The following is a 226,347-nucleotide window of genomic DNA, read 5'->3' as shown; positions in this document are numbered from 1 at the left end:
GGCTCTTCGCGAGACTCGCGGCAAGCCCGCGAGGCGAACTCACGGCGCGCCTTGCGGGCGGCGGCGCCTGCACCGGCGCCGAGTGTGTCGAAGAATGGCGCATCATGCGGCCCGTCCGTAAGGTGCCATGGTTTGCCTGAGTGCCGCGGCCATGATGCGTTCCTCGTCGGCCTCGGCGCGCGCAATCTCCGCGCTGATACGCCCCTCGTGCATGACGAGCACGCGGTCGGCCATGCCCAGCACTTCGGGCAATTCGCTGGAAATCATCAGCACCGCCATGCCGTCGCGCACCAGTTCGGCGAGCGCGCCATACACTTCGGCTTTTGCGCCCACGTCGATACCGCGTGTGGGTTCGTCGATAATCAGCACTTTCGGGCCGGTTGCAAGCCACTTGCCGAGCACCACCTTCTGCTGGTTGCCGCCTGACAGCGTGCCCACCGGCGCATGCGGATCACCCGCTTTCAGACGCAGCCGCGTGCCCCAGCGGTTCGCCAGTTGCGTCTCGCTGCGCGTGGTGATGAGACCGTGCCGGACGAGCCGGCCGAGTACCGTCATCGACGCATTGCGCGCGATACTCAGCTCGAGCGCGAGTCCTTGTTGCCGACGGTCCTCCGGCACGAGTGCGAGTCCCGCGCGCACAGCAGCGGCAGGACTGCCGGTGCGAAGACGCTGGCCGCCCACTAGGACTTCACCGGCATCCAGCGGATCGATGCCGAAGATGGCGCGCGCCACTTCACTGCGCCCGGCGCCGACCAGCCCGGCGAGCGCGACGATCTCTCCCGCGCGAACGTCGAACGAAATGTCCTTGAAAACACCCACGCGCGTGAGGCCGCGCACCGCGAGCCGCACTTCGCCAGGCGGGCGCTCCGCTTTCGGATAGAAGGTTTCCAGATCGCGGCCAACCATCTTTGCGACGATGGCCTCGGTGCTCAGATCGGCGGTGAGGCCGTCGAAGACCTTGGCGCCGTCGCGCATGATGGTGACGCGCTGCGTCAGCGCAAAGACTTCGTCTAGCCTGTGCGTGATGAAAAGAATCGCCACGTCGCGCTCGCGCAGCTTGCGCACGATCGCAAAGAGCCGTTCTACTTCCGGCAGCGACAATGCGGCCGTCGGTTCGTCCATGATCAGCACGTTTGCGTTCAGCGACAGCGCCTTCGCAATTTCAATTACCTGCTGGTCCGCAATCGACAAACCGCGTACCAGTTGATCCGCGCGCAGATCGACACCGAGCGAGGCGAGCAGGCCATCCACTTCGCGGCGCATCGCGTCGTATTGAATACGGCCGATGCGGTCCACCGGCTGCCTGCCCATGAAGATGTTTTCCGCAATGGAGAGGTCGAAGAACAGCGTGGGTTCCTGGTAGATCACTGCGAGCCCGGCATCGCGCGCTTCGGCAGGCGTCGCGAAGCGGCGCGCCACGCCGTCGACGAACAGCTCGCCGCTATCCGGTTGATGCACGCCCGCCAGAATCTTGACGAGCGTCGACTTGCCCGCGCCGTTCTCGCCGAGCAATGCATGCACTTCGCCGGGCCAAAGCGCGAGGTCACCGTCAGACAGTGCGCGCACGCGCCCGAACGACTTGCTCGCATGCCGCAATTCAAGCCTCGGCCGGGCATGAGCTGTTGAGGGTTGCTGCACTGCGTGTCTCCTTCGGTTGCGTGGACAGGCCCGTATGCTGTGCTGCGGGGTTGCTGCGGATTTGCTTCGCATTTCCTACGCGTTTGCTTTAGCGTTGCGGCGGTTCGCCGGATGCAGCCCTGGCTGCATCAGATGCGATAGAAGCGCTCCGCATTACCGCAAAAGAGCGCGTCTTTCTCCGCTACGCTCGCTCCTTCCACGATTGCCGCATACGCATGCCACAAGTCCGCATAAGAGCCGAACAAACGGTCGACGGGAAAGTTCGATGCAAACATCGCGCGCTCGACACCGAACGCGTCGATCGTTTCGAGCACGTAGGGCCGCAGGCTCTCCACCGTCCATTGATGATCGAACATCGCGAGTCCGCTGATTTTTACCCACACGTTCCTGCAACCGGCGAGCATGCGCATGCCGTCGCGCCATGCGCGATAACCGGCTACGCTGTTGCGGTCCACGAACATGCCCGCATGATTGACGGCGAACAGCGTGTCGGCGTGTGTGCGCGCGAGCGCCGCAGCCTCTTCCATTTGCGACGGGTAGAGTTGCAGGTCGAAAGAAAGGTCGTGTCGGCGCAGCAGCGCGAAGTTTTCACGCCACTGCGGCTCGCGCATATAGTGACGGCCCACATAATCGAAGAGCCTGTTCTCGTGCACATTGAGAATCTGGCGGATGCCGCGCGTATTCGCAAACGACGCATGCGCTTCGAGCCAGGCCGGCGCGTTCGGCGCGGCAAGGTCCACCGCGGCGACTATCGCATTGGGCATGCCGCGCGATTGCGCTTCATCTGCAATGGACTGCAGCCAGCGCGTTTCCTCCACCGGATCGGCAGGATCGTGATTCGCTTCCACGTGCACGAGTTTTTTCACTTCGATGTCGCCTGCTTCGGCGAGCAGGTCGTCGAGCAGATAGTCGTGCTTGAGGTCGCGAGCGTCGCCGACGAACGACACGCCAGGATTTTCCAGCCACGGATAACGATGCGTTTTCAGGTCCCACAAGTGGATATGCGAATCGACAACCTGCATGCGGTGCCTCCGGCAATTCAAGCGTGGACAGCGTGAAGATCAGTTGAGCGGACCCAGGCGGAACACCTGTTCCAACGGTTGCTGCAGCGGCGTACGGTCGGCGGCGGTATGCATGATGTCCGCCATGTAATCCCACCACTTGCGCATGACTTCGAGTTGCGGGAGCGCGTCCATCGTGTGCTGCGAGGTGCGCGTGAGCACGGCGAAAAGGTGGTCGGTGCCGGGATCGAAAAAAATGCGGTAGTCGCGCACGCCGGCGTTGTGCAACGCGTCAACCAGCTGCGGCCAGATCTGCGCGTGGCGGCGCTCGTATTCCTCGCGCATGCCGGGGTTGAGCACCATCCGGAAAGCGATTGTCTCCATTGCGGCTGTCTCTTCGTTATTGGCGCTTTCGCGGCGCAGCGCCTGCAAAGACTATAATTCGTGCGTCGATAGCATCTCAATCCGTTGTTCTGATTGGGCGATCCACAAACCGAATCGCACCGGACCATGAGCCAACTCTCAGCAACCGTCGCACTCGTTAATCGGCTCAAGTTCAAACACCTCGCGCTGCTCGTCGCGCTCGACGACGCGCGCAATCTCCATCAGGCCGCTGAAGCCGTCAACGTCGCGCAGCCGAGCGCAAGCCGCATGCTTGGCGACATCGAGGAAGCCTTCGGCTTTCTGCTGTTCGAGCGCAACGCGCGCGGCATGACGCCCACGCCGCTTGGCGTCGTCACGCTGGCCTACGCACGGCGGGCGCTTGCCGAACTGACGCGCTTTGCCGAAGACCTCGAAGTCAAGCGCCGCGGCGGCCACGGTCAGTTGACGGTGGGCGCGATCATGGGCGCCGCGCCCGATCTGATGGCCATGGCCGTTGCCGCGCTGAAGACCGAAAGCCCGCTGCTGAACGTGCGCATACTCGGCGAAACCAGCGACCAGGTCGTGCAGTTGCTGCATCGCCGCGAAGTGGACCTTGCGCTTGGCCGCCTGACAAGTCCCTTGCAACACAACGATTTCAGTTTCGAGCCGCTCGCGCGCGAGACCCTGCTGCTGGTGGTGCGCTCGGTGCATCCGCTGGCAAGCCGCACGCACATCACGTTGCGCGAACTGATCGACTGGCCTTGGGTCGCCCAGCCGGTGACCAGTCCGGCGCGCGTGCTGTTCGAAGAAGAGCTGGCGCGTGCCGGGCTGGCCACGCCGGTCAACCTCACTGAATGCGCGTCGATTTTCGCGACGCTGCAATTGCTCGAGAACTACGACGCGGTGGCCATGCTGCCCGAGTCCGTGGTGCGCGACCACGTGCGCGGCAAGCTGCTGGTCGCGCTGCCGCTCGAAATCGGCAAGAGTCTCGCGGGCTTCGGCATTCTGACGCGCAAGGAAGAGCCGCTCGCCGAACCGGCGCTGCGCTTCATCGAGCTGCTGCGCGGTTTTTCCCGGCGACTTGCGCGCGACGGCACCGCCGCTTCCACGCAAGCTGCGAATGCTTCGGCGCCGGTTAGTTGACAGCGGCATTTCGCGTCATTGCAGATTGACGAACAGACCGCCGTCGACAAGCAACGCCGCGCCCGTCACATAGCGCGCGCGGTCCGATGCGAGAAACACCACGCACTCGGCGACATCTTCCGGACGGCCGAGGCGTCCGAGCGGAATGCGCTTTTCGAAGTAGGCCTTCTTGGCTTCGTCCGCTAGATCTTCGGCGTTCAGGTCCGTGGCGATCGTGCCCGGCATGACCGAATTGCAGCGAATGCCGTACGGCCCCAATGCGACCGCGCACGACTGCATCAGCGAATGAACGCCGGCCTTGGTCGGCGTGTAGTGCGTCTGCATGCCGCCGCCCACCAACGCGCTGATAGAACTCGTCGCAACGATCGCGCCGCCGGTGCCTTGCGCTTTCATCTGCTGCGCAGCGGCTTGCGTGACATAGAACGCGCCGTTCAGATTCACCGCGACGGTGGACTCCAATACGTCCGCCGGCATCTCGAGAAATGCATGGAACGGACAAATACCCGCGTTGCTTGCGAGCACATCCACCTTGCCGAATGCCGCGACCGTCTCGCGCACCAGTTGCTGGCCCGTTTCGCGCGCGGCAACGTTGCCTTCGACTGCGATCACGCGCCGCCCGAGCGCCTCGATTTGCCCGACCACTTCCGCGACGGCCGAGCGGCGTCCATACGACGCGTCGTTATCGCCCCAGTAGTTGATCGCGACGTCCGCGCCTTCGGTTGCGCACGCAACGGCTATCGCGCGCCCGATGCCGCGCGAGCCGCCGGTGACGATCACCACCTTATCCTTGAGCAGCACGTGATTCCCCTCTCAGTAGATGCGGATAGAACCGGATGCGCGAGGCCCGATCAACGCGGATAAGGCCGCACCAAAGCACACTCCGGATTGAGCCGCACGCCGAAGCCCGGCGTGTCCGGCACTTTCATGCGGCCGTTGACCGGCACCGGTTCGTCGAGCAACAGCGGCGTGAACATGGGCACGACTTCGTCGGCCTTGGGCGCCATCATCAGAAACTCGGAGAACGGCGAGTTGTGACGCGTGACGACGAAATGGTAGCTATACACCGACGAGCCATGCGGCACGACCATTACGTTATGCGCGTCGGCCAGCGCCGAAATCTTGATGAGTTCCGTGATGCCGCCGCACCAGCCCACGTCCGGCTGGATCAGGTCGCAGCATTGCATCTCGAGCAGCATGCGAAAGCCCCAGCGCGTGGCTTCGTGCTCGCCCGTGGACACCATCATGCCGCGCGGCACGTTGCGGCGCAGTTCGGCGTAACCCCAGTAGTCGTCAGGCGGCAGGCACTCTTCGATCCACTTGAGCCCATACTCGTGAGCGGCTTGTGCAAGGCGCGTCGCGTACGGCACGTCCAGACTCATCCAGCAGTCGTACATCAGCCAGAAGTCGTCGCCGACGCGGCTGCGCATGTCCGCGAGTTTCTCGAGATTGAGCTTCAGTCCTGCCTCGCCTTCCGCCGGCCCGTGCTGCAACGGCAGTTTTCCGCCGATAAATCCCATCTGCTTCGCGAGGTCGGGACGCGCACCCGTCGCGTAGAACACCAGTTCGTCGCGCACCGGGCCGCCCAGCAGTTGATACACCGGCTCCTTGCGCACCTTGGCGAGCAGGTCCCACAACGCGAGATCCACACCGGAAATCGTATTGAGCACCACCCCTTTGCGCCCGTAGTAAAGCGTGGAGTAGTACATCTGATCCCACATCTTCTCGATGTCGGTGACCAGTTGACCCTCCAGAAAACGTGCGAGGTGCTTCTCGACGATGAACGCGCCAATCTCGCCGCCCGTCGTCACCGCGAAGCCAACGGTGCCGTCGCTCGCTTCTATTTCGACCACGAGCGTGCCCAGCACATTGATGCCGAATGACTGGCGGCTCTGGCGATACTCCGGATAGCGCGCCATCGGCGTGGAAATATGATCGTCGATCCAGTGTCCGCCGGGCTGGTCGTGATAGTCCGCTCCGCCGCCGCGAACGATGAAGGCACGCACGTGCCGGATAGTGGGCATGGCCATGAGAGAGAGGCTCCGTGATTGACGTCGAACGTGTCGCCTGACACGCGCCTAGCGGGCGCGATGCAGCAAGTCGTGAACTGCACCGGGCGCCTCTGCGCCGTCGCGCCGCAACAGCGTGCCGATCAGCAACGCAGCAAGCAGACTGGAGCAGCCGAGCACCACCAGTCCCGCCGATGTGGATGCAAACACGCGCTCCGCGGCGGTCCGCAAGCTGGGCGCGATAAAGCCACCCAGGCTGCCAAGCGAGTTGATGAGCGCAATGCCACCGGCGGCCGCCGCGCCGGTCAGCAAGCGCGTCGGGAAGGTCCAGAAAAGCGGTTGTGCGGCAATGAAACCGCTTGCCGTGCAACACAGCGCAACAAGACCGATGGCCGGGTTATGAGCGAGCCCCGACACGCCAATGCCAAGACCGGCCACCACGAGCAATGCGAACGCCCAGCGGCGGTGGCCACCCGTGCGATCCGCGCGGCGAGGCACGTACCAGGTTACGGCGAGCGCGCACAGCCACGGCAATGCAGCGACCAGGCCGACATGAAAGCCGACCGTCGTACCGAGCAACGCGGCGACCTGTTGCGGCAGATAGAAAATCACGCCGTACACGCTCATCTGGATCAGCAAATAGATGAGCGAGAGCAGCAACACACGCGGGTCCACCAGCGCGGCAAGAATGCGATGCGGCCCGTGCGCGGAGGCAGCGCGCGCGTCTTCATCGAGAGCCGCGCGCAAGCTCATGCGCTCTTGCGCGTCGAGCCAGCGAGCATCTTCCGGACGATTGTCGAGATACCAGAATGCCCACACGCCGACGAGCGATGCCAGGATGCCTTCGACAAGAAACAGCCACTGCCAGCCCGCGAGGCCGAGTGCGCCATGCAGTTCGAGCAGCGAGCCCGATAGCGGACTGCCGAAAATGAAAGCCAGCGGCGCACCGAAATAGAACACGCCGACTGCCCGCGCACGCGCACGTTGCGGAAACCAGTGCGTGAGGTAATAAATGACGCCGGGGAAGAATCCCGCCTCGGCGACGCCGAGCAAAAACCGCAGGCTATAGAACGCGGCAGCGGTATGCGCAAGACTCATTGCCGCCGATACCAGACCCCACGTCACCATGATGCGGCACATCCATGCTCGCGCGCCGACACGATGCAGCAGCAGATTGCTTGGCACTTCGAACAGTGCATAGCCGACGAAGAACACGCCCGCGCCGAACGCGAACGCGGCGTTCGACAGACCGGTGTCGTGCTGCAGCGCCTTCTGCGCGAAGCCGATGTTCGCACGGTCCAGAAACGCCAGCACGTACATCAATAACAGGAACGGCAACAGCCGGCGCATGACCTTGCTGTTGATTGCTTCGAGAGAAGCGCTCGCATGGGGGTCCATGTCGTCTCCTTCGCGCAGCTCGCCTGTGCGGCTGCGCTTTTTGGTTTGGTACGGCTTGCGCTTTCGGCAGCGCGGGTCGGCATGAACTGACGCGCAGGGTCGTCGGTCGGCGCGCCGCCGCGCGCGGCATGCTCAGTAAGTCGCGCGTCCGCCCGACAGGTCGAACACCGAACCAGTACTGAATGCACAGTCTTCAGAGGCGAGCCAGAGAATCAGCGACGCCGCTTCTTCCGGCAACAGGAAGCGGTTCATCGGAATCTTCGAGAGCATGTAGTCGATGTGCTGTTGCGACATCGAGTCGAAAATCTCAGTCTTTGCGGCCGCGGGCGTCACCGCGTTGACAAGGATGTTTTTCGTCGCGAGTTCCTTGCCGAGCGATTTGGTCAGGCCGATGAGCCCCGCCTTCGAAGCGCTGTAGTGCGACGCGTTCGGGTTGCCCTCCTTCCCAGCAACGGACGCGATATTGACGATGCGCCCATAGCCCTGCTTCAGCATTTGCGGCACGACCGCTCGGCAGGTGAGATACGGGCCGATCAGATTCACGTCGATCACGCGGCGCCACACGTCGGGCTCGAGTTCCCAGGTCGTGCCGTTGCCGCCGGTAATGCCCGCGCAGTTGATAAGCACGTCGATCGCGCCGTGCTCGCGGACGGTCTGCGCGACGGCTTGCTCAACCGCCGCTTCCTGCGTGAGTTCGACGGTGACCGCCGTCACCTTGCCGCGTTCGCTCAACTCGCGCTGACTGCGCGCAAGGCGCTCGGCGTCGATGTCCCAGAGCGCGACCGAGGCGCCCGAGTCCAGCGCCCGTTGCGCCACTGCATAGCCGATCCCGCGCGCGCCGCCGGTAATGGCCACCACGCGTCCTTCAAGGTCGATCCGGTTCATTTGCGTCTCCAGCGTTGGTGTTGTCGTGTCCGCGTTTCACGCAATATACGGGCGCGCCGATGCGGCAACAATCCGAGAATTGGAGAGGTTGATAACAAAAGTGAATCGGGGTCGGCAGTTCCCGATGTGGCGCGAGAATTCGCGCATCCACGAATACGTGTGCCAGGAGGGCGACGGATTCAGCAGCAAGGGGCATCGCGCGTGAGCATCCAGCGCAGCGCCTTTATGACCGTCGCAGCACAGCGACGACGTTCGAAAACGGTGACGAACACAAGATGACGGAGTTCCGTCATGACAGATGCTTCTCATCGGGCCATGATCAAGCACCGTGCTCGTGGAGAAGCCATCATGTCGCTAATTCCGTTCCGTGTGAACATTCCGGATGAAGACCTTGCGCGCATCGGCGAACGCATCAAGTCTTTCCGGTGGAATCACTTCCCTGAACCGTATGAGGCCGCCGACTGGCGGTATGGACCACCGGCTGCCTGGATGCGCACGTTGTGCAATTACTGGCTGACCGACTACCAATGGCGGGAGGCAGAGCGAAACATCAACACAGTCGAACATTGCCTGGCGAAGATCGGCGATCAGGAAATACACGTCATACATGAGCGCGGATCCGGCGCGTGCCCGCGCCCGCTCCTGCTCGTTCATGGCTGGCCCTATTCGTTCGCCAGCTACCTGCACCTGATCGAGCCGCTTGCCCACCCGGAACGCTTCGGCGGCCACCGTGACGACGCATTCAGCGTCGTCATACCCTCCCTGCCTGGATTCGGCTTCTCGCCGCCACCGGTGGCGCCCGTCGGCCCCCGGCGCATCGCGTCCATTTTCAATCAGTTGATGACGGATATGCTCGGCTACGACGAGTACCTGGTACACGGCGGAGACTGGGGTAGCGCCGTCGCGGAGATGCTTGGGTTACATCATCCCGCGAGTATCCGCGGGATCCACCTCACCATGCTCAGTGTTCGTCATCATGGCGCCGCCCCTCGCAGCGGTTCGGTGGGCGCGGCTCCCGGACCGACGGAACGCTCGTTCGCCGCACGCGAGGCCGAGCTGTGGAAGAATAAGAGTGCCTACGCGCGCATCCAGGCAACGAAGCCACTGAAGCTGGCATATTCGATGTTCGATAGCCCGGTTGGAGTCGCTGCCTGGATTGCGGAAGCATTTCACGCATGGTCAGACTTGTCGCAGCGCCCGTTCAGCGATGCAATATCAATGGACCGGCTTCTGACAGAGATCATGCTTTACCTCATCACGGACAATTTCGGCCCGTCCACCTGGATCTATGTCGCCGAGCCGCTTGAGGGCTAGCGCTTGACGCCTCTTTCGTTGAACGCGACGCTCATCCACAAAGGCGTGTCATTGTTCGGTGCCTGTTCAGCACGGCTCATGCATACGGCTCCTCAGAGATCGTCTTCCTCAACCCAGTCCGTAAAGCGCATGGCGCGCTCCACAGATCACCGCCCTGGCGGCTCCAACGCGTGGATCGGAAAGAGAAATCACAGAAAGAACGCAGATTAGCAAGAAGGCAGCGGCAAGAATCCAATCGTCAACCATCCATCCGGTACTGTCGAGTGACCATTCATGGCCGCACCCTGCCCCCGACCGTACGCGACGACCATCTCAGGCACGCTTAATACAATCGGCATGATTCGAGCCCAAACCGCCTCTCGCTGACATCCACCTTCGCGTGCCTGCTTCCTGATTGGCGTCGCTGCACGCTTGCCTGTCCAACTAAGCGCACCTTGTCACGACAGATCCTGGCCAACCATCATTCGATGCCCGTCCGGTGTCCCTACGAGAAATTCGCGCATGCCGTGTGGCCTATCGACCGGAGGCTGCAGAATGATTGCGCCGCGACTAACCAGTTCTTCGTGAAGTGCGTCGGCATTCGTTACTTTCAGGTAGCCGAAATAGCTATGGTCACCGGTCGCGGATGGTGCGATTGCGTCGGGGCAATGGCCCAGCATGATCCGCACGGCGCCCCTGGTAGCGAGTTGCCAACCCGTACCTTCCGGCCACTCAAGGCGAAAGCCGAGGGCGTCGCGAAAGTATGAGGCGCTGGATACGAGATCAGGCACCGCGAGTACGAACGAAAACGATGTGATATCGGTGAGTGGCTCAGTCATCGGATTGATCCCGTTCGGTTGAACGTCAGCTAGCGTTGGCCGACCGATTGTCGCCGATTCTGCTCCGTGCGTCGAATGACTCTTCATGGCCGGATATACCCCGGTGCGTTTCGCATCCGTTATCCCCGCGCCGTCGCGCCCCAAGCTAGCTAAACCCGGCCCGCTTCAGTCAGATGACCTTCTCAGAACCGCTCAGTCAGCCGAGTCAGCTTTTGCGGGCCGGAATGCGCCTAAGTCGCCGTCGGCGATCCCGTCATCTGCCATCGCCCTCTCCGCTGTCCGAAACTCATGAACTGACAAGCGAAACATCGGCACGTCCCTGCATGCCGCCACACAAAAAAGCTAAAGGCCCGACAGGAAGGCGGAAAACGCAGAGGAATCGGCATGCGTCCGCGACCTGAAGTTCTATTCTTCAGACGCTGCGACTAACGCGCTTCCGGTCGGCTCTGCGGGTCGCGGGCAGCCATTCCGCGCGTGCGCGGAACGGGGGATGTATGACACTTCCAGCACTCGCCCGCCCGGCGCGACGCGCACTTCACCGTCGGCACCCAAATGGGGCTCTCTGGCTCGCCATCGGCCTTTCGCTCACGGGGCTCTGCTTTACGCATGCGGCGCTCGCTGCGGGGCCCTTGCCACAAGGCGGCACTTATGTGGCAGGCACGGGCGCGATAACAAGCCGGGGCAACGCCGTCGTGATCACGCAGCCGGGCTCGACCCGCGGCGTCATCGAGTGGAACAGCTTTTCGATCGGCAGGAACAACAGCGTGACGTTCGACAACGGCGCGGGCACGACGCTGAACCGGGTGATCGGTGGTTCGCCGTCGGCGATTCTCGGCAAGCTGACTGCAACGGGCAGCCTGTATGTAATCAATCCGCAAGGCATCGTCGTGGGGCCAGCGGGCGTGATCAGTACGGGTGGCCGATTCGTCGCGTCCACGCTCGATATCTGCAACTGCGCGTTCATGCAGGGCGGTAACGCACTCACGCTATCGGGCGACTCGAATGCAAACGTGATCAACCTCGGCAGGATCAGTTCGAGCGGCGGCGACGTGTTCCTGATCGCCCGACGCGCGGTCATCAACGCGGGCGAGGTGTCAGCGCCGAACGGCACCGCCGAACTGGCCGCCGGCGAGAATATCCTGTTGCAGGACTCGAACGACAGCAGGCAGGTATTCGTGCAAACGGGCAGTCAGGGCACCGCTGTCAACAGAGGCCGGATCGAGGCCGCGCAGATCAGCCTGCAGGCCGCCGATGGCAACGTCTACGCGCTAGCCGGCGGCGGAACACGCATACGTGCGACGGGCACCGCGAATCGGGACGGTCACGTGTGGCTCGTCGCCGACGGCGGGCGGGTCGCGCAGTACGGCAGGATCGCCGCAAGCGACGGAAGCGGCAACGGCGGAGCCGTCGATACACAAGCGGCGCAACTGGGGTTCGGCAAACACGCAGCGGTTCACGCAAGGCAGTGGTACCTGTCGACCCCCACTTTCATCATCAATGACGCCGCCGCACACGCGCTGCAGCGCAGCCTGAGCGGAGGCACCTCGATCGAGGTCACGACGACCGGCGCCAATGGCGCAACAGGCGATCTGCGCGTCGCTTCGAGCCTTCGCTGGAGCGGCTCGGCCTCGCTCACGCTTGCCGCGTATCACAGCGTCTCTCTGACCACGGGCGCGACCGTCGCAAACAACGGTGCGGGCAATCTCACGTTGCGTGCCGACGCAGCAAGCATCGATAACAGCGGCAGTGTCATCAATAACGGCACCATCGACTGGTCGAAAAGCACGGGCACCGTCAGTGTGCTCTACGACATGAATGGCACTTATAGCCAGGGCATCGTCTCCACCAACAATGCATGGAGCGCCGCGCCATACAGCGGGCTACTGACACAGGTCACCGGCTACAAGCTGGTCAATACGCTGACTGATCTGCAGAACGTGTCGCTTGACGTGGCGGGAACCTACGCGCTCGGTAAGGACATAGACGCAGGCGCGACATGGCCCGGGGTGCCAACTGCTGTAGCTTTTCGACCGATCGGCGATGGAGCGACTCCGTTCGCTGGCCAGTTCGACGGCATGGGACACAAAATTACGTCACTCTGGATCCTCGATCCGTATGCAGTCGTGGTCGGGCCCGGGAACGGCGGCGCTATGGGCCCTGAGATGTCGCTAGGGCTGTTCGGGGACATCGGTACAGCCGGCGTGGTGCGCAATCTGACAGTGGACGGCGTCACCGGCCAGTATCTCGTAGGCGACGCGGGTATGCTTGCGGGTGTGAACCGCGGCAGTCTCGTCAATACCCATACGAGCGGGTCAGTCGTACTCGTGTACGGCATCGGGACAAATGTTGGCGGACTTGTTGGCTGGAACGACGGCAGCATAGCGCGCTCATCCAGCAAAGCGACAGTTTCCGGCCAGGGCTACGTTGGTGCGCTGGTCGGCGTGAATCAAACGAGCGGCAATATCAGGCAGTCGTTTGCAACCGGCGAGGCCAACTCATTCGGTCACGGCTTTGGTGGAGGCGGACTTGCCGGTAGCAACGCGGGTCTAATATCGCAGTCCTACGCAATGGGCCCGGTCAGCTACCAGCCGGACTTCTGCGATGGTCATTGCTTTTCGAATGGAGGCGGCCTCGTCTTCACCAACGCGGGCACGATTACGCAGTCATTTGCGACTGGCGCACTGACCCCGCGTGCCGGATTTTCCCCGCAGCCCGCCGGGATTGCCAATACAAACAGAGGCGTCATTGCAGGCGATGTGTTCTGGAACGCTGAGTCGACAGGAACTGACATCGGCGTCTTGTCGGGCACCCCGATTCCCGCGGCAAACGGGTTGACCACTGCCCAGATGAGCCAGCCAGCTAGTTTCGGGCCGACCTACGATTTTGGAGCCAACGGCGTATGGGTAATACCAGATGGTGCCCTGCATCCCCTGCTTCAATGGCAGACGCAGCATTGAAACGGCCGACGCAACGGGCGATCTTGCCGGCGCTTCAGTGGCGGCGTTCGTCGGAGATGTCGCCAACTCGGGATCGTGAGCGTGGCGGATGGCGATGCGGTCACATATATGTCCACATCGCAAGATCGCGTGAATGGCACTGTCTGGCTAAACATCACTTCAAGGCTATTTCTTTTCGCAACAGCACGGCAAATTGTGTCCGTCCTCAAGGGAGGAGCCTAAACATTTATTTGCTTTTCGCCACGGACTACTAAGATTAAGTGTTGGGCGGTTTGGAGGCTTTCGGGCTTGCTTTCCTCTGGTCACAACACCCTGCGTTCCGCGACAACGACTTTTACTTTGCATAGTCGTGACCATTCGGTGACCTCGACGAGGAGGATGTATGTCGCACGGAACGCAAGTCTGTCCAAGTATAGCTGTCATGTTGCGGGCCCTTTACGCGCTGCTGCTCATCGCGGCAGTGCAGCCCGCCGCAGCGCAGATCATCAGCACCTTCGCCGGCCCTGGTTCGGGCGGCGGGAACGCGCCCGCCATCCAGGCCGAAGCCATCGCGGTGGACCGATGGGGAAACATCTATACAGCGGAACCAACATATAGCGTGGTCCGGCGCATCGACCACGACAACGGGACTGTGACCATCATTGCCGGCACCGGGCAAGCAGGCTATAGCGGCGACGGCGGTCCTGCAACGCAGGCTATGCTCCACTATCCGACCGGGGTGGCGCTTGACAGGGCCGGTAACGTATTCATTGCCGAACCTTTCGCCCATGTAGTCCGCAGGGTGGATCGGCACACCGGCGTCATTACCACGGTGGCTGGCCTGGGTACTCCCGACGTGCCCAACCGCGGTGACGGCGGCCCGGCCACGCAAGCAACAATGTACGCAAACGATGTCGCAGTGAACCGGGAAGGCGATCTGTACATTGCCGATTCGGCAGCCGGCCGCATCAGGCGTGTGGACCATCAGACAGGCAATATCTCGACCGTCGTCGACCTGGGCAACACCTACATCGTGACCATGGCCTTCGACACGCACGGCGACCTGTTCGTGGTTGATCCCGCTGCGGCAGGTGTCGTGCGATTTGACGTAAGGACAGGGGTTGTCACCAAGGTAGCCGGCGCGGGGGGCACGTGCCCGGAGGTTGGCGGCTCGGCGTGCTACAACGGAGATGGCATTCTGGCGACCGACGCATTGTTGAACTTCCCCACGCATATCGCATTCGACTGCGCCGGTAACCTGGCGATCAGCGATACCTTCAATTTCCGCGTGCGCCAGGTGAATAGGCAAACCGGCATCATCACGACCATTGCCGGCAACGGGCAGGACTCCTATGGCGGCGACGGCGGCCTTGCCACTCAAGCTAGCATAGGCCGTCCGAGGGGGCTCACGTTTGGACCCAGGGGCGATCTGTTCGTTGCGAGCTCCGGGTACATTCGCAAGGTAAGCGGCCTGCCGGAAACCGGACACCGCTGCAAAGAACGTGATGAGGACCGCCACGGCGGCGATGCGGGGCGCCCTGGTGATCGCACCCATCGGAACGATGGTGGTGCGTTGATTCCATGGTGGTGGTGACACCGCTTGCGCAAGGCCAGTAGCGCGCTCGCAGCGGATCGCGCGTGCTTGCTCATGCGACGGTCGCCGGGCCCCGCTCGGCGACCCATTCGGCGCCCCATTCGGCGACCGTCAGGCGGCTGCATGGAATCGTGAAGCAGTCAACAAACCGAGGCCGCTTCATGGCGATTGCGCCTGAGCGGCATCACCTCATCGCCTAGCCGGCGAAACGCTGGGAGCGATACGGGTCCAATAGGTTCACCGTCACGCCGTCAAGCAATTCGGTGGTTATCAGCTGCGACAGTCCGGCCGCGAGACTGATGCCTGCATTCGTTGTAATGGAAAGCACGCCCGGCAGTTTCTCTGAGCGGCTCACCACAGGCAGTCCATCGGCGGGAATCACGCGACGCGTTTCTGTGACCTTCTCGACTACGGCGTCCTTCAGTCCCGGTAGCACTCGCGCGGCGACACGTACAAGCTCCTGCGGATCGGGCGTGCTTGGATCGCCAACGGGAGAACCGGAGAAGTGCTTGGCGATTACTACACGACCGTCGATGCGCTGGATCGCGTGAACGTGCGCGCCAAGAATGACCGAATCGAAGATCCGTGGCAACGGCGCAAGATGGACGACGCTTCCCGTGCTGTGGGTGAGCGGTGCCTTGAGCCCCGTGCCTTCGACGAGTTCCGGGTTCGCAATGCCGCCCGCGAAGATGAGAAGATCGGCTTCGCGCTTGCCGCTTGCGCTGTGGATCTCGTAGCTGCCCGCCGTCTTCGCGAAGCCTTGATACGCATCGTGTGGCGAGTACTGCGCCCCGCGTGCCACCGCCGCATCCAGCATCATTGACGTGAGTTGCACCGGAGACATCATCCCTTCGTCGGGCGTGTAGAAAATATCCGTCTCGGCTCCCGGTTCAAACCCCGGCTCGATTTCCCGTGCCTCGGCGGCGGTGACGCGGTACGTCGGGCTGCCCCAGCGCAGGCGCCGGTCCAGTTCCGCCGCGAGTTCGTGTGCCTCCTCGGTGCCGGGCTCGGCGCTTTGAAGGCAGCCCGACCAGCGAATCGGCAGACCGTGGATTTCGCTTTGCAGGAAACGCCAGCGCAGGTGCGACAGACGATGCAGATTGAAGTAATGCTGCGCACCAGCTTCGCCAAGCGAGTCCGCATTGCGAAACTTCGTCTGGTTCGTTATCCACGCGAATGATCCTGACGTGGCGCCTTTCGCGACTTCGTTCTTGTCGAGCACGGTGACGCGCGCGCCGCGTCTGGCGAAATCATAGGCGAGCGTGGTGCCGATAATGCCTGCGCCGATGATCACAACTTTAGGTGCCGAATTCATGGAGTGCCTCTTTGCATTGATGCAGGATGTGTTGCGAAGGTTAGATTCTTGAGTCCTGGTTGCTATAGCTGACCACTGTCGGCGACGGCTTCACTGTTCGCGCCGCTCAGCTGCGAGCCTCTCTTCGCCGCAGAGCGTGTTTGCCGGCGCCAGCTTCCATGCCCGGTGCGTTCGCCGCGCCGAGCGACACGTTACGGGTCTCTGGAGCCATGCGAGCCGATACGAGCAGGCCGATCAGACTGATCCCGCCCGCGATGAGCAGACCCGTGGCGCTTCCAGAATGGACGAGTACTGTGGGAAGGAGGAACGTTCCTGCCGCGGCTCCAATGCGGCTCGCAGACATTGCGAGTCCCATACCGGTGGCACGAAGATCAGTCGGGAAGATCTCGTTCGGGTAGATGAATTGCAGCCCGGAGCCGGCAGCCTCGGCCACCGTGAAGAGAATGAACAGACCGATCGCGACCGCGGCAATGCTCGACATAGGCGTCGCGAGAAGAAAGAGCGCGAGCGTCGCGAGAACGAACGAGGCCAGACAAAGCGTGCGCCGACCGACGCGGTTGACGACGACCATGCCGATCGCAGTTCCGACAATCGCAAACGAAATGATCAGCAGCGAACCGGCGAGTGGCTGAGTGACACCGAGCGACTTCAACAGCATCGGTTGAAACGTCTTGATTGCGAATGAAGGCGCAATCTGACACATCCAGAAGATCGAGCAGAACACCAGCATGCGTCCATAGCCTCGCGAAAGCAGCTCGCGGATTTTGGACAACCCGAGGCCACGCCCGGAAGTGCTGACGCGGGTCTCAGCAACGAGCGCATCGAAGTCGACCTGCGGCCCAAGATGCTGGGCCACGATGTCACGAGCCGCCTCTACCCGCCCTGCGGAAATCAACCAGCGGGGCGACTCCGGAATGTTAAGGCGCAACAACAGGAAAATTGCCGAAGGGATGGCAGCGCTCGCAAGAATGTAGCGCCATACACCGCTTTCGCTGCCGCTAACGATCAGGCCCGTTGCGAGGCTCAAGGTATATCCGACCCAGAGCAAAAGCACGAGGCTCGCGAGCACGGGCCCGCGAAGCTTCCGAGGCAGGAACTCAGCAGCGAGGGCAGTCGCGATGGGATAGTCCGCCCCCAACGCAACCCCCATGACGAAACGAAGGATAAAGAGCGTCGTCACGTCATGCACGAACAGGTGCGCGAGTGAACAGATAACGAATACAGCGAGATTAAGCACATACATCTTCTGGCGGCCGAAGCGGTCCGTCATCGGGCCGAAAACAAGGCCGCCGACGAACATGCCGATAAGGCTCGACGCGCCGATCAGACCGATCTGGAGCGCGCTCAGCGCGAGGTCCTTTGCAATGAACGGCAGCGCTACAACGATGATCCCCAGCAGGTAGCCGTCACAGAACGGCCCTCCTGCCGCCACGACGGCGATCTTCTTATGAAAGCGGCTTGCAGGTAGATCTTCGATGCCGACGAGTGCCTTTGCCATATGTGCCTCCAAACGTTGCCGAATCAGATGACGGGATTTGTTCTTCTATTCGGCTAGGCTAAGGTCGGGCACAATATCGGTCAATGTCGGATTTTATTCACCAAATATCGAAGGGTTCGATATGTTATTCAGCGAGGAGATCAACACGTTTCTGGCGGTAGTCCGCTCGGGCAGTTTGCTTCAGGCTGCAGAGATCGTATCGACAACGCAATCGACGGTCTCGTATCGGATCCAGTCTCTGGAGCGCCGGGTCGGACATCCGCTGTTGCGGCGCTCGAGGGGAGCGCGGGGCATATCGTTGACCTCTGAAGGTGAGCGTTTCCTCGACATTGCCGAGCGCTGGAAAATGCTCGAAATCGAGGCTGAGCAACTTCAGGCGAATCAGGTGCGGCACCTTGCTGTCGGTGCGGTGGACGCCGTTGCCATCAACGTCCTTCCCCCGTTTGTCGCCGCGCTCTGCGACGAGACACCGCCCGTCCGATTGCATATGGAAAGCTCGCGCTATTTCCAGCTCGCTAACCGCGTTGCTTCTGGTCATCTGGACGTAGCCTTTACCTTGACCCCATCGGAACACGTCGATCTTCTTTCAAAGAAGATCCGGGACTACGCGATGCTTGTGGTCTATGCTGCGTCCGGTTCGGCCCCGTTGCCCGAAGCGCTCGATATGACGGATCTCGATCCATCCAGAGAAATTCATCTGCCTTGGTCGCCTCAGTTCGATCTATGGCGCGTTCGGCGCGGGTTTTCACGGCACGTAAATTGGGTCGAGAAAGCACACATGCTGGCACCGATGCTCAGGAACGGAGCGTGGGCCATTGTTCCCAGTTTTTTGGCGACGCCGTTAGCCAGGGAAACAGGATGCACGGTCCATCGGATCGCTTTGAACCCGCCAGACCCGCTTTCTCTTTTTATGATTTTGCGCAAACAGAGTAGCGATGCCACCGAACGGCAGCAGCAACTCATCGAGATGGCTCTCGCTGCCCTCAAATGACGTGTCGATAGCGACACGCCCGAACGCATCGTCCTCGGGATTCGGTTTTTTCCGTGCACGGCGAAGCGCGCGCACTGTCTCCGTGCGAGCCGCCACCTCAACTCCGCGAGCGGCTTACCGACACTCCGATCCCCACCGGCCCGAATTGCGGTCGTTCGCTACCCCTCAGCCGGGAATCAGACGCTCTGCCTTCAGTCGCTCGAAAAGATCGAAGAACGCATCTGGCGTACTCTGATAATTGAGGAATCCTGCCTTGCGGCTTTTAGTCATATCCGTCAAGACTTCCATCGGACGGCCCAGGTCGGCGTCGGTGTGCCACCACGAAGCGAGCCGGTCGATGTCCGGCTCCGCTAGACCGCGCTTTGCCGCAATATCGCGCCATTGATGCACGGCGTCCTGCATCCGGTCTTCGAGTGGTCGCACGATGCCATCGAACGTTGCCGCTTCAATGCCGAAATAATCGGCCAGTTGCCCCCACATCGTTTTCCAGCGGAACACGTCGCCGTTCACTACATTGAAATCTTCGTTTCGCGCTGCTTCAGTCGTCGACGCCCACTCGAGATGTCGAGCAAGAAGGCGTGCATCGGTCATGTCTGTAAGACCATTCCACTGCGCAGCGGACCCGGGAAAGACGAAAGGCTGCCCGGTATGCCGGCATAGCGTCGCGTAGACGGCAAGCGTCTGCCCCATGTTCATTGCGTTGCCAGGCGCAAAGCCGATCACCGTGTGCGGGCGATGCACGCTCCACGTAAAGCCGTGGCGCGCCGCCGCGTCGAAGAGCCGGTCTTCCTGCTCGTAGTAGAAATTCTCGACCGGCTGACGCCCCTGCGATTCCCGAAACGGCGTATCTGGAACGGCGCCGGACGCGTATGCCTCGAACGGGCCGAGATAGTGCTTCAGGCCGGTCACCAGCGCCGCATGTTCGAGCTTCGCGCGCGGGCCCAGCGAATCGAGGACGTTGCGGACCATCGCGCCATTGACGCGGATGTTCTCCTTCTCGTTCGCCTGCCGCGCCCATGCGGTGAAAAACACGTGGCTGACGTCGATGTCCTTCGTCGCAGCCGCGACGGATTCAGCCGACGTGAGGTCCGCGACAATGGGCTGGCACCCCGGCACACCAGCGCTACGTCCGCGCGATAGTCCATAAACGGTCCAGCCGGTCGACAGCAGACGGTCCGCAAGGGCTCGCCCGACAATGCCGCTGGCGCCCACGACCAGTGCTCGACGATTCATTCGTAACTCCAGTTTGCGTTCGACACACAAGGATACTTCAGACCACATTTCCCGTTCGGGATAGTATTTCCGTATTCCAGCGAATCCATTTCATCAATTGGCTACCTTCCCCACCGAACGCCTGAAGGGCATCATCCCATTCGTCTGTGCTGCCGACTCAGGCGGCTTCACCGCTGCGGCCGAACGGCTGAACCTCACCAGTTCGGCGGTGAGCAAGAGTGTCGCGCGGCTCGAACGGCGGCTCGGCGTCGTACTGTTCGAACGGACGACGCGCAGTCTCTCTCTCACGGACGCCGGGCGCGCGTTCTATGAAACCTGCACGCGCATCCTGGCGGAGCTTGCAGAGGCGGAGGCCATTCTCGCCGCGCAGAAGCGCGAGCCGGTCGGCACCGTACGCGTCGCGTTGCCGGCCTCTTTCGGCCGTCTGTGCGTCGTGCCGGTGCTGGTGCGCTTTTCCGCGCAGTATCCGGACGTGCGGCCGCAGCTGTTGTTCACTGACCGCTTTGTCGATCTGGTCGAAGACGGCGTCGATCTCGCCGTGCGTATCGGAGGGCCGTCCGTTCTGCCGGCGTCGCTTGGCCAGCGCTTTTTAGGTCGCGAACGGCTGATCTTCTGCGCAGCGCCGGCCTATCTCGAGAAAAACGGCATGCCGCAAACAATCGACGACCTCGAGGAACATGCGTGTGTCGTGTACGGGCGGCCCGACGGCGAGCAGTCACCATGGTCTTATGCTGTGGCGGACGGGCAAGTCGGGCAATGCATCGTGCGTCCACGCATCGTGGCAGGCGACGCTGAAGCACAACTCGCATTCGTACGGGCGGGACTCGGCATCGCGCAACTCGCGACATGGCTGGTGCGGGATGATCTGAAGGCCGGCCGCCTCGTCACTATCCTTGACGAGGCCGCAACAGATGGCTTGCCGCTCAGCCTGCTCTGGCCGGTCGCGCGGCAGTTGACGCCGAAGGTTCACGTGCTGGTAGAGATGCTCGAAGCGCACCTGCATATTCGGTGAATAGATCGCGCGATCTGACCAGGAACTCTCGAGGCGTCGCGTCGAACCCGCGTCGAACCCGCGTCGAACCCGCGTCGAACAACCGGAACAACCGGTTTTGGCCAGTTGCCGAACCTCACCGTCCCAGCGCCGTGCATTCTCTTCAACCGCCGCGCAAAGCCTGAGCTCTTTCACCGTTGTCGCGTCAAAGTTCACTTGCCCTCGCGAGTGACTTCCACGCGCAAGCTCACGTGCGCACTACCCGCTTGCCCGTTGCCAATGCACGCGGCATGGCGATACACCCATCGTTGCGACCTTGTCACCTAGGTAACAGCCGCCGCTATTTCAGGCCCTCCAAGCTTGCGCGCACCGTCCCAAGTGAGAGCGCAATGACAACCGAGACCACCAGCGACTGTGCAGCCATCGCGCATGAACCGTGCGAGTTCGATGCGCCTGGCAACGCCAGCTTCGAAAGCGCATGGAAGAACGTGCGTCCGTTTCTCGAACGACGTGCGAGAAAGCTCGCCAGAGGCGACCTCGTCGCCGCCGACGAACTGCTTGCCAATACTGCGCTGAAGGCGCTGCTGTATATGCGCCGCATGCCGCATCGGGTTCTCAACCCGGAAGGCTTCATGTTCGCCGTGCTCAATCACGTGTTTCTCGACAGCGCGCGACATGCGAGCCGCGAGGCGCGCGTGCTGCACTTCTGCTCCGCGGACGATATGGACTACCTGAGCGCCACAGCCGTCGCGGCGGCGTCGCCTACGCATCTTTTCGAACTCGACGAAGGTCTTGCGCAGATCGCCGACGCAGTCGCAAATCTGCCGCCGGCCCAGCAGCTTCTCTTCTCCATGAGGTTCGAGCATGAGATGACGTACGCGGCCATTGCGAGCGAGTTGAAGATCAGCGAGGCGCTGGCGCGCAAGCGGATCGAACTCCTGCGCAAAAGACTGCGCGCGACGCTGCACGCCACGCGCCCGTCCGGAAAAAACGCTTCACGACAACGCGTCTGACTCGTTCATAGCTGCGTCGCTCGTCGAACTCAACCCACCCTTGAAGGAGCTGTTCATGGCGGATTCAACTGCAGTCAACGCACAGATAACCGATGCGGTCACGCAGACCAACGTCAAGGTCGTCGCCGAGGCGCCTGCCCAGGCCATCGCAGCGCTGTATCAGGTCGCGAGTCATTCGGCAGGCTTGTCGCTGCAAAACGCGGTGCATGGTCAACAGTCGCTGAACCAGATCTCGACGGCCGTGGTGTCGAAAGCCGTTGCGCTGATTATGGCCATTGGCGAGAAGAGCACCTGACCCTCGCCATGACGACCACGCATACGGAAGGAGAAGGCATTCATGGCTCTGTGGGACTTATTCAGCAAACGCGCGCGGCCCGCGTCGACGCCCGCCGGCTCGGGCCGTGACGAGGCTTCACACGCGGTACCAAACACGGCACCGGCTGCAACTCCGGACGCGGCTCGAGACACTGCGCCAGCCACGACTTCGGGCGCGACTTCGGACGCAGCTCCAGACGCAGCGAACCCGACCACCGCACCGCCCTCGCACGTGACCGACGAAACGGGAGCAACGATGCAAGCAACCAGAAGCACGCCCGCTGAGAACAAAGCGGCGACCACCGCCGGCACGCCGCCACTTGCAACCGGCGGGCAGAACTCACCGGAACAATCCGCCGCCCGCGCGACGACAGCGTCCACGCCCGGGTCCACACCTTTGTCGAAGGTGCGCGAGCGCGCGACATCGCAACAGGCGGCCAACAGCAGCCCGCCCACGAGCGCGCTCAACAGTCAGATCGTGCAGGCGGTGCAACTCACGAACGCCGAGACCGCGAGCTATGCAGCGTCGCAAGTGGCAACGCCTCCGGACATGATGATCAGCCAGGCATCCGGTCTCGTCGCGCAATCGGCAGCGAGCTATTTCGACGGCGTCAGCAAGCTCGCGCTCGCAAGTCAGGCGGTGCTGCTCAAGAAGATGACTGAGAACCTCGCCGAGCAAAAGCTGGCCGCCGCCGCGGAAGACGCGCTCGGCGCATTGGCAACCGACCTGTTGATGGGCGCAGCCGCGGCGGTGGCAGCGGCGGCTGGTGCAATCGAAGCGGAGTCCGCGAGCTTCGCCATCGACAAGATCGACCAGAGCATCGCACGCTACAGCGCGACGCTCGCCAACCGCAAAGCCGGCTAACGCGTTGGGCTGCTGCCTGGTTGGCCTGGTTCCCCAGGTGACTGACTCGTCTGCACGGGCTTAGTCGATCAGGATCCCAAAGTATCAGGAGCATACCGATGAGCAATTCCGACCCAGACGCATTGGCGTCGCTTCGCCGTCTCGCCACCACCTGGCTGCAACGCCCGCTCACCGCCGCAGAACTCGCGGAGTTGGAGCAATTCCAGCAATCCACGGCAAAGGACCAGCCGGGGCAGAGCGCGGCCTCCTCCACCGACCCGGCCGTCCACGCAAGGTTGCAAGCGGCGCAAGTGCTCAACGAAGGCAGGCAGCGTTCCGAGTCTCTGATCCGCGAGGTCTTGCAGAAGCTGAAGGCGAGCGCAGCGCAAGCGCTGCAAGCACAGGAACGCGAGGAACAGGCGATTCTGAAGATCGTGGAAACGGCGCAATCGCTCAACGATCTGCGCCCGTCCATGCTCGTTACGCCGGCGAGCGGCCTGCCGCCCGCCGCGCAACTCGCGTTGCCGCAGATTGCGGACCGCCTCGCCAATCTGGTCAAGACGGAAGTCGAGCAGTGCTTCGAGCGTTACTTCGGTCCGTTGCAGCGGCAACTGGCAAGCGCGCTCGCGCAACTCGACAACGCAGCGAGCGCGGCTCCGGCGGCCACGTCCACAGAGATCGAACCGACAGCGACACCGACACCGACTGCGACACCGACACCCGCTTCACAGAGTCCCTCAGAGGACGTTCATGCAACCAGCGCGACACCCGCCGCGCACTAAACCGAAGGAGTTCGAAATGGCATTTCCCACTTCCGTCAACGATCAGGTCACCGACGCCGTCACCCAGTCGAACGTCAAGGTGGTCGGCGAAGCGCCGGCCATGGCGATGGGCTCGATCTATCAAACCATGGCCCACTCGACCGGCATTCTGTTCGAGAACGCTGTATCGGCGCAGCAGCAACAAAACACGCTGACGCAGGCGGCCACGAACCAGGGCGTGATGCAAATCTACAGCCTCGATACGACGGCCGCCGCAGGCGCCACGGAGAAGGTCGCGCAGACCGGTGTTGCCGACAACCTGACGAGCCTGCTCACGGTGCTCAACGCCTTCCGCCGTCAATAAAGTCCGGCAGTTCCGCCACGCGCAAGCGTAGCGGCTCGATTTCCGTCTTTACCTTGAACTGAGGAGCATAGCAATGGCCTTTCCCACAGCCGTCAACAATCAGATAACCGATGCCGTCACGCAGTCGAACGTCAAGGTTGTCGCAGAAGCGCCCGCAATGGCAATGGGCTCGCTGTATCAGACGATGGCGCATTCCACGGGCATTCTCTTTCAGAACTCCGTGTCCTCGCAGCAGCAGCAGAACACGCTGTCGCAGGCAGCGGCCAACCAGGGCGTCATGCAGGTCTACACGCTCGACACCACGGCGGCGGCCGGCGCCACCGAAAAGGTCGCGCAGACCGGTGTCAGCGACAACCTGACGAGCCTTCTGACCATCCTGAATGCGCTGAATCCGCCTAGCACCAGCGCAATCTGACGCGCTGTCACGCGCCGGAGCAGCGCAACGCTCTCCGGCGCGAGTCGTTCCCTCCTGCTTCGCCGTTCCCCTTTGATCAACGCATCGTTTGCACGCATCCACGCACAGGCGCGAGCCCGCGCCGGGCACTGCGCGTGGACCCCAGCCAAGCGGATCGGCATACCGCGAACGGCACGCGCTCAGGTAATGGAGATGTACGCGACCGAGCGCAAATGATCCACGTCGGCTATCAGCAACGTGTCGTGCGTCCAGCTGATGACTCCGTCGCGCCGCCATGCTTGCAATTGCGCATTCAGCTTCGGGCGGCTCACGTTCACCATCGCTGCGAGATTGCTTTGGCTTGGCGGCAGCGGCACCACAATGCCGCCGTGTTCTGCCCGGCCACATTGGTCGATTGCCGAGATCAGATGGCGCGCGAGACGAGATTCAAGCCGGTACAGGCAAACCGATTCGATAAACGCTGCGGCCTTGCGCACCTTGTCGCACAGAAGCATCAGCAGGCGTTGAATGAACAACGGCTCTTTGGTCAATTGAGGAAAGTGGCGCCGCCATAGCAGAAGCACGCGCGTCGGTCCGCACGCGAATGCTGCCGCCTGACGGCGGCTCGCATCGACAAGAGCCGTTTCGCCGACCACCTCGCCAGGCTCGGCGCTCTCGGTAATCAGCTCCCTGCCGTCGGGGCCGTAGAGCAGCGTGTAGAGACGCCCCGAGACGACGAGCGCAACGAAGTCGTCGGGATCGTGTTTGAGAAAGAGCGCCTCGCCATCGTCCAGACGTCGCTCCACGACATGCGATGCAACGTGATGGATCAGGGACTCGGGCATGTCGCGGAAAAGCTTCGACTGCCTCAGTAGTGCTTGCCGGTTTTCGGTCCTGGAAAAGCCGGCATCTGCGGTTGCATTGCGTGCTGTTGATTCCACTTTTTGTTGCCCCCGGCGTGCTCTTCTGGCGGAACACGTTGAACGTTCGATTCGGCCTTGCGTGAATCAATCGTCATACGATTATGCGCACAGTATGCCGCACGCGGGGCGGTGGCGGCGTGACTTCACAAAGCGTCTTTCGACGCGTTCATACCGGCGTAGCACGAACACCGGCCATCCGGCCAGCCGCGCCTATGCGCATTGATTCCGGCACTCGTCAGGGAGAAAGACATGCCTAGTGAATTCGAATTTCTCGACAAGCACTTTTATGAAACCGATGTCCCCGAACTCGCCGCGCAGGCCGCGCGTGAGCGCTTCGGCGACTACCCGCCAGCACGGGCAAGCACCGTGATCTACGGCATCCGATGGGCCGAGCTAGTGGACCTGATCGAACGCGCCGTCATCAATCATTCGTACGGGCCGACGATTTTCAACACGCCTGCCTTCGCGACCATTGGCGAATATCGCGGCCAGCCTCAATGGAACATTGTGCTGACGGGTTTGCGCTACGTGAATGCATCGATGAAAGTGGACCGCATGACAACGACCTACTCCGTCGAAAAGTTCAGCAACGGCACGATCATCGTCAACGCGCACGTGATCAACGGCGTGGTGCCCATGCTCGGCGACATCGTTCATCTGGAAGCGGCAACGGGCACCCCGGAGGGCCCCGTCGAACTGAAAAACGCCAACTGACCGCATGGCCCCGTTGCGGCGAACGTTTTTCCGCAAGCGCCCGATCACTCGCACGACGCATTGAGGAGTTCAACATGGGTATCTCAGCAGACTTTCTGATCAAGCACGTCCGGCCGTATGGCCAGGAAGCATTCGACATGATGTGCCTTGCAACCGGGCCGAACTCGCTGCGCGCATGGCTGTTGCAGCAGCACGTTCCGCAGTTGGACATTAACCTGGCGTTCGCCGCCTGGATGACCACGGCGAACCTGCCGATCAGTAACGAGACCGAGCCCCGCTTCGTGGCCTCAGCCACCCTGAGTTCCAACGCCCGGTGGAGCGAGCTTTGGCCGACCGGCCTGTCGACCATCGTGTTCCTGACGGCGCCGCTGCTCAAGCAACTCTCGGCGGTGAGCGAAAATCACCCCGGCCAAAGCCTCGATTTCGACGGAGCGGAGTACATACCGATCGCCGTAACGGTCAGCAGCACGCCGGGCACACAGCCCACGGTGAACCTTAACGCCGAGGGGATGAGCATTGCCGTCGACGCTCAGGGCAACTGCGTGCATTTCGCCGGCCTGATTACCTGAGCGTTTGCTCAGGCTTGCCATGAAGTCGCGCAGTGCGCGCCGAACTGCACGCGCGCTGCGCGATACGCATCGTCTACCAGCTGTATCAGATCGCTTCCTGGCAGAGCGCCATCATTCGCTGAACCATCGTGCTGGCTTCGTTCAACTCCAATTCGCTCGTGAAGAGCGCCTGCACATTCGAGAGGCGCACGGCGACGCCCGCATTCAGCAGGTCCTCGCTCGCGATCTTCAACGCAAGTTGCCCGATGCGCAGCCGCTCGAGCCAATGCATGCGCGCGCTGTTTTTGGCCAGCCACTGGCGGCAGCACTGGACGACGTGATCCACGCGCCACTCCGCACTGAGCGCATACGACGCCGCTGCGATCGCGACGAGAAAACACAGCAGTTCGGCGCGTTTGGCTGGGGGTAGTCGGGAAGGGACGTTTTTCATCCGCCTGTCTTTACGTATTGCTGGGTTGTCGGCATTCCCGAACGTATATGCGGGCATATAGCGTACAGGCAGTCAGCAATGGAAACTGCAGGCGCTCGTGCGAATTTCAACACTCGTGCGCCCGGCTTGGCACGCCTAGTCGCTGCACGCGGTGCTGCATTCGCGGCATGCCACCGCTTTGGCTGCGGGCTTCGCCTCGCCACTTCTGCCGAAGCTGACGAGCGCGGCAAGGCCAAGCAACGCGAGGCCGCTGCCGAACAGGAAGTCGGGGGCGATTCCCACCTGATCCACCACGATACCACCCACCAGCGAGCCCACCGCGATTGCCACCTGAATAATGCTCACGAAAAGCGCGGAGCCGGCTTCGGGCGAATCGGGCGTGGCGCGCTGAATCCACATGCTGAAGCACAGCGGCAACGCGCCGAACGCCACGCCCCACGCGAGCACGAGCGCGATCACGCCGGCCGACGACTGTTGCAGCGTGGGCAGCAGGACAAGCGCGAACATCAGCAGCGAAATCATCGCGCCAAGCGAGATCTTGAGGCTGCGCGTAACCGTGGACGATACCGCGAAGTTCGAGAAGAACCCGATAATGCCAAAGCCGAGCAACAGCCACGTAATAGTCGGCATGCTCAGGTTCGCGTTGTGCAGCAGGAACGGCGTAATGTACGTGTACGACGAAAAATGCGCGCCGAATACCAGTCCGACCATTACCAGGCTGCGACGCGCATGCGGCCTGCGCAGCAGCGAAACAAGATCGTGCAGACGCAACGCGGTATTCGACGGCAACGACGGCACGAACAGGAACTGCGCGATCAGTGCGCTCGCAACCAGTCCGCCCGTTGCCATGAACGACGCGCGCCACGACGCCAGGCTCGCGATAAAGGTCCCGAGCGGCACGCCGATCACGGTTGCACAGGTCACGCCGGTGAGGATAGTCGCCATCGCACGCGCCGAATCCTTGGGCTGCACGAGCCGCCCCGAGGCTGCGGTGGCCAGCGTCCAGAAGCCGCCCAACGCAGCGCCGAGCAACGCGCGGCCCACCAGCATCAAGATGAAGTTCGGTGCAAGCGCCGAGATCAGATTGGATGCCAGCAGCAAAGCCGTGAGCAGCAGAAATACGAGCCGCCGATCCATGCGGCCGGCGACCAGCATGAGGCCAGGCGCCGAGATCGCCGCGATAATGCCGGGCACAGTGACCATCAAACCGGCGGTGCCGGAGGACACGCCCAGGTCGGCGGCAATGCGCGGTAAAAGTCCAACGGGCAGAAATTCGGTGGTGACGAACGCGAACGCGCCGATTGCAACGGCCACGACCGCGAGCCATGAACGCAAGGGCGACGCCGCCCGTTCGTCGGGCGCGACTGCGCTCGCCGGCAGTTTGTCTTCTGTCAACATAGTATTGTTTGGCGGGTTACGAACAACGAATGTGATTGGAGCGGCTGCACCCAGCTAATCACCGTGGCTTTCGCCCTCGAGCACGATGGCGCACGAGCAAAAAAAGCAGGCTGGGTGGCCTGCTTTTGCACGGTAGGAATGATGAAGCGGAGGTGCGTCCGGAACGGAATACACCTTAACATCGTATTAAATCGTTCGCTCAACACTGCGAAAAATTGCGGTTGCGGGTGGGGTTATTCCGGCACTCCAGCGTGCGGAGGCCAACGCGAAAATCGCGGGCATGCGCCTTGCTGAATGCGCGACGGCATCTAATGCATCCATCGCACAATCAAAGGACATTGAATATGGTTAGCACGCGTCCCTGCACCGCGACCTGCGTGATCGACGGCATGCCGGTCACTCTGACTTTCTATCCCGACAACGGCGTGCTGCGGATCGCCGATCCGTCAGGCAATCTGATCAAGGAAACGCGCTGGCATGCGTCGTGGCGCTCCCTGCTGAACGAGTTTCGGCGCTTCGGCGAGCGCGCGGCGGTGCAGGGGCCGGGCGTCGCGGCAGTGGTGAGCCGCATTGTCGAAAATACAGAAGACTCAGCGTCTCACACTGCGCTCGCATGAAATAGCGATCAGGCGACGCGGCTCGGGGTACTCAGCGCCCGCAGCCATGTCCGCGGTTTATTGGCCGAAGTAAATTCTGCATTGCGGCCCGGTAGAGCATGGCATATTTTGCCGGCCGCCCGCTTCCGACCGCCCTGCTGCCACGCCTCCATAAGCGACGTTCTGCGCCGACGGCGAAGCCGCTGCTGCAGGTTCGCTCAAGGGGATGTCGGTGGTGGCCTGGGCCGACTCGTTCGCATGCTGCATCAACCTATGCCCCGACGATGCGCCTGCCGTCGTGCCGACGGCGGGTTGGGGGGCGAGATCGTCCGCGCTTGCGGCGCGCGGGGCGAGAAAAAGAATGGCGCTCACCACCGCCATCAATAAACGTAGTTTCATGTCCAGACTCCTTGAATCCGGCGCAGCAGTGTCCTCCCTGTTCGAGAATCGGTCCGTGTAAAAGCCGTTGCCCTACGTGGGCGACAGTCAACACATCGAGACGCGGGCCTGCTGCATCGACTCGTCGAATGAAGCGCTCGACGAGTCGCCCGCGCCGAGCCGGGCGCCGCACACGCGTACTGGAATTGCGGCTCGGCGCCCAGGCTGGAAAACACGGATTGTCCTCTCCACTCATTCTTTTATAGTTCGGGCGGCGTGGAATTCAACTGGCGAACCGGACCGTTGAACCGACCCGGGACGTGCGACCAATCTCCGCATCACGTTCAAATCCGCCAAAATCAGTTGAAACGGTGCGTGCATTGCGCTCGCAGTGCGTTATGATGACGACATAACCACGAGAATGGCCCCGCACCAACGCCGTCGAAAGACGGAGCGTGAATGCGAGATCGGCCGCCCAAAGTCAGTGCATCGCCCCCATCGCTTTTCCAATTTCGATTAATAACCTCACCGCGGACCGGCGCCATTTAAATGGACTCCAAGCTCTCGCGGGTTTTCCTCGCAATCTGCATTTGACAGAACGCTGGACGCTTTAGAAGGACGAATATCTTATGGACGAAAGGAAGCGAGATAGCATGATTGCGTATCTCCGCCATCGCATGGAAGAGTTTGGCATCAAACCAGAAGACCTTGCCGCCGTACTGGCAGCCGAACCGGCCGCGCAAAAGAACGCTCGCTACCGTAGCGCGACGGGAGACAGCTGGGACGGCCAGGGCGAAATGCCTCAATGGCTCAAGCAGGCAATCAGTGCCGGTCAATCAATCGACCACTTCGAATTATCGGCGCCACCCGCGCCCGCTCCGCAGCCGCAAAAGCGCGTCGACTGGAAGAACGACCCGTTCGCGGGCAGCCGGCTCGCGCGTCAGAACGACCACTGAGACCACCGCCAGCACGACCCTCTGCAGCAAGCGCCGCGCTATTGCGGCACATCACAGGTTGGCAAACTGACCAGTGCACGACGGCATGCACTGCGGCGTCGCGCGCGCCGGCATCGCATCATTTTGCGGCGCCTCGATAAGAGCGCTTAACTGACGCACGATTTGCCAGAACACCTTGTCGAATAGACGAATCCGTTCCGGCTCGGAAAGAAAGTCCGCGAGCGGATTGGCGATATTCCACTCGCAAAGCGCAGGGTTGCCCGGAAAGGCAGGCGCATGGGGAGCGGCAACGCTGTCGTCCAGCGCGACCACGAGATCCATGCGCGGCGCCCATTCGCCGGTAAACTCCAGCCAGCTTTTCGGGCAAAGCATTCCAAGGTCGGAAACGCCGGGCCGCAATTGCGCGACCGTCAACGGATGAATTCGCACGGCCGGCTCCGGCCCGGCACTGAATGCTTCGAAGCGATGCCCGCCCAGCTCTCGCAGCAGGGCTTCGGCCATGATGCTGCGTGCTGAATTCTCGCGGCACAGAAACAGCACTTTATATTTCTTTGTCACGCTTACCCCGTACCGTGTTTTTGGTCTCTTGTATGTGCGATTGTGCTCGCAGAGTCTTGCGCCCCCGTGACACTACGACGTCTTTATTCCGCGCGCTAGAGGAATTTCCCCCTGGAACTGCCTGATCGGAAGAAATGCAAGGGGCGCGTTAAAGCCGCAGGCCGTTGAGGAACTGGAACCAGAGGTTGGAAAAACCGCCGGCGGCAGGGGCTTCTTTTGCGGCCTCGTCGCGTTTGGCTGGCTCAGAGCCAGAAGAATCGGCCGTGGCTTCGGCGCGGGCGTTCGTCGTTGCGGCGTCTCCCGGCGACACGGCGTCGCTCGACTGCGGCGAAGCGTCTGCAGCCTGCTGCGAAGTCCTGGAGGCCGTGGCTTCGCGCCGCGAAGTCTGCAAGGCCGCTACGCTGTCGGCGATCTGCGCTGCGCGTGCCGCTTCACACTGGCGCCCGAGCAGCACGCCAAACAACACATCGCGATTGTGGCCCTCGTCGGCAAAGCGCATCGCAAGAGAAACCATCTCGGCATAGGCGGCTTCGTCCGCCGCACGCGCTGCCGCCTCGCGCTCGGCCTGCGCCTCCTCATGGCGCATGCGCTGCGCTTCCCACTGCTGCATCTGTTCGGCGTAGACGGCGTCGTACACCTCGCGCTGCGCGGCGTCCGAGAGAATCGCGTAGGCGTCCCTGATCTCCTGGAAGGTGGCGCGCGCAACTTCTTCCGAGCCCGCATTGCGGTCCGGATGCCACTTCATCGCGGCCTTACGGTACGCGCGCTTGATTTCGTCTTCCGTGGCGTGCATCGGCACGCCAAGCGTGTCATAGAGAGTTGCCATCTGTCGGTTCGAGCTTGCCGGGATCGTGTCGCGGACCATCGTAGCACGCGACAAACAGCCGGATCGTGACGTCGTGTGTGCGTGCGCTTCGCGATCGAGGCAAGAACCGTGACGCAGCCGCGCGAAAATCGTCGCGTCATCGGCAAAAAAATGCCCCGCCAGCATGCAGGCGGGGCCGAGTCCCATGTCAAGGAGTGTCATGGAGGAGACGCTTCGATCATAGCGGCGCCCGCGCTCGCGCCAAAACAATAGATCGCCATATGCTTATCGGCGCCAACGCGCGAAGCGGGCCGGCAATCCATCTCTGACTGATCGCACCTCCCGCGCGGTTATATGGTTAGAACAAAAAGTCGCTTCGTGCTGCGTGCCGCGCTCATTAAGATGATGCTTCAAAGTCCGGTTCGCCCGGCCCGCTCACGCGCAACCCGCGCGCGGGCGCCGCGAGCCGCCACCGAAGGAGCATTTCGTTGACCAGTTTCCATCACCCTCGCCGCCCGCTCGTGGTCGGCATTGGCGGCACGACGCGCGCGGCCTCGTCGACCGAGCGCGCGCTGGGCTTCGCGTTGCGCGGCGCCGAGGCTGCGGGCGCGAGAACCCGGCTCTTCGGCGGCACTTTCCTTCATAGCCTGCCGCACTACGCGCCCGAACACAGCGAGCGCACCGACGAACAGCTCGAACTGATCGAAGCCGTTCGTCACGCCGACGCGCTGATCATCGCGACGCCCGGCTATCACGGCGGCGTCTCGGGCCTCGTGAAGAACGCGCTCGATACGCTCGAGGAATTGCGTGCCGACGAACGTCCGTATCTGGACGGCCGCGCGGTCGGCTGTATCGTCACGGCTTATGGCTGGCAGGCGGCCGGCTCGGTACTCACTTCGCTGCGCGCAATCGTCCACGCGTTGCGCGGCTGGCCCACGCCGTTCGGGGCGGGCATCAACACGCTGGAAACCCGCTTCGACAGTGTCGATACCTGTTCCGACGCAAAGGTCGTCGACCAGCTAGCCACCGTGGGCCAGCAAGCCGCGCAATTCGCGCTGGCGTTCACCGCGCAGCGCGCGCCGGCCGCGAACGCCACCAACGCCCCGAACTCCACGAACGCCGCGCACGGTGCGAACCAGCAAACGCAGCCCGCGCGTAAGTTGCACGCGGTGTAATACCTCGCCCGACGTCCTCTTTCGCGACTCCTCCAGCAGCGCCCCCTCGCCCGCAGCGCCCCCATCGCCTCGCATGCGCGAAGCGGGGCGCTCGCGCGTGAGCTACCGTGCGGCACATAACAGACCCGGCGGCCGTCACGCGCGATAGTGTCTGCGAACCCGCCAAACCAGCCCTTATCCGGTGTTCTGAAGAGCGTTCCGGTTTCCCGCTGATTTGCTTGCGAAGAATGATTGGTTCACGGGCCCTTCAGTGCGGCCTACGCTTGAGCCTGCCCGCCGACTCATCCGCCGCCTGATGCCGACGCCGACGCGAACGCCGGCTGTCATACGCAGCGGCCTTTGCAAAAACATGCGGGCCTATTCACCGCCACGATCATGAATTCAAATATTCGCTACAAGGGCTATGAAGTCGCGCCGGCCGCGCAACGTTTGCCCAACGGACTATTCGCCGCGAACCTGACCATCGAAAAAGCAAGCGCAAAGAGCGGCCAGGCCTATAGCTTCGACGCGCTCGACTATTTCTTCGACGAAGAACATGCGCTTGCCTACGCATTCCGCTGGGGACGCATGTGGGTCGACCATCACCAGTGACACCGCGGGCAGGCTAAGCGGCGCGGGCGGCCATGCACCGCCCGCGCCGCGTTTCGGGGCAATGTGACAGAATAGGCGACACATCAAATTCGCTATCTGCACGCTTGCCATGTCCGACACATTGACAGATCTAGCCGAAGACCACACTTTGCGCCATTGGACCTTTGCCGGCACCGCCCGCGTGAAGATCGGCTCCGAGGCGCATAAGCACATGTTCTGCCGCATGTTGCTCGAGACTCACGACCCGTACAAACCGGCCGTGATCGACTGGCCCGCGCTGTCGTCCGACGCGCTCGAACGGCTCTGCTCGCTGCCAATCTGGGACATCGCAGTGCAAACGGAAGGCCGCGCGTCGATCAACGTTCACACCTACGCCGCGCAATTGAGCGACCCGCTGCTGCGCGAAGCCATTACGATGGACGGCGACGAAGAGGCCCGCCACAAGCGCGTGCTCGCGCGCCTGATTGCGGCCTACGGCATTGAAATCGCACCTGAGCCGCACTATCCCGCGCCGCGCGACCCCGAATGGGCGTGGATGCGTACGGGCTACAGCGAGTGCATCGACAGCTTCTTTGCGTTCGGCCTCTTTCGCGCGGCACAGCAGTCGGGCTATTTTCCAGAAGCGCTGGTGGAGACCTTCGAACCTGTGATCCAGGAGGAAGCGCGTCACATCCTCTTTTTCGTCAACTGGGTCGCCTGGCACCGGCGTAACATGCCACTATGGCGCAGGCCGTGGCACGCGTTGCGCGTGGCCGCCATCTGGGTCGTGCTGATCTGGGAGCGAGTGGCCATCGCCAAGGGCATCGACGCAAACGGCGTTGCGCACGACTCGAACTTTCTGCCGGCGAACAGCAGCGTGATCGGCAAAGGGCTGGAAACGCCCGAGCTTGTCGAACTGTGTCTCGCGGAAAACGAGCGCCGCATGAGCGGCTACGACGCGCGGCTGCTGCGCCCGCGGCTCGTGCCCACGCTCGCCCGTTTCGCACTGCGCTTCATGCGGCGTTCGCGCGGCTCCGGCACTGAACGATAAGGAGCACGGCCATGATCTGGACCGTCGATGAACAGCTCGCGCTGAGCGCAACCGGAGCCGTCGCCGCGATCCAGTCGGGCCGGCTCCACGCAACAGATTACGTCGCCACCCTGCTCGCGCGCGCGGCCGCGCTCGAAACACTCAACGCGCTGACCGTGATCGACCTGGACGGCGCGCTCGCCGCCGCGCGGCGCATCGACGCGTTGCCCGCCGAAGCCAGGGCCCGACTGCCACTCGCCGGTTTGCCTGTCGTCGTGAAGGACAACATCAACACCGTGGGGCTGGCCACTTCCGCCGGCACGCCGGCACTGCAAGGCTTCGTGCCGGACGTCAATGCGCGCTCCGTGCAACGGCTGCTCGACGCCGGCGCGATCATTCTCGGCAAGGCCAACATGCATGAGCTCGCGTTCGGCATTACGAGTACCAATCTCGCGGCGCATGCGGGCCCCGTGCGCAATCCATACGACCCCGCGCTGATTCCGGGCGGCTCGTCCGGCGGCACGGCGGCGGCAATTGCCGCGCGCATCGCGCCCGCCGGCCTCGGCACCGACACCGGCGGCTCCACGCGCATTCCGGCCGCGTTGACGGGCACCGCGGGCTTTCGTCCGTCGGTCGGCAACGGCGGCGCCGAGCGGCGCTATCACGACCCGGACGCAGTGGTGCCGATCAGCCACACGCGCGATACCGTCGGCCCTATGGCGCGCAACGCAGCCGACATCGCGCTGCTCGACGGCGTGATCACCGGCGAGGGTCCGTTGCCCGCCGTCGCGCTGAACGGTCTGCGCATCGGCTTGCCCGCACCGTTGTGGGCGGGTCTTGCGCAAGATGTCGAAGCCGTGGCGCAAAGCGCGGTGAAGAAGCTCGAAGCGGCCGGCGTTGTTTTTGTGCCGGTGGCCATGAGCGAACTGGAAGATCTCAACGGCATGGTCGGCGGGCCAATAGCCATCCACGAAGCGCGCGTGGATCTCGAAGCGTGGCTCGCCGCCAACCATGCGCCGGTGCAGACCGTAGCCGAACTGGCAGCGCGTATAGCGAGTCCCGACGTGCGCGCGATCTACGACGTAGTGCTCGCCGGCACGCTCGACTCGCGCTATGAAGCGGCGCTCAATCACTGGCGGCCCCGGTTGCAGGCTTATATGGCCGCGACCTTTGCCGACGAGCGTCTCGATGCACTGCTCTTTCCGACCACGCGGCTCGCCGCCGTGCCAATCGACGAGATCAACGGTTCGTCCACGGTGTCGGTAGACGGCGCGCCGGCCATCGACACGATGGAAGCATTTCTGCGCAATACCGATCCGGCCAGCACCTCGGGCATTCCCGGCTTGTCGCTGCCGGCAGGAATCAGTGCGCAAGGTTTGCCGGTCGGCCTCGAACTCGACGGGCCGCTTGGCAGCGACCGCCGTCTGCTCGCAATCGGCGTGGCCGTCGAACAATTGCTCGGCGAAGTGCCGCCGCCCGTGCTCTAAACCGTATAAAAGATGCCCCTCAACCAGGCCTTTTCCCGCACGACGACAAACACCCTTGCCAGCAGGTCCACTCTTTCCAAATCCGCCGGTCCCGGCCCGCTGCGGCGCAGCGGGCATTACCTGAAGCGAGCCGCCGCGGCGTTCGGCGTAGCGCTCGCCGTGGCGGGCTGCGCACGCCTTGCGGCCGTCGATTCGAACGCGCTATGGAAGATTGTCGATATTCGCTGCGTTCCGTCGCAACAGGCGACCGGCACGCCGGGCCAGTGCACCGCCGTCGATCTCGACAAACGCTATGCAATCCTGAAGGACATTGTCGGCCGCTCGCAGTATCTGCTGATACCGACGGACCGCGTGAGCGGCATCGAAAGCCCGCTCGTGCTCGCACCGCATGCGCCCGGCTATTGGGCCGACGCATGGGCCGCACGCAGCTATGTTAACGGCGCGGTCAAACGCACCCTCGCGGACAATCAGTTGGGTCTGGAAATCAACTCCCAGTTTCGCCGCACGCAGAACCAGTTGCACATTCATATCGACTGCATGCGCGGCGACGTGAGCGACGCGCTCGCACGGCACGCGAACGACGCGCCCGACACGTGGCATTGGGACACGCTCAACGGCAGCCGCTACCGGATCATGCGCGTGAAATCGCTCAGCGGCGCGAGCGACCCGTTTCGCATCGTCTCGCGCGACAATCCGAACCCCGACGCAATGGCCATGCAAACCATTCTGGTGACGGGCGCCGGGCCGTCGGCGCAGAAAGACGGCTGGCTGGTCGTGAACAGCGGTCTAGACGCGGACAACGGCACGGGCTCGGCCGAGGGACTGCTCGATCACGCGTGCCGTATTGCCGACACCTCGTCATAGCGGCTCGCGCAAACCGGCGGCGACGGCCCCGCCCGCCGGGCGCGGGCAATCAATGGTAGATGGTTTTCGACGATTGCAGCTTCGTCAATACCCCGCGCTGGAAGCGGAACCAGCCTTGCGAGCCTTGCATCACGACCTCATCGCCTTGCCAGAACACACGCTTGACACTCATGCGGGCGCCTATGCGCTGCACAAGCGGCGGACGCCGCCGAAAGTCGTACAGCACCGGACCTGAATCGGTTTGCACGAGCACGCGCACGACAGTGCCGTTCGCGCTGTTCATGTCGTCGAAATGCGTCAGCGCGTGGGCGCTGAAGCGATCGAATACGTCGTTTGCGAGCAGCGCGCTAAAGCCCTGGCCGTCGCGGACGAATTGCACCTGGCCCGTGGGGGTATCGAGCGGACCGGCATCACTGCTTTGCGCCTGAATGGGCGCTGCGAAAAAGTTGCCCGCTACCGCCAGTGCGGCAAGATAAAGTCGTTTCATATCGGCATAAAAATGTTCGAGGGGCGCCTCGCGCGCGGTGCGCGGTGCACAACAGGCGCTGACAATCGCTGCGGGCATTGTCGCCGATTTTCGCCAGCCGTTGCCGCTTGTCGCCTCTTGCGCGTCGTAGCGCAAATACAATCCCGAACAAATTGGTTCTGAAGCCGCCCATTGGTACGTACGATCAGTCGGAACATGCATTTGACCGGCTCAACCGATGGCAATCTATCTCGACGACACGCAGCGCAACATAATCGCAAGGCTCGCGACGAGCCGCACATGGCGCACGCAATGGCCGACGTGGATGCTGGTCGTCGCGATCTACGGCGGATGGTTCGGTGTCGCCACGCATGCCCGCGAACTCGGCTTGCCGTTGACCACCGTTCTGCTCGCATTGCTCAGCGCGTGGTACATGTCGTTGCAGCACGAGCTATTGCACGGCCACCCCACCCGCTCCGCACGCCTGAACGCACTGCTAGGTTTCGCGCCTCTCGCGGTGTGGTTTCCCTATCGGGTCTATCGCGAATCGCATCTACAGCATCACGACGATGCGAACCTGACGGAGCCAGGGCGCGATCCAGAAAGCTACTTCGTCGACACTGAGACATGGGCGCGGGCAGGACGGGCGATGCGCGCGCTGCTCCATTGCCGTAACACGCTCGTCGGGCGGCTGCTACTCGGTCCGGCGTTCGCCATCGCGGCGACGGCGGTCGATGCTTTGCGCAAGATCAGCCGCCGCGACAGGCGCGATGTGCCCGCCTGGCTCGCGCATTTCGCCGCGCTCGTGCTGCTCACCTTGTGGCTGCAGCAGGTTTGCGCGATTCCGGCATGGGTGTTCGTGCTCGGCGTCGGGTATGGGTCGCTGTCGCTCGGCTCGCTTCGGTCATTCCGCGAACATCGCCCGGCACACGATAGCGCGCATCGTACGGTTATCAACGAAGCAGGTCTGTTCTGGCGCCTGCTCTATCTAAACAACAACTTTCATCTGGTTCACCACGACTTGCCGCACGTGCCATGGTTCGCGCTGCCCGCGATTTATCACGCGTCTCGCGAGCAGTATATCCAGCGCTCCGGGGGTTTTCTGGTCGAGGGTTATACAGACTGGGCGAGGCAATACGCGTTTGCCGCGGCCGAGCACCCGGTCCACCACCGGCCGCAAAGTTTCCCAGCGGCTCACCAGCACAGCCCGACGCGAGGGCAGCGCGCCGGTGCGACGCATCGACACACACAGCAGACGTAACCGTATCCATTCCCCTGCCCGGCGGGCTTTCCGGGATTCGGCCACCTATTTGCCACACGCTGCCACACGCATCCAAATGAGAATCATTTGCATTTACGGCGAAATTGTCCGATCATGGTGCATGTCACCCGCTGTCCTGTTTTCACCATGACCATCCTGTCCGACATCACCGACTTCCCGCGCGCCCATGCCGGCGCGCAGACAACGGCTCGGGGCGTCGCGCCTGACGCGCGCAGCCGGACATGGCCGTCGTGCCAACCGGAGGTTCAATGAATTTCCACAACCCGCCCGCGAGAAACCACACGCTCTACGATGAATCGTTCACGCAGCATCCCGATATGGCAGAGCAGACCGTGCTGACGGCCGTGCGCACGTGGTTGCGTCCGCAATGCGACAGCGTGCGCCGCAACAGCGACTGGAGCGGCGTCTTGCATGAAGCCGGCATGACCGCGAACGGCATCGGCTACTTCGATATCCTGATGCGCTCGCTGATGCGTGCGTCCTGCCGGCCGCTCGATACCCGTTGCCGCTGCGCGTCCGAACTCGCCAATGACGAAGCCTCGCTGCTGCAGATCATCGCGCTCCTGCAACGAACCCGCAGCGACGCCGCGACGCAGATGCTGAACAACTGGCTGCCCCAGCCGACGGTAAGCACCGTGCTGAAGATCATGCGCTGGTTCTCGATCGCTCTACTCGACGCGGGCCTCGTCCTGCAGGTACGCGCGCGCCGCGTGACCTACATGCATTGAAGGCCGTGCAACGCGCGGTTGAAAATTCGTCAGTGGTCGGGAAACCGAGCTAATATTCGGTTTTTTTCAGGCCGAATCATGAAGACGACCAGGCGTGCGTCATTAAAGCCGCGCAAGCTGCCGCAGCAAAGCCGCGCGCAGCAAACCGTCGCGACGATCCTCGAAGCCGCAGCGCTTGTTCTCGAAGCCAAAGGCGCGGACGGGCTCAATACCAATCTGGTCGCGCAGCGTGCCGGTGTCAGCGTGGGCACGCTGTATCAATACTTTCCCAACAAGGACGCGCTGATTGTCGCACTGAGCAAGCGCGAGCAGGCCGTGTTCCTGGCGGAAGCCGAAGGCGCGTTGAACGAGCGCACGGGCCAAAGCGCATTGAAGCATCTGATCACCGTCTCCGTGCGGCAGCAACTGCGCCGTCCCGCGCTCGCGCGCGTGCTCGATTTCGAGGAAAACCGTCCCGCTATCGCAAGAGAACTGGCCAGGTCCAAAGCGGCATTTCGCGGGGTCATCGAGCAGATTCTGGCGCGCGAGGATATTCCACCGCAGCCCGACGTGCAGATCGCCACCGACGACGTCATGGCAATCGTTCGCGCGATCGTCGACGGCGCCGGAGAGCGCGGCGAAACCGATCGCGCCGCCCTGGAAGGACGCGTCGGCCGCGCGTTACATGGCTATCTCGGCATTGCGGATACCACCCCCGCAAAGCCACGAACCCGTAAGTAAACAGCACACAAAATGCGAGCAATCGCTCGTATCGCCTCGGGCCATGCACGGCCCAACGCCATGCTGCATCTTGGCTTCGCTTGGGTCTTTCCGCACGGCTGAAATGCGAGTTTTAAAACTGAGTGTTTGCTCGGAAAATAGATTCCGTGGAGCGCAGCTTGCGCGGCCAGTCGCAATCGGGGCCTACGCCACGGCAGCGCCCACCATCTTTAACGTTCTCTGCGAGCTCGACAATGAATCTCTTCCAGCAAGCCAAGCTCAACCACCTGAGCTTTCCCACCACCGACGTGGCGGAAACGGCCGCATTTTTCGAAAAGTATCTCGGCTGCGAGGTTGTAGCCGCCGGCGAGCATCGTCTGCTCAAGCGCAATGGTTTCGACATTGTGCTGGAGCACACGACTGAAGAAACGCCCGTCTGGCCCAAGAACTTTCACTTCGGCCTCGAGGTTGCGAGCCTCGACCAGCTCCACACGCTTCACGACGAATTCGCGAAGGGCGGTGTGCAGATGGAAACGGGCATCTTCAATAACACGCGCGGCTCGCGATTTTTCTGCCGTGCGCCCGGCGGCTTGCTGATCGAAGTGAACACGCGCGAGGACATGCAGCAGGAACAATGGCGCAAGCTGTTCTGATGCTGTTCTGACGCTGTTCTCATCGAGGCAGCGGCCTGATGCAGCCGCGTGCGCTTCACCAAGGCACGACTCGTCCAAGGTAATCCAGGTAGTGCAAGCCGGAGCGGCCCTCGTAGGCCTGCATGGTATCGAGCAGATTGGGAATGCTCTCCTCGATGCTCAGGCGCGCTTCGGGGCCGCCCATATCCGTGCGCACCCAACCGGGCGCCATCAGCAGCAAAGTTCGCGGATCGTTCGCGTGACGGGCGGCAAAGCTACGCATGAACATATTGAGCGCGGCCTTGCTGCCGCGATAAACCTCATAGTTGCCGTTCACGTTATTGGTGACGCTGCCCTGGCCTGACGACATCACGCCGATCGTGCCTCCCGGTTTCACGAGGTCATGCAACGCCTCGACGACTCGCATGGGACTGAGCGAATTGGTCACCATGACGCGCACGAATTCTTCGGTCGAGACATCCGCTATCGTTTCGCGGTCGTCGTTTTTCACGCCTGCATTCACGAAGAGCATGTCCAGTTGCCGGCCCGCGAGGCGCGCGCGCAACTGCGCAACCTGCTCGGGGACCGTGATGTCGAGCGTCTCTACTTCGAGTGCGCCACGAAGTTCGCGCAGCCTTTGCATCGAATGGGCACGCGCGGTTGCAATCACGTGCCAGCCGCGTTGCAGATATTCCTCGGTCATCGCGAGGCCAAGACCGCGCGATGCGCCTATGAGAAGGACGGTTTTCTGAGGGTGAGTGGCTTCCATGATTCATCCTTTTGAAAGACACACGTCCACATGCATTGGATTGCCGTGCGTCGTAAGCGGCTCAACGGAAAAGGGTCGATGGAAAATATAGTCACGCCCGAGCGTTGCCGGAAGGCGCGGTCCATGCATTGATAACCTGCACGAAACGCCTCGTGCCACGCGGGTGTTACGATTGGGCATGCCCGAAACCGACCTGAATCTGCTGATTGCGCTCGCAACGCTGCTCGACGAGGAAAGCGTGGCAGGCGCCGCGCGCCGCCTGGGGCTGAGCGCTTCTGCCATGAGTCGAACGCTTGCGCGGCTTCGCGCCACCACGGGCGATCCATTGCTGGTTCGCGCGGGCCGTGACATGGTGTTGACGCCGTATGCCGAGTCGATTCGGGAGCGCACACGAGACGCGCTTCATGAAGTCCGCGCGGTGCTTCGTCCGTCGCGAAACGAGCCCGACCTTGCTGTGCTGCGGCAGACGTTCACCATCCGCGCGAACGACGGCTTTGTCGAAGCCTTCGGCTCGCCGCTCATCGCCGCCGCAACGCAAATTGCGCCCCATGTGCGCCTGCGCTTTGCAGCCAAACCCGAGAAAAGCGCGGCGCATCTGCGAGACGGTTCCGCTGATCTGGAAATCGGCGTGCTCGGCGAAATGGGTCCCGAGGTACGCTTGCAGGCGCTTTTTCAGGACCGTTTCGTGGGCGTAGTCAGAAAGGGCCATCCGCTCGAGCAGGACGGCGAGATAACGGCCGGGCGGTACATTGCTTTTGGCCATGTCGTGGCGTCGCGACGCGCGAGCGCCACGGGCCCCGTCGACGACGCGTTGGCGCGCCTCGGTCTCGCCCGCACCATTGTGGCAGTGGTGCCGGGCTTTCCCGCCGCACTCGCCGTGGCTCGCACCTCGGATCTGATAGCACTCGTGCCGGCCTCGTTCGTCGACGCTCACCGGGCGCACCTCGAGACCGGCGCAGGCGTGGACATCTACGCGTTCGAGCTTCCCGTCGTGACGCAGACGATTACCGTATCGCAGATGTGGCATCCGCGTCAGGACGTGGACCCGGTTCACCGTTGGCTCAGGCAACTCGTGCTGTCGGTATGCCGCCGACAAGCGCCGATGCGCGACGCACCATGAGACGCACTGGCGGTTGTTCAGCCGCTCATTGCTTCGTTCCTGCGTTCAACCTGGACATCATCGCGCTCGTCCGGTAGTAGTTCCGGCGAAATCGTCGAGCTAAACCGCGCCCGACACAAAGCCCGCTGCCTCACGCTCGCACCCGTGAGCGCGTGCGAGCGCGACCGGCCGCATTGCGCGACTGGGACTGCGGCTGGACCTCGGCCAGCAATTCGTCGTGCAGTCCGCGCAACACCTCGACGAACGCGGAAGCCAGCCGCTCTCGCGGCCGATGCGGCGGAAACAGCAAATAGGTCTGAAAGCGCGTGGCCGGCACGAATGGGCGAATCGCAATGTCCGGCCCCGCATAATCGCGCGCCACAATCGGATGCGCGAGCGTCACGCCCATGCCGTGCCGTACCATCTCGCAGCACATCGCCGTGTACTGCGCCTCTATCGCCAGCACGCGCTGCACGCCCGCACGCTCGAATACCTCGTCCATCAGCGCGCGGGTTCCGTCGCCGTGACACAGCGAAATGAACGACTCACCTTCCAGATCTTCGGGCCTGATGCTGCGCTTTGCCGCCAGCGGATGCGCGGCCGGCATCACGCATACAGCCGCCACGTCCGAAAGCTGCTCCACCTCGCAAGCCGATGCCTCGCTCACATAGACGGCCACGCCAAGGTCGCAGAACTGCGAGGCGGTCCAATGATTGACCGTGGCCGACGTGTTCACATGAAGCGACACGGTCACGTCCGGAAAGAGTTCGACGAACCGTTTGATCGCATGCGGCACCAGCGTCATGCCCGCTGACGGCATGGCCGCGATGCGCAGGCGCCCGCTGCCCAGGTTGCGAATCTGCGCAGCCGCATTGGCGAGGCCCTGCAAACCGACGAAAGCACGTTCGACCTCGCGAAAAAACGCCTGCCCCTCGCTGGTGGGAATCAGCCGCACGCCGCTGCGCTGAAAGAGCTGCAGCCCCGTGTCGCGCTCCAGTTGCGCAATCAGGCGGCTCACGTTGGGCTGCGAAGTGAACAGCGCTTTTGCCGCGGCGGTCATCGAGCCCGACACCATCACCGCGCGAAATGCCTCGATATGCTTCAGATTCATGCGTGTTTTCCCCAGGCGGTGGTTGGTCCATCCATATCATTCATGCATAGGTAGGTATTTTATTCGTATTGGACGACATGACGAGCCGGCGCGACACTGCCTTTCACCGACGGGCCGCGAAGCCCGCCCCCCACACCGGAACTGGAGATCGTCGTCATGAAAAGAGCGCTGCATCGCCGTCTGTTCGCCCCGTCTGCCCCGTCATTCCTCTCGCTCGCCGCCGCTTGCGTCGCATTGAACCTCGCCGCGCCGCTCGTCGCGCAGGCCGAGACCACGCTGTATGTCGCCAACGTGGGGGGCTCGAACGAGCAGCTCTACCGGCAGAAAATCATTCCGCAGTTCGAGAAGGCGCACAACGTGAAGATCGTCTACGTCGCGGGCAATTCGAGCGATACGCTCGCCAAGCTCCAGGCGCAGAAGGGCCACCAGCAGATCAACGTGGCGGTGATGGACGACGGCCCCATGTATCAGGCGATGCAATTGAACCTCTGCGCGAAGCTGGACGACGCACCGATCATGAAAGACGTCTACCCGCTCGCCAAACTCGGGCCCAGCGCGGTCGGCGTGGGCATGGTGGCAACCGGCATCGGCTATAACGAAGAGGCCTTCAAAAAGGCCGGCCTGCCGCCGCCCGATTCGTGGAAAGCGCTCACGGACAGCCGCATCAAGGGCAAGCTCGGCGTCCCGCCGATCACCAACACGTACGGCCTGCATACGCTCGTCATGCTCGCGCGTCTGTCCGGCGGCGGCGAGAAGAACATCGACCCGGGCTTCAGCGCAATGACGAAGCAGGTCGCGCCCAACGTGCTCTCGTGGGCGCCGACGCCCGGCGAAATGGACGGCCAGATGCAAGCCGGCGACGTGATCCTCGCGCCGTACGGCAGCGGTCGTGCGGTCGCCCTGCAAAACACGGGCTTTCCGCTGAAATTCGTCTACCCGAAGGAAGGCGCGGTCGCGCTGCAGGTCGCCGCGTGCGTGGTCGCCGAAAACGCGCAGCCGCAACTGTCGCAACAATTCGTTCAGTACCTGTTGACCCCGGAAGTGCAGGTCTTGCAGGCGCAAAACATCGGTCTTGGTCCTGTGAACCGGACCGTCAAGCTCACGCCCGAAATCGCCGCACGCGTGCCGTACGGCCCCGAGCAGATCGGAAAGCTCACCGCCATGGACTGGGCGACCATCAACCAGCACCGCACCGAATGGACCGAGCGCTGGAATCGTTCAGTCGAACGCTAACGTGTGGCACCGGTCCGTCCCTCGCGCGGCGCGCGAACCGATGAAGGAGCAAAGCGCATGGCCTTCCTGACCCTGCAGGGCATTTCGAAACGCTACGGCGATTTCACCGCAATCGAACAGCTCGATCTGGACGTCGAACGCGGCGAGCTGCTCGCGCTGCTCGGCCCGTCCGGCTGCGGCAAGACCACCACGCTGCAAATGGTGGCCGGTTTCGTCTCGCCGACCACGGGCCGCATCCTGCTCGACGGCCGCGACATCACGAACGAGCGTCCCGAGAAGCGCGGCATAGGCGTGGTGTTTCAGAGCTACGCGCTGTTTCCGCACATGACGGTGGCGGGCAACGTCGGCTTCGGGCTCGAAATGCGCAAGGTCAGGCGTCAGGAGCGCGAGGAGCGGGTCGCGGAAGCCCTCGCGCTGGTGCGCCTGAACGGTCTCGGGCATCGTTATCCGAAGGAGCTGTCGGGCGGCCAGCGGCAGCGCGTGGCGATTGCGCGCGCCATCGCGATGGAGCCGGAACTGCTGCTGCTCGACGAGCCGATGTCCAATCTCGACGCCAAGCTGCGCGAGGAAATGCACATCGAGCTTCGCGCAATCCAGAAGCGCTTGGGCATCACGACCATCCTGGTCACGCACGACCAGGTCGAAGCAATGACGATGAGCGACCGCATCGCCGTCATGCACCGCGGCACGATTGCGCAGTTGAGCACGCCCTACGAGGCCTACGAGCGCCCCGCCACGCCGTTCGCCTCCACGTTCCTCGGCCGCACCAACACGCTGTCGGGCGAAGTGTTGCACCGCAATCCGCGCTGCGCGGTGGTCGCCGTCTCGGGCACCACGCTGCACGTGCCCCACGAAGGCCGCCATGTCGACGGTGCTGTGCATGTCTACATTCGTCCCGAGAAAGTCCATCTTGCCAATGGCGATGCGCGCCTGCGCGGGCGCATCGCGACACGGGTGTTCGTCGGTAATCAATGGTTGCTGGAAGTGGAGACCGAGCTCGGCAAGCTGCGCGTCGCGCAGCCGAACCTTGGCGCGCCGCCGCCCGATGAAGGCCACGAAGTAGGCCTCGCATGGACCGACGACGACCTGCGCGTGCTCACGCAAGACGGTCCGGAGGGCGCCCATGGCCACGCTTGACGACGACCGCGCCGGCGCCGCGCCGTGGCTGCTGTCGGGACCCGCGCTGCTGCTCTTCGTCGGCCTGTTGCTGGTGCCGCTGGTGCTCACGCTGATGCTGTCGTTCCGCGTGTTCAGCGACACGGCCGGCGTCACCTCCGCCTATACGCTCACGAATTACTGGGAGGTGGTGAGCGACCCCTACTACGGGACGATCTTTCTGCGCACCGCCGGTCTCGCCTTCGCCGTCACGCTGTTGTCCATCGTGCTGGGCGTGCCTGAAACGATCGTGCTCGCGCGGATGAAGCGCCCGTGGCAGTCGCTGTGTCTGCTGATCGTTCTGGGACCGCTGCTGATCTCGGTGGTGGTGCGCACGCTCGGCTGGCAGATTCTGCTCGGCAACAACGGCGTGCTCAACAACGTCCTGCAATCGCTGCACATTACCGACGAACCCATCCGCCTCGTCTTCACGATGACCGGCATGATCATCGCGCTCACGCATGTGCTGGTGCCCTTCATGGTGATGTCCGTGTGGGCGACGATGCAAAAGCTCGACCCGCAAGTGGAATGGGCCGGCCGCTCGCTCGGCGGCTCGCCGTTCGCGGTGTTCCGCCGCGTGGTGCTGCCGCAGATCATGCCGGGCGTGCTGTCGGGCGCGATCATCGTGTTCGCGTTGTCGGCGTCGGCATTCGCCACGCCCGCGCTGATCGGCGGGCGGCGCCTGAAAGTGGTCGCCACCGCCGCCTATGACGAGTTCCTCGGCACGCTCAACTGGCCGCTCGGCGCGAGCATCGCCGTGCTGCTGCTGATCGCCAACGTGGCGATCGTGATGGGCTGCAGCCGCCTTGCCGAGCGCCGCTTCAAGCACATCTTCGATTGAGAAGGAGAGCGATCATGAAACAGAACGGCATGGCCGGCCTCATCTACAACGCGTTCTTTCTGAGCTTCATTCTCGCGCCGCTCGTGGTGGTGATGCTGGTGGCGTTCACCGACAAGGGCTTCATCTCGATGCCGTTCGACGGCGCGTCGCTGCGCTGGTTCCGCGCAATCTTCGATAACAGCGACATCGTCGCGGCCTTCTGGCTGTCGGTGCGGCTCGCCTTCGCGGCGGCGACCATCGGCGTGCTGCTCGCGGTGCCTGCCGCGCTCGCCATCGCGCGCTATCGCTTTCCTGGCCGCGCCGCGCTCACGAGCTTTTTCCTCTCGCCGATGATGATCCCCGCCGTCGTGCTCGGCATTGCGTTTCTGCGCTTTCTGTCGCTGCTGCATCTGTCGGGTTCGTTCTGGTCGCTGGTCTGCGCGCATGTGGTAATCGTGCTGCCGTATGCGCTGCGTCTCGCGCTGTCGTCGGCAGTCGGGCTCGACCGCGACGCGCAGCGCGCCGCGCTCTCCTGCGGCGCGAGCCGCTTCACCGCCTTTCGCCGCGTGGTGCTGCCGATGATCCGCACCGGCGTGGCGGGCGGCTGGGTGCTGTCGTTCATCCAGAGCTTCGACGAACTGACCATGACCATTTTCGTCGCGACGCCCGGCACGACCACGCTGCCCGTCGCCATGTACAACCAGATCGCGCAGACCATCGATCCGCTCGTCGCCTCGGTGTCGGCGGTACTGATTGTCGGCACGGTCCTGCTGATGGTTCTGCTCGACCGCATGGTCGGACTGGACCGCATTCTGATCGGAGAAGCTCAATGACGTCTTCAGGCACCGCCGGTTCCGGCGCGCTCGCGGATGTGATCGTGGTGGGCGGCGGCCTCGTCGGCTCCGCTGTCGCATACGGACTCGCCCGCGAAGGCGCCCGCGTCACCGTGCTCGACGAAGACGACGGCGGCCTGCGCGCCTCGCGCGGCAATTTCGGCCTCGTCTGGATTCAGGGCAAGGGCTACGGCCTGTCGCCGTACGCACGCTGGTCGCGCAGTTCCGCCACGCGCTGGCCGCAGTTAGCCGAGGCGCTGCTGCAGGAGTCGGGCGTTGACGTAGCGTTGAAACAGCCCGGCGGCTTTCACTTCTGCTTTACCGACGAAGAACTGGCCGAGCGCGCGAGGCGCCTTGCGACGCTGCGCGCCGAGCTCGGCGATTATCCCTATCAGATGCTCGATGCCGCCGAAGTGCGCGCGCGCATTCCGCAGATCGGCAGCGCGGTGATCGGCGCGAGCTACTCGCCGATGGACGGCCACGTGAATCCGCTCAAATTGCTGCGCGCGCTCCACACCTCAATGCAGGCGAGCGGCGTGCGGCTGGTTTCCGCCGAACGCGCGCAGCGCATCGAGCCGCAAGGGCATAGCTTCGTCGTGCACGGCAAACGCGGAACGTATCGCGCCGCGAAGGTGGTGCTCGCTGCCGGACTCGGCAATCGCACGCTTGCGCCGTTCGTCGGGCTGAAGGCGCCGGTTGCGCCGAATCGGGGGCAGGTGCTGGTGAGCGAGCGCGTCGCGCCGTTTCTGCACTACCCCACGCTCAACGTGCGCCAGACCGATGAGGGCAGCGTGCAGTTCGGCGATTCGATGGAAGAAGTCGGCTTTGACGATTTCACCACCACGCCCGTGCTTGCCGACATCGCCCGGCGCGGCGTGCGCGCCTTCCCGATGCTCAAGCATGTGCGACTCGTGCGCATGTGGGCGGCGCTGCGCGTCTACAGCCCCGACGGTTTTCCTATCTACGACCAGTCCGAGGCGCACCCCGGCGCATTCGTGGTCACCTGCCATAGCGGCGTGACGCTCGCCGCCGCGCATGCGCTGCGGGTGTCACCGTGGATCATGGGCGCGCCGTTGCCCGACGAACTGCCCACCTTCTCCGCGCGACGCTTCGAGCACGCAGCGCAACTGACTCCTGCTCATTGACTCCGACATGACCACACGATCGACTCAAGCGCCCAAGCCGGCGCGCACTCAAACGCCGGCACCCACGCTGTTCAGGCCGCTGCCGGGCGACGACGCAGCCGCAACCAGCATCGGCATCTGGTTCAACGACGAGCCGTTGAACGTGCCGAGCGGACGCTCGGTCGCGGCGGCGCTGCTTGCCTCGGGCGTGGCGCGCTTTCGCGCGACGCCGGTCTCGGGCGCGCCGCGCGGGCCGTTCTGCATGATGGGCGCATGCTTCGAGTGCCTCGTCGAAATTGACGGCGTGCCGAGCCGCCAGGCCTGCATGGTCGAGGTGAAAGCGGGCATGCGAATCCGCTCGCAGGAGGGCGCGCGCGATCTGCCGCCCGCGAGTCTCGCCGATACACCGCTGGAGAACGCACATGGCCGCTGATTTCGCAACCGAGGCCGTGGACGTGGTCGTGGTCGGCGCGGGTCCCGCCGGCATGAGCGCCGCGACCCGCGCCGCGCGCGCGGGCCTGGCGACCGTATTGATCGACGAACAGGACGCCGTGGGCGGCCAGATCTATCGTGCGATCGGTCGCGCCGATGCCCGCCGCAAGGACATTCTCGGGCCCGACTATGCGGCCGGCGCCGCTATCGCCGACGCCTTCGCTGCGTCCGGCGCACGTCATCTGACCCACGCCACGGTGTGGCAGGTCACGCGCGAGCGCGGCGTCAATTATCTGCGCGACGGCAAGATCGGCAGCTTCGATGCGCAGCGCGTGATTCTTGCAAGCGGCGCGCTCGAGCGGCCGTTTCCGATTCCCGGCTGGACGCTGCCCGGCGTGCTGACGGCGGGCGCCGCGCAAATACTTCTGAAGAGCGCCGGCGAAGTGCCCGCCGCGCCGCCCGTGCTGGCAGGCTGCGGACCGCTGCTCTATCTGCTCGGCTGGCAGTATGTGCGCGCCGGCGTGCCGATTCGCGCCCTCGTCGACACCACACGTCATGAAGACCGCTGGCGCGCTAAGCGGCATATGTTTTCGGCTTTGCGTGCGTGGCCTTTTCTCAGCAAGGGCTTGCAACTGATCCGCACACTGCGCGATGCAGGCGTGCCGATTTTCGAAGCGGCCGACGATCTGCGCGTCGAGGCGCGCATGGACCACGATCAGGTGGAGCGCGCCGCCGCGCTTCACTTCACGACCAAAGGTGTCGCGCATCGTCTGGAGGCGGACGTGATCCTGTTGCACCAGGGCGTCGTGCCGAATACGCAATTCACTCAGGCGCTGCGCGCGTCGCATCGTTGGGACAACGCGCAGTTGTGCTTCACGCCGCAGCTCGACGCGTGGGGCGAACTGGACGTGCCCGGCATTTTCGTCGCGGGCGACGGCGCGGGCATTGGCGGTGCGCAGGCGGCTGCGTTGCAGGGCGAGCTTGCAGGACTCGCGGTGGCCGCGCAGCTTGGCGCCCTCAGCAGCGCGGCACGCGATGCGCAAGCCGCCGGGCCTCGCCGCGCGCTGGCCGACGTAATGCGTATCCGGCCATTTCTCGACAGCCTCTATCGTCCGCGCGACATCAACCGAATTCCGCGCGACGAAACCGTTGTGTGCCGTTGCGAGGAAGTCACCGCCGGCGAGTTGCGCAAGTTCGTCGAACTCGGCTGCGTCGGGCCCAATCAGGCCAAGTCGTTCGGACGCTGCGGCATGGGACCGTGCCAGGGCCGCATGTGCGGTCTGACGGTGACCGAAGTGATCGCCGACGCGCGCCGCGTGTCGCCCGCCGAGGTCGGCTACTACCGCATCCGTCCGCCGATCAAGCCGCTCACGCTCGGAGAACTCGCCGGTGAATGACGCAACCGTCCTTCAGGAAGCCGATGTCCTCGTGGTCGGCGGCGGGCTGCACGGCACGAGCAGCGCGTTCCACCTGGCGCGCCGCGGCGCGAAGGTGATCGTGCTCGAAGCCGATTACGTCGCGCGTCATTCATCGGGCGTGAACGCGGGCGGCGTGCGCACGCTCGGCCGGCCGCTGCCGGAGATTCCGCTTGCGCTGATGTCGCGCGAAATCTGGCACGGCATGACGGATCTGCTTGGCGAAGACGGCGGTTTCGTCGCGTCCGGTCAGTTGAAGATTGCCGAAACCGACGACGAACTCGCCGCCTGCCGCGAGCGCGTCGCACTGCTGCAGTCGCATGGCTTCACGCATGAGACGGTGATAGACCGCGAAACCGTGCTCGAACTCGAACCGGCGCTCGCACGCCATGTCACGGGCGGCATCTGGGTCGAGCGCGACGGCTACGCGCTGCCCTACCGGACCACGACGGCATTCCGGCGCGCCGCCGAGCGGCTCGGCGTGCGCTTTCTGGAAGGCACCGCCGTGCGCCGCATCGAACAGCGCGGCACCCGCTGGCTCGCGCACACGCCGCGCGGCACGTTCAGTGCGCAAAAACTGCTGGTTACCGCGGGCGCCTGGTCCGGCGAACTCGCGAAGCAGATCGGCGAGCCGGTGCGGGTGCATCCCGAAGGTCTGATGCTGATGGTGACGCAGCGCGTGGCGCCCTTCTGCCGGGCGACGCTCGGGGCCACCGGCAGGCCGCTATCGTTCAAGCAGTTCGATAACGGCACGGTGGTGATCGGCGGAAAGCTGATCGGCATCGCGGACCTCGCGAACCGTCACGGCGAAGTGGATTTCGTGCGGCTCGTACGCAGCGCGCGAACCGTGACCGACCTCTTTCCGCATCTGCGCCATCTTGGCGTGAACCGCGCATGGGCCGGCGTCGAAGCCTTCACCGCAGACGAGCTCCCGGTCATTTCCGCAAGCCGCAAAGCGGCCGATCTGTATTACTCGTTTGGCTATTGCGGCAGCGGTTTTCAGCTCGGGCCGGGCTGCGGAAAGCTGGTGTCCGAACTGATGCTCGACGGCACACCGACCGTTTCGCTCGACGCGTTTGCAATCGACCGCTTCGCGAGCGATCCGGCTTCTGGCGACGCACGCGCCGCGCATCTCGTCACGCATTGAACCGTTGCACTTTTACCGCTTTGCCGCGTGCCTGACAACGCGCGCGGCGGCTTTCGTTCGACCTTAACCAGGAAATTCCCATGACCGATATCGTTCGCATTGAAACCAACCAACGTATGAGCCGCGTCGTCAAGGCGGCCGGCCTTGTTTTCGTCGGCGGCCAGACCTCGGCCGATCACACCCCGGACGTGAAGCTGCAAACCGCCAAAGTGCTGGAGAAAATCGACGGCTTTCTCGAGAAAGCGGGCATCGACAAGACGAGGCTCGTGTCCGCGCAGGTGTGGCTCGCGGACATCGCACGCGACTTCGCCGGCATGAACGAGGTGTGGGACGCGTGGGTTCCGCAAGGCTGTGCGCCCACGCGAGCAACCGTGCAAGCGCGGCTCGCCGCGCCCGAACTGCTGGTCGAGATCGCAGTGGTCGCGCTGGCCTGACAGCGTGCGCGAGGCGGCGGCGATCGGCATGATTGCGCGCTGCCGGGGGCGGCCAGGGGCGGCCGCCTGAGCTGCCGTTGGCAAACGCGAGCGAAGGAGCCTCGCTAAACGAGTCCGCAGTCCATGGCAATATGCGCGTGTCCGCCCCGCTCACGCGCGGGGCCCGTCTCAACGCAACGGGAAGCAGCTCCATGGATGACGACGCCCGCGCCTTCAACGGTTTGCGCCCGCGTTTGCAGAAGATCGCTTATCGGATGCTCGGCTCAGTGGCCGAAGCGGAAGACATCGTGCAGGACGTCTGGCTGCGCTGGCACGCCGCGTCCCGCAAACAGATCGACAACGCGGAGGCGTGGCTCGTCGCGGTAACCACGCGCGTGTCGATCGACCGCCTGCGCGCTGCCAGAACGCAGCGCGAACACTACACGGGCGCCTGGCTGCCCGAACCACAATTGAGCGGCTCGCCCGCGACGCCGGAAGAAGCGGTCGAGCGCAGCGACGATGTGTCCGTCGCGTTCCTCATGCTGCTCGAGCGCCTGACGCCGGAAGCGCGCGCCGCCTTCCTGTTGCGCGAAGTATTCGACGCGGACTACGACGAGGTGGCAGCGGCAGTCGGCAAGACCGAGGCGGCCTGCCGCCAGCTGGTGAGCCGCGCGAAAGCGCAACTGCGCGAGGAACGGGCTCGCCAGATCGTGCCGCGCGAGACACACCGCCGGCTGCTGCAGATGTTTGCGCACGCTGTGGAGCGCGGCGACTTTCCGGCCATCAACGCGCTGCTCGCGGAAGATGCGCTGCTGATCGGCGACGGCGGCGGCAAAGTGCCGAGCCTCGGCAAGCCGTTGCACGGCGGCCGGCGCATCGCGCAGCTCTTCTATGCGGGTTCGCGCCGTTACGGCAGCGCAGTCAGCGTCAGGCTCGTGGTGCTCAACGGCGAATGGGCGCTGCTGCGCTTCATTCAGGGCAGGCTGGAAGCGGCGCTCTCGCTGGAAACAGACAGCGAGCGCATCATGCGCCTTCTGGTGCAGCGCAATCCCGACAAGCTCGCGCGTATTGCGGCGGCCTTTGCGAGCGCTTGAGGCGGTGCGCCCGGCGCGGGTGCCAAAGTCGCGCCGAAGTCGCCCCGAAGTCGGATGTCACAAACCGCACGACTGATACGTCTAGCCGGTTTTGGACTCCGACTCGCGCCTGCATGTCAGATTATCGATCTCTCCCGTCCGTCAGCAGCAGTCACGACCCGTTCGCGAACAGTTTCGCGACCACCTATGCCGGCGTCGTGTCGTTTCTCGCCGTGGCCAACGAGGGCAGCTTTGCGCGCGCGGGCGAGCGGCTAGGCATCGGCCGTTCGTCGGTGAGCCGCAACGTGCAGAAACTGGAGGCGCAACTCGAGGTGCGGCTGTTTCTGCGCACGACGCGCAAGACCTCGCTTACCCGCGAGGGGGAACTGTTCTACGAGCGCTGCCTGCCTGGCGTGGAGCGCATCGTGGAGGCGCTCGACGGCATGCGCGAGCTGCGCAGCGGGCCGCCGCGCGGTCATCTGAGGATTGCGTCGACGCCGGGTTTTGGACGCAGGGTCGTCGCACCGCTGCTGCGCGGTTTTCATGCGCGCTATCCCGACATCACGCTCGAATTGCTGCTCAGCGAACGCGTTGCGGACTTCACGACCGACCGCGTCGACGTGTCGTTTCGCGACGGCCGCATGGAAGACAGCGGCATCGTCGCGCGTCAGCTGATTGCGATGCAGATGGTGGTCTGCGCGTCGCCGGCTTATGCGCGAGTGCACGGCTTGCCGCGATGCGTGGAAGACCTCGCCGGGCATCGCTGCATCAACTTCTGCACGGCCTCGGGACGCGTCAAGGACTGGGAGTTCAAGGTCGACGGCCACCTCGTGCGGCATCAGCCCACCGCGCAGCACACGTTCAACGACGCCGATCTGATACTGCAAGCCGTGCTCGACGGTGTGGGCATCGCACAGTTGCCCGCCTACCAGGTGAGCGCCCTGCTGCGCGAGCGGCGCCTCGTCAGCTGTCTCGCGCAGCATGCGCCCGACGACGGCGGCCACTACATCTGCTACCTGAGCCGCAAGCACCTGCCGGCCCGCATCCGCGTATTCGTCGACTACATGACGGAGCACACGCGTGCGATGGACCTGCAATGCGCGAACACGATCACGGCTGCGCCGGAACTCGCGGTGGTCGGATGAAACGTGCGTCGCTCAGGTGTGCGCGCGCGGCACCCGTTGCGCGCCGATTGGTGCCGTGCGCGCAACACCGTGAGCCCGCGCAAGTGCCTACCGCCGCGCGCCGCGTGCGCATAGCATTGACTTCACGCGGCGCCTGCCGCCCAACGACAGAGGGACTGGATCATGAAGATCGTTATTATCGGCGGCACGGGCCTGATCGGCTCGAAGGCCTTGACCATTCTGCGCGATGCCGGTCACGAGGCGCTCGCTGCCTCGCCGCGCAACGGCATCAACACGCTCACCGGCGAAGGGCTCGCAGAGGCGCTGAACGGCGCGCAAGTGGTGATCGACCTCGCCAATTCCCCCTCGTTCGAAGACAAGGCGGTGCTCGACTTCTTCGAAACGTCCGGGCGCAACCTGCATGCGGCGGAGGCCGCGGCCGGCGTGCGGCATCACGTTGCGCTTTCCATTGTCGGCACGGACCGCACGCCCGAGAACGGCTATTTCCGCGCCAAGGTCGCGCAGGAGAAACTCATCGAGGCTTCGGGCGTTCCCTACACCATCATTCGCTCGACTCAGTTCATGGAATTTCTCGGCGGCATTGCAGCGTCGAGCACGCAGGGCAACACGGTGCGGCTGTCGCCCGGCCTCTTTCAGCCAATCGCGGCGGACGACGTGGCGGCCATCGTTGCGGATGTGGCGCTCGCTGCGCCGCGCAACGGCATAGTCGAAATTGCGGGGCCGCAGCGCGCGCCGTTCGACGAAATCATTGCCCGCTATCTGAAGGCGATCGGCGATCCGCGCGAAGTCGTGCGCGATTCCGAGGCACGCTATTTCGGCGGACGCGTCGACGAGCACTCGCTCGTGCCGCTCGGCGACGCGCGCCTCGGCCGTATCGGTCTGGACGAATGGCTGCGCAGCCAAAAGGCGGCCATCTGACGGTCAACGCAAGAGATCGCACCAGCCGAACCTCAGCGGCTTCTGAAACCGCCACTGTTGCGCCGCATTAAAGCGCGCGCTGCGCCCCACGATTCACCAGTTGGCCGCGCGCGGGGCCGGCGTCATACGCTTATGCGATGCCGCCGCAAGCAACACACCGCGCGCTATCTGACCACCCGCAGGCTCGCGGTCTTGCGCACGCCTTCAAGCCGGTTTCCACCGAGCGACTTGGCGCGGTAAAGCGCCTCGTCGCCAGCGGCCAGCAGTTCGCCAAGCGACTGCCCGGCATCTGCGGAATGCGCAAGGCCGATGCTGACGGTGGCCAGAATCTCCTTACCTTCCACGCGGTGCAAGACAGTCTGTGCGAAGCGCTCGACAATCGCCTCGCCCACCGCTTTCGCGCGCGCTTCGTCGTGGCGGGGCAGCAGCGCGGCGAACTCTTCTCCGCCAATGCGCGCGAGCACCGCGTCGTTACCCACCACGCTGCGGGCTATCTGCGCGAACGATTTGAGCACTTCGTCGCCGGTCTCGTGGCCGTAGCGGTCATTGAGCTTCTTGAAGTGATCGAGGTCGAGCGCCAGCAGCGCCAAGGGCCGGTTCTTGCCGCCTTCGGCGATCACGCGCTCGCCTTGTTCGAAGAACCATCTGCGATTGCCGAGCCCGGTCAGGTAATCGGTCTGCGATTCCTGCAATAGCCGGCCGTGGGTTTCCTCGCGAATCAGCTTGAGCAAGGTCATCGGCAATACGACCGAATAGAGCACGCCCTCATACATGGTGATTGCGCTCGCAGCCAGCAACAGACCGCTGCCATGCCGCGCCGCAAGCCACGGCAGAGCAACCGCGCGAGCCGCATAGGTGAATGCGTGAATGCCTGTTACCGCCACCGCGATATACCGCGACGGCAGCGCTTTGAAGCCGTCGCCTCGCAACAGTTCGCGCGACGTCATGCCGCTTGCGAGCGCAATTGGAATTGCGCTCACGTAGGCCCAGATCGGGCTCTCGAAGCGCGTTCCGCCCACCATCCACGTCAGTGCCATGACCACGAGCAGCCCGAGCGACGCAGCGCGATACTGCCGGCCGCTCAGCAGCGCGACGCCATGCAGCACCAGCAGATACCCGCTCAGAATGACCAGATTGCTGAGCGCGGAGCCCCACGGGCCCGGCACGTCGCGGCGGAACACCGCCGCCGCGCAGCCGATGGCGAGCGTCGCGTAGCCGGCCGCCAGCATTCGCAGCTCCGCGCTGCGGCCGGGATGACTTCGATGCTCCCAAAACGTCATACCGGAACTGGCCAGAAGCGTTCCGATGATCAGGAGGTAAAGGGTAAGGAGATCGACATGCATCGCTGACGGGAGGGTTCGACGCCGGCAAATCGCAGCGGCAGCGGCATTTTACAGTGCCGCCGCGCTCCCCGATAAAGGCGGGCCGAAGCACGCCGCGGTTTGCAAGGACACGCCAGAATGCGACATAAAAAGTCGCAAAACGTTGTTATTCAATCCGTTTATTTCAGAAACGCATCTGCTACCCTGAACCTGCCAGTTTCGTGCGAAGCAGCGCACCTGCGCCGGCTTCGCCATTCCGTTGCAGCCGGTCTACGCAGCGTAGGGTACGTCGCGCTCAGCGCGGCGTCTGCTTCCACGTATTCCTGATTAACCACGGCATGGAGCACGCGATGTTGGAACGGCTGGATTTGCGGGTCACCCTGATTGGCGCCTTACTGATTCTTGCAGGCTGCGGCGGTGGAGGTGGGGGCGGCGCGTCGAACCCCGGAGCCAACGGCGCGGGCGCTGCCGCGCCGGCACCCGCCGCGTCCGGCACGAGTACGACCGCGCCCACTCTGGCTGCGGCGACGCCGGTAATCGACGGCACCACGCTCGGCGAATCGAACTGGCCCACCGGTTCCACGTCGTCGGGCGGAACGGGCCAGCCCGTCAGCGGGCTGAACTGCGCGCTGCCCAGCAAGGGGTACACGTACACGCATTTGTCGATCTACCAGAATGGCCGCCAACTGGCGCTGCCCGCGAACGTCGGCAGCGTCGGCCCGACTATGGCCGCGCAGACCGGCTGCGTGTATCCGCTTCACACGGTCGATGCAAGCGGCAAGATCCATATGGACACGACGAGCGGCGCGTCGTACACGCTCGGCCAGTTCTTCGCGATCTGGGGCCAGCCGCTCGGCACCTCCAACGTGGCCGGTCTGAGCGGCTCCGAGGTCAGCATTTATGTGAACGACGGCGGCACGCTGTCGAAGTACACCGGCGACCCGGCAACCCTGGTGCTGCCGCCGCACGGCGAAATCACCATCATGGTCGGCACGCCGTTGACGCAGATTCCCACTTATACGTGGACCGATCCGCCGCCCTTCGACCCGAATCCCATTGCACTGAACTACGGCGGCGTGGTGGGCACGTCCTACTGGCCGAACGGCAACACGTCCACAGGCGGCACGGGCGGCGCGGTTGACGGTCTGATCTGCGCCTCCGGCATGGCGGAGCTGTACCACGTGCATGCGCATCTGGCGATCATCAAGGACGGCCAGTGGCTCGCGCTGCCGGCCAACGTGGGCATTCTTTCGCAGTGCAACTACGAAATGCACACGCACGACCAGACTGGCATCATCCATATCGAAACGCCGACCTTCAAGACCTTCACGCTCGGCCAGTTCTTCGACATTTGGGGACAGCCGCTCTCGAGCACGAATGTAGCGGGTATTACCGGAAACGTGGTGGCGTATATCAACGACAACGGCGACTCGCGCCGCTACATGGGCGACCTACGCAATATCGAGCTGACTTCGCTGCGCGACGTCACGTTGCAGATCGGCACGCCGCCAGTGAGCACGCTCGCGACTTATTCGTGGTACGAGCCGCAGTAATGCACCAGTCGCGGTGCTGCCGCAGACGTTGACGAAAAGTCGACGCGCCGCTGCGCCTCGTGCCGACTCCTTGCGAAGTCGACGCGAGACGCGGCGCTCGACAATCAGCTACTGCACGAAAAACTCGCCGCGGAGTTCACGTCGCCGCCCTTGTAGCGCGCGACTTTCGGATAAGGACACAGCGGCCGCGTGCGGCCCGCGCCCCAGTCCGCGGGCACTTCGCTGTTGGGTACCGCGTTGCTCGCGTCGCGTGCGGTCGCAACGATACTCTCGGGCGCCTTGCCCTGCTCCACCCATGCGACCATCGGCGTGAGCATGTCGAACTGGTCGGCAGCGGGACCGCCCGAACAGTGGTTCATGCCCGCAACCGTATAAAGCCGAGCGAAATTGCTCGCGTCGCCGCCATTGGCTGCGCTGAGGCGCTGGTACCAGTCGGTCGTGTCGTTCGACGAAAACACCGGGTCGCTTGTGCCGTGATACACCATGAGCTTCGCGCCGCGTTGCTTGAGTGCGCTCAGATTAGTTTCGTCCGGCGGCGTCATGAAGGACCATGACGATTGCGCGTATGCGCCGCTGGTCGCGAAAATTTTCGGCGCGTCCGTATCCATGCTGAAATTCAGCGCGTATGACGACAACTGGCTCAGCAACGAGGCGTCCTGCGGCGGCGTGGTGAAGGTGAACGCAGCGGCCGCCGGGTCGAGCGTGATCGAGTTGCTCTGCTTCCATTGCGCCCAGCCCGCTCCGCTCACGCCCGCATCGTACGGGAAGCTTGCATATAGCGCCGCGCCCGCGCTGTTGCGCGCCCCGGAGAACACGTTGCCGATGGCGTCTTTCTGCGCCGTGGTCAGACACGTGCCGTCGCGCACGTTGCCCGCGCAGGTGGGTACATCGGCGGCGAGGCTGAAATTGGCCTGGCAGGCCTTGATGTCCTGCACCATGCCGTCCGCTACGCCGTCCAGCGCGTCGCATTTCGCGAGAATGCGCGAGGCGACCAGTTGCCGTTCCGTTGCGGTAAAGCCGGTCTTGATGTCGGGCAGGCCATTTGCAGTAGTTGCGCTCGCAACCTTTGCGAATTGCTGCGCGCCCCACATCTCGCCAATGGCCGCCTTCGGCAAGTGGAAGCCAGGATCGCCTGCAATGATGCCGTCGTATTCCGCCGACGACCTCGCCGCCGCCACCATCGCATGACGCCCGCCGTTCGAGCAGCCCTCGAAGTAGCTGCGATCCGGCGCCTTGCCATACGCGCTGCGAATCGCCTGCTTGGCCATTGGCGTCAAGGTGGCAACCGCGTTGTAGCCGTAGTCGATACGCGCCTGCGGATCGAGCCCGAAAAGCGGATTCTGCGACGACGTGTGCCCCGCATCGGAGCTGATCACCGCGAAGCCCATGTTCAGCGCATTGTTGAGCGGGCCGCCGCCGCCGATCTCGCCGGTCGCCGTCACCACGTTGCCGTCCAGCCCGCCATTGGCCTGATAGAAGAAACGCCCGTTCCACGCGACCGGCAAGCGCATTTCGAAGCCTATCGCATACGTTTTTCCGTCGACGGCACTCACGCGCCGGTTCATCTCACCTCGCACGAGACAATGTTCGGCAATCGGTTTGCCCGCCACGGTGAGCGTTCCGGCAGGCACGTCCTGCACGGAATCGAACGTGGTGTTCGCGAACGACAGTTTGCTTGCCAACGTCGCGCAATTGCCGACCAGCGTTGCCGGGGTTGCGGCGCCCAGACGCGGCAAGCCCTGCAAATTGTCCGAAGAGCCCCCGCATGCGCTCAACGTGGCCGACACGCACATCGCAATCACAGACTTTCTCATTCGATTTCTCCTAGAACGCGTGCTTGATGCCGACCATCACGCCCGTCTGCCCCATGCCCGCGGCGGGCGTCGTGCCGCCACCGCCGCCGCTCACCGAATACCGTGCTTTCGCGCTGTTCGCGAGGTAGGCTGCCTGCGCATACACGGACGAGCGCTTGCTCAGCAGATACGTGGTGCGCAAGGTGCCCATCGTCGCGCGCGAGTCGTGTGCACTGTTGATGATGCGGAACACTTCTCCGTCGACCAGAAACGCGGGCGTGACGAAGTACGATGCGCCGACGAAGAAAAGATCCGAGCGCACGTTCGGCACCGCCGGGGAATCCGTCACCACGCGGCGGCCCAGCCAGCCCGCGCCAAGCTTCACGCCCGCGTATTGCGCATACGCGCTGACATGCGTGCGCGCGTCCTTGTCCGCGCCGTTGCCAAGCGGCGTGGGCGCGACGCCGTCGAAGAAGTTTGCCTGCCCGCTCGCGCCGCCGCGTTGTTCCTCATACGATGCCGCGATGCCGAAGTTCGGGGCGTCGTACTTGAGCATGACCGACCAGTCGCGGCATTCCGTGGGATGCCCGGCCACCGAACCCGCGCAGGTGCCCTGCCCGGGCGAATTGCCGGTGCCCGCCGAATCGCGGCCGAACGAATAGCCCGCTCCGAGCGTGAAGCCCTTGTACGAACCCATGTAGGTGATCGAGTTGTCGGCGCGCGCGTTCGGCACATAAGCGTCGAGCGAACCCATGCCATAGATGTCCGGGCCGATGATGTCCGCGCCTTGCAGCGACAGATAGGTCATCGTGTACTGGCGGCCGAATGCCAGCGTGCCGTACGGCCCCTTCACGCCGACGAAAGCCTGGCGCCCAAAGAGGCGTCCACCCTGCCCCGAACTGCCGTCACGAACGTTAAAGCCGCTTTCCAGGGTGAAAACGGCGCTATAGCCGCCGCCGAGATCTTCGACACCGCGCAGGCCCCAGCGCGAGGGCAATTCGCCCGTCACGGCGGGCATCCGGAACACGTGGCCGCCTGCCGCATTCGCATGCGACACGTACTCGATACCCGTGTCGATAATGCCGTAAAGCGTGACGCTCGACTGCGCGAGCGCACTCGTGCTGAGCGCACAAAGGGCGCCAGATACCAGAAGCCGGGTCTTGACTGTTTGCATCGCGATCGTCTCCAAACGTTGTTGTGTTTTTACTCAGGATGGCTCATCAATCTGCCGCACGCGGGCGGCGAATCAGCAGCAGCGCCGCCGCGGCGGCGATCAGCGTGACGGGAATGCTTGCGCCGATCACCGTCGACGAACTGCGCCCCATCGCGAGCAGTTGGCCCGCGGCGAGCGGCCCCACCACCGAACCGACGCGGCCCACCGCCACCGCGGCGCCCACGCCAGTGCCGCGCATCGCCGTCGGATAGAACGCGGCGGAAAGCGCATACAGCACCGACTGCCCGCCGATCACGAACATTCCGGCGCAGAATGCGGACACCATCAGCGCCGCGAAGCCGGGTGCAATCGACAACGCCGCGAGCGACGCAATAATCCCGATGTACATGCCCGACACAACCACGCCGCCGCGCAGGCGATCCATCAACATGCCGATGAAAAGCGCGCCGAGCCCGCCGCCGATGTTGAAAAAGATCTGCACGTAGCCCACTTCCGCTCGCGCGAGTCCACGCGCCGCCATCAGCGAGGGCAACCAGTTGAGCAGGAAGTAAAGGACGATCAGCGTGCAGAAGTAGCTGACCCATATTTGCAGCGTCGAAAGCCCGCGGTTTGCGCCGAACAGCACCTCGCCGACCGGCGCGGGCTTCGCGTTCATGCCGTGCGACGCCCGCTCGAACGCCGTGGATTCCGGCAGGAATGCGAGCAGCAGCGGCACCAGAAGCAGCGGCCCGGCTCCGCCGACGTAAAAGATATGACGCCACTCGGTATCGCCGGCACTGGCTATGCCGACCATAGAAGCAATCACGCCACCGAACGGAATGCCGCAGTACATCACGCTGACGGCCGTGTTGCGCGACTTTTGCGGCACGGCTTCGGACGACAACGCAATCAGGTTCGGCAACGCGCCGCCCAGGCCGATGCCGGTCAATACGCGCACGAACACCAGCATGCCGAAGCTGCTGACCAGTGCGGTCGCAATGGAAAGCACGCCGAACAGGCACGCGCATAGAATCAGAATGCGTTTGCGGCCAATCCGATCCGCGAGCCGTCCGCCCAGCATCGCGCCCGGCAATAGTCCAAAGGTGCCGGCACTGAACGCGAGTCCCATTTGCGCGACGCTCAGGCCGAATTCACGCGCCATGCGGGGCGCCGCAACGCCCACCGACTGAAGATCGAGCCCCTCGAGAAGGGCAACCGCGAAACAAAGGCTCAAAGTCATGACAGTGCCGGTGCGCGCGGCGGATTGCGTCATGCCGTCTCTTGGCGAGGCTGCTCTGGTGGATTTCATGTCTGTCTCCTTTCGGCCCGAAGCGACGCGCGTGCGTGCGTGATTCGGGCCCCATGCAAAGTGGATTGCTTGTTGTGTCGACGGCTGCCGCTGCCGGGTCTTTTTGTATCAGGCTTCCTGAGATTACAGGCAAATGAATGCGCGTTCATGAGAACGCGCAAAGCTCGCTGCGATCGGCCATATTAAATATCAGGCACCCTGACAAAACAAGCGCAGCGCATTCGGTGGATACCCCAGGTAAGCGGCGCGGTGCTCGGGCGCAAGGGTTTTCCCCGATCACATAGCGATTGTGTCGCAGGCCGCTTGATACTAGACTATGTATCAGGTTACCTGATACGACCCGGCGCTTCGGGCACGAGACAAACGCCTGCAGAAGCAACGCAGAAGCGAAACGGACGCAATCAGGTGCTCGCACATCACCACCGGCATTGATACGCGCGAAATGCGCTGGAGCTACAAACATGGCAAGTTACGAGGGTCGCTGGAAAACGGTCGACGTGAAAGTTCAGGAAGGCATCGCATGGGTGACGTTCAATCGTCCCGAGAAGCGCAATGCCATGAGCCCCACGCTGAACAGCGAAATGGTGCAGGTACTGGAAACGCTGGAGCTGGACGCCGATGCAAAAGTGCTCGTGCTGACCGGCGCAGGCGACGCGTGGACGGCGGGCATGGACCTGAAGGAGTACTTCCGTGAAGTCGATGCGGGCCCGGAAATCCTGCAGGAAAAGATTCGCCGCGACGCCTGCCAGTGGCAATGGAAGCTGCTGCGCATGTACTCGAAGCCGACCATCGCGATGGTCAACGGCTGGTGTTTCGGCGGGGGTTTCTCGCCGCTCGTTGCCTGCGACCTGGCAATTGCAGCAGACGAAGCCGTGTTCGGCCTGTCCGAGATCAACTGGGGCATTCCGCCGGGCAATCTGGTAAGCAAGGCGATGGCGGACACCGTCGGGCATCGGCAGGCGCTCTACTACATCATGACCGGCGACACTTTCGACGGCGCGCAGGCCGCGGCTATGGGGCTCGTCAACAAGAGCGTGCCGCGCGAGCAACTGCGCGCGGAGACCGTCGCATTGGCCGCGAAGCTGCTCGAAAAGAACCCTGTGGTTCTGCGCGCCGCAAAGCATGGCTTCAAACGCTCGCGCGAGCTGACGTGGGAGCAGAACGAAGATTATCTGTACGCGAAGCTCGATCAGGCGCAACTGCGCGATCCGGAAAAAGGCCGCGAAGAAGGACTGCGGCAGTTTCTCGATCAGAAATCGATCAAGCCGGGGCTGCAGGCGTACAAGCGCAGCGAATGACGCACGAATGAAGATGCCTGCGTGCTTTGCGATTGCAGCGCGCAGCATGACGAACGAGCAAAGGAGACAGCCATCGTGAACGAAGTAAGCATGTTGATCGCAGGCAAGGACTGCCCGGCTTCGAACGGCGCGACCTTCGAGCGCATCAACCCCGTCACCGGCGCGGTGGCTTCCCGCGCGCCGGCCGCCACGCTTGCCGACGCGGACGCCGCAGTTCAGGCCGCCGCTGCGGCTTTCCCCGCGTGGTCCGCATTGCGGCCAAGCGAGCGCCGCGCGCGCCTGCTGAAAGCCGCCGACATCATGGACGCGCGAGCCGGCGCGTTCATCGAATGCGGCATGGCGGAAACGGGTGCCATGGCCAACTGGTACGGCTTTAACGTTCATCTCGCGGCCAATATGCTGCGCGAAGCAGCAGCCATGACCACGCAAATAGACGGCAGCGTGATCCCCACGGATACGCCCGACAATCTCGCGCTCGCGGTGCGGCAGCCGTGCGGCGTGGTGCTAGGTATCGCGCCGTGGAATGCGCCGGTGATTCTCGGCACGCGCGCGCTCGCCATGCCGCTCGCGTGCGGCAACACCGTCGTGCTGAAGGCGTCGGAAGCCTGTCCGGGCGTGCACAGAATGATCGGCAGCGTGCTGCATGAAGCGGGACTCGGCGACGGCGTCGTCAACGTCGTGACGAATGCCCCTGACGATGCCCCCGCCATTGTCGAGCGTCTGATTGCGCATCCCGCCGTGCGGCGCGTGAACTTCACGGGCTCGACCCACGTGGGCCGCATCATTGCGATGCACGCGGCAAAGCACCTGAAGCCCGCGTTGCTTGAACTCGGCGGCAAGGCCCCGGTGCTCGTGCTCGACGACGCCGACCTCGATGCGGCAGTAGACGCGATTGCGTTCGGCGCGTTCTTCAATCAAGGGCAAATCTGCATGTCGACCGAGCGCGTGATCGTGCATCGCAGCGTGGCCGATGCGCTCGTCGGCAAGCTGGCCGACAAGGCCCGCCAACTGGTTGCCGACGCACCTACCTCCGGGCGTGCCGTGCTCGGCGCGATGGTCAGCGTGGATGCTGCGCGGCGCGCCGCCGCGCTGGTGGACGACGCGCGGCAGCATGGCGCGACGATACTCGGCGGCAGCGTGCCCGATGGCGCGATCATGCAGCCCACCATCGTCGATCAGGTCAGTCCGGCCATGAAGCTCTATGCCGAAGAGTCGTTCGCACCCGTCGTGACCGTGCTGCGCGTGGATAGCGACGACGAAGCGGTGCAGGTGGCCAACGACAGCGAGTTCGGTTTGTCGGCGGCCGTATTCAGCCGCGATATTGCGCGAGCGATGAGCGTGGCGAAACGCGTGGAGTCAGGCATTTGCCACATCAACGGGCCGACCGTGCACGACGAAGCGCAGATGCCGTTCGGCGGCGTGAAGGGCAGCGGCTACGGTCGTTTCGGCAGCAAAGCGTCGATTGCCGAGTTTACCGACCTGCGCTGGATTACGATTCAGACAGGCCCGCGCCACTATCCGGTCTGAAATACACGCCGTGCATCGGCATTATTCGAATCAGCATTCTTCGCGACAGACGGAGAGTGGCAGCAAGGAGACAATCAGTGAATTCGCAGCCGACGCAAACCCGTGTCGACAAGGAGGCATCCGTGCGTTATCGCGAAGTGCGGATAGGAGCGGCGCCTGCACGCGTGCGTCGCCATGGCGACGTGTGGTACATGAAGTCCGCGGCGGAACCCGGCGCGTACCCACAGCGCCTGACCGACCGGCTCGCGAGCGGCGCGCATGCGCACCCCGAGCGTTGGCTGGTCGCGCGCCGCGGCGCCGACGGCGCATGGCGCGGCATCAGCTACGCGCAGATGCTGCAGCACGCGCGGGCCATCGGCCAGGCGCTGCTCGATCGCAAGCTGTCGGCTGAGCGGCCGGTTGCGATTCTCTCCGGCAACGATCTCGAACACATGATGATCGCGCTCGGCGCCATGTGGGCTGGTGTGCCGTATGCACCCATTTCGCCGGCGTATTCGCTCGTGTCCAGCGACTACGGCAAACTGCGCCACGCACTCGAACTGCTCACGCCCGGCCTCGTGTTCGCGACGGATGCAGCCGCGTTCGCGAGCGCCATCGACACGAGCGTTGCCGCCGACGTCGAGGTCGTGGCAGCCACCGGCTCATGCGGGCGCGCGGTGACGGATCTCGCGGCGCTGCTCGACACCACGCCTGTAACAGTGGATGCTGCGCACGAGGCTATCGCCGCGGACAGCATCGCCAAGTTTCTCTTCACCTCCGGCTCCACGACTTTGCCGAAGGCTGTGCCCACCACACATCGCATGCTGTGCAGCAACCAGCAGATGCTGCTCGAAACTTTTCCGCAGTTCGCCGACGAGCCGCCCGTTCTGGTCGACTGGTTGCCGTGGAATCACACGTTCGGCGGCAGCCATAACGCGGGTATTGCGCTTTACAACGGCGGCACGCTTTATATCGACGACGGCAAGCCCGTGGCCGGCAAATTCGAGGAGACGCTGCGCAATCTGCGCGAGATCGCACCCACCATTTACTTCAACGTGCCGAAAGGCTGGGAAGAATTGACGAGCGCACTGGAAACCGACGCGCAATTGCGCGAGACGTTTTTCTCGCGCGTAAAGGTGTTTTTCTTCGCTGGCGCAGGGCTCTCGCAGGCAGCGTGGGACCGCTTGCAGCAGGTTACCGAACGCCATTGTGGCGAGCGCATCCGCATCATGGCGGGCCTCGGCATGACGGAGACTGCCCCGTCGTGTCTGTTCACGACGCTGCCGGCCCTGTGCGCGGGCTACGTGGGCGTGCCGGCGCCGGGTTGCGAAGTGAAGCTCGTGCCTGTGCAAGGCAAGCTCGAGGCGCGCTATCGCGGCCCCCATGTCATGCGCGGCTACTGGCGCATGGACCATGCAACGTCCGCACAATCGTTCGACGAAGAAGGCTATTACTGTAGCGGCGACGCGCTGAAATTCGTGGACCCGCAGCAGCCCGAACTGGGTCTGATGTTCGACGGCCGCATTGCCGAAGACTTCAAGCTGAGCTCAGGCACCTTCGTGAGCGTGGGGCCGATGCGTGCCCGAATCATCTCCGCTGGCGCGCCGTATGTGCAGGACGTAGTGGTCACCGGGCTCAATCGCGACGATGTCGGCGTGCTGGTGTTTCCACGGCTGGACGACTGCCGGCGGCTTGCGCAACTGCCCGCATCCGCGAGCGTGTCCGAAGTCGTGAATGCGCCTGCCGTGCGCGCGTTTTTTGCCGAACTGCTCGAGCGGCTCAATCGCGAATCGACGGGAGGCGCGACGCTGATTGCGCGCTTGCGTTTGCTCGAGGTCGCACCTTCGCTGGATCTCGGCGAGATCACCGACAAAGGCTCGATCAATCAGCGTGCGGTGCTCACGCACCGCGCGGAACTGGTGGAGGCGCTGCACGATCCCGTACGGCGCGACCTGCACGCGATTTACGCTGCGCACGTCTGGAGCTAAAGCGCGACGGCGCGTGGCACGCGAAAGCTCCGTGCCGCGCGCCGCGATTGCCGATATGCAATTGGTAATTGCCGTCAGGCATTCGCAATTGGCGAGGCACTGCCCCGCCAACCGCCTGCGCAATTACTTGCGTGCCGGCACCGGCGCGAGCACCTCGTGCGTGCCGACAGCGCGCTGCGCTGCCTTGTGGACCATCGTGTACGCGTAGTCAACGCCCATACCGTATGCGCCCGAATGCTCCTTGGCGATGCTCATGACGGCGTCGTACGTCTCCTTGTGTGCCCAGTCGCGTTGCCATTCGAGCATCACCTGTTGCCAGGTCACCGGCACCACGCCGGCCTGAATCATGCGCTGCATCGAATATTCGTGCGCTTCCTTCGACGTGCCGCCCGATGCGTCCGCAACCATGTAGATTTCGTAGTCGCCTTCGTCCATCGCGCACAGCGAGAACGTGTTGTTGCAGACTTCGGTCCACAGGCCCGCCACCACGACTTTCTTGCGGCCGTTCGCGGCGAGCGAATCACGCACTTTCTGATCGTCCCACGAATTCATCGACGTGCGCTCGAGCACCTTGTGGCCCGGAAACACGTCAAGCAATTCGGGGTACGTATAGCCCGAGAAGCTTTCCGATTCGACCGTCGTGATGGTGGTCGGAATGTTGAACACGCGTGCCGCCTTCGCAAGGGCAACCACGTTGTTCTTCAGCACCTGGCGGTCGATCGACTGAACGCCGAACGCCATTTGCGGCTGGTGGTCGATGAAGATGATCTGCGAGTTGGCAGGCGTCAGGACTTGCAGTTTCGGATTAGCCATGGCTTTGTACGTCCTAAGGGTTCGGTAAAGGGTTGCTGAACACCGGCGTTGCGGAGCGTCGGAACACATGCCGCGCTCGCTTCCGATGCGAGGAAAACTGCAACGCAGTCTATCGGCGCCCTTGTGTCGAGTCCTTGTGCAAGTCCTTAATCGTTCTTAAAAATAACAAAGCGTAAGCCTGGCAATTGTGCAGCCACTGAAAAAGCCCGGCCGTGCACGTGCTCGGCCGGGCGATTGCCCGCCTGGCGAACGATCAGCCAAGCGGCCAGTTCAGCACGACAAGGCTATCGTTGTAGTCGTTGTCCGTGCCGTCTTCCGAGCCGACCAGACCAAAATACGTCTTCTTGAAGATGTCGACCTGGCGCGAGCCCAGTTTCGAAGGTTTGCCGTTTGCCGACACAACGACTTTCACCTTGCCCTTGCCCGAATTCAGCACCTGCGTCTGCAGGTTCTTGTCCTGCGTGCCGTTGCCCTGGAAAGTCGCTGCGGGCGTCGGGTTGTCGTCGACGTAGACGGCAATGGTCTGCTCGGCCGCGGAATTCACGAGCGCAGTCACACCAAACGCGATATTCGCCGGCAGATTGAACACACCGTCGCGCTCGCCGCCGCCCGCCGGCTGAGGCTCCGGTTGCGGCTGCGCCGTTGCCTTCGCAAAGTAAGTGACGACGCAACCGATGCCCAGATTCGACGCGCCCGCCGGCAGCACCCCGGGGGCGCCCGCCCACGTAACCGTGCACGCAGCGATTTGCCCGCTCGCGTCCGTTTTCACCTTGTTCATCCAGCTGCCCACGTCGAAGCTATACGGCGAGACGGAAATGTGAACGAACACGTCGTACGCGGAGAGCTTCTCAGTCAGCTGCGTGGTCATGAATTGGCGCATTCGGTCCACCACTGCCTGCGCACCGTTGGCCTGCACTGCGGATGCATCGGTCGCGGCCTGCTGCAAAAGAGCATACAGATCGTCATGAGTGAATGGCTGTTGCATGTCGTTCCTCGTCTATGGAGTGCGCTGCGCTGAAAAGCGACCCTGCTGAGTGGCCGCTCGATCCCGCCGCGTAGGGTTGTGGTGGAACGATGCACGTCGCATCTGGCGCACGTCTGGCCTTGCACGCGCCGCCCTTTTGCTTCTTCATCGTCCCGCGACGCAGATTACGGTTGCCCGACGCATTAGCTAACTCCTTCTCCGGACAGCTACTCAAACGCGGCGCGCACCGTTATCATCAGACGATTGCGGCGCTCGGCGCAAATTGCCCTTTTCCCGCATAAAAGGTAGGAACTTCCGCAAAACGCATCAGGTCCACGGTCGTCGGGCCGCCAGTCGGGCGGCCTCGAATATCGAGGAGGATGTGTCCAATGAAAGAAGGGCGTGTTGCCGCGCTCGATCTCGGTCGAGCGCTTGCGATCGTCGGTGTCGTTGCAGTGCACCTGTCGTTTCAGTTCCCTCATCTGCCGCATGGCGTTGCGATAGTCGCGCGTATGGGGCAGTACGGCGTGCAGTTGTTTTTCGTGATCAGCGCGATCACCATCTTCATGACACTCGAAGCGGAATTCGGGCGTTGCACCGGCGCGCCACACGTCACGCTGCGCTTCTATATCAAGCGCTTCTTTCGCATCGCGCCGATGTACTACGCGGCAATCGTCGTTTATGGCCTGATCAGTTATGGCGCGGCACAATCGGGCTACGAGCGCGCATGGGTGCTCGGCGCACACGGCGCGACGGACATTATGCTCAACGTACTGTTTCTGCATGCGCTCTCGCCCACTGCAATCAATAATGTCGTGCCGGGAGGATGGTCGATCGGCGTGGAGATGCTGTTCTATCTGATCGCACCGCTACTGTTTTTTGTGGCAATGAACCGTCTGCGCCTGTTGATCGCGACGCTGCTGCTTGCGTTGTCGATGGTTGCGTTGTCCACCAATGCATGTCGCGGCGGCCTCGTTTGCCATGTGAGCAACAACTCGTTCAGTTATTTCTGGCCGCCGGTGCAAGGGCCATGCTTTATTGTTGGCATGTGGGCGTGGTACGCGTTCCGTTCGTATCTCACCGGAGCGGCAAGCGTTACACGCCGTGCCTCTTGCGCGATGTTCGCGCTCGCTGCGGGCTTCTCGCTCGCGACGGCCGCGCTCGGGGTGTGGCTTGCCAGGGCGCACGAACTCGCGCCGTTTTTCGCCGCGTGCAGCGCGGTCGCGTTCCTGCTGTTCGTGTGTTCGCGCAGGGGTCAACGCACTGACCAAGCCAACGGCGAAGGTGCTGGAGAACCTCGTGCAACGCGCAGCAGCCAGTTCGCCGGCACGCTCGTGCGCCGCTGCACCAGCGCACTCGGCCGCGAAAGCTACGGAATCTATCTGTGGCACTTCATCTGCGTTTATGCCACGTTGCACTTCTTTCAGGCCACGTTCGGGCAAAGCGATCGCGAGAGCTCGCTCGTGCTCTTCATTGCGACGTTGCTCGCCGTACTGGCAATGTCGTATGGATTCTCCCGCTTCTTCGAGCGGGTGATTCAGGACCGCGCAACCCGCGTCTCGCGTACGCTCCTCGCCCGTCTGGATCGGCGCTTTGACAACAACCCGCGAAGCCTGTAAAAGCGACCAGGCACGCGCTTTGCTGCCCATGCGGGTTGGCTTGGCAGAGGCGGCGTGTCCGCCCACCCCGTTTGCGCTGCAAGTCTCGACTGTGCGGCCAAGGCCGCACCGTTGCTCCGTGCAACACATATTCCGGCATTACAACCGGCGGGGTAAGTTCTTCGAAAGAAGGCTTGCCTTGCCATGGCAGTCAAAGATGCTCACTAGCACCCAGCCGTCTCATGAGGACGCGCACGACTCAGGCCATTTTGTCCAGTTCTACGAATCCGACGCGGGTTTGACAGAAGATGTGGGCGCCTTTCTGCTGCGCGCATTGAACACGGGCGGCACCGCAATCGCGATCGCCACTGCGGACCATATCGCGTCGCTCGGCTCGTGGCTGCATGCCGGACAGACCGCGTCCATGGAGTGCGATACATACGACCGGCTGATCCTGCTCGACGCGCACGCCACGCTTGAGCGCTTCATGGTGAACGGCTGGCCGGACGAAACCTTGTTTGTCTCGACGGTTGGCGCGCTCGTCGCGAATGCGGCGCAGCGCGGGCAGCCGCTGCACGCATTTGGCGAGATGGTGGCCATTCTCTGCGAGCAGGGACTTGGAGAAGCCGCCCTGCAGCTCGAGGAATTCTGGAACCGTCTTGGCGAGCATCATCGCTTCTCGCTTTTTTGCGGCTATCCTGGCAGTCTGTTTCCAGGCGCGGAGCACACGCAGCTCTTTCGCCATATCTGCCACGCGCATCATCACGTGCTGCCTGGCAGCCCGTTGCGCGACGCCGGCAACAAGGAACTGCATCTGCGGCTCGCATTGGCCGAGCAGCGCGCGAGATCGCTGGAAGATGAAATGAAGCGCCGAAGAACCGCCGAACATCAACGCGACGCGGTTCTGATGAATTCCCCGGTGGCCTCTGCACTGCTTCTCGGCGACACGCACACATTCCAGCTTGCGAATCCGCGCTACATGGACATGGTGAATCGCGACGACCTGATCGGCCGCGCGTATCTCGACGCGTTTCCTCACGAACGTGGCGGGCCTATTGCCGCGGCGCTCGCGCAGGTATCGGCGCACGGCGTGCCCATCGTGCACGAAGAATATCGGACCAACGATACGCGCGATCCGCTTTCAACGCGCGCCTATACGCTGCATTTCGAGCCGTTGCGCGCGTCGTCGGGCAAAGTCGAGGGCGTCATTCTCAGTGCAGTTGAAGTGACGGGATACGTACGTGCCCGCGAGACGCTTGAACGATCCCGCGCAGACCGGGAAGCCCTGCTTTCAGAATTGCGCCAGGCGAACGGCGCAAAAGACGAGTTTCTTGCGATGCTCGGACATGAGTTGCGCAATCCGCTCGCGCCGATTGTCAGCGCGCTGGAACTGATGGGTCGGCACGGCTCGGACTCGAGTTCGCGCGAGCGCGCGGTCATTCAACGCCACGTCGACCATCTGTTGCGCCTCGTGGACGATCTGCTCGACGTTGCGCGCATTATCCGCGGCAATGTCGAGCTGAACAGGCAACTGATCGACGTGCGCGAAGTGGTGGAAAAGGCGGTGGAAATGACGAGCGTACTCATGCAGCAACGCGCTCATCGATTGAAACTCGACGTGGATCCGACACTGCAATGTATGGCCGATCCGACGCGGCTCGCGCAGGTGATCTCCAATCTGCTCATCAACGCGGGCAAATACACCGAAGCGGGCGGAGAAATCACCGTCAGCGCCACGGGCAGCGACGCGAACACCATCCGCATCGGCGTGCGGGATAACGGCATCGGCATTGCGCCCGACGTATTGCCGCGCGTTTTCGATACCTTTTATCAAGGCAAGCAGACAATCGATCGTGCCGAAGGCGGCCTCGGCATCGGCCTCGCGCTCGTCAAGAACTTCGTGAAACTGCACGGCGGCCACGTCGAAGCAGCGAGCGACGGCCCAGGCCGCGGCAGCCAGTTCACGGTCGTATTGCCGCGCGCACCGTCGCCGGTCCTGGCCGCTAGCGGAAAAGACGAAATACGCATTGCGCCGCCCGCATCACTCGTCTTGCCGCACCCGCAGAAAGACTCAGGCACACTTGAACGGCGCATTCTGCTCGTCGACGATAACGTCGACGCCGCGGACGCACTGGCCGAACTGCTCAGAAGCTACGGCCACTCGGTGAAGACCGCCTACGATCCCACCACGGCGCTCGAGGAGGCGGCCAGGTTCCGCCCCGCTATCTCCGTGCTCGATATCGGCCTGCCTGTTATGGACGGATATGAACTCGCCCGGCAATTGCGGGCACGCGCGGTCGACTGGCAATGCGTGCTGGTTGCGTTGACCGGTTACGGCCAGAATGCGGACCGCGAACGCAGCCGCGCGGCCGGCTTCGATCATCATTTCGTCAAACCACTGCGGCCCGCAGATCTGCTCGAAGTAATCGACCGCCTTTCCATTGACGACTCCGGCGAAGTTCGATAAACGCCAATAACACGCGCACATTCGCGAAGTAAAAATCATTCGCTGATTAGCCGCTTTACGCTGTCTGCTTCGGCCACTTCCTTTCGACTCCCAAACGTTTTGCAAGCGCACCGCCGCTTTCAAATCATTCGAATACGGGACGCATAGCCCGTCGATAACCCTCCCTCAGAAACGGCCAGTTTCATGGGATTGGGCCAAAACACCTTCGTTTAGCGACGTCGTCAATTACGCCAGGTGCGCTGCGTTAACCTCGCATTGTGATACATCGGCAAGCCTCCCCGGGCTCTGGATGTAGTGCGAATAACCGACAGGACTCGAAAAATGACGACGACCAACTCAGTGCAGTTTACGGGTGAAGCCGGCACGTCCGTGCCGCAGCAGGAAGTGCGAATCGCAGAGCGTACCGCGCCGGCTCGCCGGCAGTCGACTCTGCGTAAAGTAAGGGAAGCAGCCAAGTCGCTGCTGCCTGCGCCCCTGTTCCTGGCCTTGTTGCATCACAAGGAAATAGGCCGCTATCCCAACCTGTTCAACCCCACCACTTTCAACGAGAAGATCTTGCAGAAAAGCCTGCGGCCCGACCCGTGGTTCGCGGAGCTGACCGACAAGCTCACGGTGCGTGAGTATGTCGCGAGAAAGCTGGGAGAAAGACATGTAATACCGCTGCTGGCGGCCCCGGACGTCTTTACGAGAGAAGTATTCGACGCGTTGCCCAACTCTTTCGTCATGAAAGCGAACCACGGCAGCAGCTATGTGGAGGTGGTGAGAGACAAATCGGCGCGCTCATTCGAACAACTACGAGAACTCGCTGATTACTGGCTCACGCTCGACTTCTACAAGATTGCGCGGGAAAAACACTACCGGCAAATCAAGCCGCGCATCTTCCTCGAACAACTGTTGCTGGACAGTAGCGACCAGATTCCCGCCGACTACAAACTGCACTGCTTCGGCGGACGAAGCGGGCGGCCGCTCATTTACATTCTGGTGATTTCAGACCGCTTCGGCGCGAATACGCGCGGCGATATTTACGACGCCGCCTGGAATCATCTCGACATGGCCATTGGCGCCTACAAACCGAGCCCAACACCCGCGCCGCGCCCCGAGAATCTGGACGCTATTCTGGCTGCGGCAAGAAAGCTCTCTGAGGACTTCGACTATGTTCGCGTGGACCTGTACGCGCCGGACAATGAGCTCTTTTTCGGCGAGCTGACTTTCACGCCTGGCGCGGGCGTGCTGCCCTTCACACCGGACCGGGTTGACTACGAGTGGGGGAAACTCGTGCCCGATGCATTCCTGTCCGCGCGACCGCCTTTACCGACTCCTGCCAGCAGTACGGCGTAGCGCTTGCCGATTTTTCGGCAAGTTTGTCGCGAGCCGGCGCGCCGCACTGGCGCGTTGTCCCGGCTTTACCGAAGCACGCGCTGAGCCGCAGAAAGCTGTGTTATCGACCGCACATATCGCATTACGTTTGTTGGCGGCGCAACGAACGGAAAGGTAAATTGATTTGTGCCAGTTCGGCAGATATCCGTGCAACCGGATGCGCCGACGCGGACGATTATTGCCGCTACCTTGCGGTTTCGGTTTACGACAGGTGAAGAGATATGCAAAACGTGACGATCGTCATCTGCAATTACAACTACGGCCGCTTTCTCGCCCAGGCAATCGACTCGGCACTTGCCCAGGACTATCCCGCAACGCAGGTACTGGTGATTGACGACGGATCGACAGACGGCTCGCGAGACATTATTGAAAGCTACGGCAGCCGCATCAAATCGCTCTACAAGCAGAACGGCGGTCAGGTCTCCGCTTATAACGACGCGGTAAATATGATCGACACGGAATTCGTCATGCTGCTCGATTCCGACGATCTGTTGTATGCGCATGCGGTTTCCAAAGTCATGCACAAGTTCGAGACCGGCAATTTCGTCAAGGTGCAATTCCGGCTCGACGTTATCGACCGGGCGGGCAAAGCTTCCGGCAGTTACGTGCCGCATTCGGCGGCTCCAAAAGACTGCGGCAGCCTGCTGCGCCAGGGGTGGTTGTATCCGTCTCCGCCGGCCTCGGGCAATGCATATCGGACCAGCGCATTGCGAAAGATTTTTCCTGTGCCGGAAGCCAACATCAATCGTTACGGGGCAGACTTCTATGCGATATACGGCGTTGCGCTGCTCGGAGCCGTCGCGACCATTTGCGAGTCGCTCGGCGCATACCGCGTGCATCGCACCGAACACGCGGGAATTGATTTCGCAAACTCGGAAAGCAGCGACAAGGCGCCAAAGGCATTGACCAAACGTTGGGCGATTCTCCGGCAGATGGCACGCGCGCGCCTCGGCATTGAACTACCGCTGTCGTTCTATGATTTTTCGCTCGAGAAGTCGCACTTTTGTTCTGCCGTCTATCAGGCGCCGTTCACGAAGCGTTGGAAGTGGGTGAGCCGCCAGTCGCACAGCTATTTTCGCTCGATAGTCGGCAACCCGTTCTGGAGCTACAAGAAGAAGATTGGCACGCTCGCTTTATCGAGTCTCTGCCTCTTGCCTTTTTCCGCACTTTCCGATTTCGCCGTTCGTTATATTGCCAACCCTCTTGCGCGGCGTCGCCTTTAGCGATCCGAAATGATTCGCCGCTTGCTACCGCATTGCGGCGAAACGCAATTCCTTCTGCGTAACCCCATCTTGCGTGGACATGATGATGAACAAGTTCGTGGGTCTCGACGTGCTTCGCTTTGCACTGGCCGTTTATCTGATGGTCTTTCACTCGATACATCAGTACCCCCAGTACGTGACCTTGCCGCTCGTCGAATTGGCCAATCTCGGTGGATTTGCCACCAGTTCATTTTTCATTCTGTCTGGCTTCATTCTCGCCCACGTCTACTTCGGTCGCACGACGGAACTGCGCGGCGGCACGCGCGAGTTCTTCGTGAAGCGCCTGTCCAACCTTTACCCGGTGCATCTGATCGCTCTGGTACTGGTGCTGCTCGTCTCCGTCGCAGGCACGCGAGGATTCCACCAGTTCGCGCTCATGACGCTCGACGATGGCGAGCATTTCGTCACGCTAGGTTCGACCGAAACGATCGTCAACTTCGTTCTGAACCTGTTCCTGCTACAAGTGTGGAATCCGCTGTATGGGTCGGTGAATCCGCCGTCATGGTCGCTCGCAACGCTGTTCTTTTTCTATCTGGCCTTTCCGTTCGTCGCGCCGCGCGTTCTCCAGGCACGCAACAAGGTCCGGCTTCTATTCGTGCTGTGGGTGCTCTATCTGATCCCGCCTGTGGTCGCGACGCTGATGCACTGGTACGGTCCCGTTGCTGTGGGCATCGTCATGCGCAACCCGGTGCTGCGCCTGCCTGAGTTTCTCGTCGGCATCGCCGTATACGGACTCTTTCGCGAGGGACAGTTCGATGCGCTATACGAGAGCCGGGCGAAGATTGGTGCCGCGTTGCTGGTGTTTGCAGGCTCTTTCGCGGTGGCGGCATGGCTCGAGTCACATGGCTCGCTCAGCACACGCTACGTCGTTCACAACGGCGCATTGATGCCCGCCGAGGTGCTGCTCGTCATCGTCTTTGCAGGACTCGCGGTTCCGTCGCGATTCGCCGCCCTGGCCACTCGCCTTGGCAACTCCGCGCTTTCGATCTTCGCGATTCATGTCCCGATATTTCTCGTTCTGATCAAGGTGCTGAAGCTGCTTTCCATTGGCAAGTCGCCGCTGTGGTGCGCGGCGCACTTCTCCGAGTGCGTCGCGGCGTCGAAAGAAGTCGCACCCAGTATGGCGACGTATCCGCTCTATCTGATCGGAACGGTGATTGCGGCCGTATATTTCCAGGAGCGGCTGGTCGCTCCGTTGAGAGACTGGATTCGCGGCCGACTCCTCACGACGAGGCCACGCGCACCGGCGGCCGGCGCGAGAAGTCTCTGAGCAATCGGGCCGCGTCAGGGCCCACCAAGGCCAACGAGCCCGGCAGGCCCAACATGCGCAGCAGGCGTCAAGATGCGGCAGGCGGCTCAGCGTTGCCAAGCCGCCGCTCAGAAGCTCGCAAACGAATGTACCAGCCGGTTAAACGCACCCGCGTTGGACACGTTCATGCCGTGCGACGCGCCCGCAATGGTCTGCCGCTCGGCGTAGTCGATCCACTGCGCGAGCTTCTCGACGTTATTGCGGAACATCCGCGGGCTGCGTTGCCCTTCGATCAGCAGCGTTCTGCATTGCACAGCGCGCGCCGCCTCGCGTGAATACGCGGGCAGCGGATCGCGAAACTGCTTGGGCAGGGTGGCCGCGTTATCGGCGGCCATCGTGCGAAAAGCAACCGAACTCTTGCGCCACGAGCCAGGCGCACTCACGGAGTCGACGAACAGTTCGAGCCCCGCGTCGATTTCGCCGCCTTCGATCAGTTCAGCCACGCGCGCACGCAGCGCGTTGGTCGCAGCGGGCAGCGACGCCTCGGCCATGCCGTCGATCTGCAACGGACCGCCGGGGTCCGCGAGCGTGAGCGTCTTCACGAGGCGCGGGTATTCGCGCGCGACGTGGAATGCCACGCACCCGCCACGCGAATGGCCGACCAGATGGACCGGCGCGATAGCAAGCGCCTCGATGAACTCGGCCAGTTCCGCCACATGCGACTGCCAGCCGAATTCGCCCTGAATACAAGCCTCGCCAGCCGGCCAATAATGGCTCAGGCTCACCGAAATGCAGCGAAAATGCGCCGAAAGTGCCGCCGTCTGCGCGCTCCAGTAGCGGTAGTCGCACAGCGAGCCGTGCACGAATACGAGCGGCTCCCCTTCTCCACACTCGACGTAGGGCACGCAAATGCCGGAGGCAATGGTCGCAAACGAGAGTTCGGGCGCGGCAAGCAGGGAAAAGTCGGTTCGGGCGTTCATACACTGGCTCCTTTGCCAGCACTATGCCGCAGGTCAACATTTAAGAAAATCGCGTAATATTGATGGGATCCATCTGTTTTTCTGATATCAACCGTGAACGCCCCCTTCAAAGCCCTCGATCTGGACGTGATGACCATGATCGTCACCGTGGCCGACGCCGGCAACATCAGCCGTGCGGCGGAGCTCGTGCACCGGTCCCAGTCGGCTGTCAGCATGCAGATCAAGACGCTCGAAGCCGCACTCGGCAAGCCGCTCTTCGTGCGCAAGCCGAGGAGCGTGCTGCCCACCCAGGACGGCGAAGTGCTGCTCGCCTACGCGCGCCGCATGCTGGCCTTGCGCGACGAAGCGTGGGCGGCCGTGGTGCGGCCCGACGTGACTGGGCGCGTGAGCATCGGCGTGCCGGACGACTACGCGTCGTCGCTGCTGCCGCCCATTCTCAAGAAATTTTCCGCCACCTATCCAAAGGTGGAGATTCGGGTAGTCGGCCTGCCGAGCGTGGCGCTCGCGCCCATGGTGAAAGACGGTTCCGTCGATCTGGTCTGCGCGACGCGCGTGAAGGGTCTGTCCGGAGAATTCCTGCGGCTCGAGCCGATGGTGTGGGCCGCATCGCCGAGCGCGCACGACATCTGGCGCGAGAGGCCCTTGCCGATTGCCGTGTTCCTGCCGGGCAGCGTGGCCCGCGAGAATGCGATCCGCAGCCTCGAACATGCGGGAATCAGCTATCGCACCTCGTATGAAAGCCCGAGTTTGATGGGGCTGGTGTCGATGGCCGAAGCGGGACTCGCCGTGGTCCCGCTCGCCCAGTGCGCGGTGCCCGCGCACTTCGCGCTCCTTGGCCAGGCGCAAGGCTTGCCGGAAATCGCGGCGCTCGAAGTGGTGCTCGCGAGAAGCACGGCCTCCAAACGCCCGCCGTGCGATTTTCTTGCCGAGAAGATCATCGCTGAATTGCGGCGCTAGGCTGCCGCTACACGTGTGGCCGCGAGGGCGACAATGACCGCGGCGCAGGTTGGGAGACACGCGGCACGACACTCCACGGCAAGTGTATAAAGACAGCTGCACGTCGCGCCGAACCCAAGCCGCCCATTCTGATGAACACGCCCTCTCGCACGCCGCCCCACAACCTGTGGCCCGCCATCTTGCGCCAGACCCGGCATGCGCTCGCGTGCGGCGCGCTGCACCCCATACAAACCAGCCGCACGACGATTGAAGACGGCGGTGTGCGCTTTGTGATCCGGCAAGTATCGAGTCTGGAACGCAAGGAACGGGACGCACAGCAACGCAAGACAGAAGCGGCCGGCAGCTTCACGACCAACCCGTTCCTGCCCTGCGACCGTAATCTTTTCGTCGCCGATATCTCCGACACGCATCTCGTTCTGCTCAACAAGTTCAACGTGCTCGACCACCATCTGCTGGTGGTGACACGCCGCTTCGAGTCGCAGGAGAACCTGCTGAACCTGGCGGACTTTCGCGCACTGTTCGCTTGCATCACGCAGTTCGAGGGCCTCGGGTTTTACAACGGCGGTACGGCCGCAGGCGCGAGTCAGCCTCACAAGCACCTGCAGATCGTGCCGCTGCCGCTCGACGAAAGCGCGCCTGATGTACCGATCGAGGCGCTGCTTGCGAAGGCGCCCGAGAATGATGCAACGGTCTGCACGGTGCCCGGCCTTGGATTTGCACATGCGTTTGCACGCCTCGATGCGAAGCTCGCCGGCCGGCCGCTCGAACTGGCGGCCAGCGCATTGGACAAGTACCTGCATCTGCTCGATGCAACGGGTCTGCACGCCGTCGACGTAAACGGCGAAGCACGGCAATCGGCGCCCTACAATCTGCTCGTGACCACGCGATGGATGATGCTCGTGCCTCGCCGCGCCGAAGTTGCCGAGGGTATTGCAGTCAACGCGCTCGGGTTTGCGGGCTCGCTGTTCGTTCGCAACGACATGCAGATGCAAACCATCCGGGAACTCGGTCCGATGACTCTGCTGCTGCGCGTCGCGGGAAATATGGGGGACTAGCCTTGGCGCCGCGCGAGTGGTTTTTTGCAGGGGTTTCGGGTCAGGTCGGACGGTCAACTACCTCATTCGACGTACTCGCCGCTTTGCTGGACCGCGCGGCCGTCTCTGCCCGCATGTCGTAATCGAGCTGTAGAAGCGCCTCGCGCCAAACTATCCGATTGTCCAACAGGCTCCGCGCGCGAACGCAAACGCAAACGAAAACGCCAGTGCCTCCGCACCGACGAAACAGCACTCTCTGGCATGAAGCGCCACACCAGCAGCAGTAACGCGAGGACTGCCGGGCACCAGCGCAGGTCGGTGGGCACCGTTTCACGCCGACTGAGCCGCTCATCCAGCAGCGCATCGCGCAGGGACTCGGCGTCGATCATGCGGCGATAGTTGAAGCCGACCTGCGCCGCCACCGTCGCCAGATAATGCCCCTGCAACGCGGACAATTCCTCATGACTCGCCGCATGCGTTGCGGACGCATGCATCTGCGGAACCTGCACGACCTCGTCCGCCTGCCAGTAGCCGATGCGGTTGCCGTGCGCGTCGCTGCGCGGAATCGGCGCTGGCTGATCGCCGCCAACGCCGATCAGCCAGCCTTTCACGCGAGCGGGGTTGATGTCCTGCTTGAGCGCGTCGGAAGGCAGCAGCGGCGGCGCCTCCTGCCCATCGGTCACGAACGCCACGGCCGTGCTGCTGCCTAGCGCCTGCGCCACACGAACCGCCGAATAGACACCGCCCTCGGCAATACGACTGTAGTTGGTCCAGCGCATCTGCCCGTCGATCCGGTCGAGCGACGCGAGCAGCGCGTCGTAGTTCGCGCAGACTTCGACGGGCGGCAGCAGCAAGAAACTGCGCTGTCCGGTAAACGCGCTCCAGCCGATCTTCGAGCCGCACGGCAATTGTCCGAGCGCGTCGCGCATTGCTGCGCGAGCAAACGCGAGCCGGCTCACCGGCGCGCCGTTGCGCACCGTGTCCTCCACGTTCATGCTCTGCGTGATATCGAACGTGACGACGTAGCTGCTGACATTGCGCGGCAGCGGCACCGGCGGCAAGACGAGCGCGAGAAGCAGCAGCACGAGCGCTGCGGCCGTCGTCCAGTGACGCCCCGCGAACATGCCCCGCATGCGTGTGCCGAGGCTCACGGCAGGTCCTTGCTTTCCGGATCGCGAACCTTCACGTCGTGCTGCTCCTTGATGTCGGGCGCACTGGAAGCCGAACGCGTCTCGGGCACGAGCCACAATGCACGTTCGAGGTTGTAGCGCCCGTCCCAATCGTCCGGTGCGATGCGCAACAGGCTGCGGTAGCGTGCCTTCGCCTCCTCGACCGTCGCGAGCGATTCGACTGCGCCCGCCGCGCCGTGCCCGATGCCCTGGCGCAGGTACAGATTGCCGAGGTCGAACAACGCCGCACGCCCGGTGTCGCTTTCAGGTTGCTCGCGAATCAGCGACTCGAACAACGGGCCTGCCGTATCGTAAGCACCCTGTCTGGACAGCGCGATTGCGCGCGCAAGTCTCACTTGCGGCGCATCGTCCATGCGCCCCGTTCCGTGCGACGGCTCTTTCGGCGCGGCGTTGCCGGTGGCCGCAAGGGCGGCAACCGTCAGGTTCACCTGCTCCGCTTGCCGCAGGCGAAGCCAGTCATACGCGGCCACGGCCGCGCAGCATAGCGCGACGGTTGCGAAGATCATATGCACCGACGCGCGCTTCATGACCACACCCGAACCTGAAAGAGCCGCAAGCCGATGAGCGCCACGCAACCCGCAAGCGCAACGGCAAAGCAATACGCGCTCAGATCCTCGCGCGGCAAACGCTCGACAAACGTGGTCTGCACACTCTGCTGACGGTTGATCTCGGCCATCGCGTCCCTCATTGCTTTTGCATTGCCCGTCTGGAACAGACGATAAGGTGTCTTGAGCGAAAGAAAGTAGCGGTGCAATTCGGCTTCTGCCGACGAGTCGTTCGCAGGTAGAGCGGCATTCAGATCCGGGCTGTAAACGCTGCTGCGAAGATAGATGAAGTACAGCGCGATCTGGTTGCGCAGCAGGCCCTCTTCTATCAGTTGCCGCACGCGCGCGCTGAGTTTCGCGCCGCCGTCGGACACCAGCACGATTGCACGGCGGCTCGACGAGTGCGACCCGTTGAACTCGTCTATTGCCGTCAGCAGCCCGAGATCAAGCTGCGTGTCGGGCATGCCGCGGCCCACGGCCGTACCGGCAATGGCCGCGTCGATTGCGCGATGGTCGTAGGTAAACGGCATGGCCAGTAACGGGCTCGTGCCGAACATCATGAACGCGAGCCGGTCGTTCGGTCGCTGCGCGACGAACTCCGTCAGCGAAGCGCGCGCCACCTTGTTCTTCGATTCCCCCGCGCTCACCTCCACGCCCTTGCTCTCGATCGGCTCGTCCATGCTCGCACTGCGGTCCATCAGAAGGATGATCTGGGCGCCGCTGCCCGTGCGCGACACCTCGCGCGGAGAACGGCCGGGGCCTGCCAGACCGCTCACGATCGCAAGCATCGCCAGCACCGCACAGCCCTTGGCGAGCGCGCCGATCCAGCGTCCGGCGCGATCGTCCGGCAGCCATGCGATCCACGAAAACGTCAGCGTGTCCGCGCGACGCGGCAGTAGCGGCAGCAATGCGAGCGGCAACAGTACGAGCAGCCAGGGGTGGGCGAAATCGAGCGCCATAGTGTTCCCCGCGCTCACCGCTGATGACGCTGTTCCGCGCGATACAGCGCCTCGCACAGGCTGCGCAGCGGATACACGTCGGCGCCCGGAGCGGACATAAAGAAGCGCTCCGCGGATTGCCGATAGAACTGCTCCAGTTGCGCACGCAACGGTTGCAGATACGGCGCCCGAACGAAGAGGCCCGGCAGCGAACCGGCGTGGACGACGTGTCCCGCCGTTTCGTTCAGCGCGCGATGCAGGCACAGCCATCCGTCCGCAGAAGCCTGCGCGTCCGGGCCGGTGGAAGGCCGCATGCGCCGCATCTGCCGCCATGCACGGGCAAACGGCAGGCGCGCCGACTCGCGCGCATTGCGCCACCACCACCAGCCGGCCCAGCACAGAAGCGTGAGCAACGACAACCCGCCGGCAATGCTCGCCTGCCGGCGCAACGGCGCAGTCGGCACGGGCGCGGCGAGCCGGTCAGGCCGCAGCGCTTGCAGGTCGCCCGCATTGAACGGATTGGCAGGAGTGGCGGGACCGATGCTGAGCGGCCACTGCGCAACTTGCAGCGTTGCACCCGACGACGATGCAAGCGTCAACGCCGGCAACGCGATTTGCGCGAGCGCAGCCGGCACGTTGACGACCTGATAATCGATCGCCATCCAGCGGCGGCCGTCGCTGTCGGTTTCGGTGCGAACACGCCGACGCTCGAGCCACACGTCGGTGCGCCCGAGCGAGGGCGGCGTCACGGAACCGACATCATGGCTCTCGTCTTGCAGCAGTATGCGTTGTGTGAGAACGTCGCCGAGCAGATAGCCGAAGGCGCGCGGTTGCTGCACCGTCGGCTGAAAAGTGGCGCCGCTGGCCGTGTTGCCGGCTGCCGCGAGGTTCATGGACGGCAGCAGCGCGGGCAGAAGCAGGACAGCGACCATCACCGCGGCCCGCAAGCCGCGTAGTGAACCGCGCAGCGAACCGTGCAGCAAACCGCGCAGCAAACCGCGCAGCAAGCCTCGCTCTTGCGCGCTCATGCCACCGCCTCCAGAAAGTAACGCGACATGGCCTCCGGATCGAAAGCGCTTTCTATAAAGAACGGCTGTATCGCGCGCTTGCCGAAGGTCGCCGAAAGTTCGGCGCGGCGTTTTGCTACGCCTTCGCGCCAACGCTCGCGCACACTGCGGCTCAACCACAGCGAGCGCTGCTTGCCGGACTCGGCGTCGCTAACCGCGAGCAACGGGCCGCCCGCAGGCGGTGCTATCTCGGCGGCGTCCCACACGACAATGGGCACCACATACGCATGCACCAGCAGATCGAGCACAGCGGGCAGCGCAGTCAGCGGCCAATGAAAATCGGAGACCAGAAACACCAGCGCCTGCCGGCCCGCGATACTGGACGCGACGCGCCGCAACGCTTCGCCGGAGCCGGCGCCGCTGCTCGACACTGCATTCACGCTGGAGCGCGCGTTCTCGCGCAGCATCGTTGCCAGAAGATTGCCGATGCCCCGGCCCGAGCGCGGCGGCATGAAAAGATCGTCGCGCGCGCGCTCGTCGAAGGCCAGCATGCCGAGCGGGTCGCCAACGCGATATGCGCTGTATCCCAGCGCTTCGACAAAATCCGCGGCGACCTCGAGTTTGGTTTGGTGCGTGCCGAAGCGCATCGACGCGGACACGTCGACAAGCACCTGCACCGGCACCGCGGCGCGCTGCAAATGCACCCGCACGAGCCATTCGGAACGCGCCGCGCGCACACTGGCCCGCAGATCGAGGCGACGCGGATCGGGATAGTCGAACAGGCGGCCGTGCATCGCGAACTCCTGGCCAGCACCGAAACTCGAGCCGCGATGCGAGCCTGGCCGAACGCCCGCCGAACGCATCGGCAAACGGTAATGAAACTCTGCGACGGCGTTCATGGCTCAGGGCACGGCCAGTTTGCCGACAATCTGCGCGATCAGCGCCTCGGCCAGTTCCTGGCGGCGCAATTCGTAGATCGGCGTGAAGAACACGCGGTGGCCAAGCGCGGGCAACAGCACCGCATGAATGTCCTCCGGAATCAGATGGGTGCGGCCCGCTAGCCAGGCGACCACGCGCGCCGCACGCAGCAGCGCGCTCATGCCGCGCGGACTCGCGCCAGCGAGAACGAGCCGCTCCATCTCCACGCCCTCGAGCGCGATGCCGAAACGCTGCGGCGTTTCGGTGGCTTGCCAGATGTCGAGCACATAGCGTTCTATCGTTTCGCTTGCCTGCACGCTGTGCTGGATCGCAGCACCGATCTGGTTCAACTGCTCCCACGGCACGATGCCGGCAGACAGGCGCGAGAGCAACCGGTCCACGTCGTGATAATCGGCGTCGAACACGAGCGCGCGGCGTACGTCGGCGTCGTCGGGCGTCGGCATACCCAGTTCGAACAGAAAGCGATCGCGCGCAGCCGACGCGAGCTCGAAGGTCTCTTCCTTCTCCACCTTGTTGCGATCGGCGAACACCGTCATATGCGGAAAGCGGTATTCGCGGTCGAACGCCCATACAGAGCGCTCGGCCATCGCGCGCAACAGCAGCGACTGAACCTGCGGACGCGCGCGATTGATCTCGTTGAAGAAGAACGTGGTGAGCCGCTCGCCGTGCCGTAAAAGCGGCCCCGGATCGATACGCGGCCGGCCTTCTGCATCGACGTACGTGTGATAGACGAGGTCGCCCGGCATCAGGTCGATGGTGCCTTCCACCCGCTCGAACTCGCCGCCCACGACACGCGCAAAGGCGCGCAACACGGTCGTCTTGCCGACGCCCACGCCCCCCTCCAGCAGCACATGGCCGCGCGCAAACAGCGCCACGGTAATGAGCCGGATCACCTGCGGCTGACCGATTACCGCGCTCGCGACCTGTTCCTCGATTTGTAGCGCGTGCAGACGCCAGTCCTGAAGCTGTTCGCTGGAACCCATCGGTGCAATCTCCTATGACGGGCAAACACCGCGCCGTCGGCAAAAATGTGCTTCACGCAGATGCATCGTCGACCGCCTTTTGCAGGACCTTCGCAGACTTGCCGGGCAACGGCACGAACGGCGCATACTCGCGCTCCAGATAGGCAGCGGCCTCTTCGAGCAGAAATTGCCGGAAGATCATGCAGGTCGGCGAAAGCTGCTTGGCGCGCAAATGCACGATCTGCCACGTGCGCTCGATGGGCGTGCCGTTCACATCGAGCACGGCCAGTTCCTTGGTACGCAATTCCAGCAGCAACGTATGCAACGAAATGAGGCTCACGCCCATACCCGCTATCACCGCCTGCTTGATGGTTTCGTTGCTGCCCAGCGTGACGACTTTGGCGGGCGTGAAAAGATGCTGCCTGAACATGTCCTCGGCGGCCATGCGTGTGCCTGAGCCGGGTTCGCGCAGCAAGAACGTGTCGCCGCGCAACTCCTGCAAGTCGAAACGCCGCGCCCCGGCAAGCGGATGATCCACCGGCGCGATCACCACTTGCGGATGCCATGCAAGCGGCTCGCTCGTCGTATCGAGCTCGGGCGGCGGGCGTCCCATGATTGCCAGGTCGATTGCGTTGTCCTGCAGGAGGCGCAGCAGTGCGTCCCGGTTACCGACCGAGAAGTGCACGTCTACCTTGGGGTAGATATGCGAATACATGGCGAGCAGCTTGGGCGCGAAATACGTTGCCGAACTGACGATGCCCACCGCGAGCGAGCCGCTGTCGGCCTGCTTGAGCGACGTCATCGCGTCTTCGGCGTCCTTGATTTCGCCGAGAATGCGGCTCGCGTGATGGCTGAACCGCTCGCCCGCCTCGGTCAACGACAGCTTGCGCGAGATGCGCTCGAAAAGGCGCAGGCCCACGGCCTCTTCGAGTTGATGAATCTGCATCGACACGGCCGGCTGCGTCAGATGCAATTCCTCGGCGGCGCGGGCGAAGCTCGTATAGCGGCTTGCCACGACGAAAATCTGCAACTGACGCAGCGTGAGCGAGCGGACGAAATTCACGGCCGTGCCCGCTACCGGCTCGCGCGCGGCGCGTTCGACGGCTTGACGGACTCGTTCGGCGAATGCGGCGCGCCGGGTGCATTGCCCGCGGGCGGCAGCTTGCGCAGCGCGGCCTGAAAGCTGAGCGTGCGGCTTTGCAGCGGATGCGCGAAATCGTTGTTCGCGCCCGGCACGTCCGTGCGAATCAGCGCGACCTGGCCCGGCACCGTAGTCGAAATCACGAACGTATAGCGCTTGCCCGTGTACTGCGCAAAACGCGCGGCGTTGGGGTCGTCGAGAAACGGCTGCACGACGATCTGCTGCGCCTTCACCGGCTTGCCGTCTATCTGGCTCGTCACCGTTTCGATCTTCGGGCCGGCCGCGAGCGCGAGCCGCACGCGCTGCTGGAAATAGCGGCGCTTGCCGCCCGTCAGATGCTCCATCTCGGCAATGTCGCGCTCGAGAAAATAGATGATGACGGGATTGCACTGCAAACCGCCGTTCGGCAACGGCACTGCGCCGGTGTGGTCCGACACCTGGGCGTCGCCCTTCGCGTTGTCGGGACTCGTCACCAGCACCTTGACGGTATCGCTGCCGTGCGCGGGCGGGTCCGAATTGAGCAGTGCATAGTCGAGCTCGGTTTGCTGGGCGATGCCGTGCAGATGGTCGGTGGTGAAGATCAGCCGCTCGGCGGGCGAAATCTCGCCAGTGCCGGGCGCAGGCGCGGCCGCCTGCACGGTGGCGGGAAAGCCGACCGCAGCTGTCATGCCGATAGCGCCCGCTACGGCGGCAGCGCCGATCGCACGCATGGCACGCCTCGCACCCATCACCCCCGCTATGCTCGCGCCGCCTGTCGCACATGCAAGGCTCGCCGCGCACGCCGCGAGCGCGCGCCGTGCTCCGCGGCATAAAGCGCCGCGCCACGCCGTCATGGCGAGGCGTCCGCGGGTTTGCCCGCCGGCGCGTCGACGGGCTTGAGCAGCGGCACCTCATAGCTCGTGAGAATGCTGTCGATCTTGTCGTGATTCGCGCCGATCCATTGATCGACCTTGTCCTTCCACGCTTTCTCGCCGTAGCGCACGCCCATCGAAATCGTATAGTCGAACCGGATGCCGGGGGTGGCCGGGAACGGCACGAGCTTCACCGAATCGCCGGAGCGCTTCGCGAAGTAGCCGGCAATCGGCCCCCACAGGAACACCACGTCGACATTGCCCGCCTGCAGATCGCGCTCGATCATCTGGCCGGGATATTCCTGTGGATCGCCGCTTTGCACCCGATACGACACCGCCTGATCGATCAGGTTGTGACCGAGCAGCCAGTCCACGGCAGGCGTCTGCGTGAAAATCCCGAAGCGCAGCTTGTGCAACTGGTCGGGCGGCAGCTTCAGCAGATCGTCCGGCGTGTTGATGCCGGCGAATTCGGGCCGCTTCTTGAACACCATCGCATAAGTGGAGCGCATATACGGCTGCGTGGTCGAGGTCAGGTCGTAGCCTTTCGGCACGCCGATAATCAGATCGCACTTATACGCGCCGGTCTCCGGCACCTTCTCGCGCAACGTGTGGCGGACGAACCCCATGCGCTGCGGAAAGTAGGTGTATTCGAGCTTGTAGCCGAAGTCGCTTGCCATCTGGCTCGCGATGCGGTTCTCGTAACCCTCGCCCTTGTTGTTCGACAGCGGCATGTTGTTGGGGTCGGCGCAAACGCGCAGCACGCCGTCGGCGCCGTCGTTGTTGGGCAGCGCCTCGCCCTGGGCGCGAACAGCGCCGCTTGCGAGCGCCGCGTAGCACAGCGCGCCCGCGACGAGCGCGGCATGCGCGTGCATTGATTTGCGATGACGCATCGAGCACCTCCTGAAGTAGAGCCGCCGCCGTTATTTCGCGTCGATGGCCTGCAGATCGCCGGGCTTGATCTGCCCGTCCGAACGCCCTTTCAGATAGGCGTAAAGGTTCTCCCAGTTCTTTTGCATCATCTGGCTGGAACTGAAGTCGGGCATGCCCTTGTCGACGCGCCCGCCGAATACGGTGCGATGGAACTCGTTCTTGTCGAGCGTCTTCAACGCCTCGACGAGCGACGGCCCCACCATGCCCTGCTGCTGCGCGCCGTGGCAGCGCTCGCAGGCAAGCGCGCGCCAGGTCTTCCATCCTTGAAACGTATTGCTGTCCACCTTGCTGCCGTCGACCACCTTGTACGCCACCTGGGCAATCGCGGGATTGGTCTGGGCATACGTGACAGGCAGCACGACGAAAAGGACGGGCAGTGCCGCCCGCAACAAGATTGATCGGCCTTTCATATGCAAATGTCTCCTCAAGGTAGGACCGCGCCTCGCTGCGTTTCGTCGACGCATGGCGAGGACGCGGCCCCGATGACTTCGACCAGCTACTGCTGGCCGCTTGCTGCTGACCCTGTTAGCTGTTGCCGCCCGGAATGGCGAACACGAACAGCGTGCCGCCGAGCGCCGTGTACTTCGCAAGCTCGCGATAACCGCCCACCGCGCCCAGACCTTCCGTCGACTTCTCGAGACCCGCCGCCATGCCGATGCCGGCCCAGCCGCCGATGCCCGAGTACACGCCCACGTACTGCTTACCCTGATACTGGTATGTGAACACGTTGCCGATAATTCCCGACGGCGTCTTGAAGCGCCACAGTTCCTTGCCGTCCTTGATGCGCACTGCCTTCAGGTAGCCTTCGAGCGTGCCGTAGAACGCAATGCCGCCAGCCGTGGCGAGCGCGCCCGACCACACCGAGAACTTCTCCGGCTTGGACCAGACGATCTTGCCTTTGGCCGCATCCCACGCGATGAAATTGCCCATCGCCTTGTTCTCGTTCGGACCGGGATACATGGACAGCGTGGCGCCCACATACGGCTGACCCGACACGTAGTCGACATCGAACGGCTCGTAATCCATGCAGACGTGGTTGGTCGGCACGAGGAAGAGGCTCGAGTTCGGGTCGAACGCTGCCGGCTGCTGATCCTTCGAGCCGAGCGCCGCCGGGCAGATGCCCTTCACGTTGTGATCCGAGCCCGCTGCCTGCGTCGAATACGCGACGTTGCGAACCGGCTTGCCGCTCTTCAGATCGACGCTGTCGGCCCAGTTCACGGCCGGATCGTACTTCTGCGCCACCAGCAGTTGGCCGCTCTCGCGGTTCAACGTGTAGCCGAAGCCGTTGCGATCGAAGTGAACGATGGCGGGCACTTTCTTGCCGTCGATCGTCAGGTCGGACAGGATCATTTCATTCACGCCGTCGTAGTCCCACTCGTCATGCGGCGTCATCTGATAGACCCACTTCGCCATGCCGGTATTCAGATCGCGCGCGAAGATGGACATTGACCACTTGTTGTCGCCCGGACGTTGCGTCGGGTTCCACGTGCCCGGATTGCCCGTGCCGTAGTAGACAAGGTTCAGCTTCGGATCCCATGCATACCAGCCCCACGTGGTGCCGCCGCCGAGCTTCCACTGATCGCCCTTCCACGACTTCAGCGACGAGTCCGCACCCACCGGCACCATCTTGCCGTCGGTGTAGGTCATCGTCTTGTCGGGGTCCATCAGCATGTCCTTGTCCGGACCGGTGCTGTACGCCGTCCAGGCCGGCTTGCCGGTCTTGATGTCGTAGGCGATCAGGCGTCCGCGCACGCCGAACTCGCCGCCCGAGATGCCCGTGAGCACCTTGTCGCCGAATACATGCGGCGCATTCGTATTGGTTTCGCCGGCCTTCGGATTGCCGTTCTGCGCGGTCCACACCACGTCGCCCGATTTTGCGTCCAACGCGACGAGCTTGGTGTCGGCCTGCTGCAGGAAGATCTTGCCGTCGCCATAGGCAAGCCCGCGATTGACCGTGTCGCAGCACATCACGGAGACAACCGAGTCGTCCTGTTTCGGTTGGTACTGCCAGATGAAAGTCTGATCCTTGAGGTTGATCGCTATCACCTTGTTAGGAAACGGCGAGTGGATATACATGGTGTCGCCGATCACGAGCGGCGCGCCTTCATGGCCGCGCAGCACGCCGGTCGACATGGTCCATGCGACCTGAAGTTTGCCGACGTTGCTTTCGTTGATCTGCTTGAGTGGACTGTAGCGGTGATTCGCATAGTCGCCCGCCTGCGTCGCCCAGTTCGACGGACTTTTCATGACACCGTCGAGCTGCGGATCGGCCTGTGCAACGATAGAGCTCAAGGCTGCCGACGCGAGGATCGCGAGCCCAAGAACCGTGGTGCGTAAGTTCATGTCTCCTCCAGAATGGTCTTGCTGTTCAACTCACGAATGACCCACGCTACCTCGTCGCACCGGGCGCGCCTCCACGGAGCAGGGTAACGATCAGCGCCATTCCCAATCGTTGTCGGGTTTCGCGGCGCATGACGGCCAACGCATATTCCATGCCGGTGCGGCAGCATCGCTGCGCACGTACGCCGCCACTACGCGGTGTGCATAACGACGCGCGCTCATCGTGCACCACGCCGCGCGCCGCGCGCCGGGCACCGCCGGCATCGACGTGCGGCGCGTGCGTCGCGCGGTGATGACGCGCACGACGCGACGACGGTGTCACGTCGTGACGCCACGCTCTCGCGGCATGTGGAACATACTGTGTCATGGTCCGGTACGAAGCGTGTCCGTCCCGAGGCACGCCGCGAACCGGCCGCCGCGGCGCGAGAACGACGCACGAGCGCCAGTCGCGTGCCGCATCAATTGCAGCGCAACATGAGGTTTCCCGATCGATCCAACATCCGCTAAGGAGCGCCCATGGCAAGCACAGAGAAGGTCTATTCCGACGACGAGATCCAGCAGCGTCTCGTCGGACCGCTACAGCACTGGTATCTCGAAGACGGCTGGCTGCGGCGCAAGTACCGCACCGAAAGCTGGAAAGGCACCTTGATGGTGGTGAACGCAGTGGGCCACCTCGCAGAGGCCGCGTGGCATCACCCCGATCTGACGGTCTCCTATGCATTCGTGATCGTCAAGCTCAAGACGCATTCGGCAAAGGGCATCACCGACAAGGACTTTGCGCTCGCGAGCAAGATCGAGTCGTTCATCCAGTGGCAGCCCGGCACCGAGGGCGGTCCACTGGAAGGCACACCCGGCGACGACCAGCGCTTTCGCTACATCAAGTACGACGCGGCGAAGCCTTCACGGGCAGCCGAGCAAGGTTGACCCGCGCATCGTGCGGCGGTGCTGGTACGGCTTTCGCTTGACGTCGTGCGCCGCCTGCCGCGAGATCCGACATGCCGTCGCCATGTCTCCCGCGATGCGGCGCTTGCGGCTCATGCCCGTTGAGCCCCATCGAGTCACGCACGAACAAGGACACTCGCGATGCAGCTTCACGTTCGCCGCCTGCCGCCTGACGCCACCGTAACGGTCGATGCCCCCGCGCGGCTGCATCTGGGCTTTCTCGATCCGAACGCGTCGCTCGGCCGCGCGTTCGGCAGCGTCGGACTCGTGATCGACGGCAGCGGTACTCGCATCGAAGCACGGCTCGCGGAGCGCGACTCGGTAGGCGACTCGATAAGCGGCGCAATAACGGATGGAGAACGCGAGCGCATTGCTCTCTGCCTCGAGCGGCTGCATGCTGGCTATGACCCAACTCCGGTCGCAATCGAAGTCACGCACACGCCGCGCGCGCACAGCGGGCTCGGCTCGGGCACGCAACTGGCGCTCGCGGTAGGCATGGCGTTCGTGCGCCTGCTCGGTCATGTCGCGACCACGGCCGAACTCGCAAGCCTGCTCGGCCGCGGCGCACGCTCGGGAATCGGCGTGCTCGGCTTCGATTCGGGCGGCCTGCTGGTGGACGGCGGACCTGCCGGCGATCTGCGCCAAGGCGTGCCGCCGCTGCTCGCGCGCCAGCCGTTTCCGGAGAACTGGCGCGTGCTGCTGGTGAGCGACACGGCCCGCGAAGGTCTGCACGGAGCCGAGGAGCGGCGCGGCCTTGCGGCGCTCGCGCCATTTCCGCAGAGGCTCGCCGCGCATCTGTGCCACCTCGTGCTGATGAAGATTCTGCCCGGCGCCGCCGAGCGCAACATCGTGCCGTTCGCGCACGGCTTGACGGAGATGCAGCAGACCATCGGCGAATATTTCGCGCCCGTGCAAGGAGGCGTGTTCACGAGCCCCGGCGTCGAACGTGCGCTGCGTGCCGTGGCCGCGCAGCGCACGGCAGGCATCGGCCAGAGTTCGTGGGGGCCGACAGGCTTTGCGATTGTCGGCAGCGCACGCGACGCCGAAGGCGCGCTCGCCACGGCACGCGAGGCGACTCGCGGCATGCCGCATATCGAGTGCGCCGTGGTGAGCGGACGCAATCGCGGCGCGACCGTGCGCTCGAACGAGGCGCGGCAGCAACGACACGTCGGCGCAGCATGAGGTGTTTTTATTCCGCGGCGCAGCGCATATCAGCCCGTCCCCTGTCTTACGTCCGTTGTGCAGTCCACGACATCGCCACCGAAACGAGTCCCTGCCATGTCCGACACTACTGAAAAACTCGCGGAAAAACCCGCGGAAAGGCCCTACATCCTGCACATGTTCACGGCCACGCCGCAGATGAGTCCATTCGACGTCAACATGGCCGCCGACGCCGGCTACCAGGTCATCGTGCCGTATTGCAACGTCGACGCAGGCATGGTCGGCAATCTCACCCAGGACGCGATCTTTTCGCGCGGGCCGAAAGGCGTGGCGCGCACCGGCATTTTCATTGGCGGACGCGACGTGATGCTCGCCGCCGACATGCTCGACACCGCCCGCAAGGCGATGGTGCCGCCGTTCGAGGTCTCAGTGTTCGCAGACCCGAGCGGCGCCTATACGACCGCGGCCGCGCTCGTCGCGCTCGCCGAGCGGCATCTCGCGAAGGCGTACGGCATGGAACTGGGCGGCAAGCGCCTGCTGATTCTCGGCGGCACGGGCGCGGTCGGGCGCGTGGCGGCCGCCATGGCGGCTTCGCTCGGCGCGGATGTGTCGATTGCGAGCCACACCGACGCGGCGCGCGCCGCCCGCGTGAGCGACGAGCTCAATCAGCGCTTTCAGATCGTGACCAAAGGCGTGGGCACCACGAACCCGGCCGAACTGCGCGCGGTGCTCGGCGAGGCCGAGATCGTGCTCGCGACCGCCGTCGCGGGCGTGCAGGTGGTGAGCCGCGAGGACCTCGCGCACGCACGCCAGCTGCTGATCGCCGCCGATGTCAACGCCGTGCCGCCCGAAGGCATTGCCGGCGTCAACGTGATGAACGACGGCAAGCCGATCGACGGCGTGCCGACGGCGGCCGGGGCCATCGGCATCGGCGCGCTCGCCATCGGCAATGTCAAGTATCAGGTCGAGCACCGGCTCTTCACGCGCATGCGCACCGGCGGCAAACCCGTGTACCTGAGTTTTCCGCAGGCGTTCGACGAGGCCCGCGCCGTCGCGGCGGGCCTTGGTTGAGCGGCGCGCCATGCGGCAGGTGCACTGCATGTCACGCGTGACGGGCCGTCGAAGCGGGCTCGCTGCACTGGCGGAGCAACCATGATGGCCCGTTCCTCTGCAACGCGTGCGCCGTTCGTCGCGGTGGCGGGACTGTCCGCGCGGATGCTCGCCCAGTCCGCCGCCCGCGCGGGCTTGCGGGTCGTCGCGCTCGACGTGTTCGGCGACCGCGATACCCGCGAGGCCGCGGAACTCTGGTTCGACATTGGCGGCGGCCCCTTGTCGATCGACCCCGAGAAGCTCGCCGGGGCGCTCGCGCGCTGCGCGCGCCTGCCGGGGCTGATCGGCTGGATCGACGGCAGCGGGCTCGAGCCGTTTATCGCGCGCTTGTGCGAGGCTCCGGGCCTGCCTCGCTTCATCGGCAATGCTGCGCAGGCAAGCGCTCAGGTGCGCGACCCGCGGCGCTTTTTCGCGCTGCTCGACAAGCTGGACATTCCGCATCCACCGGTTGCCTTTACGTTGCCCGCCGCGGCCCCGGGCTGGCTGATGAAGCGCGCCGACGGCTGCGGCGGCACCCATGTCGAGCCGCTTGCCACGCTTGCCACGCTTGCCACGCTCGCCGGCAGCGGACGTCCCGCGCAAGAGTATTTCCAGCGGCACAGCCGCGGCCACCCGATGTCGGCGCTGTTTCTGGCCGCGCGCGGCAGCGCCCGGGTGATCGGCTTCGCACAACAACTGACCTGCCAGATGGGCACGCTGCCCTTCGTGCATGCCGGCTCGATCGGCCCCGTCGACTTGCCGCCCACAGTGGAGATACGTGTGCGCGCGGCGATTGCCGCGCTTTGCGCGCGAGTCGGACTTGCCGGCATCAATAGCTGCGACTTTCTGCTCGACGGCGAGTCGTTCGAAGTGCTCGAAATCAACACGCGCCCGTCTTCGACAATGACGCTGTATGAAACCGCCTCGCCTGACGCCTGGCCCCGCGGCCTCGTTGCCGCGCATATCGACGCGTGCCGCCACGGCCGCCTGCCGCCCGAGCCCGCGCCTGCCATCTGCCGTGCCGGCCAGCAGGTGCTGTTCGCGCCGCAGCCGTTTGCGGTATCGCAAGCCTTCAGCGACGCCTGCGCGCGCGATCCGCGCTGCCGCGACGTGCCGATGCCCGGCACGCGGATCGAAGCCGGCCAGCCGGTCTGCACGCTGCTCGCGCACGCGCCTTCCGTGGATGCGGTCCGGCTCGCGCTCGACGCGCAGCACACACTGGTTCTGCAACGCATCGAAAGCTGCCGCGAACCGTTGCAAGCGGCCTCGCCAGCCTCTCCTGCCTCGCTACCCACGCCCTTTCGTGAGCCCGACCGTGACTTCATCCCCTGCCACTCCTGACCCTGCCCGCCCGCCGCTCGCGGATGCCGCCGCGCTGAGCGTCAACGCGCTCAGCGAACGTCTCGTGACGCGTCTCGTCGACGATGCGCCGCGTTTTGGCGCAGCCGTCAGTCGCACGGAGAACGGCACGGTGCTGGTGGACGCGGGCGTGAATGCGCCGGGCAGCGTCGCCGCCGGCGTGCTGATCGCGCGCATCTGCATGGGCGGCCTCGGCCACGTGACCGTGCGCGAGAGCCTCGACGCAAGACCGCTGTGGCCGAGCACGATCGAAGTGCGGACCTCGTGGCCGGTACTCGCGTGCCTCGGCAGCCAGTACGCCGGGTGGAGTCTCGCCGCCACCAAGGAGCAGACCGGCGGCAAGAAGTTCTTCTCGCTCGGCTCTGGGCCGGCGCGGGCGCTCGCCGTCAAGGAGCCGCTTTTCGCGGAGCTCGGCTACCGCGACCGTCATGAGCGGGGCACGCTGGTGCTGGAAGTGGACCGCCTGCCACCGCAGGTCATCGTCGACAAGGTGCTCAACGACTGCGCGCTCGCTCCGCAGCAGCTGACACTTGTCACCACGCCGACACACTCTGTGGCGGGAACGGTGCAGGTGGTGGCGCGGGTCGTGGAGGTTGCGCTGCACAAGACGCATGTGCTCGGCGTCGCGCTCGACGAAGTGGTCGAGGCCGGCGGCTCTGCGCCGTTGCCGCCGCCCGCGCCCGACGGCATTCAGGCAATGGGGCGCACCAACGACGCGATCCTGTACGGCGGCCGCGTGCATCTCACGGTCAAGCATGACGCGGTGGCAAGACAGCTCGCCGCGGAACTGCCGGCCTCGAACTCGCGCGATCATGGCCGCCCGTTCGCGGACATCTTCACGTCGTTCAACTACGACTTCTATCAGATCGACCCGGCGCTGTTCGCACCCGCCGAGGTGTGGGTAAGCAGCCTCGAAAGCGGCGCGACATATCACGGCGGCGCGGTCAACGCGGATCTGCTGCATGCGCAGTGGAGCGGCAAGCCATGAGCCCGCCGTTGCCGCTCGCTCGCGCCGAAGGGGACGCCGACGCCAACGCAGCAGGCGCGCAGGCCCCGCTGCGCATTGCGATCATGACCGACGAAACCGGCTGGCACACCGGGCGCCTGAAAAAAGCGTTTCGCGCGCGCGGCGCCGACGCGCGTTGCGTCGATCTCGCCGACTGCCGGATCGACACGACATGGCAGCCGCATGGGCTGATGCTGCCGGGTTTTGGCCATACGTTGCCCGACGCGGTGTTCGTGCGCGGCATTGCCGGCGGCACGTTCGAGCAGGTCACGCTGCGCCTCGGCATTCTGCACGCGCTGCGCGAATCGGGCGTGCCGGTCTATAACGACGCGCGCGCAATCGAGCGCAGCGTCGACAAGTCGATGACGAGCTTTTTGCTGCACCGCCACGGCGTGCCCACGCCCGCCACATGGGCGGGCGAATCGGCCGCGTTCGCGCAACGCGTGCTGATGCGCGAAGCCGCGGCCGGCCGCCAGGTCGTGCTCAAACCACTGTTCGGCTCGCAGGGCCACGGCCTCAAGCGGCTCGGCGCGCGCCGCACGGCGCCGGCCGTGCTCGCGCCGCTGCCTTCGCTCAGACCGTATAGCCAGGTCGCGTACCTGCAGCGTTATGTCGACGGCGGCCGCGCTGGCTTCGACTGGCGCGTACTGGTGATCGGCGGGCGTGCGGTGGCGGCGATGCGGCGCCTCGGCGGCAAGGGCTGGATTCACAACTTCGCGCAAGGGGCGAGCTGCGAAGCGGCGGAACTGACCGCGCCGCTCGCGCAAACCGCCATACGGGCGACCGAGGCACTCGGACTCGACTATGCGGGCGTGGATCTGATTCCCGATCCGCACGACGCCGCCAGACCGCTCGTGCTCGAGGTGAACGGCGTGGCAGCGTGGCGCGGCCTGCAATCGGTGACGCCGGTGGACGTGGCGGCCGCGCTCGTCGACGACCTGCTGTTTCGCAAGCTGCCGGCGCAGCGCGGCGCGCGTGCGCTTGCTGCAAGTGGCGACGCGTCGGTGGTAGCGCTGCATGGACGCCATGGCTGAGCCGGCGCGCGGACCACGCGAGTCGGGCGCAGCGATGGGTCCGGCGGATCGCCGTGCCGGAGAGGGCGGCGCTTCGTCATCTCCTGGTGACGGTGCTTCATCCGCTCCCGGTGACGGCGCTTCGCCCTCTCCCGGCAAGGTCGACGCTTCATCCTCTCCCGGCGACGACCGCGCTCTCCCCGCCTGCATCGACGAGCGCGTTCGCGCAGCCACAGCCGACGAGCACGTTCGCGCCGCCTTCGTCGACGCGTGCCGACTCGACGTCGAAACAGCGAAGCCCGGCAACGTCAGCGTGGACAGCGAGGGCCACGGCATGAGCGCGGCGCAGTTCGTCGCGAGCGCCGCGGCCGCCGCCGACGCGCTGCTCGCGCGCGGAGCGTTAGTGGGCCAACGCATTCTGGATGCCGTCGCACGCACGCGCGCGGCCGTCGGCTGCAATACGAACCTGGGCATTGTGCTGCTGATCGCGCCGCTCGCAGCCGCGCTCGAAGAAGTCCCGCGGCCGCTCGGCGCGCAAGCCTGGCACGCCGCCACCGAGCGCGTGCTCGCGCGGCTCGACATCGACGACGCGCGTCTCGCGTACCGTGCAATCGCCCTCGCGAATCCTGGCGGTCTGGGCGACGCGCCCGAGCAATCCGTGCATCACGCGCCGACGGTCGGCCTGCGCGACGCAATGGCGCTTGCCGCCGCGCGCGACAGCATTGCCCGTCAGTATGCCGAGGGCTTTCGCGACATCTTCGAAACCGGGCTCGCCGCGTTGCGCGAAGTTCCGGCCGCTTCGCTGCACACGGCGACGCTCAACGTGTTTCTGCGCTTCCTTGGCACCTGGCCCGACTCGCACATTGTGCGTAAGCACGGCGCGGCCGTGGCGCAGAGTGTCACGCTTGCGGCACGCGCAAGGCACGCGCAGTGGCTGCGCACGCTCGACGAAGCGGGCAGCGCGGCTGCCAGCGTGCCGCTGCGAGCGTGGGACGCCGAACTGAAGGCCGCCGCCATCAACCCCGGCACGAGCGCGGACCTGACGGTGGCCACGCTGTTCGTCGCGCTGTGCCTCGCAGAGCCGCGCCACTCGGGCGGCTCGCGCCACGCGCCCTGAACACCAGTGCGCTGCGTATTGGCACGGATTCTGTTAGTGAATGCCATCGTGCATCAACCGCCGCCCGCCGCTCGCGGACCAGGAGCGTGACGGGCGGCATGTCATTCAGTCGGCAAGTCCCCACCACTCATCGGAGGAACAGCATGGCCAAGATCAACCGCGTCCTGATAGGAGAGTCGCTCGTCGGCGACGGCAACGAGGTCGCACACATCGACTTGCTGATGGGACCGCGAGGTTCCGCTGCGGAAACCGCATTCTGCAATGCGCTTACCAATAATAAGGATGGCTTCACATCGCTGCTCGCGGTGGTCGCGCCTAATCTGCTCGCAAAGCCCAATACGATCCTCTTCAACAAGGTGACGATCAAGGGCGCGAAGCAGGCGGTGCAAATGTTCGGACCCGCGCAACATGCAGTTGCGCTGGCAGTCGCCGACAGCGTCGAGGACGGCACGATCCCCGCGGACGAAGCCGACGACCTGTTCCTGTGCGTCGGCGTCTTCATCCACTGGCAGGCGGAAGACGACAAGAAGATTCAGGAGTACAACTACAAGGCCACCCGCGAGGCGATTCAACGCGCGGTAAGAGGCGAGCCGACGGCTGCCGAGGTCGTGTCGAAGAAGAGCAGCGTCGCCCACCCGTTTGCACCGAACTGATGGAGGATCCAAGGCCCGCGCCATGCGAGCGGCACGCGCGCAGCGCGGCCGCGCGGGCCCGTGGGCTTCCGCCCCGGTGCCATTGCTCTAAAGAGGCATGAGATGACCCTAACATGTCGCGCGCTCGCGGCCTGCGCCTGCATGGCGCTTGCCGCGCCGCTCGCCTGGGCGGACGGCGCGGCGCCGGCCGCAGCGGCCGCAGCGCCCGCAGCCGCCCCGGCAGGCGGTTACAACTATCCGACCACGGGGCGCGTCGAATACGTGCTCACATGCATGGACGAAAACGGACACGACTTCGCGAACGTCTACAAATGCTCGTGCGTGATCGACAAAATGGCCACCGCACTGCCCTATGACGAATTCGTCGACCAGTCCACGTTTTCCCGCTACGCATCGCTCGGCGGCGAAGGGGGCGCCGAGTTTCGCGTCGACCACGCGAAGGCGCAGACCAAGAAATTCCGCACGTTGCAGGCCGATGCTTACCGCAGTTGCGGGCTCGGCGGCGACAAGACGGCGGCGTCGAAATAGCGGCTAAGGCAATAGCGGCTGATGCGGCGGGCGGTGGCCGTTGCGTGCGAAGTGGGTGGTTAGGCACCAGCCGTTTGACACGTAAGCGGCGCTTCGTTGCACACCAGCCGTTTGTCACCTGCGCGGCACCTGGTTGGGCACGCAGCCGTTTGTCACCTGCGCGGCGCCTGGTTGCGCAGACAGCCGTTTGTCACCCGCGTGACGCCTGGTTGCGCACTCAGCCGTTTGTCGCGCACCCAGCGCCCTGTTTGCGCAAGCGGCGCCGAACCGGCCGCCGCCAATCGCTTTCGTGTCAGTTTGGAATCAGCCCTTCGCCGAGCGACGCATAATCCGCGGGACCGCCTTGCGCATTCGCCGCCTTCGGCATATCGCTGCGCTGCCGTTCTATCTGCACGCCGACAGCCGTGACGTCGTCGAATTTGGCCGGCTTGGCCAGCGCCACGCGCACCCAGTGGGCGCCAAAATCATTGATCAGCAGCCGCGCCACCGCTTCGGCGAGCGCTTCGAGCAGACGCACGCCGTGCGACTCGAGCAGCGCGTGCAGCGCGGCGCGCACCGCTGCATAGTTGATGGTGTCCTCGATGCGATCGGTCGCGCACGCGCGAATCGCGGGCACGCCGATGGCAAGATTCATCCGCACCGGTTGCGGCACATGCAGCTCGCTGCTATCGATCCCTATAATCGTCTGACCGATAAAGTTTTCGATGAACACAATGTCCATGCGACCCGCCGGCTTGTCCGCGGGCACGCCGGCCGACGGCGCCTCCACGGATGCACCCCACGGCGCGCTCGCGCGGGGCGCGCCGGCATCGGCGGCAACGGAAAAGCTGGCGAGGCGAACAGTGTCGATACGGTCCATGGTGTACTCCGCCGCATAGCGGCAACAAGTTAAAAGACACAACCCGGGTAAACGCAGGTAGTACAGGATGAGCCGCACGCAGAGCAGTGTGCGTCGCGAAATCCCGGCTAGCGGCCCGTTGCGGCGTGCCCTCCATCAAAGCAAAAAACGGGCACAGCCTGTACTATTGATGCGACTTCGTATTGAACACGAACGACATCGGGCGTAGAGTTTTAAGCCAACGCCTGACAAAGGCCAGACGCGATACAGATAGCAGGCACATAGCAGGCTGATTACTCACTGCGCATACGGACCCAGAAGCCGCGGCGCGAGGGGATGACATTATCGATAAAGCGGCACGCGTAGACGCGCACTGCACAGCCCCGCGAAGGCAGCACCCGCGGGAGCAGCGCAAGACGCGCATGAATGTGCCGCAACGGAGACGAACCCCATGTCGTTGCTCGCTGACAGCTCCATGCACGTCCGTGAAATCTTCAACGTCGTCAACCATCAATTGGCGACGCGGCCGACGAGCGAGCCCGTCGCTCAGTCGTGGGCGCGCTGTGTGAATGAATTCCAGCTCGATCCTTCCCGTTTCGTCACGCCGCCCATCCTGACGGAGTACGAACTAAGCGCGCGCCGCGAGGCAATGGGCGACCTCATTGCCTGTTCGAAGCTGGAAATGACCACGCTCTATCAACAGTTGGCCGATCCGGAACTGGCAGTGGTGCTGGTCGACGCGGGCGGCGTGATCGTCCACCAGGTATCTTCGGTGCCGTTTGCCGAGGCGGTGGCTTCGGACGGCTTTCGCGTCGGCGCGCTGTGGAGCGAGCGCGAAGCCGGCACCAACGGCATGGGCACCTGTCTCGCCGAGCGCGACTGCATTGCCGTGTGCCAGCACGAGCATTTCTATCCGCGCTATACGTCCCTCACCTGCTCGGCCGCGCCGATCTTCGACGACAGCGGCGAAATAGCCGGCGTGCTCGACGTGACGAGCCGCTCGAAGCTGTTGCAGCAGCACTCGCTGGTGCTCGTGGGCATGTCGCGGCAGATGATCGAAAACCGGTTGATCGACGCGCGCTACCGGCACGCGAACATGATTCATTTCCACAGCCGCCCTGAATTCGTCGGCACGCTGCACGGCGGCAAGCTCGCGGTCGCGGACGACAGCACCGTGCTCGCCGCAAACCGCAGTGCGCTGTTCCAGCTCGGCTTCCGCTCGCTTGGCGAATTGCGCGGACGGCGTATCGAAGAGGCGTTCAACGCGTCGCTCGAGGACATGATCGCGCGCAGCATTCGCGGCTCGTTCCATCCGGTCACCGTGTACAGCGCGAACGCGACCAACCGTTTCTTCCTGATTGCGCAGACCGCGCAAAACGCCGCCGGACGCGGCGCACGCGTTGCGGTCGCGGCGCCGGTGCCGCGCACGAGCACGAGCACACCGGAAAAGCGCGCGCCCGCGGCCCGGCTCGACGAAATCGCGCATCTGGAATTCGGCGACCCGCGCATGGCCTCGCAAATCCAGTTGGGCGCGCGCGTGGTGCAACGCAAGATTCCGATCATTCTCAGAGGGCAAACGGGCACCGGCAAGGAAGTGTTCGCCCAGGCGCTGCACAGCATCAGCCCGCTTTCGTCAGGGCCGTTCGTGCCGGTCAATTGCGCGTCGCTCCCGGAGAACCTGATAGAGAGCGAACTGTTCGGCTATCGGGCCGGCGCGTTCACCGGCGCGCAGCGCGAGGGAAGGCGCGGCAAGATCGTGCAGGCCAACGGCGGCACCCTCTTTCTCGATGAAATCGGCGACATGCCGCTGGCTTTGCAGGCGCGCCTGCTACGCGTGATCGAGGAACACGAGGTCACGCCGCTCGGCGCCGAAACAACCGTCAAGGTCAACTTCCAGCTGATCAGCGCGAGTCACCGCAATCTGCTCGAACTCGTGCACAGCGGCCAGTTCCGCGAGGATCTGTATTACCGGCTCAAGGGCGTCGAGCTCAATCTGCCGCCGCTCGCGGAGCGGGTCGACAAACTTCCGCTGATTCATCATCTGCTCGAAGCCGAAGCCGACGGCGATCCGCCCGAACTGACGAAGGAAGCCGAGCAGGCATTGCTGAGCTATGCGTGGCCGGGCAATATCCGTCAGTTGCGGCACGTGTTGCAGATGGCGATCGCGCTATGCGACGGGCAGCCCATCCGCTGCGACGATCTGCCGGCCGAGGTCACGCAGCGTGCGCCGGACCTGCCGCCGCCGGCCGCTTCACAGGCCGCTTCACAGGCCGCTTCGCAGGCCGCGCCATACACAGCGGCGCCGCCTGCCGCGAATGCCGACGACGACGCCGATCTGTCCGCGCTGAATGCAATCCAGTTGAACGAGCGCGAGACGGTGCTAACGCTGCTCGAGGAGAATCGCTGGAACGTCAGCAATGTGGCAAAGGCGCTCGGCATTAGCCGCAACACGCTGTACCGGAAGATGCGGCGGCTGCATATCCGCCTGTCGCACGACGGCTCGGCTAATGACGCCGCGGAAGCCGACGACGCAGCCGACGACCCGGCACCGCACGCAACGGCCGCCGAAGCGTTCCCGACGAACGCCTCGCGCGACACGCATCACGCATGACCGAGGCGCCCGCTCGCAAGCTTGCGGACTTCAAGCCCGACGCGCGCTTTGCATGGTGCGTGACCGGCTCCGGCCATCTGCTGGAGGAGTCGATCGAACTCGCGCTGGCGTTGCCGCGCACGGACCTCTTTCTCTCCGCCGCCGCCGAGGAAGTGCTGCCTCTCTACGGCTGGAAGCTGCCGAAGCTGCGCGAGCGCTTCAACGTGTTCCGCGACAAGAGCGCGAGCGGCGTGCCTGTCGGCATGCTGTATCACGGCATGTACCACACTGTCATCATCGCGCCGGCCACGAGCAATACGGTGGCCAAATGCGCGTTCGGCATCTCGGATACGCTGCCCACCAACATGTATGCCCAGGCGGGCAAGCAATGCATTCCGGGCATCGTCTTTGCATGCGATACGGAGCCGACCGTGGTCACGCAAAGCCCCAATGAATGGGTCGAACTGCGGCCGCGAGCCATCGAACTCGACAACGTGGAGCGCCTGTCGCGCTTCGAATACACGAGCGTGGTGCGCTCGCTGGATGAACTGAAGACGGCGCTCGATCAACGGCTCGCGACGCTCCAACTCGCATGACATGGACCACATCGTCTTCCTGACAGGGCGGCTCGCAGAAAAAAGCCTCGCGCGCGTGCTCGAAAGCATGGCGCCCGCGCCGTTCAGTTGGGAGATTCGCGAGATCGGCCTGCAGGTCGCCGCGCTCATGACGGCCGACATGATTCGCCGCCGCGTGTCCGCGCCACTCGCGGCGCAGCGCGTGATCGTGCCGGGACGCTGCCGGGGCGACCTGGCCGCGCTCACCGAACACTACGGCGTGCCGTTCGAACGCGGCCCCGAAGAAGTGAAAGATCTGCCGCAATTTTTCGGCCGCGAGGCGAAGCCCGTCGATCTGTCGCGCTACGAAGCGCAGATCTTCGCGGAGATTGTCGATGCGCCTCGTCTCGATCTCGACGGCATTGCCGCGCGTGCCCGCGAGTATGCGGCGCAGGGCGCGGATGTGATCGACATTGGCTGCCTGCCCGAAACGCCCTTTCCGCATCTCGAGGATGCGGTGCGCCGCCTGAAGGCCGAAGGCTATCGGGTCAGCGTCGACTCGATGCGCAGCGAAGAACTATTGCGCGGCGGCCGGGCGGGCGCGGACTATCTGATGAGCCTGAACCTCGACACGCTGTGGATCGCCGACGAAGTGCCGTCCACACCGATTCTGGTCGCACGCGATCCGCACGACCCCGCGTCGCTCGACGCCGCCATCGAACGGTTCGCCGCGCGAGGCCGCGCATTTCTCGCGGACCCGATTCTCGATCCCATACCGTTCGGTCTGGCGACCTCGATCGCTCGTTATGTGAGGCTGCGCGAACGCTACCCGGACGTGGACATCATCATGGGCATTGGCAACGTGACCGAGCTCACGGAGGCCGACACGAGCGGCATTCACGCGGTACTGCTCGGCATGGCCGCGGAGCTTCGCGTGAGCGCCGTGCTCACTACCTCCGTGAGCCCGCATGCGCGGCGTGCGGTGCGCGAAGCGGACGTCGCGCGCCGCGTAATGCACGCCGCACGCGAGGCGCAAGTGCTGCCCAAAGGCATCAACAGCGATCTCGCGACCGTTCACGCCAGACGCCCCTTCCCCTACAGCGCGGCCGAAATCGACGAATTCGCCCGCGATATTCGTGATCCTAACTTTCGCGTGCAGATCAGTGCCGACGGCATCCACGTGTACAACCGCGACGGTCATCTCAAGGCCGCCGATCCGTTCGCGTTCTATCCGCAGCTTCATCTCGAAGCCGACGGCGGCCACGCGTTCTATATGGGCGTGCAGCTCGCGCGCGCAGAAATTGCATGGCGCCTCGGCAAGCGCTTCGATCAGGACCAGCCGCTCGACTGGGGCTGCGCCGTCGAGCGGCCGGAACAGGATCTGTCGGCATGGTGCGCGCCCGGCGAAACGATGAAGAAGCGCTAAAGGCTTTCGCGCGGAACTGCCTGAACCTGCGCGCTCTTTAGCGCGCTTCGGCCAAAGCGCCCGTGCTGCACTCGCCGCGCTCGCTGACTTGCGCCTGTTCGCCCCGCATCTCGCCACCCGTTTCGCCACCCGTTTCGCCGCCCGTCTCGCCATCCATCCCGCCGCGCAATTGGCCGCGCATTTCGCCAATAGCCTGCGCATAGTCATGCGCACCGAACACCGCCGAACCCGCCACGAATACGTCCGCGCCCGCTGCCGCGATCTGCGCGATGTTCGACGCCTTCACGCCGCCGTCCACTTCGATCAGCAGCGCGCGACCGGTGCGCTGCATCGTGGCATCGACGCGTTCGCGCAGCGCACGCAGTTTCGCGAGTGTCTCCGGTATGAACGCCTGGCCCCCGAAGCCCGGATTCACCGACATGACCAGCACCACGTCGAGCCGCTCGATCACATGATCGAGCACCGCAAGCGGCGTGGCGGGATTAAGCGCAAGTCCGACCCGCGCGCCGTGGCTTCTGATCAGTTCAATGGTGCGATGTACGTGCAGCGACGCCTCGGGATGAAAGCTGATCGTGTTCGCGCCCGCCTCGGCAAACGCAATGACGAGCGGATCAACCGGCATGGTCATCAGGTGCACGTCGATCGGCACGCGCGTATGCGGGCGGATCGCGGCGCAGACGAGCGGCCCGACGGTCAGATTCGGCACGTAGTGGTTATCCATCACGTCCAGGTGAATCCAGTCCGCGCCGGCCGCGGTGACGTCGCGAATCTCGTCTGCAAGCCGCGCGAAATCCGCCGACAGCAGTGAAGGAGCAATCAGAAAATCACGCATGGCTCTCTCCTTGCGCTTAGTGGTAGCGGCGCGCCATCGCCTCGAGCGGCAACGGCTTGATGCGCGGCGCCTGCCCCGCGCAGCCGAAAGCCTCGAAGCGCTCGACGCACACACTGCGCGCGGCGGCCGTGGCCGCCTTCAATGCGGCACGTGGGTCGAATTCGGCGCGGGCGTTAGCCATCGACTTGCGCATTGCGCCGCTCATTGCGAGCCGGATGTCCGTGTCGATGTTGACCTTGCGCACACCGTGAGCAATGCCGCGCCGGATTTCCTCCACGGGCACGCCATAAGTCGTGGGTATGTCGCCGCCGTATTCGCGGATTACCGCAAGCCATTCCTGCGGCACCGAGGACGACCCATGCATCACAAGATGCGTGTTCGGAATCCGCTCATGTATCTCGACAATCCGATCGATCGCAAGAATATCGCCGGTAGGCTGGCGGCTGAATTTATACGCGCCGTGCGACGTGCCGATCGCAATGGCGAGCGCATCCACGCCCGTCGCCTCGACGAAAATCTGCGCTTCTTTTGGGTCGGTCAGCAGGTCGTCGCGCGCGAGTTGGCCTTGCGCGCCCACGCCGTCCTCTTCGCCGGCCGTGCCTGTTTCGAGCGAGCCGAGACAGCCCAACTCACCTTCCACCGAAACCCCCACCGCGTGCGCCGCCTCGACCACCCGGCGGCTCACGTCGACGTTGTAGTCATAAGTGGCGGGCGTTTTCTGATCGGGCAGCAAGGAGCCGTCCATCATGACCGACGTGAAGCCGGAGCGGATCGCCTGCTGACACACCGCCGGGCTCGCGCCATGGTCCTGATGCAGCACGAGCGGAATGTCCGGATGCGCCTCGAGCGCGGCCAGCACGAGGTGGCGCAGATAAGGCTCGCCGGCGTACTTACGCGCGCCCGCCGACGCCTGGAGAATCACCGGGCTCGCGGTTTCCTCGGCGGCCTGCATGATCGCGTGAATCTGCTCCATGTTGTTGACGTTGAATGCGGGCACGCCGTAGCCGTGTTCGGCCGCGTGATCCAGAAGTTGACGTAGTGCGATGAAAGCCATGACAAACTCCTCGAAGACGAATCGGGTTCCGTATGCCGCTCATGCAAAGCGCCGCGCTACACGGCGCGCTTCGTCCGCCACGGCCCTCGCGGTCAGCGCGAAATGTTCGAACAGCGCGGCCGCAGGCGCGGACTCGCCGAAGGTGTCGATGCCTACAACGCCGCCTTCAAGCCCCACGTACTGCCGCCAGAACGCACTAACGCCGGCTTCCACGGCCACGCGCGGCACGGCCGGCGGCAGCACCGCCGCGCGCCATGCGTCCGGTTGCCGGTCGAATACGCTCGTCGACGGCATGGAGACGACGCGCGCGGCGATGCCTGCTTCGGCGAGTAGAGGAAGCGCTTCGAGTGCGAGTGAAACTTCGGATCCCGTAGCAATCAGTACGACCCGAGCACGAACGTCCGCATCGGTGCCTTGCACGGCTTCTGGCGGCCAGTCGCGCAGCACGTAGCCGCCCCGCTCCATCGCTTCGATCTGCACGCTGTCGCGTGTGACGAACGGCAGCGTCTGACGGCTTAGCAACAGGCATGACGGCCCAGCGCGCTCGACTGCACTCGCCCACGCGCGCGCGGTTTCCACCGTATCGCATGGGCGCCAGACGTCGAGCCCGGGAATCAGCCTCAGGCTCGCCGCATGCTCGACCGACTGGTGCGTGGGACCGTCTTCGCCAAGCCCGATGGAATCGTGCGTGAACACGAAGATGGAGCGTGTCTTCATCAACGCGGCCATACGCAGCGCGTTGCGCGAGTAGTCGGAAAACGTGAGGAACGTGCCACCAAAGGCGATATGCCCGCGATGCAGTGCGATGCCGTTGATCATCGCGCTCATGCCGAACTCGCGCACGCCGTAGTGCAGATAGTTGCCGCCTTGCAGGCCGGTGTCGTCCGCATGCACGTCGATGGCGGCCTGCCAGTCGGTGAGGTTCGAGCCGGTCAGGTCCGCTGAGCCACCGAGCAGTTCGGGCAACGCGCGGGCGAGCACTGCGATGGTCTGCTGCGAGGCCTTGCGCGTGGCGATGGATTGCGCCGCGCTGTCTGCGTCGCGCAGCATCGCATGAACGGTATCGCGCCAATGAGCCGGCAGCGCGCCTCGCGTCCTGCGCTCGAATTCAGCAGCCTCATGCGGATAATGCCGGCGATAGGCTTCGAAGCGGCGCGTCCACTCCGCCTCGGCCGCTTCGCCGCGCGCGCTCGCATCCCACTGCTTGCGCACGTCGTCGGGAACGACGAACGGCGCGTGCGTCCAGCCCAGCGCGCGCCGCGTGTTCGCAATTTCGTCGGCGCCCAGCGGCGCACCGTGCACGTCGTGGGTGCCGGCTTTGCCCGGCGAGCCTTTGCCGATCACGGTGCGGCAGCAGATCAGCGTGGGCCGGCCGGCGCTGCGCGCATCCTTCAGCGCACGGTCGAGCGCGTCGACATCGTGGCCGTCCACTTCGCGCACCACGTGCCAGCCATAAGCGGTAAAACGCGCGGGCGTGTCGTCGTTAAACCACTGCGCGACATGGCCGTCGATCGAAATGCCGTTATCGTCGTACAGCACCGTAAGCTTGTCGAGCTTCAGCGTGCCCGCGAGCGAGGCCGCCTCGTGAGAAATGCCCTCCATCAGGCAGCCGTCGCCTGCAAACACATACGTGCGGTGATCCACGATCGTATGGCCTGGGCGATTGAACTCGCGCGCGAGCAGCGCCTCGGCCAGCGCCATGCCGACCGCGTTGGCAAGCCCCTGCCCCAAGGGGCCAGTGGTCGTCTCGACGCCCGGCGTGACGCCGACTTCCGGGTGGCCCGGCGTTTTGCTGTGCAATTGACGAAAGCGTTTGAGCTCGTCAATCGGCAGATCGTAGCCGGTGAGATGCAGCAGCGCGTACAGCAGCATCGAGCCGTGTCCGTTCGACAGCACAAAGCGGTCACGGTCCGGCCATGCCGGATTGCGCGGATTGTGCTTGAGATGCCGGTCCCACAGCGCGACGGCAATCTCGGCCATGCCAAGCGGCATGCCGGGGTGGCCCGACTTTGCTGCTTCCACGGCGTCGATCGCGAGCATGCGCAGCGCGTCGGCCATCAGGCGTATTTCAGGTAGTTCAAGCGGTTGTGCAACGGCGCTCATCGAATTCTCCTTGGGAAACAGAAAGCAGTTGTCTCGCATGAAGCCGCGAGGCTCACGCTCGCGAGCGCCGGTCGATCAGTTGCAGAATCATCGGCGTGAAGATCAGTTGCATCGCAAGGCCCATCTTGCCGCCTGGCACGACGATCACGTTCGGGCGCGACATGAAGGAGTCGTGCAGCATGGTCAGCAGATACTGGAAGTCGATGCCTTTGGGCCGCGCAAAGCGGATGACGACAAAGCTTTCGTCCGGCTGTGGAATCTCCCGCGCAATGAACGGGTTCGACGTGTCCACGGTCGGCACGCGCTGGAAATTCACATGCGTGCGGGAAAATTGCGGGCAGATGTAATTCACGTAGTCAGGCATACGCCGCAGAATCGTGTCGACCACCGCCTCGTGCGAGTAGCCGCGCATGGTCTGGTCGCGATGCAGCTTCTGAATCCATTCGAGGTTGATGATCGGCACCACACCTATCAGCAGGTCCGCATGCCGCGCAATATCGACGCGCTCGGTCACGGCCGCGCCATGCAGGCCTTCGTAGAACATCAGGTCGGTGCCGGGCTGCACGTCTTCCCACGGCGTGAAGGTGCCGGCGTCCTGTTTGTACAGACGGGTTTCGGTTTCGTCATGCACGTAATGGCGGAACTTGCCGCTGCCGTTTTCCCCATAGCTTGCGAACAGCGCCTCCAGTTCTTCCAGCAGATTCGCCTGCGGGCCGAAGTGGCTGAAGTTGGGCACGCCGTCGCGCTCGTGCTGCTTCATGGCCTCGCGCATGCCGTTGCGGTCGTAGCGATGAAACGCGTCGCCTTCCACGATCTGCGCGTTGATCTTTTCGCGCCTGAAAATATGCGTGAAGCTTTTCATCACGGTGGTGGTGCCGGCGCCGCTCGAACCGGTCACCGCGATAATCGGGTGTTTGACTGACATGCGCTTGTCTCCGGATAGTGGTGTTATGTTCGGCCACGTTCTGAACCGCCGACGCGAGCCAGGGTTCGCGCAATCAGGCGGTAAAGCCCGGCAGGAAAAGCGAGCGGCGGGCAAAAAGCGGCGACGTGAACGGCTGGTCTTCGCCGCGGTCGTATTCGCCGTGATAGCGGCCAATGCGCTCCACTTCGTTGCGCGAGCCGAGAATCACGGGCACGCGGCCATGCAGTGCATCCGGCACCACGTCGAGAATGCGCTCGCGGCCCGTAATAGAAAGGCCGCCTGCCTGTTCGACCAGAAAGCTCATGGGGTTCGCTTCATACAGAAGCCGCAGGCGCCCTTCCATACCCGGTGTTTTCGAGTCGCGCGGATACATGAACACGCCGCCGCGCATCAGGATGCGATGCACCTCCGCGACCATCGACGCGATCCAGCGCATGTTGAAGTCCTCGGCGCGGCAGCCGGTGCGGCCGTCCTTGCACTCCTGCACGTAGCGTCGCACGGGCGGCTCCCAGAAGCGTTCGTTCGATGCGTTGATCGCAAACTCCGCCGTATCCACGGGAATCTGGATATTCGAATGCGTGAGCACGAAATTGCCGATGTCGCGTTCGAGCGTGAAGCCATGTGTGCCGCTGCCGACCGACAGCACCAGCATGGTAGAAGGACCGTAGATCGCGTAGCCGGCCGCCACCTGCTCGCGGCCTGGTCTCAGGAAAGCGGAGTCGCTCACCGGCACCTCTGCTCCGTCGCAGGCTTCCTCCACATTGCGCAGTACCGAGAAGATCGAGCCGACCACGCCGTTGATGTCGATGTTCGACGAACCGTCTAACGGATCGAAAGCAAGCAGATAATCGCCGCGCGGATAGGCTTGCGGGATCGTATAGACGCGCTCCATTTCCTCGGAGACCATTGCCGCCAGCAGTCCGTCCCACTCGCAGTGCTGCACGAAGATTTCGTTGGTGGCGACGTCGAGCTTCTTCTGCTCCTCGCCATGCGTGTTGATGCTCTGTGCGGAGCCGTAGTGACCGCCGAGCGCGCCCTTGGTGAGCATCGCCGAAATTGCCTTGATGGCCGCAGCCACGTCGATCAGCAGCGCGGAAAGGCCCGCGTTCTGCGCCCCACTCGCCGTGCAAGGCTGGCGGTCGAGCGTGTCGATCAGAAACTTCGAAAGGGTCGTACGTCCGTCTTGCATGGCGATCTCCTGAGGTTGTTTTCGGTTAGCCGGGCGGTGCAGTGGCGGGGCGCTCTACGTCGGGCGTCGCAGGTACACCGGCTGTGTGGGTGTTCGGCGCAATCGCGGGCGGACCACCGTAGGCAGCGGATTCAGCGGATTCAGCGCATTCAGCGCATTCGGCTGAGTCGTCGCTCGACGCAACCGGCGCAGCGAACACGCGGCTCGCGCGAATGTCCTCGGCTGCGATCAGTGTCAACGCGGCGGCGTCGATGGGCGCGGCGCCCTGCATTGCTCGTGCGAACAGACGATTGGCCTGGCGCAGCCGCGAGCGGTCGAGCGCATTGCGCACCGAACGTGCATTGGCAAAGTTCGGCTGACGCGTGCGCAATGCGAGGTAATCCGCAAAAGCTCGCCGCGAGTCGGTGTCGAAGCGGTAATGCATCGTGGCGAGCATGCGCTCTGCGATGTCGAGCAGTTCCGCGTCGCCGTAATCGGGAAACGTAATGTGGTGCGCAATGCGCGAGCGAAAGCCCGGATTGCTTTCGAAGAACACTTCCATTCGCGACGCGTAACCGGCGAGAATCACCACAAGATCGTCGCGCTGGTTTTCCATGGTCTGCAGCAGTATTTCTATGGCTTCCTGACCATAGTCGCGTTCGTTTTCCGGGCGGTACAGGTAATACGCTTCGTCGATGAAAAGCACGCCGCCCATTGCGCGCTTGAGCACGTCACGCGTTTTCGGCGCGGTATGACCGATGTACTGGCCGACCAGATCGTCGCGCGTCACGGAGACCAGATGATTGCGGCGAATGTAGCCGAGCCGGTGCAACACCTCGGCCATGCGCAACGCGACCGTGGTCTTGCCCGTGCCGGGATTGCCGGAGAAACACATGTGCAACGTCGGTGCGCCGCTTGCAAGGCCGAGCGATTCGCGCGCGCGCTCGACAAGCAGATGCGCGGCGATCTCACGAATTCGCGTCTTGACCGGCGCGAGGCCCACAAGGTCACGGTCGAGTTCCGCGAGCACCTCGCCGATGCCCGAGTCGCGATACAACGCAGCGAGGTCGATATTCGGCGGCAGCGCGAGGTTCATGGCTCAGCGCTCCGTAACGTAGCGTGCGCCGGAAGGCCGGTCGCTCGCGTAGCCCGCGAGCCCGTAACGTTGCACGCGCTCTGGCCCGTCCTGGCGCGTAAGACGGAAGCCCGGTTCCTCCTGCGGGCGATTCACGATGAACGACAGACGCATCGTCTCGAAGCCGCGCACGGAATCGAATGCGTTGACCTTGATGTAGTGATCGGGCCGCGCCGTGCGGCATGCCTTCACTTCCTGAAGCACGCCGGCTGCGTCGTGCAGATCGAACATCGGCAGTCCCCACATTTCCCAATACGTGTTGCGCGGATGCGGGTCGTCCGTGAATTCGACGGAACAGGCCCAGCCCTGGCTCAACGCATAATCGATCTGCAAACTGATTTCCTCGTCGGTCAATTCCGGCAGGAAGGAAAACGTGCCCTGTGTAATACGCATGACGTACCTCGCGATTGATTGGCTGCAACGTTAGAACGGCGCACGTGGTCTTGCGCACGGTGCCGCGGCACTGCTGCGGGATTGCATCGGGAATGGTGTGATACGCCTTTGTTCAAGGCACTTTCTGTCTTGAGCCATCCGGCTCGCCCTGCCCACCGGACCACTTACGCGGCCGTCGGCGTGGCGGAGAAATCCGGTGAATCTGTCGACGCGTAGTTGAAGGTCACGTCGCGCCAGGTGTCGAGCGCCTGCTTGAGCGGCCCGCACCAGCGCGCCGCGGCCTCGAGAATGTCCGGCCCTTCCTCGCGGATGTCGCGCCCTTCGTTGCGCGCTTTCACCATCGCTTCGAGCGCGACGCGGTTGGCCACGGCGCCCGCCTGGATGCCGCCAGGATGGCCGATGGTGCCGCCGCCGAACTGCAGAATCGCGTCGTCGCCGAACAGGTCGAGCAGTTGATGCATCTGCCCCGCGTGAATGCCGCCCGAGGCGACCGGCATCACCTTGCGCAAGCCGGCCCACGGCTGGTCGAAGAAAATGCCGCGCGACAGGTCCACTTCGTTGCGCGCCTCGCGGCATACGTTGTAAAAGCCTTGCACGGTCAGCGGATCGCCCTCCAGTTTGCCGACTGCCGTGCCGGCATGCGCGTGATCGACCCCCGCCATGCGCAGCCACTTTGCGATCACGCGAAACGAAATGCCGTGGTTGCGCTGACGCGTGTAGGTGCTGTGTCCCGCGCGATGCAGATGGAGAATCATGTCGTTCTTGCGTGCCCAGCGTCCCATCGACTGGATCGCGGTCCAGCCGACCACCAGATCGATCATGACGATGCATGACCCCAGTTCTCTCGCGAATTCGGCGCGCTCGTACATGTCCTCCATGGTGCCTGCGGTCACGTTCAGGTAGTGGCCTTTCACCTCGCCGGTTTCGGCCTGCGCGCGGTTCACCGCTTCCATCGAAAAGAGGAAACGGTCGCGCCAGTGCATGAACGCCTGTGAATTGATGTTCTCGTCGTCCTTCAGGAAATCCAGGCCGCCGCGCAAACCTTCATAGACGACGCGGCCATAGTTCTTGCCCGACAGCCCGAGCTTCGGCTTCACGGTCGCGCCGAGCAGAGGCCGGCCATACTTGTCGAGCCGCTCGCGTTCGACGACGATTCCCGTGGGCGGCCCCTGGAAGGTCTTCAGGTAGGCAACGGGTATGCGCATGTCTTCGAGGCGCAACGCTTTCAGCGGTTTGAAGCCGAACACATTGCCGATGATCGACGCGGTCAGGTTGGCGACCGAGCCTTCCTCGAACAGATCGAGTTCATATGCAATGTAGGCGAAGTATTGCGGCTCGCTCGCGCTGGATGCAGGCACCGGATCGACGCGATAAGCTTTGGCGCGGTACATGTCGCATGCGGTCAGCCGGTCGGTCCACACCACGGTCCAGGTTGCCGTCGACGATTCGCCGGCCACTGCCGCGGCCGCTTCCTCCGGTTCGACGCCCGGCTGCGGCGTGATGCGAAAGAGCGCAATCACGTCCGTGTCTTTCGGCGTGTAACCCGGCTGCCAGTAGCCCATCTCGCGGTACTTCATCACGCCCGCAGCGTAGCGCTCGCGCGGATTGCCCGCATTGCGCGGCTTGTGGAGAGACTCTATCGCCGGTTGACTGAAATCGTTCATGACGTTTCCTCGATGGTGGACAGGCGCGCTGCCGGAACAACGAAGCGCTTGTGTGCACTGTAGGCAAGACCGTCATGAACGGGAATTCACGATTTTATTTGGCAGACTTAATCGATAGGTTATCGATCGCGTATCGTGGAGCGGGTTTTTAGCAGATGCGCAAAGTGAATGTCTCCTGGTCCACGCCGTCGCCGCACGAAAGGCGATCGTTAGTGACACCCGCACCAGGGTCTTTCATCCCCAATGGCACACTTTGCTGCATTATCGGAACAGTGCGCCGCACGAAACGCCGTCAGGCCCGCGCGCGGCGCACAAGCATGCGCGCCGCGCTGTCCGGCAAAAACCGGAGTGCGGCGCGGCATTGGCTGCACGAGTTGCCGTTGCCGGTCCGGCACGAAGCTTGCGTAGCAGATCATGCCCATGAAGTCCGGCACCCTGCCGGGCCGACGGCATGACGCTGTTTCAACCAATGGAGGAAGCATCTATGCAATGGACGACTCCGAGCTACACCGATATGCGTTTTGGTTTCGAAATCACGATGTATATCGCTACGCGTTAAGCCCGCATGGGCCGCGTAATGCGGCCCCTCTGCGAATCGACTCTTAATCGTCAGTAACACGGGCGGCCCGAAGCGCTGCCGCGACACGCGTTCCCATCCATGATCCACGAAACGATCGTCACTACCGCAGCGCGCGATGGCCGTCCTCATGTCGCGCCGATGGGAGCCCTTTATGAAGACGACTTTGTCATCCTGTCGCCATTTCGTCCGTCCGTCACACTGGATAACATCGTCGCCACGCGCGCGGCGGTGCTCAATTTCACCACTGACGTCCGCGTGTTTGCGGGCTGCGTCACGCATTGCGCCACCGAATGGCCGACGCTCGCCGCGAGCCGCGTCGCGAGCGTGAGGCTCGCCGAATCGCTTGCCCATGCCGAACTCGAACTGCACGAGTTGCGCGACGACAATGAGCGCCCTGTGCTGCGGATGAAGTGCGTGCATCGCGAAACGCATGCGCCGTTCACCGGCTTTAACCGCGCGCAGGCAGCCGTCGTGGAAGGCGCGATTCTGGTGAGCCGGCTCTTCATGCTGCCGGCCGACAAAGTCGATCGCGAGATGGCCTACCTGCAGATCGCCATCGACAAAACCGCCGGCGACGCCGAGCGCACCGCGTGGGGCTGGCTCACGTCGGCTGTCGCCCGGCACCGCGAGCGGCTTGCAGCGCCCGGCGGCCAGGCCGCGTAGTCGCCTCTGACCCGCTGCATGGTTTGCCATGTAGTCACTCTCTGTTGCACTTTTCCCGCTCTTTTCGGAGAACACCGATGACGGCATTGCTCGCGAGTGTCCGCTCGCACGACGAAGCATTCGACGCCGCTCGCGCCGGCGCGGATCTGATCGATCTCAAGGAGCCGAACATGGGCCCCCTCGGTGGCGTGTCGACTGGCGAGATTGCGCGGATCGTCCGCGAGCTTCGCGCCCGCTATCCGGTCAAGCCGATCAGCGCGACGATTGGCGACCTGCCGCCCGAAGCGCTCGATGAAATCGCCGAGCGCGTAATCGAAGTCAGCGAAACGGGTGTCGATTACGTGAAAGTGGGCGTGACGCCCGGCCCGGCAGCACGCCGCTGCATCGACCATCTGGCGAATCTGCCCGCGGCAGTGGTGCCGGTCCTGCTATGCGACGGCGGCATGGACGGCGCACTGGTCGCGCACGCCGCGTCGCTCGGTTTTGCGGGCGTGATGTTCGATACGTCGGCCAAGGACGGCAGCACGCTTTTCGATCACGTGGACAGCGACTCGCTCGCGCGATGGCTGCGGCTGATACGCGAGCGAGGCGCGATGTGCGGGCTCGCCGGGTCGCTGGGCTGGGCGCAGTTGGCGCAGATTCATGCGCTCGCGCCGGACGTGGCGGGTTTTCGCACGGCATTGTGCGTGGATGGTCGACGCTCGCGGCTCGATCCGCAACGTGTCGCTCAATGGGCCGATGCGCTGCACCGTAGCTCCGGTGGGGTCCGCGCCGCGGGCATCGCGGCGGATTATGCAGGAGCGGGAGCCGTGTCTGTCTAAACGGCGTGGACGGCGCGGCGTGGACGGCGCGGCGTGGACGGCGCGGCGTAGACGGCGCGGCGCGGACGGCGCTCGGCGCACGGTGCACCGCGTACCGTGCGCTGGGCACGCAGAGCAGCAGCGCCAGTCGCGCCCGCGCCGTCATGCGGAGACGATGCATGCGCCGCGGCCCGAGCCGGCGCACGCCTGCGTTCAGATCACCGGCGTGTTCAACAACCGGTCGCGCATCAATTCGACATTGTCCTTGTTGAACAGCTCGACCACGTAATTGGCCTCGTTCACGTAATCGACGAAGCGGCGGTCCACCACGCCTGCGGCCGCGAGCGTGTCGAGGCGCTCGTTGCCCGTTATCGGGCAGGACTTCACGACGATCAGCCGCTCGGCGTTGAGCATGGTCGAGAGCCAGGCGGCGAGGCTGTCCGAGGTCGTGTCCCAGTTGCTCATTGCGTCGGGCGTGTCGCGCATCAATGCGGTCGGCACCCACACTGCGACATGGCCGTCGCGCAGCGCGCGGCGGATCTTCGCCTCGCTCGAGGCGAGCACGAGCTCAGGCAGCACGCCTTGCATGAGGAGCGCGTACTGGGTCATCGCGAGCAGACACATATTGTGCGCGGCGAGATCGTCGAAACACCATTCGCTCTGGTATTGCCGCACCTTGTCCGCGAAATCGCCACCGCCGGGAACAATGACGATGCGCCCGCCTCCCACCTCGCATAGCTCCATGAGCCACTGGCGCAGCGCCGGCTCGTGACTCAGGCTGCCCCCGATCTTGACCACCCACATGATCGTTGTCCTCGTTTGCGATTAACCTCGTTTGCTTGTCTGCTGTGCTGCGGGTTTGCTCGGGTGCTGGTCTCCTGTGGTTGGGGCGGCGTACCGGGTTTGCTGGGTTTGCACAAGGGTGCTGGTTTTCCGCTTGTTCCGCTTGTTCCGCTACTACGGCTCGCACCGCTCGCGGCTCTCGTTCCGCCGCAGCCCTCCGTCGCACGGTTCGTCGTTCAGGCCGCGTAACTCATCAATCAAGCCGCCCGGAACGCCGCCTGCGCACCATACGCGCCCTCGCCCGCCGCAGCAGCGCGCGTCGCCGCAAGCAACCCCACCGCGACGCTCGGCGCGCAGGTCGCGGCCCAGTCGGCCTGCGCGGCGGCGCCGCCCGCGAGCGTGCCGAAATCCATATAGCCGCGCGCTTCCTCGCGGGCGAGCGCCGCCACGAGGAAGCGTCCGCAGCCGGCGCCCACGAGCGGCGCGGCCGCCAGTTCCGGGTGAGCCGCCGTCACGCGCATCAGGTTCGCGCTGATCTCGCGCAATTGCAGGTCACGCCAGCGCAACGCAAACGCGCGCCACTCGGCGGGACTCGCTTCATGCGCATCGCAGCCGATCATCCGTGCAATGCGTCTGCGGCTCGCCAGTTCGGTCTTGGGGCCGTTGTCGGCGCTCGGGTACAGGTCGTACTGCGGCGCGAGTTCGCCCGTGAGCCGGTATACGTCGGCGGTGGTCGCGAACCATTCGTTCATCACGTTGACCGTCGCGCCGCCGAACTCGACGCGCCCCGCAATGCCGCACAGCGGCGTACGCACCACGCCCTGATACACGAGCTCGCCGGTCGCGAGCCGCCCGGCATCCGTCGATGCCCGCGCAACCACGCGCCCGTTGGCGACCGGAATAATGTCGGTGGTCGTGCTGCCCACGTCGACCAGCAGCGCGTTCGCAACCCGCGTCGCGAGCCAGCGCGCGGTCGCAAGCCAGTTCGCCGACGCGACGCTGCGCCAGCCGCTCGCGCAGGTCTCGCGCGTCAACCAGCCGGCCTCGCCTGCATAGAACGCGACGCGCGGACCGAGCCGTTGCCCGAGCGCCGCGGCTATCGCGCGCACGCCCTGCGAACGGTCTTCGAACAGGTCGACCATCTCGCCGGTCATCGTCACCGCGTGCTGCGCGGCGTAGGTCTTCGCAGCCGGCCAGCGCTCGAACACCTGGTCGATCGTGTGCTCGAGATGCTCGAGCCCCTGCCACAACGGGCAGGCCCATTGCCCGACGTCGAGCAGCACGCCGCCACGATCGCTCATCGACACTTTGACGTGCGCGCCGCCGACATCCCAGCCGAACACCGGCGCGCCGCCGGACGCTTTCATGCGTGGCGAGTTCATGGTTGTGCTCCGCAAGCAGAGTGAGCGTCGAACGAGCGCGCGCTCGCGCTATCCGGTTCGTTGTGTGCGTCTGTTTCGCCGTGCTCGCGCGGGTGAATCCGCACGCCATGCGCCGCCAGCAACGCCGCCGACAGATTGCGGCCAAGCGCGGCAGTGAGTCCCGCATAAGCGACGGTCAGGCGCGGATTGACCTCGATCACGACAGGCCCGCGTGACGGGTGCCACACCACGTCTATCCCGGCAAAGCCGCGCAGTCCCGGAATGGCCCTCGCGACGCGCTCGGCGAGTGCGCGCAGCGTCTTGCCGTGGTCGCTGCCCGTGTCGATCTGGTTGACCGTCACGCCGTCGAATTCGACGATGCTCGCGCGTTGGCCCGGCGCGGTACTCTCGAAGAGACCAATGCGCTGCCGGTTAATGCTGACAAGCTCGGTGCGCGCACCGTCGCAGATCAGCGAAAGGCTCAACGGCTCGCCGTCCACCCACTCCTGCAGTACCGGATTGCGTGCGGCGGCCGCGCGCGCGTCGTATTCGGCGCAGGCTTGCGCGAAGTCGTCGAATACGAACGTGTCCAGTCCGCCAGCGCCGTCGTCCGGCTTCACAACCCATTTGCTGCCCGCGTGCGCTGTCGCCTGCCCCGGCTCGATGGCCGGCGTGGTCGCAATGCCGTGGGCCGCGAGGCACGCGGCGGTCGCGCTCTTGCTCGACGCGAGCCGGATGGCTTCCTTCGCGCAGCCGAGCCAGCGCGTCGCACCGACCGCGTCGTACAGATGCAGCAGCAAGCCGTCGCACTCCGGCGCAATGATCCACGCATAGTCGTGCTGCCGCGCCGCCCGCGCGACGAAGGCCGTCATCGATTCGCCGGGCGCAGCCATACAATGAACGAGCGCGGGGTCAACGCTTTCAAAGCGCGAGCTCGCAATGCTGACCTGCACGCCGTCGAGCCTGCGCAGGTCAGCGGCCAGCGCGTCGCGCATCACGCGTCCTTCGACGATCAGCGCGCTCAGGTCCGCGAGGCTCGCGGCACCGGCGAGCGCCGGGTCGATGCCGCCGCCGGTGAGATACTCGAAGACAAAGATCTTGGTCAAAGGATGCGCCCCTATGCAGGTGATACCGGTTCTCGATCTGCTCGACGGCCACGTCGTGCGCGCGGTGCGCGGCGAACGGGCCGGCTATCTGCCGATACGTTCGTCGCTGGCCGCCACCAGCGAGCCGCTCGACATCGCCCGCGCGCTGCTTGCGGCAAGCGGCGCGCGCACGCTCTATATCGCCGACCTCGGCGCGATCCTGCAGCAGCGCCCTCACGTCGCGACGCTCGCCGCGTTGCGTGCCGCGCTGCCGGGCGTCGACATCTGGCTCGACGCCGGTTATGCCGACTACCCGTCGATGCTCGCGCTGTTCGCGCGCATCGACGCAAGCGGCCCGCTCGCGCCGCCGCTTGCCGCGACGCTCGTGCCCGTGTTCGGCACAGAATCGCTGCAAGACATTCACGCGCTGCGCGCGGCCGAAACCGCCGGCTTCGCGCCGATCCTCTCGCTCGACCACCGCGCCGGCCAGTTACTCTGCGCCTCAGGCGTTTGCGAAAGCCCTGAGCCCGCGCGCTCATGGTGGCCGCGCAAAGTAATCGCGATGACGCTCGATCAGGTCGGCAGCTACGACGGTCCCGATCTCGCCACCTTTGAGCGCATTCGTGCCGCGGCGCCTGCCGGTACCGAGGTGATCGGCGCCGGCGGCATTCGCCACGGCGACGACATGGCGGCTGCCGCTCGCACGGGCGCGCTCGCGTGGCTCGTCGCGTCCGCGCTGCATGACCGCCGCATCGGCGGTCCGCTTGCGGCATCGACGTAAGCGCTGCAAAACAAGTTCTATGCCAATCGGCGGAAAGGGGATGACGGTAAACAAACGGCAAGCTTTATCGTGCTTTGGCAAGCCGCGGGTGACACTCTGCTCCAGAACGACACACAACCTGTGCGCTGCGTCAGACTGACGCAATGGCGCGCGGCGCAGCGCGCTCAACCCTGTGCCCGCCTCGCGGCCCTGCGACGGTTTAGGCCGGAGATGACCGATGCGGTGCGTTGCGAAGCCCAACGTTACGCGGCAGCCAAAACCTCGGCATGGAGCTTGCTAAAAGTCGCCCCATGCACCTCTCGCCCACCGATCCGTCGACGACCAGCCCCTTGGGCGCTCCGCACGCGCCCGGCTCGTCGGTGCTGTCAATCACCCGCGACTGGACCTGCCCGTTTTGTCCGCTGCTGTGCGATGACCTCGCGATCGAGTCGCACAGCGACGCCACGCTCTCGGCGCAGAACACCGACTGCCCACGCCTCATGCAAGCTCTCGCGTGTTACGGCCCGGCAGACGAGCAGTGCCGTGCAAGCGTCGACGGTCACGACGCAGACTTCGACACGGCGCTCACGCAGGCGGCCCGGATTCTTTCGACGGCGCGCCGGCCGCTGTTCGGCGGCCTCGGCACCGACGTGGCCGGGGCTCGCGCGCTTTACCCGCTCGCCGCCGGCTGCGGCGCGATCCTCGACCACCAGCATGGCGACGCGCTGAGCGCGGCGACGCTCGCGCTGCAAGACCGCGGCTCGTTCTTCACGACGCTTTCCGAGGTGCGCTCGCGCGCTGACCTACTGCTGTTCTTCGGCTGTCAGCCGTCGCGGCGCTACCCGCGCTTTTTCACGCGCACGGTGGCGGGAAGCACGACGCCGCGCGAACTCGTGTTCATCGGCTGCGAGGCAGACCCGGCGGCAAGCGGCCTCGATAACGTGCGCGTCGAGTCGATCCTCGCCAACGCCGATCCGTTCGATCCGTTCGATACGCTCGCGCTGTGGTCCACGATCAGCGACAGGCGTCCGCCGAGCGCCTTGCATCAGGACGTGGCCGACGCGGCGCGCGTGAAAGAAACGCTTGCCGTATTGCAAGCGCTTCAGGCGCGCATCGACGCGGCCCGCTACACGGTGCTGGTTTACGAGCCCGGCGCGTTGCCCGGTCCGCATGCCGCCTTGCTGATTGAAGCGTTGAACCGCATCGTGAAGGCGTCGAATCTCGGCGCGCGCGCGGGGGGCCTTGCGCTCGGCGGCGATGACGGCGCTCTGACGGTCAACCAGACCGTGACCTGGCTCGCGGGTTTGCCGCTGCGCACGCGCGTGTCGGCGCCCTCGCGCATGGCGGGCAGCGCGCCGCTCGACTACGATCCGCACCGCTATCGCACCGAACGACTGCTCGCCGACGGAGAGATCGACGCGTTGCTGTGGGTCGCGAGTTTCGCGCCGTCCGCGTGGCCGCAAGCGCTTGCCGACGACGTGCCGGCCATCGTGCTGGGCCACCCGGCTCTCGCGCGCACGGCGGCCGCGCGCGGCCCAGGCACCGTGTTCATTCCGGTCGCGACGCCCGGCGTGGACAGCGGCGGGCATCTGTTCCGGCTCGACAGTTCGGTGGTGATGCCGCTCGCGGCCGCTCGCGGGACGTCGTTGGCGACGGTGGCGTCAGTAGCTGCGCAGCTCGAGGAACGGCTGCGCGCGGCGGGGGCGGCTGCTCAGTTGGAGGCTGGAGCGAGTGCTTCGTCGGGTGCTGGATCGGCTGCTGGGTACGGCGCTCAATTGGCCGCTCCGCTAACCACTCATCCAGCCACCCAGCCAGCCAGCCCACCCGCTCCTCCCCCGCAGGTGCGCCCATGACGCTGATCCGGCTCAAAGGCGGCACGGTCTTCGACCCGGCCAACAACGTCGACGGCGAGCGCCGCGACCTCGCGTTTTGCGACGGCCGTATCGTCGACGTGCCCGCGAACGTTCCTGCCGATTGCGAATACGACGCCTCCGGCATGATCGTCATGGCGGGCGGCATCGACATGCATTCGCATATCGGCGGCGGCAAGACCAATCTGTCGCGGCTTCTACTGCCCGAGGATCATCGCGACGATCCAGTGCGCGACGCGGCATACGAATCCGTGCAGGACGCCAACGGCCGCTATCTGCGGCTGCCTTCGTGCGGCGTCTGCACGCCCGGCACGCTCGCCACCGGCTACCGCTACGCCGAAATGGGCTACACCGCGGCGTTCGAACCGGCGATGATGCCGTCCAACGCGCGCCATACGCACCTCGAAATGGGCGACACGCCGATCATCGACCACGGCGCATACGTGATGCTCGGCAACGACGAGCTGTTCCTGCAGATGCTCGCCGCGCGCGACGACTTCGAGCGGCTGCGCGACTACGTCGGCTGGACCATTCATGCGAGCAAGGCGCTCGGCGTAAAAGTGGTCAATCCTGGCGGCATCTCGGCGTTCAAGTTCAACCAGCGCTCGCTCGACGTCGACGAGCCGCACGCCCATTACGGCATCACGCCGCGCGAAGTGCTGCACACGCTGACGCGCGCGCTCACCGAGCTGCGCGTGCCGCATCCGCTGCACGTGCATGCGAGCAATCTCGGCGTGCCGGGCAACCTCGATTCAACCATCGCGACAATGGACGCCGCCGACGGCTTGCCCGTCCATCTCACGCACATCCAGTTTCACAGCTACGGCACTGAAGGGCCGCTCAAGTTTTCGTCGGGCGCGCGGCGCATCGCGGAAGCCGTGAACGCGCGGCCGAACGTGTCGATCGACGTCGGCCAGATTATCTTCGGGCAGACCGTCACCGCGTCCGGCGACACGATGATGCAGTTTCGCAACGCGCCGTTCGCGCGGCCGCACAAGTGGGTGGTGGGCGATATCGAATGCGACGCGGGCTGCGGCGTGGTGCCGTTCCGCTATCGCGAGCAGAGCTTTGTAAATGCATTGCAATGGATCATCGGGCTCGAGATTTTCCTGCTGGTGGACGACCCGTGGCGCGTCGCGATGACCACAGATCATCCGAACGGCGGTCCGTTCACGAGCTATCCGCATCTGATCCGTCTCTTGATGGACAAGTCGTTTCGCGACGAGCAGCTTGCCAAGCTGCATGCCGACGCACAGGTGGCGAGCGCATTGCCGCAATTGACGCGCGAATTCTCGCTGTACGAGATCGCGATCATCACGCGCGCCGGACCGGCGCGGCTGCTCGGACTGCGCGACCGTGGCCATCTGGGCGCGGGTGCGGCGGCGGACATCGCCGTCTATCGTGACGATCCGGATCGCGAGCGGATGTTCACGTCGCCCGCCTATGTGTTCAAGGACGGCGAGCTGGTGGCGCGCGACGGCACCCTCGTCTCGACGCCGACGGGCGGCATTCACTTCGTTTCACCCGAGTTCGACCGCGGCATCGAAAAGCGCGTGCGTGCCTATAGCGAAGCAAATCTCGCTACCAACTTCGCGCATGCCGCGATCAGCGACGACGAGGTCTGCCACTGCTGCCGCGGCGGCAAGCTGCTGCCCGTCGAATGTTTCGCGCACGGCTGAGATGGCTCACATGGCACATATGGCTGACATCGCTGCCCCGCACGCCGGCTCGGATACGACGAGCGACACGCCCACCCTGCAGATCAACGGCACCACAATCGACGCCACGTTCGCCGAAGCATTCCCGATGAAGGCCACGCGCCTCGTCATCACCGCGCATACGCCGGCGTGGGCGATGAACGGCGCGCACTCGCTGACGGGCTTCGCGACCTCGGTGATCGGCTGCGGCTGCGAAGCCGGCGTCGAATGCACGCTCGAGCGTGAGCAAACGCCGGACGGCCGGCCCGGCGTCGCGGTGCTGCTGTTCGCGGTGTCGTCGAAGGAACTGGCGAAGCAGATCGAACGGCGCGTCGGGCAATGCGTGCTCACCTGTCCGACCACGGCCGTGTATCGCGGCATCGACCCGCAAACGAGCCGCGCGCCGCTGTCGGACCTCGCGCCGCTCGGCAAAAACCTGCGCTTTTTCGGCGACGGCTGGCAGATTTCGAAGATGCTTGGCGACACGCGCTACTGGCGCGTGCCGGTGATGGACGGCGAGTTCGTCTGCGAAGAAACCGCGCCCACGGTGAAAGCGGTGGGCGGCGGCAACCTGATTCTGCTCGCGCGCGACATGGACGCGGCGCTCGCCGCCGCCGAAGCAGCAGTGGCGGCAATGCGCCGGCTGCCGAACGTCATCATGCCTTTTCCGGGCGGCGTGGTGCGCTCGGGATCGAAAGTCGGCTCGAAATACAAGGGCGCCACCGCGTCCACCAACGACGCGTTCTGCCCCACTCTCACCGGCCTCTCGCCGCGCAGCGAACTCAGCGCCGAAGTGGGCTGCGTGCTCGAGATCGTGATTGACGGACTCACCGAAGCGGACGTCGGCGCCGCAATGACCGCGGGCATCGTCGCGGCGGCGGCGCTCGGGCGCGCGGGTGGCTTGCTGCGCATTTCCGCCGGCAATTACGGCGGCAAGCTCGGTCCTTATCACTTTCACCTCCAGCAACTGGCGGCCGGCCTAGGCGGGAGCAGCGCATGAGCGTCGTCACCACGTTGCGGCTGCGCACGCCGCCCGGTTTTCGCGTCGATGCGTCCGCGCTGCTGCCGGCACCGCTCGCGACGCTCGCGATCGCGGACATCGAGCGCCTCGTGCTGCCGGCGGGCAACGAGCGTTGCGTCGTCGCCGATGTATTCGACGTGTCGCGCAGCGGCGACGCAGCGGCAAGCGCGACAGACGCGGCTAACGCGCTGAACGCAGAGCCCGCGCTCGTCATAGAAGACGCCGTCCCGTGGCTCGACCGCCTCGGCGCACGCATGACGCGCGGGCATCTGCTCGTGCGCGGCTCGGCCGGCGATCAGTGCGGCTTTCAGATGAGCGGCGGCGTCTTGCGTATCGACGGCGACGCCGGCCACTTCACCGCCTGCGAAATGCGCGGCGGGCGGCTCACGGTGGCGGGCAATTGCGGCGATTTCGCGGCAGGCGCGCTCGCCGGCGACATGGAAGGCATGAGCGGCGGCACGCTTAGCATCCACGGCAACACAGGCGCGCGGCTTGCCGACCGGATGCGCCGTGGGCTCGTGCTGGTGGGCGGCAATGCGGGGGACTTCGCGGCGTCGCGGCTGGTGGCGGGCACCGTCGGCATTGCCGGCAAGGTGGGCGCGCATTATGCATACGGTATGAGACGCGGAACCCTGCTGTTTGCGCAGCGTCCCACTAATCTGCCGCCAACGTTCGCCGACGGGGGCCGCGGCTTCGACGTATTCTGGTCGTTGCTGGTACGCAGTCTGGAAGGCGAAATCGCGCCGTTCTCACGGTGGCGCGCGGCCGCGCTGCCGCGCCGCTATACAGGCGACGCCGCGGTCGACGGGCGCGGCGAGTTGCTAGTCGTGGACTAACCGGGGAGGCCGAGATGACGACCGCGCATACTTCTTCCGCACCGCGTCGCGCCGACACGTCCACGCCGCGCTATGCCGGCTCGTTGATCGCGCTGCACTGGCTGATTGCGTTCGGCATTATCGGTCTGCTGGCGCTCGGCCTCTATATGGTCGGACTGCCGAAGGGTTTGCCGGTGAAGGCCACGCTGCTGAGCCTTCACAAATCCATCGGACTGACGGTTTTCCTGCTGGTGCTTCTGCGCATCGCGGCGCGTGCGGCCTTTCACCGGCCGCCGCTGCCGCCGATGCGACCGTGGCAACGCGCCGCCGCGCGCACTACGCAGGGCCTTTTATACGTAGCAATGGTGGCCATGCCCGTGTCGGGCTATCTGGGCTCGTCGTTCAACCGCTATGGCACGCGCTTCTGGGGCCTGCCTCTGCCGAAGTGGGGCTGGGACGACGCCGGTCTGCGCGAACTGTTCTTCGGCATTCATGAGGTGACGGCCTATGTGCTGATCGCGCTCATCGCGCTGCACGTAGCGGGCGCGCTCAAGCATCAGTGGATCGACCGCGACAATCTGCTGGCGAGGATGCTGCCGTGAAAGACGCGCGCATTCTGTCCCGCTCGGGCCGCGACGCAACGCGCGGCCTGCCGCAAACGCCGCGCGAGGCCACGCCGCGCCGGCGCACGCTGCGCACCGGCGACGCGCACCGCGTGTCGTTCACGGTTGCAGGCGCCGCGCACGGCGTGCCGGTCGTCGTGCTGCACGGCGGACCCGGCAGCGGCAGTCAGCCCGGCTCGACGCGGCTCTTCGATCTCACGCGCTTCAAAGTGGTTCTGATCGATCAGCGCGGAACCGGGCGCTCTTCGCCGCGCGGCAGCATTCGCCACAACCGCACAGACCGGCTGATCGAAGACATCGAAGCGGTGCGGGTACTGCTTGGCATCGAACGCTGGGGCGTGCTCGGCGGGTCGTGGGGCGCGGCGCTTGCGCTCGCGTATGCGGGGCAGCATCCGCAAGTCGTGACCGGCGTCGTGCTGCGCGGCCTCTTTCTCACCTCGATGCGCGAAGTTCGCGGCCTCTTCGTCGGCTCGCGCAAGCGCGCGCCGCACGCGTGGACGAAACTCTGCGCTGCCGCGCATTGCACGCGGCCGGCCGCGTTGCTGGCACGCTGCCACGCACGGCTGCAACACGGCGGCGCGAGCGACGCACAACAGCGCGCGCTGGCACTCGCCTGGCGCGGCTACGAAAACGCCGTGCTTGCGAGCGCGGGCTCGCGGCGCCCGCACGCGCCCGCGCGACACTCGCGTAAAGCGACGCGCAAGCTCGTGGACAAGTACCGGATCCAGTCGCATTACCTGATGCACCGCTGCTGGCTGGGACAAACGCGGCTCCTGTCGCTCGCGCGGCGCGCCGCCGCGGCCGGCGTGCCGCTTGCCGCCGTGCATGGCTCGCGCGATCCGGTGTGTCCGCCGGCCAACCTGCAGCGCCTTGCGCGCGCCGTTCCGGCTGCCCGTGTCGAGTGCGTGCGCGCCGGTCATCTCGCGAGCGATCCGGCTTTGCACGCGCGCGTGGCCGATGCGCTTGCAACACTGTTCCTGACATCCACTGAAGAGGGGCGCAACCTGCGCCATGCAGCATGAAAATCAAGGTACTCGGCTCATCGGCGGGCGGGGGTTTCCCGCAATGGAACTGCAACTGCCGCAATTGCGACGGCGTGCGGCGCGGCACGCTGAAGGCGAAGCGCCGCACACAATCGTCGATTGCAGTCAGCGCAAACGGCGAGGACTGGCTGCTGGTGAATGCGTCACCCGACCTGCTTACGCAGATCGCCGCCAACCCGGAACTGCAACCGGCCCGCCGCGCGCGCGACAGCGGCATCGCGGCGGTGCTCGTGATCGACGCGCAAATCGACCACGTCACCGGCCTTCTGATGCTGCGCGAGCGCGACACGCCGCTGCCGCTGCACGCCACTGACGCCGTCTGGCAAGACCTCTCGACTGGCTTTCCAATTGCGCCGATCCTCTCGCACTACTGTGGCGTCGAACATCGCCGGATTGCGCTGGATGGCGCGCCGCTTGCCGTCCACGCGCTGCCGGGCGTGCGCGTCGACGCGCTGCCGCTCTCCAGCAAGGCGCCGCCTTATTCGCCGCATCGCAATGCGCCGCAGCGCGGCGACAACATTGGGCTCGTCTTCACGAACCAGCAGAACGGCAAGCGTATGTTCTATGCGCCCGGCCTCGGCGCAATCGAAGAGCATGTGCTCGCGGCAATGCGCGAAGCGGACCTGCTGCTCGTGGACGGCACGCTGTGGACCGCCGACGAAATGATCCGTCTCGGGCTATCGCGCAAAACCGCGGCGGACATGGGTCATCTGCAGCAATCCGGGCCTGGTGGCATGATTGAAGTGCTCGATTCGCTCGGCACGACCGACACGCGCAAGGTGCTGATCCACATCAACAACACGAACCCGATTCTGGTCGAAGACAGCCCGGAGCGGCGCATTCTTGCCGAACACAGCATTGAAGTCGCGCACGACGGCATGAGCTTCGAACTATGAGCTTCGAACTCTGAGCTTCGAACTCTGAGCTTCGAACTCTGAGCTTCGAACTCTGAGCTTCGAACTCTGAAGCGCGACCGCGCGGCATGCGCTGTCGCATGAGTCGCCCATGAGTCGCAGACGATGAGTCGCAAATAAGTCGCAGAAGAACTGGAGATTGCATGAACGCGAAAGACACCTTGGGAACAACGGCATCGCACGCTGCGCACAGCAGCGCGAGCACCGCCGAGCCCGCCTGGACACGCGAGGAATTCGAGGCGCAATTGCGCGCGAAGGGCACGGCCTATCACATTCATCATCCGTTCAATGTGAAGATGAATAGCGGCGGCTGCTCGCGCGAGCAGATTCGCGGCTGGGTCGCGAACCGCTTCTACTATCAGATCAACATTCCGCTGAAAGACGCGGCCGTGTTGTCCAATTGTCCCGACCGCGAAACGCGCCGCCGCTGGGTGCAGCGCATTCTCGATCACGACGGCTACGGCGGCGAAGAAGGCGGCATTGAAACATGGGCGCGTCTGGGCGACGCGGTCGGCCTTTCGCGCGACGAACTGTGGTCGCTCAAGCACGTGACGCCTGGCGTGCGCTTTGCCGTGGACGCCTACGTGAATTTCGCGCGCCGTGCGCCGTGGCAGGAGTCGGTGTGTTCGTCGCTGACGGAAATGTTTGCGCCGCAAGTTCACCGCGACCGGCTCGCGAGTTGGCCCGAACATTACCCGTGGATCGAAGCGTCCGGTCTCGCGTATTTCCGCTCGCGCATCACGCTCGCGCAGCGCGACGTGGAGCATGGCCTCGAAGTCACCCTGGATCACTTCACGCGGCGCGATCAGCAGGAACGCGCGCTCGAGATTCTGCAGTTCAAGCTCGACATTCTGTGGACCATGCTGGATTCGATCGAAAAGGCTTTCCCGCAATGAACGATATGCTCGACGCCGCGCGTCCCGCGCTCAACAAGCTGTTCCGGCTGCAATGGGAGCCCGCGCAAAACGCTCACGTGCTGCTCTATCCGGAAGGAATGGTGAAGCTCAACCAGAGCGCGGCGGAGATTCTCAAACGCTGCGACGGCACGCGCGACATGCAAGCGCTGATTACCGATCTGGAGCAGGCGTTCAACACCACCGGGCTTGGTCCCGAAGTGCGCGCGTTCGTGACCGAAGCGCACTCGCGCGGCTGGCTGGAGTAGCGCGATGACCGATCTCTCGCAACCCGTTGCAAGTGCGCAGCGCGAAGCCGCGCCGGCGGGCGTGCCGCCGCCGCTGTGGCTGCTTGCGGAGCTGACGTATCGCTGCCCGCTGCATTGCGCGTTCTGCTACAACCCGGTCGACTACACCGCGCACAACCGCGAGCTCAGCACCGAGCAGTGGCTTCGCGTGCTACGCGAAGCACGCGCGCTCGGCGCCGCGCAACTCGGCTTTTCGGGCGGCGAACCGCTGATGCGCGACGACCTTGAAGTGCTGGTGCGCGAAGCACGCGCGCTCGGCTTCTATACGAACCTCATCACGTCGGGAATCGGCCTCACGGATCAGCGTCTGGGCGAGCTGAAAGCGGCCGGACTCGATCACATCCAGTTGTCGTTTCAGGACTCGACGCAGGAGCTCAACGACTTTCTCAGCAGCACGCGCACCTTCGATCTCAAACAGCGCGTCGCGGCATCCATCAAGCGGCATGGCTTTCCGATGGTGCTGAACTGCGTGCTGCACCGCTATAACCTGCCGCACGTCGACAAGATCATCGACATGGCGCTTGCCATGGGCGCCGAATATCTGGAACTTGCCAACACGCAGTACTACGGCTGGGCGCATCACAACCAGGCGCAACTCATGCCGACGCGCGAGCAGCTCGACGAAGCCGAAGCGGTCGTCGAACGTTATCGCCGCGAACACGGCGAGCGCTGCAAGATCTTCTTTGTCGTGCCCGACTATTTCGAACGACGCCCGAAGCGCTGCATGAACGGCTGGGGCGCGGTGTTCCTCGGCGTCGCGCCGGACGGCGCCGCGCTGCCCTGTCATGCAGCGCGCGCGTTGCCCGGACTGGTTCTGCCGAATGTGAAGGACACGCCGCTGCGCGACATCTGGTACGAGAGCGACGCATTCAACCGCTTTCGCGGTCTGCAATGGATGAAGGAGCCGTGCCGCAGTTGCGAGGAAAAGGAACGGGACCTCGGCGGCTGCCGCTGCCAGGCGTATCTGCTCACCGGCGACGCGGCCAACGCAGACCCGGTGTGCGACAAGTCGCCGTCGCATGAGAAGGTGGTCGACGTCACGCGCCTCGCCGCCGCGGCTGCCCATGCGCCGCGCGAGCAACCGATTGTCTTTCGCAACGATGCGAACTCGCGCAAGCTGACCTCCGCCCGCGCGGATGACGGGCTCGCGCACGGCGCATCGCACCGCACGCCGAACGACGGCGGCCACACCGGAGGTTGAGCAATGACAGCGGCGAACATCTCAGTGTTGCTCGTCGACGATCACGCGGTAGTGCGCGAAGGCTACCGGCGCCTGCTCGAACTGAACGCCGACGTGCATGTATGCGGCGAAGCGGCCGACGCAGCCGAGGCGTATCAGCGCTTTTGCGCGCTGCGGCCCGATGTCGTGGTGATGGACGTGTCGCTGCCGGGCGCAAGCGGTATAGAAGCGATGCGGCGCATGCTCGCGCGCGAGCAGGATGCGCGCGTGCTGATTTTCAGCGTGCACGAAGAAGCGATTTTCGTGCGCCGCGCGCTCGACGCGGGCGCGCTCGGCTACGTGACGAAGGCAAGCGCCCCCGACGTGCTGGTCGAAGCGGTGCGCATTGTCGCGAGGCGCGCGAGCTATCTGAGTCCGGACATCTCGCAGGCGCTCGCGCTGCGCAATGCGTTCAGCGAAGGGCCGCCGGGCCGGCAGTTGTCCGCGCGCGAATTCGAGGTGCTGCGCCTGCTCGTGCAAGGCTACACGCTGCCGAGCATCGCGGAGAAGCTCGGGCTCAGTCAGAAGACCGTGGCCAACCACCAGTCGGTGATACGGCAAAAATTCGGCGCGGACAACGGCGTGCAGCTTGCGCAAATGGCGAGCCGCCTCGGCCTTCAGTTTACGGGTTCTGCCAGTCCCGCGTGAGCGGGCACGCGCGCACAGAACAGGAAGCCGCCCTCGGGCCTGCTCGCCACATGAAACTCGCCGCCGAGCGCTTCGACGCGCTCGCGCATGCCGATCAGGCCCAGTCCCGCGCGCGGCGCAGCGAGGTCCACGCCGGGGCCGTCGTCGGCCATCGTCACGACAATTTCGTCGACGGGCGCATTGTTCCGGGTATTGTCCGCGGGCGCCGGTGCGGCTGCGTCGCGCGGCGCGCGCACCATGAACACTTCCACGCGCGCGTTACGCGCGAACTTCGAAACGTTGGTGAGCCCTTCCTGCACCAGCCGGTACAGCGTGATAGTCAGCGCGTCGCTCAGGCCCGTGTAATCGCCTTCTATCGTCAGCGAAAACGACGCCTCGGGTAGCCGCTCGCGCCAGCCGTCGATGCAATGCTCGAGCGCGCTCGGCAAGCCGAATTCGTCCAGACCGATAGGTCGCAAACGGCGAATCATGCCGCCGATCTGGCGGTACACGTGGCTCGCGCTCTGCATCAATTCCAGTGAGATGCGATGAATCTCCGGCTCGCGCGCGGCGGACAGGTCGCGAATACGCGCTGCGTCGAGCGAAATTGCGTTGAGATACTGGCCGAGCTCGTCGTGCAGTTCGCGCGCGAGGTGGCGGCGCTCACTCTCCTCGGCCTGCAACGCCTGGTTCGCAAGGCGCCGGTTGTCGGCGAGCAGGCGCTCGGCCTCTTCTTCGAGCCTGCGCCGATGCGCGAGCTCGCTGCGGGTGTCGCGATAGCGGCGCCACGCGAACCATGCGAGCCCCAGCGACAGCACGCACAGCGTGAGCGGCAATTCGTCCAGTTGAAAGCGCTCGAGCCCGCGCGTCCACCAGTACGCGCGCTCGCTCACGTCGAACAGCGAACCGAGCAGCGCTGCGAGCAGGGTCAGCGCGATCACGCAGCAGAGATCGCGCGACACCGCCGAAGAAGGCGGAGCGCGGCGCGCCGAAGAAGGTTGGGTGGATTCGCTCGACATCACGTTTGCATTCTAATCAGGCCGCCCGGACAGGTCGCTTCGCTGCAAGGAGATTGGGAACGCTTCCTCGCGATTTCGGGAAAAGCTCCCGCGCTTTCTGACGACTGCGCATGCGAAGCTTTGCACACCTTGAAAGAAAGCGCTACGTACGCAGCCACATGGCTGCGCTACGGACAAGGCGTCGAACCTGCGGCCAGGAGACAGAAAAATGAATACCTCTTCACGCGCGCGCGGCGCGAGAAACCGCGCATCCGGAGTGCGGCGACGGGCCCGCATCGGCCTTGGCCTCGCGAGCGCGCTCGGAGGCATCTCGGCGGATGCATGGGCGCAGGCCGAAGCGGCGGCATCCGCGGCGGTATCGCCGGAAGCCGCTCAAGTGGCTCAAGTGCCTCAAGTGGCCGAAGTGCCTCAAGTGGCCCAAGTGGCTCGAGCGCCCCAAGCGGCCCAGGTCGCTCAAGCGGCCGCTGCGCCCGAAGCGGACGACGCCGCGCCGACCACCACGCTCGCGCCGGTGGTGGTGGTCGGCACCACGCCGCTGCTTGGCGTCGGCACGCCGCTCGCGCAAGTGCCCGCCAATGTGCAGACCGTCCGCGCACGCGACATCGAAGCGCAGCACCGCAATACGCTGACCGACTACTTCGCGAAGAACCTGCCGAGCGTCGATATCGCCGATGCGCAGGGCAATCCGTATCAGATGAACGTCAACTATCGCGGCTTCACGGCCTCGCCGCTGCTCGGCACGCCGCAAGGCATTTCGGTGTTCGTCGACGGGGTGCGTGTGAACGAGCCCTTCGGCGACGTGGTCAACTGGGACGTACTGCCGCAACAGGCTATCGACACGCTCCAGATAATCCCCGGCTCCAATCCCACTTACGGACTGAACACGCTTGGCGGCGCGCTGGCTATCACGACCAAGAACGGCAAGACGAGTCCCGGCGGCGCGGCCGAGGTGGCGCTCGGCTCGTGGGGCCGCAAGTCTGCACAGATCGAACAGGGCGGCACGATAGGCCAGAACCTGGACTACTACGTGACCGGCAACGTCGCGAACGACAACGGCTGGGCCGAGCAGAACGCCAGCCGCGTGCGGCAGATTTTCGGCAAACTGCGCTATACCGACGCGGACACCACGCTGTCGTTGTCCGCAGGCGGTGCGGATAACGACCTGCACGGCACGCAAACCATTCCGCGCTCATTCCTTGGCAATCCAAAGCAACCGTATACGTATCCTGACCAGAATCTGAACAGCGCGGGCTATGTGACCCTCGCGGGCGAGCATTACTTCAGCGATAACGTTCAACTGAGCGGCAATGCGTATTACCGGCACTTTCGCAACAGCAATCTGAGCAGCAACGTCAACCCGAACTTCGGCTCGCTCGACGACGACGGCGACATCGACACCAGGCAGGCAACCAACGAGCAATCCGTCGTCTCCACCGACAGTTTCGGCGCGAGTCTGCAACTCACGCTGCTCGGCAAGCTGGGCGGCATGGAGAACCAGTTTGTCGCCGGTGTGTCGGCGGACATTGCGAATTCGCGCTACACGGAATCGTCGCAGGAGGCGGTTTTCACTGCGTCGCGCGCGACGGTAGGCGTCGGCGACTTCGAGCGGGAAACCGCGGCGAAAACGCATAACGGCAACTACGGAATCTACTTGCAGGACACGCTAGCGCTCACCAAACAATGGTCGCTGACGCTCGCGGGCCGCTATAACTGGGCCGATGCGACCATCGGCGATGCCAGCGGCAGCCAGCCGCAACTGAACGGGCACCATACGTTTTCGCGCTTCAATCCGGCGCTCGGCATCAACTGGAATCCAACTTCGTCGTTCACGGCCTACGCAACGTACAACGAAGGCATGCGCTCGCCGACCGCTATCGAGCTCGCATGCGCGGACCCCGCCGCGCCCTGCTCGCTGCCGAACGATTTCGTCTCCGACCCGTCTTTGCAACCGGTGATCTCGAAGACCTTCGAACTAGGTGCGCGCGGACGAATCGGCCAGGCAACGACCTGGAGCGCCGCCGTCTACCGGACCACGCTGGAGAACGACATTGAATTCATCGCCAGCAATGGTGCCGCGAGCAATCGCGGCTTCTTCCAGAACGTGGGGCGAACGCGCCGGCAAGGCTTCGAACTGTCGGGGCGCAGCCAGCTCGGCCCGCTTGCGGTGACCGCTAGCTACAGCTATATCGACGCAACCTACCGGTCCGCGTGGACCGAGAGCAGCCCCAGCAATTCGAGCGCGGACGCAAACGGCAACATCGCCGTGAAGCCCGGCGACCATCTGCCGGGCATTCCGGCAAATACGGTCAAGCTGCAACTCGACTATGCCGCCACCGCGAAGTGGAAAGTCGGCGCGAACCTCACCTGGCGCGGCGGCATCTATGCGCAGGGCGACGAGAACAACCAGGACGTCAACGGCAAGATCGCGGGCTACCTCCTGATCGACCTGGACACGTCTTACCAGGTCACGAGGCAACTGCAGGTGTTTGCCAGCGTCACGAACCTGCTCGACAAGCGTTATGCGAGCTTCGGCACGCTCGGCGAGAACTTCTTCAACGGCCCGAACCATACCTTCGACGGCGCGAATGCGAGCAACGAGCAATTCATCGGCCCCGGCGCGCCGCGCGGCTTCTGGGTCGGTCTGCGCTATGCGTGGAAGTGACGTGCAAGAGAAGCCGGTCATGCCGCGACGCGACGCGTCCTTACTTCGCGGCATGACCGGCAACGGCACGTATCAGCGCGATTCGATCGAGCCGTCGCCAGGCGGATAGGTCACGATGCCCCAAGCCAGCGGCAAAGGCCCGATCTGCGTGATCGGTTGATAGCTGTGGGCGTCGAGCACATACACCGAATCGGAGCGGCCGCAGGCAACCAGCAGCTTCGCGCCGTCCGGCGTAAAGCTGAAGTGCCAGCAACGCTGCCCGACCGGCACGTCGGCGAGATGCTCGTAGCTGTGGCCGTCGAATACCTGCACCGTCTTGTCGCGCGCCGCGGCTACGAAAAGCCGCTTGCCGTCCGGACCATAGGCGACGCCGTAGGGGCCCAGTTTGGTATCGACAGTATTCAGCACTTTGAACGTGCGCGCGTCGATCACAACCAGTTTGCTGAGCGACTCCAGCGTGACCACATACTCCTTGCCGTCCGGCGACAGCCGGATGCCACGCGGACGCCCGCCGGCCGCAAGCTTCACGGTTCGCACCGGGGCGCCGGTGCGCGCATGGTAGACCGAGACCGTGTCGTCGCCTTCGTTGGTGACGAGCATGTGCTTGCCGTCGCGCGAGAATTCGATGCCCTCGGTTTCGTGGCCGCTCGTCACCGAGCGCACCACGCGCCAGGTTTTCATATCGACAATCGCGATCTCGGCGGGCGGCTTGTTGGCGTCGTCATCGTCGTCGGCATGCCCGGGTGCGTGGTTCGCGCCACTGCCGGAGCCGGAGCCGGTCTCGGCGGCCTTGCTGGACGCAGCGGTCCCCGTGGCAGCCCCGTCCGCCTTTTCCGGCTTCTGCCCCGCCGGCTTGCCAGCCTGCGGGTTCGCCCTGGGCGGCCCGCCCTCTTCGCCCGGCTCGTAGGTCACATACGCATAGCCGTTGTGCACGCGCACAAACTCGGGGTTCTGGCCGATCTTCACACGCTGCACGACTTGCCCCGAAGCCGTGTCGATCACCGCCAGCTCGCCGGTGTTCTTGTTGGCCACGAGCAGCCGCGAGCCGTTCGAATTCAGGCTGAGGCCACGCGGGCCGGCGGCGCCCACGGCGAAAGTCCGGGTCAACTTCATCTGATCGAGGTCGATCACACCCACTCCGGCCTTTTCGCTCGTCACGTAGGCGAGCGGCGCCGCGGCATGCGCCCAGCCCGCACCGAGTAGCGCCGCGATAGCGGCCGCGATACCAACCGAAGCGAGGGCGCGTCCCCGTGTTGCGTTGCGAAAGCGTGTCTCCACCATTGTTGTGCTCCGTTATGAAAGCGCTGTGCCGCGCGAGCCGGCATTCAAGCAAAGTAGTGCATTGGGGGATCGTTTGACAACGGACAAGCGGCGGGAGATTTTCCCGAATTGGCCTGGCACGGTCGAACCGCGTCGCACGCAAGTGTTAAACGATGCGTTATCGAGTCGCAAAGAATCTCTGAATTCAACTCGTCGCGCCACTTGGCTATCTTGACTGCATCGCGCCGGCTCATTTGCCGGCGCTTCGGCACAAGCTGAGGAGCGGCCCATGCAAGCCCTGATCTTCGACGTCGACGGCACACTGGCCGATACCGAAAGCGCGCACCTGCGCGCGTTCAACATGGCGTTCGCGGACGCGGGGCTCGACTGGCACTGGGACGAAGCGCTCTACGCGCGTCTGCTCCAGGTGGCAGGCGGCAAGGAGCGTTTGCTGCATTACTGGCGCATTGTCGATCCCGACGAAGCGCGCGGCCCCGGCGTGAGCGCCGTGATCGACGCGGTCCATGCGATCAAGACGCGTCACTATGCGGCATGCGTGCGCGATGGCGGCCTGCCGCTGCGGCCAGGCATTGCACGCCTGCTCGACGAAGCGAACGCGGCCGGCATTGCCGTGGCGATCGCGACGACCACCACGCCGGCAAATCTCGACGCTCTGCTGCAAGGACCGCTAGGCGCGACATGGCGCAGCCGTTTTGCCGCGATCTGCGACGCGGGCACGACGCAAGCAAAGAAGCCCGCACCGGATGTCTACCTCGACGTGCTCCGGCTACTCGGCTTGCAAGGCCCGGACTGCATCGCGTTCGAAGACTCCGCCAACGGCCTGCGCGCGGCGCGTGCGGCACGCGTCCCAACCATCGTGACGCCGACAGCGTATACCGCGGATCATTCTTTCGAAGGCGCGCTCGTCGTGCTGCCTCATCTCGGCGATCCGCATGCGCCTATTCTTTCCCCAAGCGCAAGTGAGCGCCCCGCATGGGTGGATCTGGATACGTTGCGCCGCTGGCATCGCGAGGCATTCGATGCGGCCCACGCAGCGGCGGCAGCATGATCGCGCAGCCGCCCGGTTCGCCGCATCTACAAGGGTCCGTGCGATCAGCAACGCATGCCGTGCTGATCGACCTTGACGGCACGATGGTCCACACTGCGCCGGACATTGTCGAGGCGGCGAGCCGCATGCTGGCCGATTTCGGCCACGCGCCGTTGCCCTTCGAGATGGTCAGCGGCTTTATCGGCAAGGGTGTGCCGAACCTGGTCAGGCGTACGCTCGCAGCCGCCGCACTAAATGAGCAAGTGGACCAGGAGACCGCGCTCACGCTGTTTCATCGGCATTATGAAGAGACCAATGGGCGCTACGGCTACGTTTATCCGCACGTGGCCGCGGGTCTTCGCGAACTTCGGCGGCTCGGCTACCGCCTTGCGTGCGTGACCAATAAGCCCGAGGCACTGGCCGCGCCGCTGCTGCGCATGACAGGGCTTTGGAGTTACCTCGAAGTGCTGGTCGCGGGCGATTCCATCGACAGCATGAAGCCCGCGCCGCAACCGCTATGGCACGCGTGCCGGCTGCTCGGCGTGGACCCGCAGTGCAGCGTGCTGCTTGGCGATTCGCCGGTGGATGTCTGCGCGGCGAGTGCGGCGGGCATGCCGGCGTTCATCGTGAGCTACGGCTATGGCGGACCCGATGGCGCAGCGGCGCTGCAATGCGCCGCATCAATCGACTCGTTCGCGCAACTGCCCGATCTGCTTGCGCCGCGCGGCGAGCACGCACGTGCGAAGGCCGCGTCATAGTTCTCGCACCCCAAATGACAATGAGCCGAACGCATGCGTCCGGGTCATCCCTTTCTACTGCTGACAAAGCTGCTTGCCAGCAGCTACAGCATGCCTATCCGCGTCAGAACTTGTGACGGATACCGACAATTGCCAGCGCTTGCGAATCGGTACCGTTGTAGCCGTACGAGCCGATCGAAGCCTGTGCGCTTTGCGTCGTGCCATCCGCGAGACGCTGCGTGCCGCTCGCATGCTGGTAGGCCGCAACCGCGTAGAAGTCGGTGCGCTTGGAGATGTTGTAGTCCGCACCGAGGCTGATCTGGTGGTAATGCGCCGACGTGTCGCCCGATGCGGCGGTGTACGCGTAGCCTAGACCCGCGACCAGTGCCGGCGTCGCCTGATACGCAACGAAGGCCTTACCGCTGTTGTACTTCTCCGTGCCGGTGAACGTCGAAGCGCCGTCGCTCTTCAACTGCGTATTGCTATACGAGGCGCCCAGCGTGACCGGGCCGATCACGTACTGGCCGCCGACCTGCGCGATGCTGACGGATTTCGCCGTCACGTAGCCGTCGTTGATATGGCTGTCGAAGATCGAATCAGTCGTGCTGCTCGCCCAGCTCGAGCGTGCAGTCGTTGCCGATGCGTTGGTCGCGCGCAGATAGCCGCCCGCCAGCGAGAAAGGACCGTTCGAGTACGAGACGGCGCCGCTGTAGGTGTAGCCCTGGCCCGCCTGACCTGCCACGCCGCTGAATGCATACAGTGCTTCGAACTGCAGGCCGGCGTAGTTCGGCGACACGTACTTGACCGCGTTGGACACGCGCGCGCTGTTGTCGTTATTGTCGACGTCGCCCGGCGTTGCGAATGCGGAGCCGAAGAAGTTGTCGGCCGTGACGCCTTGCACCATGTCCGTGATCGGGTCGTACTGGCGGCCGGCCGTAAGCGTGCCCCACGTAGCGCCCGTCAGGCCGACAAACGCCTGGCGGCCAAATTCGCGCGAGCCCTGACCGAGCTTGCCCGTGCCGACGTCGAAGCCGTTTTCCAACGTGAAGATTGCCTTCAGGCCGCCGCCCAGTTCTTCCTGACCCTTCAGGCCCCAGCGGTCGCCGCTCAGATTGCCGTTGATCATGCCGGCCAGATTGCTGTTCGAACTGGCGTTATGCACGTAGCCAATGCCGGCATCGATCACGCCGTACAGCGTCACGCTGTTCTGTGCATGCGCGGATCCCGCGGCAACCAGAAATGCGAGAGACGCGGAAGTGAATGCTGTTTTTTTCATCCTTGTTCCTTTATTCGAGTTTAAAAGGCATTGCGGATGCGCAGCATACATTGATCAATGCGAAACTCAATAAAAGTGTTTGCAAATTGCCACACGCAGATCATTACCAATTAGTGCACAAATAATTAAGGGCTATTTGCGAACACATAGCCCCGAGTCCGGCGCAACGGCTTTCCCTGCGTGGAGACTTGGAGAAAGAACCGGACCGGCGGATTTAGCCAGCCAGGTCGTGCAAAGTCAAGCGGCAGGCAATTGGGTTTTCTTGCTGAATCTTTTCACTGTCATTTATGGGTGATTTTTATTTCAATTTATTAACCGCAATTACGTTTTATTGCCATTCCACGCAAGCGGAAATAAACTGGCGCCCTCGACAGTTTCAATGACACCCTATTGCGCAACCTAAAAGGCCGAATGCGCCGACTATTCCGACACCCGCGCCAAGTCCGAAAGTCTCGAGCGAAGTCGCACATCCCTGCAAACCGAGCAGCACCACCACGGCGGCCGCGAGCGCAAACTGCCGGACTCTGCGCGGCGCTGCCTTGTTGAATCGACTGGTCCCTGTCATCTCTTTTCCCGTCTCGATGGATCAGAAGGCAAGTGTAGGGACTGCCTCGCGACGCGAACCGTCGAGTACCGGGTGGAAAAGCGGCTTCGGTTACAAAATTTTGTCTCGCGCGCGAGTCGTCGCTGCGCCGGGCCGCCGCGCGTGCATCGCCAATGTCTTGCGAATGCTGGTTTTCCCACATACCAGCAGCTTTCGGTTTGTCATGCTGAAGACTCAGGCGCGCGCGCGAAAGGAGGTCGCCATGCCGGTCTATGTTGACGAAGGGTTCCGGCCCTGCGTGACGGAGTGCGCAACGGTCGCGTTCAGAGTGTGCTGCGACGACCGCGCACAGATTTTCGAGGTCAGCGCGGACGCGCTCATCACTTATTGCGGCGCGGCAAGCGCCCGCAAGAAAGACCTGTTGCTCGCGTTCGAAGGCGCACAAGACGAGATTCTCACGGTGGCCGCGCGCCAGTGGACGTTCCGGCCGACCGAGCCGGTGCGGCTAGGCGTCGACGAATTCCGTATCATCATGCATTAGTCCGCCCATAAGCCATGCACGCACCGCATCATGACCTGGATCGCCGCCCTGCCTATGTACAACGTCACGCCCTCGCTCGAAAGCGAATGGCGGGCGTGGCTGACGGACGTGCTGAGCATGGTCAAGCCGGCCTGCCGCATTGTCGAGCCGGACGAAGAACTGCATGGCTTCTGGCGCAGGCCGAATCTGCTGGTTTCGCAGACCTGCGGCTATCCGCTGATGCATGGTCTGCGTGACCAGGTGCAGTTGATCGCGACGCCGCGTTTCGACGCGCCCGGCTGCGAAGGCGCGCATTACGCGAGCGTGCTCGTTACGCGTGCCGACGCGCCGTTCGATACGCTCGCCTCATGCCGCGGCGCACGGGCCGCCTACAATCAGGACGATTCCAATAGCGGCATGAACGCGCTGCGCCACGCGGTCGCGCCGTATGCGCGTGACGGCGCGTTTTTTCGCTCCGTCCTGCGCACCGGTTCGCACGTCGGCTCCTTGCAGGCTGTTGCGGACAATCGCGCGGACCTCGCCGCAATAGATTGCGTGACGTTCGCCTTTGTGTGCGACGAACTGCCGGAGCTCGCGCGGCGGGTTCGCCGTATCGGCATGACAGCGGCGTCGCCGGGTTTGCCTTTGATCGCCGCCGACACGGTGCCCGCCGCGACCGTGCAAGCGCTGCGCGAGGCGCTGAACGAAGCGCTCGCACAGCACCCTGAGCGTGCAAAACGCCTGCGTTTGCAGGGGTTTTCCGCGTTGTCGCTCGCAGACTACGAGCGTATCGCTGAACTCGAAAACGAGGCGCGCGCAGTGGGCTATACGCGGCTCGGTTGAGCAAGCGGGGCTTTGCGCACCGCTTGAAGCAGCGCTTCGCGCACCGCTTTGAGCGGCGCTTTTAGCGTTATGCGAGCTTATTTGTGCATTGGTCGAGCCTTGTTCGGGCATTGGTCGAACAAGGCTCGCGCATTGGTTCGACGCTTATTGCACGTCCAGCACCAGAAGCTGCGCGCCGTCGGCCACCTGATCGCCAACCGCATACAGCACTTCCGACACCGTGCCCGCTGCCGGCGCGCCGATGGTGTGCTCCATTTTCATCGCTTCCATCACGATGAGCGGCGTGCCCTTCTCAACGACCGTGCCCGGCTCGACCAGCACCGCGATGACCTTTCCCGGCATCGGCGCAGTGAGGCGCCCTTCGCCATGTTCCGCATCCGCCGCGTGCGCCAGCAGGTTCTGCCACTCGAAGGCCAACGCGTGACCGAGGCAGAACACATGAAACGTGTCACCGTCGATAAAGACGCGGCCCGTGGCGCGCGCATCGCCGATAGTCGCGCGGTATTCGTGCAAGCCCGAGCCTTGCGACCACGTGAAGTCTTCGCGCAGGCCGTCGTGTTCGAGCGTTTGCACGCCGCCGTCGCGCGCGAACGTGACGGTAAAGGCGCTGTCGTCCTCCACGTTGAGCCAGCCTAGCGTCTGCGTGTAGCCGCCGTTCAGACGCCAGTGCGACAGCGCGTCCCACGGCGACGCACCGTGCGCGGTGCCGCCTTCGCGCGTAAGGAGCGCCGCGCATGCCAGCGCGAGCGCTTCCTTGAAGGGCTTTTTCACCGGCGCAAACAGCGCATCATGATGGCGTTCGATCAGACCGGTATCGAGGTCGCCGCTCGCAAACGGCTCGCTTTCGACAATACGCTGCAAAAACTCCACATTCGTATGCGGCCCCACCACTTCGCATGCGTGCAGCGCGCGGCTCATTCGGGCCAACGCTTCTTCTCGCGTCGCGCCGTGCACGATCAGCTTGGCGATCATCGGATCGTAGAACGGCGTAATGGTGTCGCCCTCACGCACGCCGCTATCGAGGCGCACCGGCGCCTTGCGGCCCGGCTCGCCGAGACCGGCCGCATCGATCACGAACTCCACGCCTTGCGGCATGCGCAAATGCTTGAGCGTGCCTGTCGACGGCAAGAAGCCGCGCGCCGGATGCTCCGCATAAATGCGCGCCTCGATTGCGTGGCCGTCTATCTTGAGTTGCTCCTGCGTGAGCGGCAACGGCTCGCCGGCGGCCACGCGCAGTTGCCATTCCACCAGGTCGTGACCCGTCACCATCTCCGTGACAGGATGTTCGACTTGCAGGCGCGTGTTCATTTCCATGAAATAGAACTCGCCGCTCGCCGTCATGATGAACTCGACAGTGCCGGCTCCGACATAGTTCACCGCGCGCGCGGCGGCAACCGCGGCCTCGCCCATTTCGCGCTTGATTTGCGCCGACAATCCCGGCGCGGGCGCCTCTTCCAGCACCTTCTGATGGCGACGCTGCACCGAGCAGTCGCGGTCGAACAGGTACACCGCGCCGCCGCGCCGGTCCGCGAACACCTGCACTTCGACGTGGCGCGGCCGTGTCAGATACTTTTCGATCAGCACGCGGTCGTTGCCGAAGCTGCCCGCCGCCTCGCGCTTGCAGGAGGCGAGCGCCGCAGCGAAGTCTTCGCTGCGCCCGACAACGCGCATGCCCTTGCCGCCCCCGCCCGCGCTGGCCTTCAGCAGAACCGGGTAGCCGATCGCGTCCGCCTCGCGCTGCAATAGTTCGAGGTTCTGATCGTCGCCGTGGTAGCCCGGCACGAGCGGCACAGAAGCCGCATGCATCAGCGCTTTGGCGGCGGCTTTCGATCCCATTGCCGCGATAGCTTCGACCGGCGGTCCGATGAACACAATGCCGGCGGCTTCGCATGCCCGCGCGAAGTCCTCGTTTTCCGACAGAAAACCGTAGCCCGGATGCACCGCCTGCGCGCCGCTCACGCGCGCCGCTTCGATAATGCGCTCGACACGCAGGTAGCTTTGCGCCGCGCTTGCCCCGCCAATATGCACCGCTTCGTCGCACGCGCTCACGTGCTTGGCGTTGGCGTCCGCATCCGAATAGACAGCGACGCTCGCAATGCCGAGCCGCTTGCAGGTCGCGGCGACCCGGCACGCAATCTCGCCCCGGTTGGCAATCAGGATCTTGTTGAACATGAGTTGTCTCTAGCTCTGGATATTGTTCTGGTGAACGCCCGCCGGCGCCTCGCGTTGTGAGTGAGGCGCGCTTCAGTCGCGCCAGGCCGGCGCACGTTTTTCGAGGAACGACGCGACGCCTTCACGGCCTTCCGCGCCTGCTCGCGTGCGCGCAATGCGCGCCGCCGTGTCTTCGATCAACGCGTCGTTCAGCTCGCGGCCGGCCATGTCCTGCACGAGCTGCTTGCAGGCGCGCACCGCTTGCGGACCGTTCGCACACAGCGTTTGCGCGATCTGCTGCACAGTGGCGTCGAGTTGCTCGGCGCTGACCGCTTCGCTGACGAGGCCCAACCGCAACGCAGTCGCGCAGTCGAACTGCTCCGCGCTGAGAAAATAGCGGCGCGACGCCTGCTCGCCCAACGCGCGTATCACGTACGGCGCGATAGTGGCGGGAATCAGCCCGAGGCGCGCCTCGGAAAGACAGAAGCGTGCGCTTTGCACCGCCACCACGATGTCGCACGCGGCAATCAGGCCCATGCCGCCCGCGTAGGCATCGCCGTTCACGCGTGCGATTACCGGCTTGTTGCAGCGATAAATGGACGACAGCATATTGGCGAGCAACATTGCGTCGGCGCGGTTCTCGTCGTCCGAGTAGCCGGCCATTTTCTTCATCCAGTTCAGATCTGCGCCGGCGCAGAACGCCTTGCCGTTGGCGGCGAGCACGACCGCGCGGATGTCGTCGCGCGCATTGAACGCCGTGAAGGCCGAGGTAAGCTCGGCGATCATGGTTTCATTGAATGCGTTGCGCACTTCCGGGCGATTCAGCGTGAGCGTCGCGACATATCCGTCTATGTCGACGTTCAGTGTGTCGTATTGCATCGTGGCGGCTCCCATGCGTCGCGCTCTGTCACATCCGGAACACGCCGAAGCGCGTGTCTTCTATCGGCGCATTCATGGCAGCCGACAAGCCGAGGCCGAGCACGTCGCGCGTTTGCGCCGGGTCGATCACGCCGTCGTCCCACAGACGTGCGCTTGCATAGTAAGGATGCCCCTGATGTTCGTATTGCTCGCGAATGGGCTGTTTAAAGGCCCCTTCTTCTTCGGCGCTCCATGACCCGCCGCGGCTTTCAATGCCGTCGCGTCTCACCGTGGCAAGCACCGACGCGGCCTGCTCGCCGCCCATTACCGAAATGCGCGCATTCGGCCACATCCACAAAAAGCGCGGCGAATACGCGCGCCCGCACATGCCGTAGTTGCCCGCACCAAACGAGCCGCCGATGATCACCGTGAACTTCGGCACCTTGGCCGTGGCGACGGCCGTTACCATCTTCGCGCCGTTACGCGCAATGCCTTCGTTCTCGTACTTGCGGCCCACCATGAAGCCCGTGATGTTCTGCAGAAACACGAGCGGGATCTTGCGCTGGCAGCACAGCTCGATGAAATGCGTGCCCTTGAGCGCGGACTCCGAAAACAGAATGCCGTTGTTTGCAATGATGCCGACCGGATGGCCCCAGATATGCGCGAAGCCGCACACAAGGGTGGTGCCGTAGCGCGCCTTGAATTCGTCGAATGCGGAGTCGTCGACAACGCGCGCAATCACCTCGCGAATGTCGAACGGCTTGCGCGTATCCACGGGGATGACGCCGTAGATGCTTTTCAGGTCGTAGCGCGGCGGCTTCGGCTCCTGCAGCAGCACCGGCACGTGCTTCGTGCGGTTCAGGTTGCCGACGATGCTGCGCGCAATTGCGAGCGCATGCGCGTCGTTTTGCGCGAGATGGTCCACCACGCCCGACAGGCGCGTATGCACGTCGCCGCCGCCGAGGTCTTCGGCGCTCACTACTTCGCCGGTAGCGGCTTTTACGAGCGGCGGGCCGCCGAGAAAAATGGTGCCCTGATTCCTGACGATGATCGACTCGTCGCTCATCGCAGGCACATACGCGCCGCCCGCGGTGCACGAGCCCATGACGACGGCAATCTGCGGAATGCCCGCGGCCGACAGGTTCGCCTGGTTGTAGAAGATGCGGCCGAAGTGATCGCGGTCGGGAAACACGTCGTCCTGATTCGGCAGGTTTGCGCCGCCCGAGTCGACGAGGTACACGCACGGCAAGCGGTTTTCCGCCGCAATTTCCTGTGCGCGCACGTGCTTCTTGACCGTGATTGGATAGTAGGTGCCGCCCTTCACCGTCGCGTCGTTGCAGACGATCACACACTCGTGACCCGCGATCCGCCCTATGCCGGTAATCACGCCCGCGCCGGGCGCGTCGTCGTTGTACATGCCGTAGGCCGCGAGTTGCGAGAACTCGAGAAACGGTGTGCCCGGATCGAGCAGCTTTTCGATGCGCTCTCGCGGCAGCAGCTTGCCGCGCCCGGTGTGCTTTTCGCGCGCGGCCTCGCCGCCGCCGAGCGCGAGTTGCTCGATCTTCGCGCGAAGATCGTCGACCAACGCCTCGAGCGCCGCGGCATTGGCGCGAAAGTCGTCGGAGCGTGGATTCAGCCTGGATTCGATGACGGGCATCGCGTCGTTCTCCTGTTGGTCGCTCGGCTTACATTGTTTCGGCAAAGAGCTCGCGGCCAATCAGCATGCGGCGAATCTCGCTCGTGCCCGCGCCGATTTCATAGAGCTTCGCGTCGCGCCACAGACGTCCAACCGGATACTCGTTGATATAGCCATTGCCGCCGAGAATCTGGATCGCTTCGCCCGCCATCCACGTGGCTTTTTCAGCCGTGTAGAGAATCACGCCCGCGCAGTCCTTGCGAACCTGGCGCACGTGCTCCGTGCCGAGCGTGTCCAATTGGCGGCCGACCGCATACAGATACGCGCGGCACGCCTGCAACGTGGTGTACAGGTCGGCGACCTTGCCCTGAATCAGCTGGAATTCGCCGATAGACTGACCGAACTGCTTGCGGTCGTGAATGTACGGCACCACTGCGTCCATGACGGCGACCATGATGCCGGTCGGGCCGCCCGCGAGTACGGCGCGTTCGTAGTCGAGACCGCTCATCAGCACCTTCACGCCGCCGTTTAGTTGCCCGAGAATGTTTTCTTCCGGCACTTCCACGTCCTGAAACACGAGCTCGCCCGTGTGCGAGCCGCGCATGCCGAGCTTGTCGAGCTTCTGCGCGACCGAAAAACCCTTCATGCCTTTCTCGACGATAAACGCGGTAATGCCGCGCGAATTCGCTTCAGGGTCGGTCTTCGCGTAGACGACCAGCGTGTCGCAATCCGGGCCGTTCGTGATCCACATCTTCGTGCCGTTCAGCACGTAGCGATCGCCTTTCCTGTCGGCGCGCAGCTTCATGCTGACCACGTCCGAGCCGGCGTTCGGCTCGCTCATGGCGAGCGCGCCCACGTGCTCGCCGGAGACCAGCTTCGGCAGATATTTCTGCTTTTGCGCCAGGGTGCCGTTGCGATGTATCTGGTTCACGCACAGATTGGAATGCGCGCCATACGAAAGGCCGACCGAAGCCGATGCGCGCGAGATCTCTTCCATTGCAACCATGTGCGCGGTGTAACCCATGTTCGCGCCGCCATATTCCTCGGAAACCGTCATGCCGAGCACACCAAGGTCGCCGAATTTGCGCCACAGGTCCATCGGAAACTGATCCGTGCGATCGATTTCAGCGGCACGCGGCGCGATTTCTTTCGCAGCGAAACCCGCAATGCTGTCGCGCAGCATTTCGATTTCTTCGCCGAGTGGGAATTGCAAGCCGGGCAGGTTGCTCATTGCGGTGTCTCCAGGTTTCATTGACGGCCGGCGGCAGGTTGCCGGCGAATTCAGTAATGCGGCCAGGCGGGCTCCAGCATGCGAGGCGGCCTGGCCGCCCGCGCGTTCAGCCCGCAGCGAGGCGCGCGACGCTCAACGCGCATTTCACGCCAGATTTACGTAAGCGTCAATAGGTATTTTTGAGTGTCACTCAGAAAATGAGCCGTGCGGGATAATTGGCCACAGCGCTGTGATAGCATGGGGTCGAGCGCTCCTCGAACGCCGCCTGCGCACTTCAAATTTGAACCCGACTCATATGACGCTTGAGCTCAAGCCCGAACTACCCGCCTCGCGCCGCCAGCCCGCCGGGCGCAAATCGCAGCAGCGCGTGAAGGAGATTCTTCAGGCAGGCCGCGACGTGTTCTCCGAAAAGGGCTACGAGCGCGCAACGACTGCGGAGATCGCCCAGCGCCTGGGTGTTTCCGAGGCGACCGTGTTCAGCTACTTCCGTGGCAAGCGCGAGTTGTGTGCGCGGGTGATCGGCGACTGGTACGACGAAATTATCGGTGCGATTGAAGCCGGGTTGCCGCGCGACGGCACCGTGAGGCAGCAGTTCGCCTTCATCGTGCGAACGCATTTGCGCTTGATGCTCGTGAACGGCACCGATCTTTGCGCGCTGGTGCTCTCGGAAGGACGCGCGCGGCATCACGAGTTGAGCGAGGCGCTGACCGAATTGCAGCGCCGCTACACCGCACCGCTGATGCGCGTATTGGCGCAGGGCCAGGAAAGCGGCCAGATTCGCGCGGACATGCCTTTGCGTCTGTTGCGCTCGATGGTGTTCGGCCCCATGGAGCATGTGTTGTGGGACGCGACGCTGGCGCACCGGCATACCGATATCGACGCAACCGCCGATCAGTTGATCGAGGTATTGTGGGCCGCGCTGACACCTCCCGATCCCGCGGTGAACGCGTTGCAGCAGTTCAGGGCGGAAGTGGCGGAAGCCAACCGGCGTTTCGACGAAGCCACGCGTGCAGCGGCCATGCACGCAGCGAAACCGGCGGGTGGCGAATAGCCGTTACGTTTCTCTGCTTCCCGTAGGCGCGCTCCGGCGCGGAAAAAAACGCTAATCTATGGGTCTACCCGTCGCTGAAGCGCAGCCAGAAGGAGAACCAGGTGGCAGAAACCAAGTCCGCAAAAGGCGCAAAGCCGTCAGCCAGCGCCAAAACCACTAGCACGACCAAAAGCGGCAAGATCAGGATTGGCATAGGCGGCTGGACTTACGCGCCGTGGCGCGGCACTTTCTATCCGGACGATCTCACGCAAAGCCGCGAACTCGAGTATGCGAGCCGGCATCTCACTTCAATTGAAATCAACGGGACGTTTTACGGTTTGCAAAAACCGGCGAGCTATGAAAAGTGGTATCAGGAAACGCCGGAAGATTTCGTGTTTTCGCTAAAGGCGCCGCGTTACGCGACTAATCGAAAAGTACTGGCCGACGCCAGCGAAACCATCGAGCGTTTTTTCGCAAGCGGCCTGCTGCTGCTCAAACAGAAGCTCGGGCCCATCAACTGGCAGTTTGCGCCGACCAAGAAGTTCGACGGCGAAGATTTCGAGGCCTTTCTGAAGCTGCTGCCTGCGAGTATCGAGGGTGTGAAGCTTAGACATGCGATCGAAGTGCGCAACGACAGCTTCAGGACGCCGGAATTCATTGCGCTGGCACGCAAGCACAAGGTCGCAGTGGTGCTTGCAGGAGACAGTGCGTACCCGCAAATCGCCGACGTGACCGCGCCGTTCGTGTATGCCCGCATCATGGGCACCACGGACAAACAGGCCAAAGGTTATTCAGCGAAAGCGCTGGACGCATGGGCAGCGCGTGCACGCGAACTGGCCGCGGGCACGACGCCAGGCGACCTGGAAACATGCGGCGAGGCGCCCGCGAAAGCAGCGGCGCGTGATGTTTATCTTTATGTGATCAGCGGGTTTAAGGAACGCAATCCGGCCGCGGCGATGGCGTTGATTGAGCGGTTGTGAGGGGTTGAAGGTGGGGGGATCGACGTCTGCCTTTACTGCGGCGTATTCGTGAATGCAATCGCAAGAGCGCCAGAACTCATCGTTGCGCCGCTTTAAATGCAGAAGGGCCGCGAAATGCGGCCTTTCTGCATCAACGCTATCTCAGCGCTGACACTGTCGACAACTCGATCGTTATATCAGCGCCAACGGAAGGCCGTATCTCCGCGATCTTTTTTGATTCTTTAGGTGGCCATGGAAACGACTTGTTCAGCCGCGCAATAGCCTCGTCATAGCGCGACGGATCATCCTCAGACGAGAAGACGCTGATGTCATAGATAACGTTCTGGATGAGGAAATTGCTCACGATGCAACGCGAAGCTCCAGCAAATACGAGAACTCTTCTTTCGGCTTCAAAGTGGATTTTTATACGTATGTTACTTCCATCCACCTCGATCCCGTCTATATACCAATCATGCAGATGGTCCGGCAGCATAGCTATCACCTGGAATTCAGAGCGGACAAAATGGCACGACAGCCCAATCCCGGTTCTTCCCGTTCCAATGATGCGCGCGTGGTGTCATTCCACCATGCGAATGATCGAAATCAAGATCAACAGCGGCTCGGCGATCGGCATCGTAAAGCCGCATCTGCCCGCTACCTGAAGGGTTCAATACGCAAGCATTGGCCGGTCCATTCATCGGCAGGCCAGCCTCACCGGTCGGATCATTGAACCGCACCGGATTGCCGTTGACATAAGCATACGCATTCGTCTGCCCACTCGCCCAGCCAGTTGGGTCCCCACTAATGAACCGCCCTGCTTCTGGCTGGCAATACCAGTTCCGATGGCAAAGCACGTCCGCTCGTCACCCAACGCTCTGTCGCCATCCAGGAATCCTTGCGCTATCAGAAAGCCGCACGCCTGCCCTTCCATATGCGGAAGACGCCGGCTTCCAGCGCGGACAGCGCGTGCGTATCACCGTCGAGTACCAGCGGCTCATGATTACGCCGCTTTAGATACAAAAGGGGCCTCGAATGCGGCTCTTCTGTCGCGGCAACTTCGGATTGCACTGGCAACGCTCAAGCTAATTTACGCCGTCACTTGCATAAACATATATGTCAACGGTCGCACCGACGTCGCCAACTGCTTTGAGAAACGATGGCGTGAGCGAAATCGGGTAAATAGCCGTGTCGGGCAGCCAGAAGAGGCCCATGCGGAACTCGACCGCGTCCACGCCGGGAAACCTGACCAGCCGCCTCACTTCAGCCTCGTAGCTTCGCAAGAAACTGAGCGTCGCATCAATCTGCGGTTCAAGGCGATGCTCGTCAATTGGCGACACCGCGATCTGTAGAGACGAGGACTCTCTGATGGGGCGGTATGCATTCCCAGTCGGCCCGCGTCGAAATATGTCTGCTATACCGGACCACGGAGAGGACACCAGGAATCCGCGTACGTCGAAGTCCGCACCAGATCCACAAAAAATGCAACCAGGCATAAAGTTCTCACCTCACGAATATTGAGCCTCACCCGCATTGCCCGGTCTCTAAAAGATATATCTTGTAGTACTCCAACGCAGTGTCTTTCGGGACCTGCCCGGTCCGTGGGTCTTTAAGCTCTTTGATCAACGAACCGCCATCTTGCCGGTGGAGCCAATTCCAATAACTATTCGACAAGCCATACTTCTGGTCCCATGGTCCAAGCCCAAACGGATCCCTGAACTGAACCGGATTCCCACCCACATAAGAATACGCATTCGTCTGCCCACTCGCCCAGCCAACCGGGTCTTCACTAATGAACCGCCCTGTCGCTGGCTGTGCGGACGGATGGACAGCCGCCTACATCAGTTGCTCTCGATCCAGATTTTGCAGTCCTTGTAATGATCTTGTGTCCTCGCAAGGACTGCAGCCCTATCACTGTTCTTCGACATATCGAAAATGATGTGAAATTTCGTGATTGCATTTTGATGTGTGTCGATACCTTCCAGATCTACCCTTCCATTCATCCAAAGCTCTGCATTCCAGATTTTGGATTTGATGGCAATGAATCTGTCCACTCCGCTCCTAGTCTGCGCAAAAAATATGTCCATGGATCCCGCAATCAAAACTCGCGCCCACACTGGAATTACATCTGCGTCGACATGGTGTCATGGCTGATGCCAATCATAAAGCACCACCACCCGTTACCGAACGGTTCGTCACCATCCAGGAATCCTGGCGCTATCAGAACCCGGAACCCCTGCCCTTCCATAAGGGCAAGGAGCCAGCCACCTTTCCGTGGATGAAGCTCTCAGGACGGTCGATCGAGACCGCCGGCTTTGAACCCGGACAGCGCGTGCGTATCACCGTCGAGCACCAGAAGCTCATCATTACACCGCTTTAAATACAGAAGGGCCGCTCGCGCGGCCCTTCTGCAATTCACAATCCCGCTACAGCTACTCTTCTTCCGGCGGGTCAAACCACAAATCAAAGTGCAACTCCATATCCAGCGATGCCAGTGCCGCCATCTGCTTCGGCTGAAGCACAGGGCCACCATTTCCCGAAACGGAAGACCAGAAGCAGTAAGTTCGGTACCAGCAGCCCATCTCCTTAATCTTTTTCATGTCAACGCCATACGCTTCCAACTCTCGCAGCAAAAGATCCAAATGATCCGCGACGTCGACGGAGTCGAGTTCCTTGGTTTCGAAGAACCAGCCAAGAAGACCATTCCTATTGCTGGTTCTGGTCGGGGAAATTTTTATCTCGTCCGCCATGCGATTCATCGCATCGGCATCAGATCCATAAATACACAGCGTTACGTAGGTCCGCGAGCAAGCTGACATGTTTCATCCAATAGGTTAATACCGCGACCGGCCGCCTTTGCCGCTCTTGCCGCCCTTCCCCACCGGACAACCTTCGCCATTCCACTGGTTCCAGAAGTCGTCAAGCATAGGCTTAGTGAAATTAACTGAACCGGGGATACCTTCGTCCTGCTTTATGCCATGCACCCAATCGCGGAAATTCTTATCGTTGTACCCGTACCATTGGTCGCCTTTATGTAGCCCGTATGGATCGTTGAACTGCACCGGATTCCCACCCACATAAGCATACGCATTGGTCTGCCCACTCGCCCAACCAACCGGGTCCTCACTAATGAACCGCCGTGTCGCTGGCTGGTAATCGCACAAAAGCACCACCGCCACCCGTCACCGAACACTCTGTCACCATTCAGCAATCCTGGCGCTATCAGACAGTCGCACCCCTGCCGTTCCATATGCGCAAGGAGCCGGCCACGTTTCCGTGGATGAAGCTCTCCGGAAGGTGGATCCAGACCGCCGGATACGAGCCCGGACAGCGAGTGCGTATCACCGTCGAGCACCAGAAGCTCATCATTACACCGCTTTAAATGCAGAACGGCTGCTCGCGCGGCCCTTCTGCATCAACGCTATCCCAGCACTGACACTGTCGAGAACTCGATTGTTATATCAGCGCCAACGGAAGGCCGTATCTCCGCGATCTTTTTTAACTCTTCAGGTGGCCATGGATACGACTTGTTCAGCCGCGCAACAGCCTCGTCATAGCGCGACGGATCATCCTCAGACGAAAAGATGCTGATGTCATAGATAACGTTCCGGATGAGGAAATTTCTCACGATGCAACGCGAAGCTCCAGCAAATACGCGAACTCTTCTTTCGGCTTCAAAGTGGATTTTTATACGTATATCACTTCCATCCACCTCGATCCCGTCTATATACCAATCATGCAGATGGTCCGGCAGCATAGCTACCACCTGGAATTCATAGCGGACAAAATGGGGCGACAGCGCAATCCCGGTTGTTCCCGTTCCAATTGTGCGCGTGTGGTCTCATTCCACGGTGCGAATGATCGAAATCAAGACCAACAGCGGCTCGGCCATCGGGATCGTAAAGCCGCATCCGCCCGCTATCTGAAGGGTTCGATACTCAAGCATTGGCCGGTCCATTCATTGGCGGGCCAGCCTCACCGGTCGTATTATTGAACTGCACCGGATTGCCGTTGACATAAGCATACGCATTCGTCTGCCCACTCGCCCAGCCAGTTGGGCCCTCACTAATGAACCGCCGTGTCGCCGGCTGGTAGTACCGGTTCCGATGGTGAAGCACATCCACCCGTCACCGAACGCGCTGTTGCCTGCGAATCGCAGATATATTGCCCGCCGCGTCGTAGTCGTAGTACGCGGTTGAGCCCGCGACCGACACCGACGTGAGGCGACCCATTGGGTCGTAGGCATACGTGATGTCGTCAGCGGACGCCGCCATCGGCAGAATCGCTATATACGCCACTGCACCGGCGCTCGCCGTTCGCCGCACGCATTCCAGCCCCCGCTTAGCTGAGGCATAAAAACGAGCACCTCTCCCCCCTGAAATATTTGCCATCGATATCCTTATTATTGAATTAGCTAGCGTTATAAACGCCTTATACGATACCGAAGCCTAACGCGGATAACTATCAGACCGGTCTATATTTAAGTAATATGTCTCCTACGTCCTGTAGGGCTCTTCTCGTATTGAGCTATCAGCATTTCAGGTGGGCTCGCCCGTTAACGACGGCGTTACACACTTTTGCCGGCCCGCTCACGACGAGCCCTAGGTGTGGCACATTCCGGTCGACGCAATAAACACCGATAAGTCGGCTGGCGAATAGGATTGCGCAGTGCTGCTTTCCTTTATGGTGCGCCTATCCCTCATTGGTAATGGGCGCGCGCAATGCAACGCGAGGCGGTCTACGCAACCGCCCGCGTCCAAAGTATCGATGTGCAGCAACCGATCTTACTTCGCCCCACCCCCGCTGAAAGCCGAAGGAATCCGACTCGACTCCTGACGCTCGATCATCCAGCCGGGATAGTGGGAAGGCAGAGCACTTACGGCTTCAAGACGCGCAAGCTCTTCTTCGGTCAGGACGATATCGACCGCACCCAGATTATCTTCGAGCTGTTCGACCCGTTTCGCGCCGATGATGACGCTCGTGACATACGGCCTCGCGAGCAACCAGGCGAGCGCTATGCGGGCAACCGAGACACCGCGCGCGTCAGCAATGCTGCGCATTTCCGCAACGCACGGCCACGCCCGCTCGAGATCGACCGGGGGAAAATCAAAATGGCTGCGTCGCGAACCTTCTTCGGTCGGAGCCCCAGGACCGAACTTGCCCGACAGCAATCCGCCGGCGAGGGGCGACCAGACGAGGAGCCCCATCCGCTCCTCGATGGCGAGCGGCACCAGCTCGCGCTCGACGTCACGTCCGGCAATCGAATAGTACGCCTGGAGCGTCTCGAAGCGCGTGGCGTGCAGCGCCTCGCTCAGCCCGAGTGCCTTGCCGATCTTGCCCGCCCGCCAGTTCGAGACGCCGACATAACGAACCAGCCCCTGCCGCGTGAGATCGTCGAGCGCGCGCAGCGTCTCTTCAAGCGGCGTGACAGGATCGCTGGCGTGTATCTGGTACAGGTCTATATGGTCGACCTGCAGGCGTTCCAGACTCCTCTGCACAGAATCCATGATGTGACCGCGCGACGCCCCCTGATCGTTCGGTTTCGGGCCCATAGCGCCAGCTGTTTTCGTAGCAAGCACTATCTCACTGCGTCGTACTCCGAGGTCTTTGAGCGCCTGTCCGACGAGGCGTTCTGACTGGCCGAAGGAATATACGTCGGCCGTGTCGAGGAAGTTGATCCCCTCAGCAAGCGCACGGGCGATCAGTCGGTTCGCCTCTTCCTGTCCGAGCGCGCCGATCGCCGCCCACATGCCGGCGTCGGCATTGCCGCCCAGTGTCATCGTGCCGAGGCACAGTTCGGAAACAAACAGGCCGGTGCGGCCCAGTTGCTTGTATTTCATGGCAGTTCCCTTCGAGATTGGCTGGATGAAACGCGACGGCCTGCCGCCTCACCTTTGCTCACGCAACGAAGTTTCAGTTGCTTTGATGCCTGCCGGCCCGCAACTGCCCGGCGATCATCGCGACGCGAGCGCCATAACGGCGGGCCGTCTCGAGATCCCCCGGCGACATCTCGTCAGGCGACGCATCAGCAGGCGTCTGCGCCATCGGCGCGATGTAGGAGCCCATGCGATTGAGGTCGTCACGCGTTGACGCCTTGACGTTTGCCGGCTTGATATCCATGCTGACCCAGATGCCGCCATGCTGACCGGCCAGCAGGAAAAAGTATTCGAGCGTATTGAGCTTGTCGCCGTTCAGACTCGCACTATTGGTAAAGCCACCAAAGATCTTGTTTTGCCACCGGCCTTCGAACCAGGGCTTCGACGAGCTGTCAGCAAACTTCTTGAACTGCCAGCTGGGGCCGCCCATGTAGGTCGGCGAGCCAAACAGGATCGCATCGGCGCCGGCAAGCGTTTCCCAGCCATCGTCGGCAATGTTTCCTTCGCTGTCGATCGTGACGAGCACGGCACCCGCGCCATCGGCGATAGCTGTGGCCATACGTTCGGTGTGTCCATATCCGGAGTGGTAGACGACGACGGTCTTAACGGGAGAGGTCTGCTGATTCATGGTTGTTCCTTTTCGTTCAGGTTGTCCTGCGGATGACATGGAAAGCTAGTCTACTGAGTCCCGATTGAGCTATAAATAACGACAAAGAGAACGTTCTGTTACTTTCCAAGTGAACAATGCAAAACCTCGACGCGCTTCTGATCTTTGCCCGGGTCGCCGAAATGACGAGCTTCACGCGCGCGGCCGAAAGCCTTGGTATCCAGAAGGGACGTGTCTCCCTGGTGATCCGCGAGCTGGAGCGGGATGTGGGAGCCACCCTTTTGCATCGGACTACACGAAGCGTGCAGCTCACAGAAGATGGACGCGCGTTTTATTCCCGGGCGCGCGATCTGCTGGCCGACGTACAGGAATTGCAATCAATGTTCTCGAGCAATGGCACACCGCTACGGGGACGATTGCGTGTCGACATGCCCACCGAATTGGCGCGAAGCGTCGTGGTTCCCGCGCTACCGCAGCTGATGGCGGCACATCCCGAGCTGCAACTGGAACTCTCCAGCACCGATAGGCGTGTCGATCTCGTGCAGGAAGGGTTCGATTGCGTGATCCGGCTGGGTCCAATTGCCGACGAGAGCCTGATCGCGCGACCGTTGGGCAAGCTGCGCATGACCAACGCGGCGAGCCCGAGCTATCTGGCACGGCACGGTATACCGCACACGCTCGACGATCTGCTCAGCCAGGGACACAGGATGGTCCACTACACACTAACACTCGGCGCGAAGCATGCGGGATGGGAATACCCACACGGCAACGGCTACGCGACGCTTGCGTTGCCAGGCGCGATGCAGGTCAACAGCGTGCAGACCTATCATGCAGCCGGGCTTGCGGGCATAGGGCTGATACAGGCGGGATATCTGGCGCTCGCACATCACATTCAAAGCGGCGCGCTAGTGGAGGTTCTGCCCGATCTACGTCCTGAGCCTCTTGCCGCGTCGCTCGTCGTGGCTCATCGACGTAATCTGTCGCCACGCGTGCGGACCTTCATGGATTGGATCGAGGGAGTGTTGGCGCCGTATTTTGATTAATCGGTGGGCGGTGGAGGTTCGCTTGGCGGCGAATTCACCGCTGCCATTATTCCACCAAGAACCATTAGTCACTCTTGAGCACGTTGTCCGAAAACTACCTCAATCGCAAATCACGCAACACGTCCAGCACGTGTTGCGTGGGACGCTCAACGTACCCCGCGCGATGAGCAATGCCCAGCTGACGCCATAGCGCCGGGCGCAGCGGTCGCATCGCGATGCGCCTGTCGGGTGGTGGCGCAGTTGCCTCATGAGGTAACAGCGCGGCGCCATAGCCGGCCGCAACGAGACTCTTGATCGCGTCGTTGTAGTTCAGCTGAATGCGGGGCACGGGATGCTGCCCCGCAGTGCTGAACCAATCCGCTGTCAGACGCGAAAGACGCGTGCTCGCGTCATTGAGAATGAGAGGTTGAGAGGCGAGCCATTCAGGGGTAACGCGCGCTGGACATCGCCAATGCGCCGGCAAAAAGGCCATCACCGGGTCGCGCCTCCAAGGCGTCATCACGACTCCAGGTACGGGAGGCTGCGGCAAGGCGACTAGCCCAACGTCCAGCGTCCCAGCTGCCAGCCGGGACAATGTTTCGGAGGAAGTCAGGACTGCAACCTGTACGTCGATAGCGGGATGGTGCTGGCGCAACACTTCGAGCGCCTGGGGCAACAGGTGGGCAATTGCGCCGGTCGAAGCGCCGATCCTGACGCGCCCCTCAAGCCCCTGTACCTGGCGTTGGATATCGTCGAGCGCTTGCTCAGCGTCCGCAATCAGTCGCCGCGCGCGCTCAACCAGTACCTCTCCTATCGCCGACGGCCTAACCTGCCGGCGCTTGCGCGACAGAAGTGGCGCCCCAATGCGCTCTTCGAGTTCAGCGATATGGAGACTGACTGTCGGAGGTGCCAGATTCAGTGCACGCGCTGCCTCTGCAAACGATCCACGCTCGGCAATCGCGATAAGGGTGCGCAAACGGTCCAGGCTGATCTCTCGCATGTGAGCGCCTTCGTTCAGAAAACCTGAATCCAATGGTTATGAAATTCAACTTTTCCTATTCTATTCCTTGCAGGATCATGACGGTTCGCATCGCCTTACAACCACCCGGAGTATCCCCCCATGAGCGCTCCCATTGTTTTCATCGATGGCGACCAGGGCACCACAGGACTGCAAATCCGTGAACGTCTGCACGACCGGACCGACATAACGCTGCTCACGCTCACGGGCGATGACCGCAAAGATGCGCGACGCCGCGCGCAAGCCATCAACGCCTGCGACATCGCCGTTCTCTGTTTGCCCGACGCCGCCGCGCGTGAGGCCGTGCAAGCCATCGTTAATCCCGCGGTCAGGGTCATCGACGCTAGCTCGGCGCACCGGCTACAGCCCGGCTGGACATACGGCTTTCCCGAAATGACGCCAGAACAACCTGAGCGCATTGCGATTGCCCGGCGCGTAACCAATCCCGGCTGCTTTCCCACGGGGGCCATCGGCTTGCTGCGTCCCATTTCGCAGGCTGGGCTCTTACCAGCGAGCTACCCCATCAGCATTCACGCGACGTCTGGCTACTCAGGACGTGGACGCGTCGGCCTGGAAGAGTATGAAGGGCCCGAAGCCGCAAACGCCCCGTCATACAAAGTCTATGGGTTGCAACTCGCGCACAAGCACACCCCGGAAATCCAGAACTACGCCCAACTCGCGCACCGACCGATCTTCGTTCCTGCAATAGGGGCGTTTCGTCAGGGCATTGTGGTGACGGTGCCGCTCGAGTTGCGGCTGCTCGCACCTGGTGTGAACGGCGCCACCTTGCATGCTTGCCTCGCACGTCACTATGCTCGATCGACGCACGTCCGGGTCTTGCCGCAATACGAATCGAGTGCCTTGAGCTACCTGGATCCCGAACTGCTGAACGGTACGAACGACATGCACCTCAGCGTTTTTCACCACGAGGAAAACGGTCAAGTTCTTCTCTCCGCTGTTTTCGACAACCTGGGCAAGGGCGCATCCGGCGCTGCGGTTCAGAATCTGGAGTTGATGCTGGCGCGGCAATCAGGTTCGGCAGCGCTTCATGGCCAACGATAGGGTCAAGCTGGTCCTTGCAACCGAATGTGGAGTAATGGCCAGCGCTGCCTCATGGCTGGGTGACGCAGTGACGCTGCACAGAAAGCGTCATTCAGCAGCGGCGACCGGTGTGCGTTGTCGGCTGGCTGCGACGCGCTTCGTGCACCACTGCACGACCATGGCGAGCAACGCCGCTTCGGCAAAAGCATAGACAGGTCGTTGATAGGGAAGCGCGAAGGTAAGCAGAAGGCAGAATGCGGCGAATGAGAAGCGGCCCAGCACCATGCCCCGCAGCAGCGAAATGACAAAAGCCGGACCGTGAGCGCGATGGGACGAAACGGAAAGGATGATCCCGAGCAGCGGGAAGACCGCAAGCAACCCGCTCCACGTCGGGCCGGCCCAGGTCGATAACGATGTGACAGCGAAAGTCAGCATAGCCCCGGCAATCATCCTGCCAAGCAGATCGAAGCTAGATACCGGGGCACCCGCAGCAACGGTCGAACTTGTCGGCAAGAACGACTGTCCAATGGTCACTGCCGTGACTGCGGCGACCGAGGCCCACAGAGGCGATGTCGGCATGAGCGAGAGGCCGCATGCAGACAAGAACCAGACGACGATGCCTGCAAGTAGCGCAAGCGGCCACGTCAGCGACCTGCAAGTCCAGGCATAAGCGAAGTTGAACGCCTCGGACGCCAGGATAGCCGCCAACGATAAGGTCGCAGCACGGGCTCCGAACGCGGCTCCGTGCGAAAGCGTCAAGAGGTACAAAATCGGCCCGGCTACGACAGGCAGTCCCGCCAACCAACCAGCAATAGATGGTCCCCACCACCTGCCGGACATCGAGACGACGAGCACGAAAAGCGGAACCACGGTTAGCTTCAGCGCGAGCATGACAGGCCGGATTCTTAAAACCGGATTCTACCGTGCAAGCGATGAACAACGACGACCGCAGCTACGAATCACCTCGATATTGACGCAGCTAGAGCGCGGCCGCGACCCGCAGCCACCCTTCGTCGCTCCACATGTACGTGACGCCCCAGATAAACACGTGACTGGGCCATGTGATTTCGCGAAGTCAACCACCGCGCCGGTTTTTCAACGGAACATTGCTCAGGACCAGTTGCGGCGCTTGTCCCGACTGCCAGCCATCGGCTCCGGGCTGAACGAGTCCCGCTGACTTCGCAAGGTCTTCCCGGTTTTTGCGCTCTTTCGCGGTCGATATGTCGAGTTCCCTATCACGGCTCTGGATCATCTCCGGGCTGAGCTGTCCGTCCTGGGTAAAGCCCATCATTAGCTGCGGGATCCCAATAGGCAGCGCCGAGTTTCTGTCGATCTGCCATGTGTGCCAAGTCTTCCCGTATGTGTTGACCAGTAAAGCGATGGCCGTGTGTTCGACCGGCATGGGAATGCCCGGCATTACAAGTTCGCCGGAAGTCGTCTCGTGGCGGTGGCTGTGCCAAAGCGGTTTTTCCTCGTCAGGCAAGGTTTTGAATAGCTTCTCGGAAACGATGTATTCAATACCGATGAGCCGGGAGTCCCACTTGTTGCCGTCGTAAATGACGCACTGGAAGAAGTCTTCGTTGATGTGATGGCAGTAGTGATGAGCCTCGACCTGCCTCCCCATGTCGTCCGCATAGAAGTGAAACCCGTTCAGGTACATATTGATCGCGTCGATAGGGGCGTGGCTTTGCAATACGTCAGCGCCCATTCCGAGCATTTTGCTTTTCTCCGACTTGCCGCGCCCCGGAATCGCCCCGCGCGATTCGGTCGTTTGCTGCGCCAACGCCTGGCCTGCGCCGCAGGAACATGTGGCAAAGGCCACTGCAGAGCCCAGAAGGCCCATGAAACCGCGTCGGTTGCGATTAGAAAGAGGCAGTGCCATATCCATCTCCGCGTGAATGCCTGAAATTCTGGCGCATGCTGACCGTCGTCTCACGCTAGCAGCGACGCCGACATTGCGTTCAGAAGCGAGTGTTTGATTGCCGCCAGCAATCTGGATGCCGCACTGCAGGTTCCAGTTCTGTCGCTCGGAGGTTGGGCCGGTTTTTATGCTGTCTAGCCGCTATCGGACGGCTTCTCCCGGAGACCGATCGACACTTGGTCTATTAGCTCCCCCAAGCAGAGCTCGCGCCGTTGCAAGGCTAAGGAGCGTCAACAGAAATGCCAGCATCACCGCCACATGCAGTCCATGCACGACGTCATTCGACTCCGGCCGGACCAGTAAGCCGAACACGCCGACGCCCAACACGCCGCCGATCTGACGCGCGCTGTTCAGCACGCCGGAGCCGACGCCGACATAAGACGGCGCCACATTCGCCAGGACCGCCGTGTTGATCGACGGGACCGCGAGCGCGACGCCAATCCCGACCGCAAGAAGCGGCAACGCCGTCACAAGGGTGCTGCCGTCGGCGCTCACAGACAGCAGTGAGACATAGCCAAGCGCGGCCAGCACTTGTCCGTAGACCATCGGCACGCGGTAGCCGAAACGCGCGGCAAGCCTGCCGGATACGATGTTGGCGAGCGCGACAAGCGCCGTCATCGGCAGGAATGCAAGTCCGGTCTCGAGCGGCGTGTCGTGACGCACATACTGAAAGAACACACTCATCGCGAACATCAGTCCGTAGTATCCAAAGTTCAGCGACAACCCGGTGAGCGCACTCACGGTGACGGCCGCGTTGCGAAACAGCGTGAGCGGCAAAAGCGGTTGATCCTGCCACGCCTCGACCGCGATGAACAACGCACCCATGACAGCCGACAGTGCGAGCGCCAGCAGCACGGTGAAACTTGTCCAGCCGAGGCGCCCGCTTTCGACCACCGCGTAAGTTAGAGCGGCAAGCGTGACAACGGCGAGCATCTGGCCAGCCAGATCAATGCGACGTCGGCTATTGACCATGGTTTCGGGCGCATGCGCAAGCGTGAGCCAGATGCCCGCGACGCCCACCGGCACATTGATCAGGAAGATAGACGGCCAGCCGAAGCTGTCCACCAGCAGGCCGCCCACCAGCGGCCCCGCGCCTAACGCGAGCGCCGCTGTGCCGGCCCAGATACTGACTGCTTTGGCACGCTCCTGGGCCTGCGGAAATGCGGCGCCGAGTAGTGCCAGTGACGACGGCACGCATAGCGCCGCTCCCGCGCCCTGAACGAGGCGCGAGGCGATCAGCAGCGTCGCGCTATGCGACACACCGCATGCAATGGATGCGCAGGTAAATACCGCCAAGCCGCCGACGAAGACGCGCCGCGCGCCAAAATGATCGGCGAGTGCGCCCGCTGTAAGCAGCAGACTGGCGAACGCCAGCGTATAAGCATTGACGACCCATTCGAGTGCCGTCGAGTCCATCGCGAGACTGGCGCGTATCCTGGCGAGCGCGACGTTCACCACCGTCACGTCGAGACAGATGATGACAAAGCCAAGGCTCGCCGCGAGTAGCGCGAGCCGTGGCGACCGGTGCAGCGAACGAGAGTGTGGGCTCATGAAGGCCTCGCATGAATGGCGCGATGCGAACCGGCTGGTTCGCACGTCGTCATGCGGGGCACTGTATTAATAAAGCGCAACTTGATAAACGCAGCAACGCTGTCAACAGAACTCAGTAATATGGGGCAATGAGTCTTGTTGAGGCGTTGCAGACGATCTGCAGGTTAAATGCCGGTTCAGCCCGAACTTGGCATGCGCACTGGCCAGATGCTTAGCCTCTTGTACTGCGAAATGCCGGGAAGCAAGCCGCTCAGCGCCTCTGTTGAACGCGCCCGTGGCAAACTCGGTACGTTCAGGCAGCTGCCGCTTCAGTCGAGCGCGACGGAAACGGATTGCGCCACGCTTCGAATTCGTTCAGCCGGTCATGCCAGCGCACAATATTCGGAAACTCGTCGAGCGGCATCGCCGCACGGGCGGCATAAGGCAGCGTGACGGCAACCGAGAAATCCGCGATGCTCATCTGATCGCCGAGCAGCCATGTCCGGTCCTCAAGGTGCCGGTCCAGTACCGCTGCGTGTTTGCGAAACCATCGCTGCGCTTCAGCAACCTTCGCGCTATCCGGTTCGCCAAGACCTATCGCATGTTTGATAAGGTGTTCGAAGTAAAGTGCCCCGCCATATCGATAGAAATGCTGGCTGTTCCAGCTGAGCCAGCGCAGCACATCGCTCTGCAGTTCCGGCTCTTTCGGCCATAACGGCGATTGTGCGCGTTGCGCGAGGTGACAAACGATCGCGTCGGCCTCCCAGATACTTCTTTGCCCGTCCACCAGACATGGCACCTTGCCGTTCGGGTTGAGCGTTAAGTACGCCGGCTTCAGGTGCTCGCCCTTGCCCAGGTCGAGATAGTTGTATTCTATTTGCATGCCTAAATAACGAGCAACTGCGCAAGCCTTCCGTGGGGCCAGCGTTTCCGCATAATAGAGTTGCATGCGACGTCTCCGGTATATGTTCACCTTGTTCGAAACTGCGTTTTTGAGCGTCTCAAACGTCCTTGCCGCCGAGGTCCGCGATCAATGCGTCCAGCTTATCGAACGCGCCCTTCCAGCCGGCTTCATGACTGTCGCGTGTCGCTTCGTCGATTAGCTGCGCGTGCGTGAAGTTCATTTCCATGCCTTCACCGAGCGGGCGAAACGTAATGGTCACGAGCGAACGGCGCTCGGGCAGCGTGACCCACTGCCACGTGAACACGAGCTTGCGGTCTGCCTCTACTTCCTGATATTCACCGCGGCACTCATGGGTTTCGCCGTCGAGCGTCTGGAACACCACGCGGAACCGGCCGCCTACTCGCGGATCCGCTTCCGCACTGAGTACCGGCCCTGCGTCCGGGCCCCACCAGCGCGCCATCAACTCCGGCCGCGTCCATGCGGCATAAACCTTTTGCGGCGATGCCTTCAGGCGTCGCACGATCGTCAGACTCGGCGTGTGCATCATCTACTCTTCTCCTTCGACAAAGTCAGCAAGCCGGTCGAGGTTGGCGGACCAGAATCGCTCATAACGTCTGAGCCACGCCATGGCCTCTTCCATCGGCCCGGCCACCAGTTGCACCGAAACGGTTCGACCATGCTTGGCACGCGTAATCAGGCCGGCCTCGCTCAGCACGTCCAGATGCTTCATGACGGCAGGCAGCTTGATCGGCAATGGCCGCGCGATTTCCGTGACTGAAAGCTGAGGCTCCTGCTCCAGACGAGCAAGAATGGCCCGCCGCGTAGGATCGGTCAGCGCGGAAAACGTACGATCGAGTTGACTTACAGGACACTTCACCATACGGTGAACTATAGAGCTTCGACGCACGGTGTCAAGCTGTTTATGGCATTGCGTTTATGGCATTGCTTCTTCAGTGTCGACGGAAGCTGTGAATCCAGCGTGCGAGTGGATGCAGGCGCGGAGCTACGCCACGCAATCCCTACTAACCGCGGGTGTAATCCGCTCAACCGGCTTCCCTGGCGAAGGCGAGCAGAAGCTCGCTGAGCCTTACCGGTTGCTCCTGTTGAATCCAGTGACCCGCGCCGTCGATAAGCTCGACGTCGCCCATTCTCGTCGCTGCTTTTGTCTTCATCAGATCGAGTGCGCCAGGTGCCGCATATGTGCCCCAATCGCTTCGGCCGCCAATGAAGAGCGAGGGGACATCAATCGTCTTGCCGGAAAAAAGGCGCAACTCGGCGTTCAATTCGGAATCGGAAAACACGCGATACGCCTGCAAGGCGCCTTGAAATCCCGTGCGGTCATACTCCCGCATGTACACGCCAAGCTCCGGCTCGGTGAGCCACTTGCAAGCCATCACCTCGGCGAAGGAAGGCTGGAATGGAGCGACCGTTTCGGGCATGGTCTTGTCCAGTTCCATGACGTAATACGTGGGCATCTGGGCAAGTTCTGCGGCGGTTGGCGCCTTCAACGGATGTGGCTTGTTTCCCGGCCAGTCGGCGCTTTTCACGTAGAAAAATGCACGAAGAAACGCGTGCAAACCCTGTGGCGGATGCCACATATCCTGGTTCGCCTGCCGCGTGCTCAGGTACTGCTGGTAATGCTTCCTTGGCGGATCGAGCGCTGCCAGCGCGGCCGCTAGCTTCTGATTGCCATTGTTCGGTTGAGCCGACACTGCCGCGCTTTGCGCAATATTGAACGGCAGCGCCGGCGGACCGGGAAACGGTGCACTCATGAGCACCACCGAGGGAAAGACGTCAGGTCGGGCCAGCGCGCAATAGGCGGCCACCGGCGAGCCGAGGTCGTGCCCGACCAGCATTGCCGTGCGCCGATACCCCAGTGCCAGGACCAATGCGAGCGCGTCACGCGTCATGTTCAGAAGGCTGAACGGCGCGAGCGGTGCGTCATAGTCGCTCGACCAACCGGTGGTGCGGCCAAATCCCCGCTGATCGGGGGCCACGACATGGTAGCCGGCGTCAGCCAGAATCGGCATCAGGTGCCGCCAGCCGTAAGCAAGATCGGGAAAGCCGTGCAGAAGCAGTGCGAGCGGTCGGCCAGGGCTTTCGTAACCGGCCTCGAGAATATGGACATCGAGGCCGTTGACCCCGTGGATCATGCGCGAGCGGACGCCATTGGGAAGCGTTCCTTCGCCGTATGTTGATGCGGCCAAATCGGTTGCTCCTGTGAGGTTTGCCCGTGCGGGTCGAAGAAAGGCCGCCATCAGGGTGGCGGCGCCCATCGCCAGGACGGCGCGGCGCGAGGCCGTTGGCTTCCAGCCGGGTCGATTACTCATAACGGAACGCACCTGCGCGTGCCGGCACCGTCTTTAGCTTCCGCGACAGCACACGCGACACACTGTGCGTGACGCGGGCGCGCACGCGGGGGCGATTGACCGCGACACGAAGACGCTCCGTACATAGCGACCGAGCAAGCCCGCTGGCTTTCTCATGAGTCGTTGCGGCTGCGACCTGGAAACGCTGCGCATCACCGAACGGACCTTCCTGGCTTGCGATTGGCTCGAGAGGCATGGCCGGGCTCCTTTATATGGTGATCGCCATACTATAGCAATCACCCTGGAACCAGCAAGCGAAACATGCTATGTTCGCCACATGCCACGTAAGACCGACGCCCGCGCCCGCGCAATTGCCACAGCGGAACGACTGTTTCGCATCCAGGGTTACACTGCGACCGGATTGACCCAGATCCTCGAAGAAAGCGGTGCGCCCAAAGGATCGTTCTATTTCCACTTTCCGCGCGGCAAGGCACAACTCGCAGAAGAAGCAATCGACAATTACATCGCGCAACGAATTGCCGTATTGCGGACCATCTCGTCAGACACGGCGGGCGATGCGCTCAAGTTCGTGCATCAGATCTTCGCCACATTCGCGGCCGAAATGGTCGCCTCCAATTTCGAGTATGGATGTCTGATGCAAAACCTCGCGAATGAGCTGCCGGCGCTCGACGCTGAGCTGACCCAACGGGTTGCGCGGGGTTTCGCTGATTCGACCGAGGTCATTGCCGAGCATTTCAGGGGATGCGGTTTCGCTGCCGCGCGTGCCTCGTCGAGCGCAGCGGCCTTGGCGGCCGCTCTCGAAGGCGCGCGAACCATAGCTCGCCTCGAGCGCTCACCAGCTGTATTCGAGGCGCTGGCAGATGTGACTGCCCCAAGAGGGACTGCGCCAGACAGCGCGGAATAAGCGGCGCAGCAGCAAGCTTGCGCGCGCATTGCCGCAGGCAGTGATCTTCTCAGACTGGCAAGCGCGCACGTATCGATGCACTTCCCTGCCGCTCAAGTGAATAGCACGCACCGCCCGCTGGCTTTTGTGTAAGCGTCGAGCGACCCTGCAGTGCGGTCAGATCCGCGAGTAGATAGAACTGCCGATGGTCAGTGTCGTCGCACTCGCCGACGCGAAGCGGATGTCATAGAGGTCGCGCCCGAAGTTTCCCGGCACCTTGATCGACATGCCGCCGAGCGTATCGCTGACCGGCACGAACAGCTGATAGCGAAGGTCTTCGTTGCCGTAAAGCACGTAACCGGGAAGTTCGGCGAGTGTCGCGAAAAACGCCGGCGGATTACCGAGAACCGCAATCGGCACCGCGCTCGGCGAATCGTTCGTCAACGTCCATTGCGTGCCGACGCGTTGCTGCCACGCACTGTCGAGCGGCGCGCGCGCCACGAGTTGCTGACCGACGGGCAACGTCAGGTACGCGTAGCCCGCGCCCGGCACGACCCGCTTCATCAGGTAGCGATAGTGGAACGCGTTGCCCTCGCTGTCGTTGCCCGACACGACCGTGAGTCGATACGACGCCGTATCGGTATCGCTCCACCACCAGCCGTCGGTGCGAAACCGGTAGGCGCCGATCTGCGCCCAGCCGCGCGTATCGGCGTCCCACTGGTTGATTTGCAGGCTACCGTCCGCGTTGGCGAGCACCTGATACGGCGCATCGGAGTTGCCGTAGATGCCAGCGCCGCCCGCCAGGCCCGGCCCCGGTGCGGCGGGCGGTGCCGTGGTGCTGACCTTCGCCGGCAGCGACGAAATCGTGCCGTCTTCTTTCAACGCGGACAGCACGAGCGTTTCCGCAATCGCACGAGCGTTGTAGCCTGAGTTGCCAGTCACCAGCAGCGCAAACTGCGAATTCGGCACGACGAAAAACTCGGTCGAGTAGAACGCCGTGCCGCCGTCCTTCTCCCAGCCACGCACGCCTGCCGCGTCGAGCGCCGGCTGCACCACGGAGTCCCAGCCCAGGCCCCAGCGCCATTCAGGAGACGGGTTGATCGTCAGGCTTTGGGTTTGATCCGTGCCCATCTGCGCAATGCCCGCCGCGGACACGATGCGCTTTCCCTGGAACACGCCGCCGCCGTAGATCATCTGAGCGAGGTTCATCATGTCGGCGGGTGTCGAACTCAGTCCACCGGTAGCGTATGCATTCACGAACTCCTGATGCTGCGTGCCGTTCACGTATGGCAGCGAGAACGATCCGCCAGAAGGCACGCTCGTCAGATAGCTCGAGTGAGTCATGTTCAGCGGCGCGAGGATTTCCGACTGAACGAAGTCCGCGAAACTCTGGCCTGTCACTGCGAGCACGATCTGCTCGACCATCGTGAAGCCGTCGTTGCAGTAGACGGCCAATTCGCCGGGCAAATGCTTCAGGTGCGAGTTGGCGAGTTCGGCTTGCGTGTCGGCAGCGTAGCCGGCAACCGGCTCGAATGTGAACAGATTGCGCCCATTCGTGCCGGGCAACCCCGATGCATGCGACAACAGATGACGCGTGGTGATCTGCGCGTATTCCGGCGAGAGCATCGTGAAGGTAGGCAGATATTTGACGATCGGCGTGTCGAGTGCAATCAGTCCGCGATCGACGAGGATCGCCGCCGCGAGAGCGGGAAAGAGCTTACTCACCGAGCCGATGTTAAAGCGCGTCTGCGGCGTTGCCTTGACCTGCCCCGGCACCGACGCCACGCCGAACGCCTCCTGCCACACCACCGTGCTGCCCTTGACCATTGCAACCGAGATCGCCGCGACCGGGTTCGACGGATCAGTCACGGCTTGCCGGATCATCTGCTGGCCGAGCGCAATCGTCTGCTGATAAGGCGCCGAATGGAGTTCGTCGTTGCCGCAACCTGGCAGCACCGTCGCGAGTAACCCTGCGCCGGTATAGCCGAGGAACTGTCGCCGTTTTTCGCTAGCAGGACCTTCGGGATTGCGTTTGCACCTGGTCATGACATCCCCCTCTCGAGTTTCAAGACCCGCAAGAAGCCGCTCTCTCGCAACACGGCGCTGAGGGACGGCATGTTCGATGCCTTACCCCGTGCCCGATCATAGCTGTGCAATGCAATTGCGGATAGCGGCATGTCGAGATGCCATGAAGCTTTGGCTCAAGAGCGCGCATAACGGGAACCAGACGCTTGCTCACAAGGCGGCAATGCGCCCGGACTGTCGTTTCTGGCTCCGTCGAAGCCGCTGGCCGTGCGGCAACGCTCTGCGAACTTTGCAAACGCCGGCACCCCGAACCTGAGTGACGCGCGTCGCCACGCGCACTCCTCGTACCTAAGTTTGCGCGCGGCCTGAGCGTGACTCAGCCGTGCGGTCAGAACACGACGTAATGGCTGCACAACAATCAGTAGTCCCACAGGACTGGCACGAAGCGGAATCCTTTACCGCTCCTCGCGACATGGCCGATGGATGGGAACGCCACATGCGCCGCGGCCAGCAGAGCGCCGGTTTCAGCGGCCTCGTCAAGCAGCGCAACGCGCACATTCCTCGCCTTCTCTGGATCGTGCTCGAAACCATTCTGCCAGTCTGGATTGTCGAAGTTGACTTCGAAGATCGCGTCGCCCACGAACGTGAGCTTCTCGCCGTTCGAGGCGACGTCCACGACGCAGTGTCCCGGCGTATGGCCGCCCGTCACGCGTGCCGTCACGCCCGTGGCGACTTCCACCGTCTGGTCGAATTGCCTGATGTTTTCGCTGTAGAGTTTTGCAAACTTCGCAGCCGCCTTGCACAGCGCGGGAGGAACTGCTTCTGGCATTACCGTCTTGCTGAAGTCGGGATTCTTCCAGAACTCCAGTTCCGCCGCCGACACGTGAATGCGCACGTCTGGCCGCAACCTGGCCTTGACGCCGTCGACGTTCAGCCCCCCGACGTGATCCATGTGCATGTGCGTGATCACGATATCCGTGATCGCTGCGAGATCGATGCCGGCGGACTCGAGCCGCCTCACCGACTGCCCGGCACGCGTGAAGTATTCGAAACCGTCGCCTACGCCGGAGTCGACCAGAATCAGGCGGTCGCCGCTGCGCACGAGTGCAATGTTCAGCGCCCAGTCGAACATGTCGCGTTGCAGGAAGCGACCATCGAACCATTCATTGCGCTGCGCTTCGCTCACGTTAGTGGACATAGTGGAAGTCGGCAGCGGCAGAACCCCGTCGCTGACCAGCACGACCTCGACGTTGCCCACCTGCACTGCGTAGCGGGATGACACGAGTTCGCCGGAACCTTCCTTTCCAAGGTTGGCGGTAACCGGCTGCACATTGCGGATTGTCTTTCTCATATTCAATAGTCCTATTGATCAGGTGGAGTAAGCCGCACTGCGCGCGCAGTTCACCGGAACGACACGAGTTTCGCGCGCTTTGCTTGTGTTCGCATGGAGACTCAGCGTGTGACGGATTGTAGTGAGCGGGCGCGAACGCGAGTAGCATCGCGAACGCCCACATCATGTTGTCCGAATGGCAACAATCGGCGAGCGTGACGCAAATGAGAGGGAGAAGAGAGGCAGAAGAGAGAAAGCGGGCGCGACAGTAGGAGCAGCGCCCGCGCGTTCGCGGGCGCCTGAAGAAAAAAGCGTTCGACGCTCAGTACGCGAATTGACGGTAGCTTTCGTCGAAGGTGCGCGCGGTTTGTTCGACCACAGGATTAAAGCGCAACAAACGGCGCGCCCGCGCAGGAAGTTCGGCAAGCACCTTGCGCGGCACGTCGATATGCACTTCCGGCCGGAAATACCACGCGCGGCTATAGCCGATAACAACCATCGGACGCGGATCACCAGTGAAATTCGGCGTGCCGCGATGCAGCCCGCGCACGTCGCGGATCATCACGTCGCCGACCTGCATGGTCACGCGCTCGGCCTCGAACCGCTTCGCCTCCAGACCTTCCAGCGCTTCGTCCCGCGAAATCCGATGGGTTCCACGCGTCGTCTCGAGCGGGCCGTTGCGCTCGTCCACGTCGACGAGCGGGAAGTTCACCGCGAGTTGAAAAGACGGCGTTTCCGGCGCGTCGTCGAAAAGCGGCGGCGTATCGCGATGCCAGTCCTGGAATGTCGAGCCGAGCACCGGCGTGTCGGTCGCGAGTTGGCACATGACCGGATCGGGGCCCGCCACGCGCTCCACGATGCCAACAATGTCTTCATCGCAGAAGATAGTCGGATCTGCAAAGAGGCCCTCGAACGGCAGCGTCACGTAATAGCGCCCAGGGCCGCGATTGCCGTTCGCATCGGCATGCATATGAGGCTCGAGCAACGGCGCAAATGCGTCGCGCCAGGCTGCTATCGTCGAACGCGGAAAGTGGTCGCGCAACAGCACAAAGCCGTCGCGGTTGAACGCATCCGCGAGTGCGTCTCTCGTGCTTTCGTCGTAACGGGCCATGCGTGTCTCCTCCTTATGAATGGCAAAAAGAATCCCACGGGCACAATCGCGTCGTCAATATTATTAGTAATAGTTGGTGGAAACCCCGATTCCATTAGGGCCAGCGCGCGTTGTTGATCGTTAATATTAGTGGTAAATTTGCTGCACTCCTGCCGCCAGCCCATGAAGAAGACAACCCAACGCCGCCCCACCATGACCGACATCGCGAAGCTCACCGGAGTCTCGCAATCGACGGTTTCGCTCGTGCTCAACAACGCGAGCGGCGCAAAGTTTTCCGACGCGACGCGCGACAAAGTGCTGCGCGCGGCGCAAGAACTCGGCTACCGGATGACGCCGCGCGAAGCCAGTGCGCTGCCATCGTTCAACACGGCGCAAGGCGAACGTAATCTGATCGTCTATCTGGCCGACGAAATCTCGACGAGCCCGCATCCCGTTGTCAGCATCGACGGCGCGCGCGACGCCGCATTTGCGAACGGCCGCATGCTCGCCGTGTATTCGACGCACGGCAATGCGGAGATCGAGGCGCGCGTGCTCGATGCGACGCTCGGCAATCCGAACGTGCTCGGCGTGATCTATGCAACCGTGTTCACGCGGCGCGTGACGCTGCCCGCAGCGCTCGCGCGGGTGCCGACCGTGCTGCTCAACTGCTACTGCAGCGAGGCCAACCTGTCGTCGGTCGTGCCCGCCGAAGTCGCGGGCGGCCACACGGCCACGGACTATCTGCTCGCGGCGGGACATCGGCGGATCGGCTATATCAACGGTGAGCCGTGGCAGGATGCGGCGCGCGATCGTCTGAAGGGTTATCGCACGGCACTGGCAACGGCTGACTTGCCGTTTGCGCCGGAACTCGTGCGAGAAGGCGACTGGGGCCCGGCAACGGGTTTCGAGGAAACGCTTTCGCTGATGCGCGAGCCGAATCCGCCCACCGCCATTTTCTGCGCTAACGATCTGATGGCGCTCGGCGCAATAGAAGCGCTCAAGCAACTCGGGCTGCGCGTGCCCGGCGATGTTTCCGTGCTCGGCTACGACGATCAGGAAATCGCGCGGCATACGCATCCGCCGCTGTCCACCGTCGTGTTGCCGAACTACGAACTGGGCAAGTGGGCTGTCGAAACGCTGTTGCAGGAGGAACACAACCGCGCCGCTGGCGCACCGGTGCGGCGCCGCACGGTCAAGCTCGACGGACCGTTGATCGAGCGCGGCTCGGTCAGGGTCATCGCCGAAACGAAGCAGCTCGCAACTAATAATATTAACGACTAGCAGGTAATAGGACTCTCGCAGCAGGCAGAAGACCGGGCATTACAAGCATCGGCATTGACAAGAAACAGGCAAACCATCCATAACGGAGGAAGACATGCTGTCGCTCAAGAATAAAGCGGGCCTGCGCCCGATTGCTGCATCGTTTCTCGCACTCGCTGCGCTCACCCTGTCCGCCGGTCTCGGCACCGCGCATGCCGCCGACGACGCCCTGCCGAAGATCCCGAACAAGAAGCCGCTGAAGGTCGGCTTCGCGCAAACGGAAAGCAACAACCCCTGGCGGCTCGCCGAAACCCGCAGCTTCAAGGAGATCGCATCGAAGTGCGGCTGGCAGATGGTCATGACCGACGCCAACAGTTCCGCTGCCAAGCAGGTCGCGGACATCCAAAGCATGATTGCGCAGCACGTCGATCTGCTGGTGTTCCCGCCGCGTGAAGAAAAGCCGCTCGTTCCAGTCATCATGCAGGCGAAGAAGGCCGGCATTCCCGTAATTCTCGTCGACCGCAACGTCGACCAGTCGATGGCCAAAGCGGGCAAAGACTACATCACCTTCATCGGCTCGGACTTCATCGACCAGGGGCAGCGCGCTGCGAACTGGCTCGTGAAGGCGACTAACGGCAAGGCAAGCATCATCGAACTCGAAGGCTCGACAGGTGCGTCGGCAGCGAATGATCGCAAGAAAGGCTTCGACGAGGTCATTGCGAAGAACCCGGGAATGAAGATCGTTGCGTCGCAAAGCGGCGATTTCGCGCGCGACAAGGGCCGTCAGGTCATGGAAACGCTGCTGCAAGCGCATCCCGACGCGACCGCCGTCTATGCGCACAACGACGAAATGGCGCTCGGCGCGATTGCCGCGATCAAGGCCGCGGGCAAGCAGCCGGGCAAGGACATTCAGATCGTGACCATCGACGGCACCAAGGGCGGTCTCGAAGCCATCAAGGCGGGCGAACTCGGCGCAAGCGTGCAATCGAGCCCGTTCTTCGGTCCGCTAGCCTGTGACGTCGCGCAGAAGTACGCAAAAGGCGAAACCATTCCGCCGTGGGTCAAGGTGTCCGACCGCTTCTATGACAAGAGCAACGTAGACGCGAGCATGCAGTACGGTTATTGAACGAAAGGCGTGCCTTTGCGGGCGCTTTGCTCGAAGCGCCCGCTTGTCATTCCGGTTCTTTCGACGATGGACGACACACGATGGCTCAGGCTCCCCTGCTCGATATGCAGGACATCGACATCTCGTTCGGCGGTGTTGCGGCGTTAAAGCGCGCACGGCTGACGGTTCAGGCCGGCGAAGTGCATGCGCTGATTGGTCAGAACGGCGCGGGCAAATCGACGCTCATCAAGATTTGCACCGGCGCGTACCGAAAGAGCGGCGGCACTATTCGCTTTGACGGACGCGAGGTGGATTTTCGCACTCCGAAGGAAGCGCGCGAGGCGGGCATCAGCACCATCTATCAGGAAATCAATCTGGTGCCGTTTCGCTCGGTCGCGGAGAACATATTTCTCGGGCGCGAGCCGCGTCGTTTCGGGCTGATCGACTGGAAGGCCGTGCAGCGCCGCGCAGGCGAACTGCTCGAGTCGTTCGGCCTGAAAATCGACGTAAACAAACCCGTGCGCGAGTATTCCACTGCGATTCAGCAGATGGTCGCGCTGGCGCGGGCCGTGTCGGCGGATGCAAAGATGGTCATCATGGACGAATCGACGTCGTCGCTCGACGAGCGCGAAGTCGAGTTGCTCTTCAGCGTGGTGCGCCGTCTGCGCGACGACGGACGCGCGGTGATTTTCGTGTCGCATCGGCTCGACGAGCTCTACGCGCTGTGCGATCGCGTCACCGTGATGCGCGACGGGCAAACCGTCGCCGAAAGCGCGATGCAGGAGATGGACAAGCTCAAGCTCGTCACCACCATGCTAGGCCGCACGCTCGCCGCCGTCGTACACGAAGACAGCGCGGTGAAGGAAGCCAACCTCGCAAAGCGCGGCGCCCTCGCGCTGAGTGCGCAAGGTCTCTCCGCAGGCGCGAAAGTCACGGATGTTTCACTCGCCGTGCATGCGGGAGAAGCGGTTGGCCTCGCGGGCCTGCTTGGCTCCGGCCGCACTGAAACCATGCGCCTGCTGTTCGGCGCGGACCGTCCGGTGAAGGGCACGCTTTCTGTGAACGGCAAGAGCGTTGCATGGAAATCGCCGAAAGATGCAATCGCGCACGGCATTGCGTATCTGACGGAAGACCGCAAGGCCGAGGGAATCGTGCCGGAACTGTCCGTACGCGACAACCTCACGCTCGTCTGCCTGCCCGCCCTCACGAAACGCGGGGTGGTGGATGTCGCGCGGCAAAAAGAAATCGTCGATGGTTTCATCGAGTCGCTCGGCATCAAGCTGCGCTCGGCCGATCAGCCGATTCGCGAACTCTCGGGCGGCAACCAGCAAAAGGTGCTGCTCGCGCGCTGGCTGGCCACGCATCCGCGTCTGCTGTTGCTCGACGAACCGACGCGCGGCATCGATGTGGGCGCAAAAGCCGATGTCGCGAAGATCGTGCGCGAACTGCGCGACGCGGGGCTGGCGGTGCTGCTGTCGGCGTCCGAGCTCGAAGAACTGACCGCGGTGGCGGACCGTGCAGTCGTGATCCGCGATGGACAAACCGTCGCACAGCTAGACGGCGCGCAGATGAACGAAGCCTCGATCATGGACGCAATCGCATACGGCGCGCGCGGGCAGTCGACGCTCGCCGAAGCGGTGGAGGAAGCCAAACATGATCGATGACACCCAGCGCGCGGCGCCCATCGTTCACACGCCGGTAAAGAAAAGACGCAGCGTCGCGATCCAGCGCGAAATCGTCGTGCTCGTCGCGATGATTGTGTTCAATCTGCTCTTCACGCAGCACTTTGTGTCGCTGCAGACCTTCAACGTCAATCTCACGCAGGTGGTGACAATCGTCATCGTCGGCATCGGCATGACGCTGGTGGTGGCCACAGGCGGCATCGATCTGTCGGTGGGCGCGTCGATGGCGATTGCGGGCGCGCTCGCGCCCATGCTCTTCATGAATATAGCCGGCCCGGCCGGCATCGCGCTCGCGTTCACGCTGCCGATCATCGCGGCCGCGTTGTGCGGGGTATTCAATGGCCTGCTGGTCACGCGCCTTCGCGTGCAGCCTATTGTCGCTACGCTCGTGCTGTTCATCGCCGGGCGCGGCATCGCGCAGGTCGTCACGGACGGCAGCCTGCAGGCATTCACCAACCCGACGTTTCAATGGATCGCGCTCGGCAAGGTCGCGGGCGTGCCCTTCCAGATTCTCCTGATGCTCGCGCTCGTTGTCGTTTTTGCGTGGATCGTGCGCAAGACGCTGTTCGGCAAATATCTGCTGGTGACTGGCGGCAACGAAGATGCGGCGTATCTCTCCGGCATTCCGACGGCGCGCGTCAAGATGATCGCCTATACGGTGTGTGCGGCGCTTGCAGGACTCGCGGGCCTGATTTCGATCTCGGTAAATTCTTCGTCGGATGCCAACGTAATTGGTCTTGGCGTCGAGCTAGACGCGATCGCGGCAGTAGCAGTAGGCGGCACCGCGCTCACGGGCGGCAAGGCTTCGATCACCGGCACGTTGATCGGTGCGCTGATTATCCAGTTGCTGCGTTATACGTTGCTTGCGCACGGCATTCCCGACGCGGCGGCATTGGTGCTGAAGGCGGCGATCATCATCGTCGCGGTGTACGTACAACGCAAGCGAGGCTGATGTACATGAAGAAGAACCTACCCATCGTCATCGCGCTCGCTGCGCTGCTCGCGCTCGGCGTCACGCGCTACGACCACTTCGCCGACGCGTACAACCTGCTGTCCTTCTGGCGCTACAACTCGATGTTCCTGCTGATTTCAATCGGCATGGCGTTCGTCATCATCACCGGCGGGATCGATCTTTCGGTCGGCACCGTGGCGGCGCTGGCGAGTGTCGTGTCAGCGCTGGCGAGTCCGCACGGTGGCCTCGCGGCGGTGCTGGCTGGTTCGTTGGCCGGGCTTGCTGTCGGCCTGTTGAACGGGCTTGTCATCACCCGCATGCGGATTCTGCCGTTCATCGTCACACTCGCGACGAGCCTCGGCGCGCACGGTCTCGCGCTGCTGCTCGGTCATAACGATGCTGTCGGCATCGCGTCGGATTCGAGCTTCGCGGGCTTCGGACAAGGCGACCTGTTCGGCTTGCCGGTTCCGGGCATCGTGTCGGCGGTCGCGGCGGTCCTCGGCTGGATTGCGCTGCGCTCGTCGCGCTTCGGACGGCATGCGCTGGCTATCGGCGGCAGCGAGGAAGCGTCGCGGCTCATGGGGCTCAACGTCGATCGCACGCTGGTGGCGGTCTATGCGGTGAGCGGCCTGCTCGCAGGCATTGCCGGCAGCATTCTTGCCGCACAGTTCGGTGCGGGGCAGCCTAACGAAGGCGTCGGTTGGGAGCTGTTCGCCATCTCGGCGGTCGTGCTCGGCGGCACGCGACTCACGGGCGGCGAAGGTTCGATCGCCATGACCATTGCAGGCGTCGCGCTGCTCGCGCTCGTGTTGAATCTGCTCAACTTCGAAAACGGGCTGGGCTATATCAGCTTGTCCGCGTACTGGCAGTCGGTCATTCGTGGAATGTTCCTGCTGCTTGTCATTGTGTTGCAGGCGCGGGTTCAGAACCGCAATCGCGGCGCGGTGAAGCTCGCGCACTGACATTTTCGGCGCGACGTCGCATGGCCCCGGGGGCGTCACCATCCGCTCTTTGCTGACGTACACTACTGCCTCATATGCAGTGGTAAAGAGGAGCAAAGCAAGCTATGGCCAGCGCGACACTGTGCGAGCGCCGCCCCGATAACTGGCTCGTCGCGCGGCGCGATCCGGAAACGGGCATCGAGAGTCTGCGCGCGCATTTCAGCGGTCACGCCTATGATCCCCACGATCATGACGAGATGTTGATCGGCTACACCGAGCAGGGCGTGCAACGCTTCCGGTGCCATCGTGCGCTGCATACGAGCGTGCCGGGCCGGGCGATCCTGATCGAGCCTGGCGCGCAACACGACGGCCACGCGCCCGACACTACCGGCTTCACTTACGCGATGTTGTACCTGCCGCCCGCATGGGTCGAGCATGCGGCACGCGAGCTGAATCTTGCGGGCCTGAGCGGCGTGCAGGCGGCTTTTGGCCACACTCTTGTCGACGACCGCGGCCTTGTCGATGCGATCCGCCAGGCATTCCTCGCAATCTTCGGCAACGAAGGCAGGCTGGCGCGCGACCAGACGCTCGGCCGCTTGCTCACACACCTGGGCGGTCAGTTGCGCAATACGTCTACGACGAGCGAGCGCAGCGTGCCGCCCGCCATCGTCCGTGTGCGCGATTGCTTGCACGAGCGCATGGACCACGACATCGGCCTCGACGAACTCGCCGATCTTGCCGGGATCGACCGCTTTCAGCTCACGCGCCTGTTCCAGCGTGCGTTCGGGGCGTCGCCGCACGCGTACCTGGTGCGCCTGCGCCTGCGCGCCGCGCGCAGGCTGCTGGCCACCGGCCGCGCCCCCGCGCTGGTCGCCGCCGAAGTCGGCTTTGCGGACCAGAGCCACCTCGGCCGCTGGTTCCGCCGCGCTTACCGGATGACGCCGGCCGCCTACCGGCGTATGTGCACAAACGTTCCAGACTGATTGCGGGTGCGTCGTCGATCATGAGCGTCCTTCCAAGGAGCAATCATGTTCGATACAAAAGTGGCCCTGATCGTGCGCGACGATCTCGCAGACTGGCAGAAGCTCAACGTAGTGGCGTTTCTCGCGACCGGCGTAGCGGCAGCAATGCCCGAAGCGCTTGGCGAGCCTTACGAGGATGCCGCCGGGAATGCATATGGCCGCATGCTGGGCCAGCCGATGCTCGTGTTTGCCGCGTCCCTGGCGGGACTGCAAGCCGCACATCGGCAGGCGCTCAGTCGCGAGCTGAAGATGGTGCCCTACGTGCACGCAATGTTCTCGACGGGACACGACGCGGCAAACCGCGAGGTTTTTCGTGCCGGCAATGCAGAGAATCTCGACCTCGTGGGTCTGGCCGTGCTTGGCCCAAAAAAAGCCGTGGACAAGGCCGTGAAAGGCCTGCCATTGCACGGTTGAAGCGCGGCTTACCCGCCGTTTGCGCGCGGTTTCCGCGCGGCTTCCGCGCCGTTTCCGCGTCAAGGCGCGCGAATGTCATAATCCCGGCAGCGCATCACACGCAACGAAACCCACATCAGGCCGCGAGGCCAGCTCACATCGACAAAGTCCGGGAGAATACCTTGAGCGCCATCGACAATCCTTTGCACGACCAGGAAGTCGGCTCGGCCGACGCCACCCAGGACACCACGCGCATCGACGACGTGCGCATCGGCGCAGTGCGCCCACTCATTTCCCCTGCCCTGCTGCAGGACGAATTGCCGGTGCCGCCCGCGGTGCAATCGCTGGTGGAACAAACCCGCGTGGAAATCGCCGACATTCTGCACGAGCGCGACGACCGCCTCGTGATGATCGTCGGCCCCTGCTCGATTCACGATCACGACCAGGCGATTGACTACGCACACAAACTCAAAGCCGCTGCGGATGCCTACAAGGACGATCTGCTGATCGTCATGCGCGTGTACTTCGAGAAGCCGCGCACCACGGTGGGCTGGAAAGGCTATATCAACGATCCGCGTCTGGACGGCAGTTTCCGAATCAACGAGGGCCTGCGTCTTGCGCGCCAGTTGCTGCTGGATATCAATGGCCTCGGCTTGCCCACCGCCACGGAATTTCTCGACCTGCTAAGCCCCCAATACATCGCGGATCTGATCGCGTGGGGCGCAATCGGTGCGCGCACAACGGAAAGCCAGAGTCATCGGCAACTGGCCTCGGGCCTTAGTTGTCCGATCGGTTTCAAGAACGGCACGGACGGCGGCGTGCAGATTGCCGCGGACGCCATCGTCGCGGCCCGCGCGAGCCATGCATTCATGGGCATGACGAAAATGGGCATGGCCGCGATCTTCGAAACGCGGGGCAACGACGACGCCCACGTGATTTTGCGCGGCGGCAAGAAAGGGCCGAACTACGACAGCGCCTCGGTGGGGGCAACCTGTGCAGCGCTCAAATCAGCGGGCCTGCGCGAACAGGTGATGATCGACTGCTCGCACGCGAATTCGGGCAAATCGCATCTGCGTCAACTGGAGGTGGTTCAGGACCTCGCGCAGCAACTGTCGGCGCGCGAGCGCCGCATTATCGGCGTGATGCTTGAAAGTCATCTGGAAGAAGGCCGGCAGGACCTGAAGGCCGGAGAACCGCTGCGTTACGGCGTGTCCATTACCGACGCCTGCATGAGCTGGGCGCAAACCGAACCCGTACTGGAGACACTCGCCGGGGCAACCCGCAAGCGCCGCGCAGGCTGATTGCGGACGCGGCTTCGTCGCGTGACGAACGAGGCCCGCGTCGAGCCGGCACACGCGCCGCGCCATCCGCCGGAGATACGTCTTATCGGGGCTGGGCAGCGCGTGATTCTTCACACCCAAGGTGTCGCTCGCAACGCCCTAAGAGGCAGTGCGGACACTGCGGCGTGAAGCGCGTTGCATTACGACGCGTTGACCGCTTCCTTGAACGCCTTACCTGCGGTGAACTTCACCGTCTTGGCTGCGGCGATCTGGATTTCGGCGCCCGTCGACGGATTGCGGCCCACGCGTGCTGCGCGCGCGCCGGTCGAGAAAGAACCGAAACCGACCAGTTGCACCGTATCGCCACCGACCACGGCTTTGGTTACCGCTTCAACGATAGCGTCGATGGTTTGGCCCGTGGCCGCTTTGCTTTCGCCCGTCGCTGCGGCGACTGCATCAATCAGTTCCTGTTTGTTCATAGCACTTCCCGTATGGTAATCATGGAACCGGCGCTACATCTGTCGCGCCGGGACCGACACACTAACGCATCCGCGCGCTTTCGCGCAAACCCTGCGTGTAAGCCTTGTTTCACCCGCCCACAGCGGATTTGACGATTTTTTGCAGCAAAGTGCCATAAGAATCGCGCGCTTACGCGTTTCTGACGCGCGAGCCGCGCTGACCGCGCATCACAATCCGTTGCAATTTCAGTGGCTTAGCACGGCCTCGAGCACACCCGCGGCGCTTTTTGACAATGGCAGCGTGCTGTGGGCGCCTCGCGGCATTAGCCTTGCAGTACTTGCCATGACAGTGCAATCGGGAGAAAGAAAAAATGAAATTTCGCCATATTGCAACAGCTGCGCTGCTTGGCGGGCTCTTCTGCGCCAGTGTTTCAGCCGAAGAAAGCGGCTGCGCGACGCTCGCGGCAACCGGCAATTCCGGTACGCCGCAGCCTTTTCAGGTGCGCGACGGCGAGCCCGTCGACCTGATAAGCGGAGCCAAGACAGTACACGGCAGCCTTCGGGTGTTCGGCGACAACGGCGTGTTCCGCGCGTACTGGCAAGCACAGAACAGCGCCGAAAGATACGTTCTGGCCAATGCCGGCGACCATGCTGTGCGGCTCATTTCCACTCCTCCGCAAGGCAAACCTGCTGCTCAGGGCGAACCGGGCACGACGCTCGGCCCCTTGCGCGTGCTGTCGTGTCCCAGCCTTTGATCGGCCGGCACGAAGTCAAAGTTACTGGAATACCTACGCGAAAGCGGTTTGCGACCACGATTGCGGGTCGTTATTACCGCTTACGGTACGAGTGCCGCTTCTAACGTACTCAAGCTCCGGAGCCGTCCTGCCGATATAACTAGCTGCGTCTGCGGCGCAAACGTTAAAGGACAGGAATGGTTGCAATAGCCAGATTGAAGGAAGCGTTGTCTGTTGCGGAAGGCGATCCCGAACTCGTGCGTTCGCAGGTCCAGGCGTTCGGCCGCCAGATTCCCCTCCTCTACTTCATTCTGATCGTCAATACGATGGCCGTGACGGTCACGCATCTGCATAGCGCGCCGCCGTGGATATCCGTCTACGTCCCGGTCACGTTGTGCGCGCTGTGCGTGGTGCGATGCGTGCGCTGGTGGCGCGGCCGCAATCAAGTGCTGACGCACGAGAAGGCGGTGCCCGAGCTGCGCAAACTGATCTGGCTCGCGGGCATTTTCAGCGTTGCGTTCACCACCTGGTCGTTGATGCTGCTGCCATACGGCTCGCCGTACGAACAGGCGCAGGTTGCGTTTTATATGGCGACGACAGTGGTGGGCTGCGCGTTCTGCCTGATGCACCTGCGGGTTGCCGCGTTGCTTCTGCTATCCATCGTTATCCTGAGCTTCACGACGTTCCTGATCTTCACGCGGTCGCCAGTGTTCATTGCAATGGCCGTGGACATGTCGCTCGTTGGACTGGCGCTCGCATTCATCATCGAACTGTATTACCGGTCGTTCGCCGGTGTCGTGCACGCGCAGCGCGATCTGCAAGCGAGCCAGGCGAAAACCCAACGCCTGAGCGACGAGAACTTTCGCTTGGCCAGTATCGACAGCCTGACCGATCTGCCCAACCGCCGCAGCTTTTTTGCCTCGCTGCGGGCGCTGTCGGAGCAGGCGCTTGCGAGTGGCGGCGGCTTCAACGTGGGCCTCATCGATCTGGACGGCTTCAAACAGGTCAACGATATTTACGGCCACGCGAGCGGCGACCTCGTGCTGCAGGAAGTGGGCGCGCGGCTGCTCGCGCTCGCGGAGCCCGGCATCTTTTTCGCGCGGCTCGGCGGCGACGAATTCGGCGTGCTCGCGCAAGACCGTCAATCGAAAGACGCGTTGCTCGAACTGGGTCAACGCATTTGCGATTCGCTCAGTCAGCCGTACCGCGTGGCCGGCAATATCGCGGAACTGTCAGGGACAATTGGCTGGGCCGCGTTTCCCGATGCAGGTCAAACCGTCACGCAAGTATTCGAGCGTGCGGATGCCGCAATGTATGTCGGCAAGGAAAGCCGCCGCGGCACAGCAGTGATTTTCTCGACCGAGCACGAAACGCGCATTCGCCGCTCGAGCCTCGTCACGCAGGAACTGCGTCACGCCGAACTGGAAGCCGAGTTGTTTCTCGAGTTCCAGCCTATTTCCGATGTGGTGACCAGACGGACCATCGGGCTCGAAGCACTGGGGCGATGGCACAATCCGCGGCTCGGTGCAGTCAAGCCTGAAGAATTCATTCGCATTGCAGAACGTACAGAAATCATTCTGCGCATTACCGAGGTACTGCTGCACAAGGCACTCGCCGAAGTCCCGCACTGGCCGGCCGAGTTGTATCTCTCGTTCAATCTTTCGGCTATCGACATTTCGACTTCCGCACGCGCGCGCCGCCTGATCGACATTGTTGCAGCGAGCGGCGTGCCGCCGCATCGCGTGTCGTTCGAGATTACGGAGACCGCGCTCACGCGCGATTTCGAGCAGGCCCGCTCCGCGCTCACCATGATCAAGGAGGCAGGCTGCCGCGTTTCGCTCGACGACTTCGGCACCGGCTATTCGAGCCTCAGTTACGTGCACCGCCTGCCCTTCGATTCGATCAAGATCGACCGCAGTTTCATGACCGACGTGGATTCGAACAGCGCTTCGAAGAAGATCGTCAAATCGGTGCTGGATCTGTGCAAGAACCTCGGGCTCGAATGCGTGGTCGAAGGCCTCGAAACGTCGTCACAAGCCGAAGTGGTCAAGGCATTGGGCGCTCGTGCTGTGCAGGGCTATCTGTTCAGCCCGCCGATGCGTTCGGGCGCCGTCTCCGGTTATCTGCAAGCAGCGCACGAGGAAAGCCGGGCAAACGACGCACCGGCCTGACCGCGCTGCCGCCCGCAAGCTAACGCGGCACAGTGTCGTACTCGAGGCTCGGATACCAGTTGCCGCCGCGCCCCTCAGGCGTGAGATCGAGCACGGTCCACAGCGGCATGAGGTCGGGCGCGCCACGCGGATCCTGGCCGGGGTCGGCTGTCCACGCGCCCATTTCCGCCGCCCAGAAGTGCCGCACGGTGCCGCCGGATCGCGTGAATACGTTCAGCGCAGGAACGTCGTCCTGCTCAGGGTCTTCGCCCGCATAGTCGCGATTGAAGCTGTTTCCTGCCGACGAATAGAGCCGCAAGTACCGCCAGCCCCGCTCCTTGGCGAAAGCGGTCAGCTTCTCTATCGGCGAACGGGCGATCACCGCGAATGCGACGCGCTGCAGCATGTCGGGCATTTCGCCGTCGTAGGCGCTCAGCAAGGAAGTACACATAGGGCACGGCCGCTCGCGCTTCGGACCGAACATCCAGTTGTAGGTGACGAGCGTATCGTGTGTTCCGAACATTTCCGACAACGTGACGGGCCCCGCCTCTCCTTCGAAACGGTAGTCCTGGGGCACTACGCCGCCCGGCGGCAACGCGCGACGCTGTGCGGCCACGCGTTCGATATGGCGGCGCAATTCAATCTCTTCGGCCAGCAACTCGTTGCGCGCCTTGCGATATTCAGCGCTTTCGCCGGGAAAACGGCACGGCAAGTCGGCTAGCTCGCGCGCCGGCTTGAGCGTCGATGAGGCCTCATTCAGGTGTGTCATTTACCATCTCCTGTCGACAAGAAGGACAAGCGGGCGCCTCGAGCATGCGCGAAGAAGCCGCCCTATGCATACGACGATGGAGCGCACCGTAAATCGACACGCGCGGCCAGCAATTTTTCGCCCTGCCGTCCAATCCGTTGTTTGCGCACTGCAATGAAAAGCGCCGGGAAAAGCGCCGGGAAATGCGTTGGGAAATGCGCCGCACCTCGCGGTATGCTGTCGCGAAACCTCACGCGCGCGGCCCGTCGTGCGTGGCGCCGTCATACGAGGATGCAACATGCCCCTACGTCTGCCGCCTTTGCCCGCGCTCCGTTTTTTCGAAGCGGCGGGCAGGCACCAAAGTTTCAAGCTTGCCGCCGCGGAACTGAATGTCACGCCAAGCGCCGTGAGTCACGGCATTGTGGGTCTTGAAGAGGCACTCGGCGTCGAGCTCTTCGTGCGCGAGCCGCGCGGCATTTCATTGACCGCTACCGGCGCCGACTATCTGTCGTATGTTTCCGAAGCGTTTTCGCTGATCGCAATCGGCACGCAGCGTCTGCCCAATCATCGCGCGAACCGTCCGATTGCGGTCAGTTGTGCGCCGACATTCGCTTCGCGCTGGTTGCTGCCGCGTTTGCAACGTTTCAAGGCGCGTTGGCCGGATGTGAACGTGACGGTGGACACATCGCATCGCCAGGTCGGTTTTCCGGTGGATGGCTTCGACTTCGCGATTCGCCTGAGCCGTGCGCCGGTTGCGGGCACGGCATGGACGCGTCTCTTTGGAGAAGAATTCGTGCCTGTGTGCAGTCCCACTTATCTGGCGTCACTGCGTGACGAGCACGGCACGCCCTCGCTGCACAACGCGACGCTGATTCATGTGAATGCCGCGAGCGAAGACTGGCAGGCGTGGATCGAGGCGACCGGCACGCAGACGAGGAACCCGGACGACGGCTTGCGCGTAGACACTATCCAGCTCGCGTTCGAAGCTGCGAGCATGGGGCTCGGCGTTGCGCTCGGCCGCAGACCGCTGGTGAACCGCGATCTGGAAAGCGGCGCGCTCGTGACAGCAGCGTTCGCGAGCGTTGCTTCGGCCACCGCATATTGGCTCGTCAGCGCGGAGAATGCCGAGCGCCGACCGGAACTGCTTGGCTTCAGGCAATGGATACTCGCCGAGGCCGCGCAAGTGTCGTGCGATGCGAGCGTCGATGCACAGGCACCGCAATAGAACGCTTTAGTCACCTTGATGATTGAACAGGTGAGCCGCGCTCACCTGTCGTCAAAAACTTTTCTTTTGCGGCTTCTGAGACTCGCTGCGACCATTGCGTCCAAGGAGATCAGAAACATGTCGACCACCAGCAGCAAGCGCTTCGCGCCCGCGTTCAATCACACGACGCTCGTCATTTTGGCCGCGGCGCTCGTTCTCAGCGCGGCAATGGGAATCCGGCAGACTTTCGGGCTCTTTATCGGACCGTTTTCGTTCGACCGAGGATTGCCCGTCACGCTCATCGCCTTCGCAATTGCACTGCACAATCTTGTGTGGGGCTTCGCGCAACCATTCGCCGGCGCGGCTGCGGACCGCTACGGCTCGGCGCCGGTGATTGCGTTCGGCGCGACGACGTTTGCGGCGGGACTCACGCTTTCGGCTGCAGCGCCGAGCGGCCCGTTCTTGATCGTGGGTATGGGCTTGCTGGTAGGCATCGGCGTAAGTTGCACCACATTTGGCGTCGTCCTGCCGGCAGTGGGCCGCATGGCGTCGCCGGAAAAACGCAGTATGGCGATGGGTCTGGTCAGCGCAGGCGGCTCGGCCGGGCAAGTGTTGATGGTCCCGCTCGTGCAGGGAATCAGGCTCCATGCCGGCATTGCCACGTCGCTCTTCGTGCTCGCTTTCCTGATGCTGATGGTCGCCCCGCTCGGCATGGTGCTGGACAGGCGCGCGAAAACACCGGTGACACGCCAGGAGCCGCCTGTTTCATCGTTACGTGCGGTGCTCGGGCAGGCCTTGCGGCATCGCGGTTATCGGCTGCTCACGCTGGGGTTCTTTACCTGCGGATTTCAGCTTGCATTCATCGCCACGCATCTACCCGGTTATCTATCGCTCTGCCATATGCCGCTCGGGCTCGGCGCGACCGCACTCGCGTTGATCGGCTTGTTCAACATGGTGGGAAGCTGGGCGTGCGGCTGGTTAGGCGGCCGCTTCCGGCAGCATTACGTGCTCGGCTGGCTCTATCTGATTCGCAGCGCGACGATCGGCGCATTCTTTCTTCTGCCGAAGAGCGCATTCACTGTCGTGCTGTTTGCGGCCGTAATGGGTTTGACGTGGCTTGGCACCGTTCCGCTGACAAGCGGGCTCGTTGCGAAAGTTTTCGGCACGCGGCATCTTGGCACGCTGTTCGGCGTGTGCTTTTTGAGCCATCAGATCGGTTCGTTTCTCGGCGCGTGGTTAGGCGGAGTCGTCTTCGACCTGACGGGCTCATATTCGCTGCTATGGCAAGCAACAGTGGCGAGCGGTCTTATTGCGGCGCTACTGCACTTTCCAATCGACGACACTGCGTTGCATACCGCGGCAATGCAGGCCAAGCCGGCGAGCGCCTGAAGAGCACCGCTCAAATAGGCCTATTTTTACGGGGTTTCCGCTGCGGTCTTGGGCACGCGCCCCATTAGATAAAACTCGTCGTTGGGGCGCATTGAAATGACATTCGCCATGCGATTCGACAAGCCGAAAAATGCAGTGATCGCAGCAATGTCCCAGATGTCTTCGTCAGAAAAACCCTGTTCGCGCAAGTTCTGGAAGTCGGCTTCGTCGATGTTTCCAGATTCGCGGCAGACCTTCAATGCGAAGTCGAGCATTGCTCTTTGCCGCGCGGTAATGTCGGCTTTGCGGTGATTGACCGCGACCTGGTCCGCCAACAGCGGCGCTTTTTCATAGACACGCAGGATCGCGCCGTGCGCCACCACGCAATAGAGGCAGTTGTTGACTGCGCTCGTGGCGACGACGATCATTTCACGTTCGCCTTTGGTAAGGCCGCCCTCTTTCAGCATCAACGCGTCGTGGTAGGCAAAGAATGCGCGGAACTCGTCCGGCCGATGTGCAAGAGTCAGAAACACGTTCGGCACGAAACCGGCCTTCTGCTGCACCTCTAGAATACGCGCGCTGATGTCGTCGGGCCATTCGCTCGGGTCGGGAACCGGGTAGCGGCTGATCGGTTGATGCGTCGTCATGCTGTGTCTCCGTTGTGAGCGATATGTGATGCCGATTGTAGCGCTCGCCACCGCGGGCCGTGGGCCGTGGGCGATCAGTCGCGCGGGTGCGGTTCACGGGAAAGGGTTCGCACTCTTCCCGAACCCGGTCCAGTACGGTATTTTTCATCGATTCATTCTCGATGAGCGCGCGCATTCATGGACCGTCTTGAAGCAATGTCGATTCTGGTGGCCGCAGCGGAAAGCGGCAGTTTTTCCGCCGCCAGCCGCAAGCTGCGTATGCCGCTGCCTACAGTCAGCCGCAAGGTCGCAGAACTCGAAGCGCACCTGAACGCACGCCTGCTTGTACGCTCAACCCGCAAGCTCACGCTGACGGACGCGGGCGCCGCCTATCTCACTGCCTGCAAGCAGATTCTCGAGCAGGTCAGCGAAGCCGAAAACGCCGCGGCGGGCGAGTACAGCGCGCCGCGCGGCGAACTGCTGGTGACCGCGCCTGTTGTTTTCGGGCGGCTGCATGTGCTGCCTGTCGTCAGCGAGTTTCTGGCGGCTTTTCCGCAAATAACGGTGAAGCTGGTGCTGGCCGACCGTAACCTGCATCTGCTCGACGAGCATATCGACGTTGCGCTGCGCATCGGCAAACTGCCCGATAGCAGCATGATCGCGACGCAGGTTGGGACCGTTAGCCGGGTTGTCTGCGCGAGCCCGCAATACCTTTCGCGAGCGGGCGAGCCGCAAAGCCCCGCCGATCTCGCGCGTTTTTCGTGCGTCGTCTTCGACGCGCTGCCTTCGGGGTCCATATGGGATTTCGCGTCGAATAAGGGCCGGCCGGAGTCGGTGTCGATCCACGCGCGCCTCGCGGTGAACACCGCAGAGGCGGCAATCGACGCCGCCATTGCCGGCGTCGGCTTGACCAACGTGCTCTCGTACCAGGCAGCAAGCGCCGTCAACGAAGGAAAATTGAAACTGGTGCTGCGCGACTTCGAACCCGAGCCCGTGCCGGTAAGCGTGATGCACACGGGTCAGGGCCGAATACCGCTGAAAACACGAAGTTTTATCGACTTCACCGTGCCGCGGCTGCGCGTCGCACTGGCTCACGACAAGAGCATGCTGAGCGCCAATGACCCGCCGCGCGAAAGGCGCAAAGCTGCGGCGCGAGGCCGGACCGCACCGAAACCAGGCGCGGTCAGTAAAGCCTCTGTCGCCTAGACTTTTTACTGCGCGTGAGCGGCAAGCGTTGCCGCACCGGCAAACGGAGCAGCCATGCCGAACGTTATGCACGATGCACAGCCAACCGTGGTCAGGGTTCGCCCGGAGAAGGCCATGGCGACCAGCCAGCGTTTGCCCTATTTCGTCGGCATCTCCGCCGGCACTGCGGGAGCCACAGGCTTGTCGATGTACATGGTCGTCGTGCCGCCTGGCGGCCACGCGGAACCGCACTATCACGCCGACTATGAAACGGCGATCTACATGCTCGAAGGCAGGGTCGAGACGCGCTATGGCCCCGGCTTGCAGGAATCCGTGATTACCGAGGCGGGCGACTTTCTGTTCATTCCTCCGGGCATCCCGCACCAGCCGTTCAATCTGGACCAGCACGTTGCAGCGCGAGCAATCGTAGCGCGCAACCAGGCAGATGAACACGAACGCGTCGTACCCTATGATCCCGGCGCAGAATCGCGCTCGCGCGAAGAGGGACAGCAGTAGCGCAGCGCCGCTGGCCCTGCTAGCCGCCCGGCAGCACCGCAGCGCGCGCAATCCACGCTGTGAAGTCCGCTCACCGCATGCGCAACACCGCCGCGCCGTTGACATGGCCGTCGCGCAGATCGTTCAGCGCGCGGTTTGCGTCTGCTAGTGGATACGGCGTGGTTTCGATCTGCAACGGCACTTGCGCCGCAAGCTGCATAAAGGCGTGCCCGTCGGCGCGCGTGAGGTTGGCCACCGAACACACGCGGCGCTCGCCCCATAAAAGCTCATAAGGGAACGCTGGAATGTCGCTCATATGAATGCCGCCGCACACAACGGCGCCGCCCTTCGCGACCGCCTTTAGCGCCGCCGGCACTAGTGGACCAGCCGGCGCAAAAATCAGCGCTGCGTCGAGCTCTTCAGGAGGCCTCTCGTCGCTGCCGCCCGCCCAGTGCACCCCGAGCCGCAATGCGAACTGCTGGGCAGCGGTGTCGCCGGGGCGGGTCAGCGCAAACACCTTGCGCCCCTCGTGCAGCGCCACCTGCGCGACGATATGCGCGGCCGCGCCGAATCCATAAATGCCGATTGCGCGAGCATCGCCCGCCATGCTGAGTGTGCGATAGCCGATCAGGCCAGCGCATAGAAGCGGTGCCGCTTCGACATCGGAATAACGCTCCGGCAGATGCAGGCAGTAACGGCTATCGGCGACAGTGCGCTCCGCATAGCCGCCATCGATCGTATAGCCTGTAAAGCCCGGGTCGTCGCAGAGATTTTCGCGGCCGCTCGCGCAATAGCGGCAGTGCCCGCAGGTATGGCCGGTCCACGGTACGCCTACGCGATCGCCCACCGAAAAGCCCACTACACCTTCGCCGAGTGCAGCGACTGTCCCCACGATTTCATGCCCGGGAATGACCGGCTGCTTTGGGTGCGCGAGTTCTCCATCGATCACATGCAAGTCAGTGCGGCACACCCCGCATGCGTGAACGTCGATCAGCAACTGACCGGGCGCTGGCCGCGGCTCGGCCATTTCCCTCTCACACAGCATCGGAGCGGTTCCGTCGAACACCATAGCGCGCATGCCCTTCTCCTGTATCTGGCGGATGGCGTGGCGTCGCTTCGTGCGTGCGTGACTGGCATGCTTGGGCGCACGTGGCCTTTGCGTCTTTCACACCGCCTGGCGCGCGGCAAGAACCGCGTACGGCCTACTGACTTGCGGCCGATGCACCGCCCATGGGCGGCGCCACGCTATTGCTGGTGGCAGCAGGTCCGCTCATGCCCGCCGTTCCGGCAGTGTCATTCGTGCCGGAGCGTTTGCATCCTGCGGTGCCGCCTGCCAGCGCCGCTATCAATACGGCGACCATTGCCTTCCTTAGGACTGGTTCCATCATAACCTCCTGAGTGGGTCGTGAGTGTCGAGCGACACGCGGTTCGCATTTAGGCGAGACCCGGCGGCTTCGACAAATCGTGCGGACGTCGGCCACTATCTGCAACGCGGTCGTCGCGTCGACGCGACACGGCTTCGCAATGCGCGAGCCTTCTGTCCCTGTACAAGTTGCAATCCTATGTAAAAAGCGCAATCTGTACGCTGAATTCCCACGGCTACGACTCGGATCGCGCAAAGCGAGGCAGGCCGTGCAAGCTCGCGCAGAACGTTCAATGGTTGCAGGTCTGCATTGCAGGAGCGACGGCAACACGTACGACAAACGCATGCATGACTTGCGCCCGTTTTGACGTTGCCGCGACGCGGCCACACAATAGACAAGCGAATGACCGTCCCCGCAAGGTGATTCAACGTGCAAATGGGCAAATCTCACGCGGACACGAGTTCAACGCCGCATCGTGCGAGCGCAGCTGGGTGGCTCGCGCGCCGCATTCCCGCTCTGACGTGGATGCGGGACTATCCGCTCGCCTCGTTGCCGCACGACGCCCTGGCGGGCCTCACGCTTAGCGCGGTTCTCGTCCCGGCTGGGATGGCCTATGCAGAAGCTGCCGGCATGCCCTCCGTCGCGGGCCTGTATGCGTCGCTTGCCGCACTCGTTGCCTATGCATTGTTCGGGCCGAGCCGCATTCTCGTGGTGGGCCCGGATTCGGCGCTGGTTGCGCTGATTCTCGCCGCCGCGATTCCGCTCGCCCCGCATGGCGGCCCCCAGGCAGTCATGCTGGCGGGCGCGCTTGCACTGCTGTCCGGCCTGCTTTGCGCCGCCGTGGGTCTGCTCAAGCTGGGCTTTATTGCCGACCTTCTTTCAACTCCGATACGCCACGGCTATCTGAACGGCATCATGCTGACTATCATAATTAGTCAGTTACCCAAACTATTGGGTTTTCCGGTGAAGGGCGAATCGTTCCTCGTCCAGGTGCAGGAACTGGTGCGCGGCGTACTCGCCGGCCGCATCAACGGCACGGCGCTCGCCATCGGCGCCGGCTCGCTTGCCGTCATTCTTGCCTGTCGACGCTGGGCGCCCAGAGTGCCGGGCGTCCTGATCGCGGTGGCGCTCGCAACTCTCGTTGTATCGTGGGCTAATCTTGCGCCGCGCGCGGGCCTTGCAGTCGTCGGCAACGTGCCGCGCGGCCTGCCCGCCCCTCTATTTCCGATACTCGCATTGCGTGAATGGCTCGCGCTCGGCACGACCGCATTGGCCATCGCGCTCGTCACGCTCACCGACGTCAGCATGTTGTCGCAAACCTACGGACTGCGCGGCGGCCGGCAAATCGACCGCGATCAGGAATGTTTCGCTATCGGCGTCGCAAACGTGGCCGCGGCGCTGTTCCAGGGCTTTCCCGTCAGCGCAAGCGGATCGCGTACGCCGGTCGCGGAGGCCGCCGGAGCAAAGACGCAACTCACTGGACTCGTGGCCGCGGCGATTGTGGCAGCGCTTCTGCTGTTCGCACCGCAGGCGCTGCATGACACGCCGCAAGCCGCACTTGCCGCTGTCGTGATAGCGGCTTCGCTGGGCCTGCTGGAAACGCGTGGCATGCTGAGGCTCTACCGGCTGCGGCGCAGCGAATTCGTGCAGGCGCTGGTCTGTTTTCTCGGCGTCGTGCTGTCGGGCGTCGTGGCAGGCGTGGGAATCGCTTTGGCGCTCGCCGTTCTGATGTTTCTCTGGCGTGCGTGGCGGCCCTATGCCGCGGTGCTGGGGCGAGTCGACGGCGTAAAGGGCTATCACGACATATCGCGGCATCCCGACGCGCGGCGTGTGCCTGGCCTCGTGCTGTTGCGTTGGGATGCACCGCTCTTCTTCGCCAACGCACAGATCTTTCGCGAGCGCGTACAACAGGCAATCGACACGGCGCCCGGGCCCACACGCCGGATTGTGATTGCCGCGGAGCCCGTGACCGACATCGACATTACCGCTGCCGACATGCTCACCGAGCTCATCGAGCACCTGGACGCGCTGCATATTCAGCTCTGCTTCGCGGAATTGAAAGGACCAGTGAAGGACAGCCTCAAGCGTTATGGCATTTTCGAGCGCATCGGCGAGCACTCTTTCATGCCGACGGTAGGACGCGCGGTGAGCGATTATGTGCAAACGTATCGCGTCGAGTGGCACGATTGGGAAGACGACGCCTAAGCGCGCCGCTCCTCACGCATAGCGCGCCAGAAACATATCGGCGGCGGAATCGGCGATGGCCTGCTGCTGCGTTTCACCGAGCGGCGGCTGTCCCATCGTCACCTGCGGCCAGAACGCAAACGCCTTGACGAGCCCCTGCAACTGGTGCGCTGCAAACACTGGGTCCGCAATCCGCAGACGTTTGTCCGCCACGGCTGCGCGTATCCACACGGTCAGGTCTTCCTCGCGTTCGCCCAGACGCGCGACCATGTCGCGCGCGCGTTCAGGCGAATGAATGCCTGCAGCAATCGCAACGCGCGCCAGCGCCAGAAACGCTTCGTCGTTCAGAAGCCGCAATTTGCGCATCAGGAGTTCGATTAGTTGCTCACGCAACGGTACCGCCGCACGATAGACGACAGTTTCGCCGGCCTGGCTCGCGTCCCACAACTGCCGCAGTATTTCGGCAAACAACGCCTCCTTGCTCGGGAAATGGTTGTAGACGGTGCGCTTCGAGACCTTCGCGCGCGCGGCGATGCGGTCCATGCTGGTGCCGTCGAAACCGGCCGCGAGAAACTCCTCGATGGCAGCGGAGATGACGGCCTCGCGCTTGCGGTCGGTCAGGCGCTGATGAGCGGCGGGTGCGGCGGACATCACAGGGGCGGCGGGGGTGGCGGTCGGATGCATGCCCGAATTTTACACCGGACAGTTTACTTTTCGAGATAATAAAGTACACTGCATGGTCTACTTTCAAACGGACGCGCACATGGCACCGTTTTTCGACTTCATCGGGCGTACCTTGGGTTTCGCTGCCGCACGGCGCGGGCGCGAACTCTCTGGCCAGTCGACGCAGCACGACGGCGAGCGTTTTCGCAACGTCAAGCCGCGTCCCGTCGAACCGTTCGGCAAGACCCTGCGCATTGCGTGGAATGTGTTGCTCAACAAGCCGTCCGGCACGGTTCCGACGGGCGCGTTGCCCGTAGACACACTCACGCGCGACGATCTCCTGGCGGCGCCGGACCGCAGCCTTTACCGGCTCGGACACTCTACGGTGCTGCTCAAGTTGCGCGGCGAGTTCTGGCTGACCGATCCCGTCTTCGCAGAACGCGCTTCGCCGTTCCGGCGCGTCGGTCCAAAGCGCTTTCACGCGCCGCCCATCGCACTCGCAGACCTGCCGCCGCTTGCCGGTGTGCTTCTTTCGCACGATCACTACGATCATCTCGACCGCGAAACAGTGCTTGCGCTGGCGAGCACGACCAGCCTCTTTGTCACGCCGCTAGGCGTCGGCGACCGCCTGATCGAGTGGGGTATCGAAGCAAGCAGCGTACGGCAGCTCGACTGGTGGCAAAGCGTGGAGGTCGGCGGTCTGTCATTCACGGCGACGCCGGCGCAGCATTTCTCGGGGCGTAGCCTGTTCGACGGCAACAGCACATTGTGGGCATCGTGGGTGATCGCCGACGACGACTTGCGTGTGTTCTTCAGTGGCGACACTGGCTACTTCGAGGGCTTCAGGACGATCGGCGAGCGTCTTGGACCGTTCGACGTGGCCCTCGTCGAAACCGGTGCGTACGACGCGCAATGGCCGTACGTTCATATGCACCCCGAAGAAACCGTCCAGGCACATGTCGATCTGCGCGGCCGCTGGCTGGTGCCAATTCACAACGGTACGTTCGACCTGGCAATGCACAGGTGGTACGAGCCGTTCGAGCGAGTGCTGGGACTCGCCGCGGCGCGCGGCGTCGCGCTGTCGACACCCCGCATGGGCGAGAGGCTCGACCTCGCTGCGCCGCATCGTGGCGAGCGGTGGTGGCGCAATGTGATGGACGTGGTCGAGGCACCCGAAGTATCGCGAGGCGTGTTCGCGCGTATTGCGCGTATTTTTTCATGCAACGACGCGGCGCGAGTCAATTCCAGAAACAATGCATGAGGCGGCCCGCTCCCGGCTGGCTTAGAACGTGTGCTGCATTCCCACGCCATACGTGCTGCCCGACGGATTGGCCGTGAGCTTGTCGTAGGAATACACGGTGTACACGAAAGTGCGTTTCGAGAGAATGTACTCGTAGGCGAGGCTCGCCGTATTGCGTACGTTGCTGCGGTCGAGCGGCGCGCTGTGTTTGGTGCGCGCCCACTCGGCGAGAATCACGTTGGACGGCGTGAGCGGAACCGAAACGCCCAGTTCATACGTGTGCGAGCCGGTTTCGACGTTATTGTTGCTGGTCATTTGCGCGGCGCCGTACACCTTCATGAACTTCGCGTCATAAGCGGCGCCGGCCAGATAAAGATACTGGCCGCTCGAGGGCGCCACCGCCGCAGTGCGAACACGTTGCGCGGAAAACACCGCGGTAAGCGGGCCTTTCGCATACGTCAAATGGAGACCGACGTTGTCGCGTCCCTGATGCCCCGTCGTGCTGCTCACGCTGTAGATCGCGGTGCCGGTCAGTCCGCCGTAGTTCGGCGATACATATTCGATTGCGTTTTGCCAAACGGTGTCGCCAATCACCGTGTTGCTGTAGCTCGCCGTGTATGACTGCACGATCAATGGCGAGAAGACCACCGAAGATCCAAACGGATTCACCAGTTGCTGGTTGATATACGTCGGGTTGGTCTGCTCGCCGAACTTGAACGTTCCATATGCGCCGGTCAGTCCTACATAGGCGTTGCGGGAAAATAGCCCGTCGGTCGTATTGCGCCCCATCTGTCCGCTATTCGGCCGGAAGAAGCTTTCGAGGCTGAAGATCACCGCATTGCCGCCGCCAATATCCTCGCGACCGCGAATTCCCCAGAACGACGTGGTCATTCCGCCACCGCCCATTTGCACGGTACTGGAGCGCGTGGTGCTGAGTTTCGCGCTGTCGATGTACATGCCGATCAGGCCGTACATTTGCACCGACGAAGACGACATCGTTGCAGCCCCCGCCGTGGCTTGCGAAGAATCGGCGTGCGCTGCACCGCTCGCCGCTGTGAATAGAGCCGTCGCAACGCATGCTGTGTGAAAGGGCGTCCCGCGGCGCGTGCTATTTGTTTTTCTCGACATCACTCGTTGTCTCCAGACCGGTTTCCATAATTTTTTTGGGCGCAAGCGTCCCTGCCGCGTGCGCGAATGCGCACGGGTCAGCAAGACACCTGGATAGCTATTGCAGCCAGATCGTCAGTCGATGTGGCCAAACACGTGTTGCAGCCCGCGATCAGGCGCGCGGTAAATCCGCGCGTTGCCGGGCCATGCGGTCATTCAGCCTGGTTCTGTCAAGCTCGTGTTCCCACGCGGAAACGACGAGCGTCGCGACGCCGTTGCCAATGGTGTTCGCGATTGCGAGGCCGGTACCCATGAAACGGTGAATACCGAGAATCAGCACCATGCCGGACACTGGAATCAGCGGAAAAACCAGCAATGTAGACGTCAGCATTACAAACGCCGCGCCGGCCACGCCGCTCGCGCCCTTCGACGTGAGCATCGCCACGCCGACCAGCGTGAGTTGCTGCGTGAGACTCAGTTCGATGTTGAATGCCTGAGCGATGAACAGCACGGCCATCGTCAGGTAGATGTTCGTACCGTCGAGATTGAATGAGTAGCCAGCTGGAATGACGAGTCCGACAACCGATTTTGAGCAGCCCAGACGCTCGAGTTTTTCGAGCATCTGGGGAAGCGCGGCCTCCGAAGAACTGGTGCCCAGCACAATCAGAATCTCTTCGCGGATATAGCTCATGAAGCGCAAGATGCTGAAGCCGAGCACGCGTGCGATGGCCCCGAGCACGACAATCACGAACACCAGCAGCGTGGCGTAGAACGCCCCAATCAGTTTCAGCAGCGGCACGACTGCGCCGATTCCGTAAGTGCCGATCGTGAAAGCGATCGAGCCGAAGGCACCGATTGCCGCCACCTTCATGATGATGTGCACGATACCGAAAAACGTATGCGCAAAGTAATCGATCATCGCGATGAGCGGACGGCCGCGCTCTCCGGTCGCGGCCAGTGCAGCGCCGAACAGCACGGACACGAGGAGTATCTGCAGTACATTGCCCGAAGCAAACGCGCCCGTTATGGTGTCGGGAATGATATGCATCAGGAATTCGACCGTATTCTGGTGCTGCGCGGCACTCGTGTAGCCGGCCAGCGCTTTCGTGTCGATGCTGACCGGGTTCAGATTGAAGCCGCTGCCCGGATGGAAGATATGCCCTGCCACCAGCCCGATGACGAGTGAAAGCGTCGACACGATCTCGAAGTACAGCAGCGCCTTGCCGCCTACTCGCCCAACTTTCTTCATGTCGCCCATTCCGGCAATGCCGGTGACGACGGTGCAGAAAATGATTGGGCCAATTACCATTTTGATGAGCTTGATGAACGCGTCGCCAAGCGGCTTCATCTTCACTGCGAGCGACGGCGCAAAATGCCCCAGCAGTACGCCGATGATGATGGCCACGAATACGTGGAAATACAGCGTTCGGTAAAAGGGCTTTCGTACGCCGGACGCGGGCGAGGTCATGAGGGCACTCTCGCTCATGAAGCCGCTCCTCGCCGATTAAAACGGCTTTCATTTCTGGTCATCTTTGTCTCCATCCAAAATAGTGAGCGGAAAGTCGTCACTCGGACCGCTTTCCGCACGTCTGCCATCTTATGGCGGCAGTTCAGAACCATTGCGGGTGCAACTATGCGGGAAAGCCGTAAAGCCGCGTGGGATTCGTCACCAGCAGCTTTTCGCGCAATGCTTGATCCGGGCAGAAGCGCAACAGCAGATCGACGAGTTCGCCGTCGTTCGGCATGTCCTTGCTGATGTTCGGATGCGGCCAGTCCGTGCCCCACAGCACGCGATCCGGCGCGGCTTCGATCAGCGCCTGCGCGAACGGAATCGCATCGTCGAAAGGCCGGCGGCCCGCCGAAACGCGCTCCGAACCGCATACTTTGACCCATGCGAGCGGATTGCGCATGAGTTCCAGCAGTTGGCGAAACGGCTGTTGACCGAGTCCGCCTTCGGCCCGCACGCGTCCCATGTGATCGATCACGAACGGCACCTTGATGCGCTCGATCCGCTGCGCGTATTGCAGAATGTCTTGCGCGTCCAGATGCAGCACCACATGCCAGCCAAGCCGCTCGATGCGCTCGAGTACACGGTCGAACACGTCGAGGTCCGGCGCACCACCCAGATGCGCAACAAAGTTGAAGCGCACCCCGCGCACGCCACGCGCGTCGAGATCCGCGAGTTGCGCGTCGGTCACATCGTCGTCCACTATCGCGACGCCGCGGTAGCGGCCGTTACTTCGAGCGATAGCGTCGAGCATCGCGCTGTTGTCGGTGCCATGACAGCTCGCCTGCACGATCACGCCGCGGCTCACGCCAAGAAACTCGTGCAGTGCACGCAATTGCTCGAAAGGCGCGTCAGGCGGCGTATAGCTGCGATCCGGCGCATACGGAAACGTATCGGCAGGACCGAAAACGTGGCAATGCGCGTCGCAAGCACCTGCGGGCAACGGCTCTTTTGGGCGGACGGGATGGGGATCGGGCGGCAAACAGGATTTCATCAGAGCTTTGTCTCTATCTTGGTCGCCGCGTGGCGCGGCTATGTATGTAAGCGGGAGTAATAAGCTGGAGTAAGCGGATTGTGGCGGCGTACATCGCTCGCTACAATCGCTATACCAAACTAGCTGATATGTGAATTACACATACCTCGCCCATGGACCTCAAGCAGTTGGAAGCGTTTGTGCATGTCGCCGAGCTCGGCAGCTTCACGCGCGCAGCTATTACGCTCGACACCAACCAGCCCGCTCTCAGCAGGCTCGTGCGGCAGCTCGAAGTGGAATTGCGCCACACCTTGCTCGAGCGCAACGGCCGCGGCGTCACCCTCACACCTGCGGGGCAGCGCATGCTGGCCCATTCGAAGGGTATCCTCTCGCAGGTGCAGCGCGCGTCGCAAGATCTCGACGAATTGCGCGGCACCGTAGGCGGCCATTTTTGCATTGGCATTACACCGAGCTTCGCGAAGGTCGCAACCAATGAACTCGTGCGCAGTTTCCGCACGTCGTTTCCTGGTGCGACCATTTCCGTTGCAGAGGGACTGTCGACCTATCTGATCGAATGGCTGATGATGGGCCGCGTCGACGTCGCGGTTCTTTACGACACCTTCGACACGCCACTAATCGACAAACGCACGGTGTTTACCGAAGAACTTTTCCTGATCGGCGCGGACGATGGTAAAAGAGACGCAAAGCTGGCACGCGAACCGGTGAGAACAATCGCCCTGCGCGACATTCCTCGCTATCCACTGGTGATTCCCGGCCGCATGCACGCCATTCGTCGCATGCTCGAGTCCGTTGCGGCCGAACAAGGCGTGCGGCTCAATATCGAACTCGAAGTCGATGCGGTGTCGTCGATTCTCGACCTGGTTAGCGAGGGCATCGGCTACGCGGTGCTGCCGCTGAACGCAACCGTCAGCGATGCGCTCAAGCGGCGCTTTCAGGTGATCCGCATTACCGAGCCCACTCTGTTTAGCCGGCTGGCCATCGCCACGAGCAGCAAGCACACGCTCTCACAACTTGCGGTCCAGGCCATTGCCATGCTCGAGGAGCGCGCGCTACCTCTCTATAGCGCAGTGCGCCGCAAGTAAGGAAAGAGAAGGCAATAGAACCGCAAGGCATTGCTCTTGCGCTTGCGCAGCGGGTTTGCGGCGAGGTTTAATAGTCCGGCGTCATCGTGGTTTCATTTCACACGACGGCGCATTCTCTCTTTCGAAAAGGCAACCGGAAGCCCACTCTCACGAGTGGGCTTTTGGCTTTTTGGCTTTGTTTTTTTCTTTCTGCTTGCCAACGCTCGCGGCAAATCCTTACCAGATTACAGAGGCAAAGCTCAATAGCGCACGCGACAAACCGCACGACCGTACGCATAGAATCGTCCGTGACGACTCACCCATAACAGAGAAGAGAAGGAGACAAGAATGAAGCACACACGCGTACTCGCCTTGGCCGCTGCACTATTCGCAGGTTCAGCCGCGCACGCGCAAAGCGCCGGCGATTTCATGCTGAACGCCGGCTGGTTTCATCTCGGGCCACAAGACTCGAGCAAGCCGCTAACGGTCAACGCGTTAGGTACGAGCGCCACTAAAGCAGGTACTGGCGCAACTGTCGACGATTCGGACACGTTCGGCCTGACCGTCACATATTTCCTGACGGATCACATTGCCACCACGGCGGTGCTCGGCATTCCGCCCAAGTTCAACCTGACGGGTACGGGTTCTCTTGCGGCGTTGGGACAGATCGGCTCCGCCTACGAATGGAGTCCGACATTACTGATGAAGTACTACTTCAACGATGCCCAGAGCCGTTTCCGTCCATACCTTGGCGCAGGTGCGTCCTATGTCTGGTATAGCGGAGTGAAACTGAGTTCGGCTGTATCGAGCGGCAGCTTCCTCTATTCATCGACGTATGGCACGGCGCTGCAAGGCACCACCACCGCCAGACTTGGCAGTTCGTTTGCCCCGGTGATCAACGCGGGCTTTTCGTACAACATCGACAAACACTGGTCGGTCGACCTCTCGCTGTCGTACATGTGGCTCTCCACGCGTGCAACGTTGACCACGAAGTCCTCGGTTGGCACCGTAACGAGCACCACCAAGCTGAAGCTCAACCCGATTATTTCATTTGCGTCTGTCGGATATCGCTTTTGAGGCTGCCACCGTGCCGAAGCCCTAATCGGTGACTACAACCGCAATGGCTTTTGCGTGCGTCAATTCAAATGTACTGAGCCGGCCTGCGCGAACGTCGAGTACGAGGCGGTCAATCAACTCGACTTCGTGCTGGTGCTCGATATCGGCGGTCGTTGCCGACGCAATCTTGTCGAGGCACACGCGCCGCCGCGCCAGCAGGAAATTGACGGCGCTGGCACGCCGCATAAAGAACTGCTCCATTCTCGTGTCATCAGTGCAAAGACGTATTGCCGGTAGCGGAGCGAGAACATAGCACGCGCGAACGGACCGCCGCAACCGCGCCAAGAACCGGAAAGAAATCCGCCGCGCCTGGCGATTTCTCCTGCCCAGATGATAAGGGCGTCGACCGCAGCTTTAGCCGCAATTACATGCCGTTCGCATCAGCAGGCGCTGACATCACGGCATTCCCGCGGCCACGCCCGCAATACGTTTAGTGCATTTCCCCGCGCACGACCCTCGAACCTTTGCTATTGCCCGCCGCCAATACGATACTAATGGCCTGTTCGTATTCCGCTTTCGAGGAACCGCCCATGACCGCCCTGCTCACTCGCGAATTCGCTTCGAAATTCGCCAACCTCGCGCTCGCTCACCTCACGCGCGAGTACCCGAACAAACTCACGCATGCGCTGGCGGGTCCGCAAGACGTGCAGAGCCCGCGTGCATTGCATCCGATTTTTTACGGCAGCTATGACTGGCACTCGTGCGTGCATGGCTACTGGCTGGTTCTTCATCTTATCGAGCGTTTCCCTGACTTGCCGGAAGCTGCGCGTATTGTGGACGTAGTCGACGAGCATTTCACGGCGGCAAACGTTGCAGGCGAGCGCGCCTATCTCGAGCTGCCGCACAACCTGGGCTTCGAGCGGCCCTATGGCTGGGCGTGGCTTCTCGCGCTCGGTGCGCAACTGCATTCGCTCAAGCTCTCGGACGCCGCGCGCTGGTCGAAGACGTTCGAGCCGCTTACCGAAATCTTTGTGGAGCGCTTCGAAGCGTTCTTGCCCAAAGCCACTTATCCGCTGCGCGTGGGTACGCATTTCAACATGGCCTTCGCGCTAGCGCTTACGCTGGACTTCGCGCGGCAAACCTCGCGCGGCTCGCTGGAGGCGCTGGTGGTCAGCACCGCCGAGCGCTGGTTTTTACATGACGTGGGATGCCAGGCATGGGAGCCCGCCGGCGACGAATTCCTCTCGCCCTCGCTAATGGAAGCCGAATTGATGCGCCGCGTGTTGCCGCCCGCGCAATTCGTCGACTGGTTTGGGCGCTTTTTGCCCGACCTCGGTGCAAAAAAACCCGCGACGCTTTTCGAGCCGGTGACGGTCACGGACCGCACCGACGGCAAGATTGCCCACCTCGACGGTCTTAATCTGAGCCGCGCCTGGTGCCAGCGCTCGCTGGCCCGCGCGCTGCCTGCGGGCGACATTCGCCGCACCGTGCTGCTCGAGTCCGCGGAGCGCCATCTGCAAAGTGCGCTGCCGCATGTGGCAGGAGACTACATGGGCGAGCATTGGCTTGGCACCTTCGCCACGCTCGCCCTAGAGGCCTGAAACGGCGATCAGGCCGGTAACACTATCGGCCTGCCCGCAAGCCTGAATCGATCACTGCGCCGACAGCTTCTTCGGCTTCGCCGGCGTTTGCACCTTGTTGTACTGGAACTCCGGCGTGGCCTTCAATGCTGCCTTGGTCGCACCCGCCAGATAGAAATTGCCCGAACGAATGTCCAGCGCTGCGATTGGCACGGCTACGTCATGCGAGGCAACGCCGAGAAAACCGCCCGCGGCGACAATTGCTGCCGACAGCGAGCCGTCCGGTGCCACCACCAGATCGCGAATTGCACCGATCTTCTCGTTCTGATCGTTGTATACGGCCTTGCCGAGAATGCTCTTCTTGACGCTCCAGCCGCTCAGCAACGCATTGGATTGCTCGACCGTCACACTGAGAGGCTGCGTGCCCGCGACTTGCGCGTGTGCGCTGAAGCTCGCTGCGGCCACTGCGGCAGTCACTAGAAGTTTGCCCAACGTCATCTGATTTACTCCTCTTTTATTGAAAGACTGACCGGCGCACGAGCGCGCCGAAACAGGCGCTGCCAAATCATCATACCGGGTACGCCGCACGGCTGCATGCCCGGTGACATGAGCGCCGCGCGACGCTTAATGCGCAGGACGGTAAAATCGGCTCAGGCGGCGACACGCCTTTCACAGGTTCAAAGGTGGTGGTTTGACAGAGCTCGAGCAGGGTTTCATCTTGACGCGGCATTGGCGGGATACGCCTGCCGGTACTGAAGTCGATTTCTGGCTGGCAACGGATGCCGGGCCCCGTCACATCCGTTTGCGCCATCAGACATCGGTTGCGTTTATTCCGGCTGAACAGCGCGAACGCGCGGAGAACATTTTGCGCCGTGAGGCGCCGCTCGATCTGCGTCCGCTCGAATTGCGGGACTTTCACCATCGGCCCGTAATGGGACTGTATTGTCCGCAATACCGCCAGCTAACCGGCTTCGAAAAACGCCTGAAACAAGGCGGCGTGCAAGTGTATGAAGCCGACATCTTTCCGCCCGAGCGCTACATGATGGAGCGCTTCATCACGGCGCCCGTCTGGTTCGGCGGCGAGTTGCAGAGCGACGGCACGCTCGCGAATGGCGAACTGAAGCCTGCGGCGGACTATCGCCCGTCATTGAAGCTGGTATCGCTCGACATAGAAACGAGCGCTCACGCCGAACTCTATTCAATTGCACTGGAAGGTTGCGGCCAGCGCCAGGTGTATATGCTCGGCCCGCCGAACCGCGAGGCGGGCAACCTCGACTTCGACCTTGAATACTGTGAAACGCGGGCCGAAATGCTCGAAAGACTCAACACGTGGATGGAGCGGCACGATCCCGATGCGATTATCGGATGGAACCTCGTGCAGTTCGATTTGCGCGTGTTGCAGCAGCACGCCGAACAATACCGCATACCGTTGCGGCTCGGACGCGGCGGTGCACAGATGGAGTGGCGCGAACACGGCCTGAAGCAGAACCATTATTTTGCGGGCGCCGCGGGACGGCTGATTATCGACGGCATAGAAGCGCTGCGCTCGGCGACGTGGAGCTTTCCCTCGTTCAGCCTCGAGCATGTGTCGCAAGCCGTATTGGGCGAAGGCAAGTCCATCGACAATCCGTATCAGCGCATGGATGAAATCCAGCGCCGCTTCGACGAAGACAAGCCCGCACTCGCTCAATACAACCTGAAGGACTGCGAGCTCGTCACACGCATCTTCGCGAAGACAGAACTGCTGCCTTTTCTGCTGGAACGCGCCACCGTGACCGGCCTGCCTGCGGATCGCAGCGGCGGTTCGGTCGCCGCGTTCACGCACCTGTACATGCCGCGCATGCATCGGCAAGGTTATGTCGCACCGAATGTCGGCGACGTGGCCGGCGCCGCGAGCCCCGGCGGTTTCGTCATGGACTCGCGCCCGGGCCTTTACGATTCCGTGCTGGTGCTGGATTACAAGAGTCTGTATCCGTCGATCATTCGCACGTTCCTGATCGACCCTGTCGGGCTGGTGGAAGGCATGCTGAATCCAGGCGACGATCAGTCCGTAGCCGGTTTTCTCGGCGCGCGTTTTTCACGCAAGAACCATTGTCTGCCCTCGATTGTGGGGCAGGTCTGGCAAGGCCGGGAAACGGCGAAGCGCGAGCACAACAAGCCGCTTTCGCAGGCGCTGAAAATTATCATGAATGCGTTCTACGGCGTGCTGGGTTCGACCGGTTGCCGCTTTTTCGACCCGCGTCTTGCCTCGTCGATTACGATGCGCGGCCACGAAATCATGCACCGCACGCGAGAGCTGATTCAGGCAGAAGGTTATGAAGTGATCTATGGCGACACGGACTCGACCTTCGTCTGGCTCAGGCACGCACATGATGAGGACGAAGCGGGCCGCATCGGACGCGCACTCGTCGACCATATCAACGCCTGGTGGCGGCAGGATCTACAACGGCGCTTCGGGCTAGAAAGCGCACTCGAATTGCAATTTGAGCGGCATTACCGCCGTTTCTTCATGCCGACAATTCGCGGCGCGGAAGAAGGCAGCAAGAAGCGCTATGCCGGACTCAGCGTGTCGCCAGACGGCGCTCAGGAGATCGTCTATAAAGGGCTGGAGACGGTGCGCACGGACTGGACCCCGCTTGCGCAGCGCTTTCAGCAGGAGCTTTACAGGCGCATCTTCACGCAGCAGCCCTATCAGGACTACGTACGCGACTACGTGCGCGATACGCTCGCCGGCAAGCTCGACGATCAGCTCGTGTATCGCAAACGCCTGCGCAGACCGCTTGGCGACTATGAACGCAACGTGCCGCCCCACGTGCGCGCCGCACGCGTGGCCGACGAATTCAACCGCCGGCAAGGGCGGCCGCTGCAATACCAGAACGGCGGCTGGATCAGCTACGTGATGACAGTTGCCGGACCCGAGCCGCTCGAAACACTGCGCTCCGCAATCGACTACGAACACTACCTGACGCGTCAATTGCAACCCGTGGCGGACGCAATCTTGCCGCTGCTGCGCGACGACTTCACGCGGCTCGTGTCGGGTCAAAAACAACTGTTCTGACGCGACGCGAGCAGCGGCAAGTAACTCTTCTCACTTGCAACTAATTACTGCGGCGCCGGAAAGCCGAGCGCGTCCGCTTTAGTGCGCAGTTCCGCGAAACGGCCGCCTGGTGCACTGATTGCGGTATTCGGCACCACCTGGCTTTTGTCCAGTTGCGCGATGCCGCTCGCACCCGAAGTCGCCGTCGAGATGTTCGAGCACGCGGAGCCGAACGTACCCTGCGTCACCGCGATGGCCGGCGCGTCGGTGCGCGCGGCGGCAGTAAAGTCGAGCGCGTAGGCCATATTGAAAGTGGTCGACGCGCTCGCTCGCACGCCAAGCGGATCGAGACCAAAGCGCCATGCGAGCAACTGGTGAATCGAACTGGGATCGAACGGATAACGCGATACGTAGTTTGCGCGCACGCGCGGCCCGAGCAACATGCAGGGCACCCGGAAACCAAGCCGTCCGTCGTTGCCGAGGGCGGCCTCGGCACTGGAGACCGGCTTGACGGGCGGCGCGACATGTTCCATGAAACCGCCCCACTCGTCATACACAATGATCATCAGCGTCCTGCTCCAGTTGGGGCTCGTGCGCAATGCGTCGTAAATCTGGCCGAGTAGTACCTGGCCGTTGCGCACGTCCGCATGGGGATGATCGTCGTTCGAGGTGCCCTGTGCTTCTCCGCCAAAGCTCGGGTCGACCATGCAGAACGAAGGCAAGGTGCCCGCTGCCGCGTCGGAGAGAAAGTCGGAAAAGAGTTTGGAGCGGCCCACGTACCGCGTGCCGTAGAGCGCGGTAAACGGCACGTCGTGGAAGTAGTAAGTGGACGAGATGTTTTTCGCGTCGAGGCGGTCCCAGATGGTCGGCAGCGACGAAGTGTCGAGCGTGTCCGACAGGCGGTCCGTTTCCCCGCTATGCAGATACACGCGGTTTGGATAAGTGTCGGCAAGAATGCCGCTCATGTAGTAGTCGCACACGGTGTACTGCGTGACCGCGCCACGATAGAAGTCGAGGTCCGCCGACTGGAAATAGCCGATAGGCAGCAGATCGCCACGCGTGAGACTCGTGGCCGGCGTCAGCAAGAAACCGTTCATCGCACCATTGGCGAGATGCACGCGGCCTGCATCGTATGAATGATTGGGGTCAGCGAACGAGCATGCCTGGTAGCCGTACGCGGGGTTCGTGGCGAGTGCGAACGGCGCATGCATTTCGCCGAATGCGTCTTTGAAAGTTCGGCCGGCGACTGCGGTTTCGGCGTTCGGAACCCAGCCCATCAAATGATCGAACGAGCGGTTTTCCATCGTGACCAGCACGACATGGTCGATGCCGGAGGTGGCCGGGTCGGGCAACGCGGGGCGCGGGAGATTCGCACGGTCGGGCGGGATCGTGCCCACGGGCTGCGAGCCGCCCGAGCTTGAGCCGCTGTTGCCGCCGCTGTTGCCGCCGCTGTTGCCGCCTCCACCGCCGCCGCAGGCCGACAGTGCAATTGAGCCCGCAAGCGCGGCAAGAACCTTGCGCCGGCCGGGATCAGCCGGCTCAGGTGGAACCGCTGGAGTCGGAGTGGTGGGCCTGTTCGTCATGATCGTCTCCCTTTGTTAGTTGCTTTGTATATAAGCGAATACGCGTCGCAACTAGTTGCCGCGAGGCGGATTCGTGCAACCGGGGAGCAATTATTGTTCCGCGAAAAAAAAGAAAGGCTGACTCGACACCAGCCCCAGACGAAAGCCGCGGGCTCTCGCACGACACCGCAAGAACGGAGCTATGCGTCTGCGACTGGACTCGTGATAAAGCGCAATGCAAGCCGGTTCATCACAATCGCCACAGCCGCGATGAGGGCGGGAATCGCCAGCACGGAAAACACGACCTGGAAGCTGAATCCGAGCGACAGCAACGCGCCCCCGACTAGCGAGCCGAGAATGCCGCCAAGGCGCCCGAAGCCGAGCATCCAGCTCACTCCCGTCGCGCGTGCCCGGGTCGGATAACAGCTGGGCGCCAATGCGTTCAGCCCCGTCTGCGCGCCGCTCATGAAAAATCCCGCACACGTGACGAGAACCGGCAGCAGGCTCGACTTCAGCGTGCCCATGCCAAGTGCGAAGATAAACACACCGCCCAGCAGATACGCGGCGCCGATCACGCCGTTGCGGTCGAGCCGGTCCATTGCGAAGCCAACGGCCACTGCGCCGATCGTGCCGCCCAACTGGAACATGCCGGTAATGGCGGCCGCGCGTTCGACAGGCAAGCCGGCATCCTTGATAAGCGTCGGCAGCCAGCCCGTCAGCAGATAGATAATCAGCAGGCCCATGAAGTACGTGAGCCACAGCATCAATGTGCTGAATGCGTAACCGTCGGCGAACAGCATACGCACCGGCGCCTTCGCAACGACTACCGGTTCCGGCGACGTGAAGCGAACGTCCTTGTCGAAGGCGTGCGCGCAGACACGGCCAAGCGTCGCCGCAATCCGTTCGGTCGGCAGCTTGCGCACCAGCATCAGACGTGCGGATTCCGGCAGCAGCCACACAAGCAACGGCACGCTCACGAGCGGCAGGATGCCGCCGAACATGAATACCGCGCGCCAGCCGAAATGAGGAATCAGCGATGCGGCAACGAAACCGCCCGCACCGGAGCCGAAGTTAAAACCGGTAAACATGATGGTGAGCAACAGCGAACGGCTGCGCGAGGGCACATATTCGGACAACAGCGTCGTCGAATTTGGCATGGCGGCGCCAAGGCCGAGCCCGGTCAGGAAACGCAATACGACCAGCTGCAGCGGAGATTCGGCAAACGCACAGAGCAGGCTGAACAGACCGAAGCAGAACACCGAAGCGATAAGCACCTTCTTGCGACCGATGCGATCGGCAATCGGACCGGCCGCCAATGCGCCGACCGCGAGGCCGACCATTGCAGCGCTCATGACGGGGCCAAATGCAGCACGGCTCACATTCCAGTCATGCATGATGACGGGCGCGACAAAGCCCATCACGGCCGTATCCAGGCCGTCCATCATGACGATCAAAAAGCAGAGAATAAGGACAAGCCATTGGTAGGGCGACATTTTGCGCGCGTCGATAAACGCCTTGATGTCGACCGAGTCAGCAGATTTCATGCGTGTCTCCGAAGAAAATAGTTTCCCGTCCCGGCTTTCCGTGGAAGCCGGGTTTTGTTCTGGTATCCGAATCAAATGCCGCTGTCGTGCGGCGGCAGAGCCGCGCGCGTTAAACCGCTTCCGGCACTTTGCGCGTTTTCAGAAACGCTTCGAGGGTTTCGCCGCGCATGCTTGCGTACATACCCAGATTGGTGATCTTGACGACGCGCGCGAATTTTTCGAGCACGAAGAAACAGACGCCGTAGCGGATCAGGCCGATCCAGTCGGCGTTATCGACGAGCGTGCGCTCTTCTGGCGTGAGACGTGCCGCGTCGTAGGCTGCCGCGCGGTTCTCCAGCCACAGGGTGCGCGCGGGCGCTTCGCGCATCTGCCAGAAGAAGCGGTTCAGCCGCATCGCCTTCATGCTCTGGCGAATGTCGAAGGGATACGTACCGGTCAATTCTTCGACGCCTTGCAGTTGCGGATTCATTGCGCCACCTCGTCTTCGTAGATCGTGACCGCCATTGCGGTGCTGGTGGCGAGGTAATAATTGCGATGCAGTTCGCGCACCTTCGGGCCCAGCGCGCCGCGCATGGCGAGCCACATGATCGTTTCGACGCTTTCCGCGCCGCCTAGCCGCACGTAGTCGACGTGCTTCATTGCGGCAAGACGCTGCGGATCGTGAATGATCAGATCCAGGAACTCCATGTCCCACTCGGTGTTGTTAAAGCCGCTGCGCTCGCCGTGCACCTGGTGCGACAGACCGCCGGTGCCCACTACCACGACGTCGAGCTCCTCCTCGAAAGATTCGATCGCGCGGCGCAGCGCCTGCCCGAGGCGAAAGCAGCGGTTCGCGGTCGGCAGCGGATACTGCAATACGTTGACCTCTATCGGCACGAGCGCAAGCGGCCAGCCAGCGGCATGCGGCAACATCAGCGACAGTGGCGAATTGCAGCCGTGATCGAGCGGACGGTCCTGGAAGATCGTGAGGTCGAATTCGTCGTTGACGAGCTGCTCGGCAATATGAATCGCGAGATCCGGGTGGCCCGCAATGTCAGGAAGCGGACGCTTACCCGCGCCTTCGTCCGCGAATTCATGACTGGCCGATACGCCCAGCGCGAACGTGGGATAGCAGTCGAAGAAGAAGCTATTCGCGTGGTCGTTGTAGAACATCACCATTGCGTCCGGCTTGCGTTCGGCGAGCCAGCTCGCCACCGGCTCATAGCCCCTGAAAAGCGGCGCCCACGCGGGATCGTTCTGCTTGCCCTTGTCGTACGCCATGCCGATGGTCGGCACATGAGATGTGCCGATGCCGCCAATGATCCTTGCCATTTCGTGTCGTCCGTTACTTCCAGTTGCGCCGCGCGGCGCGTCGATCGGATAGGTTGCCGGACCGTTGATCGTTGTCCACACAACCGCCTTGGGATACAAAGTAGGGATTTTGGCGGTTTTGCGAAAGTACGGGTAAACGCGTTGTGAAACTGGAATCGGCGTCTCTTACTCCGTTAATACTGTATATCGTGCAATCGGCTCTGGCTGTAAGCCGCATCGCGTCGGGGCATTTTGGTATCCCGAACCGGACCATAAGCGCGAACGGCGTGTTTTTCCTTCGACACACGCCATAAATAAAACAGATGTCATATGAAGCAACTCGCAAGCCGCATTTCCAGCGTGGTGCGAGCCGGTTTGCGTGGCTATACTGGACGACGTCCAACGAGTCGACCACGATGAACGAAACTACTCAGCAGGCTATTGTTCAGACGTTACGCGAGAAAATACTCGCAGGAGAACTGTCGCCGGGCCAACGGCTTGTCGAAGCGCAACTCGCGCAATGGCTGGGCGTCTCGCGCACACCGCTACGCTATGCATTGAGCGTGCTGTCTTCCGAGGGACTGCTCGACCGCTCCGGAGCGCGGGGTTACGTGGTGCGCCGCTTCAGCGTGCGCGACGTGCTGAACGCTATCGACGTGCGCGGCGTACTCGAAGGTCTTGCGGCGCGTTCCGTCGCCGAAAGTGGTGTAAGCGCAGCGCTTGCTGCCGCGCTCGACGACTGCCTGCGCGAAGGCGACGACATCTTCCGCAACGCCCAGCTACAGCCAGGCGACGACGTGCGCTATGCCGCGATAAACGGGCGCTTTCACTCGCTCATCATCGAGGCCGCGCACAACACAGCGGTGAGCGCCGCGCTGAGCCTGAACGACAAGATACCGTTCGTCTCTCCCTTCACGATTGCATTCGACGAAGCCGCGCGCGAGCGCCAGTTCCTGATGTTGATGTACGCACACCGGCAACACCATGCGATCACAGACGCGTTGAAGAAAGGCGAAGGCGCCCGCGTGGAGGCGCTGATGAAGGAACACACGCACATCTCGAAGGAAAGCCTGAACCTGTCGCTGCCGGCCTTGCACATGATCGCGGGCGCGGCATGACACACAACGCATCGCCCGGTCGCATCAAGAGCCCGGGGAAAGCGCAAGCAAGCGCCCGGGAAGACGCGCAGCCAGGCGCCCCCTCGCTCGGCAATGCGTCGGCGAAACAGACAACGCCCGCGGGCACCAAAGCGCTTCTCAACCTGGCGCAACTCCGCGCATTCCGCCTTGTCGCCGATAGAGGCAGCGCAACCCGCGCCGCGGCAGCGCTGTTTCGGGCGCAATCGGCAGTAACGCGATCGGTACAGGAACTCGAGTCGGCGCTGGGCGAACCGCTATTCGATCGTGGTCCTTCAGGCATGCTGCCCACGCCTGTGGGCCGCGCCGTGCTGCTTCGCTGCGAAAGAATTTTTGCGGAACTGGAAGAACTCGCGCAATGGTGCGCCGCGCGTCAGACGCGCCGTCGTCCCACTGCCGAGGGCGCATTGCCCGCATATCTGCTGAACACGCGGCGGCTGCAAATCTTCGTCGCGCTCGCGCGGCATCGCCATATGCCTAGCGCGGCGAAAACTTTCGGCATTAGTCAGCCCGCAGTGAGCACCGCCATTCGCGTGCTCGAAAGCGGCTCGGGTCTGAGCCTTTTTCACCGCAGCCCGCGTGGCATCCTGCTCACCGCCGAAGGCGAAACCTTCGTGCTGCACGTGCGGCGCGCGCTGAACGAATTGCGCCACGTTCCCGACGATATTGCTGCGTTGCGCGGCAACATTCAGGGTGCGGTAACGGTCGGCGCATTGCCGCTCGGGCGCACGCTCATTCTGCCCAAAGCCATTGCGAAGATGAGCGCGGAACATCCCGGCGTGCGCGTCGTCACCGACGAAAGCGCGTATGAAGCGCTCGTCGCGGGTCTGCGAGCGGGCGACATCGACTTCATTCTCGGCGCGCTGCGCGAGAACGACGCGACGAGCGGCCTCAGAAACGAGCGCCTGATGTCGGAAGACATGGTGCTTCTCGTGCGCCGCGATCATCCGCTTACGCGTATGCGCGAGCCGAGCATCATGGAGCTGCGCGACGTGCAATGGATTTTGCCGCGCAGCCACGCACCGGCTCGCGCGCTGTTCGAAGCGCAGTTCAAACGGATGAAAGTCAAACCGCCCCTGCCCACGGTCGAAACCGCCGACCTGGCTGTAATTCGCGGGCTGCTGCTGGGCACCGACATGGTTGCGGCGCTGTCGGCCCAGCAGTTGCACTACGAGGTGCAAGCGGGCCAACTCGCAGTGTTGAACGTGCCGCTGCACAACACACGCCGCGACATTGGGCTGACGCTGCGCGCAGCGGGTGCGCCTTCGCCAGCGGCACGCGCGCTGATCGACGCCATTCGTCTGTCCGTCGTGGACGTTACGCGAACGGTCAGTGCAGCCGCGAACTAGCCGCGTTCACGCAAAGGCCCGAGGCTCCCACACCGAAGCAGGAACGCCTACCACGCCGTCGAACAGCCAGCGCGCGGTGCGCAACAGCGCCGCACTCAACACTTCGGGGTAATCGCGCTCGCCGCCGAGCGTGAGCTCGACAGTGAACTCGCCGGTCGGATGCTCGACAGATACGCGCTTGTGTGCACCTTCTGCATCGACCTTCGCGAGCCCATCGCATACCGTACCGGGCAACACCGCAGCGGTTGCCACGCTGACCGCGCCCAGCACGCCAATGGAGGCGTGGCAGCGGTGCGGAATAAAGCTGCGCGTAGAAATGGTGCCGCCGTTGCGCGGCTCCGCGACGAGGCACATCTTCGGCACCGTGCGTGCGCTCACGTCGCCGAGGTTCATCATCGGACCCACGGCCAGGCGAATCTTTTCGATGCGCGCCTTCAGTTCCTCGTCCGCGTCGAGTTCCTCGCGGGTTTCGTAACCGGTACGCTGCAGATCGTGCGCTCGCATCAGCACGAGCGGCATGCCGTTGTCGATGCACGTCACTTCCACGCCTTCTACCGTGTTTTTTAGTCGACCCGTCGGCAACAGCGCGCCGCATGTCGAACCAGCCGTGTCCCTGAATTCTAGTGGAATCGGCGCCGCGTGGCCCGGCACACCGTCGATGCGCGAGTCGCCTTCATACGTGACGCGACATTCCGGCGTACTGACCGTTGCCACCGCAATCTGCCCCGTGTTGACCATGTGGATGGCCACGCGCGTGCTGCCGTCTTGCGGTGCAACAAGTCCGCGCTCGATCGCAAAGGGACCCACGCCCGCCAGGATGTTGCCGCAGTTCTGGCCGAAATCGACGCGCGCCTCGTTGACGACGACTTGAGCGAACAGGTAATCGACGTCCGCATCCTTGCGCGACGAGCGGGAAATGATCGCCACCTTGCTGGTGAGCGGATCGGCGCCGCCGATACCGTCGATCTGGCGCGGGTCGGGCGACCCCATTACGGCGAGCAGAACGCGGTCGCGCTCCGCTGAGTCGGCGGGCAGATCGGACGCCATGAAAAACGCGCCTTTCGAGGTGCCGCCACGAATCATCATGCAGGGAATGCGGGTCTGTGTGCGACCTGACATCGCGGGTCTCCAACGCTAATGTGCGGCTCACATTGTAAATTTCGCACCGGTGGATCGAGCACCTAAAGCGACCCGCATGGGCATCTAATCTCTTTATCGGTAACGTTGGGACAACGGCGTTTGGGCCTGCCGGCCGTCGCGCACCCGGCAGCGCTGCGCGTTGCAGCAATGCGCTGGACCAAAGCCCATTTTGGCCCGCTTTCAGCAGACAAAAGCGCGCCCGCAGCCCATCGGTCCTATTGCCCTCCAAAACGGCCTCTATTCCACAAATTGAAGTTCGGGTGCGCGGCGCACACTGGCATCGTCGCAATCAGATGAATCGCCCCGGATTGCTCACACCGCGCAAGGAGCTTCAGATGTCTTTCCGTCATCGCCCGAATCGCCAGTTCGACGAAAACTTCCCTGAGCCGGCGTCGGCCGAGCTCGGCGACGCGGTGCCTGTCGGCGACCCGCGGACCATGCAGGGCCTGCACATTGCTTCGCAAAATGTGTTGCGCCTCGCCACACAGACGTACAATGCAGCGGCACGCGGCGACGATACAGCGGTACACGCGGCCCGTGCGTCACTGGAACAACAGCTTGGACTCGCCACGCGGCTGATCGCCGAGCTTCTTTCCAGCGGCACCGACCAGCCCACGATGCACTAACCGGCCTCTTTGCAAGGCCAACCATAACGACAGCGGTTTCCAATCTTCGAGACACGAAATGAGCGCTTTGACGGTAATTTTCTGCATCTGGGCAATGGTCGCGTTCTGCGCGGTGCTGTTCATTCGCGGCGCCACCGCGCGCGTCGAGCGTCCTGCCAAATCGGCGCAAAGCCGTCCGGCGCGGTTCTCAATCGCGGAATAACGAGCTGAAAAGGCGCAAGCGCCGGGTGCATCAACCGATGACGCCGTTGCGCCGAACCTGCGCGAACGACAGTGCAACCGCGCCTTTTGCCGACACCGCTCGCGCATCGAACTCGACGTGATTCGAGCCGATGCGGCTCAACGCTCCGTAAAGATCCGGTCTGCGCGCCGCAAGCCATTCGCGGCCAGGGCTAACCCTTACCAGCGTGGCATCGAGCGCGGCGTGCACTAAAGCGCCTGACGCTTCGCCTTCAGCCGTGCTCGCCAATATCCGGCCAAATGGGTCGACTATCATCGCCGTGCCGGCCGGCTGGTTCTCTCGCGCAAGCTCCGCGCCATCGCTGAACACGACGAACATTCCATTGTCGACGGCACGCGCAGGCAGCCAGCGGCGCAACCATTCGCCCGAATTCTCAGGCTCCGCACGATACGCCGCCTTTGTGCCTGATTTACACTCAAGCGCCTGCTGTCTCGACACCGGGTGCGCGTGCTTGCCGCGTTGGTCGTCGAAACCATAGCTTCGATGCGGCGCGAGCAGCAGCGTCGCGCCCATCAGCGCGGTCATGCGCACATTCTCGACCACATAATTGTCCGCGCCGATCAAGATACCGATGCGAATATCCGCCGACACATCGAACACGGTGAAGCGATCGCCACTGACGATACGCGGATGCTCGGTCGCATGCAGCTTTCTGTGGCAGTGGCGCACCCCGCCCGGCAGACACACCATGTAGCTGTTGAAGAACTGCCCGTTTGTTGCTCGCTCGACGAACCCCACACCGGCTCCGACACCCGTTCGCTCCACTGCATCCGCAACGGCTCGCATAGCAGGACCGTCCAGCGTCTGTGCAAGTGCATTCAATTCGGCGCGGCTCAACTTCGCCATGCTCGCGTAGCCGCTAATGCAAGCCTCGGGAAAGACCACGAGGTCGACATTCTGCGAAGCCGCGAGCGTAAGCCATTCCGCAACGCGCGCCACGTTATGCGCGGTTTCGCCGCGACACGAAACAACTGGAACAGATGCAACGCGAAACGATGAAGCAGTCGAAGACGGCATGTTCACGGCCCCACAACACAAGAACAGCATCATTGGACCGGACGGCTATCGATACGTAAAATGAAACTTTTGATGCATTCGATTACCGAACAGAATGGAATTAAAACTCCTGCGAGCATTCCTGACAGTCACCGAATTGCGTCATTTCGGCCAGGCGGCCGAGCTTTTGTGCGTGAGCCAACCGGCTCTTAGCAAGCAGATCGCCGCATTGGAAGCGAGCCTCGGAGCACGCCTCTTCGAGCGCGGGCGGCACGGTGCAGAGCTCACGACTTTCGGCGCGGGCTTTCTGGCAGACGCACAAGCGCTGGTTCGCGATGCTGACGAAGTGCTCGCGCGAGCCCGCGAAGCCAGCAGCGGCGCGCGGGGATTTTTGCGCATTGGCCTCGGGCTCTCCACATTGACCGAGGTCCCGCAACTGGTCGCCGATTTTCGCAAGCGCTATCCGAACGTCAGCGTCACGCTGAACGACCTCTCGTCGGCGGAGCAAACGCGGCGGCTTCTTTCCGGCAAGCTCGAGGTGGGCTTCTTGCGCTTGCCGGCCGACGCAGGCCTCTGCTCGTTTCCCATGATCGACGAAGCGCTGGGTCTGGCTGTTCCGCAGCATGCGCGCTGGAAGCGTATTCCGTCCGATCTGAACGAACTGAATGAACCAGGCTTCATTGCACTCGCGCGCGGACGCGGTCCAGGCCTCGCAGCACAGGTGGACCGGTGGTGCGCGGCACACCGGTTCGTGCCGAACGTCATCCAGCAGACGGACGACATACAGACAGTACTTGCCAGTGTCGCCGCGGGCGTCGGTGCCGCGTTTCTGCCCTCGCGTGTGCAGTACCTGTTGCGCGATGCACGAGTGCTTCCCTTGACAGGACCCGGCGCCCGCTGGCGCGTCGGCCTCACGTGGCAAAGCGCGCGTGACGACGCGGTCGTGAAATGCTTCGTCGCGTTCGTGCAGGCAGAGATGAAGAGCAAGCGGCCCCACAGCACGAAGCGAAGTTAAGGCCGCCTGCGCGAATCGACACGCGCTTGCACTCGCAGCCCCGGCTTGACACGTATATGCCTAGCGAGGTATATAAACACTATGGACTCAACTTTCGCCATCATCGCCGAGCCTAGCCGTCGCGCCATTCTCAGCCTGCTTGCATCTTCGGAGCGGTCCGTGGGCGACATCGAGGAGCAGCTCAACCTTTCACAGCCCTCGGTTTCCAAACATTTGCGCGTGCTGCGCGAGGCCGGCTTCGTGGAGTCGCGCGTGGAAGCGCAGCGGCGCGTGTACCGCATCAAGCCCGAGCCGCTCATGGAAATCGACGCATGGCTCGCGCCATTCCGACGCTTCTGGTCGGTTCATCTGGACGCTTTGGAGCGTCACCTCGATCAAACTCATCCCGCACCACGCCGTAAGGAGAGAAAACGATGAGCAATCGCGATTCATACAGGCCCGGCCCTGCCGCCGGCGCACACATTCAGAAAGACGCAGACACGTGGACGCTCGTGCTCGTGCGCGAGTTGCGCCATTCTCCGGAAAGGGTGTGGCACGCGCTGACCGACCCAGCAAGTCTGCGCGAGTGGGCGCCGTTCGATGCGGACCATAGCCTCGCATCGGTTGGTCCCGTCAATCTTTCCACGGTCGGCACCCCTACACCTCAAGTCTCCGAAACCGAGGTGACGCGCGCCGACGCGCCGAATCTGCTCGAATACCGCTGGGGCGACAACAGTCTGCGCTGGCAACTGCAGCCGCTTGGCGACGGTACGCGACTGACGCTGTGGCATAGCATCGACCGCAAGTTTATTTCGATGGGCGCGGCAGGCTGGCACATCTGCTTCGACGTGCTGGATCATTTGCTTGCCGGCGATCCGCTTGGACGTATCGTTGCGGGCGACGCGATGAAGTTCGAATGGCCGCGCCTGAACACCGAATACGCAAAGCAGTTCGGTCTTTGAACCGCCAAAGCTTAGGAGAGCAATATGAGCAGATCGACCTCGACGCAAGCGCTGCCAGCCTCGGAACTGATCGACAAAAGAATTGCCGATCTCGCGGACTGGCGCGGTGCGACGCTGAGCAGAATACGCAAGCTCATCCACGAGGCCGATCCCGACGTTCTGGAAGAATGGAAGTGGATGGGCACGCCTGTCTGGTCGCACGATGGAATCATTTGTACCGGCGAGTCGTACAAGTCGGTCGTCAAGCTGACGTTCCTGAAGGGTGCTTCGCTCGAAGACCCGGCAAAATTGTTCAACTCGAGCCTGGACGGTAATGCGAGGCGAGCAATCGACATTCGCGAGGGTGAAGAACTCGACGCCGACGCGTTCAAGTCCCTGATTCATGCGGCGATTGCACTCAACACGGCAGGCAAGAAATCGAAGCCTAAACGCGCCGGATAGCTCGCGGCCGTGGGGGCCGGGCAGCAGTCAGGCGCGCACGCCGAATCGCGCGGCACACGCCTGCTTCACTCTCTCCACCGTCGCCGCCCAATCTTCGCCTTTGTCGCGGCGAAATAGCCGCAGCGTGTGCGGATACCACGGCGAATCGCTGCGCGCGTGCATCCAGCGCCAGTCCACATCTTTCTCCGGCAGCATCACCCAGCATGGCTTGCCGAGCGACGCAGCGAGATGCGCGATGCAGGTGTCCACGCAAATCACCAGATCGAGTTGCGCGACGATTGCGGCGCTGTCGGCGAGATCGGTCACCATCGAACCCACATGTAGCAAGGGCTGAGCAGCGGGCGGGTTGCTCGCTTCGTCTTCGCCCTGCCCTTTTTGCAGACTCACGAAGCTGAGGCCGGCCACGCTCCACAGCGGCGCGAGTGTGGTAAGCGACGGAATAGAACGGTTGATGTCGTTGTGGTGCCGCGCATTGCCCTTCCACACGAGCCCGATTCTGCGGCCCGGTGGCGATGTGTCGAGCAAGGGCCGCCACTTTTCAACGAGCGAAGCGTCGGCCGTAAGTCTGACGGGTCGGGCAATGGTGTCGATCGTCGTGCGCAGATGAAGCGGCGCACTCAGGAGGCTCGTCCAGCAATCGTAAGTAGCAGCGCGGGCTGCTGCGGTGTCGTGATCGAGCACCGCGTCGACGCCGTCGACACGGGCCATCAACCTGTGCAGCGCGGGTGCGCAGGCAAACGTGATATGCGCGGCACCCTGTGCTTTCAACAACGCGAAATAGCGGCTGAATTGCAGCATGTCGCCGAGACCGTCTTCCTGCCAGACCAGCAACGAGCGTCCCGACAGCGCATCGCCCTGCCAGTGCACACAGGCAAGCCGCTCAGCAGTGTGTCGATGCACGAAAGCCGGGTGCTCATAGCGGCACTCGTAAAGCCGCCAGCCCTCCTCGAAGCGCCCTTGTCCGAGCAACAACACAGCGAGGCCGAAGCGCGCATCATGGTAATCGTTGCGCAACGCGAGCGCGCGGCGATAAGCGCTTTCCGACTCCGGAAAACGCCCCAGTTGCGCGAGTGCCGAACCGAGGTTGTAATGCGCTTCGGCGAGTTCCGGTTGAAGCGATAGCGCCTGTTTAAAGGACTCGACGGCCTCCGCCAACCTGTCGAGCACGCGCAACACACAGCCCAGATTGTTATGGGCGGCCGCAATGTCGGGACGCAAGCGCACCGCCTCACGATAAGCGGCAGCGGCCTCGCCCAGGCGCTCGAGTTTGAACAGCGTGACGCCAAGGTTGTAATGCGCCTCTGCGTAGTCGGCGCGAAGCACAATAGCCTTCCGGTATGCTGCTTCAGCCTCGGCGAGGCGAGCGAGATCGGTGAGGGTCGCGCCTAGATTGACGTACGCTTCGGCGTAATCCGGGCGCAAGGTCAACGCAAGCCGGCAGGCAAGTTCGGCCTCGGTCAGGCGGTTTGCCGCCTTCAGCGCGCCCGCGAGGTTATTCAACGCTTCTGGATATTGCGGCCTGACGACGAGCGCGTCGCGATACGCAGCGTCTGCTTGCGCAACGCGGCCCAGATCCATTAACACGTTGCCCAGATTGTTGTGCGCCTGCGCGTGCGCCGGCAACAGGCGCAGCGTCTCGCGATAGGCGGCTTCCGCTTCATCGAGGCGCCGCAGCGCGTGCAGCACTACGCCGAGGTTATAGTGCGCTTCCGCATGCTCTGGACGAAGCGCGAGCGCGTGACGATATGACTTCTCAGCCTCCTCGTGCTGACCCTGTGCGTGCAGCACCGCGCCGAGCTGATTGTGAGCGTCCGCGTGGTTCGGCTGCAGTGCGATGAGTCGGCGGTAAATTGCCTTCGCCGCAGTCAGGTGGCCGCGCGCCTTGAGCAATGCGCCAAAACTTTCATACACCTCGACGTAGCCGGGCATCATGCGCAGGCATCGGCGCCAGTGGCGTTCCGCATCGTCCAGTTGACCGAGACGGCATGACGAAGCGCCCGCGATATTCAGCGCGTCGGCCAGCGCATGAAGCGCCGCATCGTCCAGCGTGCTTTCGTCATGCTCTATCGCAGGCAGCACAGTCGACAATGCCGCGGCAAAATCGTCGCTCGAATAGAGCGCCATTGCCTGCTGGTTCAGTTGTGCGATTGATGAAGCGAGCGGCTGGGTGAGGGTCATGAGTCCAATAACGATGCGAGTGCGGCGTCCACATGCGGGTTCGCCCATGTTGCGAAACGCCGACATGTACCACGCAGATTAAGCGATCCCGCGCAGTTGTAACGCCCGGAAATGAGCGGATTTCCGCCTTCAATCCGCTGCTATGCCCGGCATCAGGCAGAAAAATACGGCCGGCAATGCTAGAATCGCCGGCGTTTCCCTGCTCATCCAAATGAATCCACGCGCGCACAACCGATTGACAGCCTGGCTTGGCCTCGTCGCCATGTGGCTCATCGTGTTTGCGCCGGTTGTGAGTCAGGTGCTTGCGTCGAGCCGCGCGCAGGAGCCCACTGCGGCACTGTGTTCGGCGCTGCAAACTGCGCAGCCCGGTCTGTTGAGCTCAGCGCAGCAGGTCGCCCAGGCGGACCATGCGGCTCACGCGGGCCATGCCGGTACAGCGGCCATGCATCTCAGCCACGATGACGCGTTCGGCGCCTGCGGTTACTGTCATCTGTTGCAGCATCACGTGGCTATGCCCACGGTTGCCGCGCCACAGCCGCAGCTTCTGGTCGTGGTAGCAGGCACGGCTGCCCCCATTCTCTCCACTCGCTTCACGCCACTCGGCGCGTTTCCTTCCGGACGCCCCAGAGCCCCGCCTGTCGTTTCCTGATCGCCGTTGTTCCTGATCGCCCGCATCGGCCATGTTGGGCCGCGTTTGTCGCATCCGCCGACGGGTGCGCGCGATCGTCCGTTCAATGCCTCCAGGAAACGTTCATGTTCATCTTCGCATGGCGAAGGCTGCCCGCCTTCGTGCCTGCTGCGGTCACGGCGTTCGCGGCCGCTCCGGTTCACGCCGATACGGCGGGTGCCGATACGACGCTGCCCGCGGTCAGCGTCAGTGCAAATAGCGCTGCTAATGAAGGTCTCGCGACCCGCACCGTCGATCCCAATTTGCCGGCCTCGGTCGAAACGGTCACACGCGCGCAATTCTCGAACTGGAATGTGGTCAACACAGAAGACGTGTTGAAGTACATGCCGAATCTTGCGGTGCGCAAGCGTTTTATCGGCGACCTGAACTCCATTATCGCGGTGCGCGGCACCAGCAATACGCAAAGCGCGCGGGGACTCGTCTATGCAGACGGACTGCTGCTCAGCAATCTGCTTGGCAACAGCTACTCTTTCCCACCGCGCTGGTCGATGGTATTTCCCGACGAGATCCAGCAAGTCGATGTAATTTACGGCCCGTATTCCGCGCTCTATCCGGGCAATTCGCTTGGCGCGACGGTACTCATCAGCACGGCCATGCCGAAGAAGTTCGTGGGCGAGGCCGACGTGAAGGCATTCACGCAGCACTTCAGCCTCTACGGGGTCAATCGCAATTTCAACGGCACTGAAACCAGTGCGTCTCTGGGCAATCGCATCGGCAAGTTCTCGTTCATGCTGGGTGTGAACCATCTGGAGAACACGAGCCAGCCGCTGCAGTTCGCAACGCTCGCGACCTCGCGCACGCCCGCACAGGCCGGCGATAAACCTGTAACAGGCGCGTATTTCTACAACAACCAGAACAATGCGCCGACTGCCGTACTCGGCATTAACGGCGAAGGCATTGAACATACGGTGCAGGACCAGTTCAAGCTGAAGATGCAGTACGACTTCACGCCGACACTGCAAGCCGCCTTCACACTGGGCTACTGGCATCAGACGTACAACAGTCAGACCGCCAGCTTCCTGCGTGACGCGAACGGCAACCCGGTGTATAGCGGCAAGGTCTCAATCGACGGCTACGAGTACACGATTCCCGCCTCGGCATTTGCGCCGAGCCTCGGTCATAGCGAGAACTGGCTGTACGGCGTGACGTTGAAAACGCGCAACGCGACGGGCTGGAACGGCGAAGCCGTTGCTTCGTATTACGACATCGGCAATAGCGTCGCGCGTCTCGCGAATTCAGGCGCACCTGGCAACGGCGCGGGAACCGTCACGTTTGGCGACGGCACTGGCTGGAAGACACTGGACCTGAGAAGCACCTACACGCCGGCATCAAAGCAAGCGGGCCTTGCAAATCATGCGCTTGCCTTTGGCTATCACTACGACAATTACTTTCTCGATAACGAAAGCTATTCGACGCCCAACTGGCGCGACGGCCCGGCGGCTTCGTTCGCCAATGGATTTGCGGGAAAAACGCAGACTCAGGCGCTCTATGCGCAGGACGCCTGGCGCTTCCTGCCGCGCTGGAAGCTCGTGTACGGCGTGCGTTATGAAGACTGGCGAGCTTACGGTGGATCGCAAGCGGCGCCGGGTACGACCATTGCACTCAGTGACGCCAGTCAGCAGCATTTTTCGCCGAAGGTATCACTTTCATTCGACGCGAGCGACGATCTGACATTACGCGCTTCGATTGGCCGCGCGTATCGCTTTCCTACGGTCGGTGAGTTGTTCCAGGGGCAGATTAATGGTTCGTCGATCGTCAACAACAACCCGAACCTGAAACCGGAAGACGATCTTTCGAAAGAACTCACTGCCGAATGGGCGCACTGGAATGGCATCTTCCGCTTCTCGCTGTTTCAGGACGACGTGAAGAACACCATTTTCAGTCAAACCGACACCACCGTTATTCCGAACGTGACGAACTTCCAGAACATCGGCAAGGTGCGCTCGCGAGGCGTGGAAACAAGCTATTCAGGCGAGAACGTGTTGCTGCGCGGACTCGATCTGCTGGCGAGCGTGGCTTATACGCAGTCGAAAATCATTGCAAACGCACAGAATCCTGCAAGCGTCGGCAAGTATTTTTATCGCATTCCGCTGTGGCGTGTGAATGTCGCTGCGACCTATCGCTTCGATGAACGCGCGGCCGTAACGCTCGCCGCGCGCTATTCAGGGCGCCAATACAACACGCTCACGAACACGGATACCAATCCCAATGTGTTCGGCGGTACCAGTTCGTACACCGTGGCGGACGCAAGGTTCACGTATAGGCCGACAAAACTGAGCGAAGTGGGCATTGGCGTGGACAACATTTTCGATGCGCGCTACTTCGTCTACCACCCGTATCCCGGACGCACGTTCTATGTGGAAGCAAAGTTACGCATGTGATGCGCAAACCTAACGCCTCGCCACAAGAAACCCGTTCACTCTGTTCAGGAGCATTCATGTCCACCCTCGCTCGACACAATGCCGCATCCGACATGGCGAATTCCAGTAGCGGCTATCGCACCCTGTGGCGGTGGCACTTCTACGCCGGACTATTCGTCATGCCGTTTCTCATAGTGCTGGCGATAACCGGCACGTTGTACTGTTTTCAACCGCAGATAGAGCCGCTGCTTTATCCGCAGCTTCTGGTGGTCGAGCCGCAAACGGCGCCGCGCATGACAGAAGACGTATTGCTCGCGCGAGCGCGCGCAGCAATGCCAGCTGACGCTACGGCGGTGACCGCCGCTATCTCGAACGAGCCGCAGCGCAGCACGGAATTCATCTTCCGTCTCGCAGGCGGCGAAAAGGAAAGCGTCTATCTGAATCCGTATACCGGAGCCGTGCTCGGCAGGTTGAGCGTGGATCAGCGTTTCATGCAGGTGGACCGTATGCTTCACCGAAAGCTGTTGCTCGGCAAACCCGGCGAACTGCTGATGGAGTTGGCCGCATGCTGGACACTCGTGATGCTCGGCACCGGCGTCGCACTATGGTGGCCACGTCAAGCAGCGCGCGTACGCGATGCACTGGTGCCGCGCTTCACGCTCAGAGGCCGGCCACTGTGGAAAAACGTTCACGCGTTCATGGGAATCTGGCTTGCGCTCGGCGCGCTGGCATTCGTGCTGACGGGCCTTCCATGGTCCGGCTCGTGGGGCAAACAGTTCAAGGCGCTTGCCACCGCTGCGAATCTCGGCGCGCCGCCCGGCACGTGGGGCGGCTTGCCGTTGCGCTCGATGCTGCCTGCGGGTGCGGGCACTGCGGCAAGTGCAGAAACAGATGGTACGGCCGGCATGGATGCAACGCATTCCGCACATACAGCAAATACAGCAGCACATAAAGCACAGGCCACGCAGACCGATTCCATGCCTGGTATGGTGATGGATGACTTGCCGCTGCCGCAAACGCCGTGGGCAGTCGGCAACGCACCGGTGCCCGCTTCTACCGATGATGCTTCTACCCACGATAAACCGCCCGCTCCACTGCCGCTCGGACGCATCGTCGCGCAAGCCGCCTCGTTGGGTGTGACGAGCGGCTACAACGTCGCGTTGCCTACTTCGGCAACGGGCGTCTACACGGTGTCGTATTTCCCCGCCGATCCACAACTGGAGCGCACCATTTATATCGATCAGTACAGCGGCAGGGTTCTCAAGGATATTCGCTACGCTGACTACGGCGGCATATCGAAAGCCGTGTCGTATGGCACGTCGTTGCACATGGGCCGTTACTTCGGCGTAGCGAACCAGATCCTGTGCGCCGCCATTTCGCTGGGCCTCGCGTTGATGGCGGTAACCGGCTGCGTGATGTGGTGGAAACGCAGACCACAAGGCTCGCTCGGCGCGCCCTCGCGAGAAAGAGCCGCACCACCGATGCGCGGCTGGAAAGCAGGCCTCGTCGTACTGGGCATGGTGTTTCCGTTGATGGGCGCAACGCTTCTCGCCGTATGGCTTGGCGACCGTGCAATCTTCGGGCGTGCCGGGCAACGCAAGCGCGCGGCACAGTAGCGGCACGCAACATAGCGCGGTGCGCCGTGCGCGCGCCGCGCAAACTTACCTCAGCCCACAGCAATCACGTCGATCCGCAACGCCGGCGCGCCCGCAGCGATTGCAAGAAGATGATCGACGTTCGGGTGCGCGCCGGGCCGGTTGCGCGCGTCGGCCGTATGCTCGCCGAACACGGCGAGGCCGTGCTCGGCCGCTTTCGCATCGAGCGTGCCGAAGGTCTGCTGCAGATAGTTGTACACCGCAAGCGAGCCCTGTTTGCCGGGCTTGTTTTCGATACTTGCTGTCACCGTGCCCTGGGCGTCGATCAGATCGATACGCGCAATGCCGTCTATAGCGGGCAGTTGCGCAAGGTTCTCCTTGAATACATTGCTCGGCTGAATCACTGGAGCCACTCCTTTAAGCGGAAAATTGTCGCGAGGGCCGTATCTTATCCGATGGTCTACGCGCAAAGCAGCCGCTCGCCACTCATGGCGTCCAGCGATGCACGATGATGCTCGATCCGTTGTAGTTGTCTTTCGTGATGACGTATTCGCCGCTTGCGCGCAAGAAGGCCCGCAGCCCGTACATCGAATCGACGTCGTTACCCACATCCACCGTACCGGGGCTATTGTTGATGAGCGTCGCGTCGAGATTGCCGGTATTCAGATTGAAAGCGTCGATGTTCGGCACCGTATGCACGTAGCCAACGAACAGATAATTGCCGACCGCCGTAATCGACTTCGGATTTGCGCTGGTGAGATTGATCACCGGTTGGGGCCGCGTGGTGTTGCCTGCGCTCCAGCCGTGATAGACCTCGATGCGCGACTGCATCGCCGTCCAGTCCCAACTGCCTGCCACGCCTTGAGCAAGAATCATTGTGTCGCTCTCGGGCAAATAGATGATGCGCGTGAGCGGCCGGATGCTCATTGGAATCTTGATCGTGACAGCAGGCCCCCACAACGGTTTGCCACTTCCATCGAAACCCGTGAGCGGGTAGTGATAGATATGGTTGGTTCTATCGAGGCCGGCCCACACGTCGCCGCGGCTGTCGATGCAAAAGCCTCCCGTCACCTTCACGGTGGTATTGAACGCGGGCCCAGGCAGCGACCCGTCGGGTATCGCAATGTAGCCGCTTGCCGCATTGAAATGGTAGAAGTTGAATGTGTCCGGATTTTGGCCCGAGGCGACCAGAATGCGGTTGCCTCCAACGGCGACCATCTGACCAAAATGCTGACCGCGTTGGGTGTCGTTTATGTCAAGGCGCGGATCGGACGGATAGGTAAAGGGGTCGATCGTATTTGCCACAAAAGTGCCGCCTGCACTGCCTGTGTAGATGTGCGCGCCGCTGTAGAAATACGCGCCGTCTGTCAAAGGATCCGGCGCTGCCACCGCTTCGAAGTTCAACGCCTGCAACTTCCATTTCAGATTGCCGGCGCTGTCGTATGCATGCAGATCAGTCGGCCCATTGCGGCCCAGATCCCAGCCGCCACCCCACGGATTGTTGAGCACGTAAAGGTTGCCCGCGGCGTCCTTGCCAATGCCCGCTACGCGCGTAAAGCGCTTGTCGCCGACCTGTCCTTTGATTCCCGTGGTGGTGTCCAGATACCCGCCCTGAATGCCGAAGGTTCCGGCCAACGTAGGCGCACCCGCCACGTTGTAGATCTTGATGTTCATGTCGGGTCCTTCATCGCCGACCATCAGGCGTCCCGTGGACGCGTCGAAATACAACGACGAAGGTCGCGATGCGGCGGGCATCTGAATCGTCTTCAGGAGCGCGCCGCCCGCGCTGAACTGAGAGACCACAGCGGCGCTCTTTCTCGCGACCCAAAGGTTGCCCGCGCCATCGAGTGCAAGCGCACCGGGACCCGTTACCGCGAAATCCTGCTGCCACACGCCGTCTGTCGTATAGACGCGCACACGGTTGCCATAGAAGTCGCTGACATAAAGCAGCGTGCCAGCCGTGGCGAGCCCCGTGATGACGTCGGCGTGAGGGATGCCGGTCCACACGCTCACGGGAATGCGCAGTTCGAGCGCTTTGGTTACGCGGTTGTAGCGTCCCACGGAGCCGCTGCCGAAGGTCCTGTTGTATTGCAACGCGGTGAAAATGGAGGTTGCATTGCCGGTGATCGCGCTGCCCTGAAAATCGGCGTGTGTGCCGATGGAACCCAGGCTCTGGCCGTTCTGATAGATGGCGACGCCGCCCGCGTTTTCGTCCCATAGCGACGAGGTATAAATCACGCCTTCTGGCGCGACCCACATGGAGCGTGCGCCGTTGCCGACGTGCGCGGCCAGCGTGCCATAGGTATTGGCGAGCCAGTCGGTCGTGTATTGCGCGTTGCACACGCAGGCAAGCGCCATCAACGCGAAGCCGAGCAACGCGGCGTAGATTCGTTTAGCAAGCATGAACGGAAGTCCTCCGGCAGTACTTCGTCTATGTCATAACAAGCCTGCTCATGAACAGGCGTTCAGATACGGAAGTGCCGGCTTAGGCTTCGGCCAGAATCTGCGAAATGACCTGCTCGAAGGTCTCGACAGGTTGCCCGCCGCTCACCAGATAGCGGCGATTGAAGATGATTGCCGGCACGGACTGAATGCCGTGCGACTGATATTCATGTTCTTCCGCGCGGACCTCGTCGGCATAGTCGTCGCTTTGCAGGACC

The 226,347-nt window shown here is 63.1% G+C and carries 218 protein-coding genes and 1 pseudogene (2 of these 219 running past the window's edge); 119 read left to right on the top strand and 100 right to left on the bottom strand.

What is annotated here, in order from left to right; translation table 11 throughout:
- The 4 genes from JNB89_RS05730 to JNB89_RS05715 form a co-directional block, all read right to left on the bottom strand.
- On the bottom strand, positions 1–106 hold the 5' end (the start) of the coding sequence (locus tag JNB89_RS05730; protein ID WP_220361581.1) for an ABC transporter permease. It extends 956 nt beyond the left edge of the window; only the first 106 of its 1,062 coding nucleotides appear in the window; it begins with the start codon at positions 104–106; its stop codon lies beyond the left edge, outside the window.
- Complete coding sequence (locus tag JNB89_RS05725; RefSeq protein WP_220361580.1) at positions 103–1,638, bottom strand: sugar ABC transporter ATP-binding protein; 1,536 nt, start codon at positions 1,636–1,638, stop codon at positions 103–105. Before JNB89_RS05725 ends, JNB89_RS05730 begins: the two co-directional genes overlap by 4 nt.
- 128 nt (positions 1,639–1,766) lie before the next feature.
- The gene (locus tag JNB89_RS05720) at positions 1,767–2,660 is read right to left on the bottom strand and encodes an amidohydrolase family protein (RefSeq protein ID WP_220361579.1); all 894 of its coding nucleotides are present in this window, start codon (positions 2,658–2,660) and stop codon (positions 1,767–1,769) included.
- A 39-nt stretch (positions 2,661–2,699) separates the two neighbouring features.
- Positions 2,700–3,023 (bottom strand): L-rhamnose mutarotase, encoded by a 324-nt coding sequence (locus JNB89_RS05715; RefSeq protein ID WP_220361578.1) that lies wholly within the window; start codon positions 3,021–3,023, stop codon positions 2,700–2,702.
- Positions 3,024–3,149: 126 nt separating this feature from the next.
- On the opposite strand from JNB89_RS05715, the gene JNB89_RS05710 reads away from it, so the two are divergent.
- Complete coding sequence (locus JNB89_RS05710; protein ID WP_013342989.1) at positions 3,150–4,145, top strand: LysR family transcriptional regulator; 996 nt, start codon at positions 3,150–3,152, stop codon at positions 4,143–4,145.
- 15 nt (positions 4,146–4,160) lie between these two features.
- Here the strand turns inward: JNB89_RS05710 and JNB89_RS05705 are convergent, their stop codons facing one another.
- The 4 genes from JNB89_RS05705 to JNB89_RS05690 form a co-directional block, all read right to left on the bottom strand.
- Positions 4,161–4,943 (bottom strand): SDR family NAD(P)-dependent oxidoreductase, encoded by a 783-nt coding sequence (locus JNB89_RS05705; protein WP_220361577.1) that lies wholly within the window; start codon positions 4,941–4,943, stop codon positions 4,161–4,163.
- A gap of 50 nt (positions 4,944–4,993) precedes the next feature.
- The gene (gene rhmD / locus JNB89_RS05700) at positions 4,994–6,172 is read right to left on the bottom strand and encodes an L-rhamnonate dehydratase (RefSeq protein ID WP_220361576.1); all 1,179 of its coding nucleotides are present in this window, start codon (positions 6,170–6,172) and stop codon (positions 4,994–4,996) included.
- Positions 6,173–6,220: 48 nt separating this feature from the next.
- Positions 6,221–7,549, bottom strand: a complete 1,329-nt coding sequence (locus JNB89_RS05695) for an MFS transporter (RefSeq protein WP_220361575.1) — start codon at positions 7,547–7,549, stop codon at positions 6,221–6,223.
- 132 nt (positions 7,550–7,681) lie between these two features.
- Complete coding sequence (locus JNB89_RS05690) at positions 7,682–8,434, bottom strand: SDR family NAD(P)-dependent oxidoreductase (protein ID WP_135891538.1); 753 nt, start codon at positions 8,432–8,434, stop codon at positions 7,682–7,684.
- 291 nt (positions 8,435–8,725) lie between these two features.
- Here JNB89_RS05690 and JNB89_RS05685 point away from each other — a divergent pair, with 291 nt between their 5' ends.
- On the top strand, positions 8,726–9,748 hold the full coding sequence (locus tag JNB89_RS05685; RefSeq protein WP_220361574.1) for an epoxide hydrolase family protein: 1,023 nt from the start codon (positions 8,726–8,728) through the stop codon (positions 9,746–9,748).
- A 437-nt stretch (positions 9,749–10,185) separates the two neighbouring features.
- On the opposite strand, the gene JNB89_RS05680 is transcribed toward JNB89_RS05685, so the two are convergent.
- Positions 10,186–10,566, bottom strand: coding sequence for a VOC family protein (locus JNB89_RS05680; RefSeq protein ID WP_220361573.1), 381 nt, complete (start codon positions 10,564–10,566; stop codon positions 10,186–10,188).
- Positions 10,567–11,060: 494 nt separating this feature from the next.
- On the opposite strand from JNB89_RS05680, the gene JNB89_RS05675 reads away from it, so the two are divergent.
- Entirely contained in the window at positions 11,061–13,523 is a 2,463-nt protein-coding gene (locus tag JNB89_RS05675) for a filamentous hemagglutinin N-terminal domain-containing protein (RefSeq protein WP_220361572.1), read from the top strand.
- A 421-nt stretch (positions 13,524–13,944) separates the two neighbouring features.
- Complete coding sequence (locus JNB89_RS05670) at positions 13,945–15,096, top strand: hypothetical protein (protein ID WP_223216703.1); 1,152 nt, start codon at positions 13,945–13,947, stop codon at positions 15,094–15,096.
- 196 nt (positions 15,097–15,292) lie between these two features.
- Here JNB89_RS05670 and JNB89_RS05665 read toward each other — a convergent pair whose 3' ends face one another.
- Both JNB89_RS05665 and JNB89_RS05660 read right to left on the bottom strand, forming a co-directional pair.
- Positions 15,293–16,411, bottom strand: a complete 1,119-nt coding sequence (locus tag JNB89_RS05665; RefSeq protein WP_220361570.1) for an NAD(P)/FAD-dependent oxidoreductase — start codon at positions 16,409–16,411, stop codon at positions 15,293–15,295.
- A 106-nt stretch (positions 16,412–16,517) separates the two neighbouring features.
- A complete protein-coding gene (locus JNB89_RS05660) occupies positions 16,518–17,909 on the bottom strand; it encodes an MFS transporter (protein WP_013342976.1) in 1,392 nt (463 codons plus the stop codon).
- Positions 17,910–18,030: 121 nt separating this feature from the next.
- Here JNB89_RS05660 and JNB89_RS05655 point away from each other — a divergent pair, with 121 nt between their 5' ends.
- Positions 18,031–18,900 carry a LysR family transcriptional regulator gene (locus JNB89_RS05655; RefSeq protein ID WP_013342975.1) on the top strand — a complete coding sequence of 290 codons (870 nt, stop codon included), beginning with the start codon at positions 18,031–18,033 and terminating at the stop codon, positions 18,898–18,900.
- A gap of 165 nt (positions 18,901–19,065) precedes the next feature.
- On the opposite strand, the gene JNB89_RS05650 is transcribed toward JNB89_RS05655, so the two are convergent.
- Positions 19,066–20,133: an SDR family oxidoreductase gene (locus JNB89_RS05650; RefSeq protein WP_220361569.1), complete on the bottom strand. Its 1,068-nt coding sequence runs from the start codon at positions 20,131–20,133 to the stop codon at positions 19,066–19,068.
- 97 nt (positions 20,134–20,230) lie between these two features.
- On the opposite strand from JNB89_RS05650, the gene JNB89_RS05645 reads away from it, so the two are divergent.
- The 7 genes from JNB89_RS05645 to JNB89_RS05615 all read left to right on the top strand — a co-directional run bounded on the left by JNB89_RS05645 (position 20,231) and on the right by JNB89_RS05615 (position 24,836).
- On the top strand, positions 20,231–21,145 hold the full coding sequence (locus JNB89_RS05645) for a LysR family transcriptional regulator (RefSeq protein ID WP_220361568.1): 915 nt from the start codon (positions 20,231–20,233) through the stop codon (positions 21,143–21,145).
- 368 nt (positions 21,146–21,513) lie between these two features.
- A complete protein-coding gene (locus tag JNB89_RS05640; RefSeq protein ID WP_013342972.1) occupies positions 21,514–22,137 on the top strand; it encodes an RNA polymerase sigma factor in 624 nt (207 codons plus the stop codon).
- Positions 22,138–22,192: 55 nt separating this feature from the next.
- The gene (locus JNB89_RS05635; RefSeq protein ID WP_013342971.1) at positions 22,193–22,432 is read left to right on the top strand and encodes a RebB family R body protein; all 240 of its coding nucleotides are present in this window, start codon (positions 22,193–22,195) and stop codon (positions 22,430–22,432) included.
- A 276-nt stretch (positions 22,433–22,708) separates the two neighbouring features.
- Entirely contained in the window at positions 22,709–23,317 is a 609-nt protein-coding gene (locus JNB89_RS05630; protein WP_223216702.1) for a hypothetical protein, read from the top strand.
- Between the two features lie 98 nt (positions 23,318–23,415).
- Positions 23,416–24,078, top strand: a complete 663-nt coding sequence (locus JNB89_RS05625) for a hypothetical protein (RefSeq protein WP_220361567.1) — start codon at positions 23,416–23,418, stop codon at positions 24,076–24,078.
- Between the two features lie 16 nt (positions 24,079–24,094).
- Positions 24,095–24,421 carry a RebB family R body protein gene (locus JNB89_RS05620; protein WP_013342968.1) on the top strand — a complete coding sequence of 109 codons (327 nt, stop codon included), beginning with the start codon at positions 24,095–24,097 and terminating at the stop codon, positions 24,419–24,421.
- A gap of 73 nt (positions 24,422–24,494) precedes the next feature.
- The gene (locus JNB89_RS05615) at positions 24,495–24,836 is read left to right on the top strand and encodes a RebB family R body protein (RefSeq protein ID WP_013342967.1); all 342 of its coding nucleotides are present in this window, start codon (positions 24,495–24,497) and stop codon (positions 24,834–24,836) included.
- A 179-nt stretch (positions 24,837–25,015) separates the two neighbouring features.
- On the opposite strand, the gene JNB89_RS05610 is transcribed toward JNB89_RS05615, so the two are convergent.
- Positions 25,016–25,660 (bottom strand): Crp/Fnr family transcriptional regulator, encoded by a 645-nt coding sequence (locus tag JNB89_RS05610; protein ID WP_222858215.1) that lies wholly within the window; start codon positions 25,658–25,660, stop codon positions 25,016–25,018.
- A gap of 327 nt (positions 25,661–25,987) precedes the next feature.
- Here JNB89_RS05610 and JNB89_RS05605 point away from each other — a divergent pair, with 327 nt between their 5' ends.
- Both JNB89_RS05605 and JNB89_RS05600 read left to right on the top strand, forming a co-directional pair.
- Positions 25,988–26,452 carry a hypothetical protein gene (locus tag JNB89_RS05605; protein WP_013342965.1) on the top strand — a complete coding sequence of 155 codons (465 nt, stop codon included), beginning with the start codon at positions 25,988–25,990 and terminating at the stop codon, positions 26,450–26,452.
- A gap of 74 nt (positions 26,453–26,526) precedes the next feature.
- Complete coding sequence (locus tag JNB89_RS05600; protein WP_135891481.1) at positions 26,527–27,021, top strand: hypothetical protein; 495 nt, start codon at positions 26,527–26,529, stop codon at positions 27,019–27,021.
- A gap of 85 nt (positions 27,022–27,106) precedes the next feature.
- Here the strand turns inward: JNB89_RS05600 and JNB89_RS05595 are convergent, their stop codons facing one another.
- Positions 27,107–27,451 (bottom strand): hypothetical protein, encoded by a 345-nt coding sequence (locus JNB89_RS05595; RefSeq protein ID WP_220361566.1) that lies wholly within the window; start codon positions 27,449–27,451, stop codon positions 27,107–27,109.
- A gap of 135 nt (positions 27,452–27,586) precedes the next feature.
- The gene (locus tag JNB89_RS05590; protein ID WP_135891480.1) at positions 27,587–28,849 is read right to left on the bottom strand and encodes an MFS transporter; all 1,263 of its coding nucleotides are present in this window, start codon (positions 28,847–28,849) and stop codon (positions 27,587–27,589) included.
- A 344-nt stretch (positions 28,850–29,193) separates the two neighbouring features.
- On the opposite strand from JNB89_RS05590, the gene JNB89_RS05585 reads away from it, so the two are divergent.
- Positions 29,194–29,466: a hypothetical protein gene (locus JNB89_RS05585; RefSeq protein WP_013342961.1), complete on the top strand. Its 273-nt coding sequence runs from the start codon at positions 29,194–29,196 to the stop codon at positions 29,464–29,466.
- Between the two features lie 57 nt (positions 29,467–29,523).
- Here the strand turns inward: JNB89_RS05585 and JNB89_RS05580 are convergent, their stop codons facing one another.
- A complete protein-coding gene (locus JNB89_RS05580; RefSeq protein WP_220361565.1) occupies positions 29,524–29,844 on the bottom strand; it encodes a hypothetical protein in 321 nt (106 codons plus the stop codon).
- A 608-nt stretch (positions 29,845–30,452) separates the two neighbouring features.
- Between JNB89_RS05580 and JNB89_RS05575 the strand changes: the two genes are divergently transcribed.
- Positions 30,453–30,779 carry an H-NS histone family protein gene (locus tag JNB89_RS05575; RefSeq protein ID WP_013342959.1) on the top strand — a complete coding sequence of 109 codons (327 nt, stop codon included), beginning with the start codon at positions 30,453–30,455 and terminating at the stop codon, positions 30,777–30,779.
- A 51-nt stretch (positions 30,780–30,830) separates the two neighbouring features.
- On the opposite strand, the gene JNB89_RS05570 is transcribed toward JNB89_RS05575, so the two are convergent.
- Both JNB89_RS05570 and JNB89_RS05565 read right to left on the bottom strand, forming a co-directional pair.
- Positions 30,831–31,337 carry a low molecular weight phosphatase family protein gene (locus JNB89_RS05570; RefSeq protein WP_220361564.1) on the bottom strand — a complete coding sequence of 169 codons (507 nt, stop codon included), beginning with the start codon at positions 31,335–31,337 and terminating at the stop codon, positions 30,831–30,833.
- A 148-nt stretch (positions 31,338–31,485) separates the two neighbouring features.
- Positions 31,486–32,163 carry a J domain-containing protein gene (locus JNB89_RS05565; protein WP_220361563.1) on the bottom strand — a complete coding sequence of 226 codons (678 nt, stop codon included), beginning with the start codon at positions 32,161–32,163 and terminating at the stop codon, positions 31,486–31,488.
- Between the two features lie 467 nt (positions 32,164–32,630).
- Here JNB89_RS05565 and JNB89_RS05560 point away from each other — a divergent pair, with 467 nt between their 5' ends.
- The 5 genes from JNB89_RS05560 to JNB89_RS05540 all read left to right on the top strand — a co-directional run bounded on the left by JNB89_RS05560 (position 32,631) and on the right by JNB89_RS05540 (position 37,268).
- A complete protein-coding gene (locus tag JNB89_RS05560) occupies positions 32,631–33,317 on the top strand; it encodes an NADPH-dependent FMN reductase (protein WP_220361562.1) in 687 nt (228 codons plus the stop codon).
- 375 nt (positions 33,318–33,692) lie between these two features.
- Positions 33,693–33,908: a hypothetical protein gene (locus JNB89_RS05555; protein ID WP_013342955.1), complete on the top strand. Its 216-nt coding sequence runs from the start codon at positions 33,693–33,695 to the stop codon at positions 33,906–33,908.
- 109 nt (positions 33,909–34,017) lie between these two features.
- The gene (locus JNB89_RS05550; protein ID WP_220361561.1) at positions 34,018–34,938 is read left to right on the top strand and encodes a ferritin-like domain-containing protein; all 921 of its coding nucleotides are present in this window, start codon (positions 34,018–34,020) and stop codon (positions 34,936–34,938) included.
- 11 nt (positions 34,939–34,949) lie between these two features.
- Positions 34,950–36,404 carry an indoleacetamide hydrolase gene (iaaH, locus tag JNB89_RS05545; RefSeq protein ID WP_220361560.1) on the top strand — a complete coding sequence of 485 codons (1,455 nt, stop codon included), beginning with the start codon at positions 34,950–34,952 and terminating at the stop codon, positions 36,402–36,404.
- Between the two features lie 12 nt (positions 36,405–36,416).
- On the top strand, positions 36,417–37,268 hold the full coding sequence (locus tag JNB89_RS05540; protein WP_220361559.1) for a CDP-diacylglycerol diphosphatase: 852 nt from the start codon (positions 36,417–36,419) through the stop codon (positions 37,266–37,268).
- 49 nt (positions 37,269–37,317) lie between these two features.
- Here the strand turns inward: JNB89_RS05540 and JNB89_RS05535 are convergent, their stop codons facing one another.
- Positions 37,318–37,755 (bottom strand): hypothetical protein, encoded by a 438-nt coding sequence (locus JNB89_RS05535; RefSeq protein WP_220361558.1) that lies wholly within the window; start codon positions 37,753–37,755, stop codon positions 37,318–37,320.
- Between the two features lie 217 nt (positions 37,756–37,972).
- Here JNB89_RS05535 and JNB89_RS05530 point away from each other — a divergent pair, with 217 nt between their 5' ends.
- The 4 genes from JNB89_RS05530 (at position 37,973) to JNB89_RS05515 (ending at position 41,096) form a co-directional block, all read left to right on the top strand.
- A complete protein-coding gene (locus JNB89_RS05530; RefSeq protein WP_220361557.1) occupies positions 37,973–38,995 on the top strand; it encodes a fatty acid desaturase in 1,023 nt (340 codons plus the stop codon).
- 269 nt (positions 38,996–39,264) lie between these two features.
- The gene (locus JNB89_RS05525; RefSeq protein WP_135891465.1) at positions 39,265–39,744 is read left to right on the top strand and encodes a hypothetical protein; all 480 of its coding nucleotides are present in this window, start codon (positions 39,265–39,267) and stop codon (positions 39,742–39,744) included.
- Positions 39,745–39,822: 78 nt separating this feature from the next.
- On the top strand, positions 39,823–40,464 hold the full coding sequence (locus JNB89_RS05520) for a TetR/AcrR family transcriptional regulator (RefSeq protein WP_220361556.1): 642 nt from the start codon (positions 39,823–39,825) through the stop codon (positions 40,462–40,464).
- Positions 40,465–40,697: 233 nt separating this feature from the next.
- Positions 40,698–41,096, top strand: a complete 399-nt coding sequence (locus JNB89_RS05515; protein ID WP_013342947.1) for a VOC family protein — start codon at positions 40,698–40,700, stop codon at positions 41,094–41,096.
- A 55-nt stretch (positions 41,097–41,151) separates the two neighbouring features.
- Here the strand turns inward: JNB89_RS05515 and JNB89_RS05510 are convergent, their stop codons facing one another.
- A complete protein-coding gene (locus JNB89_RS05510; protein ID WP_135891462.1) occupies positions 41,152–41,844 on the bottom strand; it encodes an SDR family NAD(P)-dependent oxidoreductase in 693 nt (230 codons plus the stop codon).
- A 178-nt stretch (positions 41,845–42,022) separates the two neighbouring features.
- On the opposite strand from JNB89_RS05510, the gene JNB89_RS05505 reads away from it, so the two are divergent.
- Positions 42,023–42,964: a LysR family transcriptional regulator gene (locus JNB89_RS05505; protein ID WP_220361555.1), complete on the top strand. Its 942-nt coding sequence runs from the start codon at positions 42,023–42,025 to the stop codon at positions 42,962–42,964.
- A gap of 130 nt (positions 42,965–43,094) precedes the next feature.
- Here the strand turns inward: JNB89_RS05505 and JNB89_RS05500 are convergent, their stop codons facing one another.
- Entirely contained in the window at positions 43,095–44,054 is a 960-nt protein-coding gene (locus tag JNB89_RS05500) for a LysR substrate-binding domain-containing protein (protein ID WP_220361554.1), read from the bottom strand.
- A 156-nt stretch (positions 44,055–44,210) separates the two neighbouring features.
- Between JNB89_RS05500 and JNB89_RS05495 the strand changes: the two genes are divergently transcribed.
- The 12 genes from JNB89_RS05495 to JNB89_RS05440 all read left to right on the top strand — a co-directional run bounded on the left by JNB89_RS05495 (position 44,211) and on the right by JNB89_RS05440 (position 55,762).
- Complete coding sequence (locus JNB89_RS05495; RefSeq protein ID WP_135891460.1) at positions 44,211–45,287, top strand: ABC transporter substrate-binding protein; 1,077 nt, start codon at positions 44,211–44,213, stop codon at positions 45,285–45,287.
- A 57-nt stretch (positions 45,288–45,344) separates the two neighbouring features.
- Positions 45,345–46,424 carry an ABC transporter ATP-binding protein gene (locus tag JNB89_RS05490; RefSeq protein WP_135891459.1) on the top strand — a complete coding sequence of 360 codons (1,080 nt, stop codon included), beginning with the start codon at positions 45,345–45,347 and terminating at the stop codon, positions 46,422–46,424.
- Positions 46,411–47,283: an ABC transporter permease gene (locus JNB89_RS05485; RefSeq protein WP_135891458.1), complete on the top strand. Its 873-nt coding sequence runs from the start codon at positions 46,411–46,413 to the stop codon at positions 47,281–47,283. Before JNB89_RS05490 ends, JNB89_RS05485 begins: the two co-directional genes overlap by 14 nt.
- Before the next feature lie 14 nt (positions 47,284–47,297).
- A complete protein-coding gene (locus JNB89_RS05480) occupies positions 47,298–48,095 on the top strand; it encodes an ABC transporter permease (protein ID WP_013342940.1) in 798 nt (265 codons plus the stop codon).
- A complete protein-coding gene (locus tag JNB89_RS05475) occupies positions 48,092–49,240 on the top strand; it encodes an NAD(P)/FAD-dependent oxidoreductase (RefSeq protein WP_220361553.1) in 1,149 nt (382 codons plus the stop codon). The genes JNB89_RS05480 and JNB89_RS05475 overlap by 4 nt, the downstream gene beginning before the upstream one ends.
- Positions 49,241–49,247: 7 nt before the next feature.
- A complete protein-coding gene (locus JNB89_RS05470) occupies positions 49,248–49,652 on the top strand; it encodes a (2Fe-2S)-binding protein (protein ID WP_220361552.1) in 405 nt (134 codons plus the stop codon).
- Entirely contained in the window at positions 49,642–51,048 is a 1,407-nt protein-coding gene (locus tag JNB89_RS05465) for an NAD(P)/FAD-dependent oxidoreductase (RefSeq protein ID WP_220361551.1), read from the top strand. The genes JNB89_RS05470 and JNB89_RS05465 overlap by 11 nt, the downstream gene beginning before the upstream one ends.
- On the top strand, positions 51,041–52,213 hold the full coding sequence (locus JNB89_RS05460) for an NAD(P)/FAD-dependent oxidoreductase (RefSeq protein WP_220361550.1): 1,173 nt from the start codon (positions 51,041–51,043) through the stop codon (positions 52,211–52,213). The genes JNB89_RS05465 and JNB89_RS05460 overlap by 8 nt, the downstream gene beginning before the upstream one ends.
- A gap of 80 nt (positions 52,214–52,293) precedes the next feature.
- On the top strand, positions 52,294–52,647 hold the full coding sequence (locus JNB89_RS05455) for a RidA family protein (RefSeq protein WP_013342935.1): 354 nt from the start codon (positions 52,294–52,296) through the stop codon (positions 52,645–52,647).
- A gap of 191 nt (positions 52,648–52,838) precedes the next feature.
- A complete protein-coding gene (locus tag JNB89_RS05450; protein ID WP_220361549.1) occupies positions 52,839–53,720 on the top strand; it encodes an RNA polymerase sigma-70 factor in 882 nt (293 codons plus the stop codon).
- Positions 53,721–53,833: 113 nt separating this feature from the next.
- Positions 53,834–54,844: a LysR family transcriptional regulator gene (locus JNB89_RS05445; RefSeq protein ID WP_013342933.1), complete on the top strand. Its 1,011-nt coding sequence runs from the start codon at positions 53,834–53,836 to the stop codon at positions 54,842–54,844.
- 162 nt (positions 54,845–55,006) lie between these two features.
- Positions 55,007–55,762, top strand: coding sequence for an SDR family oxidoreductase (locus JNB89_RS05440; RefSeq protein WP_220361548.1), 756 nt, complete (start codon positions 55,007–55,009; stop codon positions 55,760–55,762).
- Positions 55,763–55,926: 164 nt separating this feature from the next.
- On the opposite strand, the gene JNB89_RS05435 is transcribed toward JNB89_RS05440, so the two are convergent.
- Positions 55,927–57,105: a GGDEF domain-containing protein gene (locus tag JNB89_RS05435; protein ID WP_220361547.1), complete on the bottom strand. Its 1,179-nt coding sequence runs from the start codon at positions 57,103–57,105 to the stop codon at positions 55,927–55,929.
- 329 nt (positions 57,106–57,434) lie between these two features.
- On the opposite strand from JNB89_RS05435, the gene JNB89_RS05430 reads away from it, so the two are divergent.
- Positions 57,435–58,637: a hypothetical protein gene (locus JNB89_RS05430; RefSeq protein ID WP_220361546.1), complete on the top strand. Its 1,203-nt coding sequence runs from the start codon at positions 57,435–57,437 to the stop codon at positions 58,635–58,637.
- A 104-nt stretch (positions 58,638–58,741) separates the two neighbouring features.
- On the opposite strand, the gene JNB89_RS05425 is transcribed toward JNB89_RS05430, so the two are convergent.
- From JNB89_RS05425 to mhpT, 3 genes are read right to left on the bottom strand one after another with little or no spacing between them, the layout of a single operon-like run.
- The gene (locus tag JNB89_RS05425; RefSeq protein ID WP_220361545.1) at positions 58,742–60,451 is read right to left on the bottom strand and encodes a tannase/feruloyl esterase family alpha/beta hydrolase; all 1,710 of its coding nucleotides are present in this window, start codon (positions 60,449–60,451) and stop codon (positions 58,742–58,744) included.
- 10 nt (positions 60,452–60,461) lie between these two features.
- Complete coding sequence (locus JNB89_RS05420; RefSeq protein WP_013342928.1) at positions 60,462–61,604, bottom strand: porin; 1,143 nt, start codon at positions 61,602–61,604, stop codon at positions 60,462–60,464.
- Between the two features lie 46 nt (positions 61,605–61,650).
- Complete coding sequence (gene mhpT / locus JNB89_RS05415) at positions 61,651–62,892, bottom strand: 3-(3-hydroxy-phenyl)propionate transporter MhpT (RefSeq protein ID WP_431026578.1); 1,242 nt, start codon at positions 62,890–62,892, stop codon at positions 61,651–61,653.
- Between the two features lie 461 nt (positions 62,893–63,353).
- Here mhpT and JNB89_RS05410 point away from each other — a divergent pair, with 461 nt between their 5' ends.
- The 3 genes from JNB89_RS05410 to JNB89_RS05400 all read left to right on the top strand — a co-directional run bounded on the left by JNB89_RS05410 (position 63,354) and on the right by JNB89_RS05400 (position 67,684).
- Positions 63,354–64,190, top strand: a complete 837-nt coding sequence (locus JNB89_RS05410) for a p-hydroxycinnamoyl CoA hydratase/lyase (RefSeq protein WP_220361544.1) — start codon at positions 63,354–63,356, stop codon at positions 64,188–64,190.
- A gap of 75 nt (positions 64,191–64,265) precedes the next feature.
- Complete coding sequence (locus JNB89_RS05405; protein ID WP_220361543.1) at positions 64,266–65,717, top strand: aldehyde dehydrogenase; 1,452 nt, start codon at positions 64,266–64,268, stop codon at positions 65,715–65,717.
- A 77-nt stretch (positions 65,718–65,794) separates the two neighbouring features.
- A complete protein-coding gene (locus JNB89_RS05400) occupies positions 65,795–67,684 on the top strand; it encodes a feruloyl-CoA synthase (protein WP_220361542.1) in 1,890 nt (629 codons plus the stop codon).
- Between the two features lie 123 nt (positions 67,685–67,807).
- On the opposite strand, the gene JNB89_RS05395 is transcribed toward JNB89_RS05400, so the two are convergent.
- Both JNB89_RS05395 and JNB89_RS31315 read right to left on the bottom strand, forming a co-directional pair.
- Complete coding sequence (locus JNB89_RS05395; RefSeq protein WP_013342923.1) at positions 67,808–68,497, bottom strand: hydrolase; 690 nt, start codon at positions 68,495–68,497, stop codon at positions 67,808–67,810.
- Positions 68,498–68,750: 253 nt separating this feature from the next.
- The gene (locus JNB89_RS31315; RefSeq protein WP_220361541.1) at positions 68,751–69,482 is read right to left on the bottom strand and encodes a fucose-binding lectin II; all 732 of its coding nucleotides are present in this window, start codon (positions 69,480–69,482) and stop codon (positions 68,751–68,753) included.
- A 368-nt stretch (positions 69,483–69,850) separates the two neighbouring features.
- Between JNB89_RS31315 and JNB89_RS05385 the strand changes: the two genes are divergently transcribed.
- From JNB89_RS05385 to JNB89_RS05365, 5 genes are all read left to right on the top strand, one after another.
- Positions 69,851–71,080, top strand: coding sequence for an acyltransferase family protein (locus JNB89_RS05385; protein WP_220361540.1), 1,230 nt, complete (start codon positions 69,851–69,853; stop codon positions 71,078–71,080).
- Positions 71,081–71,276: 196 nt separating this feature from the next.
- Entirely contained in the window at positions 71,277–73,526 is a 2,250-nt protein-coding gene (locus JNB89_RS05380) for an ATP-binding protein (protein ID WP_220361539.1), read from the top strand.
- A gap of 321 nt (positions 73,527–73,847) precedes the next feature.
- Entirely contained in the window at positions 73,848–74,864 is a 1,017-nt protein-coding gene (locus JNB89_RS05375) for an ATP-grasp fold amidoligase family protein (RefSeq protein WP_220361656.1), read from the top strand.
- 260 nt (positions 74,865–75,124) lie between these two features.
- Positions 75,125–76,126, top strand: a complete 1,002-nt coding sequence (locus JNB89_RS05370; protein WP_013342918.1) for a glycosyltransferase family A protein — start codon at positions 75,125–75,127, stop codon at positions 76,124–76,126.
- An 85-nt stretch (positions 76,127–76,211) separates the two neighbouring features.
- Positions 76,212–77,435, top strand: coding sequence for an acyltransferase family protein (locus JNB89_RS05365; RefSeq protein WP_220361538.1), 1,224 nt, complete (start codon positions 76,212–76,214; stop codon positions 77,433–77,435).
- A 107-nt stretch (positions 77,436–77,542) separates the two neighbouring features.
- Here JNB89_RS05365 and JNB89_RS05360 read toward each other — a convergent pair whose 3' ends face one another.
- A complete protein-coding gene (locus JNB89_RS05360) occupies positions 77,543–78,394 on the bottom strand; it encodes an alpha/beta fold hydrolase (RefSeq protein ID WP_220361537.1) in 852 nt (283 codons plus the stop codon).
- 135 nt (positions 78,395–78,529) lie between these two features.
- On the opposite strand from JNB89_RS05360, the gene JNB89_RS05355 reads away from it, so the two are divergent.
- Positions 78,530–79,351: a LysR substrate-binding domain-containing protein gene (locus tag JNB89_RS05355; RefSeq protein ID WP_220361655.1), complete on the top strand. Its 822-nt coding sequence runs from the start codon at positions 78,530–78,532 to the stop codon at positions 79,349–79,351.
- Positions 79,352–79,482: 131 nt separating this feature from the next.
- Positions 79,483–80,406 carry an ATP adenylyltransferase family protein gene (locus JNB89_RS05350; RefSeq protein ID WP_220361536.1) on the top strand — a complete coding sequence of 308 codons (924 nt, stop codon included), beginning with the start codon at positions 79,483–79,485 and terminating at the stop codon, positions 80,404–80,406.
- A 62-nt stretch (positions 80,407–80,468) separates the two neighbouring features.
- Here JNB89_RS05350 and JNB89_RS05345 read toward each other — a convergent pair whose 3' ends face one another.
- The 11 genes from JNB89_RS05345 to JNB89_RS05295 all read right to left on the bottom strand — a co-directional run bounded on the left by JNB89_RS05345 (position 80,469) and on the right by JNB89_RS05295 (position 91,231).
- Complete coding sequence (locus JNB89_RS05345; RefSeq protein WP_431026577.1) at positions 80,469–81,536, bottom strand: MxaL protein; 1,068 nt, start codon at positions 81,534–81,536, stop codon at positions 80,469–80,471.
- Positions 81,533–82,102 carry a tetratricopeptide repeat protein gene (locus JNB89_RS05340; RefSeq protein ID WP_220361535.1) on the bottom strand — a complete coding sequence of 190 codons (570 nt, stop codon included), beginning with the start codon at positions 82,100–82,102 and terminating at the stop codon, positions 81,533–81,535. Before JNB89_RS05340 ends, JNB89_RS05345 begins: the two co-directional genes overlap by 4 nt.
- Positions 82,099–83,079 carry a vWA domain-containing protein gene (locus tag JNB89_RS05335; RefSeq protein WP_220361534.1) on the bottom strand — a complete coding sequence of 327 codons (981 nt, stop codon included), beginning with the start codon at positions 83,077–83,079 and terminating at the stop codon, positions 82,099–82,101. The genes JNB89_RS05340 and JNB89_RS05335 overlap by 4 nt, the downstream gene beginning before the upstream one ends.
- A gap of 14 nt (positions 83,080–83,093) precedes the next feature.
- Positions 83,094–83,990 (bottom strand): calcium incorporation protein MxaA, encoded by an 897-nt coding sequence (locus tag JNB89_RS05330; protein WP_431026580.1) that lies wholly within the window; start codon positions 83,988–83,990, stop codon positions 83,094–83,096.
- Between the two features lie 92 nt (positions 83,991–84,082).
- A complete protein-coding gene (locus JNB89_RS05325) occupies positions 84,083–84,964 on the bottom strand; it encodes a DUF58 domain-containing protein (RefSeq protein WP_220361533.1) in 882 nt (293 codons plus the stop codon).
- Positions 84,965–84,967: 3 nt separating this feature from the next.
- A complete protein-coding gene (locus JNB89_RS05320) occupies positions 84,968–85,987 on the bottom strand; it encodes an AAA family ATPase (RefSeq protein ID WP_013342908.1) in 1,020 nt (339 codons plus the stop codon).
- A 52-nt stretch (positions 85,988–86,039) separates the two neighbouring features.
- Entirely contained in the window at positions 86,040–87,029 is a 990-nt protein-coding gene (locus JNB89_RS05315; protein ID WP_013342907.1) for a LysR family transcriptional regulator, read from the bottom strand.
- A gap of 11 nt (positions 87,030–87,040) precedes the next feature.
- Entirely contained in the window at positions 87,041–87,817 is a 777-nt protein-coding gene (locus JNB89_RS05310) for a hypothetical protein (protein WP_431026576.1), read from the bottom strand.
- Between the two features lie 119 nt (positions 87,818–87,936).
- Positions 87,937–88,848 carry a substrate-binding domain-containing protein gene (locus tag JNB89_RS05305; protein ID WP_220361531.1) on the bottom strand — a complete coding sequence of 304 codons (912 nt, stop codon included), beginning with the start codon at positions 88,846–88,848 and terminating at the stop codon, positions 87,937–87,939.
- Between the two features lie 30 nt (positions 88,849–88,878).
- Entirely contained in the window at positions 88,879–89,298 is a 420-nt protein-coding gene (locus JNB89_RS05300; protein ID WP_013342904.1) for a c-type cytochrome, read from the bottom strand.
- Between the two features lie 115 nt (positions 89,299–89,413).
- Positions 89,414–91,231 carry a methanol/ethanol family PQQ-dependent dehydrogenase gene (locus JNB89_RS05295; protein WP_135891433.1) on the bottom strand — a complete coding sequence of 606 codons (1,818 nt, stop codon included), beginning with the start codon at positions 91,229–91,231 and terminating at the stop codon, positions 89,414–89,416.
- A 513-nt stretch (positions 91,232–91,744) separates the two neighbouring features.
- Between JNB89_RS05295 and JNB89_RS05290 the strand changes: the two genes are divergently transcribed.
- The 9 genes from JNB89_RS05290 to JNB89_RS05250 all read left to right on the top strand — a co-directional run bounded on the left by JNB89_RS05290 (position 91,745) and on the right by JNB89_RS05250 (position 100,096).
- Entirely contained in the window at positions 91,745–92,152 is a 408-nt protein-coding gene (locus JNB89_RS05290) for a 4a-hydroxytetrahydrobiopterin dehydratase (RefSeq protein ID WP_220361530.1), read from the top strand.
- Between the two features lie 159 nt (positions 92,153–92,311).
- The gene (locus tag JNB89_RS05285; RefSeq protein ID WP_220361529.1) at positions 92,312–93,352 is read left to right on the top strand and encodes a beta-ribofuranosylaminobenzene 5'-phosphate synthase family protein; all 1,041 of its coding nucleotides are present in this window, start codon (positions 92,312–92,314) and stop codon (positions 93,350–93,352) included.
- Between the two features lie 96 nt (positions 93,353–93,448).
- On the top strand, positions 93,449–94,402 hold the full coding sequence (locus JNB89_RS05280; RefSeq protein WP_013342900.1) for an NAD(P)-dependent methylenetetrahydromethanopterin dehydrogenase: 954 nt from the start codon (positions 93,449–93,451) through the stop codon (positions 94,400–94,402).
- Positions 94,403–94,483: 81 nt separating this feature from the next.
- Positions 94,484–95,761: an ATP-grasp domain-containing protein gene (locus JNB89_RS05275; protein ID WP_220361528.1), complete on the top strand. Its 1,278-nt coding sequence runs from the start codon at positions 94,484–94,486 to the stop codon at positions 95,759–95,761.
- Positions 95,736–96,767, top strand: coding sequence for a methenyltetrahydromethanopterin cyclohydrolase (gene mch / locus JNB89_RS05270; protein WP_220361527.1), 1,032 nt, complete (start codon positions 95,736–95,738; stop codon positions 96,765–96,767). The genes JNB89_RS05275 and mch overlap by 26 nt, the downstream gene beginning before the upstream one ends.
- Entirely contained in the window at positions 96,764–97,819 is a 1,056-nt protein-coding gene (locus JNB89_RS05265; RefSeq protein ID WP_220361526.1) for an ATP-grasp domain-containing protein, read from the top strand. The genes mch and JNB89_RS05265 overlap by 4 nt, the downstream gene beginning before the upstream one ends.
- The gene (locus JNB89_RS05260; protein WP_222858893.1) at positions 97,803–98,915 is read left to right on the top strand and encodes a triphosphoribosyl-dephospho-CoA synthase; all 1,113 of its coding nucleotides are present in this window, start codon (positions 97,803–97,805) and stop codon (positions 98,913–98,915) included. The genes JNB89_RS05265 and JNB89_RS05260 overlap by 17 nt, the downstream gene beginning before the upstream one ends.
- Positions 98,916–99,058: 143 nt before the next feature.
- Positions 99,059–99,568: a formaldehyde-activating enzyme gene (gene fae / locus JNB89_RS05255; protein WP_013342895.1), complete on the top strand. Its 510-nt coding sequence runs from the start codon at positions 99,059–99,061 to the stop codon at positions 99,566–99,568.
- A gap of 102 nt (positions 99,569–99,670) precedes the next feature.
- Positions 99,671–100,096: a hypothetical protein gene (locus tag JNB89_RS05250; RefSeq protein WP_220361525.1), complete on the top strand. Its 426-nt coding sequence runs from the start codon at positions 99,671–99,673 to the stop codon at positions 100,094–100,096.
- Between the two features lie 292 nt (positions 100,097–100,388).
- Here the strand turns inward: JNB89_RS05250 and JNB89_RS05245 are convergent, their stop codons facing one another.
- Complete coding sequence (locus JNB89_RS05245) at positions 100,389–100,955, bottom strand: dihydroneopterin aldolase (protein ID WP_220361524.1); 567 nt, start codon at positions 100,953–100,955, stop codon at positions 100,389–100,391.
- Positions 100,956–101,385: 430 nt separating this feature from the next.
- On the opposite strand from JNB89_RS05245, the gene JNB89_RS05240 reads away from it, so the two are divergent.
- Genes JNB89_RS05240 through JNB89_RS05230 form a run of 3 tightly spaced genes read left to right on the top strand, consistent with a single transcriptional unit; the run spans position 101,386 to position 105,504 of the window.
- A complete protein-coding gene (locus JNB89_RS05240) occupies positions 101,386–103,545 on the top strand; it encodes a sigma-54-dependent Fis family transcriptional regulator (RefSeq protein WP_220361523.1) in 2,160 nt (719 codons plus the stop codon).
- Positions 103,542–104,120, top strand: coding sequence for a flavoprotein (locus tag JNB89_RS05235; protein ID WP_135891424.1), 579 nt, complete (start codon positions 103,542–103,544; stop codon positions 104,118–104,120). The genes JNB89_RS05240 and JNB89_RS05235 overlap by 4 nt, the downstream gene beginning before the upstream one ends.
- Position 104,121: 1 nt before the next feature.
- A complete protein-coding gene (locus JNB89_RS05230; RefSeq protein ID WP_220361522.1) occupies positions 104,122–105,504 on the top strand; it encodes a DUF6513 domain-containing protein in 1,383 nt (460 codons plus the stop codon).
- Positions 105,505–105,541: 37 nt separating this feature from the next.
- Here JNB89_RS05230 and rpe read toward each other — a convergent pair whose 3' ends face one another.
- The 8 genes from rpe to JNB89_RS05190 form a co-directional block, all read right to left on the bottom strand.
- A complete protein-coding gene (rpe, locus tag JNB89_RS05225; protein WP_220361521.1) occupies positions 105,542–106,336 on the bottom strand; it encodes a ribulose-phosphate 3-epimerase in 795 nt (264 codons plus the stop codon).
- 16 nt (positions 106,337–106,352) lie between these two features.
- Positions 106,353–107,390 carry a class II fructose-bisphosphate aldolase gene (fba, locus tag JNB89_RS05220; protein ID WP_220361520.1) on the bottom strand — a complete coding sequence of 346 codons (1,038 nt, stop codon included), beginning with the start codon at positions 107,388–107,390 and terminating at the stop codon, positions 106,353–106,355.
- A gap of 39 nt (positions 107,391–107,429) precedes the next feature.
- A complete protein-coding gene (gene tkt, locus JNB89_RS05215) occupies positions 107,430–109,493 on the bottom strand; it encodes a transketolase (protein WP_220361519.1) in 2,064 nt (687 codons plus the stop codon).
- Between the two features lie 52 nt (positions 109,494–109,545).
- Positions 109,546–110,418, bottom strand: coding sequence for a phosphoribulokinase (locus JNB89_RS05210; protein WP_013342886.1), 873 nt, complete (start codon positions 110,416–110,418; stop codon positions 109,546–109,548).
- Positions 110,419–110,491: 73 nt separating this feature from the next.
- Positions 110,492–111,607, bottom strand: a complete 1,116-nt coding sequence (locus JNB89_RS05205; protein WP_220361518.1) for a class 1 fructose-bisphosphatase — start codon at positions 111,605–111,607, stop codon at positions 110,492–110,494.
- Positions 111,608–111,632: 25 nt separating this feature from the next.
- On the bottom strand, positions 111,633–112,682 hold the full coding sequence (gene cbbX / locus JNB89_RS05200; RefSeq protein WP_220361517.1) for a CbbX protein: 1,050 nt from the start codon (positions 112,680–112,682) through the stop codon (positions 111,633–111,635).
- Between the two features lie 3 nt (positions 112,683–112,685).
- The gene (locus JNB89_RS05195; RefSeq protein WP_220361516.1) at positions 112,686–113,114 is read right to left on the bottom strand and encodes a ribulose bisphosphate carboxylase small subunit; all 429 of its coding nucleotides are present in this window, start codon (positions 113,112–113,114) and stop codon (positions 112,686–112,688) included.
- Positions 113,115–113,278: 164 nt separating this feature from the next.
- Positions 113,279–114,778: a ribulose-bisphosphate carboxylase large subunit gene (locus JNB89_RS05190; protein WP_220361515.1), complete on the bottom strand. Its 1,500-nt coding sequence runs from the start codon at positions 114,776–114,778 to the stop codon at positions 113,279–113,281.
- Between the two features lie 484 nt (positions 114,779–115,262).
- Between JNB89_RS05190 and pqqA the strand changes: the two genes are divergently transcribed.
- The 3 genes from pqqA to JNB89_RS05175 all read left to right on the top strand — a co-directional run bounded on the left by pqqA (position 115,263) and on the right by JNB89_RS05175 (position 116,842).
- Positions 115,263–115,337 (top strand): pyrroloquinoline quinone precursor peptide PqqA, encoded by a 75-nt coding sequence (gene pqqA, locus JNB89_RS05185; RefSeq protein WP_013342881.1) that lies wholly within the window; start codon positions 115,263–115,265, stop codon positions 115,335–115,337.
- Between the two features lie 99 nt (positions 115,338–115,436).
- Positions 115,437–116,021: a DUF447 domain-containing protein gene (locus JNB89_RS05180; protein ID WP_220361514.1), complete on the top strand. Its 585-nt coding sequence runs from the start codon at positions 115,437–115,439 to the stop codon at positions 116,019–116,021.
- Between the two features lie 77 nt (positions 116,022–116,098).
- Positions 116,099–116,842 (top strand): (5-formylfuran-3-yl)methyl phosphate synthase, encoded by a 744-nt coding sequence (locus tag JNB89_RS05175; protein WP_220361513.1) that lies wholly within the window; start codon positions 116,099–116,101, stop codon positions 116,840–116,842.
- A 192-nt stretch (positions 116,843–117,034) separates the two neighbouring features.
- On the opposite strand, the gene JNB89_RS05170 is transcribed toward JNB89_RS05175, so the two are convergent.
- The 3 genes from JNB89_RS05170 to JNB89_RS05160 form a co-directional block, all read right to left on the bottom strand.
- Positions 117,035–117,625: an aspartate kinase gene (locus tag JNB89_RS05170; protein ID WP_028359695.1), complete on the bottom strand. Its 591-nt coding sequence runs from the start codon at positions 117,623–117,625 to the stop codon at positions 117,035–117,037.
- 236 nt (positions 117,626–117,861) lie between these two features.
- Positions 117,862–118,986, bottom strand: a complete 1,125-nt coding sequence (locus tag JNB89_RS05165; RefSeq protein WP_220361512.1) for a hydantoinase/oxoprolinase family protein — start codon at positions 118,984–118,986, stop codon at positions 117,862–117,864.
- Positions 118,983–120,071: an ATP-grasp domain-containing protein gene (locus JNB89_RS05160; RefSeq protein ID WP_220361511.1), complete on the bottom strand. Its 1,089-nt coding sequence runs from the start codon at positions 120,069–120,071 to the stop codon at positions 118,983–118,985. Before JNB89_RS05160 ends, JNB89_RS05165 begins: the two co-directional genes overlap by 4 nt.
- A 13-nt stretch (positions 120,072–120,084) precedes the next feature.
- On the opposite strand from JNB89_RS05160, the gene JNB89_RS05155 reads away from it, so the two are divergent.
- From JNB89_RS05155 to JNB89_RS05100, 12 genes are all read left to right on the top strand, one after another.
- Entirely contained in the window at positions 120,085–120,831 is a 747-nt protein-coding gene (locus JNB89_RS05155; protein WP_220361510.1) for a HisA/HisF-related TIM barrel protein, read from the top strand.
- Positions 120,832–121,121: 290 nt separating this feature from the next.
- Complete coding sequence (locus JNB89_RS05150) at positions 121,122–122,663, top strand: formylmethanofuran dehydrogenase (protein WP_220361509.1); 1,542 nt, start codon at positions 121,122–121,124, stop codon at positions 122,661–122,663.
- Positions 122,660–124,360: a formylmethanofuran dehydrogenase subunit A gene (locus JNB89_RS05145; protein WP_220361508.1), complete on the top strand. Its 1,701-nt coding sequence runs from the start codon at positions 122,660–122,662 to the stop codon at positions 124,358–124,360. The genes JNB89_RS05150 and JNB89_RS05145 overlap by 4 nt, the downstream gene beginning before the upstream one ends.
- A 19-nt stretch (positions 124,361–124,379) precedes the next feature.
- Positions 124,380–125,378 carry a formylmethanofuran--tetrahydromethanopterin N-formyltransferase gene (gene fhcD / locus JNB89_RS05140; RefSeq protein WP_220361651.1) on the top strand — a complete coding sequence of 333 codons (999 nt, stop codon included), beginning with the start codon at positions 124,380–124,382 and terminating at the stop codon, positions 125,376–125,378.
- On the top strand, positions 125,375–126,235 hold the full coding sequence (locus JNB89_RS05135; protein ID WP_220361507.1) for a formylmethanofuran dehydrogenase subunit C: 861 nt from the start codon (positions 125,375–125,377) through the stop codon (positions 126,233–126,235). The genes fhcD and JNB89_RS05135 overlap by 4 nt, the downstream gene beginning before the upstream one ends.
- Before the next feature lie 14 nt (positions 126,236–126,249).
- On the top strand, positions 126,250–126,816 hold the full coding sequence (locus JNB89_RS05130) for a cytochrome b (protein WP_027212768.1): 567 nt from the start codon (positions 126,250–126,252) through the stop codon (positions 126,814–126,816).
- A 47-nt stretch (positions 126,817–126,863) separates the two neighbouring features.
- Positions 126,864–127,859 (top strand): alpha/beta fold hydrolase, encoded by a 996-nt coding sequence (locus JNB89_RS05125; RefSeq protein WP_220361650.1) that lies wholly within the window; start codon positions 126,864–126,866, stop codon positions 127,857–127,859.
- Positions 127,856–128,776: a pyrroloquinoline quinone biosynthesis protein PqqB gene (pqqB, locus tag JNB89_RS05120; protein WP_220361506.1), complete on the top strand. Its 921-nt coding sequence runs from the start codon at positions 127,856–127,858 to the stop codon at positions 128,774–128,776. The genes JNB89_RS05125 and pqqB overlap by 4 nt, the downstream gene beginning before the upstream one ends.
- Before the next feature lie 161 nt (positions 128,777–128,937).
- Complete coding sequence (gene pqqC, locus JNB89_RS05115; protein ID WP_013342867.1) at positions 128,938–129,690, top strand: pyrroloquinoline-quinone synthase PqqC; 753 nt, start codon at positions 128,938–128,940, stop codon at positions 129,688–129,690.
- On the top strand, positions 129,687–129,956 hold the full coding sequence (gene pqqD, locus JNB89_RS05110) for a pyrroloquinoline quinone biosynthesis peptide chaperone PqqD (RefSeq protein ID WP_013342866.1): 270 nt from the start codon (positions 129,687–129,689) through the stop codon (positions 129,954–129,956). Before pqqC ends, pqqD begins: the two co-directional genes overlap by 4 nt.
- A 4-nt stretch (positions 129,957–129,960) precedes the next feature.
- Positions 129,961–131,196, top strand: coding sequence for a pyrroloquinoline quinone biosynthesis protein PqqE (gene pqqE / locus JNB89_RS05105; RefSeq protein ID WP_220361505.1), 1,236 nt, complete (start codon positions 129,961–129,963; stop codon positions 131,194–131,196).
- Positions 131,197–131,199: 3 nt separating this feature from the next.
- Positions 131,200–131,862, top strand: coding sequence for a response regulator (locus tag JNB89_RS05100; RefSeq protein ID WP_013342864.1), 663 nt, complete (start codon positions 131,200–131,202; stop codon positions 131,860–131,862).
- Here JNB89_RS05100 and JNB89_RS05095 read toward each other — a convergent pair.
- The gene (locus tag JNB89_RS05095; protein ID WP_220361504.1) at positions 131,832–132,860 is read right to left on the bottom strand and encodes a histidine kinase; all 1,029 of its coding nucleotides are present in this window, start codon (positions 132,858–132,860) and stop codon (positions 131,832–131,834) included. The genes JNB89_RS05100 and JNB89_RS05095 overlap by 31 nt on opposite strands.
- Positions 132,861–133,068: 208 nt before the next feature.
- Here JNB89_RS05095 and JNB89_RS05090 point away from each other — a divergent pair, with 208 nt between their 5' ends.
- Positions 133,069–135,522: a TonB-dependent receptor gene (locus JNB89_RS05090; RefSeq protein WP_220361503.1), complete on the top strand. Its 2,454-nt coding sequence runs from the start codon at positions 133,069–133,071 to the stop codon at positions 135,520–135,522.
- 72 nt (positions 135,523–135,594) lie between these two features.
- Here the strand turns inward: JNB89_RS05090 and JNB89_RS05085 are convergent, their stop codons facing one another.
- Positions 135,595–136,803, bottom strand: coding sequence for a beta-propeller fold lactonase family protein (locus JNB89_RS05085; protein ID WP_220361502.1), 1,209 nt, complete (start codon positions 136,801–136,803; stop codon positions 135,595–135,597).
- Positions 136,804–137,071: 268 nt separating this feature from the next.
- Between JNB89_RS05085 and JNB89_RS05080 the strand changes: the two genes are divergently transcribed.
- Together JNB89_RS05080 and gph are read left to right on the top strand one after the other, a co-directional pair.
- A complete protein-coding gene (locus tag JNB89_RS05080) occupies positions 137,072–137,851 on the top strand; it encodes an HAD family hydrolase (RefSeq protein WP_220361501.1) in 780 nt (259 codons plus the stop codon).
- Positions 137,848–138,588, top strand: coding sequence for a phosphoglycolate phosphatase (gph, locus tag JNB89_RS05075; RefSeq protein WP_220361500.1), 741 nt, complete (start codon positions 137,848–137,850; stop codon positions 138,586–138,588). Before JNB89_RS05080 ends, gph begins: the two co-directional genes overlap by 4 nt.
- A gap of 103 nt (positions 138,589–138,691) precedes the next feature.
- Here the strand turns inward: gph and JNB89_RS05070 are convergent, their stop codons facing one another.
- Positions 138,692–139,843, bottom strand: a complete 1,152-nt coding sequence (locus tag JNB89_RS05070) for a porin (RefSeq protein WP_013342858.1) — start codon at positions 139,841–139,843, stop codon at positions 138,692–138,694.
- An 806-nt stretch (positions 139,844–140,649) separates the two neighbouring features.
- Here JNB89_RS05070 and JNB89_RS05065 point away from each other — a divergent pair.
- Both JNB89_RS05065 and JNB89_RS05060 read left to right on the top strand, forming a co-directional pair.
- On the top strand, positions 140,650–140,928 hold the full coding sequence (locus JNB89_RS05065; protein ID WP_220361499.1) for a DUF1488 family protein: 279 nt from the start codon (positions 140,650–140,652) through the stop codon (positions 140,926–140,928).
- 30 nt (positions 140,929–140,958) lie between these two features.
- Positions 140,959–141,750, top strand: a complete 792-nt coding sequence (locus tag JNB89_RS05060; RefSeq protein ID WP_013342856.1) for a phosphate/phosphite/phosphonate ABC transporter substrate-binding protein — start codon at positions 140,959–140,961, stop codon at positions 141,748–141,750.
- Positions 141,751–141,894: 144 nt separating this feature from the next.
- On the opposite strand, the gene JNB89_RS05055 is transcribed toward JNB89_RS05060, so the two are convergent.
- The 4 genes from JNB89_RS05055 to JNB89_RS05040 form a co-directional block, all read right to left on the bottom strand.
- Complete coding sequence (locus tag JNB89_RS05055) at positions 141,895–143,922, bottom strand: acetyl/propionyl/methylcrotonyl-CoA carboxylase subunit alpha (protein WP_220361498.1); 2,028 nt, start codon at positions 143,920–143,922, stop codon at positions 141,895–141,897.
- A 72-nt stretch (positions 143,923–143,994) separates the two neighbouring features.
- Positions 143,995–144,780, bottom strand: coding sequence for an enoyl-CoA hydratase/isomerase family protein (locus JNB89_RS05050; protein WP_220361497.1), 786 nt, complete (start codon positions 144,778–144,780; stop codon positions 143,995–143,997).
- 28 nt (positions 144,781–144,808) lie between these two features.
- Entirely contained in the window at positions 144,809–146,416 is a 1,608-nt protein-coding gene (locus tag JNB89_RS05045; RefSeq protein ID WP_220361496.1) for a carboxyl transferase domain-containing protein, read from the bottom strand.
- A 28-nt stretch (positions 146,417–146,444) separates the two neighbouring features.
- Entirely contained in the window at positions 146,445–147,626 is a 1,182-nt protein-coding gene (locus JNB89_RS05040; protein WP_220361495.1) for an isovaleryl-CoA dehydrogenase, read from the bottom strand.
- Between the two features lie 295 nt (positions 147,627–147,921).
- Between JNB89_RS05040 and JNB89_RS05035 the strand changes: the two genes are divergently transcribed.
- Both JNB89_RS05035 and JNB89_RS05030 read left to right on the top strand, forming a co-directional pair.
- Entirely contained in the window at positions 147,922–148,677 is a 756-nt protein-coding gene (locus JNB89_RS05035) for a TetR/AcrR family transcriptional regulator (protein ID WP_220361494.1), read from the top strand.
- A 101-nt stretch (positions 148,678–148,778) separates the two neighbouring features.
- Positions 148,779–149,636 carry a DUF72 domain-containing protein gene (locus JNB89_RS05030; RefSeq protein ID WP_431026575.1) on the top strand — a complete coding sequence of 286 codons (858 nt, stop codon included), beginning with the start codon at positions 148,779–148,781 and terminating at the stop codon, positions 149,634–149,636.
- Positions 149,637–149,772: 136 nt separating this feature from the next.
- Here JNB89_RS05030 and JNB89_RS05025 read toward each other — a convergent pair whose 3' ends face one another.
- The 4 genes and pseudogenes from JNB89_RS05025 to JNB89_RS05010 form a co-directional block, all read right to left on the bottom strand.
- Positions 149,773–150,108, bottom strand: a complete 336-nt coding sequence (locus tag JNB89_RS05025; protein ID WP_220361493.1) for a hypothetical protein — start codon at positions 150,106–150,108, stop codon at positions 149,773–149,775.
- 16 nt (positions 150,109–150,124) lie between these two features.
- The gene (locus tag JNB89_RS05020) at positions 150,125–150,469 is read right to left on the bottom strand and encodes an RHS repeat domain-containing protein (protein WP_220361492.1); all 345 of its coding nucleotides are present in this window, start codon (positions 150,467–150,469) and stop codon (positions 150,125–150,127) included.
- A 228-nt stretch (positions 150,470–150,697) separates the two neighbouring features.
- The gene (locus tag JNB89_RS31000; protein ID WP_223216700.1) at positions 150,698–150,952 is read right to left on the bottom strand and encodes a hypothetical protein; all 255 of its coding nucleotides are present in this window, start codon (positions 150,950–150,952) and stop codon (positions 150,698–150,700) included.
- Between the two features lie 184 nt (positions 150,953–151,136).
- Positions 151,137–151,415: pseudogene (locus tag JNB89_RS05010) on the bottom strand (RHS repeat-associated core domain-containing protein); the annotation flags it as partial.
- Positions 151,416–151,758: 343 nt separating this feature from the next.
- Here JNB89_RS05010 and JNB89_RS05005 point away from each other — a divergent pair.
- Positions 151,759–151,992: a SymE family type I addiction module toxin gene (locus JNB89_RS05005; RefSeq protein WP_220361490.1), complete on the top strand. Its 234-nt coding sequence runs from the start codon at positions 151,759–151,761 to the stop codon at positions 151,990–151,992.
- A 52-nt stretch (positions 151,993–152,044) separates the two neighbouring features.
- On the opposite strand, the gene JNB89_RS05000 is transcribed toward JNB89_RS05005, so the two are convergent.
- Both JNB89_RS05000 and JNB89_RS04995 read right to left on the bottom strand, forming a co-directional pair.
- On the bottom strand, positions 152,045–152,431 hold the full coding sequence (locus JNB89_RS05000) for a DUF4279 domain-containing protein (protein WP_220361489.1): 387 nt from the start codon (positions 152,429–152,431) through the stop codon (positions 152,045–152,047).
- A 15-nt stretch (positions 152,432–152,446) separates the two neighbouring features.
- Positions 152,447–152,782, bottom strand: coding sequence for an RHS repeat-associated core domain-containing protein (locus tag JNB89_RS04995; protein ID WP_346656193.1), 336 nt, complete (start codon positions 152,780–152,782; stop codon positions 152,447–152,449).
- An 80-nt stretch (positions 152,783–152,862) separates the two neighbouring features.
- On the opposite strand from JNB89_RS04995, the gene JNB89_RS30995 reads away from it, so the two are divergent.
- Entirely contained in the window at positions 152,863–152,994 is a 132-nt protein-coding gene (locus tag JNB89_RS30995; RefSeq protein ID WP_223216708.1) for a SymE family type I addiction module toxin, read from the top strand.
- A gap of 39 nt (positions 152,995–153,033) precedes the next feature.
- On the opposite strand, the gene JNB89_RS04985 is transcribed toward JNB89_RS30995, so the two are convergent.
- From JNB89_RS04985 to JNB89_RS04965, 5 genes are all read right to left on the bottom strand, one after another.
- Entirely contained in the window at positions 153,034–153,369 is a 336-nt protein-coding gene (locus tag JNB89_RS04985) for a hypothetical protein (protein ID WP_220361487.1), read from the bottom strand.
- A gap of 181 nt (positions 153,370–153,550) precedes the next feature.
- Positions 153,551–153,730 carry an RHS repeat-associated core domain-containing protein gene (locus JNB89_RS04980; protein ID WP_346656192.1) on the bottom strand — a complete coding sequence of 60 codons (180 nt, stop codon included), beginning with the start codon at positions 153,728–153,730 and terminating at the stop codon, positions 153,551–153,553.
- A gap of 9 nt (positions 153,731–153,739) precedes the next feature.
- Positions 153,740–153,886: a hypothetical protein gene (locus JNB89_RS30990; RefSeq protein ID WP_223216698.1), complete on the bottom strand. Its 147-nt coding sequence runs from the start codon at positions 153,884–153,886 to the stop codon at positions 153,740–153,742.
- Positions 153,887–154,396: 510 nt separating this feature from the next.
- Positions 154,397–155,452 carry an aldo/keto reductase gene (locus JNB89_RS04970; protein ID WP_220361484.1) on the bottom strand — a complete coding sequence of 352 codons (1,056 nt, stop codon included), beginning with the start codon at positions 155,450–155,452 and terminating at the stop codon, positions 154,397–154,399.
- Between the two features lie 73 nt (positions 155,453–155,525).
- Entirely contained in the window at positions 155,526–156,116 is a 591-nt protein-coding gene (locus tag JNB89_RS04965; protein ID WP_013342844.1) for a flavodoxin family protein, read from the bottom strand.
- A gap of 116 nt (positions 156,117–156,232) precedes the next feature.
- Here JNB89_RS04965 and JNB89_RS04960 point away from each other — a divergent pair, with 116 nt between their 5' ends.
- Positions 156,233–157,138, top strand: coding sequence for a LysR family transcriptional regulator (locus JNB89_RS04960; protein ID WP_135891395.1), 906 nt, complete (start codon positions 156,233–156,235; stop codon positions 157,136–157,138).
- Positions 157,139–157,232: 94 nt separating this feature from the next.
- Here the strand turns inward: JNB89_RS04960 and JNB89_RS04955 are convergent, their stop codons facing one another.
- Complete coding sequence (locus JNB89_RS04955; RefSeq protein ID WP_220361483.1) at positions 157,233–158,117, bottom strand: LysR family transcriptional regulator; 885 nt, start codon at positions 158,115–158,117, stop codon at positions 157,233–157,235.
- Positions 158,118–158,237: 120 nt separating this feature from the next.
- Between JNB89_RS04955 and argC the strand changes: the two genes are divergently transcribed.
- The gene (argC, locus tag JNB89_RS04950; RefSeq protein WP_220361482.1) at positions 158,238–159,197 is read left to right on the top strand and encodes an N-acetyl-gamma-glutamyl-phosphate reductase; all 960 of its coding nucleotides are present in this window, start codon (positions 158,238–158,240) and stop codon (positions 159,195–159,197) included.
- 87 nt (positions 159,198–159,284) lie between these two features.
- Here the strand turns inward: argC and JNB89_RS04945 are convergent, their stop codons facing one another.
- The 7 genes from JNB89_RS04945 to JNB89_RS04915 form a co-directional block, all read right to left on the bottom strand.
- Entirely contained in the window at positions 159,285–160,067 is a 783-nt protein-coding gene (locus tag JNB89_RS04945; protein WP_220361481.1) for a hypothetical protein, read from the bottom strand.
- A gap of 184 nt (positions 160,068–160,251) precedes the next feature.
- On the bottom strand, positions 160,252–161,058 hold the full coding sequence (locus tag JNB89_RS04940; RefSeq protein ID WP_220361480.1) for an OBAP family protein: 807 nt from the start codon (positions 161,056–161,058) through the stop codon (positions 160,252–160,254).
- 180 nt (positions 161,059–161,238) lie between these two features.
- A complete protein-coding gene (locus JNB89_RS04935; RefSeq protein WP_220361479.1) occupies positions 161,239–162,648 on the bottom strand; it encodes an MFS transporter in 1,410 nt (469 codons plus the stop codon).
- Between the two features lie 292 nt (positions 162,649–162,940).
- Entirely contained in the window at positions 162,941–163,576 is a 636-nt protein-coding gene (locus JNB89_RS04930) for a glutathione S-transferase family protein (protein ID WP_220361478.1), read from the bottom strand.
- 52 nt (positions 163,577–163,628) lie between these two features.
- Positions 163,629–164,078 carry an SRPBCC family protein gene (locus tag JNB89_RS04925; protein ID WP_220361477.1) on the bottom strand — a complete coding sequence of 150 codons (450 nt, stop codon included), beginning with the start codon at positions 164,076–164,078 and terminating at the stop codon, positions 163,629–163,631.
- The gene (locus tag JNB89_RS04920; RefSeq protein WP_220361476.1) at positions 164,079–164,411 is read right to left on the bottom strand and encodes an ArsR/SmtB family transcription factor; all 333 of its coding nucleotides are present in this window, start codon (positions 164,409–164,411) and stop codon (positions 164,079–164,081) included.
- A gap of 163 nt (positions 164,412–164,574) precedes the next feature.
- Positions 164,575–165,684: an alpha/beta fold hydrolase gene (locus JNB89_RS04915; protein WP_220361648.1), complete on the bottom strand. Its 1,110-nt coding sequence runs from the start codon at positions 165,682–165,684 to the stop codon at positions 164,575–164,577.
- A gap of 493 nt (positions 165,685–166,177) precedes the next feature.
- Between JNB89_RS04915 and JNB89_RS04910 the strand changes: the two genes are divergently transcribed.
- On the top strand, positions 166,178–166,765 hold the full coding sequence (locus JNB89_RS04910; RefSeq protein ID WP_220361647.1) for a TetR/AcrR family transcriptional regulator: 588 nt from the start codon (positions 166,178–166,180) through the stop codon (positions 166,763–166,765).
- Positions 166,766–166,921: 156 nt separating this feature from the next.
- Here JNB89_RS04910 and JNB89_RS04905 read toward each other — a convergent pair whose 3' ends face one another.
- The 3 genes from JNB89_RS04905 to JNB89_RS04895 form a co-directional block, all read right to left on the bottom strand.
- Complete coding sequence (locus JNB89_RS04905) at positions 166,922–168,790, bottom strand: serine hydrolase domain-containing protein (protein WP_220361475.1); 1,869 nt, start codon at positions 168,788–168,790, stop codon at positions 166,922–166,924.
- Between the two features lie 397 nt (positions 168,791–169,187).
- A complete protein-coding gene (locus JNB89_RS04900) occupies positions 169,188–170,120 on the bottom strand; it encodes an MBL fold metallo-hydrolase (protein ID WP_220361474.1) in 933 nt (310 codons plus the stop codon).
- Positions 170,121–170,421: 301 nt separating this feature from the next.
- The gene (locus JNB89_RS04895; protein WP_013342829.1) at positions 170,422–171,210 is read right to left on the bottom strand and encodes a phytanoyl-CoA dioxygenase family protein; all 789 of its coding nucleotides are present in this window, start codon (positions 171,208–171,210) and stop codon (positions 170,422–170,424) included.
- 162 nt (positions 171,211–171,372) lie between these two features.
- Here JNB89_RS04895 and JNB89_RS04890 point away from each other — a divergent pair, with 162 nt between their 5' ends.
- The 8 genes from JNB89_RS04890 to JNB89_RS04855 all read left to right on the top strand — a co-directional run bounded on the left by JNB89_RS04890 (position 171,373) and on the right by JNB89_RS04855 (position 179,845).
- On the top strand, positions 171,373–172,470 hold the full coding sequence (locus JNB89_RS04890; RefSeq protein ID WP_013342828.1) for a LacI family DNA-binding transcriptional regulator: 1,098 nt from the start codon (positions 171,373–171,375) through the stop codon (positions 172,468–172,470).
- A 94-nt stretch (positions 172,471–172,564) separates the two neighbouring features.
- On the top strand, positions 172,565–173,575 hold the full coding sequence (locus JNB89_RS04885) for an ABC transporter substrate-binding protein (protein WP_013342827.1): 1,011 nt from the start codon (positions 172,565–172,567) through the stop codon (positions 173,573–173,575).
- Positions 173,576–173,655: 80 nt separating this feature from the next.
- The gene (locus JNB89_RS04880; protein WP_220361473.1) at positions 173,656–175,218 is read left to right on the top strand and encodes a sugar ABC transporter ATP-binding protein; all 1,563 of its coding nucleotides are present in this window, start codon (positions 173,656–173,658) and stop codon (positions 175,216–175,218) included.
- The gene (locus tag JNB89_RS04875) at positions 175,208–176,188 is read left to right on the top strand and encodes an ABC transporter permease (RefSeq protein WP_220361472.1); all 981 of its coding nucleotides are present in this window, start codon (positions 175,208–175,210) and stop codon (positions 176,186–176,188) included. The genes JNB89_RS04880 and JNB89_RS04875 overlap by 11 nt, the downstream gene beginning before the upstream one ends.
- 5 nt (positions 176,189–176,193) lie before the next feature.
- Complete coding sequence (locus tag JNB89_RS04870; protein WP_220361471.1) at positions 176,194–177,150, top strand: ABC transporter permease; 957 nt, start codon at positions 176,194–176,196, stop codon at positions 177,148–177,150.
- Between the two features lie 104 nt (positions 177,151–177,254).
- On the top strand, positions 177,255–178,112 hold the full coding sequence (locus JNB89_RS04865) for an AraC family transcriptional regulator (protein WP_220361470.1): 858 nt from the start codon (positions 177,255–177,257) through the stop codon (positions 178,110–178,112).
- Positions 178,113–178,157: 45 nt separating this feature from the next.
- The gene (locus JNB89_RS04860) at positions 178,158–178,565 is read left to right on the top strand and encodes a DUF2000 domain-containing protein (protein ID WP_135891378.1); all 408 of its coding nucleotides are present in this window, start codon (positions 178,158–178,160) and stop codon (positions 178,563–178,565) included.
- A 161-nt stretch (positions 178,566–178,726) separates the two neighbouring features.
- On the top strand, positions 178,727–179,845 hold the full coding sequence (locus JNB89_RS04855; RefSeq protein ID WP_276572768.1) for a 3-deoxy-7-phosphoheptulonate synthase: 1,119 nt from the start codon (positions 178,727–178,729) through the stop codon (positions 179,843–179,845).
- A gap of 179 nt (positions 179,846–180,024) precedes the next feature.
- Here JNB89_RS04855 and JNB89_RS04850 read toward each other — a convergent pair whose 3' ends face one another.
- Entirely contained in the window at positions 180,025–180,303 is a 279-nt protein-coding gene (locus JNB89_RS04850; protein ID WP_006049832.1) for an HU family DNA-binding protein, read from the bottom strand.
- A 350-nt stretch (positions 180,304–180,653) separates the two neighbouring features.
- Here JNB89_RS04850 and JNB89_RS04845 point away from each other — a divergent pair, with 350 nt between their 5' ends.
- Together JNB89_RS04845 and JNB89_RS04840 are read left to right on the top strand one after the other, a co-directional pair.
- A complete protein-coding gene (locus tag JNB89_RS04845) occupies positions 180,654–181,037 on the top strand; it encodes a hypothetical protein (RefSeq protein ID WP_220361469.1) in 384 nt (127 codons plus the stop codon).
- A gap of 176 nt (positions 181,038–181,213) precedes the next feature.
- Positions 181,214–183,187 carry a putative bifunctional diguanylate cyclase/phosphodiesterase gene (locus tag JNB89_RS04840; protein WP_220361468.1) on the top strand — a complete coding sequence of 658 codons (1,974 nt, stop codon included), beginning with the start codon at positions 181,214–181,216 and terminating at the stop codon, positions 183,185–183,187.
- A 19-nt stretch (positions 183,188–183,206) separates the two neighbouring features.
- Here JNB89_RS04840 and JNB89_RS04835 read toward each other — a convergent pair whose 3' ends face one another.
- Complete coding sequence (locus tag JNB89_RS04835) at positions 183,207–183,935, bottom strand: DUF899 family protein (protein ID WP_220361467.1); 729 nt, start codon at positions 183,933–183,935, stop codon at positions 183,207–183,209.
- 277 nt (positions 183,936–184,212) lie between these two features.
- On the opposite strand from JNB89_RS04835, the gene JNB89_RS04830 reads away from it, so the two are divergent.
- Together JNB89_RS04830 and JNB89_RS04825 are read left to right on the top strand one after the other, a co-directional pair.
- Complete coding sequence (locus tag JNB89_RS04830; RefSeq protein WP_220361466.1) at positions 184,213–185,139, top strand: LysR substrate-binding domain-containing protein; 927 nt, start codon at positions 184,213–184,215, stop codon at positions 185,137–185,139.
- A 117-nt stretch (positions 185,140–185,256) separates the two neighbouring features.
- Positions 185,257–186,507: an MFS transporter gene (locus JNB89_RS04825; RefSeq protein ID WP_220361465.1), complete on the top strand. Its 1,251-nt coding sequence runs from the start codon at positions 185,257–185,259 to the stop codon at positions 186,505–186,507.
- Between the two features lie 26 nt (positions 186,508–186,533).
- Here the strand turns inward: JNB89_RS04825 and JNB89_RS04820 are convergent, their stop codons facing one another.
- Positions 186,534–187,133: a peroxidase-related enzyme gene (locus tag JNB89_RS04820; RefSeq protein ID WP_220361464.1), complete on the bottom strand. Its 600-nt coding sequence runs from the start codon at positions 187,131–187,133 to the stop codon at positions 186,534–186,536.
- A gap of 177 nt (positions 187,134–187,310) precedes the next feature.
- Here JNB89_RS04820 and JNB89_RS04815 point away from each other — a divergent pair, with 177 nt between their 5' ends.
- On the top strand, positions 187,311–188,318 hold the full coding sequence (locus tag JNB89_RS04815; protein ID WP_220361463.1) for a LysR family transcriptional regulator: 1,008 nt from the start codon (positions 187,311–187,313) through the stop codon (positions 188,316–188,318).
- 54 nt (positions 188,319–188,372) lie between these two features.
- Positions 188,373–188,813 carry a cupin domain-containing protein gene (locus JNB89_RS04810; protein WP_220361462.1) on the top strand — a complete coding sequence of 147 codons (441 nt, stop codon included), beginning with the start codon at positions 188,373–188,375 and terminating at the stop codon, positions 188,811–188,813.
- A 70-nt stretch (positions 188,814–188,883) separates the two neighbouring features.
- Here JNB89_RS04810 and JNB89_RS04805 read toward each other — a convergent pair whose 3' ends face one another.
- Complete coding sequence (locus JNB89_RS04805) at positions 188,884–189,870, bottom strand: zinc-dependent alcohol dehydrogenase family protein (protein ID WP_220361461.1); 987 nt, start codon at positions 189,868–189,870, stop codon at positions 188,884–188,886.
- A gap of 721 nt (positions 189,871–190,591) precedes the next feature.
- Here JNB89_RS04805 and JNB89_RS04800 point away from each other — a divergent pair.
- A complete protein-coding gene (locus tag JNB89_RS04800) occupies positions 190,592–192,361 on the top strand; it encodes a SulP family inorganic anion transporter (protein ID WP_220361460.1) in 1,770 nt (589 codons plus the stop codon).
- Between the two features lie 12 nt (positions 192,362–192,373).
- On the opposite strand, the gene JNB89_RS04795 is transcribed toward JNB89_RS04800, so the two are convergent.
- A complete protein-coding gene (locus JNB89_RS04795) occupies positions 192,374–192,991 on the bottom strand; it encodes a TetR/AcrR family transcriptional regulator (RefSeq protein ID WP_041729646.1) in 618 nt (205 codons plus the stop codon).
- Between the two features lie 112 nt (positions 192,992–193,103).
- Between JNB89_RS04795 and JNB89_RS04790 the strand changes: the two genes are divergently transcribed.
- Positions 193,104–194,264, top strand: coding sequence for an MBL fold metallo-hydrolase (locus JNB89_RS04790; RefSeq protein WP_041729645.1), 1,161 nt, complete (start codon positions 193,104–193,106; stop codon positions 194,262–194,264).
- 21 nt (positions 194,265–194,285) lie between these two features.
- Here the strand turns inward: JNB89_RS04790 and JNB89_RS04785 are convergent, their stop codons facing one another.
- The 3 genes from JNB89_RS04785 to JNB89_RS04775 all read right to left on the bottom strand — a co-directional run bounded on the left by JNB89_RS04785 (position 194,286) and on the right by JNB89_RS04775 (position 197,851).
- On the bottom strand, positions 194,286–195,371 hold the full coding sequence (locus tag JNB89_RS04785) for a porin (protein ID WP_220361458.1): 1,086 nt from the start codon (positions 195,369–195,371) through the stop codon (positions 194,286–194,288).
- A 151-nt stretch (positions 195,372–195,522) separates the two neighbouring features.
- Positions 195,523–196,836, bottom strand: a complete 1,314-nt coding sequence (locus JNB89_RS04780; RefSeq protein ID WP_220361457.1) for a dicarboxylate/amino acid:cation symporter — start codon at positions 196,834–196,836, stop codon at positions 195,523–195,525.
- A gap of 145 nt (positions 196,837–196,981) precedes the next feature.
- The gene (locus tag JNB89_RS04775) at positions 196,982–197,851 is read right to left on the bottom strand and encodes an amidohydrolase family protein (RefSeq protein WP_220361456.1); all 870 of its coding nucleotides are present in this window, start codon (positions 197,849–197,851) and stop codon (positions 196,982–196,984) included.
- A 152-nt stretch (positions 197,852–198,003) separates the two neighbouring features.
- Here JNB89_RS04775 and JNB89_RS04770 point away from each other — a divergent pair, with 152 nt between their 5' ends.
- Positions 198,004–198,933 carry a LysR family transcriptional regulator gene (locus JNB89_RS04770; RefSeq protein WP_220361455.1) on the top strand — a complete coding sequence of 310 codons (930 nt, stop codon included), beginning with the start codon at positions 198,004–198,006 and terminating at the stop codon, positions 198,931–198,933.
- A gap of 327 nt (positions 198,934–199,260) precedes the next feature.
- Positions 199,261–199,989 (top strand): OmpW/AlkL family protein, encoded by a 729-nt coding sequence (locus tag JNB89_RS04765; protein ID WP_220361454.1) that lies wholly within the window; start codon positions 199,261–199,263, stop codon positions 199,987–199,989.
- A gap of 21 nt (positions 199,990–200,010) precedes the next feature.
- Here the strand turns inward: JNB89_RS04765 and JNB89_RS04760 are convergent, their stop codons facing one another.
- Positions 200,011–200,229, bottom strand: coding sequence for a hypothetical protein (locus tag JNB89_RS04760; RefSeq protein WP_223216697.1), 219 nt, complete (start codon positions 200,227–200,229; stop codon positions 200,011–200,013).
- Between the two features lie 329 nt (positions 200,230–200,558).
- Here JNB89_RS04760 and JNB89_RS04755 point away from each other — a divergent pair, with 329 nt between their 5' ends.
- Positions 200,559–201,569 (top strand): DUF2891 domain-containing protein, encoded by a 1,011-nt coding sequence (locus JNB89_RS04755; RefSeq protein WP_220361453.1) that lies wholly within the window; start codon positions 200,559–200,561, stop codon positions 201,567–201,569.
- Positions 201,570–201,620: 51 nt separating this feature from the next.
- Here JNB89_RS04755 and JNB89_RS04750 read toward each other — a convergent pair whose 3' ends face one another.
- The gene (locus JNB89_RS04750) at positions 201,621–202,046 is read right to left on the bottom strand and encodes a PRC-barrel domain-containing protein (protein ID WP_013342800.1); all 426 of its coding nucleotides are present in this window, start codon (positions 202,044–202,046) and stop codon (positions 201,621–201,623) included.
- Between the two features lie 193 nt (positions 202,047–202,239).
- Here JNB89_RS04750 and JNB89_RS04745 point away from each other — a divergent pair, with 193 nt between their 5' ends.
- On the top strand, positions 202,240–204,606 hold the full coding sequence (locus JNB89_RS04745) for a DNA polymerase II (protein ID WP_220361452.1): 2,367 nt from the start codon (positions 202,240–202,242) through the stop codon (positions 204,604–204,606).
- Between the two features lie 44 nt (positions 204,607–204,650).
- On the opposite strand, the gene JNB89_RS04740 is transcribed toward JNB89_RS04745, so the two are convergent.
- The 4 genes from JNB89_RS04740 to JNB89_RS04725 all read right to left on the bottom strand — a co-directional run bounded on the left by JNB89_RS04740 (position 204,651) and on the right by JNB89_RS04725 (position 209,002).
- Positions 204,651–206,168 carry an alkaline phosphatase family protein gene (locus JNB89_RS04740; RefSeq protein ID WP_220361451.1) on the bottom strand — a complete coding sequence of 506 codons (1,518 nt, stop codon included), beginning with the start codon at positions 206,166–206,168 and terminating at the stop codon, positions 204,651–204,653.
- Positions 206,169–206,347: 179 nt separating this feature from the next.
- Positions 206,348–207,691, bottom strand: a complete 1,344-nt coding sequence (locus JNB89_RS04735) for an MFS transporter (RefSeq protein ID WP_220361450.1) — start codon at positions 207,689–207,691, stop codon at positions 206,348–206,350.
- Between the two features lie 109 nt (positions 207,692–207,800).
- The gene (locus JNB89_RS04730) at positions 207,801–208,160 is read right to left on the bottom strand and encodes a protocatechuate 3,4-dioxygenase subunit alpha (RefSeq protein WP_013342796.1); all 360 of its coding nucleotides are present in this window, start codon (positions 208,158–208,160) and stop codon (positions 207,801–207,803) included.
- Positions 208,157–209,002 (bottom strand): gallate dioxygenase, encoded by an 846-nt coding sequence (locus tag JNB89_RS04725; RefSeq protein WP_220361449.1) that lies wholly within the window; start codon positions 209,000–209,002, stop codon positions 208,157–208,159. The genes JNB89_RS04730 and JNB89_RS04725 overlap by 4 nt, the downstream gene beginning before the upstream one ends.
- A gap of 395 nt (positions 209,003–209,397) precedes the next feature.
- Here JNB89_RS04725 and JNB89_RS04720 point away from each other — a divergent pair, with 395 nt between their 5' ends.
- The gene (locus JNB89_RS04720; RefSeq protein ID WP_220361448.1) at positions 209,398–210,099 is read left to right on the top strand and encodes a GntR family transcriptional regulator; all 702 of its coding nucleotides are present in this window, start codon (positions 209,398–209,400) and stop codon (positions 210,097–210,099) included.
- Positions 210,096–211,466, top strand: a complete 1,371-nt coding sequence (locus JNB89_RS04715; RefSeq protein WP_220361447.1) for a LysR family transcriptional regulator — start codon at positions 210,096–210,098, stop codon at positions 211,464–211,466. Before JNB89_RS04720 ends, JNB89_RS04715 begins: the two co-directional genes overlap by 4 nt.
- Positions 211,467–211,472: 6 nt before the next feature.
- Here the strand turns inward: JNB89_RS04715 and JNB89_RS04710 are convergent, their stop codons facing one another.
- Positions 211,473–212,585 (bottom strand): 4-oxalomesaconate tautomerase, encoded by a 1,113-nt coding sequence (locus JNB89_RS04710; protein WP_220361446.1) that lies wholly within the window; start codon positions 212,583–212,585, stop codon positions 211,473–211,475.
- A 356-nt stretch (positions 212,586–212,941) separates the two neighbouring features.
- On the opposite strand from JNB89_RS04710, the gene JNB89_RS04705 reads away from it, so the two are divergent.
- Together JNB89_RS04705 and JNB89_RS04700 are read left to right on the top strand one after the other, a co-directional pair.
- Positions 212,942–213,232, top strand: a complete 291-nt coding sequence (locus tag JNB89_RS04705; RefSeq protein WP_220361445.1) for a hypothetical protein — start codon at positions 212,942–212,944, stop codon at positions 213,230–213,232.
- Between the two features lie 58 nt (positions 213,233–213,290).
- Entirely contained in the window at positions 213,291–213,434 is a 144-nt protein-coding gene (locus tag JNB89_RS04700) for a hypothetical protein (RefSeq protein WP_013342790.1), read from the top strand.
- Positions 213,435–213,464: 30 nt separating this feature from the next.
- Here the strand turns inward: JNB89_RS04700 and JNB89_RS04695 are convergent, their stop codons facing one another.
- Complete coding sequence (locus JNB89_RS04695) at positions 213,465–214,523, bottom strand: nitrilase-related carbon-nitrogen hydrolase (protein ID WP_220361444.1); 1,059 nt, start codon at positions 214,521–214,523, stop codon at positions 213,465–213,467.
- A 61-nt stretch (positions 214,524–214,584) separates the two neighbouring features.
- On the opposite strand from JNB89_RS04695, the gene JNB89_RS04690 reads away from it, so the two are divergent.
- The 4 genes from JNB89_RS04690 to JNB89_RS04675 all read left to right on the top strand — a co-directional run bounded on the left by JNB89_RS04690 (position 214,585) and on the right by JNB89_RS04675 (position 216,866).
- Positions 214,585–215,484: a LysR family transcriptional regulator gene (locus JNB89_RS04690; protein WP_013342788.1), complete on the top strand. Its 900-nt coding sequence runs from the start codon at positions 214,585–214,587 to the stop codon at positions 215,482–215,484.
- Positions 215,485–215,565: 81 nt separating this feature from the next.
- Positions 215,566–215,901, top strand: a complete 336-nt coding sequence (locus JNB89_RS04685) for an ArsR/SmtB family transcription factor (protein ID WP_013342787.1) — start codon at positions 215,566–215,568, stop codon at positions 215,899–215,901.
- Positions 215,898–216,425 carry an SRPBCC family protein gene (locus JNB89_RS04680; RefSeq protein WP_220361443.1) on the top strand — a complete coding sequence of 176 codons (528 nt, stop codon included), beginning with the start codon at positions 215,898–215,900 and terminating at the stop codon, positions 216,423–216,425. Before JNB89_RS04685 ends, JNB89_RS04680 begins: the two co-directional genes overlap by 4 nt.
- Positions 216,426–216,449: 24 nt before the next feature.
- Positions 216,450–216,866: a DUF1801 domain-containing protein gene (locus JNB89_RS04675; RefSeq protein WP_013342785.1), complete on the top strand. Its 417-nt coding sequence runs from the start codon at positions 216,450–216,452 to the stop codon at positions 216,864–216,866.
- A gap of 27 nt (positions 216,867–216,893) precedes the next feature.
- On the opposite strand, the gene JNB89_RS04670 is transcribed toward JNB89_RS04675, so the two are convergent.
- Positions 216,894–219,044, bottom strand: a complete 2,151-nt coding sequence (locus tag JNB89_RS04670; RefSeq protein WP_135891348.1) for a tetratricopeptide repeat protein — start codon at positions 219,042–219,044, stop codon at positions 216,894–216,896.
- A gap of 211 nt (positions 219,045–219,255) precedes the next feature.
- Here JNB89_RS04670 and JNB89_RS04665 point away from each other — a divergent pair, with 211 nt between their 5' ends.
- The 3 genes from JNB89_RS04665 (at position 219,256) to JNB89_RS04655 (ending at position 223,708) form a co-directional block, all read left to right on the top strand.
- Complete coding sequence (locus JNB89_RS04665) at positions 219,256–219,693, top strand: DUF2946 domain-containing protein (protein ID WP_135891347.1); 438 nt, start codon at positions 219,256–219,258, stop codon at positions 219,691–219,693.
- A 104-nt stretch (positions 219,694–219,797) separates the two neighbouring features.
- Positions 219,798–222,113 carry a TonB-dependent receptor gene (locus JNB89_RS04660; protein WP_135891346.1) on the top strand — a complete coding sequence of 772 codons (2,316 nt, stop codon included), beginning with the start codon at positions 219,798–219,800 and terminating at the stop codon, positions 222,111–222,113.
- 56 nt (positions 222,114–222,169) lie between these two features.
- Positions 222,170–223,708 (top strand): PepSY-associated TM helix domain-containing protein, encoded by a 1,539-nt coding sequence (locus tag JNB89_RS04655; RefSeq protein ID WP_218741184.1) that lies wholly within the window; start codon positions 222,170–222,172, stop codon positions 223,706–223,708.
- A gap of 50 nt (positions 223,709–223,758) precedes the next feature.
- Here the strand turns inward: JNB89_RS04655 and JNB89_RS04650 are convergent, their stop codons facing one another.
- The 3 genes from JNB89_RS04650 to JNB89_RS04640 form a co-directional block, all read right to left on the bottom strand.
- A complete protein-coding gene (locus JNB89_RS04650; protein WP_135891344.1) occupies positions 223,759–224,091 on the bottom strand; it encodes a DUF2322 family protein in 333 nt (110 codons plus the stop codon).
- Positions 224,092–224,173: 82 nt separating this feature from the next.
- Positions 224,174–226,090, bottom strand: coding sequence for an SMP-30/gluconolactonase/LRE family protein (locus tag JNB89_RS04645; RefSeq protein ID WP_220361442.1), 1,917 nt, complete (start codon positions 226,088–226,090; stop codon positions 224,174–224,176).
- A gap of 82 nt (positions 226,091–226,172) precedes the next feature.
- Positions 226,173–226,347: the 3' portion of a DsbA family oxidoreductase gene (locus JNB89_RS04640; protein ID WP_220361441.1), read on the bottom strand. Its footprint extends 467 nt past the window's final position; 175 of the gene's 642 nt are visible here — the last part of the coding sequence; its start codon lies beyond the right edge, outside the window; the stop codon is at positions 226,173–226,175.

The organism is Paraburkholderia phenoliruptrix, assembly GCF_019511605.1.
In the GTDB taxonomy this organism is placed as follows: Bacteria; Pseudomonadota; Gammaproteobacteria; order Burkholderiales; family Burkholderiaceae; genus Paraburkholderia; species Paraburkholderia phenoliruptrix_A.
Note: the sequence above shows the minus strand (reverse complement) of the source record. Positions and strands in the feature narration are given on the sequence as shown.

Coding starts and splice junctions, on each gene's coding strand:
- JNB89_RS05720 (WP_220361579.1), bottom strand. CDS start 2,660: ATGCAGGTTGTCGATTCGCATATCCACTTGTGGGACCTGAAAACGCAT.
- JNB89_RS05715 (WP_220361578.1), bottom strand. CDS start 3,023: ATGGAGACAATCGCTTTCCGGATGGTGCTCAACCCCGGCATGCGCGAG.
- JNB89_RS05710 (WP_013342989.1), top strand. CDS start 3,150: ATGAGCCAACTCTCAGCAACCGTCGCACTCGTTAATCGGCTCAAGTTC.
- rhmD (WP_220361576.1), bottom strand. CDS start 6,172: ATGGCCATGCCCACTATCCGGCACGTGCGTGCCTTCATCGTTCGCGGC.
- JNB89_RS05695 (WP_220361575.1), bottom strand. CDS start 7,549: ATGGACCCCCATGCGAGCGCTTCTCTCGAAGCAATCAACAGCAAGGTC.
- JNB89_RS05690 (WP_135891538.1), bottom strand. CDS start 8,434: ATGAACCGGATCGACCTTGAAGGACGCGTGGTGGCCATTACCGGCGGC.
- JNB89_RS05685 (WP_220361574.1), top strand. CDS start 8,726: ATGACAGATGCTTCTCATCGGGCCATGATCAAGCACCGTGCTCGTGGA.
- JNB89_RS05680 (WP_220361573.1), bottom strand. CDS start 10,566: ATGACTGAGCCACTCACCGATATCACATCGTTTTCGTTCGTACTCGCG.
- JNB89_RS05675 (WP_220361572.1), top strand. CDS start 11,061: ATGACACTTCCAGCACTCGCCCGCCCGGCGCGACGCGCACTTCACCGT.
- JNB89_RS05670 (WP_223216703.1), top strand. CDS start 13,945: ATGTTGCGGGCCCTTTACGCGCTGCTGCTCATCGCGGCAGTGCAGCCC.
- JNB89_RS05665 (WP_220361570.1), bottom strand. CDS start 16,411: ATGAATTCGGCACCTAAAGTTGTGATCATCGGCGCAGGCATTATCGGC.
- JNB89_RS05660 (WP_013342976.1), bottom strand. CDS start 17,909: ATGGCAAAGGCACTCGTCGGCATCGAAGATCTACCTGCAAGCCGCTTT.
- JNB89_RS05655 (WP_013342975.1), top strand. CDS start 18,031: ATGTTATTCAGCGAGGAGATCAACACGTTTCTGGCGGTAGTCCGCTCG.
- JNB89_RS05650 (WP_220361569.1), bottom strand. CDS start 20,133: ATGAATCGTCGAGCACTGGTCGTGGGCGCCAGCGGCATTGTCGGGCGA.
- JNB89_RS05640 (WP_013342972.1), top strand. CDS start 21,514: ATGACAACCGAGACCACCAGCGACTGTGCAGCCATCGCGCATGAACCG.
- JNB89_RS05635 (WP_013342971.1), top strand. CDS start 22,193: ATGGCGGATTCAACTGCAGTCAACGCACAGATAACCGATGCGGTCACG.
- JNB89_RS05630 (WP_223216702.1), top strand. CDS start 22,709: ATGCAAGCAACCAGAAGCACGCCCGCTGAGAACAAAGCGGCGACCACC.
- JNB89_RS05625 (WP_220361567.1), top strand. CDS start 23,416: ATGAGCAATTCCGACCCAGACGCATTGGCGTCGCTTCGCCGTCTCGCC.
- JNB89_RS05620 (WP_013342968.1), top strand. CDS start 24,095: ATGGCATTTCCCACTTCCGTCAACGATCAGGTCACCGACGCCGTCACC.
- JNB89_RS05615 (WP_013342967.1), top strand. CDS start 24,495: ATGGCCTTTCCCACAGCCGTCAACAATCAGATAACCGATGCCGTCACG.
- JNB89_RS05610 (WP_222858215.1), bottom strand. CDS start 25,660: ATGCCCGAGTCCCTGATCCATCACGTTGCATCGCATGTCGTGGAGCGA.
- JNB89_RS05605 (WP_013342965.1), top strand. CDS start 25,988: ATGCCTAGTGAATTCGAATTTCTCGACAAGCACTTTTATGAAACCGAT.
- JNB89_RS05600 (WP_135891481.1), top strand. CDS start 26,527: ATGGGTATCTCAGCAGACTTTCTGATCAAGCACGTCCGGCCGTATGGC.
- JNB89_RS05595 (WP_220361566.1), bottom strand. CDS start 27,451: ATGAAAAACGTCCCTTCCCGACTACCCCCAGCCAAACGCGCCGAACTG.
- JNB89_RS05590 (WP_135891480.1), bottom strand. CDS start 28,849: ATGTTGACAGAAGACAAACTGCCGGCGAGCGCAGTCGCGCCCGACGAA.
- JNB89_RS05585 (WP_013342961.1), top strand. CDS start 29,194: ATGGTTAGCACGCGTCCCTGCACCGCGACCTGCGTGATCGACGGCATG.
- JNB89_RS05580 (WP_220361565.1), bottom strand. CDS start 29,844: ATGAAACTACGTTTATTGATGGCGGTGGTGAGCGCCATTCTTTTTCTC.
- JNB89_RS05575 (WP_013342959.1), top strand. CDS start 30,453: ATGGACGAAAGGAAGCGAGATAGCATGATTGCGTATCTCCGCCATCGC.
- JNB89_RS05565 (WP_220361563.1), bottom strand. CDS start 32,163: ATGGCAACTCTCTATGACACGCTTGGCGTGCCGATGCACGCCACGGAA.
- JNB89_RS05555 (WP_013342955.1), top strand. CDS start 33,693: ATGAATTCAAATATTCGCTACAAGGGCTATGAAGTCGCGCCGGCCGCG.
- JNB89_RS05550 (WP_220361561.1), top strand. CDS start 34,018: ATGTCCGACACATTGACAGATCTAGCCGAAGACCACACTTTGCGCCAT.
- iaaH (WP_220361560.1), top strand. CDS start 34,950: ATGATCTGGACCGTCGATGAACAGCTCGCGCTGAGCGCAACCGGAGCC.
- JNB89_RS05540 (WP_220361559.1), top strand. CDS start 36,417: ATGCCCCTCAACCAGGCCTTTTCCCGCACGACGACAAACACCCTTGCC.
- JNB89_RS05535 (WP_220361558.1), bottom strand. CDS start 37,755: ATGAAACGACTTTATCTTGCCGCACTGGCGGTAGCGGGCAACTTTTTC.
- JNB89_RS05530 (WP_220361557.1), top strand. CDS start 37,973: ATGGCAATCTATCTCGACGACACGCAGCGCAACATAATCGCAAGGCTC.
- JNB89_RS05525 (WP_135891465.1), top strand. CDS start 39,265: ATGAATTTCCACAACCCGCCCGCGAGAAACCACACGCTCTACGATGAA.
- JNB89_RS05520 (WP_220361556.1), top strand. CDS start 39,823: ATGAAGACGACCAGGCGTGCGTCATTAAAGCCGCGCAAGCTGCCGCAG.
- JNB89_RS05515 (WP_013342947.1), top strand. CDS start 40,698: ATGAATCTCTTCCAGCAAGCCAAGCTCAACCACCTGAGCTTTCCCACC.
- JNB89_RS05510 (WP_135891462.1), bottom strand. CDS start 41,844: ATGGAAGCCACTCACCCTCAGAAAACCGTCCTTCTCATAGGCGCATCG.
- JNB89_RS05505 (WP_220361555.1), top strand. CDS start 42,023: ATGCCCGAAACCGACCTGAATCTGCTGATTGCGCTCGCAACGCTGCTC.
- JNB89_RS05500 (WP_220361554.1), bottom strand. CDS start 44,054: ATGAATCTGAAGCATATCGAGGCATTTCGCGCGGTGATGGTGTCGGGC.
- JNB89_RS05495 (WP_135891460.1), top strand. CDS start 44,211: ATGAAAAGAGCGCTGCATCGCCGTCTGTTCGCCCCGTCTGCCCCGTCA.
- JNB89_RS05490 (WP_135891459.1), top strand. CDS start 45,345: ATGGCCTTCCTGACCCTGCAGGGCATTTCGAAACGCTACGGCGATTTC.
- JNB89_RS05485 (WP_135891458.1), top strand. CDS start 46,411: ATGGCCACGCTTGACGACGACCGCGCCGGCGCCGCGCCGTGGCTGCTG.
- JNB89_RS05480 (WP_013342940.1), top strand. CDS start 47,298: ATGAAACAGAACGGCATGGCCGGCCTCATCTACAACGCGTTCTTTCTG.
- JNB89_RS05475 (WP_220361553.1), top strand. CDS start 48,092: ATGACGTCTTCAGGCACCGCCGGTTCCGGCGCGCTCGCGGATGTGATC.
- JNB89_RS05470 (WP_220361552.1), top strand. CDS start 49,248: ATGACCACACGATCGACTCAAGCGCCCAAGCCGGCGCGCACTCAAACG.
- JNB89_RS05465 (WP_220361551.1), top strand. CDS start 49,642: ATGGCCGCTGATTTCGCAACCGAGGCCGTGGACGTGGTCGTGGTCGGC.
- JNB89_RS05455 (WP_013342935.1), top strand. CDS start 52,294: ATGACCGATATCGTTCGCATTGAAACCAACCAACGTATGAGCCGCGTC.
- JNB89_RS05450 (WP_220361549.1), top strand. CDS start 52,839: ATGGATGACGACGCCCGCGCCTTCAACGGTTTGCGCCCGCGTTTGCAG.
- JNB89_RS05445 (WP_013342933.1), top strand. CDS start 53,834: ATGTCAGATTATCGATCTCTCCCGTCCGTCAGCAGCAGTCACGACCCG.
- JNB89_RS05440 (WP_220361548.1), top strand. CDS start 55,007: ATGAAGATCGTTATTATCGGCGGCACGGGCCTGATCGGCTCGAAGGCC.
- JNB89_RS05435 (WP_220361547.1), bottom strand. CDS start 57,105: ATGCATGTCGATCTCCTTACCCTTTACCTCCTGATCATCGGAACGCTT.
- JNB89_RS05430 (WP_220361546.1), top strand. CDS start 57,435: ATGTTGGAACGGCTGGATTTGCGGGTCACCCTGATTGGCGCCTTACTG.
- JNB89_RS05425 (WP_220361545.1), bottom strand. CDS start 60,451: ATGAGAAAGTCTGTGATTGCGATGTGCGTGTCGGCCACGTTGAGCGCA.
- JNB89_RS05420 (WP_013342928.1), bottom strand. CDS start 61,604: ATGCAAACAGTCAAGACCCGGCTTCTGGTATCTGGCGCCCTTTGTGCG.
- mhpT (WP_431026578.1), bottom strand. CDS start 62,892: ATGAAATCCACCAGAGCAGCCTCGCCAAGAGACGGCATGACGCAATCC.
- JNB89_RS05410 (WP_220361544.1), top strand. CDS start 63,354: ATGGCAAGTTACGAGGGTCGCTGGAAAACGGTCGACGTGAAAGTTCAG.
- JNB89_RS05395 (WP_013342923.1), bottom strand. CDS start 68,497: ATGGCTAATCCGAAACTGCAAGTCCTGACGCCTGCCAACTCGCAGATC.
- JNB89_RS31315 (WP_220361541.1), bottom strand. CDS start 69,482: ATGCAACAGCCATTCACTCATGACGATCTGTATGCTCTTTTGCAGCAG.
- JNB89_RS05385 (WP_220361540.1), top strand. CDS start 69,851: ATGAAAGAAGGGCGTGTTGCCGCGCTCGATCTCGGTCGAGCGCTTGCG.
- JNB89_RS05380 (WP_220361539.1), top strand. CDS start 71,277: ATGCTCACTAGCACCCAGCCGTCTCATGAGGACGCGCACGACTCAGGC.
- JNB89_RS05375 (WP_220361656.1), top strand. CDS start 73,848: ATGACGACGACCAACTCAGTGCAGTTTACGGGTGAAGCCGGCACGTCC.
- JNB89_RS05370 (WP_013342918.1), top strand. CDS start 75,125: ATGCAAAACGTGACGATCGTCATCTGCAATTACAACTACGGCCGCTTT.
- JNB89_RS05365 (WP_220361538.1), top strand. CDS start 76,212: ATGAACAAGTTCGTGGGTCTCGACGTGCTTCGCTTTGCACTGGCCGTT.
- JNB89_RS05360 (WP_220361537.1), bottom strand. CDS start 78,394: ATGAACGCCCGAACCGACTTTTCCCTGCTTGCCGCGCCCGAACTCTCG.
- JNB89_RS05355 (WP_220361655.1), top strand. CDS start 78,530: ATGATCGTCACCGTGGCCGACGCCGGCAACATCAGCCGTGCGGCGGAG.
- JNB89_RS05350 (WP_220361536.1), top strand. CDS start 79,483: ATGAACACGCCCTCTCGCACGCCGCCCCACAACCTGTGGCCCGCCATC.
- JNB89_RS05340 (WP_220361535.1), bottom strand. CDS start 82,102: ATGAAGCGCGCGTCGGTGCATATGATCTTCGCAACCGTCGCGCTATGC.
- JNB89_RS05335 (WP_220361534.1), bottom strand. CDS start 83,079: ATGGCGCTCGATTTCGCCCACCCCTGGCTGCTCGTACTGTTGCCGCTC.
- JNB89_RS05330 (WP_431026580.1), bottom strand. CDS start 83,990: ATGGTCGCTGTCCTGCTTCTGCCCGCGCTGCTGCCGTCCATGAACCTC.
- JNB89_RS05325 (WP_220361533.1), bottom strand. CDS start 84,964: ATGAACGCCGTCGCAGAGTTTCATTACCGTTTGCCGATGCGTTCGGCG.
- JNB89_RS05320 (WP_013342908.1), bottom strand. CDS start 85,987: ATGGGTTCCAGCGAACAGCTTCAGGACTGGCGTCTGCACGCGCTACAA.
- JNB89_RS05310 (WP_431026576.1), bottom strand. CDS start 87,817: ATGCGTGCGATCGGCGCTGCCGCCGTAGCGGGCGCTATCGGCATGACA.
- JNB89_RS05305 (WP_220361531.1), bottom strand. CDS start 88,848: ATGCGTCATCGCAAATCAATGCACGCGCATGCCGCGCTCGTCGCGGGC.
- JNB89_RS05300 (WP_013342904.1), bottom strand. CDS start 89,298: ATGAAAGGCCGATCAATCTTGTTGCGGGCGGCACTGCCCGTCCTTTTC.
- JNB89_RS05295 (WP_135891433.1), bottom strand. CDS start 91,231: ATGAACTTACGCACCACGGTTCTTGGGCTCGCGATCCTCGCGTCGGCA.
- JNB89_RS05290 (WP_220361530.1), top strand. CDS start 91,745: ATGGCAAGCACAGAGAAGGTCTATTCCGACGACGAGATCCAGCAGCGT.
- JNB89_RS05285 (WP_220361529.1), top strand. CDS start 92,312: ATGCAGCTTCACGTTCGCCGCCTGCCGCCTGACGCCACCGTAACGGTC.
- JNB89_RS05280 (WP_013342900.1), top strand. CDS start 93,449: ATGTCCGACACTACTGAAAAACTCGCGGAAAAACCCGCGGAAAGGCCC.
- JNB89_RS05275 (WP_220361528.1), top strand. CDS start 94,484: ATGATGGCCCGTTCCTCTGCAACGCGTGCGCCGTTCGTCGCGGTGGCG.
- JNB89_RS05265 (WP_220361526.1), top strand. CDS start 96,764: ATGAGCCCGCCGTTGCCGCTCGCTCGCGCCGAAGGGGACGCCGACGCC.
- JNB89_RS05260 (WP_222858893.1), top strand. CDS start 97,803: ATGGACGCCATGGCTGAGCCGGCGCGCGGACCACGCGAGTCGGGCGCA.
- fae (WP_013342895.1), top strand. CDS start 99,059: ATGGCCAAGATCAACCGCGTCCTGATAGGAGAGTCGCTCGTCGGCGAC.
- JNB89_RS05250 (WP_220361525.1), top strand. CDS start 99,671: ATGACCCTAACATGTCGCGCGCTCGCGGCCTGCGCCTGCATGGCGCTT.
- JNB89_RS05245 (WP_220361524.1), bottom strand. CDS start 100,955: ATGGACCGTATCGACACTGTTCGCCTCGCCAGCTTTTCCGTTGCCGCC.
- JNB89_RS05240 (WP_220361523.1), top strand. CDS start 101,386: ATGTCGTTGCTCGCTGACAGCTCCATGCACGTCCGTGAAATCTTCAAC.
- JNB89_RS05235 (WP_135891424.1), top strand. CDS start 103,542: ATGACCGAGGCGCCCGCTCGCAAGCTTGCGGACTTCAAGCCCGACGCG.
- JNB89_RS05230 (WP_220361522.1), top strand. CDS start 104,122: ATGGACCACATCGTCTTCCTGACAGGGCGGCTCGCAGAAAAAAGCCTC.
- rpe (WP_220361521.1), bottom strand. CDS start 106,336: ATGCGTGATTTTCTGATTGCTCCTTCACTGCTGTCGGCGGATTTCGCG.
- fba (WP_220361520.1), bottom strand. CDS start 107,390: ATGGCTTTCATCGCACTACGTCAACTTCTGGATCACGCGGCCGAACAC.
- tkt (WP_220361519.1), bottom strand. CDS start 109,493: ATGAGCGCCGTTGCACAACCGCTTGAACTACCTGAAATACGCCTGATG.
- JNB89_RS05210 (WP_013342886.1), bottom strand. CDS start 110,418: ATGTCAGTCAAACACCCGATTATCGCGGTGACCGGTTCGAGCGGCGCC.
- JNB89_RS05205 (WP_220361518.1), bottom strand. CDS start 111,607: ATGCAAGACGGACGTACGACCCTTTCGAAGTTTCTGATCGACACGCTC.
- cbbX (WP_220361517.1), bottom strand. CDS start 112,682: ATGAACCTCGCGCTGCCGCCGAATATCGACCTCGCTGCGTTGTATCGC.
- JNB89_RS05195 (WP_220361516.1), bottom strand. CDS start 113,114: ATGCGTATTACACAGGGCACGTTTTCCTTCCTGCCGGAATTGACCGAC.
- JNB89_RS05190 (WP_220361515.1), bottom strand. CDS start 114,778: ATGAACGATTTCAGTCAACCGGCGATAGAGTCTCTCCACAAGCCGCGC.
- JNB89_RS05180 (WP_220361514.1), top strand. CDS start 115,437: ATGATCCACGAAACGATCGTCACTACCGCAGCGCGCGATGGCCGTCCT.
- JNB89_RS05175 (WP_220361513.1), top strand. CDS start 116,099: ATGACGGCATTGCTCGCGAGTGTCCGCTCGCACGACGAAGCATTCGAC.
- JNB89_RS05170 (WP_028359695.1), bottom strand. CDS start 117,625: ATGTGGGTGGTCAAGATCGGGGGCAGCCTGAGTCACGAGCCGGCGCTG.
- JNB89_RS05165 (WP_220361512.1), bottom strand. CDS start 118,986: ATGAACTCGCCACGCATGAAAGCGTCCGGCGGCGCGCCGGTGTTCGGC.
- JNB89_RS05155 (WP_220361510.1), top strand. CDS start 120,085: ATGCAGGTGATACCGGTTCTCGATCTGCTCGACGGCCACGTCGTGCGC.
- JNB89_RS05150 (WP_220361509.1), top strand. CDS start 121,122: ATGCACCTCTCGCCCACCGATCCGTCGACGACCAGCCCCTTGGGCGCT.
- JNB89_RS05145 (WP_220361508.1), top strand. CDS start 122,660: ATGACGCTGATCCGGCTCAAAGGCGGCACGGTCTTCGACCCGGCCAAC.
- fhcD (WP_220361651.1), top strand. CDS start 124,380: ATGGCTGACATCGCTGCCCCGCACGCCGGCTCGGATACGACGAGCGAC.
- JNB89_RS05135 (WP_220361507.1), top strand. CDS start 125,375: ATGAGCGTCGTCACCACGTTGCGGCTGCGCACGCCGCCCGGTTTTCGC.
- JNB89_RS05130 (WP_027212768.1), top strand. CDS start 126,250: ATGACGACCGCGCATACTTCTTCCGCACCGCGTCGCGCCGACACGTCC.
- pqqB (WP_220361506.1), top strand. CDS start 127,856: ATGAAAATCAAGGTACTCGGCTCATCGGCGGGCGGGGGTTTCCCGCAA.
- pqqC (WP_013342867.1), top strand. CDS start 128,938: ATGAACGCGAAAGACACCTTGGGAACAACGGCATCGCACGCTGCGCAC.
- pqqD (WP_013342866.1), top strand. CDS start 129,687: ATGAACGATATGCTCGACGCCGCGCGTCCCGCGCTCAACAAGCTGTTC.
- pqqE (WP_220361505.1), top strand. CDS start 129,961: ATGACCGATCTCTCGCAACCCGTTGCAAGTGCGCAGCGCGAAGCCGCG.
- JNB89_RS05100 (WP_013342864.1), top strand. CDS start 131,200: ATGACAGCGGCGAACATCTCAGTGTTGCTCGTCGACGATCACGCGGTA.
- JNB89_RS05095 (WP_220361504.1), bottom strand. CDS start 132,860: ATGTCGAGCGAATCCACCCAACCTTCTTCGGCGCGCCGCGCTCCGCCT.
- JNB89_RS05090 (WP_220361503.1), top strand. CDS start 133,069: ATGAATACCTCTTCACGCGCGCGCGGCGCGAGAAACCGCGCATCCGGA.
- JNB89_RS05085 (WP_220361502.1), bottom strand. CDS start 136,803: ATGGTGGAGACACGCTTTCGCAACGCAACACGGGGACGCGCCCTCGCT.
- JNB89_RS05080 (WP_220361501.1), top strand. CDS start 137,072: ATGCAAGCCCTGATCTTCGACGTCGACGGCACACTGGCCGATACCGAA.
- gph (WP_220361500.1), top strand. CDS start 137,848: ATGATCGCGCAGCCGCCCGGTTCGCCGCATCTACAAGGGTCCGTGCGA.
- JNB89_RS05070 (WP_013342858.1), bottom strand. CDS start 139,843: ATGAAAAAAACAGCATTCACTTCCGCGTCTCTCGCATTTCTGGTTGCC.
- JNB89_RS05065 (WP_220361499.1), top strand. CDS start 140,650: ATGCCGGTCTATGTTGACGAAGGGTTCCGGCCCTGCGTGACGGAGTGC.
- JNB89_RS05060 (WP_013342856.1), top strand. CDS start 140,959: ATGACCTGGATCGCCGCCCTGCCTATGTACAACGTCACGCCCTCGCTC.
- JNB89_RS05055 (WP_220361498.1), bottom strand. CDS start 143,922: ATGTTCAACAAGATCCTGATTGCCAACCGGGGCGAGATTGCGTGCCGG.
- JNB89_RS05050 (WP_220361497.1), bottom strand. CDS start 144,780: ATGCAATACGACACACTGAACGTCGACATAGACGGATATGTCGCGACG.
- JNB89_RS05045 (WP_220361496.1), bottom strand. CDS start 146,416: ATGCCCGTCATCGAATCCAGGCTGAATCCACGCTCCGACGACTTTCGC.
- JNB89_RS05040 (WP_220361495.1), bottom strand. CDS start 147,626: ATGAGCAACCTGCCCGGCTTGCAATTCCCACTCGGCGAAGAAATCGAA.
- JNB89_RS05035 (WP_220361494.1), top strand. CDS start 147,922: ATGACGCTTGAGCTCAAGCCCGAACTACCCGCCTCGCGCCGCCAGCCC.
- JNB89_RS05025 (WP_220361493.1), bottom strand. CDS start 150,108: ATGCTGCCGGACCATCTGCATGATTGGTATATAGACGGGATCGAGGTG.
- JNB89_RS05005 (WP_220361490.1), top strand. CDS start 151,759: ATGGCTGATGCCAATCATAAAGCACCACCACCCGTTACCGAACGGTTC.
- JNB89_RS05000 (WP_220361489.1), bottom strand. CDS start 152,431: ATGTCAGCTTGCTCGCGGACCTACGTAACGCTGTGTATTTATGGATCT.
- JNB89_RS30995 (WP_223216708.1), top strand. CDS start 152,863: ATGCGCAAGGAGCCGGCCACGTTTCCGTGGATGAAGCTCTCCGGAAGG.
- JNB89_RS04985 (WP_220361487.1), bottom strand. CDS start 153,369: ATGCTGCCGGACCATCTGCATGATTGGTATATAGACGGGATCGAGGTG.
- JNB89_RS30990 (WP_223216698.1), bottom strand. CDS start 153,886: ATGGCGGCGTCCGCTGACGACATCACGTATGCCTACGACCCAATGGGT.
- JNB89_RS04970 (WP_220361484.1), bottom strand. CDS start 155,452: ATGAAATACAAGCAACTGGGCCGCACCGGCCTGTTTGTTTCCGAACTG.
- JNB89_RS04965 (WP_013342844.1), bottom strand. CDS start 156,116: ATGAATCAGCAGACCTCTCCCGTTAAGACCGTCGTCGTCTACCACTCC.
- JNB89_RS04960 (WP_135891395.1), top strand. CDS start 156,233: ATGCAAAACCTCGACGCGCTTCTGATCTTTGCCCGGGTCGCCGAAATG.
- JNB89_RS04955 (WP_220361483.1), bottom strand. CDS start 158,117: ATGCGAGAGATCAGCCTGGACCGTTTGCGCACCCTTATCGCGATTGCC.
- argC (WP_220361482.1), top strand. CDS start 158,238: ATGAGCGCTCCCATTGTTTTCATCGATGGCGACCAGGGCACCACAGGA.
- JNB89_RS04945 (WP_220361481.1), bottom strand. CDS start 160,067: ATGCTCGCGCTGAAGCTAACCGTGGTTCCGCTTTTCGTGCTCGTCGTC.
- JNB89_RS04940 (WP_220361480.1), bottom strand. CDS start 161,058: ATGGCACTGCCTCTTTCTAATCGCAACCGACGCGGTTTCATGGGCCTT.
- JNB89_RS04935 (WP_220361479.1), bottom strand. CDS start 162,648: ATGAGCCCACACTCTCGTTCGCTGCACCGGTCGCCACGGCTCGCGCTA.
- JNB89_RS04930 (WP_220361478.1), bottom strand. CDS start 163,576: ATGCAACTCTATTATGCGGAAACGCTGGCCCCACGGAAGGCTTGCGCA.
- JNB89_RS04925 (WP_220361477.1), bottom strand. CDS start 164,078: ATGATGCACACGCCGAGTCTGACGATCGTGCGACGCCTGAAGGCATCG.
- JNB89_RS04920 (WP_220361476.1), bottom strand. CDS start 164,411: ATGGTGAAGTGTCCTGTAAGTCAACTCGATCGTACGTTTTCCGCGCTG.
- JNB89_RS04915 (WP_220361648.1), bottom strand. CDS start 165,684: ATGATCCACGGGGTCAACGGCCTCGATGTCCATATTCTCGAGGCCGGT.
- JNB89_RS04910 (WP_220361647.1), top strand. CDS start 166,178: ATGCCACGTAAGACCGACGCCCGCGCCCGCGCAATTGCCACAGCGGAA.
- JNB89_RS04905 (WP_220361475.1), bottom strand. CDS start 168,790: ATGACCAGGTGCAAACGCAATCCCGAAGGTCCTGCTAGCGAAAAACGG.
- JNB89_RS04900 (WP_220361474.1), bottom strand. CDS start 170,120: ATGAGAAAGACAATCCGCAATGTGCAGCCGGTTACCGCCAACCTTGGA.
- JNB89_RS04895 (WP_013342829.1), bottom strand. CDS start 171,210: ATGGCCCGTTACGACGAAAGCACGAGAGACGCACTCGCGGATGCGTTC.
- JNB89_RS04890 (WP_013342828.1), top strand. CDS start 171,373: ATGAAGAAGACAACCCAACGCCGCCCCACCATGACCGACATCGCGAAG.
- JNB89_RS04885 (WP_013342827.1), top strand. CDS start 172,565: ATGCTGTCGCTCAAGAATAAAGCGGGCCTGCGCCCGATTGCTGCATCG.
- JNB89_RS04880 (WP_220361473.1), top strand. CDS start 173,656: ATGGCTCAGGCTCCCCTGCTCGATATGCAGGACATCGACATCTCGTTC.
- JNB89_RS04875 (WP_220361472.1), top strand. CDS start 175,208: ATGATCGATGACACCCAGCGCGCGGCGCCCATCGTTCACACGCCGGTA.
- JNB89_RS04870 (WP_220361471.1), top strand. CDS start 176,194: ATGAAGAAGAACCTACCCATCGTCATCGCGCTCGCTGCGCTGCTCGCG.
- JNB89_RS04865 (WP_220361470.1), top strand. CDS start 177,255: ATGGCCAGCGCGACACTGTGCGAGCGCCGCCCCGATAACTGGCTCGTC.
- JNB89_RS04860 (WP_135891378.1), top strand. CDS start 178,158: ATGTTCGATACAAAAGTGGCCCTGATCGTGCGCGACGATCTCGCAGAC.
- JNB89_RS04850 (WP_006049832.1), bottom strand. CDS start 180,303: ATGAACAAACAGGAACTGATTGATGCAGTCGCCGCAGCGACGGGCGAA.
- JNB89_RS04845 (WP_220361469.1), top strand. CDS start 180,654: ATGAAATTTCGCCATATTGCAACAGCTGCGCTGCTTGGCGGGCTCTTC.
- JNB89_RS04840 (WP_220361468.1), top strand. CDS start 181,214: ATGGTTGCAATAGCCAGATTGAAGGAAGCGTTGTCTGTTGCGGAAGGC.
- JNB89_RS04835 (WP_220361467.1), bottom strand. CDS start 183,935: ATGACACACCTGAATGAGGCCTCATCGACGCTCAAGCCGGCGCGCGAG.
- JNB89_RS04830 (WP_220361466.1), top strand. CDS start 184,213: ATGCCCCTACGTCTGCCGCCTTTGCCCGCGCTCCGTTTTTTCGAAGCG.
- JNB89_RS04825 (WP_220361465.1), top strand. CDS start 185,257: ATGTCGACCACCAGCAGCAAGCGCTTCGCGCCCGCGTTCAATCACACG.
- JNB89_RS04820 (WP_220361464.1), bottom strand. CDS start 187,133: ATGACGACGCATCAACCGATCAGCCGCTACCCGGTTCCCGACCCGAGC.
- JNB89_RS04815 (WP_220361463.1), top strand. CDS start 187,311: ATGGACCGTCTTGAAGCAATGTCGATTCTGGTGGCCGCAGCGGAAAGC.
- JNB89_RS04810 (WP_220361462.1), top strand. CDS start 188,373: ATGCCGAACGTTATGCACGATGCACAGCCAACCGTGGTCAGGGTTCGC.
- JNB89_RS04805 (WP_220361461.1), bottom strand. CDS start 189,870: ATGCGCGCTATGGTGTTCGACGGAACCGCTCCGATGCTGTGTGAGAGG.
- JNB89_RS04800 (WP_220361460.1), top strand. CDS start 190,592: ATGGGCAAATCTCACGCGGACACGAGTTCAACGCCGCATCGTGCGAGC.
- JNB89_RS04795 (WP_041729646.1), bottom strand. CDS start 192,991: ATGTCCGCCGCACCCGCCGCTCATCAGCGCCTGACCGACCGCAAGCGC.
- JNB89_RS04790 (WP_041729645.1), top strand. CDS start 193,104: ATGGCACCGTTTTTCGACTTCATCGGGCGTACCTTGGGTTTCGCTGCC.
- JNB89_RS04785 (WP_220361458.1), bottom strand. CDS start 195,371: ATGTCGAGAAAAACAAATAGCACGCGCCGCGGGACGCCCTTTCACACA.
- JNB89_RS04780 (WP_220361457.1), bottom strand. CDS start 196,836: ATGAGCGAGAGTGCCCTCATGACCTCGCCCGCGTCCGGCGTACGAAAG.
- JNB89_RS04775 (WP_220361456.1), bottom strand. CDS start 197,851: ATGAAATCCTGTTTGCCGCCCGATCCCCATCCCGTCCGCCCAAAAGAG.
- JNB89_RS04770 (WP_220361455.1), top strand. CDS start 198,004: ATGGACCTCAAGCAGTTGGAAGCGTTTGTGCATGTCGCCGAGCTCGGC.
- JNB89_RS04765 (WP_220361454.1), top strand. CDS start 199,261: ATGAAGCACACACGCGTACTCGCCTTGGCCGCTGCACTATTCGCAGGT.
- JNB89_RS04760 (WP_223216697.1), bottom strand. CDS start 200,229: ATGGAGCAGTTCTTTATGCGGCGTGCCAGCGCCGTCAATTTCCTGCTG.
- JNB89_RS04755 (WP_220361453.1), top strand. CDS start 200,559: ATGACCGCCCTGCTCACTCGCGAATTCGCTTCGAAATTCGCCAACCTC.
- JNB89_RS04750 (WP_013342800.1), bottom strand. CDS start 202,046: ATGACGTTGGGCAAACTTCTAGTGACTGCCGCAGTGGCCGCAGCGAGC.
- JNB89_RS04740 (WP_220361451.1), bottom strand. CDS start 206,168: ATGACGAACAGGCCCACCACTCCGACTCCAGCGGTTCCACCTGAGCCG.
- JNB89_RS04735 (WP_220361450.1), bottom strand. CDS start 207,691: ATGAAATCTGCTGACTCGGTCGACATCAAGGCGTTTATCGACGCGCGC.
- JNB89_RS04730 (WP_013342796.1), bottom strand. CDS start 208,160: ATGAATCCGCAACTGCAAGGCGTCGAAGAATTGACCGGTACGTATCCC.
- JNB89_RS04725 (WP_220361449.1), bottom strand. CDS start 209,002: ATGGCAAGGATCATTGGCGGCATCGGCACATCTCATGTGCCGACCATC.
- JNB89_RS04720 (WP_220361448.1), top strand. CDS start 209,398: ATGAACGAAACTACTCAGCAGGCTATTGTTCAGACGTTACGCGAGAAA.
- JNB89_RS04715 (WP_220361447.1), top strand. CDS start 210,096: ATGACACACAACGCATCGCCCGGTCGCATCAAGAGCCCGGGGAAAGCG.
- JNB89_RS04710 (WP_220361446.1), bottom strand. CDS start 212,585: ATGTCAGGTCGCACACAGACCCGCATTCCCTGCATGATGATTCGTGGC.
- JNB89_RS04705 (WP_220361445.1), top strand. CDS start 212,942: ATGTCTTTCCGTCATCGCCCGAATCGCCAGTTCGACGAAAACTTCCCT.
- JNB89_RS04700 (WP_013342790.1), top strand. CDS start 213,291: ATGAGCGCTTTGACGGTAATTTTCTGCATCTGGGCAATGGTCGCGTTC.
- JNB89_RS04695 (WP_220361444.1), bottom strand. CDS start 214,523: ATGATGCTGTTCTTGTGTTGTGGGGCCGTGAACATGCCGTCTTCGACT.
- JNB89_RS04690 (WP_013342788.1), top strand. CDS start 214,585: ATGGAATTAAAACTCCTGCGAGCATTCCTGACAGTCACCGAATTGCGT.
- JNB89_RS04685 (WP_013342787.1), top strand. CDS start 215,566: ATGGACTCAACTTTCGCCATCATCGCCGAGCCTAGCCGTCGCGCCATT.
- JNB89_RS04680 (WP_220361443.1), top strand. CDS start 215,898: ATGAGCAATCGCGATTCATACAGGCCCGGCCCTGCCGCCGGCGCACAC.
- JNB89_RS04675 (WP_013342785.1), top strand. CDS start 216,450: ATGAGCAGATCGACCTCGACGCAAGCGCTGCCAGCCTCGGAACTGATC.
- JNB89_RS04670 (WP_135891348.1), bottom strand. CDS start 219,044: ATGACCCTCACCCAGCCGCTCGCTTCATCAATCGCACAACTGAACCAG.
- JNB89_RS04665 (WP_135891347.1), top strand. CDS start 219,256: ATGAATCCACGCGCGCACAACCGATTGACAGCCTGGCTTGGCCTCGTC.
- JNB89_RS04660 (WP_135891346.1), top strand. CDS start 219,798: ATGTTCATCTTCGCATGGCGAAGGCTGCCCGCCTTCGTGCCTGCTGCG.
- JNB89_RS04655 (WP_218741184.1), top strand. CDS start 222,170: ATGTCCACCCTCGCTCGACACAATGCCGCATCCGACATGGCGAATTCC.
- JNB89_RS04645 (WP_220361442.1), bottom strand. CDS start 226,090: ATGCTTGCTAAACGAATCTACGCCGCGTTGCTCGGCTTCGCGTTGATG.